Genomic DNA, 228,515 nt, shown 5'->3' with positions numbered 1-228,515 from the left:
GCGCTTGCGCGTTTCGGGATTGTCGAGCGCCGCCTGCCACTCGCAAGCATAGGTGTCGACCACCCGCTGCAGGTCCGCCTCCAGTTCGGCGGCCAGGCCCAGGCTGTCCATGATCACCACCTGCTTGAGGTAGTCGAGACCTCCTTCGAGGTTGTCGCGCCAGACGCTGGTGCGCTGCAGGCGCTCGGCGGTGCGCACGTAAAACATCAGCAGGCGGTCGACGTAGCGCACCACGGTCGCTTCATCGAGGTCGCTGGCAAACAGTTCGGCGTGGCGCGGCTTCATGCCGCCGTTGCCGCAGACGTACAGGTTCCAGCCCTTCTCGGTGGCGATCAGGCCGATGTCCTTGCCCTGCGCTTCGGCGCATTCGCGGGTGCAGCCGGAGACGCCGAACTTGATTTTATGGGGTGCGCGCAAGCCCTTGTAGCGGTTTTCCAGGCGGATGCCAAAGCCCATGCTGTCGCCGACGCCAAAGCGGCACCAGGTCGAGCCGACGCACGATTTGACGGTGCGCAGCGACTTGCCGTAAGCGTGGCCCGATTCGAAACCGGCAGCGATCAGCTCTTCCCAGATCAGCGGCAGCTGGTCGACGCGGGCGCCGAACAGGTCGACCCGGGCGCCGCCGGTGATCTTGGTGTACAGGCCATATTTTTTGGCCACCGTGCCCACCGCGATCAAGCCATCGGCAGTCACTTCACCGCCGGCCATGCGCGGTACCACCGAGTAGCTGCCATCCTTCTGAATATTGCCGAGGTAGTAGTCATTGGTGTCCTGCAGCGCCGCGTGCACGGGGGTGAGCACAAATTCGTTGTACAGCGAAGCGAAGATGCTGGCGGCGGCCGGTTTGCAGATGTCGCAACCGCGCCCGCTGCCGTGGCGCGCCAGCAGTTCCGGGAAGGTTTTTAAGCCCTCGACGCGCACCAGGTGCAGCAGCTGCTGGCGCGAATAAGGAAAATGCTCGCACAGGTGGTTGTTGACCGCCAGTCCCTGCTTTTTCATCTCCGCCTTCATCACCTGGGTCACCAGCGCCACGCAGCCGCCGCAGCTGGTGCCGGCGCAGGTGGCGCTTTTAATGGCGCCGATGCTGATGGCGCCATCGCGCACGGCGGCGCAGACGGCGCCCTTGGACACATCGTTACAGGAACACAGCTGGGCGCTGTCGGGCAGGGCGTCGACACCGAGGCCCGTCACCGCCACGCCATCGCTCGATGGCAGGATCAAAAATTCGGGCGCGGCCGGCAGGGCGATTTTGTTGAGCATCAGCTGCAGCAGGGTGCCGTATTCGGCGGCGTCGCCCACCAGCACGGCGCCCAGCAGATAGGTGCCGCAGCCGGAGACGACGATTTTTTTGTAGACCTGGCGGCGCTCGTCGAGATACTGGTAGCTGCGCGCACCCTCGGTGACGGTGTGGGCGTCGCCCAGGCTGGCGACGTCGACGCCCATCAGTTTGAGCTTGGTGCTCATGTCGGCGCCTGTAAAACTGGCCGGTTCGCCGGCCAGGTGGCGGGCGGCGGTGCGCGCCATGTCGTAGCCGGGTGCCACCAGGCCAAACAGCTGGCCGCGCCAGGCGGCGCATTCGCCGATGGCATAGATGTCGGGGTCGGAAGTGAGGCAGCTGTCGTCGATGGCGATGCCGCCACGCGCGCCCAGGGCGAGGCCGGCGGCGCGGGCGAGGTCGTCGCGCGGGCGGATGCCGGCCGAGAACACGATCATGTCGGCATCGAGCGCGCTGCCGTCGGCAAAGCGCAGGCGCTGGCGGCCCTGTTCACCGTCGATGATCTCGAGGGTGTTTTTTTGCGTGTGTACCGTCACCCCCAGCGCTTCGATGCGCTGGCGCAGCACGCGCGCGCCACCCTCGTCGACCTGCACCGCCATCAGGCGCGGCGCAAATTCGACCACGTGGGTGTGCAGGCCCAGGTCGACCAGCGCCTTGGCGCATTCGAGGCCGAGCAGGCCGCCGCCGATCACCACGCCGGTGGACGAGCGCGCGCCGCATTCGCGCATCGCTTCGAGGTCTTCGATGGTGCGGTAGACAAAACAGTCGCTGCGTTCGCGCCCCGGTACCGGCGGCACGAACGGCGTCGAGCCGGTGGCAAATACCAGCTTGTCGTAGCCCAGCACTTCGCCGCTGGCGACGGTCACCGTGTGGGCGCTGCGGTCGACCGCGATCACCCGTGCATTCAAGTGCAGCAGCACATTGCCGTGATCGAAAAAGCCGGGCGCCACCAGCGACAGGTCGTCGGCGGTTTTGCCGCTAAAAAATTCGGACAGGTGCACGCGGTCGTAGGCGGCGCGCGTCTCCTCGCCCAGCACCGTCACTTCCAGGTGCGTATTGGCGCCGAGTGCGAGCGACTCGAGCAATTTATGGCCGACCATGCCGTGGCCGATGACGATGATTTTCATGGTGCGTTTTCCCGTATTGGTTTTTATGCGGCGACGCCGGCGGCAGCGATGCCCGTGTTGTGGCGCGCGCCAAAGCGGGCGGCCAGCGCGCACAGCGCCGAGATCACCACCAGCACCGACAGGATCGATAGCGTTTGTTGAATGCTGCCGGTGCCTTTCATCAGAAAGCCGGCCAGTACGGCGCCGACGTTGCCGCCGGCGCCGATGATGCCGGCCACGCCGCCCAGGGCGCGGCTATCGATAAAAGGCACCAGCGCGTAAGTGGCACCGCAGGCCATGTGGGTGAACAGGCCAAACACCAGCATGGCGATGATGGCAAAGCTGGCGCTGCCGGCGTTGGCGAACCACAGCAGGCCGATGCCTTCGCCGATCATCATCACGAACAGCACCGTCACGCGCGCATTGAGCGAACCGCGGGCGGCGCTTTTATCGGACAGCCAGCCACCAAGCGCACGGGCGAACAGTGCCAGCAGGCCGAAGCTGCCGGCGGCGGCACCGGCCGCGCCCAGCGACAGGCCGAAGTGGTCGACGTAATAGACGGCGGCGATGTTATGGATAAAAATTTCGATGCCGAAGCAGGCGCCGTAAGTGACGAACAGCAGCCACACGCGGTGGTTGGCGGCGGCTGTCTTAAAACTGTCCCAGCCGCCTTTCTTGTTGCCCTCGATGGCGACGCCGGCGCGGCGCAGGTCGGCGTAGTTCCCTTGCGGGCAATCCTGGGTGTACCTGTAGTAGAGCACCGCCATGATCAGCATCATCACGCCGGGCACCACCAGCGCCAGCCGCCAGCCCAGCGACTGCGACACGCCGGTCATGACGATGGCGGTGAGCAGCAGCGGCATCAGGGCCTGGGCAGCGCCACCGCCCGCATTGCCCCAGCCGGCAGCGGCGGCATTGGCGGTGCCGACCACCTTCGGCGCGAACATCACCGAGGTGTGGTACTGGGTGATGACGAAGCTGGCACCGACCGCGCCAATGCCGAGTCGGAAAATCAGAAAGCTCTCGTAACTCTGCGCCAGCGCCACTCCCAGCACGGGAATGGCGCCCAGCGCCAGCAGGCCGGTATAGGTCAGGCGCGGGCCGAAGCGGTCGCACATGGGACCGACCACAAGGCGCACCAGGATGGTGATGGCGACGGCGGCGATGTTGATGTTGGCGATTTGCGCCAGTGACAGGTGAAACTCGCCCTTGATGACCGGCATCAGGGGAGCGCAGGCGAACCAGGCGAAAAAGCAGATAAAGAAGGCCATCCAGGTCAGGTGAAAGGCGCGCATGGGCGGCGTGGCAAAAGACAGCAGCTTGATGCTGGTCGCTTTGCTCGCATGCGTATCGGTGGTGGTCATGGTGGCTCCCGTATGTCGAAAACAAAAAAAGCGTCCGCGCAGCCGGGTGAATCAATCACCGGGATGGGCGGACGCCGTTGTCCGTGCTTGTCCTTCGTTGGACGGGGTGCTGCGAATTCTTGTAAGCCAGGTGGGTCGCCGTTGATCCACCCTGACAGTGATGCACGATCCGTGCCAGTGGCGCTTGCCCGGGGATACCTTGGTGCCCGCCTTAAAACGGTGCGTCAGCGCCCGCAAAAGATGCATGCTCGCCATTGCCCACACTTGGCGCGCCTGCAGGCCGCTCGGATGGTGGCGCCGCCACTGCGCGTTTTATCCCGTCTACGTTGGCAAGAAAGTAAATTTGTTTCTGATCACCATTTCCAGGCAACAGCAATTTGCACTATGATGTGTCGGTAAATTAATGGAACATTCACGTTGTGGTTTTCATTCGCCACCGTTGAAGCTTGTCAACGATAAATTTGTTAAGGTTGCTGATGGATACTCTTGAACAATTTGTAGAGAAATTTAGCAATGCGGTCGACTTTCAGGATGCCGTCGATCTGCGCGGCGAGACCGATCTGAAAACCTTGCCGGAGTGGGATTCGCTGGCGGCGCTGGGCGTGATCATTATGTTTGACATGGAATACAACAAAGCGATCACGGGCGCCGACCTGTTGACCTGCCGCACTCTCAGTGATGTTTATAAACTGATCGGCTGATCATGGCGCAGGTCAAACTCCAGAATGTGCGCTACGCCGGCATGACGACCTGCGTGCCGCACCGGGTGTTATCGAACATCCGTGACTGCCCGCCACAGATGCGCAACGCGCGCGAGCGGCTGGTGCGCAACATCGGCATTGAAGAGCGCCGCATCTGCGCTTCGTGGCAAACCTTTTCCGATCTCGCCTTTGACGCCGCCGAACAGCTCATTACCACCCTGAACTGGCAGCGCGACGAGATCGATGCGCTGATCATCGTCTCGCAGTCGCCCGACTACCTGTTGCCGTCGACCGCCATCATCATGCAGGACCGGCTCAAACTGAGCCAGTCGACCATCGCCTTCGATATCAATCTCGGTTGTTCCGGTTATGCCTTCGGCCTGCATGTGCTGGGCGCGATGATTGCCAGCGGTGGCATCAAAAAAGGCTTGATCCTGATCGGCGACCGTTCCGCCGGCGTCATCGACCCGCTGTTTTCCGATGCCGCCAGCGTCACCGCGCTCGAATACGATCCGGCGGCGCCGCCGATGTATTTTGATCTCAACAGCGATGGCAGCGGTCACCGCACCATCATGCTGCCCGCTGGCGGCCACCGCGAACCGTTTGGCATCCAGCACGCGCTGCCGTGGAAGGACAGCGACGGCATGTGGCGCAGCCCGACCGAACTGTGCCTCGACGGCCCGGCCGTACTGAGCTTTTCTACCCAGGTGGTGCCGCCGGCGGTGCGCAAGCTGCTCGAATTTGCCGATTGCCCCATCGCTGATGTCGACTACTTCCTGTTCCACCAGGCCAACCGCATGATCAACGAGACCATCCGCAAGAAGCTGGGGCTGGAGGCGGACAAAGTGCCATCGTCGCTGCGCGACTTCGGCAATACCAGCGGCGCCTCGATTCCCTTGACGATGACGACGCGGATCGGCGAGCAGCTCGATGGCCAGTCGGCGCGGCTGCTGATGTGCGGCTTTGGCGTCGGTCTGTCGTGGGGCACCTGCCTGGTCGATGTCGCCGGCGCCGTGTTCCCGGCGCTGATCGAGTCTTGAGCACGCCCTTCACCCTCGAAGGCAAGCGCCTGCTGGTGACGGGGGCGTCGTCCGGCATCGGCCGCGCCACCGCCACGCTGTGCGCCAGCATGGGCGCGCAGGTGGTGGCGTGCGGCCGCGATGCCGCCAAGCTGGCCGAGGTACTGGCCACGCTCGCTGGCAGTGGCCACAGCATGGTGGTGGGCGACCTCACCGAGGCGCCCGCGCGCCAGGCGCTGGTGGAAGCGACCGCGGTCCTCGACGGCGCCGTCTTTTGCGCCGGCAGCGTCACCCTGGCGCCGTTTCGGATGATCTCGCAGCGCCACATGGATGCCACCTTTGCCGTCAATTTCGAGGCGCCGGTGCTGCTGACCCAGGCGCTGTTCGCCAAAAAGAAGATCGCGGCGGGCGCCTCGCTGGTCTATATCACCGCAGTGGCCGAACACATCACCCCCACCGCCACCGGCATGTATTCCGCGGCCAAGGCGGCCCTGAAGGCCGCTGTCGGTACCATCGCCCAGGAATACGCGCGCCAGGGCATCCGCGCCAATTGCGTCTCGCCCGGTTATGTCGACACCCCGATGCTGGCCGGATTAAACAAGGTCATGGGCATGCAGGACAAGCTCGATCTGACCCCGCTGGGGCACATCGATGCCGACGACGTCGCCGGCGGCATCGCGTTTTTGCTGACGCCGGCCAGCAAATGGATTTCGCGCGTGAGCCTGGTGATCGACGGCGGTCTGATCCTGCACGTGCGTTAATTTCAGACGATGACAACCACCATGCTCAATCATCCCTTTCATTTGCGCGGCAAGCGCGTGCTGGTCACCGGCGCCAGTAGTGGTATCGGCCGCGCGGTTGCCATTGAGTGCGCCCGTGCCGGTGCAGCGGTGATTGCCAGTGGCCGCGATCAGACGCGGCTCGATGCGACCATGGCGCGGCTGGAGGAGGGCGCGCACGACAGTTTCGCTGCCGATCTCACCGACGACGCCCAGCTGGCCGCGCTGGCGGCGCACTGCGGCCACATCGATGGCGTCGTCCATTGCGCCGGTGTCGATGGGGTGACGCCGGTGCGCATGCTGCGCGCAGCCTTCCTCGACCGCGTGTTCGATGCGAATTTCATGGCGCCCATCCTGCTGACCCAAAAACTGCTGTACCAGAAGGCGCTGCGCAATGGCGCCTCGATCCTGTACGTGTCGTCGATCGCCGCCCACACCGGCACCGTCGGCGTCGGGCCGTATTCGGCCTCAAAGGCGGCGCTTGAGGGCTTGATGCGCTGCCTGGCACTGGAAGTGGCGCCACGATCGATGCGCGTCAATGCGCTCGCGCCAGGACTGGTCGACACGCCGCTGGTCAACGAGGACCGCGCCTGGCTGGAAGAAAAAGCGGCCAGCTACCCGATGGGCATCGGCCGGCCGGAAGATGTGGCGTATGCCGCCATCTACCTGCTGTGCGACGCCAGCCGCAAGGTGACCGGTACCACCCTGCACCTCGATGGAGGCAATGCATGGACGTAAACCCACCCGCCGCCGCCGCCGCCGCCGCCAGTGTGCATGATCTGGTGGTGATCAGCGCCGGTGGCTTTGGCCGCTCGCTGGTCAATACCTGCCACGGTGATCCGGACAATGGCGTGGTGTGGCGCGTCACCGGCTACCTCGACAACCGGCCGGCGCTGGCGGCCAAAGCCGGCCTGCCGATCCTTGGCGACCCGATGACCTACCAGGCCAGGGACGGCCAGAGCTTCATGTGCGCGCTCGGTGATCCGGGCCAGCGGCGCCGCTTTGCCGCGCCGCTGCTGGCGCAGGGCGCCACCTTCATGAATCTGTGCACCGGCCTGTTTCCGGCCGATGGCCTGCGCATGGGCGTCGGCTGCTTTTTCGAGCCGCCCGTGCGCATCGGCGTCGATGTCACCCTGGGCGACTTCGTCGTCATCCAGTCGACCAGCGTGATCGGCTACGAAGTGGTGATTGGTTCGTACGTGACGGTCGGCGCGTTCGTCTTCATTGGCGGCGGCGCGCAGATCGGCGAGGATGTCGTCATCCATCCCCACGCCACGATCCTGCCCAAGGTGAGCATCGGTGCTGGCGCCGTGGTCGGCGCTGGCAGCGTGGTGATGGCCGATGTGCCGCCGGGCGTGACGGTGCTGGGCAATCCCGCCAAAATCTTCAGGTTCAAATAATGCACTCACGGATGCCTGCCTCCGCGTATATCGACCAGGCCTGGTTCGAGCGCGAGCGCGATTTGCTGTTCAAGCCCCTGTGGCAGTTCATCGGCTTGAAGATGATGCTGGAAGCGCACAATGGGTTCATCACGCGCACGCTGTGCGGCGTGCCGATCGTGGTGCAGAATTTTGACGGCGAACTGCGGGCCTTTGAAAACGTCTGCCTGCACCGCCAGAATCCCATCCAGGTGGAGCCGCAGGGGGTGCGCCCGCTGGTGTGCTACTACCATGGCTGGGCCTATGGCAGCGACGGCGCACCGGCCAAGATCCCCTTCGAAGACACGCTGTACCGCTACCCCGCAGCCGAACGCGCCTGCATGCACCTGCGCCGCTTTGCTCTCGAATGTGTCGGCAACCTGGTGTTCGTCAACCTGTCGGCCGAACCGATGCCGATCAGGCAGCAGTTCGGCGCCGCCCTGCTGGCGAGCATGGCGCAATCGTCGCTGGCCTACGATGGCGAAGTGATGATGACGACCTACGAGGGCAAGTTCAACTGGAAGCTGGCCTACGAAAATCTGCGCGACAGCGTGCACCCCAAATTTCTGCATACGCGCTCGCTGTACAAGGAAGTCAAGTTCGAGCCGGTCATCAATGAAGGGGCGCTGGCGGCGCTGAGCGCGCAGCGCGGCGCCCCCACGCCCGAGCGCGCGCGCGCGCTGGCGCTGCTGCGCAGTTTTAGTGGCGGCGGGCGCGATACCCCGATCGAGAACTTCGCCCACCAGCCATGGTTCGACCACGTCGAGCGCTATCGCGACCAGGACTGGTACTACAACTGGCTGGCCTTTCCGAACCTGCACATCGCTTCGCCAACGGCCGGCTATTCCTTCATCATCGAGCAGCACGTGCCGGTGGGACCGGGGCGCACCGACCTGATCGTGCACGCCGTGCTGGCCAAGAAGAAGAAACGCTTTTCCGGCGCCCTGGCGGTGCTGCACGGGACCATGATGGGGCTTGAGCGCGTTTTGCGCGAAGACGTCGGCGTACTCGAAGACATCCAGCGCACCCTGCACCCGGGCGCCAAAGCGGCCCACCTGGGTGACTATGAATTCATCAATGCCGGCATCGAGCACTGGTACCTCGCTGTCATGGAGGGAAAAATTGTCCTGTAAATTCGTGATCGGCACGGCGCCCGAGCTGGGCTGGATCGCCAGCGCCTGGCGCGAAGCGGCGCCGGCACTGCAGATCGTGGAGGTGCTGCTGGAGGCCGATGACGGCGCCGTCGCCGCGCTCGCCCGAGCCCTTGCTGGCGCCCGCGCCAGTGCCGGCGACAGCGCCTTCCTGGTGTGGGGCACGCAGCATCTGAACATGCGTCGCCTCGAGCTGATGGGCGTCGTCAAATCGCTCGGTCTGGCCATGCCGCCGCTGCTCTGCGGCGGCGCCGTGGTCGCCGCCAGTGCCACCCTCAGTGACAACTGTTACGTGGGGCCGGGCGCGGTGATCGGCGCCGACTGCCGCATCGGCCACAACGTCCATATCGGCGCCGCCGCCGTCGTCGGCAGCGGCTGCAGCGTTGGCCACTCAGCCCATATCGAGGACGGCGCCCAGCTCGGACGCGGCGTCACGCTGGCCGCCCACGTCAGCATCGGCCTGGGGGTGATCATCGCGCACGCGGTCAGCGTGGGAAAATTTTCGATTGTCGACAAGCCGGGCTGCTACCGCGCCGACATCGCCGCCAAATCGTTCCGGCACGCCAGCCACGCCCACCCCATCATCGTGGTCGGATCCTGAGCGCGCCTTCGCCGCCAGCGGCGAAGGCGGCGATGAATGCCTGCAGGCGGCGCCGTCGGTCATGCCGTCGATGAAGACGATGGCGCAAGCGGGCGCGATTGCACGCAGCAGGGCCGACAGGCCGTACTCGGTCTCGTGGGCGCGCTGGCAGATGAAAATGAAGCGGTGCGCCAGTTTCGGCCGCAAGTTGGCCACGACCAGTTCGACCATCGGACGGCCGAGCACTTCAATTAATGGCTTGGGCAGGGCATGCCCGGCCTGCGTAAAGCGCGAGCCGAGTCCTGCCATGGGAATGACGATGTTGATCATGCCTCGCCCGCGTACTTGTCGTCGCGCGCGCCGGGCACCTTGACCACCACCGTGACGCTGTCCTGCAGCGCGTGAAAATCGGTCGATTCGCCCGCTTCGATGACGATGATTGCGCCGCTGTCGAAACGCTGGCCGTTCATCTCCACGGCGCCGCTCTGGATGACGGTAATTTCGGTGGCAATGCGATGGTGGTGGCGCGCTTCGCGCTCGCCTGCACGATAGCTTTTTATGGCAACCTCGGCCCCTTGCGTGACAAACGCCGCTGGCGAAAAATCGCCGACAAACCAGCCGCGCTGCATGTCGTCGAGCTTAAACTGTTTCATGAGCCGCCCTTGCCGTCGACCAGGGCGGCGACGCGCTGGCCGTGCCGCTGTTCGAATTCTTCGATCCGTTGCGGCGTATAGAAGCTGAAATAAGCATCGTTTGAAATCTCCCTTGCATACACCCGGCGGTTGTCGATAATGAGTTGATTGAGTACGGGGGCGATGAAATAGCGGCCGTCTTCGGTGGTGCGCTGGAGGATCGAGCGACTTGCTGCATCGAGAAATAGCGCGCCACTGCGAAAATAATAAAATCCGGCCACCGCATGGCGGCTGATGGGCTTTTTTTCGGCCGCTTCGACCACCTGCTGCCCTTCCACCTTGACGTAAGACCAGCGCGGCGTCACCGCGCGGAAGTACAGGCAGGCGGCATCGGCGGCGTCAGCGACAAATTCGGGCAACAGGGTGGCCACATCGATGTCGAGGTATTGATCGCCGTTGGCGATGATCAGCGGCTGCGCGTGATCGATGTGCTCGATGGCCATCAGGCAGCTGCACAGGGCGCCCTGCGTCATGTTTTCCAGGATCACCACCTGGGCGCCATCGGCGAGCAGCTTGAGAGAGCGGTCCAGGTGAAAGCGGCTGCAGTCGTCCTTGAGCACGATGAACACGAATTGCACCGTGGCCTCCAGGCGGCGCAGATTTTCGATCACATACTGGATCATCGGCAGGCGCATGACCTCGGTCAGCGGCAGCGGGTGCGGATACTGGGCGAGCGGAAAATAGTCCGAGCGCGCGGCCAGCGGGATCACGACTGTCGTCATACGGGCACTTCCTGCTCGTGGCGGGCGATGGCAGCGAGAATATTGTCAAGCCGGACTTCGTCGACGGTGGCCACCTGCAGCACATGCGCGCCGGCGGCGCGGGCCGCGGTCACGCCGTTGTGATTGTCTTCCACCACCAGGCACTGCGCGGGCGCCAGACCGAGTCGCTCGATGGCGGCGCGGTAGATGTCCGGCGCCGGCCTGGGCAAGGCAATGTCTTCGCTGGAGAGGAAAAAATCGAGGTAGCGCAGCAGGTCGGCGCGCCCCAGCATCATCGCCACCGAGCTGCGGATCGAGTTGGAACAGACGGCGATGCGATAGCCGGCATCCTGCAGCCGCGCCAGCGCAAACTGCTGGGCAAATTGTGGCCGGCAGTGGGTGTAGATCAGCGCCTCCGTGTGCTGCTGCTTGATCTGGCCGATCAGTTGGTGCAGCTGGCGCGGCAGCCCGCGTTCGGTACTCATCATGTGCAGTTTTTTGCTGGTGGGCAGGCCATCGAAGCTCGCCAGGTGGTCGGCGCGCGAAATGGTCAGGCCAAATACCGCCAGCGCCAGGTTGAACGCTTCGTAGTGCCACTCGCGTGCATCGATGAGGACGCCATCCATGTCGAACAGTACCGCCTTGATCTTAAGCGTCATTGAAAAACTCCGCCGCTTCGAGAGGAAAGTCGGTGCACAGGCGCAGGTGCGGATGGGCGGCCAGCCCGGTCGCCTTCAATTGCTGCCAGTGAGGCAGATGGGGTCGTCGGTGCAGCTCGGCCGACACCACGCACACTTGGCCCCGTGCCAGCATCGCCGCCAGTTGCGCGGCGTCGTACCAGCAGCCATGGAAGCTGTCCAGCCAGACACCAGCGCTGCCGGCGACGCCGCCGCCGTGCTGCTCATATTCGCTGGCACGCAGATAAAACGGCAGCTGCGCGCGGACCTAAGCCAGCGTTTCTGGAACCGACATATCGAACACGAAGTAATCGATCTCGGGATAGGCCGCCATGGTCGTCGACAGCGCCGCCTGCAGGCCGTCGGCCTTGATATTGAGCGCCAGCGGGCCGCTGCAGGCGCTGGCGCGCATCAGTTCGAGTACGCTCCCCAGCGCAGGCTCGCCACCGCCCGGTATGTCGTGGGCGATGACGAGCGCGCCGGCGCTGTCACGGATATCTGTTTCAGTACCAAAGCCGAGGGCGAACGAGCGCGCAAAGGCGGCCATGGTGTTTTTTTCGGCGGCCTGCTGCCACAGCCCGCGGTGCGAAAGAATCTGCATGGTCAGCCTGGCGCGTGCGGCGCGTCAGGCGCCGCCGGCAGGTTGAACGGGCTGGCGCTGGCATAATCGCTCACCAGTAGTCCGAGCCGGTCCACCGCCGCGGCGATCTGCATGAACGCGGGGCGATCGGCAGCCAGTGCAAACTGGTCGGCGGCGCGCCATGGCCACATCAGGTTGACCGGGCTGGCCATGCCGGCGGCGCGCACATCTGCTTGAACCGGCACGTCGAACAGGGCGATGGCTTTCCAGTTAAGGACGATGGCTTCGTCATCGGGCGCCAGCGCGAAACGATCGGCCAGCACCTGCCAGTACGAAGCCGTGGTCAGATCGTAGGGCACACCCGTGCGGCGCAGGTAGCAGCGCATGATGCGCGCTTCCGGCGTGCACAGGGTCAGATGACTGGCGGGGGCCGACAGCGGCACCGATATGCCGCCGAGGATACTGTCATCGCGGGTCTGCCAGAATTCGAGCAGATCGGCAACGCGGCCAAACTGCAGCTGGTCGGTCAGGTGAAACAGGACAAAGCGCCATGACATCTGCGAGCAGAACACAATGCGCTGACGGCTGCCGCTATCGGCGCCATGGACCGGCTGGCGCACCAGCGCAAGCCAGTGCGCCAGATCGATGGCACCGATGATCGACTGGTCGGTGCGGCACTTGAAGGCATAGTCGATGCCGCGCGCCTGCAGGGCGGCAAAGCCGGCGCGCGCGCTGTCGCGTTGCATGACGGCGTTGTAGTCGCCCGGCTGCGCTGGCACCGGCGAGGTGACGATCTGGTCTACATGGGGGGCGCAGGCGGCCAGCAGGGCAGGCGGGGTATCGTCCCACGTGCTCAGGATCTGCGTCGCGAAGGGGAATTTCTTTCTGCTGGCCGCCAGCACCATCGGCGTGATGTGGGCCAGCACGGGGCCCTGCACCATCAGGCCGATGGTGGCGGCGTCGGTGGCCGGCGGCGGCGTCGCCGGCTGGCCAACGAAATGGCGTTGCAAGACTTGCGCGAGCGATTTGCCTTCGACTTGTTCGTCCATTGCGCGGATGCTGCGAAAACGCCCATAGCCGCCGATTTGCCGCATGCAGTCGAACCATTTGCCCGAGAAAACCACGACCAGTACCTCATCGGGATTTTCTTCCAGAAGGCGGCGCGCATGGTGGACCGGGATGCCGCATTTGAGTTCGCCTTCTGCAAGGCGGCCCGAGTCGATTTCCCACTCGCACACGGTGTAAGCCAGTTGCAGGCCAAGTTGCCGATAGAATTTCTCGAACTGGTAACCGGCGCCCCAGCCAATGAGCTTGCAGCGCGCGAGGTCGATATCAGGAAAACGCAGCCGCGCGCGCGCCAGGCCTGAGCGGAAATCGGCGTTCGCCATACTGCTTGTATCGGTCATGTGGGTGGATTTTTCATGTGGGTGCGGGGCACGGCAAATGCCGCCCGGCGCTGGCAGCGGGAGCTTGGCCAGGTCGCTGGCCAGGCCGATCAGGCATGGCGCCGGCCTGCCCGCAGCGCTGCGCCAGCGCTGATCTGGCCGACGGCCGCGCCGACCTTATTTGACGGCCCGCACAAACAGCCAGTGATGGTGAACGTCGCCGGGGCCGACCGGCCGCAGGTCCGTTTCGATGGCGCCGAAGCCGATCGTTTCCAGATCCTTGCGGATTTGCGCGATATCGGTGATGCAGACGTCGTGGATGCCGTTGGTGCCGGTGGCATCGAAGGTGTTGGCGTAATATTCCGAAAAGCCCTTGCGCACCCAGTTGTCAAAGCCCATCTGGAAGCACAGGGCGCCGCCACTTTTTAAGGTGCGATGAAACTCTTGCAGCAGGCCGAAGCGCACATCATAGACAGGGATGTGTTGCAGGCAAATCGTGCTGAACACCACATCGTAGGCAGCGTCGGCGACTGCGGCGATGTCCACCCCGTTGTTTTTGAAAAGCACGGGCATGTTGCTGATGCCATTCTGGCGGCACCAGATGTCGGCATTTTTCAGGTTGGTGTCGGCAATGTCGACGCCATCGATTTGCTTGAACTGCCGATTGAAGCGGACGATGTTGCGGCCAGGGCCACAGCCGAATTCGAGGGCGGTCTTGCCCGCGGTGTCAGCCACGCCCTTGAACAGGAAGTCATCGTAATCCTGCCAGGCATTGTGCTTGTCAAACGAGCCAACCACCGGATCGCGGTTTTCCACCGACCAGTGCGAAGCATCGCGATCGTATTGTTCCTGCTGCATTTTTGTGTATTCGTTGTTTTCGTCAATCACTCGATTCTCCAAAATGTGTCAGGCCGTCGTCGGCGTCACCTCAATGCGGATCGCATGCATGTCATCCTACCTCGCCGCCAAGGTCGAAGCAATAGTTACAAGGTGGAACAATTTATCATGCGCTGACCAGCGCTGCGGCGGCCACGATGGCGATGATCACGCTGGCGCGACGGATCGGCCTATCGCGCCCTGCGCTTGCGCTGCGCCGCAGTGCTGCCGGGGTGCCACTGATGGCTTTGACGGGCAATGCCCAGGGTGGCTGCGCAGGCAGCCAGCAAACCGCTTGACGTGGCGTTTTCAGCCCGGTCGCACATGGCATGCCCTCAATCGAAGCACTGGGTGTCGGAAAAAATCAGCTGGGTGTCATACAGGTCGGCGCTGTAGTGACGCAGGGCGATATGGCGGTAGGGGTGAATCGCCTGCACGATTTCGATGATCTGCGCGATATCGATCGGGTAGTGGTATGCCGAGATCGTCATATTCGGACGACTGCCGGCGATCACCCGCGCCGCGCCCTTGATGACGGCCGCTTCGTAGCCCTCGACGTCAATCTTGATCAGGGTCGCGGCGTCGACCACATCGTCGATCGCCATCATCTGCGTTGGCGTGCCGTCGCTGCCGGTGGGCCGGGCGCGGAAATTGCTGCCGAACGGATTGGCCGTATTTTCGAAGAATTCTTGCGTGCCGGCGCGTTCGCCGAGGCCGGCAAAATAGGCCGAGGTGTTGGGCAGGAAGGCGCACAGCGCCGACAAGGCGCCGAAGTTGGCAGCGTCCGGTTCAAACGCGTGCATGGCGCGGAAGCTGCCTCTGCTGGCGTGGTAGAAGTGACTGACGGTGTCGCCGTGGGCGGCGCCGGCGTCGATGAAGATTTCATCGGCACGCACGACCAGGCCGGCAGTCGGTGCAAAGCCGTTAATGAAGTCGCACAAGGGGAATGACACTTCGATGAGCGCGCTGCGCTCCAGTGTGATCAGCGCTTGCAGGCGGGCCAGCAGGGTGCGGCGCGAGCAGTCGTCGGTGAACAGTGGCGCCATGTTTTCATATTGATCAAGGTGTGCGATGGCATGGGTGCGTTCCTCGCATACGCTGACATAGGTGTGTGCCAGTCCCAGCTCGTGCATGGCGTACAGGCAGTCGCGCACAGTCACGCCGGCCGCCGCCAGCTCGCTGGCGATCCGTTTGCCGGCTAACGTGTCATTAAAATCGATCACCAGCAGCTTGGCCTTGTCAGCCGCGCTGAGCGCCAGTAACGCGGCCGTGGTCAGCAAGCGCCACGGCCGCTCCAGCGCCAGCATCTGTCCCACGCTGCGGCGTTTTGCCTCGGTCTCCTCGAACACCATGACCCCGGCGAAGCGCGGCAGACCGAGGGCGACGGCGGTGCAGCGCTGGCGAAATAACTGGGTGTGATTGCCAAGGAAGTACACCGCTTCATAGCTGGCGAGGTTGTCGAGCGGGACGGCGGCAGCCTGTCGCAGTTGGGCGAAATCGAATAATGGGTTCATGGTTTTACTAAACGAGAAATGGCATGGTGGCGCGCGGGCGCCCGCTGCGGTCGGGCTGCACCAGTTGGCGGCTTCTGCGAAGCAGCTTCAGGCGCGGGCGTCATGCCCTGCATGCCTGCCGGATCAGGCCGACGATGCGCTTGATCTGGTCGGCAGATAAATCGGGAAAAATCGGCAGGCACAGGACCTGGCGGGCGATTTGCGAGGCCGCCGGCAAGTTCGCCGGATCGGCCGAGGGCATCGTCCGGTACATGGGAAAGTCGCTGATCAGCGGATAAAAATAGCGGCGCGCGACCACGCCGGCGTCGCGCAGCTTTTGGTAGAGCTCGTCGCGGCTCGCATGGTAAGCGCGGCCGACCAGGATAGGAAAGTAAGCGCCATTGGCGACCACGCCAGCAGCGTGGGGCAGGCAGGTGATGCCGGGCACATCGGCGAGCGCCTCGCGGTAGTGGCGATCGATGGCGCGGCGTTTATCGAGTGCCAGCTCGATGTGTTTGAGCTGTAGCAGACCGAAGGCGGCATTAAATTCGCTCATCTTGCCGTTGATGCCAGGTGCGCTGACCGTCACTTCATCGACGATGCCGAAGTTTTTCAGATTGTCGATGTGGCGTTTGGTGGCGCTGTCGGGGCTGACGATGGCGCCGCCCTCGAAGGTATGAAACACCTTGGTGCCGTGAAAACTGAGCACCGACAGGTCGCCGTGGGTCAGCACGCTGGTGCCATCCTGGCGCACGGCGAAGGCATGGGCGGCGTCGTAGATCACCTTGAGACTGTGGCGACGGGCAATGGTATCGATCGCCTGCACATCGCACGGGCGACCGTAGCAATGGACCGGCATGATGGCGGTCGTTGCCGGCGTGATGGCCGCTTCGATGCGCGCCGGATCGAGGTTGAAGGTGGCGGGATCGATGTCGGCAAAGACCGGCTTGATGCCATTCCACATCATGGCGTGCGCGGTGGCGACGAACGAATAGGGCGTGGTAATCACTTCGCCCTTCACTCCCAGCGATTGCAGTGCCGTCATCAAGGCGATGGTGCCGTTGGCAAACAGCGAAATGTGCTTCACGCCCAGGTGCTCGCACAGCGCCGCTTCGAGCTGCTGGTGGAACGGGCCGCCATTGGTGACGTATTTGTTGGCCCAGATCTGTTCCAGGTAAGGCATCAGCTGGTCCAGCGGCGGCAGCAGTGGCTGGGTGACAAAGATGGGGGCGTCTTCGTTCATGATGGCTGCGGCAAGGTGATTTGCAAGGGAGCAGGTGCTTGCTGCGCGCACCAGCGCTGCCAGATCGCCCGCAGCGCCAGTTCAAGGCCCAGCGCAATGCCGTCCATGGTACTCGAGGAGGGGGTGGTAAAACACCCGCGCAGTTGTGCGCGGATGGTCGCCAGGGCGGCCAGGTCGTTGGCCTGGGCAACGGCAATCGCGACGAAATCGTCGGCGTCGTCGGCGATCAATTGCGGCAGGCCGCTGTGGCGCATGATGCTGGCGCCCTGGCAGCCGGCGGCGGTGCTGCCCAGCAGCGTTACCGTCGGCACGCCCATGTACAGCGCGTGCAGCGTGGTGGTGCCACCCGAATAGGGGAAGGTGTCGAGACAGATGTCGACCCGTTGATGGAGTGCCAGGTAGCTCGCCATATCGGCGCGCGGATAAAAATCGAGGCGCTGCCTGGCGATGCCGTTCAGGGCAAACTGGGCCGCGAGCGCATCGTTGCTGCCATCGGCCGGCATCGATGCCAGCAGCATGCGGGCGGCAGGTAGCGCGCGCAGCACGCGCGACCACAGCGCCACTACCGCAGCGCTCAGCTTGCTGGGGCGGTTGAAACTGCCGAACGTGAGGTAGCCATTATCGCTGGCGGGCAGCCGGTTGACGGCAGGCGACAGCGGCGACGGCAGAAAGGGCGCCGATACCGGCAGGTGCAGCAGTTTTTCGCTGAACTGGTGGTCGAACTGGCCGGGCGGCAGCATGAAAGGATCGGTCAGATAGTAATCCATCGCCGCCAGGCCGGTGCTGCCGGGATAGCCAATCCAGCTCGCCTGCAGCGGCGCCGGCTTGCGGGCAAACACGGGCAGGCGGTTGTGGGCGGTGTGGCCGGCCAGGTCGATCAGGATGTCGATGCCGTCCTGTTCGATGCGGGCGGCAACGACGGCGTCGGCGCTGCCGGCAATCGTGGTCCAGTGGGCGAAGTGGTGTTTCAGACGCGCCGTCACGGCGTCTTCGACCGGGTGATTGCTGTAGGCGTGCAATTGCAGGCCGGGACGCTGCGCCAGCACGGCCAGCACCGGCTCGCAAAAAGCGGCCACCGGATGGTCGCGCAGGTCACCTGAGACGATGCCGATGCGCAGCACCCGTTCACTGTCGCGCCGGTTGGTATGCTGCGGCCAGTGCGGGCGCAGCGGTGCCTCGAAGCGCTCGGCGTAAGCGCCATGCTCGGCCTGCAGGCTGGCCGTATCGATCTCTTCCATCTGGCTGAGGCAAAACAGCATATTGCTGTGGGCGTCGGCGTACAGCGGATGCAGGGCCAGGGTGCGACGGTAGGCGCTGACCGCTTCGCCCAATCGTCCTTGCGCCTGCAGCACCATGGCCAGATTGTTGTGCGCCTTGATGTAGTCGGGCTTGCGTTGCAGCGCGCGTTGCAGGCTCAGCTCGGCCGCCGCCAGCTTGCCCTGATCGAGCAAGGCAATGGCCAGGTTGTTGTGCGCCTCCGCATAGTCGGGCGCCAGCGCCAGCGCCCGCCGCAACACCTGTTCGGCTTCGGCCGCGCGGCGCAGGCCGGTCAGGGTCAATCCATAATTGTTGTGCACTTCGGCGTCATCGGGCAGCAAGCGCACCGAATGGGCCATCGCCTCCACGGCAGCGCCGACCTGGGACTGTGACTGCAGGGCGATACCGAGCGCCTTGTAACCAAATCCCCAGTCGGGGTACTGCTCGGTGAGCTGCTGCGCCAGCAGGCCCGCCTCCGCCATATTGCCCTGGGCAAATTTGGCCAGCAAGCCATCGATGACGGCGGTGTCCGGCGCGCTGTTCAACTGGCGCCTCGGCAGGGTGGGTGGCGTAGATCGAATAAAAATATTGTGCGCAAGATGGCTGTCGGTTGAAGCGCCTGCGCACGGGCCGAACTGGACCGACTGCAACGCGTTTCGTTACAGTAACGTCCGGGTCAATGCAAGTCAAGGAAAGGCAAACCACATGGCGGACGTGCTTGCTTAGCCGAGCAGGTCTTCGACATCGAGGATGCGCTGTGCCAGCTCGGCCAGTTTCATTTTCTTGTTCATCGCCATGCTGCGCAGCCGCTGGTAGGCCGCATCTTCCGCGATGCCGTGGTGGCGCATCAGCATGCCCTTGGCCCGTTCGATGACCTTGCGGTCGGCCAGTCCCTGCCTGGCGTCGGCCAGTTCGCCGCGGATTTTTTCTTCCTGGCGAAAGCGCGCCAGCGCCACATTGAGCACCGGTTCGAGCCGCTCGGCCTGCAGGCCGGCGACGATGTACGCCGACACGCCCGCCGCCATCGCCGCGTCCATCGAGGCCGGCGCCGCATCGTCGGTAAACAGCACGATGGGGCGGCGGCCGTGCTGGCTGCTCACCACCACGTGTTCGAGCACGTCGCGGGCGTCGGAATCGGCATCGATGATGATCAGGTCGGGCTGCAGCTGGGCTATGCGCTCGGGCAAGTACATGTCGGCCGGCAGCGAGGCGACCAGGTCGTAACCGGCTTCGAGCAGGCCAATGCGCAAGGTATTGGCGCGCCGCGACTGCTCGGCCAGGGCCGCCGCATCATATTGGTGCGGGTCGGCCACCGTGGTGGCGACGACGATGCGCAGGGGTGGGGCAGCAGGCGGTGTGTTGCGATTCATGCGATAGTTGCAAGCAAGAATCGTGCCGCGGCGGAGCCGGTCAGCCGAGACCGGCGATGCGGGCGTTGCGTTCCCGTTCGAGCCGCGTGATGTAGCGCTGCACGGCGGCGGCACTGGCGCGCGACATGTCGAGGAACTGGCAGCCGAGACGGCGGTTGGCCTTGTTGTTGAGCAGCGTCATGTCGATCGAGTTGCGCACCTGCAAGGTGGTACTGACCATGCCGATCTCGGGTAAATCAATACGACAATTTTCATAATTCTTGCCGATGGTGTTGCCGAGCACGAATTTGTTATCGAATACGCACACGCCGCCACAGCTGATGTCGGACAGCGGCAGCACCACGCTGCCGCCGCCGTGCTCGTCAAGGATGGGGATGGTCACCCGCAGCGGATTGCTAACGGGCGTATTCATGCGGTAAAACTCGCGCCGCTGCAGGCGCACCATGGCGGGCGGCAAGTCCAGTTCGAGGGCCGGGCCGTTGCCGAAGATGGTGTCGCGCACCTGGTCGGTGGCGAACAGGATGCGGATCTTGTCGAGCGACGTCTCAAACGAGACGCGGCGGGCCTGGACGATCCGTCCGTTCTGTTCGGCGTTGATGGAACGGTCGAGAATGAGTTTGCCGCCGTCGGCGTCGACTTGCAGGATGGTGGTGACGCAGACGTCATTTTCACCTTGCACCAGGACGCGGATCAGCTGATTTTTTTCGGCGATGGCGCGCAGCAGGGCAATGACTTCGCGGCGCGAACCGACTTCAAAATCATGCCAGTTTTCAAGACCAAATTCGTTCGAGGCGTCCATTGCGTCCATGCGGGAAAATAATGCGGTCAATCGGTAGCGCCCGCCAAAGCTGGCGGCGCCGGCAGCGGGTCGCCACGGCCTTGCGCTGAATCAACATGATATAACCAGGCCAGCAGTTCTGCAATCGCCCGGTACAGCGCCGGCGGGATTTGCCGGTCGAGGTCGACATCCATTAACAGCGCCACCAGTTCTTTCGATTCGTGGACGAACACGCCGGCGGCCTGGGCGCGCTCGATGATCTGCGCCGCCACCACGCCCTTGCCCTTGGCGACCACCTTGGGCGCCCCTTCGCCTTCCAGGTAGGCGAGAGCGACCGCGCTCTGGCGGGCCTTGGCGTCGTCAGTCATTGGCAGTGGCATCGGCAGCGGCGTTGTCGTCGGCGCCGATGCTCAGTGACGACAAGGGTGCGCCGGCGGCATCGAGCGCGTTCGACAGGCCGGGCGCGTGCGCCTGCAGGGCGGCGCCGGCAGTGGCGCTGGTGGCCCGCACTTGCAGGTGCAGCTGCTCGCCCACCAGCACCAGCTGGGCGCTCACTTCACCGAGGTGGGCAAAGCGAAAGCGCAGCGCGCTGCGCCAGGCGGTCGGCGCCGCCTCGCTGGTCTGACTGCCCTGGTGCTGCGGGGCGTCGCGGCTGATGTCCCAGTGCATCGGCTGGCCTGGCAGCAACTCGCCGTGCCAGGCCAGGCGTGACTGCTCGTGGCTGCTCAATTGCAGGTTGATGAACTGGGCGGTGGCGCCATCGATGGTGGCGCCGGGGCGCGCCGGCGCGCCATCGAGCACGCGCTGCATCTGCGGCTCGCGCGCCAGCTCGGCCAGCGTGCGCTTGCCTTCGCTCCAGTCGCGCAGGTGCGACTCGTAAAACAGGCCGCTGCTGTCGATCGCATGTTTGAGTTGCCTGGCCAGCGCGGCGCCATCGGTGTCGGTGGGCGGGCGCAGCAGGATCGGTACGCTGCCAGTGACGGCGCTGGGCGCATTCGGCGTGGCCATGGCGGTGGCCAGCACGCCGCTGATCACGCGGGCGCTGGCGCTGAGGGTGGTGTCGCGACTGTCCGCTTCGAGCAGGGGCAGCTGGTGATGATCGAGCAGGGCGGCGCTGGCGCGCAGGCTGGTGGCGCTATTGGCAGCCCCGGCGGTGGTGCCGGGCGGCGCGGCGCCGCCCTCGGCCGCACCGTGCAGCAGCGCACCGGCGTCGGCTTCTGAGAGCATGGCGGCGGCGCCGAAAGCGGCGATCTGGAAGGTCGGCCGTGGTGTCAGCGAGACCAGCGTGAGCGGCACCTCGGCGCCGGGCTGGGCGCCGGCCGGCAGTTGCATGCGTGCCGGCGTGCCATTGACTTTGACGACAAAGCTGCCGTCGGCCAGCCGCGAGAGGATCTGGCCGGACAGCGACTTGCCAATCAGGGTTTGCAGCGAGCGCTCAAAGAGTTGCTGGCGCGGATCGCCAATTGCTTCGGCCGCCTGCAGCGGGCGGGCCGGGGTGACAGGCACAATGCTGGCATCGATACGCGGCAGCATGGTGGCCGGTCTCCTTACACGGCGCCGTAGGTATTGACCAGGCGGCTTTGCGAACGGGTGCTGCCGATCATGGCCGACAGGTGGGCCATCCACGGCATGGTCAGATCGCGGATCTTGCGGTCGTCGTCGAGCAGCTGGCGGATGATCTGGATCTTGGCGACCCGCTGTTCACCGCTCAGCGGCAGGTCGGCTGCCTGCTCCTTGAGTGTTTGCACGTGGGCGGCGCAGCGCCGTTCGAGGGCGGCCAGCTGGTCCCAGTCGCTGGCGCTGGCGGCGGCCAGCATTTGCGCGGTCAGCTCTTGCATCGATTCGTAGGTGGACAGTACCTGTTGCGTCGTCATCGTCATAAAAAGCCTTGCGCCTTACGCCTTGATCGTGCTGGTTGAACGGGGTGCCGCGTTGCCGTAGCCGCTGACGGCGGCGGCGCTGGCTGTGGCGGGCGCGGCCATCTGGCCGAGCGCACTGGCGGCCTTCTGGGCGGCGGCCGGATCGATGCCGTCCCATGCCTGCTTCAGTTCGACCAGCAGGCGCTGCACTTCTTCCAGCATGGCCGGGTCATTTTTCAGGTTGCCCATCAACAGGCGGCTGCTCATGTACTCGTACAGCGAATCGAGGCTGACGGCGATGCTGCCGCCGGCATTCTGGTCGAGGCTGGCGCGCAAGCCCTCGTCGATGATGCTGATCGCTTGCGAGATCGATTTCCCCTTGGCTGCGACATTGCCCGCTTTCATGTGCACGAGGGCGGTCGACAGCGCCACCAGGGCGCCGTCGAACAGCATGGCGATCAATTTGTGGGGGCTGGCGGCCATCACGCCCGTTTCGACGCCTACCTTGGCGTAAGCATGGGCCCCGCTGCGCTGTGATCCAAACATGTGGTGATCCTTTTCTCTTTAAGCTTTGGCGATGGCAGCGAGCTGCTGGGTCAGATAAGTACTGGTGGTGGTCATGCTGGCCATCGCCGAGTCGAGCGCGCTGAACTGGGCGCGGTAGCGCTTTTCCACATCGGCCAGGCGGCTGGTGATGGTGGCGCGCTGCTTTTCCAGATCCTTGATGGTGCTGTTAAAACTGTTGGTGTGCGATGGCAGGGTGCCGACCGGGCTGAGGATGCGGCCCAGGGTGACGTCCATCTGTGCACCAAAACCACGGTTGCCGTTGCTGGTGGCAAACAGGGCGGAAAAATTCTTGGTGGGATCGGCCAGCGCCTTGTCGAGCTTGGTCGAATCGATGGCGATGCTGCCGTCGCGCTGGGTGGTGATGCCGATATCGGGCAGGGTGGCGGCACCGGCGGCGGCACCGGCGACGGCGCTGCCCATCAGTGCGCGCAACTGGGTCTGTACGGTGCGCACGGTGCCGTCGCCGGTCAGTACCGCGCCCTTGCCGGTGGTGACGTCGTAGGCGGTCAGGGCGGCCATCGAGGTGGTGGCGTCGTTGTAGGCCTTGACGAACGCCTCGATGTTGGTCTTGACGGTGGCAGTGTCCTTGGCCAGCGTCAGATTGGTGGTAACGCCGGTCGGCGTGGTCTTGGTCAGGGTCAGGGTGACGCCTTCGATGGCGTCGCTGATGGTGTTCGACGGCTTGGTGATGAGTACATTGTCGACCTTGATGACGGCGTCCTGGGCTTTGACCGATTGCGTCATTTCGCTGCTGGCGCTGCCATCGTAGGCAAACGCGCCCAGTGCCGGGTCGGCAGTGATGCGCATGGCGTTCTTGGCGCCCGTGCTGGTCGAGGCCAGCGACAGGAAATTGCCGCTGCCATCGTTGATGATACTGGCGGTCACGCCCGAGTTGGCGCCGTTGATGGCGTCCCTGATGCCGGCCAGCGTGTTATGGGCCGCATCAATGGTAATGGTTTTGCTGCCGTTGGCAGGATCGGCCGTGAAGTTGTTGCTGGCGTCGTAGCTGCCGAAGTCAAACGTGATGTTGCCGGTGCCGACGACGTCGCTGGTATTGGTGTAAGAAACCGAGGTCTTGAGTTTCTGCTGTTGTGCCAGGCTCTGCACTTCGATCGCATAGTTGCCGGTGGCAGTGCCGCCGGCGGCGCTGGCCGACAGCACGGTGGCATCGGCGACGCTGGTCTTGACGGGCGACACCAGTGCCGGCGTGGCCAGCGCACGCGCTGCCGTCTGCAGGGTTGCCAGCGTGCTCTTCATGGTGCCGAAGGCGGTCAGTTTGGCCGTCAGCGCCGCTTCCTTGGTGTCGATGGCGTTAATCGGCGCGCGCTCGACCGCCATCAACTGGCTGACCAGACTTTCGACGGGCAGACCGGAACCGATTCCAGATGAACTGATTGTTGCCATATTATTTTCTCCAGCAAGCACTATAGCGCGCCATGGGCGCCGTCAAATGGCCCGAAAGAGGGGCAATTAGGGGCCTATTCCCCTTCACGTCGCGGCGTGCGCGCGCGTCGGGCATCGGGGCAGCACGACCGCCTAGGCTTCGTGCTTGATCAGCATGCCTTTGGCGCGGTCCAGGCCCTTGGCGATCTGCAGTGCTTCGACCGACGGCATCTGCCGCAGCACTTCGCGGGTTTCCTGGTCGACCACTTTGACCACCAGGCGCTTGCTGTCTTCGTCGATGGAAAACTCGACCCCCTGGCCATTTGCCTGCAGCGACTTGTTGATATGTTTGACGGCTTCGTCGAGCGCATCGACGGCGCCGGCCGGGCGCGCGGCGGCAACGGTGGCGCTGGCGTCGGCGCTGCTGACGCTGGCCGGTGCGGGCGCGGCCGGCGTGCCGGCAGGCGACTGTCTGGCGGCGGCTGCGGTGCGGGCGGCGCCAGCGTCGCGCTCGGGCGGCGCGGCAGCAGGTGAACTGGAAACTGAACGTATGTCCATGAGAAACTCCCAAAAATACCTGGGTTTGAAAGGCAAAAAGACCCCACCGGTTGACACCGGCGGGGTCGCCTGCTACATCATGCCTGGCGGGAAATTAACCGCGCAGCAGCGACAACACGCCGTTTGGCAGCGAGTTGGCCTGGGCCAACATCGCGGTACCTGCCTGCTGCAGGATCTGGCCGCGGGTCAGGCTGGCCGTTTCCGAAGCGAAGTCAGCATCCTGAATCCGGCTGCGCGAAGCCGACAGGTTTTCCGTGGTCGACTGCAAGTTCGAGACCACCGCGGTGAAACGGTTCTGGTAAGCACCCAGAGCAGCTTTCGACGAGTTGACCGAGCTGAGGGCAGCGTCGATGGTGGCCAGTGCCGCGGTGGCGCCGGAGGCGGTGCTGACGTCGACCGAGCTGACCGAGTTGCTCGAAGTCGTGCTAGCTGCCTTCAAGCCGGTGTAAGCATGCAGGCCGGCGTTGGCGTCGGCTTTACCGCCGACCACGATACCGTTGACATTCGAGCTCTGCAACGTCACCGTGCTGGTGACCACGGCGGCGGTGATGCCGATGGCGGCTGCCGAAGTACCGCCGCCACTGCCGTTTTCCAGGTTAATGTCACGGCCGTCAGCGGCGTTCAGCGAGACTGCACCGGTGATCGAGTTGGCAGTGGCGGTCACGCCGGTTTTGCCGCTCAGCAGATTGATGGCAGCTGCTGCATTGGCGCCCTGGCCGGATGCGGTGCCGCTGGTGGCAATGGCGCCGATGTCGACACCGTTGATCTTGAAGGCGCCGGCGGCGTAGGCACCGACCGTCGGTGCGGTTGCCGAGCTGACGGTGCCAGCGACCGTGGCGACCACGCCGGCGGCGGCCACTGAAGCGATGTTACCGGCAGTGGCGGCTGGGTCGATCATCTTGACCGTGATGGCGTTACCATCGAGCGATTGCAGCTGCACTGCGCCGGTGCTGTCGACGGTGGCGCGCACATTGGTCTGGGCCGATACCTTGTTGATCGCTTCGGCGGTGTTGGCGCCCTGGGCAATCACTGCGGTCGGGCCGCCGGCCACGGGTGGAACGGCGGTCAAGTTGGCCTGCACGCCGGCGTCGATGGCGCCAATGGCGACACCGTTGACGCTGAAGGTATTGGCGGCGACGGCAGCGGCGGCGGTCGGCACCGTCGAGGCGCTCTTGATCGAGTTGGCAATGGTGGTGTTGGCGGTGGCGGTGACGCCGGACTTGCCAGCAACCGCATTGATCGCCTGGGCAACAGCGTAGGCCGAATCGGTGGTTTGACCAGCCTGGCCGCCGGCGGTGGTGGAACCGACCTGGGTGCCATTGAGGGTCAGGTCGCCGGCGGTCAAGCCACCCGAGACATTGCCCGAGGTCAGGCTCGAAGCGCCCGACAGGCCGGTGCCCAGGGTGGTCGTTTGCAGGTTGGCGATCTTGTCGATCTGGATGCGGTCATTCGAGGTGGCGTTGGCGCCGACCTGGAAGCTCTGGGCGGTGAACGAACCGTCCAGCAAATTGAGACCGTTGAAGCTGGTCGACTTGGCGACGCGGTCGATTTCGTCTTTCAGCTGACCGACTTCCGACTGGATCGAAGCACGATCGGCGTCCGAGTTCGAACCGTTGGCCGATTGCACGGCCAGGTCACGCATACGTTGCAACAGATCGGTAGCCGAATTGAGGCCACCCTCAGCGGTCTGCGCCAGCGAGATGCCGTCATTGGCGTTACGGGCTGCAACGGTGTTGCCGCTGATCTGCGACGTCATGCGGCTAGCGATCGACATCCCTGCTGCGTCGTCCTTGGCGCTGTTGATGCGCAGGCCGGTCGACAGACGCTGCAACGACGTTGCCAGACCCGACTGCGAAGCCGACAGGTTGCGTTGTGCGTTGAGCGAGGAAATGTTGGTATTGATATACGATGCCATGGTAATTCTCCAAAACTGGTAATACGGGGTGGGCTACGTGCCGCTGCTTACCTTGGTGTGTCGCGCTGTTCCGTGACATTCACACCGTGGTTGAATCTGGTAACGGAGGGTGCGACTGATTCTTTAGAGCAAATATCGACAATAAAATCAGCGACTTGCCCTACAGTTCTCGCTTGAAGCGCGCTTAAACGACCGCGCTCGACCGATCTTTAGGGTGAAAATAAATTTATTTTGAATTATTAGCATGCTCAATAAGGCCACTTTGCTGATCAAAGTGGCATCAGAATCGGTGGCACAATGAAAAAAAGGGCGCCTGCCGGCGCCCCCCCTGTTGGCTCAAATGGCTGGAAACGCGCCTTACTCGGCGATCATGACGCGGTTCTTGCCCGCCTTCTTGGCTGCGTACATGGCCTTGTCGGCGCGACCGATCAGCGCTTCCTGGCTTTCATCGGGCTGGCGCAGCGCCACCCCGGCCGAAAAGGTGATCAGCAGCTTGTCGTTCTGGTGCAGGAAGAAATGCTTGGTCAGCTCGCGCTGCAGCCGCGTCATGGTTTGCGAGGCCGCTTCCAGGCTCGTCTCCGGCAACAGGATGACGAATTCTTCGCCGCCGAAGCGGGCGATGACGTCCATCGAGCGCAACTCTTCCTTGACGATTTTGACCAGGTGGCGCAGGGCGCCGTCGCCGGCCTGGTGGCCGTGGGTGTCGTTGAGGCGCTTGAAATCGTCGAGGTCGAGCAGGGCCACGCACAGCGGCGTGCCGCGGCGGTCGGCGCGCGCGGTTTCGCGCTCAAACACATCGTCGAGGCCGCGACGATTCAGGCTGCCGGTGAGCTGGTCTTCACGCACCAGTTCGCTTAGCTGGCGCAATTCGGCTTCCAGTTGCGAAATCTTGGTTTCGGCGTCCTGCACTTCCTGGCGCGCTTCGAGCATGCGGTCGCGCGATTTGAGGGCCTCGGTCTGCACCACGCGGGTTTCACGCAGCACCTCGGCGACGACGTCGTTGAGGTCGGCGATATTGTCGGCATTGCTGATGCGCTCAGTAAAGCCGCCGATTTTTTCGTGGAAATCGCCGGTCGACGCCGCCACCGATCCGAGCCGGTCGATAAAGGTCATCATCATGTTCTTGACGGTAACCTTGACGTCCGCCAGGCTGTGCTTGAGTTTGCTCTGCTTGTAGATGACGTCTTTCAGACTGCGGGTGGCGTCTTCCAGCGCGCGCTGGTCCATCGGCCCGCCGATCAAGTCTTGCACGGCATCGATCTGGCCGCGCAGCCAGCTGTCGTCGTCGAGCAGGCCGCTGACGTTTTCCAGCAGCAGTTTAAATAAGCGTAGCAACAGTTCTTGCTGCTCGGCGACGTCGCCGCTGCGAATTTCAATCTGGTAGCACAACTGCTTGAGGCGGCCGGCGATTTCATTGAGGGCTTCGTTCGAATAGCCCGTCTTGACGGCGCTGCCGAGTGCTTCGGCTTCGCTGACCAGGGTCGGATTGCCGGTCAGCAGCGAGGCGACGGCGAAGGTCAGGGTGCGGCTGAGCAAATCGCGCAACTGTTTCGACTCGCCGCCCTCGAGCGGCCCGGTGAGATCGAAGGCGCCCGGCTTCTTGGTGCTTTTTTCCACCAGCTGCGACAGGCTGCGGGCGTAGCCTTTCCAGTCGCGGGCGGCGACAGCGCGGTTGAAGCGGCGGCCGAAATCGGCCAGTTCGCCGGGACTGTCGCTCAATTTACTGGCGAACTCGGCCAGCATGCGCTCGGCAGCCGGGCTGTCGGTCGGCGCCGCGGCGACCGCCGGCGCTGGCGCCACCGCCGGCACATTTGGCACATTCGGCACCCCCGCTACCTCGTTATAAATCTCCCGATAATTGTCTGGCGTCGGTGCGATGCGGCGGGTGGCCAGGCGGCGGAATGCTTCGCGGGCGAAGTCAGCCGGATTCTGGCCGGGAGCAGGGGGTTTGGCGGGGGGCTGGGACATGAAATTGGCTGGGGACAGTCACTGTCAAAGTACGGGAGCCGTTGTAGCAGGCAATTTAGCTATGGTAATGCAGATCGAATAATTTATATCACGCAAACAGAAAGGGAAAACAGTGTGTCTTCGCGCACATGCTTATTGGCGATTTACTCAACCAGCTGGTTCTTGATGGCGTAATGGGTCAGTTCAGCGCTGTTTTTCAGTTTCATTTTGAGTAACAGGCGGGCGCGGTATTCGCTGATGGTTTTGACCGAGAGGCGCAGTTCTTCGGCGATCGCCGTCACCGTTTTGCCCGAGGCAATCATGGTGAGCGTCTGGTATTCGCGGTCCGACAGCATTTCGTGGGGGGCGCCGGCATGGTCGTCACCGAGCTGGGCCGCCAGTTCCTGCGCCAGCGCGGCGCTGACGTATTTCTGGCCGGCGGCCACCAGGCGAATCGCATCGACCAGCTCGCGCGGCGCGCTCTGCTTGGTCAGGTAGCCGGCCGCACCGGCCTTGAGCGAACGGATGGCGTACTGGTCTTCGCGGTGCATCGACAGCATCAGCACGGCCAGCTCGGGCTGCTCCTTGCGCACCTGCTTGAGCACATCGATGCCGTTGCGGTCGGGCAGGGAAATGTCGAGCAGCATGACGTGGCACTTCGATTTGCGAAACAGTTTGATGGCATCGAGGCCGTTTTCCGCTTCGCCGGCGACGATGATGTCGCGCGACTCGGCCAGGATCTGTTTGAGGCCCTCGCGGACGATCGCATGGTCGTCGGCGATGAAGACGCGGATGGTGGCTTTGTCAGTCATGGTGCAGGGGAGCTCAGCTCGATCTTGATGGCCACCATGGTGCCACCTCCGGGCGCGCGCGACAAGGTCATTGTGCCGCCCAGCGCGCGCGCGCGCTCGCTCATGCTGCGCAGGCCGAACGAGCCCGCTTTTTCGCGGTCGGCCGCAGCGACGCCGTCGCCCCTGCCGTTATCGATGATGTCGAGCGAGAGCGTGGTGCCGGCCAGCGCCAGCGTGATGTCGACGCGGCTGGCATGGGCATGCTTGGCGATATTCGTCAGCGCTTCCTGGAAAATACGAAATAACGCGATGGCGTGGTCGGGCGAGAGGGCGATGTCGACTTCGCCCGTGTCCACGTGGCAGACGATGCCGACCTGTTTTTCGAACTCCTTGACCTGCCATTCGAGCGCGGCGACGATGCCGAAATCGAGCATGGGCGGGCGCAGGTCGAGTGAAATGCGGTGCACCGCCTCGATGGTGCGGTCGACCAGGCTGTCAACGTAACTGGTTTTTTCCAGCAACAGCGGCTGATCCGGTGGCAGGCGCCGCGCCAGCATGGCAATGGCCATTTTGATGGCGGTCAGGTTGCCGCCCAGGTCATCGTGGATTTCGCGGGCGATGCGGGTGCGCTCCTGTTCCTTGACGGCTTCGATATGGGCGGTCAGTTCAGCGAGCGCCGCGCGCGAATCGCTCGCTTCGTGCTGGGCGTGCTTGCCGGCGCTAATATTGGTCATGATGCCTTCCCACTGCACCGCGCCGCCACCATAGCCGGTGTCGAGCGCGCACGGGGTCGAGCGCAGGTTGATCCATTTGATGTCGTTGAAGGCAGCGACCCAGATGCGCCCTTCCCAGTTCCACGGAGAAAGGGCGGCGGCCGATGCCCGCATCGAGGCCTGATAGGCGGCGCGGTCGTCGGCCAGGATCAGCGCCAGAAAACGCTCGGGCTCGCGCTCGAGCACGGCCGCTGTGACGCCCAGCAAGGCTTCGCAGCCTTCACTCAGATAGGGGAAATGGACGGCGCCGTCGGCCTCGAGGACGAACTGGTAGACCAGGCCGGGCAGGTGGCTGACGACGGCATTGAAGCGCGCTTCATAATCGATGGGCAAGATGTCAGTCATGTTGATTGATAATTGTTCAAGACAATACCAGCTAAGTCGATCTGTTCAGCGACTGCGCGCGCGAAAAATTGCCTGGAAGCGTCGCAGCAGGCGCGCCGGGCGGCTGGCGCCGTGGCCGCCGCGCCAGCGCAGGCGTCGACCAACGCGCCGCAGCGCCGAGCGCAGCTGCTGCGACATCAGGCCGGCGCGCCGGTAAAAGCCGGTCTGGCGCAGGCGCCGCAGCCAGTTGTCCCGGATCACGATAAAGCGTGCGTGCCAGCGGGCAAACCACAGCAGGGTCAACAGGGTCGGCAGGGTCAGGCAATACACCCGCGCCACCAGCGCCGCGCCGCCGACCTTGGTGACGACGAACACGGCGACCCCGCAGACCGGGTAGCCGGCACCGATGGCAAACAGCGCCAGCAGCTTGACCGGTAGCAGCAGCACGCCCGGCAAAACGAACAGGCACAGCGCCGGATACGGCGCCAGCGCGGCGATCTGGCGGTCGATCTGTTTGAACGGCGGCCACGAGGCCACCGTGCGCACCAGCGCCAGGCCCAGGTCCCAGCACCATTCTTCCATCAGCAGCAGCAGCGCGCCGGCCACCACCAGCGGCGAGAGCAGGCGGTTGCGCAGCGGGCGCGCACGCTTGGCAGGGGGGATTGACGGCATCGCCCGATCATACGGCAAAAGCGCACCGGCTCGCTTCACTGCTGCGCTGCCGGGCGGGGCGCTGCCGTACAATACGGTGATGAACAAAGCATTCGTAAAAGAGTCCGACGATGACGATGAAGAAGCGCTGCTGCTGTCGCGCGCGATTCCCGCCGGCGCCAAAAATTACATCACGCCGGCCGGCTACCAGCGCATCAAGGATGAGCTGCTGCAACTGATCGATGTCGAGCGGCCCGAGGTCGTCAAGGTGGTGCACTGGGCCGCCTCGAACGGCGACCGCTCGGAAAACGGTGACTATATTTATGGCAAGCGGCGGCTGCGCCAGATCGACGGCCGCATCCGTTTTTTGACCAAGCGCATGGACGCCGCCGAAGTGGTCGATCCGAGTGCCCACCATGGCAATGAACAGATTTATTTTGGCGCCACCGTGCTGTACCAGAACGGCGCCGGCGAGCAGCACAGCGTCACCATTGTCGGCATCGACGAACTCGATCCCCTGAAGGGCAAGATCAGCTGGGTGTCGCCGGTGGCGCGGGCGCTGACCAAGGCGCGCGAGGGCGACCTGGTGACCCTGCAGACGCCGCTGGGTCCGGAAGAGCTCGAAGTGCTGGCCGTCAGTTACCCGGCGCCGGCGCCGGATTGATCGTCGGGCGGCTGCGACCGCGCCTTGCGTTGGCGCGCGGCGCGGCGCCGCAGCAGGGGCAGCAGGGGCAATACAAAGGCGATCAGCAGCGGCAAGCCGAGCACCACCAGCGCTGTCATATTCATGTGAAGCCGTCGCAAGTCCTGGAAACGTTGAGTATATTTCACATTTTCCATTAAGAAACTATTCAATTATCACAACTGTGGCGTACTTGCATCGTGCAGGCTGCTAAGATGATCGTATTGTCGTTTTTGCCCGCCCCATGACTGTACTTGATCCCATCGCCGTTTTGCGCCAGGCCACCAGCGCCCAGCACGCTATTCTTGATAGCGGCTTGCCACTGGCCCAGCCCGAGGCCGGGCTGCCGGCGTATATTGCGCACCTGCGCATGCTGGCGCGCTGGTTGCGGCCGATCGACGCCTGGCTGGCCGGTTTCAGCGATGGTCCGCAAGCCTGCGCCGGCTTGCCGGCAATTGACCGGTTGGCGCGCATCGATGCCGATCTGGCGGCGGCCGATGCCGGCGAGGCGGACGAACTGGCCGACCCGCCGTGGCCGCTCGCAGCCAGCGCCGCTTACCGCTGGGGCGTCGCTTATGTGGTGGAAGGTTCGCAGCTGGGCGGTGCGGTGCTGTATCAACGGCTGGCCGCGCGGCTGGCGCCCCATCCGCTCACGTATCTGAAGCCGACGGCCGACGGCCCCGGTCCGCGCTGGCGCGCCTTTGGCAGCGCCCTGCGGGCCCAGGTGCGCAGCGAGGCCGAGCTGGCCGATGCCTGTGCCGGCGCCTGCGCCGCCTTTGGTCGCATTCTGGCGCTGAGCGCGCGCTAGCAGCCTGTCGGGCTTAGAGAGTCAGAGCGAGAAAATAGCTGGGCGAGGACAGATTTTGACTATTTCGCAGTGTCAATAGCGAGCTATTGACCGAGAAAGCGACGAAATATGGCCCGTCCCAGGTATTTTTGCAGCTGACGATCCTAAGTCCGACAGGCTGCTAGGGTCGGCGCCCATGTGACGGCGGTTGACAGGCGCCTACGCTGCCTGGCTGGCAGCGGCCATCAGGCGCGCTCGCGCTCGACCCGATTGACCCCGGTCACCTGGCGCAGATTGCGGATCAGGTGCGCCAGGTGCACGCGGTCCTTGACCTGGATGGTAAAGCGCAGCTGGATCATCACGTGTTCGTCGTCTTCATCCATGCCGACATAGGTGATGTTGGCATCGGACTCGCCGATTTCGGCGGCCACCCGCGCGAGAATGCCTTTTTCGTTGTTGATCAACAGGCGGATGCGGCAATCGAAGCGGCGGTTCAGTTCGGCGCCCCACTGCACGGCGATCCAGCGGTCCGGCTCTTTCATGCGCAGCCGCTTGCCCGAGCTACAGTCGCTGGTGTGCACCACCAGGCCCTGGTCGCGGCGCAGCTGGCCGGTGATCTGGTCGCCCGGAATCGGCAGGCAACAGGGCGCCAGTTGCACCGACACCCCTTCGCTGCCGTAGATGGTGACGGGATCGAGTTCGGACGGCGTCAAGTGATGCTCGGACGGCAGCGTGCCCGATTCTTCGTCGACCAGGCCAAAAATGTGGCGTGCCACCAGCGCCGCCATGCGGTTGCCGATGCCGATTTCCGCGTACAGCTCGTCCATCGAGCGGGCCGATGATTCGTTGAGCAGCTTTTCAACGGTCGCTGGCGGCAGCTCCGGCTTGATGTTCAGGGCGCGCAGCGCCTGCGCCAGCAAGTCCTGGCCCAGCTCGACAGACTCGTTCAGGTTCACCGTGCGCAGGTGGTGGCGGATCGCCGAGCGCGCCTTGCCGGTGCGGACGAACGACAGCCAGGTGGGGCTGGGGCGCGAAGTCGAATCGGTGACGATTTCGACGATGTCGCCATTGCGCAATTCCGTGCGCAACGGCTGCACCTCGTTGTTGATCTTCACCGCCACCGTGTGGTCGCCAATCCCCGTGTGGATCGAATAGGCGAAGTCGATCGCCGTGGCACCGCGCGGCAGCGCAATGATTTTTGATTTTGGCGTGAACACATACACCGAGTCGGGGAACAGGTCGACCTTGACGTGCTCGAGAAACTCGGCCGAGTCGCCCGTCTGCTGCTGGATGTCGAGCAGCGACTGCAGCCAGCTGTGGGTGCGCTGCTGCAGTTCGGACAGGTTCGATTCGCCGTTCTTATACAGCCAGTGGGCCGCCACGCCAGACTCGGCGGTGCGGTGCATTTCCTGGGTGCGGATCTGGAACTCGACCGGCGTGCCGTAGGGGCCGATCAGGGTGGTGTGCAGCGACTGGTAGCCATTTAACTTACGGATGGCGATGTAGTCCTTGAACTTGCCCGGCATCGGCTTGTACAGCCCGTGCAGGGTACCCAGCGCCACGTAGCACTGGGCGAAATCGTCGACCACCACGCGAAAGCCATACACATCAAGTACCTGGGAAAACGACAGGTGCTTGTTGCGCATTTTTTTGTAAATGCCGTACAGGGTTTTTTCGCGGCCATACACTTCGGCCGGCAAATTCGCCGCTGCCAGGGTCGATTTGACCGATTCGAGAATTTTTTTGACCACTTCGCGGCGGTTGCCGCGCGCTGCCTTGACCGCCTTGCCCAGCACCTGGTAACGCATCGGGTGCAGGTGCGAAAACGACAGGTCCTGCAATTCGCGGTAAATATTGTTCAAGCCCAGGCGGTGGGCGATCGGCACATACACTTCCATCGTCTCGGCGGCGATGCGGCGCTTCTTGGCCGGCGCCATGTGGTCGAGCGTGCGCATGTTGTGCAGGCGGTCGGCCAGCTTGATGAGGATGACGCGCACGTCCGACGCCATCGCCAGCAGCATCTTGCGGAAATTTTCCGCCTGCGCCTCGATCAGCGTTTGAAATTCGATTTTTTCCAGCTTCGACAGGCCATCGACCAGGTTGGCGACAGGGGCGCCGAAGCGCTCGATCAATTCTTCCTTCTTGACGTCCTGGTCTTCCATGACGTCGTGCAGGAAGGCGGCCATGATGGCCTGGGCGTCGAGCTTCCATTCGGCGCAGATTTCGGCGACGGCGATCGGATGGATGATGTACGGTTCGCCCGATTTGCGTACCTGGCCCAGGTGCATTTCGTCGGAGAAGCGGTAAGCTTCTTTGACTTTCTTGAGCTCGGACGGCGTCAGGTATTCGGACAGACGGGCGACCAGGTGGGTCACCGACGCCACCACCGGTGGCGGTGTGGCAGGTGCTTCTTGCCTTGCGGCAGCGCGCGCCGCGCGCGAAGGCGACGTGGCAGGCGTGCCAGGAAGGCTCGCTTCCGGTGTGTTCAGAGTCATACGTCAGTCAATCAGCCGCTGTGAATGAACAGAATACCAGAACGGCGCTTGACACATCGCAGGACGACTCACCGGCAGCGGCTGATTACATTGGGACTTTTTTGAGCATCTCGATGCCGACCTTGCCGGCGGCGATTTCACGCAGCGCTACCACGGTTGGCTTGTCCTTGGCATCGACCTTTGGGGTATGGCCTTGCAACAGCTGGCGGGCGCGGTAGGTGGCGGCCAGGGTCAGCTGAAAACGGTTAGGGATACTCTTCAGACAATCTTCAATGGTAATACGTGCCATGATTACTCCAGGGTGTGTGGGTGAGGCCGGCCAGGGCAGATGCGACGTGAAGGCTGACGACGTTAGGCGGACGACCTTCAGGCCGGTTAAGGCTGCAACGGATGGATGCCCAGTTGGGCAAACAACGCGGCGTTGCGTGCGGCTTGTTGGGGAAACCGCGCTCGTGTCGCTTTGACAATCGCGCTCATCTCCGACAACGCGACATTGAACTCTTCGTTGATAATAACATAGTCGAAGTCCGGGGCGTGAGCGATCTCGCCGCCAGCGGCCAGCAGGCGCTTGGTAATCACGTGCGGTTCGTCCTGGCCGCGCTTGTAGAGGCGCTGTTCCAGCGCCGCAATCGAGGGTGGCACGATAAAAATCCCGACTGCGCTGGGAAACTGCTTGCGCACCTGGCGCGCGCCCTGCCAGTCAATTTCCAGCAACACGTCGGTGCCTGCTTTCATCACCTGTTCGACCAGCACGCGCGACGTCCCATAGTAATTGCCGTGCACTTCGGCCCACTCGAGAAATTCGCCCGCGTCGGCGCGCGCGATAAAATCGTCGGCGTTGGTGAAGTGGTATTCACGGCCATGTTCTTCGCCCGGGCGCGGCTGCCGCGTGGTGGTCGAGATCGACAAGCGGATCGCCGGCTCCTGCTTGAGCAGGGCATTGACCAGGGTCGACTTGCCGGCGCCGGACGGGGCGGCGACGATGAACAGGCTGCCGGCAAAGGAGGTGGATGAGTGCATGGGGAGTCCTTATAAGACGGTCGGGCGGGGAGGGGCAGCTGGTGCCGTAGTGCGATAGTCGATAGTGCGGCGGCCAACGGTGGCGGACGCATTGTCCGCCGGCCCGTCTGCCGTTTCGTTCATCCCTTACTCGAGGTTTTGTACCTGCTCGCGCATCTGCTCGATCAGCAGTTTGAGTTCCATCGAAGCGTCCGCCAGTTCTTTCACCGACGCCTTGGCGCCCAAGGTATTGGCTTCGCGATTGAGTTCCTGCATCATGAAGTCGAGCCGTTTGCCCACCTGGCCACCCTTTTTGAGGATGTGGCGCGTTTCATTGAGGTGGGCAGCCAGGCGCGAGAGTTCTTCCGAGACATCGATGCGGATGCCATACAACGTCACTTCCTGGCGGATCCGCTCGAACGCTTCCTGGCGCGTCAGCGTCGATGGCGTGCCGTGACCGGCCAGCCCCAGCGCATCCTGCATGCGCTCGACCGCTTTTTGCTGGAACTGGGCGATCACCTGGGGAATCAGCGGCGAAATGCGCTTGACGATGATGTCCATCGCATCGATGCGCGATTCGAGCACCGCTTGCAGGGCGGCGCCTTCGCGGCGGCGGCTGTCGACAAAGGCGGCGACGGTGCGCGCCGTCAGCGTGGCGACGTCGAGCTGCAGCGACTCCTGGCCCACTGTTGCTTCCTCGATCACACCGGGCCAGCGTAACAGTTCGGCCACCGTCATCAAGGGCGCCGACACAAAGTGCTTGCTCACTTCAGCCTGCAGGCGCGCCAGTTCGACCAGCAGCGTCTGGTTCAGCGCCTGCGAGGCGCCGGCCGTCTTGCGGCCGAACGACAGGCGCGCTTCGACCTTGCCGCGGGTGATGGCAGCCATGATGGCGGCGCGCAGGTCCGGTTCGAGCGCGCGCAACTCATCGTTGATGCGAAACTGCAGGTCGAGAAACCGCGAATTGACACTTTTGATTTCAATCGTCAACGTGCCCGCAGCGCCTTCACTGGTCGCGACGGCGTAACCTGTCATGCTAGAAATGCTCAATGGAGTCCCCGGAATTTAACTTTTCTTTACAAAGCAGTGATTTATCCACACAATCGATGTGTTTCGCAAGGGAGCTGAGATGGCTGCACAAAACAACGCCCCGCTGCCCGATGGGCTGGAAATTGCTGGATATCGCATTGTAAAGAAAATTGCGTCCGGTGGGTTCAGTATTGTTTACCTGGCTTATGACCCGGATGGCAACACCGTGGCCATCAAGGAATACCTGCCCAGCGCCCTGGCGCTGCGGCAGGCGGGCGAGCTCGTGCCCGTGATTGCCAAGGCGAATTTGCCCGTGTTTCGCATCGGCCTCAAGTGCTTTTTCGAAGAAGGCCGCGCGCTGGCCCTGATCGCCCACCCCAACGTGGTGCGGGTGCTCAATTTTTTCCGCGCCAACGAGACCGTCTACATGGTCATGGCTTACGAGTCCGGCAACTCGCTGCAGGAACACATTGCGCGCTACAACGCCAAGGGCAGCCGCATCAGCGAAACGTTTATCCGCCAGGTATTCGCCAGCGCCTGCAGCGGCTTGCGCGAAGTGCATGCCAACAAGCTGTTGCACCTCGACTTAAAGCCGGCAAACATTTATTTGCGCACCGATGGCAGCCCGCTGCTGCTCGACTTTGGCGCCGCCCGCCAGACCATCAACGCCGACGTTCCCAAGCTCACCCCCATGTACACCCCCGGCTTCGCCCCGCCCGACCTGTATTCCAGGCTGTCGGCGCTGGGGCCGTGGTCGGACATCTACAGCATCGGCGCGTCGCTGTTCGCCTGCATGGCCGGGTCGCCACCGCAGCCGGCCGACCAGCGCAAGCAGAACGACCAGATGGCGGTGCGCTTCGACAAGCTCAACGGCATCTATTCCGACGACCTGGTCAACATGGTGCGCTCGTGCCTGGAAATGGATCCGCTGGCGCGCCCGCAAAGCGTGTTCGCCGTGCAAAAGGTGCTGCAGATGCCGGTGGTGACGGCGCCGACCGCCGTGCCAGTGGCCGGCCTGGGCGACCAGTTGCGCGCCTTCGCTGGCAAAGTCGGCCTGTTCGGCCGCAAGGCCAGCGCCGCCGACACCCCGGCCGAGCGCGTCGACCCCAACTGATCACGGAGCCCACATGCAATTTTCAGTCTACCAAGAGAGCCACATCGGCGGGCGCAAGATCAACCAGGACCGCATGGGTTACAGCTTCACCCGCGATGCCCTGCTGCTGGTGCTGGCCGACGGCATGGGCGGCCACGTGCGCGGCGAAGTCGCCGCCGGCATCATGTTGCAGAGCATGTCCAACCTGTTCCAGCAACACGCCACGCCCTACGTCAAAAAGCCCGAGCGCTTCCTCGAAGACGCCTTCCTGGCCGCCCACCACGAAATCCACCAGTATGCCAAGGACAATGGCTTGCCAGAAACGCCGCGCACCACCGTGGTCGCCTGCCTGATCCAGCACAACACGGCGGTGTGGGCCCATTGTGGCGATTCGCGCCTGTACTGGATGCGCCATGGCGCCATCCTCGGTCGCACGCGCGACCATTCGCACATCGAGCACATGATCGACCGCGGCCTGGCGACGGCGGCCGAGCGCACCACCCACCCCGACCGCAACAAGCTGTACAACTGCGTCGGTGCGGCCAGCCTGCCGCGCATCGAAGTGAGCCGCCAGGTCAGCCTGCTGCCGGGCGATGTCGTGCTGCTCTGTTCGGACGGCCTGTGGGGCACCTTGCCGGATGAGGAAATCACCCACCGGCTGGCCACCCAGACCATCGTGCGGGCGATTCCCGAACTGATCGACATGGCCGTCACCGTCGCCGGTCCGAAGGGCGACAACACCACCGCGCTGGCCATCATGTGGCAGGGCAGCCTGGCCGATGCCGGCATCTCCGACGCCGGCGTCGTCATCTCCACCGAAATGCTGCCTGATAACCTGGTGAGCACCACCATCGCCGCCAGCGCCGAACTCGAAGGCAGCGATGAAATCGATGCGTTTAATGACGATGAAATCGAAAAGGCGATTGCCGAAATTCGTGGCGCCATCGAACGCTCCAACCAGGTATTAAAATAAACCGTTTAGTTTTTTTCGTGCCTTTTTTGTTCCACCCATCACCCAGGAATCCCCATGACCGAAGTAGCACGCACTAGCGGGCGCACCAATGACCAGTTGCGTCCGATCCTGCTCACCCGCCACTACACCAAGCACGCCGAAGGATCGGTGCTGATCGAGTGCGGCGACACCAAGGTGATTTGCACCGCCAGCATCGAAGAAAAGGTGCCGGGCTTTTTGAAGGGCAAGGGGCAGGGCTGGCTGACGGCCGAATACGGCATGCTGCCGCGGTCCACCCACACGCGCATGGACCGCGAAGCGGCGCGCGGCAAGCAGTCGGGCCGCACCCAGGAAATCCAGCGCCTGATCGGCCGCTCGCTGCGCGCCGCGTTTGACCTGAACGGTTTTGGCGAACGCACCCTGCACCTCGACTGCGACGTCATCCAGGCTGACGGCGGCACCCGCTGCGCTTCGATCACCGGCGCCATGGTCGCTGCCTACGACGCGTTTAGCCAATTGCAGGTGCGCGGCGCCATCGAAGCGATTCCCCTGAAAAGCTTTGTGGCCGCCATTTCGGTCGGCGTGGTGCGCGGCGTACCGCTGCTCGACCTCGACTACATCGAAGACTCCGGCTGCGACACCGACATGAACGTGGTAATGACCGCGGCCGGCCACTTCATCGAAGTGCAGGGCACCGCTGAAGGCGCGGCTTTCGACCGTACCGTCATGAACCGCCTGCTCGATCTGGCCGAGGGCGGGGTGGCGCAGCTGATCGCCTTGCAAAAGCGCGCGCTCGGTCTCTGATGGTGGCGGCGCCGAGGCGGTAAAATACCGTTTCTCTCCTTCTTCTGCGCCGCCATGACCCAAGCTCTCGTCCTCGCCTCCAACAACGCCGGCAAACTCAGGGAGTTCGGCCAGATCCTCGCGCCGCTCGGCTTTCAATTGCATCCGCAGGACCAGTTCGGCGTGCCCGAAGCGGAAGAACCGTTCTTCACCTTTGTCGAAAATGCCCTGGCCAAGGCACGCCATGCCGCGCGCCTGACCGGTTTGCCGGCGCTGGCGGACGACTCCGGTGTGTGCGTCAATGCGCTCGGCGGCGCCCCCGGCGTGTGGTCGGCCCGTTACGCGGGCGAGCCGAAGTCGGACGCCAGCAACAGCGCCAAGCTGGTCGCCGACCTCGCCGTCCACACCGACAAATCGGCGTACTACTATTGCGTGCTGGTGTACGTGCGCCATGCCGACGATCCGCAACCGGTGATTGCCGACGGCGTCTGGCGCGGCACCATCAGCGCCAGCGCGCGCGGCGAACATGGTTTTGGCTACGATCCCCATTTCTGGCTGGCGACGCTGGGCAAATCGGCCGCTGAACTGACGCCGCTCGAAAAAAACGCCGTCTCGCACCGCGGCCAGGCGCTGCGCGCGCTGGTGGCCAAGCTGGCGGCAGCATGATTCCCATCAAGCTGGTGGGCGCCAAACCGGTGGCGGCGGCCGCCGTGTTCGATGCCGCCCTGGCCGGCGATTCGGCCGCTGCCGGCGCCCTCCATTATTTGCAACCGGGGGCGCTGCAGCTGGCCGCGCTGCCACCGCTGGCGCTCTACATCCACTTTCCCTGGTGCGTGCGCAAGTGCCCGTATTGCGATTTTAATTCGCACGAAGCGAAGGGCGCGCTGCCCGAACAGGCCTACCTCGACGCCCTGCGGCTCGACCTCGAACAATCGCTGCCGCTGATCTGGGGCCGCAAGATTTACACGGTATTCATCGGCGGCGGCACCCCCAGCCTGATGTCGGCTGGCGGTCTCGATCAGTTATTGTCGATGGTGCGCACCCTGCTGCCGCTGGAGATCGATGCCGAAATCACCATGGAAGCCAATCCCGGCACCTTCGAGGCGGAGAAATTCCGCGCCTATCGCGCCAGTGGCGTCAACCGCCTGTCGATTGGCATCCAGAGCTTCAATGCCGACCATTTAAAGGCGCTCGGGCGCATCCACGACGATGGCGAAGCGAGAAGGGCGGTCGACATCGCCGCTGCCAATTTCGACAATTTCAATCTCGATGTGATGTACGCGCTGCCGACCCAGACCATGCAGCAGGCCGAGCTCGATCTGGCCACCGCGCTGTCGTATGCGCCGCCGCACCTGTCGCTGTACCACCTGACGATGGAGCCGAACACGGTGTTCGCCAAGTACCCGCCGGTGCTGCCCGACGACGACGCCAGCGCCGACATGCAGGACATGATCGCCGCCACCATGGGCGCTGCCGGCTACGAGCACTACGAAGTGTCGGCGTTTGCCCTGCCGGGCCGGCGCGCGCGCCACAACCTCAATTACTGGCAGTTTGGCGACTACCTCGGCATCGGCGCCGGCGCCCACTCGAAGCTGTCGTTCCCGCACCGGATCATCCGCCAGGCCAGGTTCAAGCAGCCCGAATCGTACATGGCAGCGGCGCGCGCCGGTCAGCCGGTACAGGAAGAATTCGAGATCACCCGCGCCGACATGGGGTTTGAATTTGCGCTCAACACCATGCGGCTGACCGAAGGTTTTTCACCGAACCTGTTCGGCGAGCGCACCGGCATGGGCCTGAACGCCATCGAGGCGCCGCTCAATGCTGCTGAAGCGAAGGGTCTGCTGTACCGCGACCATACCATCATCCGCCCTACCGAACTGGGGCTGCGCTTTTTGAACGATTTGCAGCAAATGTTTTTGCGGGCATGAAAGGGGACCGGCACCGCAAGGTGCCTGTCCGTCGTGTGCCTGACTGAATGGCTTCAGCGCGGCTTCAGCGCTGCGCCGTCGGCTGCGCGGTGGTACTCCAGCCACCGCCCAGCACGCGGTACAGCGTCACCTGGTTTTGCAGCCGCAGCAGATTGGCCTGGATCGCCGCGCGCTGCGCATCGAACAGTGCGCGCTGGGCGTCGAGCAGTTCGAGGTAAGAGCTGGCGCCCGACTTGTAACGCAAGTCCGACAGATTAAAACGGTCGGCCTCGGCCGTCGCCACGCCGCGCTGGGCGCGCAACTGCTCGGCGTAGGTGGCCTGGCCGGCCAGACCGTCCGCCACTTCGCGGAAGGCCACCTGGATGGCCTTGTCGTAATTGGCCACCGCGATGTCGTTGCCGACGCGCGCGCTGGCCAGCGTGGCCTTGTTGCGGCCGTAATCGAAAATCGGCAGGATCGCCTGCGGCGCAAAGGTCCAGCCGAACGAGCCACCCTTGAACAGGCCGGACAGCTCGCCACTGGCGCTGCCAGCGCTGGCGGTGAGCGCAATGCGCGGGAAGAAATTGGCACGGGCGGCGCCGATATTGGCGTTGGCGGCAATCAGTTGCTGCTCGGCGGCGCGGATGTCGGGCCGCGTGGCCAGCAGATCGGACGGCAGGCCGGCCGGCAGTTCTGCCAGTTCGGTCTGCGCCAGCGTGCGCGAGGCCGGCAGGGTGGCCGGTAACGGCTGCCCCACCAGTTGCACCAGCAGGTTGGCGTCCTGGGCCCGCTGACGCAACTGCTGCGCCAGCACCACGCGCGCCGTTTCCACCAGCGAGACGCCCTGCTGCAGATCGAGCTTGGAGAGCACGCCGTTGTCATACTTTAATTGGATCAGGCGCAGCGATTCTTCGCGCCCGGCCAGCGTCTGGCGCGTCAGTTCCAGCAGTTCGTCGTCGGCCAGCAGCGACAGATAGGTGTTGGCCACCGATGAAATCAGGCTGATCTGGGCGCTGCTTTTCGCTTCCTGGGTCGCCAAAAATTGCGCCAGGGCGACGTCGGACAGGCTGCGCACGCGGCCGAACAGGTCGAGCTCAAAGGCCGACACCCCCAGGCCCACCTGGTAGACGCTGACGATGCTGTCGTTGGCGCCCGGCGTGCGGCTGCCGCTGGCGGCCAGGTTCACGGTTGGCAAGGCATCGGCGCGGCGGATCTGGTACGCCGCGCGCGCCTGCTCGATGTTCAGAATAGCCACGCGCAAGTCGCGGTTATTTACCAGCGACAGATTGATTAACTGGTTCAGACGGGTGTCGGCGAAGAAATTTTGCCAGCCGATCTGGGCCGCGGCGCCGCTGGCGCTATTTGCGCTGCTGGCGCCAGCGTCGGGAAACGCGGCCGCCACCGGCGCTGCCGGCCGCTGGTACGTCGGTGCCATCGATGCGCAGCCCGACAGCGCCAGCGCCACGGCCAGCGCCAAGGGGAGGGTGCGCGGGGTGCGCGCAACCCCGACGGAGTGAATATTCATCATACTTTTTCCTCTACAACGGTCGCCGGGCCAGCCACCGGCGGGGTCGCCGGGTGGGGATGGTCCTTGCCACCAAATAATTTACGTACCAAAACAAAGAACACCGGGACGAAAAACACGCCCAGCGCGGTGGCGGTGATCATGCCGCCCATCACGCCGGTACCGATGGCACGCTGGCTGGCCGAGCCGGCACCGGAAGCGATCACCAGCGGCAGCACGCCGAGAATGAAGGCCAGCGAGGTCATCAGGATCGGGCGGAAGCGCAGGTGGCAGGCGGCGACGGCGGCGTCGACCGCCGACATGCCCTGTTCCTGCAACTCCTTGGCGAACTCGATGATCAGCACGGCGTTTTTCGCCCCCAGGCCAATGATGGTGATCAGGCCCACCTTGAAATACACATCGTTGGGCAAGCCACGGGCACTGGCGGCGAGCAGCGCGCCGAGCACGCCGAACGGCACCACCAGCAGCACGGCGACGGGAATCGACCAGCTCTCGTACAGGGCGGCGAGCGCCAGGAACACCGCCAGCAGGGCGAAGCCGAGCAGCACGAACACGGTCGAGCCCGACAGTTTTTCTTCGCGCGACTGGCCGGTCCATTCAAAGCCGAAGCCAGCGGGCAATTGCCCGGCCATCTTTTCCATTTCCAGCAGTGCCTGGCCCGTCGAATAACCGGCGGCGGCGTCGCCCGAGATGCGCATGGTCGAATAACCGTTGTAGCGCACCGTTTGCATCGGGCCGGTGATCCAGCGGGTGCTGGCAAAAGCCGACAGCGGCACCTGCTGGCCCTTGGCGTTCAGGGCATTCAGCCGCAACAGATCCTCCGGCTGCATGCGTGAAGTCGCTTCGGCCTGGACCACCACGCGCTGCAGGCGGCCGTTGTTGGGGAAGTCATTGATGTAGGACGAGCCAAGCGAAGTCGACAGGGCGGTGTTGATGGCATCGAAACTGACCCCCAGCGCATTTGCCTTGTCGCGGTCGATGTCGAGCTGCACCTGCGGCGCCGCTTCCAGACCTTCCGGCCGGACGCCGGCCAGCACGGGGTTTTTCGACGCCATGCCCAGCATCTGGTTACGCGCCGCCAGCAGCGCGGCGGGACCGTTGCCGCCACGGTCTTGCAGGCGGAACGAGAAGCCGGTACCGGTGCCCAGTTCGGGAATCGGCGGCGGCGACAGGGCGAACACGAAGGAATCGCGCTGGGTCGACAGGGCGCCGGTGATGCGGCCGGCGATGTCGGCGGCGCCGTGACCCTTGCCCCGCTCTTTCCAGTCCTTTAAGGGGATGAAGGCAAGGGCGACGTTCTGGCCCTGGCCAGAAAAGTTAAAGCCGAGCACGCTCACCATGCTGGCCACTTCCGGCTGCTTGAGAATAAACCCTTCGGCTTCGCGCATCACCTGCGAGGTGCGCTCGAGGGTGGCGCCGGCTGGCAGCTGGACGTTGGCGATGATGTAGCCCTGGTCTTCGTTGGGCAGGAAGGACGAGGGCAGGCGCACGAAAATCAGGCCGACGATGGCGATGACGACGGCAAACACCACCATTGCACGACCGGTGTGGCGCAGCGTCTTGGCCACAAAGCCTTCATAGTTCTTGGCCGTCCTGGTAAAGCCGCGGTTGAACCAGCCAAAAAAGCCTTTTTTGGCATGGGTATGGCCTTTTTCCACCGGCTGCAAAAAGTGTGCGCACAGGGCCGGGGTCAGCGACAGCGCCATGAAGGCGGAAAAGAAAATCGCCGATACCATCACGGCGGAAAACTGCCGATAAATATTACCGACGGCGCCGGCAAAGAAGGCCAGCGGCACGAATACCGACATCAGCACCACGGTCACGCCGATGATGGCGCCGGAAATCTGGCCCATCGCCTTGCGCGTCGCTTCGAGGGGCGGCAAGCCTTCTTCGCTCATGATGCGTTCGACGTTTTCCACCACCACGATGGCATCATCGACGACGATACCAATCACCAGCACCATGCCGAACATGGTCAGTACGTTGATGGAAAAGCCCAGTGCAAGCAGCGTCGCGAGCGAACCGAGCAGGGCGACCGGCACGACGATGGTGGGAATGAGCGTATAGCGGAAATTTTGCAGGAACAGGTACATCACCACAAACACCAGCAGCACCGCTTCGATCAGGGTTTCCACCACTTGCTTGATGGAGATGTCGACGAACGCCGAGCTGTCGAAGGGAATCGCGTATTTCATGCCAGGCGGGAAGTACTTGGACAGCTCGATCATGCGCGCACGCACCAGCTTGGCCGTCTCGAGCGCATTGCCGGACGGCGCCAGCTGCACCCCGATACCGGTCGATGGCTTGCCATTCAAGCGTGCCGAGGTGCCGTAGCTCTGGCCGCCGATTTCGATGCGGGCGACGTCCTTGAGGCGCACGGTGGAGCCGTCCTCATTGGCGCGCAGCACGATATTGCCGAACTGTTCGACCGTACTCAACTGGCCCGTCACCACCACGGTGGCGGAAATGGTCTGGCCCGCCTGCAGGGGCAAGTCGCCAATACTGCCCGACGACACCTGGGCGTTTTGCAGGCGGATGGCGTTGTTGACATCGGCCGTCGACAGATTAAAGCCGACCAGCTTGGCCGGATCGATCCAGATACGCATGGCTTTTTCGGTACCGAACAGCTGGGCTTGACCGACGCCCTTGATGCGCTGGATTTCCGGCAACACCGTGCGCGAGGCGTAGTCACCCAGCGCGATCGGGTCCCACTTCGGATCGTCCGACGACAAAATGGTAAACAGCAGGAAGTTCGAGCGCGATTTGTCGACCCGCACACCCTGCTGCACCACCGCCTGCGGCAGGCGCGGGGTGGCGCGGCCGAGGCGGTTTTGCACGTCGACCTGGGCCAGGTCGGGATTGGTACCGGTCTCGAACGACAGCGTGATGGTACCCGTGCCGTTGGCCTGGCTGATCGATTCCATGTAAATAAGCCCGGGAGAGCCGTTCATTTCGCGTTCGATCACGCTGATGACAGAGTCTTCCAGGGTTTGCGCCGAGGCGCCCGGATAGGCGGTGGTGACGACGATCGACGGCGGCGCCACGCTGGGATACTGCGCGATCGGCAGCTGGGTGATGGAAACGGCACCCATCACCATGATGAACAAAGCGATCACCCACGCAAAAACGGGGCGATCAATAAAAAAGCGAGCCATGAAGAATTCCTGTTCTGTTTATTTGGCAGCCGTGGCTGGAGCCGGGGTGGCGGCAGCGCCGGCGGCAGCTGTTGCCGGGGCCGCGGCGAGGGGCGACCACGCCACCGGCGTGACGGGCGCGCCGGGCACCATCATCTTTTGAAAGCCGTCGACGACCACTTTTTCGCCTTCCTTGAGGCCTTCGAGCACGATCCAGCGGGTGCCCTGCTGGGTGCCGATCTTGACCGGACGGGGGGCCGGCTTGTTGTCGGCGCCGACCACGATGACGCTGTCGCCATTGCTGCCGCGGGTGACCGCCTGCTGCGGCACCAGCATGGCCGCTGGCAGCGATGCCTGCGACAGGCGCGCACGCACATACTGGCCCGGCAGCAGGGCGTTGTCGGGGTTCGGCACTTCGGCGCGCAGGCCGACCTGGCCCGAGGTGGGGTCGACGGTGACGTCGGAAAACAGCAGCTTGCCCTTGCGGCCGAGCTCACTGCCATCGTCGAGGATGACGGTGACGGGGATGCCGCCGGCAGCGCGCGCACCGGCATCGCGGCGCAGCTTTTGCAGGTCGGAGGCCGACTGGGTGATGTTCAGGTAGACCGTGCTGGTTTGCTGGATCAGCGCCAGCTGGGTCGCCTCGGTGGCGCTCACCAGCGCGCCTTCGGTGACCAGGGCGCGGCCGATGCGGCCGGCAATGGGCGCCGTCACGCTGGCGTAGCCGGTGGTCAGCTGGGCTGTTTGTACCGCGGCTTTTTGGGCGGCGACATCGGCTTCGGCGGTTTTCTGGGCGGCGACGACATTCACATACTCTTGTTTACTGACGGCGTTCGCTTCGACCAGCGGCTTGTAGCGCTCGGCCTGGGCAGCGGCCTGGTTGAGCACCGCCTGCGACTTGATCAGGTTGGCGCGGGCGCTGGCCAGCGCTGCTTCGTAGGGCGCGGCGTCGATCTGAAACAGCACCTGGCCCGCCTTGACTTCGCTGCCTTCGGTAAACAGTCGCTTGAGCACCACGCCATTGACGCGGGCCCGCACCTGCGCCACCCGCACCGGCTCGACCCGGCCTGGCAATTCAGTTTGCAGGGCTACCGGCTCGAATTTGGTGGTGATGACGCCCACCTGTGGCGGCGGCCGGCTGGCGCCGGCAGCTGCTGCAGGATCGTCTTTTTTGCCGCAGGCAGCCAGGGCGAGCAATACGGCAAGGCTGACGGCGGTGAGCCGGGTCTTGGACAAACGGAGAGGGTTGGCAGTGCGCATTGCGGGCATTTCCTTTGTGAACGCGGCGCCACGACCGGGTTTCCCGGGTGGCGCCGCTGACGGTGATCGAATTTCGGGATATACTATCACGAGTGTATGTTTAATGTTTGGTGTGAGAAATTCTGGTAACGGGAGCAGCAGATGGTACGCAGGACCAAGGAAGACGCGCTGGCAACGCGTGACAGCATTCTGGACGCCGCCGAGCAGCTGTTTGTCAGGCAGGGCGTGTCCGGGACAACGCTGCAGCATATCGCAACGGCTGCGGGGGTGACGCGCGGTGCGATTTACTGGCATTTTCTCGACAAGGGGGCGATGTTCAATGCCCTGATGGAGCGCGTCAAGACGCCGCTCGAAGCGGCTCGCCAGCTGCTCGAAGAGCGCCATCCGCAGGCGCCGCTCGAAGCGCTGCGCGAACATATCCTGGCAGTGTTTCGCATCACCGTCGACGATCCGCAGGCGCGCCGGGTGTTTGAAATCGCCACCCTGAAGATGGAATTCATCGATGAAATGAATACCGTGCGCGAGCGTCGTAAATACAATCAGGAAATGTGGATGGCGCGCACGGAGGCGGCCATCCGCGACGGCATTGCCAGCGGCCAGGTCAAGCCCGGTGTCGATCCGGTCGCGGTGGCGCTGGGGCTGTGGGCCATTCTCGACGGCTTGCTGCGCGCCTGGCTGCTCGATCAGCAGGCGTTTGATCTGGTCAAGCTGGGCGGCGAGATTGTCGATACCCATCTGGCCTGCTTGCGCGCCTGACGGTCAGCAGCACCAGGGACCGGGCGTGCTGCCTGCCGGTGCCTCGCTCAGTGCCAGCGGCGCTCAGCGCATAGCGGCAATCATCTGCTTGAGTTTGCCGGAATCGGCGCAAAATGCGCGGATGCCTTCGGCCAGCTTTTCAGTCGCCATGGCGTCTTCATTCATCATGAAGCGGAAAGTTTTTTCGTCGAGGGCGACCTTGTCGATGATGCCGCCGGTTGCTTCACTGCCCAGTTTGCGCGTCAGCGGGGCATCGCTGTCGGCCAGCTTTTGCAGCAGGTCGGGGGCGATGGTGAGCAGGTCGCAGCCGGCCAGTTCGATGATTTGCGAGGTATTCCGAAAGCTCGCGCCCATCACCTCGGTCTTGTAACCGAATTTGCGGTAGTACTGGTAGATACGCTTGACCGATTGCACGCCCGGGTCTTCGGCGCCGATGTAGTCGATGGCGGTCGATTTCTTGTACCAGTCATAGATGCGGCCGACGAACGGCGAGATCAGCTGGACCTTCGCTTCGGCGCAGGCGATCGCCTGCGGCAGCGAGAACAGCAGGGTCAGATTGCAGTGGATGCCTTCGCGCTCGAGGATCTCGGCGGCGCGGATGCCTTCCCAGGTCGAGGCGATTTTAATCAGGACGCGGTCGCGGCCATAGCCGGCCGCTTCGTACAGGGCGATCAGCTCGCGGCCCTTGGCGACACTGGCGTCGCAGTCGAACGACAGGCGTGCATCGATTTCAGTAGAAACGCGGCCCGGCACCAGCTTGAGGATTTCGATGCCGAAGGCCACCAGCAGGCGGTCGATGACATCGCCCGTGGCCAGGGTCGGATTGTCGCGCACGGCCTGTTCGAGCAGGGGCCGGTATTCGGCTTTTTGCACGGCCTTCAAGATCAGCGAGGGATTGGTGGTGGCATCACTCGGCGAGTACGCTTTGATCGACTGAAAGTCGCCGGTGTCGGCAACCACGGTAGTAAATTGCTTGAGCTGTTCGAGTTGGTTCATGGGCGCGGATCGCAAAGGTGTGAATAAAGTATGAAACCTATTGTACCAAGGCGATGCAGTTGGTGAGGCGCGCGTTCGACCTAGCCCGTCGGCGCGGCGCGCAATCGCGCGCAGCTTTTGTGTTGTCATCGTTACACTGACCGCAGAGTTCACATCCGGCCATCCGGTCCCCACCCATTTCAGGAGAATCACATGCGTACATCCATCCTCGCCCAGGGCTTGATCGCCATTGCCGCCGCCGCCATGGTTGGCGCCCAGGCCCAGACCAAACCGACCCCGGTCGGTGAAGCGAACGACCACACCTCGGCCAACGCCGCCAGCACCGGCACGCCGAAAATCAAAAACGCCACCGGCAATATCAATCCCGGCGTGGTGCCGCCGATGGTCGGCGAAGCGAACGACGCTACCTCGCCGAACGCCGTCGCCCGCCCGGCCGGCAAGACGCGCCCTGCCAAAACCCGCACCAGCAAGGCCAAGCCACCGGTAACGGGCGAAGCGAACGACCACAGTTCGGCCGGCGGCAGCACTGAAGCGGGCAAGGCGGCCAAGGACGCCAAGACGGCCATGTAAGTTGCAGCTTGCACTACAGCTTGCACCACAGCTTCAAGCCGGCCGCTGCCCAGCGGCCGGTTGCAACGCCATCCTGATCTCCTCCCCATCGTCAGTTTCCAGGTGCGATCGCCACGATCGGCAGGCGCGGCTTTGCGCCTGGCCGCCGCAAGCATAAAATCGCTTGACCCTGACACAGCGTCAGGCTTCACAGTGGGTTCACGCCCGGGCAATCCCGCCCCGGCAAGTACACCAATCGGAGACGGCCATGTTGAAAGTGGGAGAACTGGCGCGGCGCGCCGGATTGACGGTGCGCGCGCTGCATCACTACGACAGCATCGGCCTGCTGACGCCATCGGCGCGCTCGGCAGCCGGGTACCGGCTGTACGACCGTGCCGATGTCGCCCGCCTGCAGCAAATCCAGGCCCTGCGCAGGCTAGGCATGGAGCTGGCATCGATTGGCGCTTACCTGGACCGCGCCGACGTTTCGCCGCTGGCAATCGTCAGCCGCCAGCTGGCGCTGCTCGATCGGCAGATTGCCGACGCCACGGCGATGCGCGCCCAGCTGACCGTGTTGCAGGGTCAGCTGGCGCGCGGCGAAACGCCGGCGCTCGACACCTGGTTGACCACACTGGAGCAAATGACCATGTACGAAAAATATTTTTCCAAGGAAGACTTGCAGCGCTTGCCGCTGCTCGGCAACAGCGATGCGACCGCCGACTGGCAGCAGCTGGTGGGCGACGTCGACGCCTTGATGAACGACGGCGCCGCGGTTGACGATGTCCGCGTGCGCGCACTGGCGCTGCGCTGGATGGCGCTGCTCGAGCGCGACACGGCCGGTGACGCTGGCCTGCTGCTGCAGCTCGACACCATGCATCGCAACGAGCCGACGCTGCAGCGCGACACTGGCATTGCACCGGCCATGCGTGGCTTCATGATGGCCGCCATCGGCGAAGTCAAGCTTGAAGCGTACGGGCGTCACCTGACGGCGGACGAGCTGGCGCGCATGCGCTTGCATCAGCGCAGCCGCGGGCTCGAGTGGCCGCCCCTGTTCGAAGAACTGCGCACGCAAATGGCGCGCGAGCCGTCACCGCACACGCCGGCAGCGGCCGCGCTGGCGGCGCGCTACCGGGTGCTGTTCGAAGACATGGTGGGGCTTGAAGCGGACACGGTGGTGCGCTTCAGGCAGGCGATCGAATCGGAGCCGCTGCTGCGGGTCGGCCGGGCGATGACCGACGCCATGCTGGCGTGGCTGCGCGCGGCGCAGGCATCAGGCGCCTGATGTTACAGGTTGGTCGCGGCCAGAAAAGCGCCGACCAGTGCCTCGAGGCCGGCCTGGTCGGCGCTGCTAAAACGGTTCAGGGTGGGGCTGTCGATGTCAAACACGCCCAGCACGACGCCGTTTTTGATCAGCGGGATGACGATTTCAGCATTTGATGCCGAGTCGCAGGCGATGTGGCCGGGGAAGGCGTGCACGTCGGGCACCAGCATGGTTTTGCGCTGTTCGGCGGCAGCGCCGCAGACGCCACGGCCAAACGGAATGCGGGCGCACGCCACCTTGCCCTGGAAAGGGCCGACCAGCAGTTCCTGGCCGGCGCCCGTGCGCGTCGGCCGGGTCAGGTAAAAGCCGGCCCAGTTGAGGTCGGCGATGGTGTCATAGATAAACGCCGAAAACTGCGACGCATTGGCGACCAGATCACGCTCGCCTTCGAGAATGCTGGCCACCTGGCGCGTCAGCAGGGCGTAGTCGGGGGCGGTGGAGGCGGTGGGAGTGATGTGCATGGGAGTCGGGAGCGGGCAAAAGAAAGCCAACATTTTACTCTTGTGGGGCCTTTATTGCTCGCGCAGCAGCCACAGCATCTCCCCCATAAACATTCTTTCCGCTGCCATTCAAACATGCAGACGGGCGCCGCGCCAACGCGGCGCAGCCAATCCCCGAGGCGAACGTCGCTCAGACGCGGTTGTTCGTCGCCCTCGCAAAATCATCTGGCTGCGCCAGTGATTTTGCGCTGACTGGATCTGCGCCCCTGAGCCGGTTTTACCCTTCGATTCTCACTTTAAACCAAACAAAAGTAGGGGTTCACTTTTGTTTGACCTATCCGATGAACGAATCGAACTGCATATCGAATTCCTGCAAGGCCTTCTGCGCATTTTGCATCTTCTTCCTGAACTCGGGCCCGCGCTGGATCGCCAGGCCGACTGCCAGCACATCGATGACCACCAGATATGCCAGCCGCGCCGAGATCGGCGTGTAAGGATCCGTATTAAACACCAGGTCGATCGGAATGAGCACGCTGGCCAGTTCCGCCAGCGGCGTGCCCGATGGCGCCAGCACGATGACGTCGGCGCCGCCGCGGCGCGCCAGTTTCACCGAGCGCACCAGCGCCGGGCTGTTGCCGCGCTGCGAAATGGCGACCAGCGCATCACCCTCGCGCAGCAGGGCGGCGGCGATACTGTGGATGTTCGGGTCCGAATACGCCACCGTCGGCACACCGGAGCGGAAAAATTTGTGCTGGGCGTCGGCGGCGACGATGCCCGACGTGCCCTGACCATAAAACTCGATCTTGCTGGCGCGCGCCAGAATGCCCAGCGCCTGCTCGATCGCCTCAGGATTGAGGTTGTTGCGCAGGTCGAGCAGGGTGTTGATGGAGCGGCTGCAGATTTTATTGACCAGGTCAGCGGCCAGGTCGTCCTGGGCCGGCTGTTCGCTGGCGCCGGGCAGCGCCAGCGCCAGGCCCTGCGCCAGCTTGAGCTTGAATTCGTGCCAGCCGTCATAACCGAGGGTGCGGCAAAATCGCACCACGGTCGGCTCGGACACCTGGGCGTGGCGGGCCAGCGCCGTGATGTTCTGGCTGACGGTGGCCGCCGGCTGATCGAGCACGGCCAGCGCCACCTTGCGCTCGGACTTCGACAGCGAGTCGAGCTGGGTGCGGATGGAATCGAGCAGCATCAGCGGCGCCCTGGCAGAGGAGAAAAGGGCGGCTTCAATCAGTCTTCCGGCAGCGCTTCTTCGCGCCACTGCAAGCCATCGCGGCCGATCAGCGCGCTCGCCGCCGCCGGTCCCCAGGTGCCCGACGTGTACGGAATCGGATTGCTGTCGTCCTGCTGCCAGTAGTCGAGGATCGGTTCGACCCATTCCCACGCCGCTTCCAGTTCGTCGCCGCGCATGAACAGGGTCAGCTGGCCGCGCAGGACGTCGAGCAGCAGCCGCTCGTAGGCGTCCATGCGCGGTGTCTTGAACTGCTCGTTGAAATCGAGTTCGAGTTCGGCCTGCTTCAAACGCATCGAGTCGCCCGGGGTCTTGGCCATCAGGTTCATCGACAGGCCTTCGTCCGGCTGCAGGCGGATCACCAGGCTGTTGGGCTGGAAGCTGCTGGTGGGCTGGTTGAAGATCGAATGGGGAATGGGCTTGAAGCGCACCACGATTTCGGCCAGGCGGTCGGGCATGCGTTTGCCGGTGCGCAGATAGAAGGGCACGCCGGCCCAGCGCCAGGTGTCGATTTCGGCTTTCAGGGCGACGAAGGTTTCAGTCGACGAGTGGGCCGGTGCGTCCGGTTCATCCTTGTAGCTGGGGACCGGCTGGCCTTCCACGTGGCCGGCGCGATACTGGCCGCGTACGATGTTTTGCGCCAGCGTGGTCGGGGTAAACCGTTTTAAGGAGCGCAGCACCTGCAGCTTGGCGTCGCGCACGGCGTCCGGGGCGATCGAGGTGGGCGGCTCCATCGCCACGATGCACAGCAGCTGCAGTAAGTGATTTTGCAGCATGTCGCGCAGGGCGCCGGACGTATCGTAATACCCCATGCGGTTGCCGACGCCGATTTTTTCGGCGATGGTGATCTGCACGTCCGAAATCCATTCGCGCCGCCACAGCGGTTCAAACAGGATGTTACCGAAACGTAGCGCCAGCAGGTTTTGCACCGTCTCTTTGCCGAGGTAGTGGTCGATGCGGTAAATCTGCGACTCGGCAAATACCTTGCCCACTTCAAAATTGATTTGCTTGGCCGAGGCGAGGTCGCGTCCCAGCGGCTTTTCCAGCACCACGCGCGAGTTGGCGGTGACCAGGCCCGCTTCCTTGAGGTTGTCGCAAATTTGCGCGAACAGGTGCGGCGGCGTCGCCAGGTAGTACACGCGCGTGAGGCTGTCGTCGGTGCGCAGCGCCTCCACCAGGCCGCCGTAGGTGCTCACATCGGTGGCGTTGACGGAGACGTAGACGATGCGCTTGACGAATTCGGCGTAGGCTTTTTCGTCGGGCGCCTTGATGTTCGGTTTGGACGTCTTCGCCGCTTCGGTGAGGAATGCTTCGGTGCTCCAGTCATGGCGGCCGACGCAGATGATGCGGGCGCCGGCCGGCAGGTCGCCAGCGACGTGGCGCGAATACATCGCCGGCAGCAGCTTGCGCATCGCCAGGTCGCCGGAGCCGCCGAAGAGGACCAGGTCAAAATCGTTGAGTGCCATAGGTTGGGTTCGCAATACGCAATAGTGGGTGCTCAGATGGTGCCGCGTTCAGGTCATCGACGACCGTGAGTGGGCTTGGTAATGTAAATTTACTACACGAATGGTGTCATCGCAAGTAAATTTACTACGCAAAGGGCGATCCGTGGCTAGCCTGGCACGGGCATTCTCGCCGCCAGCGGCAAATAAACGGTAAAACTGCTGCCGTGGCCGACGCCGTCGCTGTCCACCGTCAGCGTGCCGCCGTGCAGTTCGACGATGCTGCGGGCGATGTACAGTCCCAGCCCCAGGCCGCTGGCATTGGCCTGGGTTTGCAGGGTGAAGGCGCCAAACACGTGCGGCAGGTCGGCGGCGGCGATGCCCTGGCCGCTGTCACGCACGCGCACGCGCACGCCGTCGGCGGCGCGGCTGATCAGCACGCCGATGGCGCCGCCCTCGGGGGTGAACTTGATCGCATTGAGGATCAGGTTCCACAGCACCTGCTGCAGGCGGCGCGGATCGGCATCGATCGCGATATGGTCGCCAAAATCGGCCGGCACCACCGAAAAGGCGATCTGCTTGTCGTGCGCATGCACTTCGATGGTGGAGACGGCGTCGCGCACGATGCGTCCGAGCGAGACCGGCACGCGCTCGATCGACATGGTGCCGGTGAGGGTGCGGGCGGCATCGATCAAATCTTCGACCATCGCGGTTTCCTGGCGCACGTGCACGCGCATGGCCTTGAGTGCCGTCTGCAGCGCGGGCGGCAGCTCTGGCATGGTACGCAGCAGCAGTTCGACCCGCATCGACAGGGCCGACAGCGGCGTGCGCATTTCGTGCGAGACGGTGGCGAGGAACAGGTCGCGCGTGCGGCTGACCCGGTTCAATTCATCGATGGTGTCGCGCTGGCGGTCGAGCGAGCCGGCCAGGGTGCGCAGCAGCTCGCGGTAGGTGGCAAAGCGCGCATCGGTCAGCGGCGCTTCCAGGCGCACTTCGTTCCACAGCACCTGGCCGGACAGGCCGACCAGCGCGGCGATCTGTTCGCACGCCATCGGCGAGCTGAAGTCGCGCAGGCACCAGCCAAACACCAGCACGCCGTAGCGGTGGCCGGCGCGGGTGAGTGGCAGGCAGCACACGCGCATGCCGTGAAACAGTTCGTCGGGCTGGACGGCGCCGGCTGCCAGCGCCGTCGTTGCCATCCTTGCCACCAGGCGCTGTTCGAGCGCGCTGCCAGGGCCGTCAATGGCCCAGAAGCCGGCTGTATCGAGGTGGCGCGCCGCGCGCGAGGCCAGCAGCGGGCCGACCTTGCGCACGCCGTCGATGGCGTAGGCCGACACCGCCAGCCCGCTGGCCTGGCAAAACTGCTGGAGCGGCGCCTGCCACTCGTCCCAGTCGATCTGCAGTGGCGTGGACTGGGCGATCTGGATCACGACGTCGATTCGGTGGGCAGGTCGACCGAAGCGGGCAGGGCATCGCCCTGCGAGACGGCCACTTCGATGGCAGGGCTCTGGCGCGTCGGCGAGCGTGACAGCAGGCTCGAATAGGCCGAGAAGGGCAGTTGCGGCACGGCGTTCAGGCGCGCCAGCGATGAGCCATCTTCGTCGAGCAGGGCCAGGCCACCTTCGGCGATGACGTATTCGCGCGTCACCTGCAGGTTGCGGCTGCCGCGCACCTTGGGAATGGCGATGGCGCGCCGCAGCATGGTGGAGATCTCGACGTAGTTGAGCAGGATGATGTTGTCGACCAGGTGCGAGCCCTTGAGTTCTTCGCTGATCTGCGACAGTCCCAGCAGCTCGGGGCTTTCGTAATTGAAGAACACCGTGGCCAGCTGGTTTTTAAAATGGGTGGCCAGCGCATACAGGTAGTCGGCCACTTCGCTGCGGCTGGCCATTTCGTACACCGCCACCGAGTCGAACACGATGCAATCGATGCCTTCGCGCTCGGCCAGCTTGATGACGCGGTCGAAGTGGACGTCGAGTTCGAGTTCGAGGGGCGACTCGTACAGCACGAACAGTTCACCGCGCTGGCGCATGCCTTCCAGATCAAAACCGAGCGAGGCGGCGTTGCGGATGAGCTGGCGCGGGTGCTCGTCGAGGGTCACCAGCAGCGTCTTGTGGCCGGCCTTGACGGCAGCGGTCAGGAACTGCACTGACAGCACCGTCTTGCCGGTGCCGGAAATGCCGCTGACCATGGTCACCGAGCCCTGGTAGACGCCGCCATCCATCAGGGCATCGATGGCGGGGGCGCCGGTCGACAGCCGCGCGCCGGAGGTGGGCTGGTCGTTGAGCAGCAGTGGCCGCGACTGCGCGCGCCGGTAGACGTGGACGCCGACATGCGCTTCGATGCGCATGGTGTGGCTGCCGCCGATGAAATCCTGGCCGCGCGACTTCGACACCGTCAGGCGGCGCTCGACGCGCCGCTTGTTTTCGGCGCGGTTCAGTTCGATGATGGTGTCGAAGACGAAGCGCTCGTGCGGTGGCGCCACCATGGCGTCTTCGCGCTCGGCGGTGACCAGGGTGGTCACGCCGAGGCGGTTGAGGCCCTCGATGAGCACGTGCAGATCTTCGCGAAACGGCAGGTCGTGTACTTCGGCGTACAGGCGCATGGGCGTGAGGCCGTCGATCAGCAGGCGCTTGGCCTGCATGCCGCGCAGGGCGTCGGCGAAGGCGCCTTCGCTGTTGCGAAATTCTGCCAGCAGCACGGCGGGGCTGGTCTGGATAATCTTGATCATGCCGGCGTCGATTTGCGCCTGCAGGTCCCAGTCGAAGCCGGCGGCGTCGCGCAGCAGCTTGGCGGCGTCCAGCTCGAACGAGACGATCACCCCCGGCTCATTGTAATAAGCGGCGCCGCCATAGATGAAGCCGAGGCCCAGCGTGGTCTTGCCGGTGCCCGGTGCGCCTTCGACGAGCAGATTGTTATGGCGCGGCAGACCGCCCAGCAGAATGTCATCGAGTCCGGCGATACCTGTTTTAACCAGCGTGTTCACGGCGTGCCCTTGTGCGATTGAGATGCGATGTCGGAAAAGTCATCAACGGTCCAGATTGAAAACTGCAACCAACAGTCTAGCAGTGTCCGTGGCATCAGGGCGGCCTCCACCGGGTGTCACGGCAAATACGCAGTTTCCAGCCGGCCCGGCACCTCGACCCGCAGCGCCAGCAGGCAGCCCGACAGTGGATAACGCGTGCGCTCTTCTAACGGCCGCCGGGCGCCGGCGCTGGTGATATACAAGGTGCGCAGGTCGGCGCCGCCGAAGGCCATCATGGTCGGGCAGCGCAGCGGCAGTTTCACTTCGCGCAGCAGGGCGCCACTGGCATCAAAGCGCAGCAGGCGGCTGCCTTCGAACATGGCGACCCAGTAGGCCCCTTCGCTGTCGACGGCGGCGCCGTCGGGACGGCCGCCGTAGCCGGGCGCGCTCTTGTCGGCGTCGAAGCGCTGGAATGCTTCGGCCGCACCGAGTTCGCCGCTGGCGACATCGAAGCGGTAGCGGTCGATGCGGTGGCTGGGGGTGTCGGCGTGGTACATATAACGGCCGTCAGCGCTGAAGGCCAGGCCATTCGAGGTGGTCATGCCGCCTTCCCAGGCGCACCGCACGGCGCCCCGTTCGAGCACGTACATGGCCGCTTTCCGGGCGTCTTTGGGTTCGTACATGGTGCCCACCCAAAAGCGCCCGGCGGCGTCGACGCGGCCATCGTTAAAGCGCGCGGTGGCGGTGTCGTAGGGCGCCACCGCCAGCGGCGTAAAGAGCCCGCTGGCGCTGTTAAAACGGGCAAAACCGTCGCGCAGCGCCACCACCAGGGTGCCGTCTTCGCACAGGCCGAGCGCGGTCGGCTCGCTCGGCGCCGTCCACTTTTTGTGGGCGCCGCTTTCCGGATGCAGGCGGTGGATCGCAAAGCCGTCGATGTCGACCCAGTATAAACAGTGTTCGAGGCTGTGCCACAGGGGCGACTCGCCAACGATCATCGGTTCGTCGAAGGCCACCTGCAGGCCCGGCTCGACGCCATCCTGATGGAGCAGGGCGCTCATACCGCCTCCCGCGCGCGGGCGATCAGGCCATTGGTCGAACTGTCGTGCAGCTCGGGGCGGGCGGTGGTATTGAGTTCGGCCTCGATGTTTTTCGCCAGCGCCTTGCCCAGCTCCACGCCCCACTGGTCGAAGCTGTTGACGTCCCATAGCACGCCCTGCACGAAGGTTTTATGTTCGTACAGCGCCACCAGCGCACCGAGTGCATGGGGAGTCAGGTATTCCATCAGGATTGTGTTCGAGGGCCGGTTGCCGGGGAAGGTTTTATGCGGCGCCAGCTGAGCGATGTGCGCTTCGTCCAGGCCCTGTGCCTGCAGGTCGAGGCGCACTTCATCGCCGGTTTTGCCGCGCATGAATGCTTCGGACTGGGCGAAGCAGTTCGCCAGCAAGGCGGCGTGGTGCTGCTGCAGCTCGTGGCCGGGTCGCAGGGCGGCGATGAAATCGATGGGGGTGACGTCGGTCCCCTGGTGCAGCATCTGGAAGTACGCATGCTGGCCATTGGTGCCGCATTCGCCCCACACGGCCGGGCTGGTGGGGTAATCGACGGCGGCGCCGGCGCGGGTGACGCGTTTGCCGTTGCTCTCCATGTCGAGCTGCTGCAGGTAGGCGGGAAAGCGGCTCAGGTCCTGGTGGTAGGGCGCGATCGACACCGAGCCGCAGCCGAGGAACTGGCGGTTCCAGAAGCCCACCAGTGCCAGCAGCACCGGCATGTTGGCAGCGAGCGGCGCGCTCATAAAGTGCTGGTCCATGGCGTGGGCACCGGCGAGAAAATCGCTGAAGTAGCCAAAGCCCACCGCCAGCGCGATCGGCAAACCGATCGCCGACCACACCGAATAGCGCCCGCCGACCCAGTCCCAGAACGGGAACATATTGGCCGGGTCGATGCCGAAGGTTTTGATCGCCTCGACGTTGGTGGAGACGGCGACGAAATGGCGCGCCAGCGCATCCTCCGGCGCATGGGCCAGGAACCAGCGGCGCGCGGTTTGCGCGTTGAGCATGGTCTCGCTGGTGGTGAAGGTTTTCGAGGCGATGATAAACAGGGTGGTGGCCGGATCGACTGCCGCGAGCACGGCGTCGAGATCGTGGCCGTCGACGTTGGAGACGAAGTGCAGGCGCAGGCCCGGGTGCGAATACTGGCGCAGCGCCAGACACGCCATTTTCGGTCCCAGGTCGGAGCCGCCGATGCCGATGTTGACGATGTCGGTGATGGCTTTGCCGCTGTGACCGAGCCAGGCGCCACTGCGCACGGCGTCGCTGAACGTGCGCACGCGGGCGAGCACCGCGTGGACGTCCTTGACGACGTCCTGGCCGTCGACCATCAGAGTCGGGCTGTCGGCCGGCGCGCGCAGCGCCGTGTGCAGCACCGCGCGCTGTTCGGTCGTATTGATTTTTTCACCGGCGAACATGGCGGCGCGGTGCCCCTCGACGCCGCGCTCGCGCGCCAGCTCGAGCAGCAGCGCCAGGGTGCGACCGTCGAGGCGGTTCTTCGAATAGTCGAGAAACAGGCCGGCCGCTTCGACCGACATGGCGGCGAAACGGCCGGGGTCACCGGCGAACAGTTCGCGCATCTGCCAGCGGGCGGCATCGGCGGAGAGCTGGCTGAGGGCTTGGAAGCTGGCGCTGCTGCGCAGTGTTGGCTGGGACATGGCGGTTTTGGTGTGAAGTTGGGGAGGCAGATCGGTGGCGTTGTTGACGGACCTGGCACAGTGATGGGCCTGGCAGCGCTGCGGGCGACAGTGCGACGTTGAAGCTGCGGCGGCGTTACACTGCAAAGCTTACGAGAATTGTACCCGAATGACGGTAAATTCACTACGAGATCGTCTTGACCGTCGCCGTTGCACGGCCACAACCACACCCTCCCGTTCGCTTTCAGTTTCCGTGGACGCCTAGGGGGCTGGCAGTTTCCCTCAATTGTAGTAAAATTACATAAATCCCACACAAAAGGAACCACCATGGCGCTCCATCCCGTTCTCCAGAAGGTGACTGACCGCATCATCGAGCGCAGCCGGCCATCGCGCGGCGCCTATCTGGCGCACCTCGACGCCGCCCGCGTGCAGGGCGTGCAGCGCAGCGCCCTGGCCTGTACCAACCTGGCGCACGGCTTTGCTGCCTTCCCGGCCAACGACAAGTTGAAACTCAAGCAGGTGCAAAAGCCGTCGATTGCCATCATCTCGGCCTATAACGACATGCTGTCGGCGCACCAGCCATTCGAGCGCTTCCCGGCCATCATCAAGGATGCGGTGCGCGAAGTCGATGCGGTGGCCCAGTTTGCCGGCGCCACCCCGGCCATGTGCGACGGTGTCACCCAGGGCCAGCCGGGCATGGAGCTGTCGCTGTTTTCGCGCGACGCCATCGCCATGAGCACCGCGGTGGCGCTGGCGCACAATATGTTCGACGCCGGCCTGTACCTGGGCGTGTGCGACAAGATCGTGCCGGGCCTGTTGATCGGCGCCCTCCATTTCGGCCATCTGCCAGCGGTGTTCGTGCCGGCCGGACCGATGACCAGTGGCATGTCGAACAAGGACAAGGCGGCCATCCGCCAGCGTTACGCGCAGGGCCTGGCCAGCCGCGAAGAGCTGCTCGAAGGCGAATCGGCGTCGTACCACAGCGCCGGCACCTGTACCTTTTATGGCACCGCCAACAGCAACCAGATCCTGATGGAGTTCATGGGCCTGCATTTGCCCGGTTCGTCTTTCATCAACCCGAATACGCCGCTGCGCGACGCCCTCACGCGCGCCGCCGCGCAGCGCGCCGTCGCGCTCACTGCGCAGGGTGGCACCTACACGCCGGTCGGCCACGTGGTCGATGAAAAGGCCATCGTCAATGCCATCGTCGGCCTGCTCACCACGGGGGGCTCGACCAATCACACGCTGCACCTGGTGGCCATTGCCAAGGCGGCCGGCATCGTCATCGACTGGGACGATTTCAACGAGCTCTCCGCCATCGTGCCGCTGTTGGCGCGCATCTATCCAAATGGCGACGCCGACGTCAACCACTTCAATGCCGCCGGTGGTCCCGGTTTCCTGCTGCGCGAGCTGTTAGATGCCGGCCTGCTGCACGACGACGTCACCACCATTCTGGGCCAGGGCCTGCGCAATCACTGCAGTGAACCGTTCTTGGACGGCGAGCGCGCGGTGTGGAAGGCGGCTACCGCGATCAGCGGCGACGACGCCGTGCTGCGGCCGGCGGCGGCGCCATTCTCCAGCGATGGCGGGCTGATTCTGGTGAAGGGCAACCTGGGGCGCGCGGTGATGAAAATCTCCGCCGTCAAGCAAGCGCACCGCATCGTCGAAGCGCCGGCGCTGACCTTCAATTCGCAGGAAGATTTTATGCACGCCTACCAGGCCGGCCATCTCGATCGCGATTTCGTCGCCGTGCTGCGCTTCCAGGGCCCGCGTGCGAATGGCATGCCGGAGCTGCACGCCTTGACGCCAGCGCTGGCCAATTTGCAGGACGCCGGCCGCCAGGTGGCCTTGGTGACGGATGGACGCATGTCGGGCGCCTCCGGCAAGGTGCCGGCGGCGATCCACGTGTCGCCGGAAATCCTGGCCGGCGGCCCGCTCGGCCTGGTGCGCGATGGCGACATCATTCGCCTCGACGCCACCACCGGCACCCTGCAGGCGCTGGTGCCGGACGCTGTCTGGCAGGCGCGCGCGATGACCACCACCGACCTGTCGCCGTCGCACGTCGGCATGGGCCGCGAGCTGTTCGCCATGTTCAGAAATAACGTCAGCGCAGCGGAGCAGGGCGCCACCACCTTCGGCTTGCCGTCGCCGGTACCGACCACGGTGGCGCTGCACGAGGGCACCGATGTGGGCGACATCCTGCCAGGGTCCGACGAAGACACGCTGGTCAAGGGCACTGTGCCGGCGACGCCGATTTAAATCCATTCCAGTCAATACCAGTGAAAGAAATTGCCATGAATGCCAACACCGTCAATCCATCATCAAGCCTGCTCGACATCATGCGCAGTGCGCGCGTCATTCCCGTCATCGCCATCGATGATCCCGAGCACGCCGTGCCGCTGGCGCGGGCGCTGGTCGCCGGTGGCATCCGCGTGCTCGAAGTGACCCTGCGCACGGCCCATGGACTCGCTGCGATCCGCGCCATGAGCGCGGTCGAAGGCGCCATTGTCGGCGTCGGCACCCTGACCCACGCGGACGAATTTTTCGCCGCGCGCGATGCCGGCGCCGTGTTTGGCGTCTCGCCCGGTTTGACGGCGTCGCTGATCGAAGGCGCCAAAAAAAGTGGCTTGCCGCTGCTGCCTGGGGTGATGACGCCGTCCGAAGTGCTGGCCGCGCGCGAAGCCGGTTTTCGCCAGCTTAAACTGTTCCCGGCGGTGCCGGCTGGTGGCGTCGGCATGCTCAATGCGATTGCCGGTCCGATCCCCGACATCACCTTTTGTCCCACCGGCGGCATCTCGATCGAGACGGCGCCGGCTTTTCTGGCCTGCAAAAACGTCGCCTGCGTCGGTGGTTCGTGGTTGACGCCGAAGGATGCCCTGGCGGCCGGCGACTGGGCCCGCATTACTGAACTGGCGCGCGCCGCTTTTGCGCTGGGCGCGCGCTAGGAACAGATTCTTTTTAAGGCAAGCAGGCAGCGGCCGTAGCCGCGTGGCAGATGCGCCGCGCTGGCGGGATTGGCAAGAAAGCCGGCCAGCACCGCTTCGTATTGAGGCAGGCTGGCCCGATTGTGCTGGTTGTGCTGCTGGCGCATCGCTGCCGGCGCTTGCAGGTGCTTGAGTGCGAAGTAATCGGCCAGCAGCTCACCCTGCGCTTCCATATTAAAATCGGCCAGTGTCTTGCCTGCTGCCAGATCGTAGTCGTACGACAGGCCGATGCGCACGGCGCCGCGCAGGCGCAGCGCGTAGCCCAAATGACGTTGCCATACGTGGACCATCTCGTGCATGAACCAGTGGCGCTGATGGATAGGCGCCTGAGCATAGTCGTCCAGAAAGCAGGACGCGTGAAAGTACAGGTGGCCGTTCGGCGTCATCGCGCAGTTCTTCGGCTGGAACGGCAGGTAGCGGCGCGCATGCACGCGCACGCGCCGGTAATCGATGGCGTCGCCAAACAGCAGTGCGACCATGGCGATTTCGCCTGCCGTCAGGGGACGCGCGCGCCGCGCGCGCAGTTGCTCAAATGGGATGGCGGCCATCGCTGATCGTTGCGTGAGTGGTTGCGTGATTGATTGCGTGATTGATTGCGTGAGTCGGGAAGTCATCTTAATGCAGATTCGCAAGCAGGGACCGGGCGTCACACAGTGTGGCGCGAGGTATGGTCGTGTTCTGGTTCACCACGCTAGCCCTTCAAGAGGCGCCTGCCTGTGTTGTGTTGTTACTTTTAGCGCCGGTGCCAAGATCTGTCGCTAGTTGCGGCGCATCAACTGCGAATACCTTTGCTGCACGTAGGCTGAACCTTTTGCTGCCAGCCGGTCTTGATCATGATGCTGCCCGTTCGTCTCTGCTGCCTGTTTGGCCTTGGCGCCACGCTGGTGCTGGCGGTCGTCGCCAAAGCCAGCGCTGCCATTGGCGAAGCCGAGGTGCGCGAAGGGGCCGGTGGCGTGCCCTGTTTTACCATCGCCGAACGCGAAGAGCGCCGCAGCGGCGCCCCCAACTTTGAGGCGATCAGTGTCACCGAGGTGGCGGGCAAACGGCGCGCGGTGGTGTGGTCGATGGCGATGCCAGAAGGGCGCACCTTTCCGCTGATGTTCAGCATGTGCATTCCCTACGGCGGACGGGTGCCGGCGCTGCCCCAGCGCAGCGCCGAGCTGCTCGAAGCGGGCACATTGTACGAGGTGGCGATCGACGTGCGCGCGCCGCAGTCCGCCTCGCCGCAGTCACAGCCGAACGCGCTGGTGGCACGCTTTTGCCTGTTACGGCGGGCCGATGGCAGCAAGGCCGTCAGCACGGCCGCCGCCTGCAATGCACCACACTAGTTAGCCGCGGCGTCGGCCTGCACGGCGTACACCGCTTCCCACTTGGCGATGCTGTAGAGCTTCCAGAAGGTGGCGCGGTCAATGCGCGCCAGGTCGATGTCGCGCTTGCAGAGCTGCTTGATGATCTGAGACTGACCGATCGTCGTTTCCATCGCCGGGCGCATGCTGGCGATCCAGGTCGCCACCGGTGCCTCGAAACCGAGCTTGTTGGTGCGCCACAGGATGGTCGCTGGCGCCAGTCCCTGCATGGCCACCCGTAAAATATGCTTGGTCCAGCCCTGGCGGATTTTCAGGCGGCTGTCGATGCCGTAGCAGGTTTCCACCAGCCGGTAGTCCAGAAACGGCAGGCGCGCCTCGACCGAGTGGTGCATCGAATTGCGGTCTTCGTAGCGCAGCAGGTGGGGCAGCTGGAACGATTCGATTTCCAGCTTTTGCATGGCGCGCACGTCGGTGGTGGCGGCGGCCAGTGCGCGGATGTTGGGGAAGTCCGCCAGGTAGCGGTCCTTGACAAAGGCGTAGCGCCGACGCAGCGCGCCGATGCGCACCGGGGCGAACGAAAAATAGGCCAGGCGCGCCAGCAGGTCGCGCAGGCTCAGGCTGGCGTGGTTGCGGATCGACCATAATTCGCGCAGGGCCGCCAGCCGCGCCAGCGACTTCAGGTGGGCGGCGAAATAGCGCTCGTAGCCGAGCATGACTTCATCGCCGCCCTGGCCGTCGAGCATCACCTTGCAGCCGATTTCGCGCGCTTTCTTGAAAACAAAAAATTGCATGACGATCGATGGCGCGGCGAACGGCTCTTCCTGGCACCAGGCGACGTCGTCGACCGCGGCGGTAAAGTCGGCCGCGCTGGGCTCGATGACGGCCAGGTCGATGCCGCAGCTGTCGGCCAGTTCTCTGGCAAAGCCGCTTTCGTCAATCGCCCGTTCACTGGCGCGCGCATGCACGGCCTGAAAGCGCAGGCCGCTGCTGGCGTGGTACAGGGTCGAAGAGAGGCTGGCAATGCTGGAGCTGTCGAGCCCGCCCGACAGGCAGGTGCCCACCTTGACGTCCGAGCGCAGCCGGTAGCGCACTGACTGCTTGAGCTCTTGCAGGAAGCGGCTGGTGGCAGCGTGCGCGCCCATTTGCGGCAGCTCTTCGCGCATGAACAGGGAATACCAGCGCGTTTCGACGCTGACATGGTCGTCCAGCCGGTACACCAGGTTGTGGCCGGCCTTGAGCGCGTGCACGCCCTGAAAAAAGGTGGCGCTGGTATGGTCGTGCAGCCCCTCCACCAGAAAATCGCGCACCATCGCCATGTTGGCGACGGCAGTGCCGCCGCCGGCGCGCAGCACCTGCTTGATTTCGGAGCCGAACACGAACTGCGCCGGCCCGTCGCTGTAATAAAACGGTTTGACGCCGAAGCGGTCGCGCGAGCAAAAGATCAGATGGCGCTTGACGTCGTAGATGGCGAACGACCACATGCCGTTGAAGTGGTCGACGCAGTGTTCGCCCCATTTGTCGTAGGCGGCCAGGATCACTTCGGTGTCGCTGTCAGAATCGAAGTGGTAGCCGCAGCGCGCCAGTTGCGTCTTGAGTTCGACGAAGTTATACACCTCGCCGTTGTAGGTGATGACGTAGCGCTGCAGATACGCCATCGGCTGGCTGCCAGCGCTGGAGACGTCGAGGATGGCCAGGCGGCGGTGGCCGAAAGCGAAGCAGTCTCCAAAATAAAAGCCGTCGCCATCCGGTCCCCGGTGGGCCACCAGGTCGGTGATGGCGCGGATGGCGCCGGGGTCGACGGCCGTATCATTTTTGTTGATGATGCCGCTGATTCCACACATGACCGCCACCTAGGTTGACAGGCAAAATTGCCTGCTTCATGGTAAGCCGCCCCGTGTATGGGGCCGTTGGCGGCGATCAAGCTCAGTCGCCAGATGAGCGTGCGGCCGTTACTTTTGCCGCAGCGCCAGCAGTTGCGCTTCGGTGTCGGCACGCGCCGCCTTCGGCAGCGTGCCAGCGGCCAGCGCCCGTTCGTAGGCGCTGACTGCCTTGCTCTTTTCGCCCAGCGCCTGCTGCGACTGGCCCAGCCGGTACCAGGCGCCGCCACCCGGCGTGCGCGCCAGCACCTGCTCGAACAGGGCGATGGCGTCGCGGTGCTTGCCCTGCTCCTGCTGCACGCGGGCCAGGCTGTAGAGGGGGGCGTCGCTGTCGGGGAAACGGCGCGCCGCTTCGCGCAGCACGCGCTCGGCGTCGGCGGATCGTTTGGTTTTCATGTAGGCGCCGCCGACGGCCAGCAGCACATCGCGCTGGCCGTCGGCGAGCGCATCGACGCTGCTCACCGGCATGGCCAGCATAGCCCCTTCGGCGGCAGCAAAACGCTCGTCGTCGACGTCGAGCCGCGCCTGCATCACTTTGGCGGCCGCGGGATCGAGGGCGGCGGTCTGCGCCGTTAGCGCGCGCGCCTTGCCGCTGCCGCCGCCGACGATGGCTGGCGCCTGCAGATAGTAGGACATCAGTGCCATCCGCGCTTCCACGTTGTGCGGGTCCAGTTCAAGCGCTTTTTTGAAGGCATCACGGATGGTGCCGGCGTAAGCGAGCGCCGACATGATGCCGTTGGCAATCGCCTTGGCGCCCAGCGCATTGCCCAGGGCCAGGTGGCAGGTGGCCAGCTGGGGATGGGCTGCCACGCACTGCTCGGCGAGCCTGGCCGCTTCGTCGAAGCGCCCCCCTTTACCCCCTTCAATAATCGCATTGACCTTGGCCACCAGCGCCTCGGCATTGGCAGGATCCTGGGCCAGGCGGCTGCTGGCCAGCTGCTCGGCGTCGGTGAATTTGCGGGCCTTCATCAGGGCACTGTAGTCGCTCGCACGCGCGAACGCGGGAATTGACAGGGCGATCAGCAACAGCAGGGGAGCGACACGTTTCAAGACAGTCCTTTCGGGTGGGCAGCTGCGCGGCGGGCGCATGCGATATAGTGTGCTGCAGTTTCTAAAATGTTGCAACATGCATATGTTTTGCAATCGCTGGCCGCAGGATCGATGCCGGTGTCAGTCTGGTATCACTCCGGTGCCAACGCTGATGGCGGCGCTGATGCCGGCGTCGATCCGTTAAAATGGCGGCTTTCCCGACTTTAGATTGTGCACACCATGACCCAGGATGAACTCAAACAGGCGGTAGCCGCCGCCGCCATCGCCTACGTCGTCGACGGCGAAATCATCGGCGTAGGCACTGGCTCGACCGCCAATTTCTTCATCGATGCGCTGGCCACGATCAAGCACCGCATCAAGGGCGCGGTGGCGTCCTCGGAAGCGACGGCAGCGCGCCTGCGCGCCCATGGCATCGAGGTCTACGATCTCAATGATGTCGCCAGCATCGCCGTCTACATCGATGGTGCCGATGAAATCAACGCCACCGGCGCCATGATCAAGGGCGGTGGCGCCGCCCTGACGCGCGAAAAAATCGTCGCCTCGGTGGCGGCCCGTTTTGTTTGCATCGCCGATGCTTCCAAGCTGGTCGATACGCTCGGCCGCTTCGCCCTGCCGGTCGAAGTGCTGCCGATGGCGCGCGCAGCCGTCATGCGCAAGCTGACGGCGCTGGGCGGCCAGCCCAGGCTGCGCTTGAAAGCGCACAGCGACGCCGCGTTTGTGACCGATAACGGTGGCGAAATCATCGACGTCGCCGGCCTGGCGATCGTCGATCCGGTCGGCCTCGAGCGCACCATCAACCAGATCCCCGGCGTCATTGCCGTCGGCCTGTTTGCTGCGCGCGGCGCCGATGTCTGCCTGCTCGGCGGCGCCGACGGCGTGCGCACGCTGACGTTTTAAATTATTCCGGACTGGAATAAAAAACGGCGCCTTCGAGGCGCCGTTTTTACGCGGTGCGCAGCCTTACTCGGCTGGCGGCACATAGCCCATGGCGGCGTCGGCGCCTTCGCCAAAGAAATGCTTTTCCATTTGCGTGGCCAGGTATTTACGGGCGCGCAGGTCGGCCAGGTTCAGGCGGTTTTCGTTGACCAGCATGGTCTGGTGCTTGAGCCAGGCGGCCCATGCTTCTTTCGACACCGATTCGTAGATGCGCTTGCCCAGTTCACCGGGATACGGGGCAAAATCGAGGCCTTCAGCTTCTTTGTTCAGTTTGACGCAGTGGACGGTGCGGGCCATGGTAGATCCTTATTCTGTAATGAATGCCAGCAGTGGCAAGTAAAAGCGCGATCGGCAAGCCGTGATTATAAAGGCTTAATCAGCACTTGTGATTTGCGCTGCCAGTTGTACATCTTCTGGCGGTCTTTCGGCAAGTCTTCGACGCTGGCGGGCACGAAGCCGCGCTTTTGAAACCAGTGCGAGGTGCGGGTGGTGAGTACAAATAACTTGTTGTAGCCGGCCGCGCGTGCGCGGTTTTCCATGTGGCGCAGGATGCGCTCGCCGTCACCCTGGGTCTGCACTTCCGGGTTCACCGTCAGGCAAGCCATTTCCGCCATCTTCGTCGCCGGGAAGGGATACAGCGCGGCGCAGCCGAAAATGACGCCATCGTGCTCGATGACGGAGAAATTGTCGATCTCGCGCTCGATCAGTTCGCGTCCCCGCTTGACCAGGGTGCCATCGGCCTCGAGCGGCTCGATCAGCTTGATGATGCCGCCGACGTCGTCGATATTTGCCTTGCGCAGGCTTTCCAGGTTTTCGTAGGTGATCATGGTGCCCACGCCATCGTGGGTGAACAGTTCGAGCATGGCCGAGCCGTCCATGGCGAATGGCACGATGTGGGCGCGCTCGACGCCGTTGCTGCACGCCTTGACCGCTTCTTTCAGGTAGTAGGCAGCGTCGGGCGGCAAAAAGCCCGCCTGCAGCACCGCTTCGGCCTGGTGTGAAGACAGTTCGCGAATCTCGGCGCCGCCTTCGTCCGTCATCATCGGCGTCTCGCTAATAAAAATCAGCTTGTCGGCGTGCAGCGCAATCGCCGCCGACACGGCGACGTCTTCCATGGTCAAATTGAACACTTCGCCGGTCGGCGAAAAGCCCAGCGGCGAGAGCAGCACGATGCTGTCGGTGGCCAGAATGGGGTGGATGGTTTCGGCGGCGACCTTGCGGGTAATGCCGGTCAGCTCGAGGTCGACCCCATCGATCACGCCGAGTGGACGGGCGGTGACGAAATTGCCAGAAATGATGCGGATGGCCGCGTTCGACATGGGCGTATTCGGCAAGCCCTGGCTGAAGGCAGCCTCGATATCGAGGCGCAGTTCGCCCGCCGCTTCCTTGGCGCATTCGAGGGCGGCGATGTCGGTGATGCGGATGCCGTTGTGAAAACGCCCCTCGACATTGCGCAGCGCCAGCTGCTCGGCCACCTGCGGGCGCGAGCCGTGCACGATGACCACGCGGATGCCGAGCGCCACCAGCAGCGACAGATCCTGGGCCAGCACCGTGAGGGCGCCGGCGACGACGAGCTCACCGGGGAAGGCGACCACGAAGGTCTTGCCACGAAAGGCGTGGATGTACGGCGCGACGGAGCGCAGCCACTGGACGAATTGGTGAGAGGTTTCCATTTGCCGCATTATAATTCGCTGCGCGGCTTGCGCGCGATTTACCTAGAAAAACCTGTAAAACAATGTCTGATCAAAGCAAAAAGCGTTCGTCTTCGGGTTCGTCCTCCCGCGCGGCCGCGGCCACCCCGATGGGCCGTTCGCTGCGTGCCGGTGCCAGCGGCAGCGCGCGCCAGCAAAACAGCGGTGGCCGCGTGCAGCGCACGCCACGGCCGCAGCAGGTCAATCCGCACCTGCCGAATCATGCGCTGGCCGACGCCTTGCGCGCGCAGGCGGTGCTGCCATCGGCGGCTGCCACCGGTGCAGCCGCCGTCGCACCAGCGCGAGACGCACGCGCGCGCGCAGCCGGCTCAACACCCGGCTCAACACCCGCCTCAAGCGCAGCAGCAGCCGTCAATCTTGTCGATTCGGCCAGCCCGACGCCAGCGAGCATCGTTGCCCCGCGCGCGCCCCGTGAATCGCGCGAAGCGCGTGAGGCACGCCAGGCATTGCGTACGCCACTGCCGCCGATCACCTTTCCGGAAGAGTTGCCGGTGTCGGGCCGGCGCGCTGAAATCGCCAAAGCGATCACCCAAAACCAGGTCATCATCGTGTGCGGCGAGACCGGTTCCGGCAAGACCACGCAGCTGCCGAAAATCTGCCTGGAGCTGGGGCGCGGCCAGAAGGGCTTGATCGGCCACACCCAGCCGCGCCGGATTGCGGCGTCGTCGACCGCCAAGCGCATCGCCCAGGAACTGGGAACGGCAGCGGGCGTGCACGTCGGCTTCAAGGTGCGTTTTACCGACACCCTGCAGCCGGGCGCCTGGGTCAAGCTGATGACCGACGGTATTCTGCTGGCCGAAACCCAGACCGATCCGATGCTGCGTGCCTACGACACCATCATCATCGATGAAGCGCACGAGCGCAGCCTGAACATCGACTTCCTGCTCGGCTATCTGAAGCAGCTGCTGCCGCGCCGGCCCGATCTGAAAGTGATCGTCACCTCGGCCACCATCGATGCCGAGCGCTTCGCCCGCCATTTCGGCACGGCCGACAAACCGGCGCCGGTGATCGAAGTGTCGGGCCGCCTGTACCAGGTGGAGGTGCGCTATCGCCCGGTCGAGCGTGAGCAGATATTGACGGGCGCGCCCGACAGCGGCAAGCCGCTGCCGAAAGCGCAGGCGGCGCGCGAAAAGCGCGACCTGATGGACGCCGTCATCGATGCCGTCGATGAACTGGCGCGGCTCGGCTCTGGCGATGTGCTGGTGTTTTTGCCGGGCGAGCGCGAAATCCGCGACTGCGCCGAAGCGCTGCGCAAGCACCATCCACCGCATATCGAAATCCTGCCGCTGTTCGCCCGCCTGTCGGTGGAAGAGCAGGAGCGCGTTTTCAAGATCTCCAACGCCCGCCGCATCGTCCTCGCCACCAACGTCGCCGAGACCTCGCTGACGGTGCCCGGCATCCGCTACGTCGTCGACGCCGGTCTCGCGCGGGTGAAACGCTACAGTTTCAGGAACAAGGTCGAGCAGCTGCAGGTCGAGCCGATCGCGCAGTCAGCCGCCAACCAGCGCGCCGGCCGTTGCGGACGGGTCGCCGATGGCGTCTGCATCCGCCTGTACGACGAACAGGATTTTTTACAACGGCCCAAATTTACCGAGCCGGAGATTTTACGGTCGTCGCTGGCCGCCGTCATCCTGCGCATGAAGTCGCTGCACCTGACCGATGTCGAGACCTTTCCCTTCATCGAAGCGCCGCAGGGGCGGGCGATCGCCGATGGCTACCAGCTGCTGCAGGAAGTGGGCGCGGTCGACGACGCCAATGTCTTGACGCCGCTGGGCCACAAGCTGGCGCGCCTGCCGCTCGATCCGCGCGTCGGCCGCATGATTCTGGCGGCGCTGGAAAACGCCTGTCTGTCGGAGATGCTGATCATCGCCTCGGCGCTGTCGGTGCAGGATCCGCGCGACCGGCCGATGGAGCACCAGCAGGCAGCGGACGAAGCGCATAAAAAATTCGCCGATGAGAAGAGCGAATTTTTGACCTACCTAAAAATCTGGGGCTGGTTCGAGCAAGCCATCGAACACAAGAAAACCAACCGCCAGTTGATGGAAACCTGCCGCAGCAATTTCCTCTCGCAGGTGCGCCTGCGCGAGTGGCGAGACGTCCATTCGCAGCTGCTCACCATCGTCAAGGAGCAGGGCTGGCGCCTCAACGAACTGCCGGCGACCTACGAAAACCTGCACACGGCGCTGCTCACTGGCCTGCTCGGCAATATCGGTTTCAAGAGTGAGGACGAGCCGGGGTCCGGCTACCTGGGCGCGCGCGGCATCAAGTTTCACGTCTGGCCGGGATCGTCGTTGATCAAAAAGCCGGGCAAGTGGGTGATGGCCGCCGAGCTGGTCGAAACCACCCGCCTGTACGCGCGCACGGTGGCCAATATCGCACCGGAATGGATCGAGCGGGTGGGCGCCCATTTGCTGAAAAAATCGTGGGGCGAACCGCGCTGGGAAAAGCGCGCGGCGCAGGTCACCGCGTCCGAGCGCGCCACCCTGCATGGCCTGGTCATTTACAGCCAGCGGCGCATCAACTACGGCATGTTCAATCCCGTCGAGGCGCGCCAGATTTTTATCCAGGATGCCCTCGTCGGTGGCGACTACGACACCCGCGCGCCGTTTTTCGCCCACAACCACAAGCTGGTCAAGGACATTGAAAACCTCGAGCACAAGTCGCGCCGTCTCGACGTGCTGGTCGACGACCATTTGATCGCGGCCTTTTACGACAAGCTCATTCCGCACGACGTCGTCAACGGTGCCGGTTTCGAGGCCTGGCACAAGCTGGCCACGCGCGCAGAACCGAAGCTGCTGTTCCTCAACCGCGAAGAATTGATGCGCCACGAGGCGGCCGGTGTCACCACCGAGCTGTTCCCGAAAATGCTGACCGTGACCGGCATCGAGATGGCGCTCACTTACCATTTCGAGCCGGGCAGCCTGCGCGATGGCGTCACCCTGGCGGTGCCGCTGTTCGCCCTCAACCAGATTGCCCGCGAGCGGGCCGAGTGGCTGGTGCCCGGGATGCTCAAGGAAAAAGTCCACCTATTACTCAAATCGCTGCCGCAAAAGCTGCGCCGCCACTGCGTGCCGCTGCCCGATTATGCTGCGCGCTTTTGCGAGCGCACGCAGGAGATCGGCCAGTTTGGTCGCGGTGACCTGATCGACGCCGTGATTGCCGATGTGCGCAGCCAGACCAGCCTGTCGGTGCTGGCGACCGATTTCAAGGTCGAGACGCTGCCAGCGCACCACTTCATGAATTTCAAGGTGATCGACGAGCATGGCCGCCAGCTCGAGATGGGCCGCAACCTGGCCAGCCTGCAGGCCGAACTCGGTGGCCAGGCGCGCCAGAGTTTTCAAAAGCTGGCTGAGGCAGCACCGGCGGCGCTGGTGCCGGCGCCGGTGGCGATGTCGAATGTGCCGGTGACGCTGCCTGGCAAGAGCAAGGCCGTCGCCGCTGCTGCTGCGCCGCCGGTGGCCGGCGCGCACGCCGGCTTGACTGCATGGACTTTCGGCGAACTGCCCGAACTGCTCGAAATCCCGCAGGGGAAGCTGACCCTGATCGGCTTTCCGGCGTTGGTCGACAAGGGCGCCTGGTGCGACCTCGAAGTGTTCGACGACCCGGCAGTCGCAGCGCGTACCCACCGCATTGGCCTGCGCCGCCTGTTCGCCCTGCAGCTGAAGGAACAGCTCAAATTCATCGAAAAAAATGTGCCGAACATGCAGCAGATGGGCATGCAGTTCATGGCGCTCGGTTCGCAGGAAGAGCTGCGCCAGCAAATCATCGACAAGGCCATCGATATCGCCTGCCTGCAGGAGCCGCTGCCGGTTGATGCGGCGTCCTTCAACAAGCGCAAGGACGACGGCAAGTCGCGCCTTGGCCTGCTGGTCAACGAGCTGGCGCGGCTGGTGTCGCAGGTGCTCACCGAATACCACGGTTTGCCCAAGCGCCTGCAAGGTTTGCCGGCGCCGCTGGTGGCCGATATCACTTCGCAGCTGCAAGGCCTAGTGCACAAGCGCTTCGTCACCGACACCGAGTATGCGCAGCTGGCGCACTTTCCACGCTATCTGAAAGCGATCAACATACGGCTGGAAAAGCTGCGCGGCGATCCGCTGCGCGACACCACATCGATGGCCGAGTGGAGCAGTGCGGCCAGCCAGTTCCTGCGGGTGGCGAAAACCCAGACGGGCAAGCACAATGACCCGCGCATGACGCAGTTCCGCTGGATGCTGGAAGAATTGCGGGTGTCGCTGTATGCGCAGGAATTGCGTACGCCGATGCCGGTGTCGGCCAAGCGGCTGCAGAAGGTGTGGGAATCGATGCAGCGTTGATCGCCCTGCTGCGCGCAGCGCGTGACGTCACCTGTTGAAAGGCACCGCCATGGTAAACAAGCGCAGCACCGTCCTGACCACCCTGATGCGCGCCGGCCTGCGCCAGCAGCGCGCCGCCGTGCGCCTGCTGGGCGCCCTGGCGCCAGCCACGCCCCCGCGGCCCCTCCGGCCATCCCGCAAAACCAGCACCGGCCGCGCGCCGGCCGCCGGCAGCTGGCATGCCCTCAGTTTCACCATGGTCGGTGCCCACATGCGCTACTGGCTGTTCCTGCCGGCCAGTGCCAGTGCCAGCGCCAGTGCCAGTGCACCGATGCCGCTGGCCGTGATGCTGCACGGCTGCGACCAGACCGCCGTCAATTTTGCTGATGGCAGCGGCATCAACCGCCTCGCTGAAAAAGCCGGCTTCGCCGTGCTGTATCCGCAGCAGTCGGTCGCCGGCCACCCCCACCGCTGCTGGAAATGGTACGAGCGCGCCACCCAGCAGGGCGGCGGCGATGCCGCCCTGATCGTCGCCGTCGTCAAGGCAGTGCTGGCGGCGTATCGGCTCGACCGCAGCCGCGTCTACATCGGCGGTATTTCAGCTGGCGCTGCCATGGCCCATATCGTCGCGCTCAACTGGCCTGATGTCTTTGCCGCCGTCGGCCTGCACTCGGGCCCCGTGTTCGGCGCTGGCCACAGCGGCGTCGGCGCGCTCGGCGTCATGCAGCACGGCGCGCCCGCGCGCGCCGATGCCGCCATCGATGAAGTGCTGCAGCGGCAGGGCGCAGGTTTGCCGCTGCCGACCATCGTCATCCATGGCGAGGACGACGCCGTGGTACGGCCGGTCAATCAGCTGCAGCTGGCCGGTCAGGCATTGCGCTTTAATGGCATCGCTGGCGGCAGCGAAAAACTGGCCGACCGGGTGGCCACCCGGCGCACGCTGGCCTACCGCACGCGCGATGTGTATCAGGGCCGCAGCCTGATGCTGCGGCTGGTGCGCATCGCTGGTCTGGGCCACGCCTGGAGCGGCGGCGATGCGCGCCTGAAGTTCAATTCGGGGCAAGGGCCGAACGCCGGCAAACTGATGCTCGATTTTTTTGCGCGTCACCGCCGCTGAGCCATTGAGAACCTATCGCGGCAGGCTCCAAGTCACCCGGCAAGCGATGGCTCACATCAAAAACATCGCCGCTGCCACGCAGGTTGGCATGGCGGCGCCCAGCAGCAGGCCCAGTACACCCACCGATTCATCATTGAACCCCCGCCGCAGCAGCGACACGCCGGCCGGATTGGGGGCATTGGCAATCACGGTGAGGCCGCCGCCGGCCACCGCGCCGGCCATCAGCATGTATTTTTCACGGTCGCCCAGGCCATGGATCAGTGAGCCCAGGTAGGTGAGGGCAGCGTTGTCGGTGACGGCGGTCAGACCGAGCGCGCCGAAGAACAGCGCGGTCGGCCCCAGGCTGGCGACGATCGGTTGCAGCCACCACTGCTGCAAGCCACCCAGCACCACCAGGCCGGCCAGGAAGAACCCGACCAGCAGGCCTTCCTTGAGAATGAGCGGATCCTGATAGCGGTGGTAGGCCTGGGTAAAGCCGAGAAACATCAAAAACAGGCCGAGGAACAGCACCGGGTGGTGGGCCAGCACCACCACCGCCGCCAGAAAACCCACATGGATCAGCGCCACCAGCGGCGGCACCGGCAGCGTATCGCTAGCAGCGGCGGCCGGCGCGCGCAGATGGCGGCGCAGCAGGAAGCTGATGGCACTGGCGTTGATCAGCACCGCCAGCGCCGCCTTCCAGCCAAAGGTGGCGGCCATGAAGGCGCTGTCCCAGTGCCATGGGCCGGCCACCATCAGCACCGGCGGCGCCGCATACGCTGTCAGGGTGCCGCCGATCGAGACGTTGACGAACAGGACCCCGAGCGCCCCATATTTGAGCCACTCGGGTATGCCCTGGCGAAACACCAGGGGCGCGAGCATCAGCGCCGCCAGCGTCATCGCTGCCGGCTCGGTCACCAGCGAGCCGGCCAGTGGCACCGCCGACAGGCAGAGCCAGACCAAGGCCAGTTCGGTGCGCACCGGCGCCAGCCGCGCCAGCGTGGCGAGCAGGCGGCCGATGGCGTCGAGCACGGGGCGCGAGGCCGCCACCACCATCACCACGAATACAAACAGGGGCTCGGTGTACTGGCGCGATTCGGCGTAGGCGATGGCGTTCTGGCCGCCGCTCAGCAAAGCCATCACCGCCACCAGCACGAAGGCCCAGAAGCCGAACACCACCTCGACTTCGCCGAGCAGGTGAAACAGGCCGGCGTGGCGCGGATGACGGCGCGCCAGCACTTCGAAGGTCTTGGCGGCAAAGGTGTGGATCAGGGCGAGGGCGAAAATGATGGCGCCGGCAAGTTGCATCTGGTCCATCAGAGCGAGACCGTCGGCAGAGGGGTCACTGGTGTGAAAAATGTTGTGGTGAGCATGTATTGGCGTCCGGATAATAAGAGGGGGGACTGGCACCGCAGGGTGCCTGTCCCCATTGCTGCCGATAGCACCATTATTTCATTTTTTAGCCCCGTCCGGTTACTGGCCTCGCGCATACAGGCTTGTCGCCGAAGTGAACACTTGCATCGCGTGCGCCCTTAGCTGCCACCAACCACGCCCCAATTTTTGCAAGGCATATAGAGTAACGGTCTCGCCATTCCGAACAAAACCGCCTTGCTACTGCTGTTTGATGAATCCCCCTTGCCAAACCTGAACCGCAATAGTACTGTGTATACATACAGTAGTTTTAGGCGAGTTCACCATGTTATCCCAACAACAACATCCTCCTTCGGCACGGCCCCTGCCTGAATCGCTCCATCCTTCGCTGTGGTTCGCCTCGCAGCTGGCCCGTGCATCGAGCCGTTGTATCGACACTGGCCACCCGGCGCTGTCGGCGCAATTGCCGGGCGGCGGCTGGCCCAGCGGCACGCTGATCGACCTGATGCTGCAGCAACCGGGCATCGGCGAATTGCGCCTGTTGCGGCCGGCGCTGCTGCAGGCGGCGCGCCGGCGCATCGTGCTGCTGCAGCCGCCCCATCCACCGCAGGCGCTGGCGCTGGCCGCGCTGGGCTTGCCGCCGTCGCAGCTGATCTGGATCCGCAGCGCCCGCAGCAGCGACGCTTTATGGGCGGCCGAACAGGTGCTGCGCAGCGGCAGCTGCGGCGCCGTGCTGTTTTGGCAAAGCCATGCACGCGGCGACACCCTGCGCCGCTTGCACCTGGCTGCGCAAAGCGGAGAAACCCTGTTTTTCATGTTGCGACCACTGGCGGCGGCGCAAGACAGTTCGCCGGCGCCCCTGCGGCTGGCGCTGCGGCCCGCTGCCGGTGGCGTCAACATCGAATTCGTCAAACGCCGGGGACCGCTGCGCGAAGCGCCGCTATTCCTGCCCCTCACTCCTTCTTTACTGCAGCGCCATGCGACTTTGGATCGGCCTCTACCTGCCCCAGTTACCGCTCGAAGTGTTTTGTCCGAACTGGTCCAGTGAGCTCGGCGGCGCTGCTGGCGGTGCGCGTTGCAGCACTGCTTCTGACACCCCGGCGCGGCGCTGGATCGACGGCTTGGCCGGCACGGTGGCCAGCGTCGTGCTCGAACACGAACGGGTGCTGGCCATGTCGCCGCTGGCGCGCGCTGGCGGCGTGCAGCCCGGCTTGCGCCGTGGCGGCGTGCTCATGCTGGTGCCCGACGCCCGCCTGTACGAGCGCTCGCCGGCGCGCGAGGCCGAAGCCCTCAATGCGGTGGCGCTGGCGCTGCTGCAATACACGCCACTGGTAACGCAGGGCGAAGAGTCGACCCTGCTGATCGACATTGGCGCCAGCCTGCGCCTGTTTGGTGGCATCGGCGCGCTGTGCCGGCGTATCCGCGCCAGCCTGCGCGCGCTCGGTTTTAGTGGGGCGCTCAGCTGCGCGCCGACCGCGCGTGGCGCCTGGCTCTTGGCGCGCCACGGCGGCGCCCGCAGCATGCGCATGGCCTCGCTCACGCGTCGCCTCGATGGTTTGCCGGCTGCGCTGTTGCCGCCGGCGCGGCCGTTCGCCGCCTGGTTCGACGGCATCGGCTGCGTCAACCTGGCGGACCTGCGGCGCTTGCCGCGGCCCGGCTTGCAGCGGCGCTGCGGCCGTGCCCTGCTCGACGTGCTCGACGCCGCCTACGGCTTGCTGCCAGAGCTGTTCGACTGGATAGCAGCGCCCACCACGTTTACCGCCAAGCTTGAATTATTCGACCGCGTCGAACACGCCGAAGCGCTGCTGTTCGGCGCCCAGCGCCTCTTGGTGCAACTGACTGGCTGGCTGTGCGCACACCAGCTGGCGGTCGAACGCGTCACCCTGCTGCTCGAGCATGAGCGCGGGCGCGTCGCCTGTGCGCCCACGGCAATCGACATCGTGCTGGCCGAACCGACCTGGCGCGAGGAACACTTGCTGCGTTTGCTGCGCGAACGGCTGGGCACGCTGGTATTGACGGCGCCCGTGATCGGCCTGTGTCTGCAGGCACCGCAGGTGCAGGCGATGGCGCCGCCCAGCGAATCGCTGTTTCCCGAACCGGGCGGCAGTGAACAGGACCAGTTGCGCATGCTGGAGGTGCTGGTGGCGCGGCTGGGGCCGGAGAATGTCTTGCAGGCGACGCCGCAAGCCGATTACCGGCCCGAGCTGGCCAACCTGTGGGTGCCGATCGGCCAGCAGATACGGGCCGCGGCGCGGGCGGCGCAGATGCCGCCCGATGTGCTCAGTCTGCCGCGCCCCAGCTGGCTGCTGGCCAAGCCGATTGCCCTGTTGATGCGCAATCACCGGCCCTTTTATGGCTCGCCCCTGAAAATGGCCTCGACCGCGGAGCGCATCGAGGCCGGCTGGTGGGGGCAATCGCAAACCCGCGATTATTTTATTGCTGAGGGACTTGATCATGCCCATTACTGGGTGTACCGGGAGCGTATCGTGGGAGAAGCGGCCGATAGCGAACCGCGCTGGTATTTGCACGGTTTGTTTGGCTGAGGTAGGGCAGGCATGATGTTGTGCGTTGAAGCGAAAAATGGGACGGGCACCTTTTCGGCGCCTGTCCCATTTTTCTTCACCTGAACGGTATGACATCAGCAGCGATGCTTTGATTGCGTCGCTCACTTACGGTGACGAATCACTCGTCGTCAAACTCTTCCGCCAGATTTTTCCAGCCCTTTTTTTTCGCAAATTCGCTGAACTCTTCCGGCGCTTCCAGCACGATCAGCTTGCTTTCCTGCAGGCCGGGATCGCTGTGGGCGAAGTCCGGTCCCACGTAGCCCAGTGCGCGCAAACGGTCGATGACCTGCTTGACCAGCACGTGGTCCTTGTAGGCGCTGGCCTCGACCGGTTTGGCGAAGTCTACGAACACATCAATAATCCCGTAACCCTCGTCGTAAATGCGAATTGCCTTGACGTCGTGGCTACGGCCGCTGCTATCGACGGCCTTGAAGGGGCCGCTCAGTTGGATATCGGTATCGGTCGTCATGGCGTCAGCATACACCAAGCGTTGCGCGCGCGGAGCGCGGGTGTGCCCGCAGCGATCAAGGCAGTGCCTTCAGGATCGCGGCGAAACGGTCCTTGCTGCCGGCGATGCGCTCGAGGTGGGGATAACGCAGGCCGTCGTGGTAATCGAGCGAAATCGTGCGGAAATTGTTGCCCTGCTTGACCAGCAAGGTAATCGGCGCCGTACTGCCCTTGGCATCCTTGATGGCCGCTTTGAGCACCTCGGCCTTGTAGGCGCGGTTGTTGACGGCGACGATGCTGCTGTTGCCGGCCAGCCCGGCGCGAAATGCCACACCGTCCCAGATCACACCGCTGATGGCGCCATCGGCCTTGACCGTCATGCCCAGCGAATAGCTAAAGCTGGCCACCTTGGCCTGCTCGTCACCGGCCTTGGAAAAGTCGCTCGGCGTGTCCTTATAGACCAGCTTGTAACCGGCGCGCGCCAGCCCGTCGAGGGGCGCGCCCTTGCCGTGACCGTCCAGGCGGCTGCGCAGGAATGGCCCCCAGTCGAAGGGCTGTACCTTGTTGAGGGCGGCGACGACGTCGTCGAACGTATAAAACGCTGGTAGCATGCTGCCATTGTCGATGCCGTAAAAGGCGCGGGCAAAGTCGTCGAGCGAACGCTTGTCGCCCGACATGTCGCGGATCTTGGTGTCGACGTCGATCCAGATCAGCATGCCTTCGACATAGTAATCCTCGCCCCGTTGCCAGTTGCCCCAGCCCAGCGCGCGGCGGCCGCTGATGATGGGCTCGTTGACGGTGTCCTGCATGGCGCGCCAGGCGCGGCCCGGCTGGTTGTCGTAGGCGGCGGCGTAAGCGGCGATGCCCTCGAGCGTGGTTTTTTCCGTGATCAGGCCAGAGCGGGCAGCGAGCACCTTGCCCCAGTACTGGGTCTGGCCTTCGTACACCCACAGCAATTCATTTTCGAGCGGGGTATTAAAGTTCGGAACGTTCTGGCCGGCCGGGCGACGGAATTTACCGTCCCACGAGTGGGTGTATTCGTGCGGCAGCAGGTCGCGCCCCGCTTCGCTCTTGGCCCACTCGGTGAAATAGCCGGGCTTGACGCCGTTTTCGCTGGACTGGTGGTGCTCGCGGCCGACGCCGCCGAAGTCGTCCGACATGGCGAACAGGAAATCGTAATGCTTGTAGTGATAAGAACCGAACAGCTTGCGGGCTTGCTTGATCAGCTCGCGGTGGGGAGCGATCTGTTCCGGCTTGGCTTCCAGGCTCTCCGCGCTGTCCGCCACCATGTTCAAAAATACCGGCACCTTGGCGCCGGGATCGAGGTCGATGCGCTTGAAGTAGCGGCCGGCGAACAGCGGTGAATCGATCAGCGTTTCCAGGTCGAGCGGCTTGAAGTCGACGACGTCGCCCTGGCGTTGCGCGGTCTCGAGCGCGCTGCCGAACTGCCAGTTGGGCGGCAGCGTCAGGCTCGGTTGATAGGTGATGCGGCGCGCCACATAGCCGGCCGGGTACATCGTCACCGCCGGCCATTGAATGCCGAGGATTTCGCTGGTCATGGTGATGCGGCCCTGGCCGCCGTCGAGCGGCGAGAGGAACTGGTAGTGCGCTTCGAGCGTCGTCACGCTTTCCGGTATCGTCAGATGAAAGGCAAACACATTGACGGGGTCGCGCACCCACTCGATGGTCTTGCCATTGCCCGTGAAGATGAGGCCGGCCATCTGGTTGAGCACGTTATTCGGACCGTGGTTGGCGGGCAACCACTGCGGGTAGAGCATGGTCAGCGGGCCCGGCTTGACCGGCATCGACAGCTTCATGCGGAACATTTGCTGGCTCAGATTGGTCGCATCGACTTGCAGCACGATGGTGCCGGGATAGGCGACATCTTGCGGCGCCGGCACCTCGGCACCGGCAGGGGTGGAAAACAGGGCGGCAATGACGAGTGGCAGCACACTTTTTAACAGGCGGATCTTCAACGAGGCGGTCATGGGCGGTGGCGAAAAGAGGGTGGAGTGTTAATCGCAAAAGTGTAGCACGGCAACAACTTTTGGCGACCTCGAATCAGCGGATTTTCTCTTGGCTGAGCAAGCAGATGCTACTGAGGGGGATTGCTGTTCGATGATATTGCCTGTTTCGACGACGGTGATGCGTCGATTGAGCGAAGTGGTCAGCGTTAGTGGGCATTTTGCGCTCCAGTGTTGACCGAGTTGGGCGTTGTAGAACGCTTCGATGCCGCGTTCTTCAGAAGTTTTCCTGATGCAGTGCGCTGCTTGCCGACAGCAGCCGTCCGACCAGGTCGTAGCGGTACTCGAGGTGCCCGCGGCGGCTGTCTTCGATGCTGGCCAGCTGGCCGGATGGGTCCTAGCCGCAGTGTCGATGAATGGCGGTGCGCATGCCGGCCTGGACTTCATGACGGTACGGGCCGTGGTACACATACCGGTTATTTCTGCCGAGCTGGTTGATGGCGCCGAGCTGCTGTTCGAGCAGGCGGCCGGCCGGGTCGTATTGCATCATCTGCAGCAGGCCGTTGGCCTGGGTGCGGGCGGTTTCCTGGTACAGCGCGTCACGCTCAAAGGAGACCAGGTCCTGGCCATCGAGCAGCAGGCCGTGCACGCGGCCGGCGCCGTAGGTCAGCCAGTCGATGCGGTGGCCGTCGGGGCGGGTGGTGCCGGTGCGCTCGTTGAGTTCGTCGTGCTGGTGGTGCCAGACCGCGCTGCGCCGGTCGGGATAAAACGGGCCCTGGTAGTGCTGGTGCTCGCGTACCAGGTTGCCGGCGGCATCGTAAAACCACTGCAGCCGGGCGTGTTCGTTGTTCGCTTCTGCCAGCTGGCCGTTGGCGTTGTAGGCATACGATTCGATCTGCTCGGGCTGGCCGGTAACCGTGACGCGGCGTTGCAGCAGCCGGCCCATGGCGTCGAAGGCGAGCCGGATGGCCACGCCCGCTTCGATGGTTTCGGCCAGCACGCCGGTGGCGTCGTCGTAGCGATATTCGGTCGCCTTGCCATCAAAACCCTGTTCGCGCAGCAGGCGGCCAAGCGCGTCCCAGCGGTAGTGCAGGCTGCGGCCCAGCGCGTCGGTACGTTTGGCGATCAAGCCGCTCGCGCTGTAGCGGTATTGGTGTGTCATTGCACCTCCATCGCCAGATGCGGCGAACTGGCCGAGGGCAATTGTTGCGCTACTTGATTTTTGGAAATTCGCGCCGGATCAATGGCGCCATGCATCTATGCGGCCAGGGCAACAGCCCGGCGCTGCAGCGAGCGATGGATCATCCGCACCGACACCCGCAGCCATTCGAACGGCGACAGCGCAGCAGCGGGATCGGTTCGCGGTGCAGGTCGAATCAAATTTTTTTCAGCGCGTGGGGTAAAGATCCGAATTTTCAAGGTCTTGAAAGGGGTGAAAACGATCCTAGATGGGTCCCAGCAGATGCTCCACGGAGGTCTGCCTTCGATCGCTTCATCTATCGCTTAAATTACACGAGGATATTTATCATGCGTACTTTTGACCTGACCCCCCTGTATCGTTCCGCTATCGGTTTCGACCGCCTGGCCAATTTGCTCGAGCAGCGCGCCGACGCGCAGCCCAGCTATCCGCCTTACAACATCGAATTGGTGAGCGAGAACAATTACCGCATCGTCATGGCGCTGGCCGGTTTTAGCCGCTCGGAAATCGAGATCGTTAGCGAGCGCGACGCCCTGCACGTGACGGGCCGCAAGCAGAAGGATGAGCAGCAAAAAACCTTCCTGCACCGTGGCATCGCCGCGCGTGATTTCGAGCAGCGCTTCCAGCTGGCCAATCACGTCAAGGTGACCACCGCGGCGTTCGACAACGGCATGCTGACCATCGACCTGGTGCGCGAAGTACCCGAAGCGCTCAAGCCGCGCAAGATCGTCATCGATGGCGGTGAGAACGTGCAGGTGCTCGAGCAGCACGCCGCCTGAGGCACGCAAGGCGCAGCAAGCTGTTGTGCCTGGCCCGCTTGTTCGTTGTTCGCTTAGTTGAACCGCAGGGCGCCCGCAGCATGGGGCGCCCTGTCTGAGTCTGCAATGCGCTGGCAGTGCAGCGGCAGCACAGTACAGACGAACTTAAGTAAGGGCTAAGTCTGACCATGCACACTTGCTTCCATCGGCAGCGGCGCGCAGCTTCGGCTCCTCGCTACCCGCTACCCGCTACCCGGCTATCTTGTTGATCTTCATTCAGGAGTGCGAACCATGCAAAACCCCCAAGCTGTTACTGCCATCACTGCCAGGCGCCTGACCATGGCGCTGGCCGCCGCCGGCGCCATTGGCGGCGCAGTGGGCGCCATCGCGGTCAATCACAATAATGCGGTGTCAGCGCCGGTGGCGCTGGCCGCCCCGGCGGCTGTGCCCGCAGCAGCCGCCGCAGCCGCGGCTGCGGATGTCAAGGCACCGCTGGCGCCGGCCGGCACCAATGTCGCCATGGCCTTGCCCGATTTCACCCAGATCGTCGCCCGCATGGGCCCGGCTGTGGTCAACATCCAGGTGATGGGCAGCACCAAGACGGCGCTCACGCGCGGCCCCGGTGGCGCCCAGCTCGATGAAGATGATCCCTTCTTTGAATTTTTCCGCCGCTTCCAGGGACCGCAGGCACCGCGCGGCCAGCAACGCGAGCGGCCCGTGTTTGGCGCCGGTTCCGGCTTCATCGTCAGTGCAGACGGCATTATCATGACCAATGCGCACGTGGTGCGCGACGCCAAGGAAGTCACCGTCAAGCTGCAGGACCGCCGCGAGTACCGCGCGCGCGTGCTGGGCTCGGACCCCAAGACCGATGTGGCCGTGCTCAAAATCGATGCGAAGAATTTGCCGGTGGTGCCCACGGGCGACTCGAAGCAGTTAAAAGTGGGTGAATGGGTGCTGGCGATCGGTTCGCCGTTTGGTCTGGACAGCACCGTCACCGCCGGCGTGGTCAGCGCCAAGGGCCGCTCGCTGCAGGACGACAGCAACGTGCCTTTCATTCAGACCGACGTCGCCGTCAATCCCGGCAACTCGGGCGGTCCGCTGTTTAACACGCGCGGCGAAGTGGTCGGCATCAATTCGCAGATCTATAGCCAGACCGGCGGCTACCAGGGGCTGTCGTTTGCCATCCCCATCGATGTCGCCAACCGCATCAAGGACCAGCTGGTGGCCACCGGCACCGTCAAGCACGCCAAGCTGGGCGTGTCGGTGCAGGAAGTGAACCAGGCCTTTGCCGATTCGTTCAAGCTCGAATCGCCCGAGGGCGCGCTGGTCTCGAGCGTCGAACGGGGCGGGCCGGCCGACAAGGCGGGCTTAAAATCCGGCGACGTCATCCGCAAGCTCGATGGCGAGCGGATTGTCGCCTCGGGCGACTTGCCGGCCATGCTCAGCCTGGCCCGGCCGGGCCAGCAGATCGCCATGGACGTCTGGCGCGATGGTAAGATCGTGCGCATCGGCGCGCGCCTTGGCGACGCCAGCGAAAAGGCGGCGCCGGAAGAACGTGCCGAGGCCGTCGCCGGCATTGCGCCGTCGCGACTGGGCCTGTCGTTGCGGCCACTGGCACCTGCCGAAAAACGCCAGTCGGGCCTGCTTGGGGGCCTGCTGGTGGAAGACGCCGACGGACCCTCGGCCAACGCCGGTGTGCAGCCGGGTGACGTGCTGTTGTCGATCAATGGCCGCAGCGTCGCCAGCGTCGACCAGGTCAGAGAAGCGATCGGCAAGTCGTCGAAGTCGGTGGCGCTGCTGATCCAGCGCGGCAGCGACAAGATATTTATCCCCGTGCGGATCGGATAAGGACCGTGCTTCCACCGCAACAAATGGAGTGGGAATGAGATTATTGCTGGTGGAAGACGATGTGATGATCGGCGAAGTGGTGCTCGACCTGCTCAGGGCCGAGCACTACGCGGTCGACTGGGTGAAAGACGGCGAGATGGCCGATACCGCCCTGATGCAGTCGCAAAATTACGACCTGGTGCTGCTCGACCTGGGGCTGCCGCGCAAGGACGGCCTCGAGGTATTACGCGCGATGCGCGCGCGCAAGGACCGCACGCCGGTACTGGTGGCCACCGCGCGCGACGCCGTCAGCGCCCGCATCGCCGGCCTCGATGCTGGCGCTGACGATTACGTCCTCAAACCCTACGATCTCGACGAGCTGCTGGCGCGCATCCGCGCGCTGTTGCGGCGCGCCGCCGGCCGCGCCGAGCCGATCTTCGAATACAACAGCATCACCATCAATCCTGCCACCCGCGAGGTGGCGGTGGCGGGCGTGCCCGTCACCCTGTCGGCACGCGAGTGGGCGGTGCTCGAAGCGCTGATCGCCCGCCCCGGCGCGGTACTCTCGCGCGCCCAGCTGGAAGAAAAACTGTACAGCTGGCGCGATGAAGTATCGAGCAATGCCGTCGAAGTGTACATCCACGGCCTGCGCAAAAAACTGGGCAGCGAGCTGATTCAGAATGTGCGCGGGGTCGGTTACATGGTGCCCAAACTGTGAGGGCAGGCCAGTGATCAAACTACCGGGGTTCAAGCGGCTGCCGCAGATGACCCACTCGCTGCGCGGCCGCCTGCTGTGGTTCCTGCTGGCGGCGATCACCATCGCCGCCATCGCCCAGGCCAGCATCGCGTACCGCACCGCGCTGTCGGACGCTGACCAGATTTTCGACTATCACATGCAGCAGATGGCGCTGTCGCTGCGCTCGTCGGCGCCGCTGGCCAACAACGAAGCGACCGCCCGCGCCGATGCTGACGACGCGGCCGAAAACAATGACCTGGTGGTGCAGGTGTGGACGCCGGACGGCGTGCAGCAGTTCCGCAGTGTCTCGAGCGCGCGCCTGCCGCAGCGGGCGGTGCTGGGCTTTTCCAACGTCGTCGCCAACGGCACCACCTACCGGGTGTTCTCGGTGCAAACGAATACCCAGACCCTGCAGGTGGCGCAGGACATGGCGGTGCGGCGCAACATGGCCGGCAACCTGGCGCTGCGCACGGTCGGGCCGATCGCGGTGATGATGCCGATCCTGATGCTGGTGGTGTGGTGGGTGGTCAGCGGCTCGCTCGAACCGGTGGCGCGGGTGCGCTCGCAGGTGGCTTCGCGCCAGGCCGACGATCTCTCGCCCGTCTCTGACGCCGGCCTGCCCGATGAAGTGCGCCCGCTGGTGCAGGAGCTCAACCTGCTGTTCGGGCGCGTGCGCACGGCGTTCGCCGCCCAGCAGAATTTTGTCGCCGACGCCGCCCACGAATTGCGCACGCCGCTGGCGGCCCTGAAGCTGCAGGCGCTCAGCCTCGAGCGCGCCGATAATCCAGAGGCGCGCCAGCTGGCAGTGGCGCGCCTGACCGCCGGCATCGAGCGTGCCACCCGGCTGGTCGAGCAACTGCTGGTGCTGGCGCGCCAGGAAGCGACCTCGCAGGATGTCGTTAGCAGCGCGCAGGTGGCACTGGCTGACGTGGCGCGGCGTGCCGCTGGCGACCTGGCCGGCGTCGCCCAGCAAAAGGGCGTCGATCTCGGTGTGCACCATGCCGACGAAGTGCAGGTGCCCGGTCACGCCGACGCCCTGATGATCTTGCTGCGTAACCTGGTCGACAACGCCATCAAGTACACCCCGCCCGGCGGCACCGTCGATATCGACCTGCGCGCCGTCGGCGCCGGCGCGGTGCTGCTGGTCGAAGACAGTGGCCCCGGCATCCCGCCTGAAGAACGCGAACGCGTGTTTGACCGCTTTTACCGGATTGCCGGCAGCGAGGCTGCCGGTAGTGGCCTCGGGCTGGCCATCATCAAGGCCATCGCCGAGCGCCATGGCGCCATCCTGCGGCTGGAGCAATCGGCGCGGCTGGGCGGACTGGCTGCCAGCGTCACTTTTCCGCTGGCGATGACGACGTCGGTAGCAGCGCGTCTCGTGTTGCCGGCCGTCTGACACCTCTCTTTGGATCCTGCCATGCCTGTACTGCGCTACCGCCTCGTCAACGTGTTCGCTGAAACGGCGTTTGGCGGCAATCCGCTGGCCGTCGTCGAAGACGCCAGCGGCCTGTCCGACGTCACCATGCAAGCCATCGCGCGCCAGTTCAACCTGTCCGAGACGACCTTCGTGTTGCCGGCCACGGTCGCCACGGCCGCGGCGCGCGTGCGCATTTTCACGCCCACCTACGAGATGCCATTTGCCGGCCACCCGACGCTGGGCACCGCCAGCGTGGTGGGCGAGCGCGCCGGCGACGCCTTTGCGCTGGAGATGGCGGCCGGGATCATTCCCGTGCGGCGCGTCGACGGCCACTGGCGCCTGGCGGCCAGTCGCGCCAGCCACCGGCCGATGACCGCCACGCCATCGCAGCTGGCCGCCATGCTCGGTCTGCCCGAGGCCGGCCTGTGCGGACCGGCCCTGTGGCTCGATTGCGGCACCGAGCAGCCGATGATCGAATTACATCGTCCGGCCGATGTCGCCGCCTGCCGCATCGATGCAGCCATGATGACGCGCTACAGCAGCAACCGCAGCGGCCAGGCGAAATGCTATGTATTCGCCCGCGACGGCGCCGATTTCGTGGCACGCTATTTCTGGATGAGTGGCGCGGCCGGCGTCAGCGAAGACCCGGGCACCGGCTCGGCGTGCGCCAATCTGGGCCGCTGGTGGCAGCTCACCGAGGGCGAGCGGCCCCTGCACGCGCGGGTGCGGCAGGCATGGCAGAGCGATCGACCGAGCCTGTTGACGCTCGATGTGGAGAACTGTCAGGTCGAAGTGGGCGGCAAGGTGATCGTGATCGGTGGCGGTACGCTGCACTGGTAAGCACAAATGGAACAGGCACCCTTCGGTGCCTGTCCAGTTTCGAAACCAGCAGACGCTGGCCCCTTCATTTAGAACGCGTGACGCAAGCCCAGGTTATAGGCCGAATCGCCCGAGCCCACATCGGTACCATTGCCGACCGTGTAGCCAGCGCCGCGACGGTTTTTGATTTTGCCGTACGAGGTGTACACGGTGCTGCGCTTGGACAGGGCGTAGGTGTAGCCAACTGCGACCTGGGTGGCATCCTGGTTGAACGTGGTCTTGTCGTTCTTGTTGATCACGGAAGCAATCACGGTGCCTTCGCCCACTGGCAGCGTGGCGCCGATCAGCAGGTCGGTGCTGTTGGTCGATGCCGTTGGACGCACGGTGGCGCCGTACGGGTTGGTGGTGTTAGGCAGCACGCCGCTGTTATACCCCTTGTCGACGCCAAATGCAGCGTAGGCCTTGACGATGCCGAAGTCGTAGTTGGCAGCGAGCAGGGTGTTGGTGCCGATATCGCGGCTGGTGGCGGCCACCACAGGAACGCTGGCGGCGCCAGCGGCGGCGCTGATGTCGCTGTTGCGGTTGTTGTAGGCCAGGCGCACGTTGAGGCGCTCGACGGCGTAGGTCACCGCAGCACCAACTTGGCGGCCGGCGCTGTTGCTGCCGGCCTGTTCACCGACGCTGTAGGCCAGTTCACCGGTGACGCCGGCGATTTTTGGCGACGCCACCATCACCGTGTTGCTGGTGCGGGTGTTCGAGCCCGAGGTGGGCAGCAGGTTTTTGGCGCTGCCGGCCAGGCCAGCGGCGAACGGATCGGCGTAACCAGTGATGGTGGAGTAGTACGGCGTGTACTGGCGACCCAGGGTGACGGTGCCGACTTCGGACTTGATGCCAACGAGCGCCTGGCGGTTGAAGATGGTGCCGGCGGTGTCGACTTCACCGGTATCGGCCTTGAAACCCGTTTCCAGCACGAACAAGGCCGACATGCCGCCGCCCAGGTCCTCGGTACCACGGAAGCCGATGCGCGATACCGAAGCGACACCGCTGCTGACCTTGGTTGCATTGCTGGTACCGCCCATCTCGCGCACCAGGCCGGCATCGACGATGCCGTAGATGTTGACCGAGGTTTGGGCAAAGGCAGGAGTGAGGCCCGCAGCCAGAAGGGCAGCGGCAAATAATGGTTTGTTCATAGTGGTCCCTGAAAAGATGCATACGGAATAATTTTCGAGCGAAATATATCTTAGAATATAACGCTCGGTGCCTGCGTGATCCAATGCGGCAACGAATTATGACCCAGCTTGCATTGCTCCTGGGAATCTGGCCGCCCGTTTGCCCGGTCGCTGTTGCGGCATTTCCACTAAATTGTTTAACTGAAAGTATTTGTTATGTGTCTTGTTGCTGCATTGAAAACATGGGTGGGCGCGGCCTGCACTCGCTGCCAGAAAATGGCGCAAATCCAGCCAATTACAGCTGCGTGGCCGCGCATCGACCCGTTCGCTTACCCGCTGTAAAATCGCCCCATGCAAGATTCCGGCGATTGGGGCGCGATCTGGTTGACCATCAAGCTGGCGACCATCGTGACCGTATTACTGCTGTTGCTTGGCACCCCGCTGGCCTGGTGGCTGGCGCGTACGCGCTCGCGCCTGAAAAGTGTGGCGGTCGCCATCGTTGCCCTGCCGCTGGTATTGCCGCCGTCGGTGCTGGGGTTTTATTTACTCATCAGCATGGGGCCGCACGGGCCGATTGGTCAGCTGACCGAGGGCCTCGGCCTGGGTTTGCTGCCATTTACTTTTGCCGGGCTGGTGGTGGGTTCGGTGCTGTACTCGCTGCCGTTCGTGGTGCAGCCGCTGCACAATGCTTTCGAGGCGATCGGCAGCCGGCCGCTGGAAGTGGCGGCGACCTTGCGCGCCGGTCCAGTCGACACGTTTTTCAGCGTGGTGGTGCCACTTGCCAAGCCGGGCTTTTTGACGGCGGCAACGCTCGGCTTTGCCCACACGGTCGGTGAATTTGGCGTCGTGCTGATGATGGGCGGGAATATCCCGGATAAGACGCGCGTGGTGTCGGTGCAGATTTATGATCACGTCGAAGCACTCGAATATGTGCAGGCGCACTGGCTTGCCGGCGGCATGCTGGCTTTTAGTTTCGCCGCGCTGCTGCTGTTATATACGTTCAATCCAACCGGCAAGCGCGCATGAAGCTCGATCGCCTGCTGCCGGCACCGTCCGTGCAAGTCGCGTTCGCCCTCACGCGCGGTGATTTTTCCATGCAGCTCGAGCTGGCCTTGCCGGGGCAGGGCGTCAGTGCCCTGTTCGGCCATTCCGGTTCCGGCAAGACCACCATCCTGCGCGCAATTGCCGGACTCGAGCGCCATGCCAACGGCCGCATCGAGGTTGATGGTGAACTGTGGCAGGATGAAGCGCGCCAACTGTTCGTGCCGCCCCACCGGCGCAGCATCGGCTATGTGTTTCAGGAAGCGAGCCTGTTTCCCCATCTGTCAGTGGCCGGCAACCTCGAATTTGCCCGCCAGCGCTCGGGTGTGAGCGCGGCCGACAGCGCCGCCGTGCTGCAGCGCGCCACCGAACTGCTCGGCATCGGCCACCTGCTGGCGCGCCGCGCCCCAGGCCTGTCGGGCGGTGAGCGCCAGCGCGTGGCGATTGCGCGCGCGCTGCTGACGCGGCCACGCCTGCTGCTGCTCGATGAACCGCTCGCTTCGCTCGACGGCAAGCGCAAGGAAGAAGTGCTGCCCTACCTGGAGAGCCTGCAGCGCGAGCTGGCCATTCCCATGATTTATGTCAGTCACGCGATCGAGGAAGTGGCGCGGCTGGCCGATCACGTGGTGCTGCTCGACGCCGGCAAGGTGCTGGCCAGCGGCCCGGCAGCGCAGACGCTGGCGCGCCTTGACAGTTCGATGGCGCTGTCGGAAGACGCCGGCATGGTAGTCGAGGGCATCGCCGATGGCTACGATGCGCCGTACGGCCTGCTGCGCCTGCGCATCGGTACAGGGCAGGGGGTGATGCATGTGGCGCATGCGCCGGTGGGCGACGGTGCCAGCATACGTTTGCGGGTGCTGGCGCGCGACGTCAGCGTCACCCTCAGTGCGCACGCCGACAGTTCCATCATGAACCAGCTGCGCGCCCAGGTGGTGGCGAGCTGGCCGGCCAGCGACGCCGCCCACGTGGTGCTGCGGCTCGATGCCGGCGGCGCGCCGCTGCTGGCACGTATCACCCGGCGCTCGCATGACCAGCTCGGCCTGACTGCGGGCATGACGGTGTGGGCGCAGGTCAAGGCGACCGCGCTGCTGTCGCTGCGCTAGAGAGAAGCGATGAAGACACCATGAACACACACCGATACAGCAGCAGGCTGTCGCTACGCCTGCTGTGCGAGGATGAAGTGGCGATGGGGCCGGGCAAGGCTGACCTGCTCGATGCGATCCGCACCAGTGGCTCGATCAGCGGCGCCGCGCGCGCAATGAATATGTCGTACCGGCGCGCGTGGCTGCTGGTCGACGTCATGAACCGCTGCTTCAGGGAGCCGCTGGTGCATAGCGCCGCTGGCGGACAACGCGGGGGTGGGGCGCAGGTGACGCTGGCCGGAGAACGGGTGCTGGCGCTGTACCGCGACATGGAAGCGGCGGCGCGGATGGCGGCCAGGCCGAAGCTGGAGGCCTTGATGGCGCAGCTGAAGGATTAATCGCCTTCGAGTTGGTAGAGTAAACGATATAAACGGTTTGCCAGAAAGGCCTCTGGCAAACCGTTTTGGTTTACTGCTGCTTCAGTTTAAAACTTGTGCCACAGGCGGGCAAAATACGACGTGCCGTTCAGACCGAACTGCACGCTCTCGTATTTGAAACCGTTGTCGGTCTCGTTGGGGTCTTGCACGCTGGGCTTGACGTTAAAAATATTCGCCGCGCCCATGGTGAACTTGGTTTTCTCGGTGAACGCGTAGGTGAAGGCCAGGTCAGCCGATGTTTTCGATGCGTACTGCATCGGTGGCGTCGGTGGGCCGGAGAAGGTGCCCAGCGTCTGCGGGCCGAAATGGATGATTTTAAAATCCGTCTCGACCTTGCCATAGGTGTAGTCGAAGTCCAGCGTGGCCTTGCGGCGTGGGCCGCCCTGCTCGATGAACAGGCGCTCGCGCTCGGACAGCAGAACATCTTCAAAGCCGGTCAGCGAGGCTGGCGCATGCACATTGACCACTTCGGTCTTGCTGAAGTTGGCCGCCAGGAAGGTGTTCAGTTTGCCGCCGAACAGATCGCGCTTGTTCGACACCGTCAGGTCCAGCCCCTGGGTGCGGGTATCGATCGAGTTGACGAAGAACTGCGCCGACGCCACCCCCAGGTTGAGCAGCAGCTTGCCCAGCGCCGGGTAATTGCCCGAATCAAAACGGCCCGACAGCACGATGCGGTCGTCGATATTGATGCGGTACAGGTCCGCCGTGACGGCGGTGGCGGTGGTCGGCGACCAGGTCGCGCCCAGCGTGAAGCTCTTCGATTTCTCTTCCTTCAGCTTGGGGATGCCGGCGGCGTCGGTGACCGCGCCACCATTCGGTGCGAATACCACGTCCTTGGCCACGCCGCCGACGAAATCGGTGAAGGTCGACGAAAAATACACTTGTTGCAGCGATGGCGCGCGAAAGCCCGTGCTGGCCGAGCCGCGCAGCAGCACCGTGTCGGCCGCCTTGAAGCTCGCTGCCAGCTTGCCGGTGGTGGTCGAACCGAAATCGCTGTATTTTTCGTGGCGCAGCGCCGTTTGCACTTTGATGCGCGCTGTGAGGTCCGCTTCGAGGTCGATGTAGGCAGCGCTGCTGTGGCGGCTCTTGTCGGTAGCGTCGCCGGGCTGGAAGCCGGGGAAACCCTGGCTGCCGGCATTGCCGCCGAAACCGAGGCCGTCGGCATCGATATACGAACCGGGTTCACCGGCGAAGATCTGGTAATTTTCGCGGCGGTATTCGGCGCCGAAGGCGACGTTCAGGCCGCCGAGGATGTCGCCATAAAAGCGGTTCAGGTCAGCATTCGTGGTCAGCTGCTCGAAAGAAAAGCCGCCCGCATTGAAGCTGCTGGCGCTCACGCCGCGCCCGCCTGTGAGCAGGTCATGGTTGGCGATCGAGGCGTTCAGCGTATGGCTGATGTTGTACATCATCTTGTTGTAGCCATAGGTCTGCGACAGATCGCCATTCCACTCGCCCAGCTTGGTGCGGTAACCGATGGTGCCGTAGCGGTCGTCGACATTGGCGTTAATAAACGGGGCGAAGCCGGCCGGGTACATGGCGGCCGAATTTTTCGACGGGATGTCGTCCGAGCCGATGCCGCCGCGGCCGAAGGCGGCGCTCGAACCGTAACGGTCTTGCACGCCAGCGGTGAAGTACAGCTTGCCGTCCGGGCCGGCGGGAATGTCGCCGTTGACATAGAGGGTGCGGTTGCGCACCAGCGAATCGCCGATGATGCGCGGGCTGTCGGCGTCGGCGCGGTTGGAGCGGCCACGGTTGAGCGCTTCGCCGGTGATGCCGATGACGCCGCCATCGCCCACCTGGAAGCCGCAATACGCCGAGCCCATGTAATTCTTGCCGTCGCGCGCTGAATATTCGCCGGCGCCGGTGACCGCTTCGCAACCGAGGCTGCGCTTGAGTTCGATGTTGATGACGCCGGCAATCGCATCCGAGCCGTACTGGGCGGCGGCGCCATCGCGCAGCACCTGGACGTTGCGGATCGCCAGCAGGGGAATCGCATTCATGTCGGTGCCGGTATTGCCGCGGTTGCGCGCGCCAAAAATATTCACCAGCGCGGTGGTGTGGCGACGCTTGCCGTTGACCAGCACCAGGGTCTGGTCGGAACCGAGCCCGCGCAGGGCGGCCGAGTCGATCAGGTCGGCGCCATCGGCGCCGGTCTGGCGGGTCGAATTGAACGACGGCGAAATATACGTCAGGGTCTGGGCCAGATCAAATTGGGCACCCGTCTCGCTGGCCTTGCTGAGCGAAATGACGTCGACCGGGGCGATGGTGTCGGTGGCCGAGACGCTGCCGGCGCGGCGTGAACCGACCACATTGACAGTTTGCATGTCGCCGGCGACCGGCGCGGGCGCCGTTTGCGCCAGGGCGGCGGCGGGGAAAGCGGCAAGGGCCGCGCTGCCGTACAGGCTGAGCAAAACGGCACGGCGCAAGGGGGCGATATTCAACACGCTGCATTCTCCAGATAGCAAAATTTAATTCTAAGCACTGTTTTGGGGAGTAAGCGCCGCGTGTGGGCATAAAGCAACATTATAGAAACATAATTAATTGCACTAGGATGATAGGTCTGCACTGTGTTAGTGCATGGCGATGCCCAACCGCCTTGCATGCAAACGGTATAAACGGATCGCCTGCAGGTGCGGCAGGTGCTGCCGGTGGCGCTGGTGACCGCTGGTGACGCTGGTGGCGGCGAAGGCGGCGACGTCGCTGGGCGAATTCTTCTACACTGTTGCCATTCACCTGCCATCAGACAAGGAAGCCATGTCCCATCATTACGCCAGCATCAACCCGTTCACCGAAGAACTGGTCAAGAGTTTCCCCCTGCACACGGACGACCAGATGGAAGCGGCCCTGAGCCAGGCCCACGCGGCGTATCAGTCGGCCTGGTCGCGCGGCCCCATCGACACCCGCCTGGCGGTGCTTACCCGCATGGCCGACCTGCTCGAGCAGCGCGTCGACGTCTTCGCCACCGCCATGGCCACCGAAATGGGCAAACCGCTGGCGCAAGGGCAGGGCGAAGTCAAACTGTGTATCGGCATTGCCCGCTACTACGCCGAGCATGCCAAGACCATGCTGGCGCCGGTGCCATATCCCATCGCGCGCGGCGAAGCGGTGGTCGAGCACTACCCGGTGGGCGTGCTGGTGGCCATTGAGCCGTGGAATTTTCCGCTGTACCAATTGATCCGCGTGGTGGCACCGGCGATTGCCGTCGGCAACCCGGTGTTGCTCAAGCACGCTGAAAATGTCCCCCAGTGCGCCGAGCTGTTCGAGGCGCTGGTGCGCGACGCTGGCGCCCCTGACGGCGTGCTGCGCAATCTGTTCATCACCAAGGAGCAGGTGGCGGTGCTCATTGGCGACGACCGCGTGCAGGGCGTGGCCCTGACCGGTTCCGAGCGGGCTGGCAGCGCGGTCGCAGCGCGCGCCGCTGCAATGCTGAAAAAATCGACCCTCGAGCTCGGTGGCAGCGATGTCTTCGTCGTGCTCGACGATGCCGACGTCGCCAAGGCGGCCAAGGTGGGGGCGGGCGCGCGCCTGTCGAACGCCGGCCAGGTGTGCACGGCGGCCAAGCGCTTTATTTTGCATGCCGACGTGGCTGACGCCTTCCTCGCCGCCTTTACCAACCACATGGGCGCCGCTACCATGGGCGACCCGCTCGACGCCGCGACCACGCTCGGTCCCCTGTCCTCGAAAGGCGCGCGCGAGAATCTGTCGCGCCAGGTCGAGGCTGCGGTGGCCCACGGCGCCACCGTCGTCATTGGCGGCAAGCAGCCCGAACGCCGTGGCTACTTTTATGAGCCCACCATTTTGACCGGCGTGACGCCTGCCAACCCCATGTTTTACGAAGAGTTTTTCGGTCCGGTGGCGCAAGTGTTCGTGGCCGCGGACGACGACGCCATCATCGCGCTGGCCAACGATTCGCGCTTTGGCCTCGGCGGCTCCATCTTTACCGGCGACATCGCGCGCGGCAAGGCGATGGCGGCACGCATCGAGACGGGCATGGTGTTTATTAACTCGTCGAGCACCTCGCAGCCGCAGTTGCCGTTTGGCGGGGTCAAGCGCTCGGGTTATGGCCGTGAGCTTGGCGATCTTGGCATCATGGAATTCGTCAACAAAAAATTATTAGTAGTGGCTTGAGCGGACAAAAGTAAAAACCTACTTTTGTCCGGACTGAAGTGAGAGGCGAAGGGAAAACCGGCTTAGAGGCGAAAGGATAGTCAGCTCAAAATGACTGGCGGAGCCAGATGATTTTGAGACGGGAGGCAAACCCGCGTCTGTTCTACGGTCGCCTCGTTGGCAGGGGGACTGGCACCCAGGTGCCAGTCCCATGCTTGCTTGTGGCCTTACGGCGCCATTTTTTTGCATTGGCTTGATTGAAAACAGATCAGCTATACTGTGTTTTTATACAGTATTTTGCTGCCTGGTCGATATCATGTCCTTCCTTTCCGTGCCGGCGTCCGGCTTGCCCGATTACGCCGAGCTGTTTTGTTTGTCGAATTTCACCTTTTTGCAAGGCGCTTCCCACGCCGAAGAGCTCGTTGCGCGTGCCGTCAAGCTGGGCTATGCGGCGCTGGCGCTGACCGATGAGTGTTCGCTGGCCGGCGTGGTGCGCGCCCATGCGGAAGCGAAAAAGGCGGCGCTGCCGCTGCTGATCGGCGCCCATTTTCATTTGCAGGGCGAGGATGGCAGCACGGCGCTGTCGCTGATCCTGCTGGCACAAAACCGCAATGGTTACGGCAATTTGAGCGAACTGATCACCATCGGCCGCACCCGCGGCGACAAGGGCAGCTATCTGCTCAAGCCGTCCGACCTGGCGGCGCCGCCTGCCCAGTTCGCCCACCTGGCTGGCATGCCCGATTGCCTGGCGATTTTATTGCCCGCCTACCCCGGCCACGATGCCGCCGACGTCGACCGCCTGCACATCCAGGCCAGCTGGATGGCGCGGGTGTTCGAGCAGCGCGCCTGGCTGGGCCTGAACCTGCTGCATCGCGCCTACGACGAATCGCACCGCCTGACCATCGAGGAAGTGGCAGCCCAGCATCGTTTGGCCGTCACCGCCATCGGCCACGTGTGCATGCATGTGCGCTCACGCAAACCCTTGCAAGACACCCTGTCGGCCATCCGGCTGGGCAAACCCGTGGCCGAGTGCGGTTACGGGCTGGCGCAAAACGCCGAGCAGCATTTGCGCGCGCGCCTGCGGCTGGCGAACATCTATACGCCGGCCGCACTGGCCGAAACGCTGCACATCGCCAGCCTGTGCACCTTTTCGCTCGACGAATTGCGCTACGAGTATCCGAACGAGGTGGTGCCGGCCGGCCATACGGCAGCGTCGTACCTGCGCAGCGAAACCTATATCGGCGCGCACCGGCGCTTTCGCGACGGCATCCCTGCCAGCGTGCAGGCGCAGATCGAGCACGAGCTGGGCCTGATTGCGGAAATGACGTATGAACAGTATTTTTTGACAGTCTACGACATCGTCCGCTTCGCCCGCGCCAACAATATCCTGTGCCAGGGACGCGGCTCGGCCGCCAATTCGGCCGTCTGCTATTGCCTCGGCATCACCGAGGTCGATCCGGCCCGCGCCAACCTGCTGTTCGAACGCTTCATTTCCAAAGAACGCAACGAACCACCCGATATCGACGTCGACTTCGAACACCAGCGTCGCGAAGAAGTCATCCAGTACATCTATAACAAATACGGCCGCACCCGCGCCGCCCTCGCCGGCGTGGTGATCAGCTACCGCCCCAAGAGCGCGCTGCGCGACAGCGGCCGCGCGCTTGGCATCGATCTTGCCATCGTCGAAAAAGTGGCCAAGACCCATTACTGGTTCGACAGCAAGAGCGACCTGATCAGCCGACTCGCCGAATGCGGTCTCGACCCGGAGTCTGAGCTGGCGCAGCAATGGGCCACCCTGGCCAGCCTGCTGCTGGGCTTTCCGCGCCACCTGTCGCAGCACCCGGGCGGCTTCGTCATCGCGCGCGGAAAACTGTCGCGCCTGGTGCCGATCGAAAACGCCGCCATGGCCGACCGCAGCGTGATTCAATGGGACAAGAACGACCTGGAAGAACTGGGCTTGATGAAAGTCGATGTGCTGGCGCTGGGCATGCTGTCGATGCTGCGCCGCGGTCTCGAGCTGATCAGCACGCGCCACGGCACCGTGTTCGAAATGCAGGACATCCCCCACGACGATGTCGCCACCTACGACATGATTTGTGCCGCCGATACGGTGGGCGTGTTCCAGATCGAATCGCGCGCCCAGATGAGCATGCTGCCGCGCATGCAGCCGCGGGTGTTTTACGATCTCGTCATCGAAGTGGCGGTGGTGCGCCCGGGGCCGATCCAGGGCGGCATGGTCCATCCCTACCTGCGCCGCCGCCAGGGCCTGGAACAGCCCGAGTATCCAAAAGAAGAAATCAAGGGCGCCCTCGAACGCACGCTCGGCGTGCCCATCTTCCAGGAACAGGTGATGCAGGTGGCCATCCTGGCGGCCGGTTTTACGCCGGGCGAGGCCGACCAGCTGCGCCGCGCGATGGCGGCGTGGAAACGCAAGGGCGGCCTCGAGCAGTATTACCAGCGCATCGTCGGCGGCATGCTCGAACGCGGGTATCCGCTCGCCTTTGCCGAATCGATCTTCGCGCAAATCCAGGGTTTTGGCGAATACGGTTTCCCCGAATCGCATGCGGCCAGCTTCGCCCTGCTGGCCTATGCCAGTTCGTGGATGAAGCGCCACGAACCGGCGGCGTTTTTGTGCGCCCTGCTCAATAGCCAGCCGATGGGCTTTTACAGTCCGTCACAGCTGGTACAGGATGCGCGCCGCCATGGCATCGAGGTGCGGCCCATCGATATCACGGTGAGCAAGTGGGAGTCGACCCTGGAAGAATACGATGACGGCGGCACACGCCAGCCGGCCGTGCGGCTGGGCCTGGCTTTACAGCGTGGCATGGCGCGCGAGGCGGCCGCGCGCATCGAGGATGCCCGCGCCATCCGGCCATTTGCCAGCGTGGCCGACCTGGCGCGCCGCTCGGCACTCGATCGTGCCGACCTGGCGGTGCTGGCGGCATCGAATGCGCTGGCGGCACTGGCCGGTCACCGCCGCGACGCCCTGTGGCAAGCGGTGGGCGCCGTCGCCGACAAGGATTTATTGCGTCCCACCACGCTCGAAGAAGACGTCCCGGTGCTGGCCGCCCCCAGCGAGGGCGATGACATCGTTGGTGACTACCGCTCGCATGGATTGACGCTGGGCCGCCATCCGCTGGCGCTGCTGCGCGCCACCCTGTTCAAGCAGCGCTTCATGACCGCCGAGGTGCTTGAGCACTACCAGAACGGTCAGCTGGCGCGCGGCTGCGGCATCGTCACCGTGCGCCAGCGGCCCGGCACGGCCAAGGGCGTGCTGTTTTTGACGCTGGAAGATGAAACGGGCAACGTCAATGTGATCGTCTGGCCCAAGCTGGTCGAGCAGCAGCGCGCCGAAGTGCTGCGCGCCCATCTGCTGGGGGTGTACGGGGTGTGGCAGTGCGAGGGCAAGGTGCGGCACCTGGTGGCCCGGCGCCTGGTGGACCTGACCCATTTATTGGGCCGGCTGGGCACCCAGAGCCGCGATTTCTGCTGACGCCGCCAGCCTGCCACTGCGGTGCATCAGCGCTCGGACGTGCCGTAGTAACCGTGAATCTGGCTGGCCCAGTTGCCATCGGCCATGTCGGGCCAGTGGTCGCTGTCAAAGCCGGGCGCCGCTTCGATTTTTGCCTTGTCCATGTTCAAGGTCATGCGGTGGTTGACAGTGTCGAGCGTCAAGGCCTGCCATGGCACCGCGAACAGCTTGGCGCCGATGCCCAGCACGCCACCGCTGGCCATGACCGCGTACGCAATTTTTCCGGTACGCATATCGAGCATGATTTCCTTGATCTCGCCCAGGTGCTCGTCCTTCAGATTGTGGACGTGATCGCCGAGCAGGGTGTCGGCGCCCATCAGTTCGGGGCCGGGGCCCTTGCTGTGCTTGTTCGAGTACATTCCAAATGTATCGCGCTTTAAAAATGACATGGTGGCCTCCGTATGATGAGGGGATCAGCATGCGGCGACGCCGGGTGCTGGTCTGTACGGTCACGCACTTAGAACCTATCCCGGTAGGTCGGAGTCGCTGCTTGCGCGCCTGGCAACCGATGGCTGCGTTACTCGTCTTAGCATGGCTCGCCATGCGTCATCCTCGCGCCTTGCCCTCGGCTGCCATGCATCGCAATCCGCTTCCTCCTACCTACCGGGATAGGTTCTTACCTTAGCGTGCGGGCGCCTGACGCAGGCGCGCGCCGCGCTCAGTGGTGCCGGGGTGGCTCGATGCATACGGCAGCACCTGCTTCATCCAGTCTGGCATGTTCTTGTCGTTCATCTGGTCGAGTCCGTCGAGCAGATTGGCCAGCGGGATGGTCGCCATCCTGCGGCTGCGCAGCGCCTCGAGGGCGTACTGGTCGGCTTCTGTTTCCATGGCGCGCGAATAATGCAGATTGGCCAGCAGGGCCGGGACGCCGGCGGCGACGGCGCTGAAGTCGCCCAGCAGCGCCGCCGAGGCGGCCGCCGTCAGCGACGAGCGCGCCAGCACGCGCACGCTGTGGCGCCGTTGCACGTGGCCGATTTCATGGGCCAGCACGCCGGTCAGGGCGGCGCGGTCGTCGTCGTCGAAGGTGCCGTCGCGCTTGCCCAACACCATCGCCACCATCTGGTCGGTGAGAATCACGGTGCCGTCCGGCAGCGCGAGGGCGTTCGGCCCCAAGCTCGGCGCGCTGCGCGTGAGCAGGCGCAGCTGTTGCAGCGGCTGCGCCGGCGCCACGCTGGCAAACATCGCCTGCAGCGCCGCCACTTGCGGCGCCGTCAGCGTCGACGGCTGGAACACGCGCGCGTCGAGCTGTTTCAGGGCGCTCTGGCCGAGGCTCTGGTCCATCGACGCTGGAATCCGCGCAGCAATCGCTTCGGCTGCGGCCGGCACACCGTAAGACCAGATGGCGGCGCCCACCGCCAGCAGCAGCAGCAAGGCGGCCAGCGCCGCATACCAGTGGCGTTGCCAGCGCATTACCAGGCTGGGGCGCTGCCCGATGGCGTCCGTCAGCGCCGCGCGGGTGGCGCCGTCGCCCACTTCGCAGCGGCCGCCATTGGGCAAATACACGATGGCCGGCGCTTGCAGAAACGGTTCAGCCAGGCGCACCTGGTCGAGCCGGCCATGCCAGCTGATGCCGCTGCCCTCGATGTGCAACTGGCCATCGGCGCAGGACAGTGCGACCGGAAACAGGCGGGCGCTGCGGCCGTCAAAATACTGTGCGTTGTGCATGGCCGCCTTACCAGGAAAGATCGAAACCGAAGAAATCCGCGGCGCCCTCGCCACTGGCGCTGCCCGCATGGGCGGCCTGGGCCAGCACGTGTTCGAAGCCGCCGCTGGCGACGACCGTCATGGCGGCCAGCCGGAAGCGGTGCACGCGTACCACGGCGAACGGGCGGAACAGGCCGAGCGTGACAATAGTCAGCAACACATTGACCACTTGCAGGCGGGCCAGTGCGCGCGCCGACATGTCGCACTCGATGCGGATGCCGGGAAAGCTGGTGTTCGACCAGACTGCATTGGCCAGCCGCGCCGTCATGTAGGGAATACACAGCAGCATGGCGAGGTAGTACAGGACGACACCGACCAGCATGGCGACCGACGTCGTCCACGAAGACGGAGCGCCCGCCGTCTTGCCGACGAAGGCGGCCGCGGCAGCTGCCAGGCCGAACACCACCGTCGCTGCCAGCCCGAGGCCAAAGACGATCAGATAGAGCCTGTAAAACGTCCAGGCGGGCAGCGCGTAACGGGACGGCGCCGTGCCAAAACTGACGTTGGCGCGCTGATAGCGGGTCAGCTGCGCATGCAACAGGGGCCACAGCAGGTACAGCAGAAAGCTCCACAGCACCAGCGGGTTGGCCGGTGCCATCGTCACCAGGAGGCCGGGCAGCACGAACACCAGCAGGATGGGGCCGAAGGTGGTGTAGGCCCCCAGCGCCGAGCCAGTAAAGCCGAACGACAGGCCGCGGTACTCGGTGTTGCGCAAACGAAAGCGCAGGGCGCCCCGCATCAGGAAGGGCAGCAGTGCCGCCAGCGCGCCGAGGATGACCAGCGAGACGGTCGAGCTAAAGCCAAACGCGTAGTGATACGCCACCAGCATCACCAGCGCCAGCATGCGGCCACGCAAAATAGCGATGGGATCGCCGCGGAAATCGAAGACAGCGCCACCCAGTTCGGTGTTGCGGTCAAAGTATTGCAGGCGCCTCACCTTGGCCCAGGCCGAATAGATCCCCAGCGTGGCCACGCTGAAGAACAGGTTGACGATCCAGATGCGAAAATATTCCTGGCCGCTGCCGGTGAACGCCGGCGTGAGCACTTCTTCGGTGGCGACCGGCGCAGTGGCGCTGCCCCAGTCGGCCATCGGCGGCTGCACTGCCAGGCCTTCGACATGCTCGTTCATCGCATCCCTTTTATTGTCTGCAGTAAATGTTCGATTGTAGCCAGCCTCTCTAAATTTTGGTAAAAAATCAATGTTTTGTATGCTTATTTGCAACAGTTGATGCTGCATCGGGCGCGCCTGCATGCGTTATAGCTGGCTTTTTTTTGCCTTGTTTTGGCGCGGTAATTGTCACGATCGGGTATAATTTCAATTTCCCGCACGTGCCGTTCGGCACTATCTGCAATGACCAAATTTGTCTTCGTCACCGGCGGTGTCGTCTCTTCCCTGGGTAAGGGAATTGCCGCCGCCTCTCTCGCTGCGATCCTTGAATCGCGCGGCCTTAAAGTCACCATGCTCAAGCTCGATCCGTACATCAACGTCGATCCGGGCACCATGAGTCCCATGCAGCACGGCGAAGTGTTCGTCACCGATGACGGCGCCGAGACCGATCTCGACCTTGGCCACTACGAGCGCTTCATCAGCACCCGCATGAAAAAGGTGAACAATTTCACCACTGGCCAGATCTATGAATCGGTGATCCGCAAAGAACGCCGCGGCGAGTACCTGGGCAAGACGGTGCAGGTCATTCCGCACATCACCAACGAAATCCAGGATTATATTTACCGCGGCGCCGAAGGCGTCGACATTGCGCTGGTCGAAATCGGCGGCACGGTGGGCGATATCGAATCGCTGCCCTTCCTCGAAGCGGCGCGCCAGTTGTCGCTGCGCGCCGGCCGCAAATCGGCGGCCTTCGTGCACCTGACGCTGGTGCCTTACCTGGCCTCGGCGGGCGAACTGAAAACCAAGCCGACCCAGCACAGCGTGCAAAAGCTGCGCGAAATCGGCATTTCGCCCAATGCCCTGCTGTGCCGCGCCGACCGCCAGATTCCCGAAGACGAGCGCGCCAAGATTTCGCTGTTTTCCAACGTCGAAGAGCAGGCCGTCATTTCCGTCTGGGACGTCGACACCATTTATAAAGTCCCGCAAATGCTGCACGACCAGGGCCTCGACGCCATCATCCTCGAAGCACTGGGCGTGGAAGCGCCACCGGCGGACCTGTCCGTTTGGACCAAGCTGATCTATTCGCTCGAGCATCCGAAACACGCCGTCACCATCGGCATGGTTGGCAAATACGTCGATCTGACGGAATCGTATAAATCGTTGACCGAAGCGCTGCGCCACGCCGGCATCCACACGGAAAGCCAGGTCAATATCGAATATATCGATTCGGAAGAGCTGGAAACCACCGGCTGCGCCGGGCTGGCCAAGTACGATGCCATCCTGGTGCCGGGCGGCTTCGGCAAGCGCGGCGTCGAGGGCAAGATCATGGCTGCCCGCTATGCGCGCGAAAACAAGATTCCTTACCTCGGCATTTGCCTGGGCATGCAGGTGGCGCTGATCGAATATGCGCGCCATGAAGCGGGCATGACGAATGCCAATTCGACCGAGTTCGACCCGGACACCGACCAGCCCGTGGTTGCCCTCATCAATGAGTGGCAAAACCACGACGGCAAGGTGGAAAAGCGCGACGAGCGCTCCGATCTGGGCGGTACCATGCGCCTGGGCGCGCAAACCTGCGCCGTCAACCCGGGCACGCTGGCTGCGGAAATTTACGGCAGCGTGGTCACCGAGCGCCACCGTCACCGCTACGAAGCGAATAACCATTACCTGGCACGCGTCGAAGCGGCCGGGCTGGTGGTGTCGGCGCGTACGCCCACCGAAGATCTGTGCGAAATCATGGAGCTGCCCCGCACGGGACCGCATGCGCACCCGTGGTATATGGGCGTGCAGTACCATCCTGAATTCAAATCGACGCCACGCGCCGGCCACCCGCTGTTCACGTCCTTCATCGTGGCAGCGCTGGCCCACCAGGCCGCCGGCGTCGTTACAGCAGCGCCCCTTGACCCCGTTCTTCTTGGAGATGCAGCATGAAACTGTGCGGTTTCGACGTCGGCCTTGACCAGCCCATCTTTCTGATCGCCGGCACCTGCGTGATCGAATCGCGCCAGATGGCCATGGACACCGCCGGCACCCTCAAGGAAATGACGGCGGCGCTGGGCATCCCGTTTATTTATAAATCGTCGTTCGACAAGGCCAACCGCTCGTCGGGCTCGACTTTCCGTGGTCCCGGCATGGAAAAGGGGCTGGAAATTCTCGCCGACGTCAAGCGCGCGATCGGCGTGCCAGTGCTCACCGATGTCCACACGATCGAAGAATTGCCGGCCGTGTGCGCCGTCGTCGACGTCATCCAGACGCCCGCCTTCCTGTGCCGCCAGACCGATTTTATCGTCGCCTGCGCCCAGACCGGTCTGCCGGTGAATATCAAGAAGGGCCAGTTCCTCGCGCCCCATGACATGAAAAACGTCATCGACAAGGCCCGCGCCGCCGCCAAAGCAGCCGGCCTGAACGAAGACAATTTCATGGCCTGCGAGCGTGGCGTTTCCTTCGGTTACAACAACCTGGTGTCGGACATGCGTGCGCTGGCCATCATGCGCGAGTCGAACTGCCCGGTGGTGTTCGATGGCACCCACTCGGTGCAATTGCCGGGCGGGCAGGGCACGTCGTCGGGCGGCACGCGCGAGCACATTCCCGTGCTGGCGCGCGCCGCCGTGGCGTCCGGTATCGCCGGCCTGTTCATGGAAACCCACCCGAATCCGGCGGTGGCCATGTCGGACGGCCCCAACGCCATGCCGCTCGGCCGCATGAAGGAGCTGCTGACGACGCTGGTTGAGATCGACCGCATCGTCAAGCGCGCCGGCTTCATGGAAGCGAGTTTCTGACCGCGTTCCTGTAAAGTAGCGGGACCCTACTCGTACTGCCTTGCAGGCCGGCTCGCAGAAGCCGGCCTGCGCTTTTCTTACCCTTGGAGACCTACATGAGTGCTATCGTTGACATTATCGGTCGCGAAATTATCGATTCGCGCGGCAATCCCACCGTCGAATGCGACGTCCTGCTGGAGTCCGGTGTCATGGGCCGCGCTGCCGTGCCTTCGGGCGCTTCGACCGGTTCGCGTGAAGCCATGGAATTGCGTGACGGCGACCCCAAGCGGTATTTCGGCAAGGGCGTACTGCAGGCGTGCGAGAACATCAATACTGAAATTTCCGAAGCTATCATGGGCCTCGACGCCAACGAACAGGCCTTCCTCGACCGTACCCTGATCGACCTCGACGGCACCGACAACAAGAGCCGGCTGGGCGCCAACGCCATGCTGGCCGTGTCAATGGCGGTGGCCAAGGCCGCTGCCGAAGAAGCGGGCTTGCCGCTCTACCGTTATTTTGGCGGTTCGGGCGCCATGCAAATGCCGGTGCCGATGATGAACGTCATCAATGGCGGTGCCCACGCCGACAACAACCTGGACATCCAGGAATTCATGATCATTCCGCTGGGCGCGCCGTCGTTCAAGGAAGCGGTCCGCTATGGCGCCGAAGTATTTCATACGCTCAAGAAGATCTTGCACGCCAAGGGTTTGACCACCTCGGTGGGCGACGAAGGCGGTTTTGCGCCGTCGGTGGCCAACCATGAAGAAGCCATCAAGCTGATCATGCAAGCGATCGAAGAAGCAGGCTACGAGCCGGGCACCCAGATTGCGCTGGGCCTCGATTGCGCCGCCAGCGAGTTTTACAAGGACGGCAAATATGTGCTGGCCGGTGAGGGCGGGCTGTCGCTGACGGCCACCGAGTTTACCAATCTGCTGGCGACCTGGTGCGACAAATACCCCATCATCTCGATCGAAGACGCCATGGCGGAAGGCGACTGGGATGGCTGGAAGATTCTCACCGACACCCTCGGCAAGCGCGTGCAGCTGGTTGGCGACGATCTGTACGTCACCAATACCAAGATTTTCAAAGAGGGCATTGCGAAAGGCATCGCCAATTCGATCCTGATTAAAATCAACCAGATCGGCACCCTCACCGAAACCTTCGCCGCCATCGAAATGGCCAAGCGCGCCGGCTACACCGCCGTCATCTCTCACCGCTCCGGCGAGACCGAAGATTCGACGATTGCCGACATCGCGGTGGGCATGAATGCGCTGCAAATCAAGACTGGTTCGATGTCGCGCTCGGACCGCATGGCCAAGTACAACCAGTTGCTGCGCATCGAAGAAGACCTGGGCGACATCGCCAGCTACCCGGGCCGCGATGCGTTCTACAACCTGAAGTAATTGCCAGGACCGGCCAGCAGCGCGCTGGCCGGTATCACCATGCGCCTTATCACGCTCGCCCTCGTCACGCTCCTCGTGCTGATTCAATACCCGCTATGGCTGGGCAAGAAAGCCGGCTGGCTGCGGGTATCCGAGCTGGAAACCCAGGTGGCCGCCAGCCACAAAAAAGCCGACGAACTCAAAGCGCGCAATGCCAAGCTGGAATCGGAAGTGCGTGATTTGAAGGATGGCACCGGCGCGGTCGAAGAGCGCGCCCGCTATGAGCTGAGCATGATCAAGGCCAACGAGATTTTTATTCAGGTGCTCGACGAGAACGGTCACCCGACTGTGTCCAAAACGGCGTTGCCACCGCCACCGCCCGAGAAGAAGGGCGCCAAGCCGGCCGCGCATTAAGCGCCTGCCTTTGCAGGTGGCGCGGCTCGCGCTGGCGCCGCAAGTGCTCGATGAGATCGATCGCATCGTCGCGCATGTTGAGAAATACCGGGATACCCCGGCCGCCGCGCGCATCGATGAAATCGTGCAAGCCATCGACCCGCTGGCAAGCAATCCGCTGATCGGCCGGCCTGCCGCCAACGGCAAGCGCGAACTGGTCATGGGCCGCCAGTCGCGCGGCTTTATTGCCGGCTTTATTGCCTTCTACCAGTTCATCGAAGTGACCGACACCGTGTTCGTGCTGGCTGTGCGCAGCCAGCGCGAAGCGGGGTACGAGCATTAGGACGCCACCACCAGGCTTCCCAGCACGCTGCGCACGGCAGCCGGCAGCGGCACCGGCCTGCCGCTGGCGCGATCGACATACACGTGCACGAAATGGCCGGCCGCTGCCGGCTTGACGTCGTCGTTGCGAAACAGCGCCAGTTCATAACGCACGCTCGAGTTGCCCAGCTTGGCCACGCGCACGCCCACGTGGGCGATGTCGGGAAAGCTGATCGAACTGAAATACGTGCAGCCCGTCTCCACCACCAGGCCGACCACGGGGTCGGCGCGCAGGTCAAGCACGCCCCGTTCGATCAGCAACTGGTTGACCGCCGTGTCGAACAGGGCGTAATACACCACGTTGTTGACGTGCTGATAGGCGTCGTTGTCGGCCCAGCGCGTGGCAATGGCGAGGAAGTGGGGAAAGGCGCTGCGGGCGGCGTCGCGCATGCGATGTACCTCAGTGCTTGGCGTCGCTGGCCGGTATCAGCAATTGCACCGGGGCGTCGCTGGCGAACAGCTGGGCGCAATCGACTTTGTCGAACGCATAGTGCTTGCCGCAGAAATCGCAATCGATGGCCAGCTGGCCCAGCTCGGCCAGCGCATCATCGACCTCAGCCTGGCCCAGCATCTTGAGCATATTGCCCACCTTGTCGCGCGTGCAGCTGCAGTGGAACTGCGGATGGGCCGGGTCGAATAGGCGGATGGTTTCTTCCCAGAACAGGCGGTTCATCAGGGTCTGGATGTCGGTCGACAGCAGTTCTTCCTGCTTGAGGGTGGAAGCGAGCGTGATGGCGCGGTTCCAGGTTTCCAGGTCGTCTTCCTCGCTGGCCTGCTTGACCTGGTCATCCTTGCCGCTATGGCGCGGCAGCTTTTGCAACAGCAAGCCGCGCGAGACGCTGTCGTTGGCACCGAGCCACAGGCGGGTGTCGAGCTGTTCCGAGCGCAGCATGTAATTTTCGATGACGGTGGCCATGTCGTCGCCGTCGAGCGGGACGATGCCCTGGTAGGCTTGCTGGCCCGGCATCTTGTCGGCCGGATCGAGGGTGATCACGAAACGCCCCTTGCCCGTCGCATTGAGCAGGTCGGACAGGCTGGCGTCGTCAGCGACGATGGCGTCTTCGGCCAGTTTTGCCGTCGCGCGCAGGCGCAGGCCGGAGTCGCATTCGACCACCAGCAGGCGCACCGGACCGTCGCCATGAATTTGCATGACGATGGCGCCATTGAATTTCAGGTTGGCCGACAGCAGGGCGGCAGCCGCGACCATTTCGCCCAGCACCGTCTTGACGGCGGCCGGGTACGCCTGGCGCGACTGGATTTCGCGCCAGGTGTCGGAAATTTCGACGAATTCGCCACGGACTGCAGCGTTATCGAAAATAAATTTTTGCAGGGTGTCCTTGCTGCCCGCGATCTCAATCGTCATGCTTCATCCAATCTTTTTTAAGTCTGTTCGGTAAGTTTTGCCGCGCTGAACGTAGCCTTCGGCAATCGCGGTCAGCCGCGCGATGTCGGCCTCGGCCAGCGTGCGCACCGCCTTGGCGGGGCTGCCGATGATCAGGCTGTAATCGGGAAATTCCTTGCCCTCGGTGACCAGGGCGCCAGCGCCCACCAGGCAGCCCTTGCCGATCTTCGCGCCGTTCATGATCACGGCCTGGATGCCGACCAGCGAGCCGTCGCCGATGCTGCAACCGTGCAGCATGGCCATGTGGCCAATCGACACGCCGGCGCCGATGTCGAGCGGGTAACCCATATCGGTGTGCATGACGGTGTTTTCCTGCACATTGCTGCCGGCGCCGATGCTGATCCGTTCGTTGTCGCCACGGATGGTCACGCCATCCCAGATGGTGACGTCGGCGGCCAGTGTGACCTTGCCAATCAGGTTGGCCGAAGCTGCCACCCAGGCGCTGGCGTCGATGTGGGGCGCGTCAGCACCGAGTTGGAAGATAGCCATGTTGTCCCTAATATTGTTTGGATGGATGGGAATGCCTTAGCAGGGGGACTGCCACCGCAGCGTGCCTGTCCCCATTCAACTAAGTGCCTAGCAGCCTGTCGGACTTAGGATCGTCAGCTGCAAAAATACCTGGGACGGGCCATATTTCGCCGCTTTCTCGGTCAATAGCCCGCTATTGACACTGCAAAATCGTCAAAATCTGTCCTCGCCCAGCTATTTTCTCGCTCTGACTCCCTAAGCCCGACAGGCTGCTAGCCGCCATTTTACGCCCCCCGCCGCCCGTTTCAGCAAGCCCTTCATGTGGGGCCGTCGGGCCCAACTTCAACAGGCGCGTATAATCCGAACGACCGTACTTTTATCCTTGCTGCCACCACCATGACCCCATCCCGTTCCGAATTCATCACCGTGCGCGGCTTGCGCACCCATGTGCGCCACTGGGGCCGCGAAGGCGCACCCCTCATTTTCATGGTGCATGGCTGGATGGATGTGGGGGCTTCCTTCCAGTTCATCGTCGACGATCTGGCTGGCGACTGGCACGTGATCGCCCCCGACTGGCGCGGTTTTGGCCTGACCGAACGCGCGCCCGGCGACACCTATTACTTTCCCGATTACCTCGGCGATCTGGACGCCATGCTCGACCATTATTCGCCGGATGGTCCCGTCAACCTGCTTGGCCACAGCATGGGCGGCAACATCGTCGGTTTGTACGCCGGCGTGCGGCCCGAGCGCGTGCGCCGCCTGATCAACCTGGAAGGCTTCGGCATGAAGGCGACCCGGCCCGAACAGGCGCCCGCCCATTACGCGCGCTGGCTCGATGGCTTGCGCCAGAGCGTACCGCTGCGCACCTACCCCAGCCTGGCGGCGGTGGCGGCGCGCCTGCAAAAAACCAATCCGCGCCTGTCCGACCGGCGCGCCGCTTTTCTCGCGCCGCACTGGTCGGCGCCGAATGACGCCGGCCAGTTCGAGATTCTGGGCGACCCCGCCCACAAGAAGGCCGGTCCCGTGCTGTACCGGGTGGAAGAAGTGATGGCCTGCTGGTCGGCGATCACGGCGCCGGTGTTGTGGGTAGAGGCCGAACACACCAATATGTGGGAGTGGCTGGGGCCGAAAGAGCAGGCGCGCGCCGAAGTCGACCGCCGGCTCGGACACTTACAACAGGTGCAGACGGCGATGATGGCCGACGCCGGTCACATGCTGCACCACGACCAGCCAGCAGCGCTGGCACGCCTGATCGAGGGTTTTCTGTAGCACTGGCGCGCTGTCCCACTGCCGTCGGCGATCCAACGTACAATATCAGCATGCTCAATGTTGATCTGCACAGTCACTCGAATGTCTCCGACGGCGTCCTCTCGCCAGCCGCGGTGGCGAAGTATGCCCGCAAGGCCGGCGTCGACGTCTGGGGCTTGACCGACCACGACGAGGTGGGTGGCATTGCCCTGGGGCGCGCCGCGGCGCAGGAAGCAGGGCTGGGCTTCGTCGCCGGGGTGGAAATTTCCATCACCTGGGCCAACCAGACCGTGCACATCGTTGGCCTGCGCATCGATGAAAGCAATCCCGTCCTGCTGGCCGGCCTGCACGCCACCCGCAGCGGGCGCGACGCGCGCGGCCGCGAAATTTCCGCCCAGCTGGCCACGGCCGGCTATCCCGGCGCCTACGAGGGCGCCCTCAAATACGTTGGCAATCCCGACCTGATGTCGCGCACCCACTTTGCCCGTTACCTGATCGAATGCGGCGCCGCCAGCAACATCAGCGAAGTGTTCCGCAAGTTTCTCAGCGAAGGCAAGCCGGGCTATGTGCCGCACCGCTGGGCCTCGCTCACGGAAGCGGTCGGCTGGATCCGCGCCGCCGGCGGCGTCGCCGTGGTGGCGCACCCGGGCCGCTACCAGTTTTCGCCGGTGGCCGAAGGGGCGCTGTTCGATGAATTCAAGCAGCTTGGCGGCAGCGCCATCGAGGTCGTCACCGGCAGCCATACCCCCGACCAGTACCCCGTCTACGCCGAACTGGCGCGCCGCTACGGGTTTCTGGCGTCGCGCGGCACCGATTTTCACGCGCCTGGTGAATCGCGCGCGGAATTTGCCCTGCTGCCACCACTGCCGTCGAACCTGACGCCGGTCTGGCACGACTGGTTTTAGCGCAGCCGGATTGCCGGCAAAGTACAATCGGGCTTGAATTTGGCCAGCCCGGCCGCATCTTTGGCGGTATCAATTGAGTTCATCGCGCCTGTCCGGCCACCCTGTCGGTGGCGCCGTTGCGCGATCTTACTTTGGAGAAGTCGATGAAACGTATTGTCCTGTTCCTTGCAACCAACCTTGCAGTCATGCTGGTGCTCACCGTCGTGCTCAATGTGCTGGGCGTCGGACGGGCAGTGACGGCGCAGGGCATCAATGTCGGCGCGCTGCTGGTGTTTTCTCTGGTGGTCGGTTTTACCGGCTCGATCTTTTCCCTGTTGATCAGCAAACCGATGGCCAAATGGTCGACCGGCGCGCGGGTGATCGACAACCCGTCCAATTCTACTGAACTGTGGCTGGTCAACACCGTGCGTCAGCTGGCCGAACGTGCCGGCATCGGCATGCCGCAAGTGGCCGTGTACGACGGCGAATCGAATGCCTTCGCCACCGGCGCATTTAAGAATTCGGCACTGGTGGCAGTGTCCACAGGCTTGCTGCAAAGCATGACCCGGGAAGAAGTGGAAGCCGTGCTGGGCCACGAGATTGCGCACGTGGCCAATGGCGACATGGTCACGCTGACCCTGATCCAGGGCGTGCTCAACACCTTTGTGATCTTCATGGCGCGCGTGGTGGGCTTTTTTGTCGATAAGGTGCTGTTGCGCGGTAATAGCGATCGCGGACCGGGCATTGGCTATATGGTCACCGTGTTTGTCTGCGAGATCGTGTTTGGCCTGGTGGCATCGATCATCGTTGCCTGGTTTTCGCGCCAGCGCGAATTTCGCGCCGATGCCGGTTCAGCCAGGCTGCTCGGCTCGCCCGCGCCCATGCGCAATGCGCTGGCGCGGCTGGCTGGCCAGCATCCCGGCGAACTGCCCCAAAGCATGAATGCGCTGGGCATTGCCGGCGGCAACGCGGGCTGGGGCGCCCTGTTCGCCACCCACCCGCCGATGGAAGCGCGCATCGCGGCGCTGTCCTGAGCAGAAAAACACCATTCAATGAGCCAATTTTTTACGATCCACCCGGACAATCCACAAGCCCGCCTGATCAAGCAGGCCGCCCAGATCATCCATGGCGGCGGCATCGTTGCCCTGCCCACCGATTCCTGCTACGCCCTGGTCTGCCACCTTGACGACAAGGCGGCGGTGGAAAAACTGCGCCGTATTCGCGGTATCGACGACAAGCAGCACCTGACGCTGCTGTGCCGCGACCTGTCGGAAATCGCCCTGTATGCGCGCGTCGACAACCGCCAGTTTCGTTTGCTCAAATCAGCCACGCCAGGGCCATTCACCGTGATCCTCGAAGCGACCCGCGAAGTACCGCGGCGGCTGTCGCACCCGTCGCGCAAAACCATCGGCCTGCGCGTGCCCGAGCACGCCGTCATCAACGCGCTGCTGGAAGAACTGGGCCAGCCGCTGATCGGCACGACCCTGATCATGCCGGACGGTGAATTGCTCAACGACGTCGACGAGATCCGCGCGCGCCTGGCCAAGCTGGTCGACCTGATCATCGATGGCGGCCCCTGTGCGATGGAGCCGACCACGGTGATCGACCTGACCGGGCCGGACGCTGTGCTGCTGCGCCAGGGCAGGGGTGACGCCGCCGTGTTCGGTTTGCATTAAGCCATCCTTCACCACTTCAGCCACCCGTTTCCGCCAAATCGCTGGCGGCGCTCTGTTAGAATCGACCCATGAACGAAATCATCCAGGCGATCGCCGTCTACGCTTTACCGGTCATCTTCGCGATCACCTTGCACGAGGCGGCGCACGCCTATGCCGCCAAGTATTTTGGCGACAACACCGCGTTTTCCCAGGGCCGCATGAGCCTCAATCCCATGCGCCACATCGACCCGTTCGGCACCCTGATCTTGCCGGCGCTGCTGTACGTGACCAGCAAATCGCTCGGTTACCCCATGCTGCTCGGCTATGCCAAGCCGGTGCCGGTCGACTACAGCCGCCTGCGCAATCCAAAAAAACAGATGGCCTTCGTGGCGCTGGCCGGACCGGCGGCCAATTTCATCATGGCGGTCGGCTGGATCGTCTTTGCCATGCTCCTTGCCAAGCTGCAGGTGAGCGAACAGTACCCCTACAAGGTGGCGCAGGCGGGCATGCTCACCAATAGCGTGATGTTCGTGTTCAATCTGCTGCCGATCCCGCCCCTCGACGGCAGCCGCGTGGCGTTCGCCCTGTTGCCGCACCGGCTGGCGGCGCAATACGCCAGGATCGAACCGTACGGCATGTTCATCGTGCTGGGTTTATTGGTCTTTCAGCTGCTCAATTACTGGTTCGTTCCGATGATGGCCCTGACCCAATTACTGCTGGGCTGGACCGTCTTTCCCCTGCGCCTGCTGCTCGGCTAAGCCATGTACCCTGACCGTGTCGTTTCCGGCATGCGCCCCACCGGGCCCATGCACCTGGGCCATTACCACGGCGCCCTGAAAAACTGGGTCAGGATGCAGGCCGAACATCCCTGCCTGTTTTTCGTCGCCGACTGGCACGCCCTGACCACCCATTACGACGACCCTTCGATCATCGAGCGCGCCACCTGGGACATGCTGGTCGACTGGCTGGCGGCCGGCGTCGATCCATCGCAGGCGACCCTGTTCATCCAGTCGCAGGTACCGGAACATGCCGAGCTGCACCTGCTGCTATTGATGGCCACGCCGCTGGGCTGGCTCGAACGGGTGCCCACCTACAAAGACCAGATCGACAACCTGGCGCAGCGTGACCTGGCCACCTACGGCTTTCTCGGCTACCCGCTGCTGCAGGCGGCCGACGTGCTGATCTATCGCGCCAGCGCGGTGCCGGTCGGCGACGACCAGGTGCCGCACATCGAAATGATGCGCGAGCTGGCGCGCCGCTTCAACCACCTGTACGGCAAGGAAAGCGGCTTCGAAGAAAAGGCCAATGCCGCCGTCAAAAAGCTGGGCAGCAAGCGCGCCAAGCGCTACATGGAATTGCGCCAGGATTTTCAGCAGGAGGGCAAGGACGGCGCCCTCGAACAGGCCCGCGCCATGCTCGACGATGCCCAGAGCCTGTCGAACATCGACCGCGAGCGCCTGTTTGGCTACCTCGAAGGCAGCCGCAAGCTGATTCTGGTCGAGCCGCAGGCGAAATTGACGACCTCCCCGCGCCTGCCTGGCCTGGATGGCCGCAAGATGTCCAAGAGCTATGGCAACGCCATCGGCCTGCGCGAAGACAAGGACAGCGTCACCAAAAAAATCCGCACCATGCCGACCGATCCGGCGCGGGTGCGCCGCAGCGATCCCGGCGATGCTGGCCGCTGCCCCGTGTTCCAGCTGCACCAGGCGTATTCGGACAACGCCACCCGCGCCTGGGTGGTGCAGGGCTGCGCTTCGGCTGCCATCGGCTGTATCGAATGCAAGCAGCCGGTGATCGACGCCATCGTCGCCGAGCAGCAACCGATGCACGAGCGCGCCCAGCAATATCTCGACGATCCCACCCTGGTGCGGGCCATCGTGGCCGATGGCTGCGACCAGGCCCGCAAGCTGGCCCAGGAAACCATGCGCGATGTGCGCGAGGCGATGGGGCTGGGTTATCTATAATTTGATGCTGGAGCTGCACTGCTTATGAGTTCGATCGTTTCTCCCTGGGTGGCGCGCTGGGCGCCCTCGGCACCCAGCGGCAAGGTGCTCGACCTGGCCTGCGGCATGGGCCGCCACGCCCACCTGATGGCAGCGCTCGGGCACCCGGTGCTGGCGGTCGACCGCGATGCCAGCGCGCTGATCCACGCCGCCGGCGACGCCATTGTCACTTTGCAGGTCGACCTCGAAGCGGACGACGATGGCGCCCCCGCCCAGCGCGCGCTGCTGTTGAAGCCGCAGCAGTTTGCCGCCATCGTCGTCACCAATTATCTGCATCGCCCGCTGATGGGGGCGCTGCTGGCCAGTCTGGCCGCGGATGGCATGCTGATCTACGAAACCTTCGCCGCCGGTAATGAGGCGTACGGCAAGCCCTCGAATCCCGCCTTTCTGCTGCAGCCGGACGAGCTGCTCGGCATGGTGCAGGCGGGCGGCCTGCGCGTGCTGGCGTTCGAGCAGGGCGCTGTCAATACGCCCAAGCCGGCGGTGATCCAGCGCATCTGCGCGATCGGTCCCGCTTTCGTCCTGGCAAACGTAAAGCTCGACGTTTAGCGGCCGCTTTCTGGTCGAGAATGAACCACTGGGGCGGGCGATCCGCTACAATCAGCTTTTCCTGACCACCAACGTTACGAACATGATCAAAGGCAGCATAGTCGCAATTGTTACCCCAATGCATGAAGATGGCAGCCTCGACCTGCCAGGCCTGCGTAAACTCATCGATTGGCATTGCGCCGAGGGCACCGATGCCATCGTCATCGTCGGCACCACGGGCGAATCGGCTACCGTCAGCGTCGACGAGCATTGCGCACTGATCAAGCTGGCAGTGGAACATGCCGCTGGCCGCATGCCGATCATCGCCGGCACCGGCGGCAATTCGACGCAAGAGTCGATCGCGCTGACCCGCTTCGCCAAAGAAGCCGGTGCTGACGCCGCGCTGGTGGTGGTGCCTTACTACAACCGTCCTACGCAGGAAGGCATGTACCGCCACTTCAAGGCGATTGCCGAAGCGGTCGAGCTGCCCATCATCCTGTACAACGTGCCCGGCCGTACTGTCGCCGACATGAACAACGACACCGTGCTGCGCCTGTCGGCGATTCCGAACATCGTTGGCCTGAAAGACGCCACTGGCAATATCGGCCGTGGCGCTGAACTGCTGAAGATGGTGCCGAGCTCGTTTGCGGTCTACTCGGGCGACGATCCGACCGCCATCGCGCTGATGTTGCTGGGCGGCGCCGGCAATATTTCGGTCACCGCCAACGTCGCCCCGCGTGGCATGCACGAGTTGTGCGAGGCCGCCATGGCGGGCGACATTGCCCGCGCAGTGGCGATCAACAATACCCTGATGCCCCTGCATGCCAAGCTGTTCGTCGAACCCAATCCGGTGCCGGTTAAATGGGCGCTGGCGCACATGGGTATGATGCCGGCTGGATTGCGCCTGCCGCTGGTGCCCCTGGCGGACGAGTTCCATGCCACTGTCAGCGGCGCCTTGCGCGATGCTGGCGTACTGAAGTCGGCCTGATCCGCGCGCCTGTTGCCGTACCTGTTACCCATGCCGTTGAGGTCATCCGGTCCCGTCCCGACTTCGCAGCCTTTATTTCGCAGCATTTACTTCGTTACCACATGACAAAACGCATCCACATCAGCCCCGCCGCCAGGCAAGGCCTCGTCCTCTCCGCTCTGCTCGTCAGCCTGACGGGCTGCACCTTCGTGGGGTCGGTATTCGAGTCCGACAAGCTCGACTATCGCGCGTCGAAGAAAGCGCCACCGCTCGATATTCCGCCCGATCTGACCCAGCTGCAGAAGGACAACCGCTACGCCATTCCGGACGGCCGCGGTGTCGCCACCGCCTCGGGCTACCAGAAGAGCGCCACGCCGGCCGGCGTGCCAGCCGTGGTTGCCGCTGGCGATGCGGTCGGCGTGACCGGCACGGCTGCCGTCAAGGTAGAACGCAATGGCAATCAGCGCTGGCTGGTGGTCAAGCAAACTCCTGAGCAATTGTGGCCGCAGCTCAAGCAATTCTGGGCTGACGCCGGTTTCACCATCGAAGAAGAATCGGCCACGACGGGCATCATGGAAACCAACTGGGCGGAAAACCGCTCGAAGATTCCCCAGGACGTGATCCGCCGCACCCTTGGTCGCGTGTTCGATTCGGCCTACTCGACGGGCGAGCGGGACAAGTACCGCACCCGCCTCGAGCGTGCTGCCGACGGCAGCACCGAGATCTACATCAGCCACCGTGGCGCCGAAGAAGTGTTGACCGGTTCAGCCAAGGAAATCACCCAGTGGACCGTGCGTCCCAACGATCCGGGCCTGGAAGCGCAATTCCTGGCCAAGCTGACGGCGCGCCTGACGGGTGTCACCGACATCAAGCAAGTGACCGCCGAAGTGCAAAACGCGCCGGCGCAACCGCTGCATGCCAAGCTGGTCGGCACCACCGTCGAAGTCGACGAAGGTTTCGATCGCGCCTGGCGCCGTGTCGGCCTGGCGCTTGACCGTGTCGGCTTCACCGTCGAAGACCGCGACCGCGTCAATGGCGTGTACTTCGTGCGCTACGTCGATCCGGACAATGTCGGCACCACCAGTTTCCTGAAGAAACTGTTTAGCTTCGGCGCCGCCAGCGACAAGGAAAAAGAAGCGCAGCGCTATCGCGTCAACGTCAAGGCCGGTCAAACCGCCAGCACCACCAACGTGACGGTGCTGACCAATGACGGCAAGGCCGAAACCGGTGCCACTGGCGCCAAGATCCTGCGTTTGCTGGGTGACGAGCTGAAATAAGCGCGGCACAGCCTTACTGTAAAAAAGCAGGCCTGCGGGCCTGCTTTTTTTTCGTGCGGCTTTTTGTCAGCCGCCGACAGGCGTAAAAAAGGCGCTTTACCCGTAAAGTCCGGACATCTGTTGAACTTCATTCTCGCGCGCGACTCCAAGTTACTCGACCATTGATCAGGGGAGTGACATGGACCGCGCCGCCTTTGACCAGCTGTTACGACGCTTGCGGGCATTGGGCCTGCACGAGCGCGGGGAAGTGTGCCTGGAGATGGCCCAGTCGATTTACGGCAAGCGCATTTGCGCCCTGATCGAGCAGGCCGGCCAGGACCGCTTGCAGTGTCCACGTTGCCAGAACACCAGGCTGTATCGGGACGGCAGCGCCAATGGTTTGCAACGCTATCGCTGCCAGCACTGCGGTGGCACATTTAATGCGCTGACGGGTACACCGCTGGCGCGCCTGCGCCATAAAGATCGCTGGCTGAGCTATCTGGATTGTTTGCGCGATCCGGCGTGTACCGTACACCGGGCAGCAAAAAAAGTGGGCGTGCATGCAAACACCAGTTTTCGGTGGCGCCACCGTTTTCTCGACTGGGTGAAATTTGACCGGCCGCGCAGCCTGCAGGGCATCGTCGAAGTTGACGAGACGTTTTTATTCGAGTCGCAAAAGGGGGCGAAGCAGTTAACACGACCTGCGCGCCGGCGCGGCGGCGTCGCCAGCCGGCGCGGCATTTCGGCCGACCAGGTCACGATCGTGGTGGCGCGCGACCGCGCCGCGAATACCATTGATTTTATCGGCGGCCGTGGCGCCTTAAAGGCAGCCAGTCTGCAGCGTCATTTGCTGCCAACACTGCAGAGCGATGCCTTACTGGTCAGCGACGGCAATCCGGTCTACCGCCGGTTCACCCGTGACGCCGGCATTGCCCACCGCGCCGTCAATCTCAAACGGAAAATCCGCGTCGATGGCGCCATTCATGTGCAAAACGTGAATGGCTATCACAGCCGCTTTAAGGGCTGGCTAAGCCATTTTAATGGCGTCGCCACCCGCTATCTGGCGAACTACCTGGGGTGGCGCTGGGCCATTGATGGCAATCGCATCGACAGCGCCGATGGCTTCCTCAGAGCGGCGCTGGCGGTTTTCCGGAGTTAACGGGTAAAGCGCATAAAAAAACCGGCACACGGCCGGTCAAATATCGCTCTACTTACATGTGCAGGTTACTGCAGCGCCCAGCGCGTTGGGCAGGCGTAAAAAAACCGGCCCGAAGGCCGGCTCTCTTTTGCCAAAGGCAAATTACTTAGCAGCTGGAGCAGCGGCCGAAGCAGCAGCGCTCGAAGCAGCAGCAGCGTCAGCAGCGGTCGACGCAGCTTGCGAAGCGGCAGCAGCAGCGTCAGCAGCGACAGCAGCTGGAGCTGGAGCAGCAGCAGCAGCAGGAGCGGTCTCAACGACTGGAGCCGGGGCAACAACAACTGGCTCTTCTTTTTTGCTGCAAGCAGCCAGAGCAACAGCCATCAGGGAGATGATCAGCAGGGATTTTTTCATGGTTTTCCTTTAATAATTCAAAAAGTAGAGACGACTGTCATTGCGATGAATAATTACCGGTAATTATCGCTCGTTAGGGAATTCGCGTTAGCTTTCGTACCTGTGATGGTGCCTGACAGACAACGGAAACCTCCTAACCCGATATTATAGCTAAATTTGGTGCTTCGCAATAGCGAAAAGATGCTTTTATGTAATTTTACAGGCAGTTAACAGACTTCATTTTGTAACAATATGTTTACCCCCGTGGAAGCACCATGCGAAATGGGCAGGCATATCGTTAAAATTCGGTTTGCACCATGCTGCGCTCTTATAAACCAGTAGTCGATACGGCCAGGGTGGGGCGCGCTTCGAGCCACAGGGCGGCGAAGCGCTCGGCGCTGATCTCCGCTGCTGGCGGATGGTCGAAGCGCACTTCGCCGCGCAGGTGGTCACAGTGGAAGCGCCGCACGATGTGCACGCCGTCGCCGATGCAGAACGAGTCGGTCAGCTGGCGCAGGGGCGGTGGGGTGGCGCGGCAGCTGATGCGGTGGCTGAAGTCGCGCAGCAGGTGCAGAAAGCGCGGACACTCGCGCTCGATGTGGCTGGAGCGGTGCAGTGCCAGTTCGATGCTAGCACCGTTGGCGAGCAATTCGCGCAATCTGCCGTTGACGTCCGGCTGATCGAGCGGCCACACGGAAAAATCGGGATCGAACAGTTGCAGCCGCTTGTGGGTGCGCGCCAGCAGGCCGCGAAAGTGGGCGTGCAGCTCAGAGCGCGAATCAAAGCGCGAACCATCATCGGTAATCGAATCTGCCATGTTGCCCACCTCCCCATGTTTGGCTTGCCCCGCAGCCGTCGTTATCCCAGCATCAGCCAGCCGTCCTGGTACCAGGTGTAGAGCGCTTCGACGACATCGTCGGAGGCGCCGGCAAGGGCGGCGCCATCGAGCACGCGCGCGTTGGCCAGCGGCTCGAGCACGCTCTTGTCGGCGCGGCCGACGGCAAATGATTCACCGTTGATGAACACGTGCTTGCCGCGGTATAGCATCTGGGTTTTCAGCGACAGCGCCACCCCGCGCTTGCCGATGGTGTCGATGAAGCGCCCCATCGTCAGCGGCTTGACCGGACCGGTGAAAAACACGTTGTGCTTTGGTTCAGACAGGTGTTCGCCGAGGAAAATGGTGACGTCCTGTTCGTCGAAACGCACCTTGTTCATTTCCTCGATGACGGTGTCGAGCATGTGGCGGGGAATTTCCGCCGGCTTGCTCGATACGGCCAGATCAGGGTCGCTGTAGCGGCCCGGCAGGTCGATCGAATCGGCCATGAACTGCAGGAATGCTTCACCGAGTTCCTGGTAAGACGGCGAACGAAAGCCGATCGAACAGGTCATGCAATCGCCTTCGGCGACGCCGTCGTGGGCGTAATGGGGCGGCAAATACAGCATGTCGCCCGGCTCGAGCAGATACTCTTCCTCGGCAACGAAGTTTTTCAGGATTTTTAGCGGCATGCCTTCGACCAGGGTCAGGTCTTTTTGCGCCGAAATGCGCCAGCGCCGCTTGCCGTGCGCCTGTAGCAGGAATACGTCGTAGCTGTCAAAATGGGGACCGACGCCGCCGCCATCGGTGGCGAAGCTGATCATCAAGTCGTCGAGCCGGGCATCGGGAATGAAGCGGAACTGGCGCAACAGGGCGTCGGCGCGGGCATCGACCAGGTTGACGCCCTGTACCAGCATGGACCAGCCCGCTTGCGTGCGCGCCGGCAGTGCGGTCAGGGGACCGTGCTGCATTTGCCAGTCGCCGTCCACATTGGTGATCAGGCGCGACTCGACGAAGTTTTCGGTGGCCATCTTGGCCAGCGCATCGACGCTGACGGGCGCCTTCATGCCGGGGATGGCCTGGCGGATCAGCAGCGGTTTTTTATGCCAGTAATCGCGTAAAAACTGGGCCGGCGTCAGGTCGCCGAGAAGCGGAAGTTTTTTCATGCGCCATTATAACCGGCGCGGTATGGCCGAACCGGCAGGCGAGGGTATAATCTGCCTGCTCAAAACATAGAAAGGGTAGCACGATGAAGATTGGCAAAAACACCGTCGTCACGGTCAAATACAAACTGTCCGATGCACAGAACAACCTGATCGAAGACGGCAATCAGCCCATGGTCTACCTGCACGGCGGCTACGAAAACACGCTGCCGAAAATCGAAGAAGAACTCGACGGCAAGGAAGTCGGCTACGCCGCCACCATCCAGGTTGAACCGGATGATGCCTTCGGCGACTACGATCCAGCGCTGGTCAAGGTCGAGCCGCGCAACCGCCTGCCGGAGCCGCTCGAAGTGGGCATGCAGTTCGAAGGCATGCCCGATGGCCCGGAAGGCGACGATGAGGCGATGATTTTCACCGTCACCGACATCGCTGACGACAAGGTTGTCCTCGACGGCAATCACCCGCTGGCCGGCATGGCGCTGCGCTTTGAACTGTCGGTTGTCGAGGTGCGCGCAGCGAGCGAAGAAGAAATCCAGCACGAACACGTGCACGGCGCCCATGGCCACCATCATGGTCATGACGAAGGCGACGACGGCGACGATAGCGCCGGCGACGAGTTCCGTTCGCACCCGGTCCACTGATCGGCGCTTCGTTAAAATAAACAAGGGGGCTGGCTGCCGGTGCCGGCCCCTTTTTTTACGCGCTTTTTTTAAGCCCGACCTTCAGCGGCTACTTTTCGTCCGCTGCGCTTTGCAGCGTGAACAGCTGCGCCGTGCCCGGCGTCACCACCACTTCAACCGCCTGCGATCCCAGGCTCAGGTGGCCCAGCTTGCCGCGCCACTCGATGGCAGGCACCGCCTTTGGCGCTGTCAAATCACTATCGACCAGCAGCACCCGGCCGCCGAACTTGGCGGCCAGCGTGGCGATCTGGCGGCGCGGCTCGTCGAAGCCGTCGGCGTTGGCGGTGGCACGGTCCAACAGCCCGCGCAGGCCGCTGCGTGGCGCCAGCGCTTTTACATCGCCTTCGGAAAACAGCACCACCGCCGCCAGTTGCTGGCGCCTGGCCATTGCAAACAGCCGGTTCAGCCAGAAGCGGTTGGCCACCATGCGGTCTTCGAATTCGCTGTTGCGTCCCGCTTCCGGGCGATAGTGGTTGTTGTTGGCTGGCAGATTGACGGTGGCATACAGCACATCGCCAACCTGCCAGTGGGCGTTCTCGGCATAGCTGCGGAACTTGGTATTGGTCGACAGGCGCGTCAGCGCCAGCTTGCGCACGCCCAGTGAAGTCGATTCGCCATACAACAGTTCGCGCAGGCGGTTCAAGCGTTCGATGGCGGCCGAGCGGCCGGCCGAGTTTTTGCACTCGCTCCAGTCGCTGCTGGCGGGCAGCACGATCAAGGGACGCTTGGCATCGTCGAGCAGTTCGCGGCGGCGCGCATACAGGCGGTCGCTGCACGCTTCTTCGACGCCCTTGATGCCGGTGACAACGACAAAGGCGAGTGCCGCTTCGCTCTCGTCGCTGATGGCCTGCTTGAGGCGTGCCTCGCCACCGCTGGCATGGAAGCTGTGACCGATGATGCCGAACTGGTGACGGTCAGGGTCAGCTTGTTGCACGCTGCCGGCGCCCTTGCTGAGTTTTTGTGCTGCTGCTGGCCACGCCAGCGTCAGCAGCACCAGCGAGCTGAGGACGGCAGCGAGCAGGCGCCGCTTCATGCTGCCAGGCGTTTTAACTGGTACAGCTGCTCAAGCGCCTCGCGCGGGGTCAACGCATCGGGATCGATGGCGTCGAGGGCGGCGCGCAGCAGGGCGTGGGCCGGATCGTCGTTAAGCACGGCACGCTCGGCTGGCGTCGTCGCCTCGTCCTCGTTGTCGTTGTCGTCCTCATCGTCGTTCTCGTCAATCCGGGGCAGGGCGAACAGATCCAGTTGCGGCGTGCTGTCGAGCGCCTGCGATTCAAGCCGCGCCAGGTGCTTGCGGGCCGCCCTGATCACCGCCGGCGGCACCCCGGCCAGCTGCGCCACCTGCAGGCCGTAGCTTTGCGAGGCCGGTCCGGCCTGGACCGCGTGCAAAAACACGATGCTGTCCTTGTGCTCGACCGCCGACAGGTGGACGTTGGCGGCGCTCGGGTGGCTCTCGGGCAGCTGGGTCAATTCAAAATAATGGGTGGCGAACAGGGTAAAACTGCGGCTGACATCGATCAGGTGGCGGGCGATTGCCCACGCCAGTGCCAGGCCGTCGAAGGTCGAGGTACCGCGCCCCACTTCATCCATCAGCACCAGCGAGTGTTCGGAGGCGCCGTGCAGGATGGCCGCCGATTCGGTCATTTCGACCATGAAGGTGGAACGCCCGCCCGCCAGGTCGTCGGTGGCGCCGATGCGGGTAAAGATGCGGTCGATCGGGCCGATGGTGGCGCTGGCGGCCGGCACATAGCTGCCGACATACGCCAGCAAGGTAATCAAGGCGACCTGGCGCATGAAGGTCGATTTACCGCCCATGTTCGGGCCGGTAATGAGCAGCAGGCGCCGTTCGTTGGAGAAGTCGCAGTCGTTGGCGATAAAGCGCTCGATCTGCGCTTCGACCACCGGATGGCGTCCTTCGCGGATGTCCAGGCATGGCTCGGCCACCAGCTGCGGCGCGCACCAGTTGCGTTCCAGCGCGTGCGCGGTCAGGGCGGTGAGCGTATCGAGTTGGGCCAGCCCCTGCGCGATGCTTTGCAATAGCGTGATGTGCGGCGCCAGCTCGGCCAGCAGCAGCTCGTAGAGCAGCTTTTCGCGCACCAGCGCCTTGTCCTGCGCCGACAGTGCCTTGTCCTCGAACAGCTTGAGTTCAGGCGTGATGTAGCGTTCGGCGTTTTTCAGGGTCTGGCGGCGGCGGTAGTCGTCCGGCACCTTGTCGGTCTGGCCGTGGGTCACTTCGATATAAAAGCCGTGCACGCGGTTGTATTCGACGCGCAGGTTGGCAATGCCGGTGCGGGCGCGCTCGCGCGTTTCCAGGTCGACCAGGTAGGCGCCGGCGTTTTCCGACAGACCGCGCAATTCATCGAGTTCGGCGTCGTAACCGGGCGCGAACACGCCGCCGTCGCGCACCATCGCGGCCGGCTCTTCGGCCACCGCGCGCGTGAGCAGGTCGAGGCAGGCGGTCGGCGTGGCCAGCGCCGCGTGGATGGTCGAGAGCAGGTCGGCGGCGCCGGCGACGACACTGTGCGCCACCAGCTGGCGCAAGGCGGGCAACTGGCGCAGGCCGTCGCGCAGGCTGGCCAGATCGCGCGGACGCGCCGTCAGCAGGGCCACGCGGGTGGTGATGCGTTCGATGTCGGGCACCTTGGCCAGGGTGGCCGCTAGCGGCGCGCTGGTGTCGCTGGCGGCCAGTGCGGCAATCGCCTGGTGGCGCTGGCGGGCGACACCCTGGTCGCGCCGTGCGTGGTGCAGCCAGTGACGCAGCAGGCGCGAGCCCATCGCCGTGCGGCAGTGGTCGAGCAGCGAAAACAGGGTGGGCGCTTCCTGGCCACGGATGGTCTCGGTCAGCTCGAGGTTGCGGCGGGTGGCGGCATCGAGGCCGATGAATTCGTGCTCGCTTTCCAGCGCCAGGCTTTTGACGTGCTGCAGGCCGCGCCCCTGGGTGGCCTGGGCATAGCGCAGCAGCGCGCCGGCCGCACCAAAGGCGGCGCCCAGGCCGTCGGCGCCAAAGCCGGTGAGGGTGGCCACGCCGAGCTGCTCGAGCAGCGCGCGGTGGCCGCCGACGACGTCGAAGTGCCAGTCGGGCACGTGCTGCGTGTGGCCAGCAAACACGCCATCGTCGAACAGGTCGGCGGCGCCGCCGTCGGCATGCAAAATTTCGGCTGGCACGATGCGCTCGAGTTCCTGCTGCAGGCGGGCACCGACGGTGCGGGCGTCGCCGGTAAACTCCATCAGTTTGAGGGCGCCCGAGGCCAGCGACAGCCAGGCCAGCCCGGTGGTGGCCACCTTGCGCTGGTGGATCACGCACACCGCCAGCAGTGGCCGTTCGGCTTTTTCTGGCAGCAGGTCGGTATCGGTCAGCGTGCCCGGGGTGACCACCCGCACCACCTTGCGCTCGACCGGCCCCTTGCTGGTGGCGGGGTCGCCGATCTGCTCGCAGATCGCGCACGATTCGCCCAGCTTGACCAGCTTGGCCAGGTAGGGATCGAGCGAGTGAAACGGCACCCCGCACATGCGGATCGGACTGCCGTTGGCATTGCCGCGCGCAGTGAGGGTGATGCCAAGGATGCGCGCCGCTTTTTCGGCATCGTCATGAAACAGCTCGTAGAAATCGCCCATGCGGTAAAACAGCAGCATGGTGGGATAGTCGGCTTTCAGGCGGCCGTATTGCGCCATCATGGGCGTGACTTTTTCGGCGGCGCTGTGCTTGACGGCGGCCGGGTTGATTTCAGCTGGAACGGTGGTCATCGATGAAGGTGTAATTATTGCGGTGGGAAGTGCGCAGCCACGTGGCCGCTGCGGCCATTTTACCGTGGATGGGCAAGGCACTCGCGCCTTTCCGCTGGCGCCGGCGCGCTGGCGCGGTGCGGCGCTCCATCGACCAGCATGGCCAGTTCCTCCGCCGTACCGGCAGGGAAGCTTGCTGCAGATACGCCAGAAAGGCCGACACGCGCGCACTGCGCAGCCGGCGCGACGGATACAGCGCCCACAGCGCAATCTCGGGCGCATCGACGGCACCCCAGCTGACCAGGGTACCCGCCGCCAGATCGTCGCTGACCAGCGACAGCGGCAGGCAGGCGGCACCGACCCCCAGCCGCACGGCGTCGCGCACCATGAACAGCGAGGCCAGCCGCAGCACTGGTTCGACCGCCAGCGTAACAGGGACAGCCGGGCCACCTGCAGCAGCGTCGCTGGCCAGCTGCCACCCTGCGCTGACATCGGCGCTGCCGCGCACCACCGCGGCGACGCTGGCGTCGCCAGCCGGCCGGCGCTGCTGCGGGTGCGCCACCACCAGCAGGCGGTCGCGCAAAAAAATGCGGCCGATCAGACGCTCGTCAACAGCCGGGTTGACGCGGATGACCAGGTCATACGCTTCCTCGACCATGTCGACCGCGCGGTCCTCGCTGCTCACCTCGAGGCGTACCTCGGGGTACTTGAGGGCGAAGCCGGCCGCCAGCTTGCCCATCGCGGCCTGCGAAAACAGCAGCGGCGCGCTGATGCGCAGGCGGCCGCGCGGCTGGCCGGCGCCCTCGGTGAGCGCCGCCGCCGTCTCGTCGATTTCGCGCAGCAGCAACGAGGTGCGCTGGTACAGCGCCTGGCCTTCCTCGGTCAGCTTGAGGGTGCGCGCGCCGCGCTCGAACAGCCGCAGTCCGAGGCTGCTCTCGAGTTCGACCACGCGCCGCGACAGGGTGGCCTTCGGCCGTCCGCTGGCGCGCGCGGCGCGGCCGACGCCGCCGTGGCGGGCCACCAGGTTGAAATCGACCAGCGCTTGCATATCCATATGTTCCACCACTGAGACAGTCTGTTTAATTTTACCGTCTTTCGGCTTCGAATTGGAATGACTACCATGGTTTCACTGCTTCACCTTTGACCGTTTTACCCACCCTACCAAGGAGTTCATCATGAGTACACTCGTTATTGGCGCCACCGGCGCAGTCGGCCGCCAGGTCGTTGATCAACTGCTCGGGCGCGGCGTCGCCGTGCGCGCGCTGGTGCGCGATCCTGCCAAGGCCCATCTGCCGGCCAGTGTCGAACTGGTGCAGGGCGAGCTGCTGGCACCCGATGCCTTGCGGCGCGCGCTCGCTGGCGTCTCCAGCCTGTTTTTGCTCAATGCAGTGGCCGCCGATGAATTTACCCAGGCACTGACGGTGCTGAACCTGGCGCGCGAGGCGGGTGTGCAGCGGCTGGTCTACCTGTCCGTCATGCACAGCGACCGTTACGTCAACGTGCCGCACTTTGCCGTCAAGTTCGGGGTCGAGCGCATGATCGAGCAGATGGGGTTTAGCGCGACCATTTTGCGCCCGGCGTATTTCATGCAAAACGATCTGACTGTGCGCGATACGGTGCTGGGGCACGGGGTCTATCCGATGCCGATTGGCGCGAAGGGCCTGGCGATGATCGACACGCGTGACCTCGCGGAACTGGCCGCCATCGAGCTGATCCACCGCGACCGCGCCACCCGCCCGCTGCCGACCGAGCATATCAACGTAGTCGGAGCCGACACCTTGACGGGCGCGGATGCGGCCGCTGTCTGGGCTGAGCTGCTGGGCCGGCCGGTTGTGTATGGCGGCGATGACACCGCTCCGTTCGAACAAACGCTGCGCCAGTTCCTGCCGCACTGGATGGCCTATGAAATGCGGCTGATGACGGCGCGCTTTGTCAGCGACGGCATGCTGCCGGGGTCTGGCGACCGCGCCCGGCTGACGGCGATCCTGGGACGGCCGCTGCGCACGTATCGTGATTTTGTGGCGGGCATCGTCAACGGCGCCGGTGCGCCAGGCGCTGCGCGATGAGGACGTTCGATTGAGGCAAATTGGGACAGGCACCGGCGCTGCCAGTCCCTCTTCTGCTGGCGCCTGCAGCAAGGGGACTGGTGCCGTCAGGTCGTTGTCCCGAAGGTGAACTCAGTGGTGCCCACCCGCTTATTTGGAACGGCCGCCGCCCGACCCGCTGCCGGCTTTAGAACTGCCGGTATCACTGGTGCCGCTGGAACCGCTGGAACCGCCGGACGATTTGCTGGCACTGCCGCTACTGCCGCTACTGCCGCTTTGCTCACTGCCATCGTTCTTGTGGCTCATCGAGCCAGCCTTGCGCGCCTCTTCGGAGGTGAACTCGTGCGCATGGCCGGAGGCGTGCGCTGCGCGGCCACCTTCGGCGGCGATTTCACGCTGCCGGTCCGGGTCCATCGATGCAAAGCCGCGGTTGCTGGTGTCGCCGCTACTTTGGCTGCTGCCGCTGCCTTGTTTGCCCTGGCTGCCCTGCTTATCCTGAGTGCCCTGAGTGCTCTGGCTGCCCTGATTATTCGTCGATTTCTGATCGTTGCCGGATTTATTCCCGCCTTGATTATTCGTTGCCATGCTGATCTCCTGTGGTCAATAGATGGTATCGAAGCAGCGCCATTGATGCAGTCGCGTTGCTAAGGAAGTTCATGGTAGGGCAGGCTGCAGGCCGACCGTGTAGGAAGATTTTTGCGCGTGTTGTAGGAATTCTTCTCACCCCATCGCAACTTTTTCAGGCCAACATTGTTTTGTGAAAAGGTGAGACGTGCTCATCGTCGCGCACATGCCTGGCGAAAAATAATTCAGCGCAGCGCTTGTGGCTTTGTTTCAAATGCGCTTAGAATCGAGCCTGCCGCATCGTGCGGCAAACGCTAGGGGTCCTGCAACACGCACATGCGTGGCGCGGGTGAGAAACACCCTTCGAACCTGATCTGGGTAATGCCAGCGAAGGGAAGCAACGTGATCGCGGCTGCATGCCGTGCTTGCGCACTCCTTTGCTGGCTCCTTGTTTCGAGTCATCCAAAGGAGCCAACCGTGACTGCATCTGTATCATCTTCCGTAACGCAAGCCGCAACTCAATCTTTAACTGAACCGTTACCGCAATCTGTACCCCGGCCCGGTAGCAGCAGCGCGCCGTTCCTGTCCTCCACCGCCGTCGTCGACGCTGCCGCCATCGCCCCCTTGCCGAACTCGCGCAAGATCTATGTGCAGGGCAGCCGCAGCGATGTGCGCGTGCCGATGCGCGCCATCAGCCAGTCGGCCACCGCCGAGGGCTTTGGCGCCGAAGCCAATCCGCCCGTCTGCGTCTACGATACCTCGGGACCGTACAGCGATCCCGACATCACCATCGATATCCAGGCCGGCCTGCCGTGTCCGCGCACCCCGTGGATCGTCGAGCGCGGCGATACCGAGCAGCTGAGCGGCCCCAGCTCCGCCTACGGCGCCGCGCGCGCCGCCGACCCGGCCACCGCCGCCATGCGCTTTGCGTTGCAGCGCCTGCCGCGGCGTGCGCGTGCGGGCGCCAACGTCACCCAGCTGCACTACGCGCGGCGCGGCATCATCACGCCGGAAATGGAATTTGTCGCCATCCGCGAAAACGGCCGGCGCCGCGAATACCTGGCCGAGCTGCGCGCCGCCGGCCCGAACGGCGCACGCATGGCCGAGCTGATGGGCCGCCAGCATCCGGGCCAGTCGTTTGGCGCCGCCACGCCCGCCGATATCACAGCCGAATTCGTGCGGGCCGAAATCGCCCGCGGCCGCGCCATCATCCCCGCCAACATCAATCACCCGGAAGTCGAACCGATGATCATCGGCCGCAATTTCCTGGTCAAGATCAACGCCAATATCGGCAATTCGGCGGTGACGTCCTCGATCGGCGAAGAGGTCGAAAAGATGACCTGGGCGATCCGCTGGGGCGCCGACAATGTCATGGACCTGTCGACCGGCAAACACATTCACGAAACGCGTGAGTGGGTGATCCGTAACAGCCCGGTACCGATCGGCACCGTGCCGCTCTATCAGGCGCTCGAAAAGGTCAACGGCAAGGCCGAAGACTTGAGCTGGGAGATTTTTCGCGACACCCTGATCGAACAGGCCGAGCAGGGCGTCGATTACTTCACCATCCACGCCGGCGTGCTGCTGCGCTACGTGCCGATGACGGCCAGACGCCTGACCGGCATCGTCTCGCGCGGCGGTTCCATCATGGCCAAGTGGTGCCTGGCGCACCACCAGGAATCGTTCCTCTACACGCATTTCGAAGAGATCTGCCAGATCATGAAGGCATATGACGTTTCGTTCAGCCTTGGTGACGGCCTGCGCCCGGGCTCGATTTTCGACGCCAACGACGAAGCCCAGTTAGCCGAGCTCAAAACGCTGGGCGAACTGACCCAGGTGGCCTGGCGCCATGATGTGCAGGTGATGATCGAAGGGCCCGGCCATGTGCCGCTGCACCTGATCCGCGAGAACATGGACCTGCAGCTCGAGCAGTGCATGGAGGCGCCGTTCTATACGCTGGGCCCGTTGACGACCGACATCGCGCCCGGCTACGATCACATCACTTCTGGCATCGGCGCCGCCACCATCGGCTGGTACGGTACCGCCATGCTGTGTTACGTGACGCCGAAGGAACATCTGGGCCTGCCCAACAAGGATGATGTCAAGGACGGCATCATCACCTATAAAATCGCCGCCCACGTGGCCGACCTGGCCAAGGGCCATCCGGGCGCGCAGATCCGCGACAACGCCCTGTCCAAGGCACGCTTCGAATTTCGCTGGGACGACCAGTTCAACCTCGGGCTCGATCCCGACAAGGCGCGCCTGTTTCACGATGAAACCCTGCCCAAGGAATCGGCCAAGGTGGCGCACTTCTGTTCGATGTGCGGACCGCATTTCTGTTCGATGAAGATCACCCAGGAAGTACGCCAGTACGCCGCCGGTCTGGGCATATCCGGTGCCGCCGCGCTCGAGCAGGGCATGCAGACCAAGGCGGTTGAATTCGTCAAGCGCGGCGCGGCGCTGTACCAGAAGCTATGAGGCTGGCCATGGCAGGATCGCCCCCCGCGACTGATTTCATCCTCAACGGCGCTGCCTGCCAGCTGGCAGCCGGCAGCACCCTCGCCGACCTGATCGAGCATCTGGCCATGCAGCACCAGGCGCTGGCGCTGGCCGTCAACCGCCAGGTGGTGCCGCGCGCACGCTGGCCGCTGCAGCGCATTGCTGCCGGCGACTGCGTCGACCTCGTGCGCGCCATCGGCGGCGGCTGACCCGCTTCAAAAAAAGCTGATGAACCCCATCCAAGGACACCCCATGCATTACTCAAACGCGACTGAACCGGCCGACTGCCTCACCATCGCCGGCGTCTCCTACAATTCACGCCTGCTGGTCGGCAGCGGCAAATACCGCGACCTGGCGCAAACGCGCGAGGCCACCATCGCCGCCGGCGCCGACATCATCACGGTGGCCATCCGCCGCGTCAATATCGGCCAGGACCCGCACGCACCGAGCCTGCTCGACGTGCTGCCACCAGACCAATTTACCATCCTGCCCAACAGCGCCGGCTGCTACACGGCCGCCGACGCTGTCTACACCCTGCAGCTGGCGCGCGAGCTGCTGGGTGGGCGCCAGCTGGTCAAGCTCGAAGTGCTGGGCGACCAGCACACCCTGTTCCCGCACATGCCGGAAACGCTCAAGGCTGCCGAAGCGCTGGTGCGCGACGGCTTTGATGTGATGGTCTATTGCAGCGACGATCCGATCCAGGCCAGGCTGCTCGAAGACATCGGCTGCGTGGCGATCATGCCGCTGGCCTCGTTGATCGGCTCCGGCATGGGCATTCTGAATCCGTGGAACCTGTCGCTGATCATCGAGCAGGCCAAGGTGCCGGTGCTGGTCGACGCTGGCGTTGGCACGGCGTCGGATGCCGCCATTGCCATGGAACTCGGCTGCGACGGTGTGCTGATGAACACGGCGATCGCCGGCGCCGCCGATCCGCTGCGCATGGCCCACGCCATGAAGCTGGCGGTGCAGGCGGGACGGCAGGCGCGCCTGGCCGGGCGCATGGCGCGCCGCTTTGCCGCTGCGCCGTCGTCGCCGCTGACGGGCATGCTGGCATGAGCGCACCGCCGAATAACAGCCGGCCCACGGTGCTGGTGTTTGCCGGCCTCGATCCCAGCGGCGGCGCCGGCCTGGCCGCTGACCTGCTGGCCATTGCCGCGCTGGGGGCGCACGCGCTGCCGGTGGCCACCGCCATCACGGTGCAGGACAACGACCACGTGTTCGCCGTCGTTCCCACCGAGGCAGACCTTGTTGAACGCCAGGCGATGGCGCTGCTGGCCAAGATGCAGGTGCACGCGGTCAAGGTGGGCATGGTCGGCAGCCTCGCCAATGGCGTTGCCATCGCCCGCGTCATCAAGGTGCTGCGCGCGCGCTACCCGGCGCTGCCGGTGGTGCTCGATCCGGTGCTCGGCAGCGGCCATGGCGACCCGCTCTCGCCGCTGGCGGCGTTGCAGCCGCTGCTGCCGCTGGCCAGTTTGATGACGCCAAATGTGCCGGAGGCGGCGCTGTTGGCCGGCTGCAGCGGGGTGGCGGCGCAGGCAGCCGCGCTGCGCCAGCGCTGGCGTGGCGACGTCCTGATCACCGGTGGCCACGCCATTGGTCCGGGCGAGAATCAGGTGCTCAACCATTGGTTCGGCCCGGGCGGCGCGCGCGCCTGGCGCTGGCCGCGGCTGGCCGGCGCCTTTCACGGCAGCGGCTGCACGCTGGCAGCGGCAATTAGCGCCCGCCTGGCCTGCGGCGACGCCATGGCCAGCGCCCTCGACAGCGCCCAGCGCTACACCCAGGCGGCGCTGGCGGACTCGTTTTCGATCGCCAGCGGCCAGCGTATCCCGGCGCGCTGGCTGCCCGTTCCCGATGTCTCAAGCGAGGCGCTCGCATTAATATGAATACTATAAACGGTGTATATCTGGTTACCCCGGACTGGGACGACACTGCCGCCCTGCTGGCGCGCACCGAACAGGCGCTGCAGGCCGGCGTCGCCATGCTGCAGTACCGCCACAAGGGCGCCGACCCGGCCCTGCGCCTGCAGCAGGCCGCGCAGCTGCTGGCGCTGTGCCGGCGCTACGCTGTGCCCTTGATTATCAATGACCACATCGATGTGTGCATGGAACTGGGCGCTGATGGCGTTCATGTGGGAGGGTGTGATGCCAGCGTGGCGGCAGCCCGCGCGCAGCTGGGCGATCAAGCCATCATCGGCGCCTCGTGTTATGGCGAGCGCGCGCTGGCGCTGCGCGCCGCCGGGGAGGGCGCAAGTTACGTCGCCTACGGCGGCTTTTATCCGTCGCGCGTCAAGCAGTACGCGGTGACGACGGCGGCCGATATTGTCGACTGGTCGTGCGCCACCGTGACGCTGCCGGCCGTCGTCATCGGCGGCATGACGCCGGCCAACGCGGCGCCGCTGGTGGCGCGCGGCGCGGCCATGGTGGCGGCCATTTCAAGCGTCTACGGGGCGCCGTCGGCGGCGGCGGCGGTGCGCCAGTTCCGCGCCCTGTTTGACGGCGCCGGTGGACACGATGCTTAGTGGTCCTTGGTGGTCCTTGGTGGTCCTTGGTGGTCCTTAGCGGTCGACGGTGGCCATGCGCTCGGCGTTGTAGCGCGGACCGGCGACCCTGGCGAGCGCGCTGTCGAGCTGGGCCAGGTCGGTGTCAGTGAGGGTGATGGCGAGGGCGCCGATGTTTTGCTCGAGATAGCTGCGCCGCTTGGTGCCGGGAATCGGCACGATGTCGGCGCCCTGGCGCAGCACCCAGGCCAGCGCGATCTGGCCGGGGGCGGCGCCATGGGCGTCGGCGATCGCCCGCACGCTGGCGGCCGCCTGCATGTTGGCGTCGTAGTTGGCGCCCTGCAGGCGCGGGTCGAGGTGGCGGAAGTCGCTGGGCGGATAGTCTTCGGCGCGCCTGGCGGTACCGGCCAAAAAGCCCCGTCCCAGCGGGCTAAATGGCACCAGGCCGATGCCCAGTTCGCGCAGGACGGGCAAGACGTCGTCTTCCAGATTGCGCTCCCACAGCGAGTACTCGCTTTGCAGCGCGCTGATCGGGTGCACCGCGTGGGCGCGGCGGATATTGGCCACCCCCGCTTCCGACAAACCGAGGTAGCGCACCTTGCCTTCACGGACCAGCTCGGCCATCGCCCCGACCACCTCTTCGATCGGTACCTGCGGATCGATGCGGTGCTGGTAGAGCAGGTCGATGTGGTCGGTGCCGAGGCGTTTGAGCGAACCTTCGACGGCGCGGCGGAGGTGCGCCGGATCGCTGTTCAAGCCGGTATTGACGCCTTCCTCGATGCGAAAGCCGAACTTGGTGGCGATGACGACCTGGTCGCGGCGCCCCTTGAATACGTCGCCGAGCAGGGTCTCGTTGGTGTACGGCCCATACACTTCGGCCGTGTCGAAAAAATTCACGCCCAGGTCAATCGCGCGCTGCAGGGTGGCGATCGATTCACTGCGGTCAGCCTCGCCATAGGCGGTACTCATGCCCATGCAGCCCAGGCCCACGGCCGATACCGTCAGACCCTGGCTGCCCAGTCGGCGTTGTGCGATGGTGGTTGGTGTAGTCATGCTGCGCTCCTTAAAATGGTAAGGGCAACTCTACACCAATGCCTTCAATACCACTGTCGGCATGCGCCTGCAGTGTGCCTCAGGCCGGCGGTGCCGCCGCATCGAGCTGCTGCTGCAAGCTCGGCGTGTCGTCGGCGACGCTGCACGTGCCGTCGGTGGCCGGCGCGGTGTCCAGTTGCAGCCGGCGCGCCTCGCTGGCGATCATTTTGCGCAGATTTTCCTTGTGCAATTCGGCCAGGCGGCGGGCGCGGTGCAGCATCTCGCCGCTCAGGTCGACCTGCATCGGGGTGGCGGCGGGGAACACCAGGGTCGGCACCAGCAGCTGCAGCAGCTGGTGCACGCAGCCGGGCGTGGCCAGGGTCGCGGCCAGGGTGGCGGCGTTATAGCTCAGCGCATGCAGACGCTGGTAGCGCGCCCGCTCGGCCACCAGTTGCTGCATATAGGTCGAGTGGCCGACCTGCATGGCGACGCGCTCGACGGCGTCCATCGCTTCGGCCAGCGCCGCCAGCGGTTGCTGCAGGCGCGCGGCTGCCTGCAGATGGGCGGAGCTGATGACCGCTGGTTCTACGGTGTCGGTGTCGATCATGATGGCTGCTCCAGGTAACGTCAGGAGCATCGATGGTGCGCTGGTGCGCATTATTTTGCCGCACACACAAAGGTCCGCAGAATGGCGGTTTTGTCGAGTAATTGTTCGAGGGAAAATTCCGATGTTCAGAAACTGTCTTGCCTGCCCTCAGGCCCAGCTCAGCGGTAGCAGGGCGACGGCGCCAGCCACCTTGGTCAATGCCTTGTGATTGCGTTGCGACATGATGGTCGCCTGACAGGGCAGGGGAGCAGCATCAGTCGCTTGGGCTGGCAGCGCACTGCGCCAGCCCAAGCGTGGCTTGCAAGCTAGCCGGCGGCCACCTTCGCCGCGATGTGTGCCAGCGCCTCGTCGACCTGGTCGATCAGGATCAGGCACAGGTCGCCGGCCGCCAGACGCGCCAGCGCGGTATCGATGGCGACGAATTCGCCATTGATTTCATCGATATGGCTGGTGCGCGCGGCGCCCTGCAAGCCCTGGCGCAGCAATGCCACCACTTCGCCGTCGGCGCGGCCGCGCTGGCACTGGTCCTGGTAGAGCAGCACGTCATCGAAGGCGGCGCCGAGGATTTCGGTTTGCTGGCGGATGTCTTCGTCGCGCCGATCGCCGGCGCCGGAAATGACCACCGAGCGCCGTTTGGCCGGCATGCCGTCGACGGCGCCGACCAGCGCCTGGATGGCATCCGGATTGTGGCCGTAATCGGCGATCACGGTGGCGCCCCGATAGTTAAATACATTGAAGCGGCCGGGCGCGTTGTCCGATTCGCCAGCGAAGCTGGCCAGGCCGGCGCGGATGGCGTCCCATGGCAGATTGACGGCCCAGGCAGCAGCGACCGAAGCCATCACGTTTTCGACCTGGAAGCCAATGACGCCAGCGCGCGTGAGCGGCACATCGGCGAGCGCCACCTTGTGCACCGTCTGACCCTGTTCGGCCACCAGCTGGCCGTGCTCGATGTAGACCACGCGCCGTCCCTTGGCACGGTGCATCGACATGACCGGATGCTGGCCGTCGGCGGCAAAGAAGGTGACCTCGCCGCGGCAGTTGTCAGCCATGCTCACCACCACCGGATCGGCGGCATTGAGCACCGCCATGCCGCGATCGGCGACGTTTTGCACGATCACCCGTTTGAGTACGGCCAGGTCTTCCAGCGTGGTGATGTAGTTCAGGCCCAGGTGGTCGCCCGAGCCGATATTGGTGACCACTGCCACCTGGCAGCGGTCGAAGGCCAGGCCTTCGCGCAGCAGGCCGCCGCGCGCTGTCTCAAATACGGCAGCGTCGACATCCGGGTGCATCAGCACATTGCGCGCGCTTCGCGGGCCGCTGCAGTCGCCGCGGTCGATGGCGCGCCCTTCGACGTAGACGCCGTCGGTGTTGGTCATGCCGGTGCGCAGGCCGGCGCTGGTGAGCAGGTGGGCGATCAGGCGCACCGTGGTGGTCTTGCCATTGGTGCCGGTGACGGCGATGACGGGAATGCGGCCATCGTCGCCGTCGGCGAACATCGAGGCGACGATCGCTTCGCCCACCGCGCGGCCTTTGCCGAACGATGGCGACAGGTGCATGCGCAGGCCCGGTGCGGCATTGACTTCAACCACGCCGCCGCCTTGCTCTTCTATGGGTTTCAACACGCTGTCGCACACCAGGTCGACGCCGCAGATGTCCAGTCCCACCATGTGGGCCGCGGCGACGGCGCGCGCTGCCACTTCCGGGTGGACATCGTCGGTGACGTCGGTGGCAGCGCCACCGGTCGACAGGTTGGCGTTGTTGCGCAGGATGACGCGCTGACCGCGTGGCGGCACCGAGTCGGCCTGATAGCCTTGCGCGGCCAGGCTGGCCAGCGCGATGTCATCGAAACGGATCTTGGTCAGCGAGGTCGAATGGCCGTTGCCGCGGCGCGGGTCCAGATTGACCTTGTCGACCAGCTGGCGCACGCTGGCGATGCCGTCGCCAATGACTTGCGGTGGATCGCGGCGCGCCGCAGCGACCAGTTTGCCACCCACCACCAGCAGGCGGAAGTCGTTGCCGGGCAGGTAGCGCTCGACCAGTATATCGTCGCGAAATTCGGCAGCGGCGGCAAAGCCGGCCGTCATCTGCGCCTTGGTGGTGATGTTGACGGTGACGCCTTTGCCCTGGTTGCCGTCTTTCGGCTTGATCACCACCGGCAGGCCGATTTCCAGCGCCGCCACCCAGGCGTCGTCGGCGTCGAGCGCCACGCGGCCGTGCGGCACCGGCACGCCGGCGGCGTCCAGCAGTTTCTTGGTCAGTTCCTTGTCTTGCGCGATCGATTCGGCAATCGCCCCGGTGCGGTCGATTTCTGCGGCCTGGATCTTGCGCTGTTTGCTGCCCCAGCCGAACGCCACCAGGCTGCCGTCAGTGAGGCGGCGAAACGGGATATTGCGGGCGATCGCGGCGTCGACGATGGCGCCGGTCGACGGCCCAAGACGGACGTCCTCATCGAGTTCACGCAGCTGCGCCAGCGCCGCATCGAGGTCGAAGGCGGTGTCGTCCAGCGAGGCATTGACCAGCTGCTCGGCCAGTTCCAGCGCCAGCCGGCCGACGGCTTCTTCGGAATACTCGACGACCACCTGGAACACGCCGCTGTCGACGGTGGCGGTGGTGCGGCTGAAGGTGACCGGGCAGCCAGCCTGCGCCTGCAGGTCGAGCGCGGCCAGTTCGAACACGTGGGCCATCGGAATGCGGTCGTCATGGCCGGTCGGCTGCAGCGGCGAGATGGCCGGAAAGCGCGCCCGCAGGCGCGACTCGAAACCGGTCAGGTTGCCGACGCATTCTTCGTCGGGCGAACAGACCACGACCGCCTCAACCGAGGTATGGTGACTCCAGAGGTTGGGGCCTCGCAGCGCCCGTACGCGTGATACTTGCATAAACCGTGATCCTGTTATGTGTGAAGCTGAAGGCTTGGAGCTTGGTGCCTGCTACCCGGCGCCGCGCGCCGGGCGTCGTGATAGTGGTGCGGTCCGCGCTCAGTGTTGTGTTCAGTGGCGTGCTCAGTGGCGTGCTCAGTGTGGCAGCTTTTTGGCAGCCGCGTCGAACGTCCGCAAGCCCGCCGCCACGATGGCCGGCGCGATCCCCAGCGCCCACGCCGCCGCCACTGCCGCCAGCACGCTGGTCGGATGGCGCCCGGTGGCCGGCTGCAGTGCGGCCAGCGGCAGCAGACGCTGTTCGCTGGCGCCGTCGGCCAGCACGATGGCGCCGTCGCGCACGAACACGCTGCGTTCGCCCGCCGCCCGCTGCGCTACCACCCGCGGGTGGTTGGCGTCGGCGCTGTAGAACATCACGCGACCGTCGCACAGTTCGGCCATCTGCGCCACCGCGTCGATATCGGCGTTGAGCACTGCGGTGCCATTCGGCAGAATCACATCGATCTGCGTGCGCACGACGTTGGCCATATCGGCTTCGTCACGAATATAGTGGTCGGCCAGCGCCTCGACCCCTTGCAGGTCGGTGACCACACCCACCTGGCACTTGTCGTAAGCGAGACCTTCGCTGAGAATGCGGCGGGCGTTCGATTCGAATACCGCCGTTTGCAAAGTGCGGTTGATCAGCAGGCGCTGGCCGGCGTCCCAGCCGGTGCAGTCGCCGGCGGCGACCTGGCGGTGATTGAGGTACAGGCCCTGGCCATTGGCCACGCCGACCTGCTTGCCGGCCAAACTGACCAGGCAGCCGAGCAGCCGCGCGATCAGGCTCACGCCCAGCGTGCCGGTGACGCCGACCAGCGGAATGCGGCCGCTATCGCTCTGGCCGAACAGGTGCTCGACGATGGCCGCGCCGACCGGGCGCGCTGCGCCTTCGGCCGGTTTCAAGTGGGCCAGCAGGCCGGGGCTGGCATTGACTTCGATGACGGCGCCGCGCTGCTCGGCGAGCGGGCGCGAAATGTCTTCGCAGACCAGATCGACGCCAGCGATGTCAAGGCCGACCACGCGGGCGGCCAGGGTGGCGGCATGCGCCACCGACGGGTGAATCAGGTCGGTGACGTCGTGCGCCACATTGCCATTCGGCTGGATCAGCACCTTTTGGCCCGCCTGCGGCACCGAGTAGGCTGTCATGCCCTGGCGCTGCAGCTCGAGAATGATCTCGGCGCCTTTTTCCGGCGCCAGCGCGTTCAACGGCGAATCTTCGCCCGAGCCGCGGCGCGGATCGGTGTTGATCTGCTGGTCGACCAGGTAAATGATGTTGTTGACGCCATCGCCAGTGACCCACAGCGATTCGCCGCGCGCCACCGCCACCACCTGCTTGCCCACCACCAGGATGCGGTGCTCGTCGCCGGTGATGAAGCGCTCGACGATGACGCTGCTGCTGTCGCCCTTGCGGCTGGCCAGTTCATAGGCGGCGCGCACATCGACTTCGGTGACCAGGTTGAGCGACACGCCGCGGCCATGGTTGCCGTCGTACGGCTTGAGCACCACCGGCAAGCCGATGTCCTGGGCTTCTTCCCACGCTTCATCGGCGCTGCGCACCAGCGCGCCCTCGGGCACCGGGATGCCGCAGGCGGCCAGCATGGTCTTGGTGAGGTCCTTGTCGCTGGCGATCGATTCGGCGATCGCGCTGGTGTGTTCGGTTTCAGCGGTCCAGATGCGGCGCTGGGCTGCGCCGTGGCCCAGCTGCACCAGATTGCCATCGGTCAGACGAATGAAGGGGATGCGGCGCGCGGTGGCAGCGTCGACGATATGGGCGGTGGACGGTCCCAGGCAGTGCTGGTCGACCAGCTCGCGCAGCGCCGCCACTTGCGCCACCAGGTCGAACGGCGCATCGCCAATGGCGGCGCGCAGCAGTTCGCGGCCGGCTGCCAGGGCGGCGCGGCCGACCTGCTCGTCGCGGGTGCGGAAGGCCATTTTGTAGATGCCGTGTTCACCGGTCGAGCGCGTTTTGCCAAAGCCGGTCTTCATGCCGGCCAGGTTTTGCAGTTCGAGCACCACGTGTTCGAGGATGTGACCAGCCCAGGTGCCTTCACGCAGGCGTTCGAGAAAGCCGCCGTGCTCGCCCACGCCGCAGCGGTGCACCACCAGTCCCGGCAACCACGCCAGCAAGCGCTCGTAGAGGCCGGGAATTTTGTTGGAGGGGAATTCTTCGAGAGGACCGAGGTCGATGATGACTTCGATAACGGGGCGGTAAGTCCAGATATTCGGTCCGCGCAGGTGCGTTACACGCAGTAAATCGAGGTCGTTCTTGTTTATCATTTAGCTAATTTCTTGGTCAAACTGCCGTTGCCATCATGGCACCGGTAGCGTGATGCCTTGCCTGTGTTGAACTACACCGCGCCGCGTCAGGAGAAGCCATTCCCCCCGTGGCGCTTGGTACGCGCATCATGTTGTATACTTGCTGTAACGAAGCTTACCGCGCCGAACCGATTTCTGCCAGTGCGACCCTGCCTCACCATCCGGCCTTATTGGCGCCATTTGGCGCCATCTCGCTCAACCTGGCGCAACGTCGTCCAGCGTGGCCCGGTTTGGCTGCATGCTGACAGGATACCGCAGTTTGTCGCGTGCCTAGCCGGCAAGCGGTGCCCCGCTGCCTTTCCTGCCCGCAAACGCTGGGGCGGGCTTTCCCTTCTTTTCAAGACCCTGGCCTAGATCGCGCGGCATGACGATGACATCGCACTTACGAGACACCCCCACCACTGCACTGCCGCCGGCTTTGCCTGCGCCGCTACCGACCGCGCTGGAAAATAAACTGCCGGCACGCTGGCTGGCCGAGGTCGAAAATAAATTATTACCCGGTGAGAACGTTTTAAGTAGCGTTGAGGTTGACCTCGATACGAAATTACATTTCGTTAAGGGCGTGGTCATCGTCACCGACCGCCGCCTGCTGGCGCGCGCGCCCGGCGAAACGCTGTTGCGCGAGTGGCCGTACCAGCCCGGATTGATATTAAAACATCATGATCACGCGGGCGTTGGCCGTCTCGAACTGGTCGATGGCAACGGCCGGCTGGCTTCGTGGCGTTTCACGCTGGGGCAAAATCTGCACGCCATGCGCGTGGTCGACCACTTTGCCGAACAGCTCGCCGCCTTTGTCGAAGGGCGCGCCGTGCACCAGCTCGAGCAGAATGTCTGCCCCAGCTGCAAGGCGCCGCTGGCAGCGGACCAGGAAGAATGCCCGATCTGCACCAAGGTGGTGTACACGCCGCCGTCGACCTGGACCCTGCTGCGCCTGTGGCAGTTTGCCCAGCCGTACCGTTTCCAGCTGGCGCTGGGCTTTTTCCTGATGGTGGCCAGCACGGCGGCGCACATGATCCCGCCATATCTGACCATGCCGTTGATGGACAATGTGCTGATCCCGTTCCAGAACGGCCAGGCAGTCGACCAGAAGCTGGTGTGGCTGTATATGGCGGGATTGCTGGGGGCCTCGGTGCTGGCCTGGCTGCTGGGCTGGTGGAAGACGTATGTGCTGGCGCTGGTGTCCGAACGCATGGGCGCCGACCTGCGCTCAGCCACCTACGAACACTTGATGCGCCTGTCGCTCGAATTTTTCGGCGGCAAACGCACGGGCGATCTGATGTCGCGCATCGGCAGCGGTTCTGACCGCATCTGCGTGTTTCTCTCCCTGCACCTGCTCGACTTTGCCTCCGACGTCCTGATGATCATCATGACCGGGGTGATTCTGTGTTCGATCAATCCGTGGCTGGCCGTGATCACCCTGGTGCCGCTGCCGTTCATTGCCTGGATGATCCACATCGTGCGCGACCGCCTGCGCACCGGCTTTGAAAAAATCGACCGCGTGTGGGGCGAAGTGACCAATGTGCTGGCCGATACCATTCCCGGCATCCGGGTGGTCAAGGCGTTTGCCCAGGAACAGCGCGAAGCGAGCCGCTTTCGCGAAGCCAACAAGCACAATCTGGCGGTCAACGACAAACTCAACAAGGTATGGTCGCTGTTTTCTCCCACCGTCTCGTTTCTTACCGAACTGGGCTTACTGGTGGTGTGGGTGTTCGGTATTTACCTGGTGTCGCACCGCAACATCACGGTCGGTGTGCTGACCCTGTTCATTACCTACAGCAGCCGTTTTTATGGCCGCCTCGATTCGATGAGCCGGATCGTCTCGGTGACGCAAAAATCGGCCTCGGCCGCCAAGCGCATCTTCGATATTCTCGATCACGTCTCGTCGGTGCCGGAGCCTGCCAATCCGCTCAAGATCGCGCGCGTGGAAGGGCGCATCGACCTGCGCGAGGTGGGTTTTAGATATGGCAACCGCGCCGTCAACCGCGGCATTTCGCTCAATATCAAGGCGGGCGAATTCGTCGGCCTGGTGGGCCACTCCGGTTCCGGTAAAAGCACGCTGGTCAACCTGATCTGCCGCTTTTACGACGTCTCCGAAGGCGCCATCCTGTTAGATGGCGTCGACATCCGCTCGTTTGCCGTGGCCGATTACCGCCGCAACATCGGCCTGGTGCTGCAGGAACCGTTCCTGTTTTTCGGCACCATCGCCGAAAATATCGCCTATGGCAAACCGGGCGCCTCGCGCGAAGACATCATCGCCTCGGCGCGCGCGGCGCATGCGCACGAATTCATTTTGCGCCTGCCGCAGGGCTACGATTCGATGGTCGGTGAACGCGGCCAGGGCCTGTCCGGCGGCGAGCGCCAGCGCATTTCGATCGCCCGTGCGCTGCTCATCGATCCGCGCATCCTGATCATGGACGAGGCGACTTCGTCGGTCGACTCGGAAACCGAAAAGGAAATTCAAAAGGCGCTCGACAACCTGGTCAAGGGCCGCACCACGATCGCCATTGCGCACCGCCTGTCGACCCTGCACCGCGCCGACCGCCTGGTGGTGCTCGACCGCGGCGAAGTGGTGGAACAGGGCAGTCACGACGAACTGATGGCGCGCCAAGGCGCCTACCACCGCCTGTACGAAGCGCAAGCGCGCAATGTCGACACCGACATGGACGAACAATAAAGAATCCCATGGCCACTACATCATTTGACCTGACCCGCGACAGCTTCGGCGTGCTGCACCTGACCACTGCCAGCGGCGACACCTACGCCGGCGTCGCCCCGGTGCGCGCTTTTCCCATCGGCGAGCCGTCCGGTGCCATCGCCATGGTGCAGGGCGACGGCAAGGAAGTGGCATGGATCGATCGCCTCGACGACCTGTTGCCCGCGGTCAGAGACTTGCTGCAGGAAGAACTGGGCAGCCGCGACTTCATGCCCGAAATCGCCCGCATCGTCGACGTCAGCAGTTTTGCCACGCCGTGCACCTGGCAGGTGGCCACCGACCGCGGCGACACCGCCTTCGTGCTCAAGGACGAGGGCGACATCCGCCGCATCGGCGACGCCGCGCTGCTGGTGGCGGACAATCACGGCATCCATTATTTGATCCGCAATATGTTCACCATCGATAAGCACAGCCGCAGGATTCTCGACCGCTTTTTGTAACTCGCGCTAGCCATTCTGGCCCGGCGCAGCTGACGTTTCTGGCATAAACTTGTGCCTGCGACGAAGCGCCGGGGGCCAGGTCGGTGACGCGATGAGGAGAGCGATGGATGAGCCAGCAGCTTAGCGAGGGACTCGACAGCGGGCGGCGCGCGCTTGCCACAGCGGCGCCACCAGCCGCACCGGCCGCGCCGGCGGTCGCCGCGGCCGCATCTGTTCCGGGCGACCACGATCCGGCCAGCGCCACCGTCACCGGCCAGGCCAGCCTGTCGCGCGCCGTCAAGTTGCTCAGTTCCTGCAGCACCGCACTGATGCAGGCGCATACCGAGCAGGAGTTGCTGGCATCGATTTGCGCGCTGGCGGTCGATGTCGCCGGCTATGCGATGGCCTGGGTCGGCTTACCCGATGGCAGTGCCGATTACCTGATCGTGCCGTCCGTGGCGGTCGGCGGCGGCGCCGATCTGGGCCGGCTCGATGCCGCCCTGCGCGCCGCACCGACTGCGGTGCGCACAGCCCACCCGGCGCGGCGGGCGTTTACCAGCGCGCGCGGTCATCATCGATGATGTCCAGGCCGAGCCGTCGATGGCCTTCTGGCACGACCTCGCCGCCGAGCGCGGCTACCACTCGAGTATCGCCTGTCCGCTGTTCGGCGATGACGTGGTGTGCGGCGTACTGTCGATTTACGCGCCCGAGCCGCACGCCTTTAGCACCGCCGAAGTGGCGTTGCTGGAGGAACTGGCCGGCAACCTCGGCTATGGTATCGCCAGCCTGCGCTCGCGCGCCGAGCGGGCCCAGGCCAGGCAGGCCGCGCGGCGTGCCAGCGAGCGGGCCCAGGCCCTGTTGCATTACGCCGGCGACGGCATTTATATTATCGACAGCCACTGCCGCCTGATTGAGGCGAACGACGCCTTTGCCGCCATGCTGGGCTGGCGCCGCGAAGAACTGCTCGGACAACATCTGTGGGACTGGGATGTCGGCAGCGAGCGCAGTCATTTAATGCACACGGTGGCCGAGCTGATGGCCCATCCGCGCAAGGTGCAGCGCGAAACGCTGCACCGGCGCCGCGATGGCGCGCTGGTCGACGTCGAGATCAGCTGCAACGCCATCGCCATCGATGGCGCCACGGTGGTATTTGCCTCGACCCGTGAAATCGGCGCCCGTAAACAGGCCGAGGCGGCGCTGCTGCTCAAGCAGGCCGAGCTCATTGAAAGCGAAACGCGCCACCGCGAGCTGCTGGAAAATCTGCAGACGGCCATCATCGTGCTCGACATCGACTTGCGCGTGGTGTTTAGTAATCCGCGTGCGCGTGCGCTGCTGGGCCTGACCGCGGCGCAGATGCTTGCCATCGATCTGCACAATCCGAGTTACCGCTACATCGACGAACATGGCCGCATCATCGATCCGCTCGACTACCCGGCCAGCCGCGTGCGCGCCAGCGGCGAGCCGGTGCACGGCATGCTGATGGGGGTGGTGCCGGCGCCGCTCAAGCACTTGCCGTCCGCGCCCACCTGGATCCTGGTGTCGGCGTTTCCCGACTTTGCCGCCGATGGCGCGCTGACCCAGATCATTGTCAACTTCGACGACATCAGCGCCCGCCGCCAGGCCGAACAAAAGCTGCAGCACATGGCCTTCTACGATTTGCTGACCGGCTTGCCGAACCGCCGCCTGCTGCTCGAACGGCTCGACAGCGCACTCGCTGCCAGCGCCCGCAGCCGCGCGCATGGCGCGCTGCTGTTCGTCGACCTTGATCGTTTCAAGAGCGTCAATGACTTGCACGGCCATGCGCGTGGCGACCGTCTGCTGATCGAGGTGGCGGCGCGCCTGCGCGCCTGCGTGCGCGGCGGCGACACCGTGGCGCGCCTCGGCGGCGACGAATTCGTGGTGGTGCTGCCGGATCTGGACCAGGGCCTGGAAACGTCGTCGAACCGGGTCGCGCTGATGGCTGAAAAACTGCGCCAGGCGCTCAATGCGCCGTTCGACCTGGGTGGTCTGGTGCACCGCACCTCGCCCAGCATCGGCGCGACCATGTTTTGCGGCGCCGCCGATGGCGCCGACGTGCTACTTCGCCAGGCCGACATCGCCATGTACAAGGCCAAGGATGGCGGCCGCAATACCCTGCGCTTTTTCAGCGCCGCCATGCAGCTGGCGGTCGAAACCCACGCCGCCCTGGAAGCCGATTTGCGCCACGCGGTGCCGACCGGCCAGCTGCACCTGCTCTACCAGATGCAGGTCGACGCCGGCCAGCGCCCGATCGGCGCCGAAGCGCTGGTGCGCTGGGCCCATCCGCTGCGCGGGCTGGTCTCGCCGCTGGAATTTATCGGCATCGCCGAAGAGAGTTCGCTGATCCTCGATATCGGCCAGTGGGTGCTGCAAAGCGCCTGCGCCCAGCTGGCGCGCTGGGCGCAGGTGCCGCAGCTGGCCGGGTTGACGCTGGCCGTCAACGTCAGCGCCCGCCAGTTCCGCGAGCCGTCATTCATCGGCAGCGTCACCGCCGCCCTCGAACGCCACCGCATCGGCGCTGGCCGCCTGAAAATCGAACTGACCGAAACCGTCATCGTCAACGACGTCGATGACGTCGTGCGCAAGATGCACCGGCTGCGGCAGATGGGGGTGGCCCTGTCGATGGACGATTTCGGTACCGGCTACTCGTCGCTGTCGTATCTCAAGCAGCTGCCACTCGACCAGATCAAGATCGACCAGAGTTTTACGCGCGATATGATCAGCGATCCGAATGACGCCGTGATGGTCAAGACCATCATCGACCTGGCGCGCAATTTCCGCCTGCATGTGATTGCCGAAGGGGTCGAGACGATCGAGCAGCTGGCCTTCCTGCGCGCCAATGGCTGCGCCGCTTACCAGGGCTACCTGTTTGGCCGGCCGCTCGCCATCGATGCCTTCGAGGCGCTGGTGCGGCGCCACCAGCAGCATGAAGGCTTAAGTTAAAGAGCGTGGTCCAGCACCGATGCGGACCTGGTAACGATTGCTTGCAATTGGGCGGCACGAATCGGCCGCCGTTGCGGGCCCGCTTGTGTAGACTGGCGTCGTATTGACTTGTCAACAGTCACCACGGCCGTCTTCTTTTAGGATCTGCAATCAGCGCCCACATTCACTTCGTCGTCATGGCCATCGGTTCGGCTGGCGACCTGTTCCCCATGCTGAAAATCGCCCTGGCCCTGCGCACGCGCGGTCACCGCATCAGTTTCCTCGCTCCCGAACAGCATCGCCCGTATGTCGAGCAGGCCGGCCTGGCCTTTCACGGCGTCGCCGTCGATGAGGCGGTGCTCGACGATCCGCGCCTGTGGCATGCGCGCCATGGCTTCGGCGTGGTCTGGCGCGCCACCCGCGGCGTCGCCGCCGCGCTGCTGCCGTTTGTCGAGGCGCTGCCGGTCAGTGAGCCGTGCGTACTGCTGGTCCATCCGCTGGCGCTGGCCGAAGCGGACCTGTGCCGGGCGGCGCGACCGGACATCCGCATCGCCGCCGCTTTTTTGGCGCCATCGAACCTGCCAACGGTCTACGATCCGCTGGTGATGGGGCCGCTGACGGTGCCGCGCTGGGTGCCGCGCGCGGCGCGCCGCTGGTTGTGGCGCCAGCTCGGCCAGCGCCTGCTCGATCCGGTGGTGTTGCCGGGCCTGAACCGCGCGCGCCGCCTGCGCGGCATGCCGCCGCTGCGCAATGCGCTCGGCTACCTGTTTCAGGTTGCCGACCTGTCGCTGGCGCTGTTTCCGGCATGGTTCGGCGCCACCCAGCCGGACTGGCCGCAGCCGCTGCTGCACGCTGAATTTCCCCTCTACGATCCGGACCCCGCAGCGCCATTTTCTGCCGAACTGGTGGCCTTTCTGGCGGCCGGCGAAGCGCCCGTGGTGGTCACCCCCGGCACCGGCAACCGTCAGGCCGCAGCAGTGTTTCGCGCCGCCCTGGAGGCGCTGGTGCAGCAGGGGCGGCGGGCGATTTTTTTGACGCCGTTCGCCAGTCAGCTGCCGGCCGATTTGCCGGCCAGCGTGCTGTGGCAGCCCTATGTGCCGCTACGCAAATTGTTGCCGCACTGCGCCGCTGCCATCCATCATGGCGGCATCGGCACCACCGCAGAGCTACTGCGCGCCGGTCTTCCGCAGATCGTGATACCGTTTGCTCATGATCAGTTCGACAACGGGGCGCGGGTCAGTGCGCTGGGTGTCGGCGCCGTATTGCCGGCGTCGCGTCTGTCGACAGCACGGCTGCAGCACCTGCTCGAGCGTGTCCTGTCTTCGCGCTCAAGTGGCGTGCATGCGCGCGCCATCGCCCACCGCTTCGAGCTTCAAGCTGATCTGGACAGCGTCTGTACTGCGCTGACGCGTCTGCCTTTATAAGCCGGCTTTTGTCGCACACATCACCTTGTTGTTTTTCATGCGAAAGCCATTATTTTTTGTCCGCAATGAGCGCTACCGTACAGAAGCGAAAACGCCAACAAACAATAATGAACTCATCAACCGCGGACGAGATCCGGCTTGACCAACAATGCATAACATTTAATAACATTCAATAACTTTGGAAACTACCACCATGAAACTTGCTAAGAAGCTGTTTTCCCTGACCGCAATCGCCGCGGCTGTCCTGTCGAGCCAGTCGAGCTTCGCTGCCGATGATTTCATCAATCCGGACTGGGCCAACACCGCCTCCTACATCGGCGCTGGCGTCGGTTCGACCCGCGGTTTCATCAACAACGATGACTACTTCCGCGTATTGGGCAGCACCGGCCCGATCAACAGCTTCTCGGAAGACAAAAAAGACATCGGCGCCAAGCTGTTTGTCGGTAAAAACTTCAATCGCTACTTCGCGATGGAACTGAGCTACGTCGACCTCGGCAAATTTGAATACAAGGCCGGCACCTCGAACGGTCGCACCCTGAACCGCAACGTGCAGTTCCGCGGCGGCGCCCTCGACCTGATCGGCACCATCCCAATGAGCGAGCGTTTCTCGGTCTACGGCCGCGTTGGCGGTTCCTACGGCCAGGTGCGTGACGAATACTCGGGCAACGTCGGTCCAGGCGTGACCAGCCAGAACGGCCGCTACAAGTCGGGTAACGTCAAGGCCGGCGTCGGCCTGGAATACAAATTCAGCGAAGCGCTGGCCGTGCGCGGTGAAATCGAGCGTTATCGCATCAAGGATGCACTCGAGCATCGCGGCGACGTGAACTTCGCTTCCGTCTCGCTGGTCTACAAACTCGGTCGCCCAGTTGCCGCACCAGTGGTCTACACCGCACCAGCACCAATGCCAGCACCGGCACCAGTGGCTGAAGTGGTCCAGACCCCGCCACCACCGCCACCAGCACCAGTGGCCGTGTCGGAAAAAGTCTCGTTCGCTGCCGAAGCCCTGTTCGACTTCGACAAGTCGGTCGTCAAGCCTGCTGGCAAAGCAGCACTCGACGATCTGTTGATGAAGCTGCAAGGCATGAACACCGAAGCCATGGTCACCGTCGGCCATACCGATTCGGTCGGTTCGAACGAGTACAACCAGCGCCTGTCGCTGCGGCGTGCTGAAGCCGTCAAGGCCTATCTGGTCTCGAAAGGCGTCGACCAGTCGCGCGTGTTCGTCGAAGGCAAGGGCGAAACCCAGCCAGTTGCGGACAACAAGACCGCCGAAGGCCGCGCCAAGAACCGTCGCGTGACCGTCGAAGTCGTCGGCAGCCGCACCGGCCGTTAATTCGACCAGGCCAGGCGCTGCCGCAAGGTAGCCCTACCAGCCACAAGCCGCCCCGCGCAAGCCGGGCGGCTTTTTGACGTGTCCACGCCAGCGCTGTGACGCGGTGCGCTCTGTGCATCAGCGCACCGAGCAGTCGCGTCATTCGCTGTTTAATACGGGTACCCAGTTCAACAGCGAAGCCCTTCATGTCCGACCCCATCATCAAGCCACGCGACGGTTACGTCACGGTGCGTGGCGCCCGCGAGCACAATCTGAAAAATGTCTCGCTCGATATTCCGCGCGACGCCCTGGTGGTATTTACGGGCGTGTCCGGCTCGGGCAAATCCTCGCTCGCCTTCGGCACCCTGTACGCCGAAGCGCAGCGCCGTTACCTCGAATCGGTGTCGCCCTATGCGCGCCGGCTGTTTCACCAGATGGCGGTGCCGGAAGTGGACGACATCGCCGGCCTGCCACCCGCCGTCGCCCTGCAACAGCAGCGTGGCGGTGCCACCACGCGCTCCTCGGTCGGCAGCGTCAGCACCCTGTCGAACTCGCTGCGCATGCTGTATTCGCGCGCCGGTGATTATCCGGCCGGCCAGGGCCTGCTGTACGCCGAGGCGTTTTCGCCAAACAGCGCCGAAGGCGCCTGTCCCCGCTGCCAGGGCCTGGGCCGCATCTACGAAGTGACGGCGGCATCGATGGTGCCGGACGACCGCTTGACCATCCGCGAGCGCGCGGTGGCGGCCTGGCCGCCGGCGTGGCACGGCCAGAATCTGCGCGACATCCTCACCACGCTGGGCATCGATATCGATACGCCGTGGCGTCGTTTGACGAAAAAGCAGCGTGACTGGATCTTGTTCACCGATGAGCAGCCCACCGTGCCCGTCTACGCCGGCTTTGACCGCGCCGAAGTGCAGGCGGCCATTTCTCGCGGCGACACTCCCAGCTACCAGGGCACATTTACGGGCGCGCGCAACTACGTGCTGCACACTTTTGCCAGCACCACCAGCGCGGCGATGAAAAAACGGGTGGCGCGCTACATGGTGGGCGCCACCTGTCCCGAGTGCGATGGCCGGCGCCTGCAGCGATCGTCGCTGTCGGTGACGTTTGCTGGTCTCGATATCGCCGCCATGTCGGCGCTGCCCCTGGCCAGCCTGGCGGCCCTGTTGCGCCCGCACGCCGATGTCACCCGCGCCGTCACTGCCGCCGATGGACGCCATCCGGAAAAGCGCCTGGTCACCGAGCGCATCGCCGCCGATCTGTGTGCGCGCCTTGACGTGCTGCTGGCGCTGGGCCTCGGTTACCTGGCGCTCGAACGCAGCACGCCAACGCTCTCGCCCGGCGAATTGCAGCGCTTGCGGCTGGCCACCCAGGTGCGCTCGAACCTGTTCGGCGTGGTCTATGTGCTCGACGAACCGTCAGCGGGCCTGCATCCGGCCGATACCGAAGCGCTGCTCGGTGCGCTGGCCCAACTGAAAGCGGCCGGCAATTCGCTGTTCGTCGTCGAGCACGCGCTCGACGTGATCCGCCACGCCGACTGGATCGTCGATGTCGGGCCGGCCGCCGGCGAGCAGGGCGGCCATGTGCTCTACAGCGGTCCGCTGGCGGGACTGCGCCAGGTGGCCGCCTCGCAAACGCGGCGCTTCTTGTTTGATGCCGCGCCACCGCCGCTGCGCACGCCGCGCCAGGCCAGCGACTGGCTGCGCCTGCAAGGGGTCAGCCGCAACAACCTGCAACAGCTGGACGTCGCCTTTCCGCTGGGCCTGCTCACTGCCGTCACCGGTGTGTCCGGCTCCGGCAAGTCGACGCTGGTCAGCCAGGTGCTGGTCGAACTGGTCACGCGCGCACTCGGTCAAGTCGGTAACACCGAACAGACCGACGACGACGACGGCCTGGCAGTGCCGACTGCGCCCCTCGAAGGACGCCTCGCTGACGGGCTCGAACCGCTCACGCGCCTGATCCGGGTCGACCAGAAGCCCATCGGCCGCACCCCGCGCTCCAACCTCGCTACCTACACCGGACTGTTCGACCATGTGCGCAAACTGTTTGCCGCCACCGGCATGGCCAAAGCGAGGAAGTACGATGCCGGCCGTTTTTCCTTCAATGTCGCCAAGGGCCGCTGCGCCCATTGCGATGGCGAAGGCTTGGTGATGGTCGAACTGCTGTTTTTGCCCAGCGTGTATGCGCCATGCCCCACCTGCGGCGGCGCCCGTTACAACGCCAAAACGCTCGAAGTGCAGTACCAGGAGCGCAATATCGCCGAGGTACTGGCAATGACGGTCGATGCGGCGGCGGTGTTTTTTGGTGGCGATGGCGGGGCCGACGCCACCAGCGCCGCCATCGCCCGCGCCCTGGCCATGCTGCGCGAAGTGGGGCTCGGTTATCTGCGCCTGGGGCAGCCGGCCACCGAATTGTCGGGTGGCGAAGCGCAGCGCATCAAGCTGGCCACCGAACTGCAGCGCGCCGCGCGCGGCAATACGCTGTATATCCTCGATGAGCCGACCACCGGCCTGCATCCAGCCGATGTGGAACGCCTGATCGTGCAGCTCGACCGGCTGGTCGAGGCGGGCAACACGGTGGTGCTGGTCGAGCACACGATGGCGGTGGTGGCCGCCTGCGACTGGGTCATCGATATGGGCCCGGGCGCGGGCGATGGCGGCGGCCAGCTGGTGGCACAGGGGCCACCGCGCGCGCTGGCGCAGGCCGCGCACAGCCGCACGGCGCCTTATCTGGCGCGCTATTTGGCCGCCCATCTGGCCCCTCAGTTAAATTCTTCCAAGCAAGCGGCGTAGCCCGTTTGGGGCCTGCGTTTGCGTTAAACTGTGACCACTTTTTCAATTCAATCAACGGTTCCTAGCATGATCGATAACCAGCAGTTTCGCCGCATCCTGGCGCGCAATGTGGCCGTGCCACTGGCCGTCGGCGTGCTCAGCTCGCTGGTATTTGTTGCCATCATTGTCTACCTGATCGATGTGCTGACCTGGGTCGAGCACTCCGAGCGCGTGATCGGCGACGCCAACGAGGTCAGCAAGCTGTCGGCCGAGATGGAAACGGGCATGCGCGGCTTTCTGATTACCAAGGACGAAGTGTTTTTATCGCCCTACAAATCGGCGGCACCGCGCATCGAAGCGCAACTCGACACCCTCATCGATGAGGTCAGCGACAACGCGCCGCAGGTGGCGCGCCTGCGCAAGGTCTATGCGGCGCAAAAATTGTGGGAGCAGTTCGCTTTGCAGGTCATCGATGCGCGCCGCAACGATCAGGACTACCTGACCCTGATCAAGAGCGGGCGCGGACGCGCGCTGACCGATGAAGTGCGCCGCCAGTTCGCCACCTTCCTCGAGATCGAAGAAAAGCTGCTGGTCGAGCGCAACCTGTCGGCCAAGACCACCACCCGCTGGTCGGTCGGCCTGTTCCTGGTCTTTAGCCTGACGCTGGCTGTACTGCTGGCGTATTTTGGGCGGCGCGAGCTGCTGGCATTGTCGACCTCGTACAGCAAGGCAATGGCGCAGCAGGCCGCCCACACGGCGCTGCTGGAAAACCAGGCCTGGTTGCGCGATGGCCAGAGTGCGCTGGCCGACGCCATGGCCGGCCACAATGCCATGGGTGCGCTGGGCCAGGCCACGCTCGACCAGGTCACCCGCCACCTGGGCGGCCTGGTCGCTGCCTTGTATGTGCGCGACGACGATGGGGCGCTGCGCCGCATCGCCACCTACGGCTTTGCCGAAGCGTGGACCGGCCAGAGCCAGGTATTCCAGGCGGGCGAATCGCTGGTCGGGCAGGCCGTGCGCGAAGGGCGCCTGCTGGCGCTCGACGCCTTGCCGGCCGATTACATCAAGGTCACGTCGGGCCTCGGTCGCACGGCGCCGGTGCAATTACTCATTGCGCCGTTTCACAATGAGGGCGTGGTCGCCGGCGTGCTCGAAATCGGCTTTTTGCAGCCGACCGACGCCCGCGACCTGGCCTTTCTCGAACTGATCGGCGCCGGCATCGGCGCGGCGGTGGCGGCGGCGCGCTATCGCCAGCGGCTGCAGGAATCGCTGGCTGAAACCCAGCAGCTCAATGAAGAACTGCAAGTGCAGCAGGAAGAGCTGCGCACCGCCAACGAAGAGCTGGAAGAACAATCGCGCGCGCTGGAAGAATCGCAAAGCCACCTGGAAAATCAGCAGGCCGAATTGGAGCAAACCAACGACCAGCTGGCCGAGCAAGCCATCCACCTCGATGCCCGCAACGTCGCTCTCAACGAAGCGCAGACCGAATTGCGCCAGCGGGCCACCGACCTGGAACGGGCCAGCCGCTACAAGTCGGAATTTTTGGCGAATATGTCGCATGAATTGCGCACGCCGCTGAACAGCTCGCTGATCCTCGCCAAGTTACTGTCCGACAACAGCAAGGGCAATCTGACGGCCGAGCAAGTCAAGTTTGCGCAGACGATTTATTCGGCTGGCAACGATCTGCTCCACCTGATCAATGACATTCTCGATATTTCCAAAGTTGAGGCCGGCAAACTCGAGCTGGTGCTCGAGTCGCTGCCGGTGCGCCGCATGGCCGAGTCGCTGGCGATGACCTTTGAGCCGCTGGCCATGCAAAAGAAATTGCAGTTTCATGTGCAGGTCGAGCCCTCGGTACCAGCGACGGTCTGGAGCGACCGCCAGCGCCTCGAACAGGTGCTGAAAAATCTGCTGTCGAACGCCATCAAGTTCACCGAGGCGGGCCGGGTCACCCTCACCGTGAGCAGCACGCCGGGCGGGCCGCTGCACTTTGTGGTCGAAGATTCCGGCATCGGCATCGCCAGCGAGCAGCAGGCGCAGATTTTCGATGCCTTTCACCAGGCCGATGGCACCACCAGCCGGCGCTTCGGCGGCACCGGCCTGGGCCTGTCGATTTCGCGCGACCTGGCCGCCTTGCTGGGCGGCGAAATTGCCGTCGTCAGCACGCCAGGTCAGGGCAGCGTGTTTACCCTGGTGTTGCCGCGCACCTGCCCGGCCAGCGCTGACGGTGCTGCTGGCGCTGCGGCGGTTCACGAGCCGGCGCCGCGTGCGCCGGTGCCGGCCATCGTGGCCAGCGCTGCCATTGCCGCGGCTGCCGTGCCGCTGCCAGCTGCCAGCGGCGACTACCTCAGCTTCGCCGATGACCGCCACCGTGCTGCCGCCGCCGACGAACGCTCGGTGCTGGTGATCGAAGACGATCCGGCGTTTGCCGATATTCTCTACAAGCTGGCGCGCGAGATGCGCTACCGCTGCCTGGTGGCCTTGACCGGTGCTGAAGGGCTGCAACTGGCTGCCGAACAGGTGCCCGATGCGATACTGCTCGACATGCGCCTGCCCGACCGCTCCGGCCTGTCGGTGCTGCAACTGCTCAAGGACAATCCGGCGACCCGCCACATTCCCGTCCACGTCGTCTCGAGCAACGACAATGGCGGCGAAGCGCTCACCATGGGCGCCATCGGCTACGCCAAGAAGCCCACCACGCGCGACGAGCTCGAGCAAGTCTTCCTCAAGCTGGAAGGCAAATTTACGCAGAAAATCAAGCGCATCCTGCTGGTCGAAGACGATGAACGCCAGCGCGAGAGCGTGGTGGCGCTGATTGCCGACAGCGATGTCGAGATCGCCGCCGTCGGCTCCGGCGAAGAAGCGCTGGCACTGCTGCGCAGCGAAGCGTTCGATTGCATGATCATCGACCTCAAGCTGCCCGACATGCAGGGCAATGAGTTGCTCGAAAAAATGTCGGGCGAGACATTGCAGTCCTTCCCGCCCGTGATTGTCTACACGGGCCGCAACCTGACGCGGGCGGAAGAAGCCGAGCTGCTCAAATATTCGCGTTCGATCATCATCAAGGGTGCCCGTTCTCCCGAGCGCCTGCTCGACGAAGTGACGCTGTTTTTGCACAAGGTCGAGGCCACCCTGTCGACCGAGCGCCAGAGCATGCTGCAAACGGTGCGCGGGCGCGACCGCGTGTTTGAAGGGCGCACCATCTTGCTGGTCGACGATGACATGCGCAATCTGTTTGCGCTCACCGCTGCCCTCGAGCAGCGCGGCGCCAAGGTGGAAATCGGCCGCAATGGCTTTGAAGCGATCGCCAAGCTCGATGAAGTGGCGAATGTCGATGTGGTGTTGATGGACATTATGATGCCGGGCATGGACGGCCTCGAAGCGATGCGCCGCATCCGCGCCGACGGCCGCTTCGACCGCCTGCCGATGATCGCCATTACGGCCAAGGCCATGAAGGACGACCAGGAACAGTGCCTCGCTGCGGGCGCCAATGATTACCTGGCCAAACCGATCGACTTGAACCGCCTGTACTCGCTGTTGCGCGTATGGATGCCTAACCTGGACCGCATTTGAAACCACAGCTGAACGCGCCCGATATCGAATTGCGGATGTTGATCGAAGCGGTCTACCTGCAATACAACTACGATTTCCGCGATTACACGGGCGCTTCGCAAAAGCGCCGCGTGCTGCACGCGCTGCGCGAAATGCATTGTGCGACGATTTCTGAACTGCAAGCGAAGGTGATGCACGATGCGGTGGCGTTTTCCCAGCTGCTGCAGTTTCTGACCATTCCCGTCACCGAAATGTTCCGCGATCCCAGCTTTTATCTGTCGCTGCGCGAACAGGTGCTGCCGTTCCTGAAAACCTACCCGTCGCTGAAGATCTGGGTGGCCGGTTGCAGTACCGGGCAGGAAGTCTATTCGATGGCGATCATGCTGCGCGAAGAAGGCCTGCTCGAACGGGCCATCGTCTACGCCACCGACATCAATCCGCAATCGCTGGAAACGGCGCGACGCGGCGTGTTTCCGCTTGAGCAGATGGCGCTCTACGGCGAGAATTACAAAGCGGGGGGCGGCAAGGGCGAGTTGTCCGACTATTACACCGCTGCGTATGGCGGCGCCCGCTTTGACCAGAGCCTGGTCGATAACGTCACCTTTGCCGACCACAGCCTGTCGACCGATAGCGTGTTTTCCGAGACCCACCTGATCAGCTGCCGCAACGTCATGATCTATTTCAACCGCAAATTGCAGAACCGCGTATTTGGCCTGTTTCACGAGTCGCTCTGTCACCGCGGTTTTCTGGCGCTGGGCAGCAAGGAAAGCGTCGACTTTTCCGACTACGGCGGCCGCTTCGACGCGCTCGACAAGCGCGAACGCATTTACCGGAAGGGCTCATGAAAACCGCCGCGCGGCGCAGTGCCGCCAGCCTGCAGCCCGCTGCCGTGGTGATCGGCGGTTCGGCCGGTGGCGTCGATGCCCTGCTCCATATTCTGAGCACGTTGCCGGCCGCCATGCGGGTGCCGGTCATTTGCATGCTGCACATCCCTGCCAGCCGCGACAGCCGGCTCGCTGCCGTGTTTGCGCCGCGCCTGCCGGTGCCGGTGCGCGAAGCGGCCGACAAGCAGTCGGTCGACGACGCCACCGTGTATTTTGCCGGCCCCGGTTACCACTTGTCGGTCGAGGACGATCATACCTTTTCGCTCAGTTGCGAAGCGCCCGTGCATTTCGCCCGGCCCGCCATCGATGTTTTGATGAGCTCGGCCGCCGATGTGTACGGCGAAGACCTGGTCGGCATCCTGCTCACCGGTGCCAATCACGATGGCGCCGCCGGCATGGCAGCGATCGCCGCGCGCGGTGGCTTTACGGTGGTACAGGATCCGGCCGAAGCGCAAGTTGCCACCATGCCGCGCGCAGCGCTGGCCGCCGTCACCCCCGACCTGGTTCTCAATCTGGCCGGCATCGGCCAGTTATTACGGACCATCACCGTGCGGGCGCCGGCGCCCGGTCAGACCGAACAGCAGACACAGCAGATACCGCAGAACAACCAGGTGGAGAAACCATGAAGGCCGAAGCATTGAGCAAAGTGTTGATCGTTGATGACCTGGCCGACAATTTGCAGGCGCTCGACGCCCTGATCCGCGACGAGCAGCGCACCATCTTTCACGCCGCTTCCGGCGAGCAGGCGCTGCAGTTGCTGCTCGAACACGAGTTCGCGCTCGCCATTCTCGATGTGCAAATGCCCGGCATGGATGGCTTTGAACTGGCCGAGCTGATGCGTGGGACCGAGCGCACCCGCCACATTCCCATCGTGTTTACCAGCGCTGCCGGGCGCGAACTCAATTACGCCTTCAAGGGCTATGAATCGGGCGCCGTCGATTTTCTGTACAAGCCGCTCGACAGCGATGCCGTGCGCAGCAAGGTCAATGTGTTTGTCGCACTCGACCAGCAGCGCCACGAACGCCTGCGACAGATCGCTGCGATCGAGCAAAGCCGCCGTGAACAGCAAGCCTTGCTGGAAGAGCTGAGCGCGACCCAGGCTGAACTGCAGCGCTCGCTGCGCATGCGCGACGATTTCATGTCGCTGGTGGCGCACGAATTGCGCACGCCCTTGAACACCCTGTTCCTGGAAAGCCAGATGCGCATGCTGCAACTGCAGCGTGGCAACATTGCAGCGCTGGGCCCGGATCGCTTGCCCGCCATGATCGCCCGCGACCAGCGCCAAATCCAGTCGATGATCCGGCTGATTGACGACATGCTCGACGTCTCGCGCATCCGCAGCGGTCGCCTGTCGATCCGGCCCACCCATTTTGAGCTGATGGCCCTGCTCAAACGGGTGGTCAGCGATCTGTCGCTGCAGGCCGGTGGCTATGGCACCACCATCACGCTGGCCCCGCACGCCGCCATCGAAGGGCGCTGGGATGAGTTTCGCATCGAACAGGTGATCATCAATCTGCTGACCAATGCCCTGCGTTATGGCAATGGCCAGCCGGTCGAGGTGCTGGTGGAGGGCGAAGGTGATCAGGTGCGCATCGATGTCATCGATGGCGGGCAAGGCATTGTTGAAGCCGATCAAAGGCGCATCTTCGAGCCGTTCGAACGGGGCGACAGCGGCAAAGAGGTCAAGGGACTCGGTCTCGGACTGGCTATTTCGCGCCAGCTGGCCGAAGCGCATGGCGGCGCACTGACGGTGGCCAGCGACGGCATCAAAGGTTCGGTGTTCAGTGTGGTGCTGCCGCTATTTTCCAGCGACGATACCAGTGCCAATCTGGCGGTGGCGCAAGTGACAGCGCAGGAAGCTGCCCTGCAGCGCCCTGGAGAAAGGCGTGCTTAATGAACGAACAGGGAAGCGCCGCGCAACAGATCGGTGCTGCATACCACGTACGCCGAGGCGCCGGCGAGCACAAGCTGCAAACTGGTCCAGGTGACAGAGATCTTGTTCATGGTGTTGCTCCTAATTACTGTGTGGGCTTCTTCGATGACTTCATGATAGACAAAGTGTATCCATAAGGCATCAGATTGCGGAGCGTCGTGGTGTAGGACAAGCACTTGCTCAGGTCGTCGACCGCGGGCTGGAAGGCCCTGCCAATGTTCCTACCGCAGCACTGCTTGCCGTCCTATAGCGGTCGGGCGAGAGCCCCCCTACAGTTGCGGCTATGACCAAACACCACCCCCCATTGATGCGCGCGGGCATGCGCGCCACGCGTGGCCGCTCGATCGGCAAACTGTTGCGCAGCGTATTTCATATGCAGCGCTTGCGCGGCGGCCAGCAGGATGTGATCGACTGTGTCCTCGACGGCAAGGACACGCTCGCCATCATGCCGACCGGCAGCGGCAAATCGCTGTGTTACCAGGTTCCCGCCAAGCTGCTCGACGGCATCACCATCGTTGTTTCTCCGCTGTTCTCGCTGATGAAGGACCAGACTGAAAAGCTGTTGCAACTGGGCGTACCGGCGGTGCAGGTAAACAGTGCGCTAACGGCCGACGAGCAGCGCGCCGCCGTCGGTGGCATCAGGCAAGGGCGCCACGACATCGTCTTTTGCACGCCTGAGCGCTTTGCCCAGGCCGCCTTCGTCGAGGTCTTCAAGCAAGTCCAGATTGCCCTGGTGGTGATCGATGAAGCCCATTGCATTTTCCAGTGGGGCCATGATTTCCGCCCAGCCTACCTGGAACTGGCGGCATCGATGGCGGCGCTGGGCCGGCCGCCCCTGCTGGCGCTGACCGCCACCGCCACCGACGCGGTGGTGGCCGACATCGAACGGCAACTGAACCGCAAGCGCCTGCATGTGATCAATACCGGCATCTACCGCGCCAACCTCCATTACGCCGTGCGCCAGGTCAGCAATGACGGCGAACGCTTCGACCAGGCGCTGGCGCTGGTGCGCGCCACGGCCGGGGTCGGTATCGTTTATGCTGCCACCGTCAAGGCGGCCGAAGCCATGCACCGCCACTTGCAGGACAGTGGCGAGAGCGTCTCGATTTATCACGGCAAGCTGCCGGCGAGGCAGCGCAAGGCCAACCAGGATGCCTTCATGGGCGGCAGCTGCCGCGTGATGGTGGCCACCAACGCCTTCGGCATGGGCATCGACAAGCCCGACACCCGCTTCGTCGTGCACCTGCAGCTGCCGGCCAACCTGGCAGCGTATTACCAGGAGTCGGGCCGCGCCGGCCGCGATGGCGAAGCGGCCAGCTGCACCTTGCTGTACCTGGCCGATGACCGGCGCCTCCAGCAGTTTTTCCTGGTCAAATCCTACCCGACGGCGGCCGAGCTGCTGGCCACCTACCGCAGTGCGGCCGCGCTGCTGGAGGACGGCGCCGTCACTGCTGCGCGACTGCAGGCGGCGCGCGGCGAACTGGCGGCGGGCAAGCTGAGAATCTGCCTCAAGCTGCTCAAGGATGGCGGCCTGCTGCGGCAAAACCGCGCCTTGCACTATTTGCCGGGCAGGGCGCAGCCGGCCGACGCCCGGTTCGACGAGCTGGCCGGGGTCTACGCCGACAAGCACGCGCGCGATCGCCAGACGCTGCAAGAGATGGTCGATTACGCCGTCTCCGGTTACTGCCGCTGGAAGCTGCTGCTCGATTATTTTGCCGATGACGTCGACGGCTTCGAGCGCTGCTGCCAGTGCGGCAATTGCCGCAATCCGCCCGCTGCCAGCGTTGCCGTTGACGCCATCTGCGACGATGGGTTCGGCCGCACAAGCGGCCCGACTTTGACCCTGCCTTTTGCCGTCGGCGCCGCCGTATGTGTGCCCAAATATGCGCAAGGGATGGTACAGTCGATCGCCGGCGAAGAGGTCACCATCGTCTTTCCCGACCGGGTGGCGCGCACTTTTATGGCCGGCTATGTAACGCCAGTCACACCGGTCACACCGGTCACACCGGTCAGCCTCGTTTCACCGGCTTCTCCCGTATAAAAGTAAAAGGCAAGTAAAAGGCGCGGCATGGCAGGCAGTCATTCGAACGACATGGTGGTAGTGAGGAAGGAAGGCCTGTACTGCGTGCCGGGCGATTTTTATATCGACCCGTGGCGCCCGGTGCCGCGCGCGGTGATCACCCATGCCCACGGCGACCACGCGCGGGTCGGTCACGGCCACTACCTGGCGGCCGACGCCGGCGTCAACATCTTAAAATCGCGCCTGGGACAGGATATTCACATCGATGGCCTGGCCTATGGCCGTAGCGTGCAGCACAATGGGGTCGCCATTTCGCTGCACCCGGCCGGCCACGTGCTCGGTTCGGCCCAGGTCCGGATCGAACACCGCGGCGAAGTGTGGGTCGCTTCGGGCGACTACAAGGTCGAGCCGGACCGCACCTGCGCGCCGTTCGAAGCGGTACGCTGCGATACCTTTATTACCGAATCGACCTTCGGTTTGCCGATCTACCGCTGGCAAGCGCAGCAATCCATTTTTGACGACATCAATGCCTGGTGGCGCAGCAACGCCGCCGCCGGCCGCTGCAGCGTGGTGTTCGCCTACAGCTTTGGCAAGGCCCAGCGCATCCTCTCGGGCCTCGATCCCAGCATCGGCGCCATCGTCTGCCACGGCTCGGCCGAGCCGCTCAACCGCGTCTACCGCGCCAGCGGGGTGGCGCTGCCGCCCACCTGCCTGGTGACCGACATCGACAAGGCCGCTTTGCGCAGCGCTATCGTGATTGCGCCACCATCGGCGGGCGGCTCGACCTGGATGCGCCGCTTCGGCGATTACAGCGACGCGTTTGCCAGCGGCTGGATGCTGCTGCGCGGCGCGCGCCGCCGGCGCGGAGTCGACCGCGGCTTCGTGCTGTCCGACCACGCCGACTGGCCCGGCTTGATGACGGCAATTGCCGCCACCGGCGCGCCGCGCGTGATCGTCACCCACGGCTCGATTCCCACCATGGTGCGCTATCTGCGCGGGATCGGGCTGGACGCTTCCGGCTTCGACACCGAATATGGCGACGACGAAGCCGATGAGCGCGCCGCCGAAGCGGCGGCGGCGGCGCCGGTGGCTGACACTGTCGCCGCTGTCGACCCTGCTGCGCCGGCGGCCGCTGGAGCCGGCGATGCGTGAATTTGCCCGCCTCTACGGCGCGCTCGACGACACCACCGCCACCAACCGCAAGCTCGACGCCCTGCAGCAGTATTTCAGCAGCGCAGCGCCGGAAAACGCTGCCTGGGCCGTGTATTTTCTCGCCGGTGGCAAGCCGCGCCAAGCGGTGCCGACCAAGCTGCTGCGCCAGTTCGCGGTTCAATACGCGGCGATCGATGACTGGCTGTTCGACGAGTGTTACCACGCGGTGGGCGACCTGGCCGAGACCATCGCCCACATCCTGCCGCCCCCCAAGGCCACCAGCGACATCGGCCTGGCCGAGTGGATGGAGCAGCGCATCGGTCCCCTGCGCGGCGCCGATCCGGCCACCATTGGCGCGGCGATGACGCGCTTCTGGGACGAGCTAGAAACGGCCGAGCGCTTTTTGCTGGTCAAACTCATTGGCGGCGGCTTTCGGGTCGGCGTCTCCAAGCTGCTGGTCACGCGCGCGCTGGCCACCATCGCTGCGGTCGACGCCAAGCTGATTGCCCAGCGTCTGATGGGCTGGACCGATGGCAGCGTGCGTCCCACTGCTGCGGGCTTTTTGCGCCTGATTGCGGCGCAGTCCGACAGCGAACAGCAGCAGCGCGGCGGCCACCCGTATCCGTTTTTTCTGGCGCACCCGCTGCAAGCCGATCCCGCCAGCCTCGGCGCCATCGGCGACTGGCAGATCGAATGGAAGTACGACGGCATCCGCGCCCAGCTGGTGCGGCGCGATGGCCAGAATTTTTTATGGTCGCGCGGCGAGGAATTGATTACCGAGCGCTTTCCCGAACTGGCGGCCCTGCGCCTGTCCGAGGGCACCGTCATCGATGGCGAAATCCTTATCTGGCAGCCAGGTGCCGACGGCCCGGCGCCGTTCGCCGATCTGCAAAAGCGTATCGGCCGCAAGAGCGTATCGGTCAAGCTGATGGGCGAGCTGCCGGCGGTGCTGGTCGCCTACGATTTATTGGAGGAGGCCGCGGTCGATCTGCGCGAGCTGCCGCAGCGCGAACGCAGGACGCTGCTCGAAGCGTGCGTGAGGTCGGTTTCGGCGGCGGCGGCGCAGGCGCCCTTAAAACTGTCGCCGCTAATCGTTGCGGCCGACTGGGGGCAGCTGGCCATGCTGCGCGGCGAGTCGCGCGCGCGCGGCGTCGAGGGCATGATGGTCAAGGCTGGCGGCGCCCAGTATGGCGTCGGCCGCACCAAGAACGTTGGCACCTGGTGGAAGTGGAAGATCGACCCTTACAGTATCGATGCCGTGCTCATTTATGCGCAGGCCGGGCACGGGCGCCGCGCGTCGCTCTACACCGATTACACCTTCGCCGTGTGGGATGTCGATGACGCCGGCGAGCGCCGCCTGGTGCCATTCGCCAAAGCGTATTCGGGGCTGACCGATGCCGAAATCGCCGTGGTCGATCAAGTCATCCGCAAGACCACGGTGGAAAAATTCGGCCCGGTGCGCAGTGTCAAGCCGACCATGGTGTTCGAGATTGGCTTCGAGGGCATCGGCGCGTCGCCCCGTCACAAGGCGGGCATCGCGGTGCGCTTTCCGCGCATTTTGCGCAAGCGCGATGACAAGCCGGTCGAGCAGGCCGATACCCTCGACACCTTGAAGGGCCTGCTGGCGGCGGCGGTCACCCCGTCCGACCCTGCCGTCCTGGACGAATTCTAGATGGCGAAAAGTGCCATGGCCACTCGCGTCGATGCCTGGTTTTCCAGCCGCGGCTGGAAGGTGTTTGCGTTCCAGCGCGCGGTCTGGAAGGCCGCCGTGGCAGGCCAGTCAGGGCTGCTGCACGCCAACACCGGTTCCGGTAAAACCTACGCGGTGTGGTTCGCGGCGCTGCTGCGCGGGGCGCTGGCAAACCGCCGCAAACAAAGCGGCTTGCAAGTGTTGTGGATCACGCCGATGCGGGCGCTGGCGGCCGACACCCTGCGCGCACTGGAACAGTCGGCGGCTGAACTTTCGCCCGGCTGGACGGTAGGTGCACGCACCGGCGACACCGGCGCCGCCGAGCGCGCGCGCCAGAGCCGCAAGCTGCCCTCAGCTCTGGTGACGACGCCGGAGAGCCTGTCGCTGTTACTCAGTCACGCGCAGGCGCAGGCGCAGTTCGCCAGCCTGGACATGATCATCATCGATGAGTGGCACGAGCTGATGGCCTCCAAGCGCGGCGTGCAGGTGCAGCTGGCGCTGGCCCGCCTGCGCCGCTGGAATCCGCAACTGGTGGTGTGGGCGCTGTCGGCCACCATGGGCAATCTGGATGAAGCGCGCGCCGTGCTGCTGGGCGAAGGGCAGGGCGTGCTGGTGGAAGGCGACCTGAAAAAACAGATCGTGGTCGACTCGCTGGTGCCGGCCAATGTGTCGCGCTTCCCGTGGGGCGGCCACCTGGGCTTACAGATGCTGCAGCCGGTGATCGACGAGATCGAGCAGTTCAATGCCACCCTGGTGTTTACCAATACCCGTTCGCAGTCGGAGATCTGGTACCAGAACATTATCGATGCGCGGCCCGACTGGGCTGGCCTGATCGCCCTCCATCACGGCTCGCTCGACCGCTCGGTGCGCGACTGGGTGGAAATGGGCCTCAAACAGGGCCAGCTCAAGGCGGTCATCTGCACCGCCAGCCTCGATCTGGGCGTCGATTTTTTGCCGGTCGAGCGGGTGCTGCAAATCGGTAGCGCCAAGGGCATCGCCCGCCTGCTGCAGCGCGCGGGCCGCAGCGGCCACGCGCCGGGACGCGTCTCGCGCGTCACCCTGGTGCCGACCAACAGCCTGGAAATCCTCGAGGCGGCCGGCGCCAAGGCGGCGGTGGCAGCGCGCCGCATCGAAGGGCGGCCGGTGCCCGACAAGCCGTTCGACGTGCTGGTGCAGCACCTGGTGACGGTGGCGCTGGGCGGCGGCTTCGAGCCGGTGGCCATGCTGGCCGAGGTGCGCAGCAGCTGGTCGTACCGCCATTTGACTGATGCCCAATGGCAGTGGGCGCTCGACTTTGTCGCCCGCGGTGGCCAGAGCCTGACCGTCTATCCGGAATACCGGCGCGTGCTGGCCGACGAACAGGGGATCTACCGTGTGCCTGACGCCACCATCGGCCGCCGCCACCGCATGGGCATCGGCACCATCGTCTCCGATTCGAACATGCAGGTGAAGTATATGAGCGGCGGCCGCATCGGCAGCGTCGAAGAGTCGTTCATTTCGCGCCTGAAGGCGGGCGACTATTTTCTGTTCGGCGGACGCATGCTCGAATTCGTCCGCGTCAATGAGATGACGGCGTTCGTCAAGCGGGCCACCGGTAACAAGAAGGGCGCCGTCACCCGCTGGGCTGGCGCCAAGATGCCACTGTCGTCGGAACTGGCGCACGCCGCGCTCGAGCAGCTGCGGCTGGCCTCACTGGGCCAGTTCATCGGTCCCGAGATGCAAGCCTTAAAGCCGCTGATCGACATCCAGCAGGCGTGGTCGGCGCTGCCCACCAGTGCCACCCTGGTGCTCGAAGCGCTGCGCAGCCGTGAGGGATATCACCTGTTCGTCTACCCGTTCGCCGGCCGCTCGGTGCACACGGGGCTGGCCGCGCTGCTCGCGTACCGGGTCGGTAAAATTGCGCCGATGACCTTTTCGATCGCCGTCAACGATTACGGCTTCGAGCTGCTGGCGGCCGAGCCGGTCGACTGGCGCAGCCTGTTCGCCGGTGCCAGCGGTGCCGATGTGGCGCTGCTGTCGACCAGCGGCCTGTTAGAGGATGTGCTGGCCAGTTTGAATGCCAGCCAGCTGTCGCAGCAGCGCTTTCGCGAAGTGGCGCGCATCGCCGGGCTGATCTTCCAGGGCTATCCGGGCCAGCCGAAAAGCACGCGGCAAATCCAGGCATCGTCGTCGCTGTTTTTCGAGGTGTTTCGCAAGCACGATGCAGGTAACCTGCTGCTTGGCCAGGCCCAGCGCGAAGTGATGGAACAGGAGCTCGAACTGAGCCGCCTGCGCGAGACGCTCGATGAACTGCACGGCCGCCAGCTCGCCTACTGCGACATCAAGCGCGCCACGCCGTTCGGCTTTGCGCTGATGGTCGAACGCTTTCGCGAAAAGGTCAGTACCGAAAAGCTGTCGGAACGGGTGGCGCGCATGCTGCGCGAACTGGAAAAGGCGGCCCAGCCTTGAGCGAGAAAATCATTGTTGTCGCTGGCGAGACGGTGCACCTGCTGGCGCAAAAGGCACTGTACTGGCCGGCTGCGCACATGCTGGTCATCGCGGATATCCATTTTGGCAAGGCGGCGTCGTTCCGCGCGGCCGGTGTGCCGGTGCCGCGTGGCACCACCAGCCAAAACCTGGCGGCGCTCGACGCCCTGATGGCGCTCCACGACATTCGTCACATCATGTTTCTCGGCGACTTTTTGCATGCGCGCGCGGCCCATGCAAGCGCCACCGTGGCCGCCATGCTGGCCTGGCGCCAGCGCCACCCGCACTTGCAGTTGACCCTGGTGCGCGGCAATCACGACCGCCATGCGGGCGATCCCGCTGCCAGCCTGCAGATCGAGATGGTCGACGAACCGTTTGCGATGGCACCGTTTGCCTTCTGTCATCATCCGGATATCGCCACCGCAGGCTATGCGCTGGCCGGCCACATTCACCCCAGCTACCGGCTGGCAACGCGCTTCGACTCGCTACGCCTGCCATGCTTCGTGGTGGGGCCGCAACGGCTGATCCTGCCCTCATTCGGCGCGTTTACGGGCGGCTTTTTGATTGCCCCGGCAGCGGGCGACGCCATTTATGTCAGTTCGGGCGAGGCAGTCCACTTGGTGCGCTAGCGTACGGACTTTTCTTTCAGGCAAGAGTAACTTGCCCTAATCGTTGTGCATGCTGCAGCGCCGCTGAACCGTTCAAGGAGAACATCATCAAAACCAATAACAATCTGCTCGCCGCTCTGCTGGCCGCCCTGCCTTTGCTGTCGATGACGGTCGCCACCGTCCCCGCCCATGCCCAACGCTATGAAGAGTCGTCGGAACGCGGCTTTCAGCCGGTGATCCGTGGCTTTAATGTCGATGAAGTGCGCCGCATCGTGCCCGGCGTCGAACTGAACTTCGATGTGTATGGCACTCCCGGCGGCCGCGTCTACCTGCAAATCGATGGCGCTGCCCGCAACCTGCAACTGAACGAGACCGAACCGGGTACCTACGAGGGCGTCTACACCGTCGGCACCCGTGATCGCATCAGCGCCAGCAGCGCCGTCACCGCCAATTTGCGCGTGGGTAACCAGGTCACCACCGGCGTGCTGCGCGAATCGCTGCTGGCCGGCGTCGGTCGCCACCAGGCGCCACAGCGCGGCGACCTTGCCGTACTGCCGCGCATCGAGCGGTTTGATGTGCGTGGGGTCGACGATCTGCGTCCAGGCAACGAACTCAATTTCATGCTGCGCGGCACCCCTGGGGCCAAGGTCGACATGACCATCGCCGGCACCCGCGGCGTGTTTTTCCTGCCTGAAGTGCGTCCCGGCGAGTACGAGGGATCGTACGTGATTCGCCGTGGTGACCGCATCGAGCGCGCCACCGCCGTCACCGCCAATCTGCGCATTGGTGGCCGCGTCACCAGCGCCACCCTGGGCAAACCGCTGCAACTGCTTGGCAGCGCGCCGCCACCACCGCGCGAAGTGCGCTACTGCTCGAACTGCGCGACCGTAGAGGCGATCAACGTCATCGAAGTCAAGGGTGATGGCAACTACATCGGCACCATCGGCGGCGGCGTGCTGGGCGCCCTGGCCGGCAGCCAGGTCGGCGGCGGCAATGGCCGCACGGTCGCTGAAGTGGCCGGCGCACTGGGCGGCGCCTATGTCGGTCGCAACATCGACCGCCAGAACGACAAGCCGGCGGGCCGCCACTTTGAAGTGATCATCCGCTTTGCCAACGGCGGCACCCAGACGGTGCAATACGCCAATGACCCGGGCCTGCGCGTGGGCGAGAAGGTCAAGCTCAATGATGGCACGTTGACGCGTGACAACTGATCTGGCGCCATGAATTAACCAGAGCCGGCCATAAAAAAACCGCCGCGGTGCACTGCCCGAGGCGGTTTTTTTTTGCCTCCTGGCGATCAGATGGTGGTGGCCAGGGCGTCGCCCGAGGGTTCCAGATCGCCCTTGACCTTGGCTGGCGCCTTGCTGCGCGAGCGCGATGGCGGCAGCCGCCGCAGGGTCTTGAGGGCATCGGCGTCCTTGATGCCGATGGTGCGCTGGTCGACCGTGATCAGGCCGATTTCGTTGAACGCCGACAGCGTGCGGCTGACTGTTTCCAGGGTCAGGCCCAGGTAGCTGCCGATTTCGTGGCGCGTCATGCGCAGATTGAACAGCTTGCTCGAATAACCCATGGCGGCGAAGCGATCGGCCAGCGACACCAGAAAGCGCGCCACCCGTGCCTCGGCCGACAGCGCGCCCAGCATGCCGATCATTGATTGTTCGCGGACCAGTTCGCGGCTCATGACGCCGTACATCAGGTTTTCCAGTTCGGCGTGAACCCGGCCCAGCGCCGTCAGCTTTTTGAAGGGCAACAGGATGAGGTCGCAATCGGACAGCGCCACCGCCTCCGAGGCGTAATGGCGGGTGTGGATGCCGTCGACGCCGAGCATGTCGCCTTTCATGGGGAAACTGAGGACCTGTTCGTTGCCGAACTCGTCAATCAGCACGGTTTTTAAGAAGCCCGAATTGACGATGTACAGGGTGTCGAACGCCTGGCCGATGGTGTGGACGCGCTGGCCGGTTTTGAACTGCACGTGCTGGAACAGCAGTTCTTCACTGTTGACCGACATGGCCGTGGGGATGTGTAGCAGGTCGCACACTTCCTTGAGATTGGACCACAGGCGGCCCTGGCGCTGGCGGCCGGCTTCCATGGGTGAGGTGTGCATGGTCGACGAAGCGTTACGGGATTCGGGCACGGGCGTGGACATGATTGTCATCTCCAATTCAATGATGCACAAAGCTGCTGGTAATCAAGTCTGCGAGTCGCGGGCAATTGCCGCGGTGGTGACTCTGCAGTGGTCGGGGGGCGCTGGGCCAAACTCTGGACTGGGAAAAAATTATCGGGAGCAAGTCGAATCGCTGGATTTAGTATGCCAACACGAGTCCGGCATTCATATCAGCGAACCCTGAATCTGGCAGTAGGAGCAAAGAAGGCTTTGTAGGACAAGTCTTACCAGACAGCCGTGGCGGCAGAGAGGGCGGCAGGGCCGCCCTGGTGCGGGCCTGCCATCAACGGTGGCGGCAGGGCAATGGCCAACAACAACGCCATGCCTGCGCGCTGGCCCATGGCTCACGTCCTGAACGGCGACAGCAAGCGGTGCGCGACCGCGTACTGCACCATTTCCGACAGCGATGTCATGCCCATTTTCTGCATGATGCGGGTCTTGTGGGTGCTCACCGTCTTGACCGACAGGTGCAGGCTGTTGGCAATCTCGGTGATCGATTTGCCGCTCACCAGCATGGAAAACACTTCGAATTCGCGATCCGACAGTTGCTTGTGCAACAGTTGCTCGTTGGGTGTCATGATATTGAGCGCCAGCTGCTCGGCCACTTCGGTGCTGATGTAGGGACGCCCGGATGCCACCTTGCGGATCGCCCCCACCAGCTGGGTGCCGGCGCTTTCCTTGGTCAAATAGCCCTGGGCGCCGGCGCGGATCGCACGTACGGCGTATTGCTCTTCTTCGTGCATGGTAAGAATCAGGATGGCCAGCTTGGGCGCCACCGCGCGGATCTGGCGGATCAGGTCGACGCCGCTGCGGCCGGGCATCGACAGATCGGTCAGCAACAGGTCGAAGCCGCCCTGGCGCACATGGTTGAGCACCTCGAAACCATTGGTTGCTTCGCCGACGATATCGATGTCGGCAGCGCCATCGAGGATGCGCTTGAGACCCTCACGCATGATGGTGTGATCGTCGGCAATTACTATGCGTATCATAAATTCAAGGGGTCCAGGCGCATCGGCATCCGTGCCACCAGGCGCATGTGGCACACATAGGAATGGTCGTTTTCGCCTGAGCGTACGCCGCGCCCGCCGGCGGGGCAAATGACAGCCTGATAGCTTGACGGCTAGATAAGCGTGGTCTAGCAGCGTATTGACACGCTGGGCGCAGCCGTGTTGGCGCCTGCGCCCCTTACTTTAGCTGGCGGGCTCCTTGAGCAGACGGTGCACCAGCACCGGCGTTTGCGTGTGCGAGAGCACCTTGTTGGTCACGCTGCCCAGCAGCAGCTGGCCCCAGCCGCTGCGTCCGTGCGAGCCCATGAAGATCAGGTCGCAGTGCTCGCGCCCGGCGACCTCGACAATCATGCTGGCCGGCGAGTTGGCAAATTCTGTCAGCGCGGCGTGGGTCAGGCCCCCTTTTGCGGCCGCCTCGATGATCGGCCGGGTGTGCTCGGCGCCGGTGCGGCGCATGGTGGCGATATATTCTTCCTCGATGGGGTAACTGGGCGGAATGATTTCCACGTACACGGGATACTGGTACTCGGGCGCAACAAACAGCACCAGCACTTCGGCCCCCAGCTGCTGGGCAAATTTGACGCCAGCGCAGGCGGTTGACTTCGACACGGCCGAGCCGTCAGTGGTAATCAGAATTTTCCGGTACATGGTGATTTCTCCCACAGGAATGATGATTGTCCATTGTAGGTGGCGTCACGACAAATGCACGCGCGCTTGCATTTGATCTTGCTCAACAGCCGGACGCTGGCCAGCGTCGTTGTTAATTAATTTCACTATCAAGCACGAAATACAACACTTGCTCGCCAAAAAGTATCCTCTGGGGTACATTTCGTTAACTCCGCAATAAGTTTCCCGAGCGAAATCAATTGCCGGAGAGGTCAGTGATTTACCAACGCCATTGACGCTGCTAAACTCAGGACAATCTTGCTGGCCCCAAAACCGCACAGCCCCCGACACGCAAAGCTTATTGCAAAATTGTATTTATGGAGAAGCACGGACTATGACCGACGCCGCTGATGATTTCGACGCCCTGTTCGACGAGGTGAGCGCCCAGCGCGACGCCGCGCCGGCCGCTGCCGACCCGACCCCGACCGCACCGGCGGCCGCTATTGCCGACGACGACTTCGAAGCCCTGTTCGAGCAGGCCGCCGCACAATCGACTGCCGCGCCGGCGCCGGCACCGGTGGTGGCCGCTGCCGCCGATGCCGCTGCCCCCGCCGAAAGCAGCGCCGCCGACAAGCCGATGTTCGAACGGCTCGGCGGCATCGTCCGCCTGCTGCACGATTCGCTGCGTGAACTGGGCTACGACAAGGCATTGACGGAAGCGTCGAGCCAGATCAACGACGCCCAGGACCGCCTCGAATATGTCGCCACCCTGACCGAACAGGCGGCCAACAAGGTGCTCAACACGCTCGACGAAGGCATGCCGGCGCAAGATGTGCTGGCCAAGAGCGCCAAGCAGATGGAAACACGCTGGGCCGACCTGTTCGCCGGCAAGGTGTCGATCGATGAATTCAAGACGCTGGCCGGTGACTCGCAACAGTTCGCCCAGGCTGTCACCAAGGCCACCGATGCTGAAAAAGCGCGCCTGCTCGACATCATGATGGCGCAGGACTTCCAGGACATCACCGGTCAGCTGATCAAGAAAGTGGTGGCGATTACCAAGACGGTCGAGCATGAACTGGCTGAACTGCTGCGCGATAACGCCCCGCCTGCAGTGCGCGAAAAGCTCGCCGCCAAGCCAGCCCTGATGACCGGACCGTCGGTGCCGTCGGTGGCGCTGGACCAGGACAACGTTGACGATTTACTTGCCGATCTGGGGTTCTGATGGACGATATGCTCAAGGATTTCGTCGTCGAGGCGATGGATCTGGCAGTCAACGTGGAAGAGCACCTGCTGCGGCTCGAGCGCGACCCCGACAACAAGGAAACGCTCAATGCCGTGTTCCGCTCGTTTCACACGATCAAGGGCGGCGCCGGCTTCATGAACCTGACGGCGATGGTGACGGCCTGTCACCTGACCGAAAACCTGTTCGATGCCTTGCGCAATGGCGCCGCGCCGGTCACGCCGCTGGCCATCGAGGCCGCCCTGCAAGCATCGGGCTTCGTCGCCGACCAGCTCACCGACCTCAATAACGGCGCCGCGCCCGAGCAGCTGGCATCGATGCCGGCCGCGCTTGAAAGCATCCTGGTCGACGCCATCGCCGGCAAGACCCAGCGCGCGCCAGCGGCGGTTGCAACGCCCGCTGTGGCTACTGCAGCTGCACCGGTGGCGGCCGTCGCCGCGCCGGCCGCCGCCGCCTTCGTCGCCAAAGGCCCCGGCGCCGACGGCCTCGATTGGGAAGCCATGTACGTGGTCGTGGTGCCGCCGGGGACCTATCAAGCGGCCGCCAACAGCGCGGCGCCGCCCGCCGTTGCTGCCAGCGGGGCCGTTGCGGCAACTGCGGCGGCACCAGTCGCCGCCGAACACGCTGGCAGCGCTGCCGCACTGGCAGCGGCTGCCGCCGCCAAGCACGCCTGGGATGGCAGCGAACGGCGCGAAGAAAAAGTGCAGGAATTTCGCGCTGCGTCGGCGCCTGCCAAGGAAGAGAGTATCCGCGTCGACGCCGTCAAGCTCGACGCCCTGCTCGAAGTGGCGGGCGAATCGGTGCAGGCTGCCAACCAGGCGGCCGTGCTGCTCGAACGCCTGGCGCAATTCAAATTCGAAGGGCCTGCCGCCACCCTGATGGCCACGCTGACGGAAACGCTGGAACGGGCGTCGCGCTATTCGGCCGAACTGCAGCGCGCTACCCTGGCCACCCGCATGCAGCCAGTCGGTCGCCTGTTCCAGAAATTCCCGCGCCTGGTGCGCGAACTGGCACGCGACCTGGGCAAGGACGTCGAACTCAATATCGAAGGGGCGGAGACGGAAGTCGACCGCGTCGTCGTCGATAGTCTCTACGATCCACTGGTGCACATGCTCAGGAATGCGCTCGATCACGGCGTCGAGTCACCTGAACAGCGTGTCGCCAGCGGCAAGCCGGCCAAGGCCTTCATTTCCCTCAAGGCCTGGCAGGAAGCGAACAGCGTGATGATCGTGCTGCAGGACGACGGCAAGGGCATGGACCCGGTCGCGCTGCGCAAGAAGGCCTTCGAAAAGGGCCTGATCAGCGAAAACGGCGCGCCGAGCGACGAAGAAGCCTACCAGCTGGTGTTCCTGCCCGGTTTTTCGACCAAGGAACTGGCCACCTCGGTCTCTGGCCGCGGGGTCGGCATGGACGTTGTCAAGACCGCCGTCGAGAAAAACCGCGGCGCCATCCATATCGATTCTTCGCTCGGCCACGGCACCAAGTTTGCCATCCGCCTGCCGATCGAACTGTCGATCGTGCCGACCATGCTAGTATCGACCTCGGGCGCCGCACTGGCGCTGCCGATGGCGATGGTCGAACGGGTGGTCGAACTGCCGGACACTTTCCTGCAGGTCGGCGGCGCGCCGGTGCTGAAAGACCAGGGCCGGCCGCTGCCGGTACGCTCGCTGGCCAGCGCCCTCGGCTACGAGAGCTGCAGCGAAAAAGTCGGCATCGTGGTCTCGGCGCCGCAGCCGTATATCCTGGCGGTGGCGGCGGTTGACGGCACCGCCGACCTGGTGATCAAGCCGATGACCGCCATTTCGGTCGAGGGCATCACCGGTACGGCGCGCTCGGCCGAGGGTGAGCTGGTGCTGGTGGTGGGGCTGTCGTTCCTGATGGATGGCTGCCGCTCGACGGTCAAGCTGGCTGCGTAACATGGCTTGAGGCGCGCACGGCGGCGTCGTTACCGATATTATTTTTGCACTGCGCCGACCGGGGTTAAAAATGCCTGCTATCACTAGCGGGCATTTTTTATTTGAAAATCGGTTTATTTTTTCAAATATTATTTCAGTAAATCCAAATTGGTGCGAATAAGGTTCCAAAAAGGGGCGCTTCTGTGGCAGTGCACAATATGGCATAATCAACCGCGTCACTCCCCATCCCTGACTGCGCACCGCCGACCATGATCAAAACGCTTTACGACAAACTGTGGGACTCGCACGTGGTGCGCGCCGACGCCGACGGCACCACCGTGCTGTACATCGACCGCCACCTGGTGCATGAAGTGACCAGCCCGCAAGCCTTCGATGGCCTGCGCGCGGCCAACCGTCCCTTGTGGCGCAATGCCGCCAACCTGGCGGTGGCTGACCATAACGTCCCCACCACCGACCGCCAGGGCGGCATCAGCGATCCGGTCTCGCGCCTGCAGGTGGAAACGCTCGACGCCAACGCCAGGAGCTATGGCCTGACCTATTTCAACATGAACGACAAGCGCCAGGGCATCGTCCACGTGATCGGCCCCGAGCAGGGCGCCACCCTGCCTGGCATGACGGTGGTGTGCGGCGACTCGCACACCTCCACCCATGGCGCCTTTGGCTGCCTGGCGCATGGCATCGGCACCTCGGAAGTCGAGCATGTGCTGGCGACCCAGACGCTGCTGGCCAAAAAATCGAAAGCGATGCTGGTGCAGATCGATGGCGCGCTGCCTGCTGGCGTCACCGCCAAGGATGTGGTGCTGGCGGTGATCGGCAAGATCGGCACTGCCGGCGGCACCGGCTACGCCATCGAATTTGGCGGTTCGACCATCCGTGCGCTGTCGATGGAAGGGCGGATGACGGTCTGTAACATGGCGATCGAAGCGGGCGCGCGCGCCGGCATGATCGGCGTCGACGACACCACCATCGCTTACGTCAAGGGCCGCCCGCTCTCGCCCAGCGGGCCGCACTGGGAGCAGGCCGTCGCTTACTGGCGCACGCTCCATTCGGACGCCGGCGCGCCATTCGACCTGGTCGTCACCCTCGACGCCAGCCAGATCCGGCCGCAGGTGACCTGGGGCACCTCGCCCGAAATGGTCGCCGCCATCGATGGCCGCGTGCCCGATCCCGACCTCGAAAAAGACCCGGTGCGCCGCGACGCCATGGAAAAGGCGCTGGTCTACATGAACCTCAAGCCGAACACGCCGATCGCCGACATCCGCATCGACAAGGTGTTCATCGGCTCCTGCACCAACTCGCGCATCGAGGACTTGCGCGCCGCCGCCGCTGTCGTGCGCGGCAAGCAGCGCGCCTCGAACGTGCGCCTGGCGATGGTGGTACCCGGCTCCGGCCTGGTCAAGGAACAGGCCGAGCGCGAAGGGCTCGACCGCATCTTCAGGGATGCCGGCTTCGAATGGCGCGAGCCGGGCTGCTCGATGTGCCTGGCGATGAATGCCGACCGCCTCGAACCGGGCGAGCGCTGCGCCTCGACTTCGAACCGCAATTTCGAAGGACGCCAGGGCCAGGGTGGCCGTACCCACCTGGTGTCGCCGGCGATGGCTGCTGCCGCCGGCATCGCTGGCCATTTCGTCGACGTGCGGGCACTGCGCTGACGGCGGCTGCTCGAGCTGATTATTTATACGATATATTCCCTTTACCCTGACCGATTCTCCGCCATGAAAAACCTAGTTCTTACCGTCCTCGCCTTGACCGTGCTGCTGTCGCTGGGCGCTTGTAACACCATCGCTGGCGTCGGCAAGGATGTGCAAAAGGTCGGCCAGGTGGTCGAAGGCGTCGGCCACAAATAACGTGCGCCGCCGCTGCGCGCTGCGGCCCCTGTTCCCCATTACCCTGAAGACCATGGACAAATTCATCCGTTACGAAGGCCTGGTGGCCCCGCTCGACCGTGCCAACGTCGATACCGACGCCATCATCCCCAAGCAGTTCCTCAAGTCGATCCGCCGTACCGGTTTCGGGCCCAACCTGTTCGACGAATGGCGCTACCTCGATCACGGCGAGCCGGGTCAGGACAACAGCGGCCGTCCGCTCAATGCCGACTTCGTGCTCAACCAGCCGCGCTACCAGGGCGCCTCGATCCTGCTGACGCGTAAAAACTTTGGTTGCGGCTCCTCGCGCGAGCACGCGCCGTGGGCGCTCGACCAATACGGTTTCCGCGCCATCATCGCCCCCAGCTTCGCCGACATCTTCTTCAATAATTGCTACAAGAGCGGCCTGCTGCCGATCGTGCTGGCCGACGCCGACATCGACCGCCTGTTCGACATGGTCAAGGGTTTCAGCGGTTTTCGCCTGGTGGTCGACCTCGAGTCGCAGCGCGTTGCCAGCGCCGACGGCAGCTTTGGCGCCGGCTTTGCCATCGACCCGTTTCGCAAGTACTGCCTGATGAACGGCCTCGATGACATCGGCCTGACCCTGCGCCACGCCGACGACATCCGCGCCTTCGAAGAGCGTCACCTGGCAGCGCAGCCGTGGCTGGCCAACGTCATCTAACGCTGCCGCTCGCGGCTATCCTCGGCTGCTACCACCACCACCACCAACGATAAAAATTAGACGAGACCACCAATGAAAATCGCAATCCTGCCCGGCGACGGCATCGGCCCGGAAATCATGGAGCAAGCCGTCAAGGTATTGAACGCGCTCGGTGAACCGTTCGAGATGGAGACCGCCGCAGTCGGCGGCGCCGGCTACGCCGCCAGCGGTCACCCGCTGCCGCCGGCCACGCTGGCGCTGGCGAAAGCTGCCGACGCCGTGCTGTTTGGCGCCGTCGGTGATTTTAAATATGACACCCTCGAGCGCTCGCTGCGTCCCGAGCAGGCCATACTTGGCCTGCGCCGCGAACTGGCGCTGTTTGCCAATCTGCGCCCGGCCATCCTGTATCCGGAGCTGGCCGGCGCCTCCACCCTCAAGCCCGAGGTGGTCTCGGGTCTGGACATCCTGATCATCCGCGAACTGACCGGCGATATTTATTTTGGCAAGCCACGCGGCGTGCGCGAATGCCCGGACGGCCCGTTCAAGGGCGAACGCGAGGGTTTTGACACCATGCGCTACGCCGAATCGGAAATCCGCCGCATCGCCCACGTGGCTTTTCAGGCCGCGCAAAAACGCGACAGGCGCGTCACCAGCGTCGACAAGGCGAATGTGCTGGAAACCTTCCAGTTCTGGCGCGACATCGTCACCGACGTGCACAAGGAGTACCCGGACGTCGCCCTCGAGCACATGTATGTCGATAACGCCGCCATGCAGCTGGTACGGGCGCCGAAAAAATTCGACGTGCTCGTCACCGGCAATATGTTCGGCGACATCCTGTCCGACTGCGCCGCCATGCTGACCGGCTCGATCGGCATGCTGCCCTCGGCCTCGCTCGACGCCAGCAACAAGGGCCTGTATGAGCCTTCGCACGGTTCGGCGCCTGACATTGCCGGTCGCGGCATCGCCAATCCGCTGGCGACGATTCTGTCCGCGGCGATGATGCTGCGCTATTCGCTGGCGCGCCCCGCGCAGGCTGAGCGTATCGAAACCGCTGTCAAGGCCGTGCTGGGGCAGGGCCTGCGCACCGCCGACATTTATGAGGCCGGCACCACCCGCGTCGGCACCGCCGCGATGGGCGACGCTGTCGTCAAGGCGCTCGGCTAAATACCACCTTTAACACTGCAGAGAGAAGACACATGAAATTAGTAGGCTTGGTTGGCTGGCGTGGGATGGTCGGTTCAGTGCTGATGCAGCGCATGCGCGATGAAAACGATTTTGCCGACATTGAACCGCTGTTTTTTACCACCTCGAACGCCGGCGGCGCCGCCCCGGCCATGGCCAAGAACGAAACCACCCTCAAGGATGCGTTTGATATCGGCGCGCTGGCCAAGTGCGACATCATCATTTCCTGCCAGGGCGGCGACTACACCAGCGACGTCTTCCCCAAGCTGCGCGCGGCCGGCTGGGACGGTTACTGGATCGATGCCGCCTCCACCCTGCGCATGGAAGACGATGCCGTCATCGTGCTCGACCCGGTCAACCTGGGTGTGATCAAGGCGGCGCTGGGCAAGGGCGTCAAGAACTACATCGGCGGCAACTGCACGGTGTCGTGCATGCTGATCGGCCTCGGTGGCCTGTTCCAGCATGGCCTGGTCGACTGGATGACGTCGATGACCTACCAGGCAGCCTCGGGCGGTGGCGCCCAGCACATGCGTGAACTGTTAACCCAGTTTGGCACCATCAACGCCGCCGTCCGCCCGCTGCTGGACGATCCCGCCTCGGCCATCCTGGAAATCGACCGTACCGTGCTGGCGACCCAGCATGGCCTGTCCCTGGACGAGATCAGGCAGTTTGGCGCACCGCTGGCAGGCAACCTGATTGCATGGATCGACAAGGACCTGGGCAACGGCCAGTCGAAGGAAGAATGGAAGGCGGGCGCCGAGACCAACAAGATCCTTGGCCTGGGCGCCGCCTTTGGCAGCACCGCGATCCCGGTCGACGGCCTGTGCGTGCGCATCGGCGCCATGCGCTGCCACTCGCAGGCGCTGACCATCAAGCTCAAAGGCGACGTGCCGCTCGATGAAATTAATGACATCATTGCCTCCAGCAATGAATGGGTCAAGGTGGTGCCGAACACCCGCGAAGCGTCGGTGCGCGACTTGTCACCGGCGGCGGTGACGGGCAGCTTGAGCATCCCGGTGGGACGCTTGCGCAAGATGTCGATGGGGGGCGAGTACCTGTCGGCATTTACGGTGGGTGACCAGTTGTTGTGGGGCGCGGCCGAACCGCTGCGCCGCATGTTGCGTATCGTTCTCGACCAATAAGCTTCTAATAACGACCGTTAGTTACGTGGTATCAAAGCGGGCCGCCAGCGGCGGCCCGCGGGCGTTTTGGGGTGCCGTTTTCATTCTGCGCAGGGGCGCGAAAAACCACATTTCCGGGCCAAAAAACGGCGCTTTTTCGGCATCTTGTTCACACCTGCGACGTTGGGGCCGGAGAAACTCCCCGAAAGCTTGCATGCTCTAGAGCATGATGATATGTTGAGACTTCCGAGAAAGCACCATTCTCCTCGACAACTCTTACCCACGCTGCCACCATGCCTTTACAAACTCGTCCCCGCATCCTGTCGCTCGCGCTGAAGTCTCTGTTTGGCGCTGTCGCCACGGCAGTGGTGTTGTCCTCCGCGCACGCGGCCGGCCTTGGCAAGCTCACGGTTCTGTCGTCCCTCGGCCAGCCCTTGCGCGCCGAGATCGAACTGACCGCGGTGTCGGCCGATGAAGCGGCCGGCCTGGTGGCCAAGCTGGCCTCGGCCGATGCGTTCAAGGCGGCCAACGTCGAATTCAATCCCGCCCTGATGGGTTTGCGCTTCGCCGTCGAGCAGCGCGGCGGCCGCCAGGTCATCAGCGTCACCTCGAGCGCTGCCGTCAACGAGCCGTTTGTCGACATGCTGCTCGAGCTGTCGTGGAATAGCGGCCGCCTGGTGCGCGAATACACCTTCCTGCTCGATCCGGCCGAATTGCGCGCCACCCAGTCGGCGCAGGTGGCCGCAGCCCCCGTCGATGTACTCAACCAGGGCGCGCGGCCGCTGCCGGCGGCGCGCAATGGCGCGGCGGCGACGACGACCAAAAACGCCAGCGCGGCGTCGACGCCGGCCCCGGCCCAGCCCCAAGCCCGCAGCCGCCCCGAGCGCGCCGCCGCCGACCCGGCCCAGGAACGCGCCGCGCGCCCGGCCGGCAACGCCACCGAAGTGACGGTGCGTGCCGGTGACAGCCTGGGGAAAATCGCCGCCCGCGTCAAGCCGACCGAGATCTCGCTCGACATGATGCTCGTCGCGCTGTACCGCGCCAACCCCGATGCCTTCGTCGGCAACAACATGAACCGCCTCAAATCGGGCCAGATCCTGTCGGTGCCCGATGCGGACAGCATTCGCGGTGGCGCCAGCGACCAGGATGCGCACGGCGTGGTGGTGGCCCACGCGGCCGACTTTAACGCCTACCGCAACAAGCTCGCTGGCCAGGTCGCCAGCGCGGCACCGTCGAAGTCGCCCGAAGCGGCGCAAAGCGCAGCCGGCAAGGTCAGCGCCAAGGTCGAGGAACGGCCGACCGCCGCCAACGAATCGAAAGACCGCCTGAAGCTGTCGAAAGCGGACGCCAGTGGCGCCGCTGCTGCCGGCAAGGCGGCGTCGGCCGCGGCCGAAGACAAGATCGCCAAGGAGCGCGCACTGGCCGATGCCTCGGCCCGCGTGAAGGAACTGGAAAAGAACGTCAACGACCTCGAAAAACTGATGGTCGTCAAAAACAAGGCCGGCACGGCAGCCAGCGCGACGGCGGAAGCGGCCACCGCAGCGCCAGCAGCGCTCGCCGTACCTGCGGCGGCAGCGCCAGTGGCAGCCGCACCGGTCGCACCGGTGGTGCCAAAGCCGGCCCGCAAAATGGCGCCGCCACCGCCACCGCCGGCCGAGCCAACCCTGGTCGAAACACTGATGGACAACATCACCAGCATCGGCGCCGGCGTTGCCGTCCTGCTGCTGGGCGGCTACGCGCTGGCGCGCCGCCGCAAGCAGGCCGGCGGGCGGGCGCCGTCCGAACCGTCGATCCTCGGGGCGCCCACCGATCACGCCCAATCGATGTTTGCCCACACCGGCGGCGCCAGCGTCGACACCAGCAACAGCGTGTTCAATTCGAGCTTCGCGCCATCGGCCAGCCAGCTCGACACCAATGAAGTCGACCCGATCGCCGAAGCCGATGTCTACATCGCCTACGGCCGCGACGCCCAGGCTGAGGAAATTCTCAAGGAAGCGCTGCGCAACCATCCCGAGCGCCATCCGGTGCGCCTGAAACTGCTGGAAATCTACGCCGCCCGCAAGGACCCGCGCGCCTTCGAAACCCAGGCCGGCGAACTGTATGCGTTGACGCGCGGGCAGGGCGACGAATGGCCGCAGGCGGCCGCACTGGGCCTGTCGATCGACCCGACTAACCCGATGTATGCCAGCGCTGGTGCCGCCAGCCGCGCCGCCGATGCGCAGGCCGAGCAGGATGTGCTGCGGCAGATGGCCGTCGCCAGCGGTGAAACGGCCAGTTTCGACGCCGTCGACCTCGGTGCCACTGCCTTGCCGGTTGCTGCTGCCGCTGCCCCAGCGCAGAGCAATTCGCTCGACTTCGATCTGGGCAGCCTCAGTTTCGACGAGCCGGCGCCCACCGTGATGGCGACGCCGCCGGCTGGTGGCAAGGCTGCCAAGGCCCAGCTGGCCGAGGAAGAAACCTTCGACCTGTCGTTCGACATGGACTTTGACAAGCCGACCGCAGTGACTGCTGCGGCGCCGGCCCTGAAATCGCTCGACAACATCCACCTCGACCTGGCCCACCCCGATTTGCCAGCGGACGTCAACAGCATCGACCTGTCGGGCGCCTTTGACCTGCCGGCCTTGCCCGGTTCGCCGGAAAGCCGCGCCACGCCGGTGCCGGCCACCGCCGCCAACGGCGCCTATTCGGCCAGCGCGCCGCTGGTCAATCCGCTCGAACGGGCCGCCGCCAACAGCATGCATTTGCCCGCCACCGCCTCCGCCCAGGCCGGCAGCGATACCATCCTGGCGCCAGTGCTGGAAGACGATCCGTTTGCGCTGCCTGACTTCACCCGCAGCGCTTCGCCTGCCGTCAGCGCCGGCAATGACTTGCCCGAACTGGCGTTCGCCTCGCCGCCGGCGGCGTCGAACAGCCTCGATTTTGCAGCCCCCAGCCCGGCTTACACCAGCGCGCCGCAATTCGACATGTCCGGCATCGACCTCGATCTGCCGGCCGGCGCCACCGGCGCTGCAGCCACACCAGTGGACCTGTCGGCCGCCCACATGGAGATGGAAACCAAGCTCGATCTGGCCATCGCTTACCAGGAAATCGGCGACAAGGAGGGCGCCCGCGAGCTGCTCGACGAAGTCGTCAAGGGCGGCAGCGACGAACAAATCGGCCGCGCCAACGAGATGCGGGTCAAGCTGGCATAATCTGGGGTCGTCAACGACGGGCCGGTCCGGGGTTGCCCTGGCCGGCCCGTTGCATTTTGCCCGCGCCGTGGCGCCGGCCCACTTACTGCATTGGACCAGAATTGAAACGGATCGCACTCGGCGTCCAGTACGACGGCTCGCCGTGGAACGGCTACCAGAAGCAGCTCGACCGCCACACCGTGCAGGACCAGCTGGAAATCGCCCTGGCCACCTTTGCCCGCGCTCCCATCGCCACCACCTGCGCCGGCCGCACCGACACCGGTGTGCACGCGCTCGAACAGGTGGTCCACTTCGACACCGGTCTGACGCGCGACATGCAGTCATGGGTGCGCGGGGTGAACACCTTTTTGCCCGATTCGATCGCCGTGCGCTGGGCCAGCGAAGTGCCGGCGGCGCCGGCCGATGCACCGCAGCTGGAATTTCACGCGCGCTTTTCGGCGCGTGCGCGCACCTATCACTATGTGCTCTACAACCACCCGGTGCGCTCACCGCTGTTGGCCGGCAAGGCCGGCTGGACCTTTCGCCCGCTTGACGTCGAGCGCATGCGCGAGGGCGCCGCGCAGCTGATCGGCCAGCACGATTTCACCGCCTTCCGCTCGGCCCAGTGCCAGGCCAAGTCGCCCGTCAAGCACATGCAGGAAATCCGCATCGAGCGCATTGGCCACGCCGTCGTCTTCACCGTGCGCGCCAACGCGTTTTTGCATCACATGGTGCGCAACCTGGTCGGCTCGCTGGTCTACGTCGGCAACGGCCGCCAGCAGCCCGACTGGATCGGCCAGCTGCTGCGTGAACGCGACCGCCACCTCGCGGCCCCCACCTTCATGCCCGACGGCCTGTATCTGGCGCATATCGATTACGACCCCAAGTGGCAGCTGCCGCAGGAAGCAGGCAGCCTGCTGCCGTGGTTCGCACTTTAAAACGAGGCCCCGCATGCACCGTACCCGTATCAAGATCTGCGGTCTGACCCGCGCCGAAGACGTCGCCGTTGCCATCGCTGCCGGCGCCGATGCCCTCGGCTTCGTCTTCTACGCCCCCAGCCCGCGCGCGGTGACTGCGGCCCAGGCCGGCGCGCTGATCGCCGCCATGCCGCCGTTCGTGACGGCGGTGGCGCTGTTCGTCAATGCCACCCCGGCCGAGGTGGCGGCGGTGGCCAGTCAGGCGCCGTTCTCGCTGCTGCAGCTGCACGGCGACGAGACCCCGGCGCAGTGCGCGGCGATCGCCGCTGCCGTCGGCAAACCGTTCCTGCGGGTGTTTCGGGTGCGTCCCGACAGCACTGCCGATGAACTGCTAGAATATGACGCTAGCTTCCGCGCTGCCAGTTCCTGGTACGCGGGCTTGTTGCTCGATACGTTCGTAGATGCCTACGGCGGAGCTGGAAAGGTTTTCGATTGGTCTCTCATTCCAAAAGATCTCGCGCCTCGGGTCGTTTTAAGTGGTGGCTTGAGCGTACACAACGCGACTGACGCGGTGGCCCGTGTTCGTCCCTTCGCCGTCGACATCAGCAGTGGTGTCGAGCAGGCCAAGGGCATCAAAGACGCCCGCAAGATCGCCGATTTTATTCGCGCGGTACGGCAGGCAGACAGCCATCCCGATCCAGAAAGCACTTACCATGACCGTCCAGTCCCCTGAGCGCGCCACCGGCGCCAAATTGTTCCACGCCAATGAATACCAGCTGCCCGATGCACGCGGCCACTTCGGCCCCTACGGCGGCGCCTTCGTCGCCGAAACGCTCAGCCACGCGCTGGCCGAACTGAGCGCAGCGTACGAGCGCTACGCCAACGACCAGGAATTCCTCGACGAATACCGCTACGAACTGAAGCACTTCGTCGGCCGTCCATCGCCGATCTACCACGCCAAGCGCTGGTCCGAGCAGGTCGGCGGCGCGCAGATTTTTTTCAAGCGCGAAGACTTGAATCACACCGGCGCCCACAAGATCAACAACGTCATCGGCCAGGCCCTGCTGGCCAGGCGCATGGGTAAACCGCGCATCATCGCCGAAACCGGCGCCGGCCAGCACGGCGTCGCCACCGCCACCATCTGCGCCCGTTTTGGCCTGGAGTGCGTGGTCTACATGGGCAGCGAAGACATCAAGCGGCAGGCGCAAAACGTCTACCGCATGAAGCTGCTCGGCGCCACCGTGGTGCCGGTCGAATCGGGCTCGAAGACGCTCAAGGACGCGCTCAATGAAGCCATGCGCGACTGGGTGACGAATATCGAAAATACCTTTTATATCATTGGCACGGTGGCCGGTCCGCACCCGTATCCCATGATGGTGCGCGACTTCCAGGCGGTGATCGGCGAGGAGTGCCTGTGGCAGATGCCGCAGATGATCGGTCACCAGCCCGATTATGTGCTCGCCTGTATCGGCGGCGGCTCCAACGCCATGGGGATTTTCTATCCGTACATCGACCAGAAGCAGGTGCGCCTGATCGGCGTCGAAGCGGCCGGCGAGGGGATTGAAACGGGCAAGCACGCAGCCGCCCTGGGCGCCGGCATTCCCGGGGTGTTGCACGGTAACCGCACCTATCTGCTGCAGGACGCCAATGGCCAGATCAGCGAGACCCACTCGGTGTCGGCCGGCCTCGATTATCCCGGCGTCGGTCCCGAGCATGCCTGGCTGAAAGACCTCGGTCGCGCCGAATATGTCTCGGTGACGGACGATGAAGCGCTTGCTGCTTTCCACGATTGCTGCCGCATCGAAGGCATCATCCCGGCGCTCGAATCGGCGCACGCGATTGCGTACGCGACCAAGATGGCGGCCGGCCTGCCGAAGGATGAATCGATCCTGGTGAATCTGTCGGGACGCGGCGACAAGGACATGCACACGGTGGCCGAACGGATGGGACTCGATTTTAGTTAAGGGGGCAGGGGGCTTGCCCCCTTTGTTGTCCTTTTGCCTGTTTTGACACCATCGACTCTTTTTGAAAGCCCCACCATGTCCCGCATTCCTGCCACCTTCGCCAGCCTGAAAGCCGCCCACAAAACCGGCCTCGTCACCTTTATTACCGCCGGCGACCCGGCCCCCGCGCTGACCGTGCCGCTGATGCACGCGATGGTGGCCGGCGGCGCCGACATCCTCGAGCTCGGCGTGCCATTTTCCGACCCGATGGCCGAAGGCCCGGTGATCCAGCGCGCCTGCGAGCGCGCCCTGAAATTCCATATCGGCCTGCACGACGTCTTTGAATTCGTCCGCCAGTTTCGTCTTACCAACAGCAGCACCCCGGTGGTGTTGATGGGTTACGCCAATCCGATCGAACGGATCGGTATCGACGGCTTTATCAATGCCGCCAAAGCGGCCGGTGCCGATGGTGCCATCGTCGTCGACTACCCGCCGGAAGAGTGCGAAGAATTCGCCGCCGCCATGCGCGCCGCCGACCTCGACCTGATTTTCCTGCTGGCGCCCACTTCCACGCCCGAGCGCATCGCCCAGGTGGCGCGGGTCGGCGGCGGCTTTAGTTATTATGTGTCGCTCAAGGGTGTCACCGGCGCCGGCACCATCGACACCGACGACGTCGCCCGCCGCGTTGCCGCCATCCGCGAGCATGTCAAGCTGCCCATCGGTGTCGGCTTCGGCATCCGCGATGGCGCCACCGCGCGTGCGGTGGCCAAGGTGGCCGACGCCGTGGTGATCGGCAGCCGCATCATCCAGGAGCTGGAAACTACGCCGCCGGAACTGGCCTGCGGCGCGGTGCAGGCATTTGTCGCCGGCATCCGCACGGCGCTCGATGCGCCGGCCGACTGATTTGCTACTTGCCACCTGCCAGTATTGATATCCAGCTGCATCGGACAGCCACCCTGCGGTGCCAATCCCCCTCAGGTTGGCGCGTGCTAAGCTCGCTAAGTGGCTTGGAGTGGCGAGCCGGACCATTCCGCCAAAGTTCGACAAGCCGGACGCTTGCGGCTAAACTACCGCAACTTAAGAATTGCCCGAAGGAGAACGTATGAGTTGGTTGGAAAAACTGCTGCCACCCCGGATCCAGCGCTCCGATGCCGCATCCCGCAAGACCATGCCGGAAGGCCTGTGGGTCAAGTGCCCGTCGTGCGAAGCGGTGCTGTACCGCACTGACCTGGAGTCGAATTTGCATGTTTGCCCGAAGTGCAACCATCACATGCGCATCCGCGCGCGCGCGCGCCTCGACAGCCTGCTCGACGAAGGTGGCCGCTATGAAATCGGCCAGGAAACCCTGCCGGTCGACACGCTCAAGTTCAAGGACAGCAAAAAATACCCGGACCGCCTGAAAGCGGCCATGGAAGCGACCGGCGAGACCGACGCCCTGGTGGTATTGGGTGGCTCCATCATGAGCCTGCCAGTGGTGGTAGCGGCCTTTGAATTCGAATTCATGGGCGGCTCGATGGGCTCGGTGGTGGGCGAACGCTTCGTGCGCGGCGCCCAGGTGGCACTCGAGCAAAAAGTACCGTTTATCTGCATCACCGCCACCGGTGGCGCGCGCATGCAGGAAGGCTTGCTGTCGCTGATGCAAATGGCAAAAACCACGGCCATGCTGACCAAGTTGTCGGAAAAGAAATTGCCGTTCATTAGCGTGCTGACCGATCCCACCATGGGTGGCGTGTCGGCCTCGTTTGCCTTCATGGGCGATGTCGTCATCGCCGAGCCGAAAGCGCTGATCGGTTTTGCCGGCCCCCGCGTGATCGAAAACACGGTCCGTGAAAAATTGCCAGAAGGCTTCCAGCGCGCCGAATTCCTGGTGCAAAAAGGCGCCGTCGACATGATCGTCGACCGCCGCAAGATGCGCGAAGAAATTGCCCGCCTGCTGGCCCTGCTGCAAAACCAGGCGGTCGAAGTGCTGGCCTGAGTCGTTTCCTTCGCTACCCCGGCGCGCCTTCGTGGCGCGCATTTTTTCTTCCTGAAGTCGCCCATGTCCCCCCTGCCCACCACCTTGCCCGCCTGGCTGGCCCTGCTCGAGTCGCGCCACGCCGAAGTCCATATCGATATGGGGCTCGCCCGCGTCGAGGCCGTCAAGCAGGCGATGGGTTTGCAGTTCACCTGCCCGGTCATCATGGTCGCTGGCACCAATGGCAAGGGTTCCACCTGCGCCATGCTGGAAGCCATCCTGTTACGTGCAGGCTACAAGGTGGGCCTCTACATCAAGCCACACTTTCTCGATTTTAACGAACGGGTCCGGGTCAATGGCGATCTGGCCAGCGACGGCGCGCTGGTGGCCGCTTTCGATGCTGTCGAAGCGTGTCGCGGCGAGGTGTCGCTGACGTATTTCGAATTTACGACATTGGCCATCCTGCATTTGCTGGCCGGTAGCAAGCTCGATGTCGCCATCCTCGAAGTGGGCCTCGGTGGCCGCCTCGACGCCGTCAATGTCATCGATGCCGACGTTGCCATCGTCACCAGCGTCGATATCGATCACACCGATTATCTGGGCGATACGCGCGAAAAAATCGGCTTTGAAAAAGCCGGCATCTTCCGCGCTGGCAAGCCGGCGATCTGTTCCGACCCGGTGCCGCCGGCGTCGCTGGTGGCGCACGCCGAGGCGATCGGTGCCGACCTGTGGCTGCTGGGTCGCGACTTCAATTATTCGGGCGACAAGCAGCAGTGGAATTACGGCGGCCGCGAGCAGCGCCGCAATGCGCTCGCTTACCCCAGCCTGCGCGGCGCCAACCAGTTGCTCAATGCCTCGGCTGCGCTGGCCGCGCTCGAAGTGTTGCGCCTGGTGGTGCCGGTCGGCGCCCAGGAAGTGCGCACCGGCCTGGTGGTGGTCGAATTGCCCGGCCGCTTCCAGGTGCTGCCGGGCCGCCCGACGGTGATCCTCGACGTCGCCCACAATCCCCACGCGGCCTCGGCGCTGGCGCAAAACCTGGGCAATATGGGCTTTCACCCATTTACCTATGCGGTGTTTGGCGTCATGCAGGACAAGGACATTGCCGGCGTGGTGGCGCCGATGGCGGCCCACATCGACCACTGGTGCCTGGCTCAGTTGCCGTCGCCCCGCTCGGCCAGTACCGAGCAGGTGGCCGGCATCGTCGACCAGCTCGCCCCTGACGATGGCAAACCGGGCGAACGCTCGGTGCGCCGCTTCGCCGACCCGGCGCTGGCCTATGCCGACGCTCTCAGCCGGGCTGGAGAGAATGATAGAATTGTGGTCTTCGGTTCGTTTTATACCGTTGCTGGCGTCATGGCAGCGCGCAAACCGTCCCACCACTGATCGTAAAATCGCATGGGCTTGCTCAATCTCTTTAGTAAAAACAAGCAAGAACCGGCGGACCAGGATAGCGGCTATTTTTCCCGCGACGATGATCCTGCCGCCGTGCGTGCCCGTTCCAAGCGGGCCTCGAGCGCCGGCGAGCCGGCGGCGCCGCGCAGCAGCCGCAAGTCGCGGGTGGAAGACGACCCGGTGCTGCCGGAAAAAAAGCGCGCGCGCCGGCGCCTGGTCGGTGCCATCGCGCTGGCGCTGGCGGTTGCCGTCGGCTTGCCGATGCTGCTCGATTCCGAACCGAAGCCCTTGGCCACTGACATCGCCATCCAGATTCCTTCGCGCGACAAGGTGGCGCCGTTGCCCGTGCCGGCCGCGCCCGCCGCAGCTGCCGCGGTGACGCCGGCGGCGGCCGATACGCTCGATCAAAAAGAGCAACTGGTCGACCCCACTGAAATCAAGGCAGTCGCCGGGGGCGCTGCCAAAGCGAAGCCGGCAGCGCCGCTGCCGGTCAAAAAGGCGGCCGATGACGGCGATGCCGACCTCATCGCGAAAGCCGAGATGAAGGCCGCCGCCAAGGCCGAGGCGAAAGCCAAGGCGCAGGCGAAAGCCGAAGCCGAGGCCAGAAAAGCCAGGCTCGATAAAGCAGACAAGGCAGACAAGGCAGCCGAGAAGGTGGCGATCAAGCCGGTCGACGACAGCGCCAAGGCCCTCGCCATCCTCGAAGGCAAGGCGAGCGACAAGAAGGCCGCCGAGGCCGGTCAAAAATTCGTCGTCCAGGTGGCGGCGTTGGCCTCGCAAGAAAAAGTCGATGAATTGCAGGAAAAGCTGGGCGCCGCCGGTATCCGCGCGCACACCCACAAAGTGTCGACGCCGTCGGGCGAGCGCATCCAGGTGCGCATCGGCCCCTTCTCGCGCGAAGAGGCCGACCGCATGCGCGCCCGCCTCGACAAGGTTGGCCTCGGCGGCAGCATGGTGCGTCCCGATGGCAAGTAGGGCGTTTCCCAATGCAGGGGTGCTGGCGTGACCGAATTTGATTATGTGGTGCTGCTGATTTTGCTCGCTTCGGTGGTGATCAGCACGATGCGCGGCCTGGTGCGCGAAATCCTCTCGCTGGTGAGCTGGGTGGTCGCCTTCGTCGTTGCCAATATGTATGGCGCCAAGCTGGCGCCGCTGCTGCCGGCCGTGGTGCCGGGCGAGTCGGTGCGGCTGATGGTGGCCTTCGCTGCCCTGTTCCTCGGCGTGCGCATTGTGATGGGCCTGGTGTCGATGGCGCTTGGCGCAGTGATCACCGCCAGCGGCTTGAGTCTGGCCGACCGCGGCCTGGGCGGCCTGTTCGGCCTGGCGCGCGGCATTGTAATCGTCCTGTTCGGCGTCATATTGTGTGGCATGACCACCATTCCCCAACAAGCGATGTGGAAGCACGCCCTGTTCGCGCCGATGGCCGAAACAGGGGTGCGGACCGTCAAACCTTTTTTGCCGGCTGACTTTGCGCAGCACGTGCATTTTTAAGAAATTTCAACGTTCAGTTTTAATACGGCTGTTCAGTCTTTAGCTCTAGGAGTGCACCATGTGTGGCATTGTCGGCGTCGTCTCGCAACAACCGGTTAACCAGATCCTGTATGACGCTTTGCTGCTGCTGCAGCACCGCGGCCAGGATGCCGCTGGCATCGCAACCAATCACAGCAGCATGTTTTCCATGCACAAGGCCAATGGCCTGGTGCGTGACGTGTTCCGCACGCGTAATATGCGTTCGCTGCAAGGCAATTCGGGGATCGGCCACTGCCGCTATCCCACCGCCGGCTCGTCGAGCGAAGAAGAGGCGCAGCCGTTTTATGTCAATGCGCCGTTCGGTATCACCCTCGCCCACAATGGCAATCTGACCAACCAGGAACAGCTCAAATCGGAGATGTTCAAGAACGACCGCCGCCACATCAACACCGATTCCGATTCGGAAGTGTTGCTCAACGTACTGGCCCACGAAATCCAGGAAGCCTCGACCGGTTACACCCTCGATCCGGACACCGTGTTCAAGGCGGTCGCCATGGTGCACCGCCGCGTGCGCGGCGCCTACGCTGTCGTTGCCCAGATCGCCGGTCACGGCTTGCTGGCGTTCCGTGACCCGTTCGGTATTCGCCCCCTGTGCATCGGCGTCAATGAAACCGATGAAGGCAAGGAATACATGGTGGCCAGCGAATCGGTCGCCCTGGAGGGCATCGGTTTTCGCTTCCTGCGCGACATTGCCCCCGGCGAAGCGGTGTTCATCGACAACGACGCCGTCCTGCACCAGCGTCAGTGTGCCGACAATCCGTCGCTCAATCCGTGCGCCTTCGAGTACGTCTACCTGGCCCGTCCTGACTCCATCCTCGACGGCGCCTCGGTGTACGCCACGCGCCTGAAAATGGGAGAGTACCTGGCCGATAAAATCCGCAAGGAATTTTCGTCGGGCGACATCGATGTCGTCATGCCGATCCCCGACAGTTCGCGGCCGGCAGCCATCCAGCTGGCCCTGAAACTGGGCATCGAATACCGCGAAGGTTTCATCAAGAACCGTTACATTGGCCGCACCTTCCTGATGCCGGGCCAGGCCATTCGCAGCAAGTCGGTGCGCCAGAAGCTCAATGCAATCGCCTCCGAATTCAAGGGTAAGAACGTGCTGCTGGTCGATGACTCCATCGTGCGCGGCACCACCAGCCGCGAAATCGTCCAGATGGCGCGCGAAGCCGGTGCCAGGAACGTGATTTTTGCGTCGGCGGCGCCGCCGGTGCTGTTTCCGAACGTGTATGGCATCGACATGCCCACCCGTGGCGAGCTGATCGCGTACGGCCGCAGTACCGAGGAAGTCTGCCGCGAAATCACGGCCGACAAGCTGGTCTACCAGGATGTTGAGGCCTTGAAGCGCGCCATTTCGGATTGCAATCCCGCGCTGCAAAATTTTGAAGCGTCGTGCTTTGACGGCATCTATGTAACGGGCGACATCACCCAGGCTTACCTCGACCGCCTCGAGTACGCCCGTCACAATCCGAAGACCGCCCCGCTGGAAGACGCCGTGGCGACCCATTTGCACCTGGCGCCGGCGACGGCCGAGTAGGAGGGTTGATGAGCGACAGCACTGGTAACAGCGCAGACGGCAAGCGACAATTCGGTTTTACTACCACCATCTTGCACAACGACCGCAGCAAGCCCATCGAACACGGCTCGCTGCACAAGCCGATCCACACCTCGGTCGCCTTCGGCTATAGCGACGCCCGCCAGCTCGCCTCGGTGTTCCAGGGCAAGGAGCCGGGCTTTCGCTATGGTCGCCAGGGCAATCCGACGGTGGCGGCGCTGGAAGACAAGCTCACCCGCATGGAAGATGGCGTGTCGTCGATCTGTTTCGGCACCGGCATGGGGGCGATTGGTGCCGTGTTCCAGGCCTTGTTGCGGGCCGGCGACCATGTGGTGACGTCGCGCTTTTTGTTTGGCAATACCAACAGCCTGTGGCACACGGTGGCAGGGCAGGGCGTGGCAGTCGATTTTGTCGACGCCACCGCCGTCGCCAATGTCGCCGCCGCCCTGACGCCAGCGACGCGGCTGGTATTTGTCGAGACCATCGCCAATCCGCGCACGCAGGTCGCCGATCTGGCCGGCATCGGCCAGCTGTGCCGTGAACGGGGCATCCTGTTCGTGGTCGACAACACCATGACCTCGCCCTACCTGTTCCGGCCGAAAGCGGTCGGTGCCGGCCTGGTGGTCAATGCGCTCACGAAGTCGATCGCCGGTCACGGCATTGCCCTCGGTGGCGCGCTGACCGACACCGGCGAATACGACTGGGCGCGCTATCCCCATATTGCCGACAATTACAAACGCAATCCGCCCGCACAGTGGGGCATGGCGCAGATCCGTGCCAAAGGCTTGCGCGACTTCGGCGCCTCGCTGGGACCGGAAGCGGCCCACCATATTGCCGTGGGCGCCGAAACGCTGGCGCTGCGCATGCAGCGGGCATGCTCGAATGCGCTGGCGCTGGCGCGCATGCTCGCAGCGGACCGGCGCGTGGCGGCGGTGCACTACCCGGGCTTGCCCTCCCATCCGCAGCATGGCTTTGCCAGCGCGCTGTTTCGCGCGCACGGCTTTTTGCTCAGTTTTGAGCTGGCCGATGGCATTGATTGTTTTGATTATCTGAACCGCTTGCAGGTGGCGATTGCCGCCAGTAATTTGGGCGACACCCGCACCCTCGTCATTCCCGTCGCCCACACCATTTTCTTCGAGATGGGCGCTGAGCGCCGCGCCAGCATGGGCATTGCCGATTCGCTGATCCGGGTGTCGGTGGGCATCGAAGACGAAGCCGACCTGCTGGACGATTTCAGGCTGGCGCTGCAACAGTAAAAACAGGCGACTTCCCCCGTCCATATAATTGTGGCTTTGTTGAAAAGTTGCCGTTAATATTAGACGTGATGGCGGGAGAACTTGGACGGGCGGTTTTCCCAGTGAGAGACGCGCATGCCCGGCTTACCTTGTTGCGGAGTAACCATGCTACGACCAGTTTGCGCAGGACTGCTGATGTTTGTTTGCACCGCTCACGCCCAGCAATATCCGCTGGCAGTGAGCGAGGGCGAGGCCATCACGTATTGGACGACGACCTATGCCGGCGACGATTTGACCAGTGGCCCTTTTGCCTGCGCCAAGCCGGCCATCCCGGCTGTCTCGACCACCAATGACGAGATTCGCAAGACCGAGGCGGCGATTGCCGTCTGGGAGACGTGCTACAACGGCTTCGTCAACAATTTTAATGATGCGCTGCCGCCCGGCAAGCGGATTCCTGCGCCCGTGGCGAAGCAGATGAGCCCGGCGCAAATGAACGCCGCGCAAAACCGCATGGCCGCCGTCTACGAGCAGGTGATCACCGCCGCCCAGACCGATGCCCAGGACATCACGGCGCGCCGCGAAGCGTGGCGCCAGGCCACCGCGGCGCACGTGGCCGCCGCCAACGACGCTGCTGCGCGCAAGGGCCAGCAGCGGCGCGACGACTTGCTCAACGATCTGCGCCGCAGCGCCGATGACGTGCGTATGCAGTCGGGGCCCGGTCGCAGCGGTGGCGCGACCAAGTAATTCCACGCCAAAGTAAATTTATGTAAGCAGGGCGGACGCCACTGGAAACGGCGCGCAATCCGGTTAAGATAGTGGCATTTTTACGACCGGTTCCCTACATGAAGACTCTTGTATTGTGCGTTGCGCTGCTGTGTGCCGGCGCCGCCACTGCCGATGAACTTGCCGACGCAGACGCCCTGTTTGCCAAAAAATCCTATCCGCAAGCGCTGCAGCTGTACACGCGGCTGGCCACTGCTGGCAACGTGGTGGCCCAGCGCCACCTGGGCGAAATGTACTGGTATGGCGAAGCGGGCGCCGTCAGCGACGACAAGGCGCAGGGCTGGTTCCGCCGCGCTGCGGCAAGTGGTGACAAGGAAGCGGCCGCGGCGCTCGAAGTGATGCGCCAGCGCGTGCTTCGCCAAACGGACATTGCATTCTGGACCGACAGGTATGACGGCGAAGAACTGCGTTCCGGCAAATTCAAGTGCAGCGCGCCCCGCATTCCCGCCATATCGAAAGACAATCCTGACATTGACGCCGTGCTCGCGCGCGTGAAGCTGTGGCAGGATTGCTATAACGGTTTGGTCGGCAAGCTCAATGGCGCCACCTTCGCCAGCGAGGTGCCCGCCGATCTGGGCAAACTGATGAAGCAGGAAGAAATCGACAAGGTCAACGCGCGGCTGGAAAAGATCCATACGCGGCTGGCGGAAGACGCCCGCATCAGCAGTCAAATTATTCTCGCCGATATCGCAGCATGGCGCAGCGCTACCGACAGCTGGGTCAAGGAACACAATGACATCATCAAGTCGGCACCGACGGCAGACCGCCAGGCCGATATTGAAGCGCGCAAACGCAACTACGCGCCCAAGTAATTCCCTTGTAACGCAGAATGCAGGTGGTCAGCGCCGTGGCGGCGACCGCCGGCGCCGGCGCTTAATGCCAGCTGCGCAGCAAGCCCACGGCCAAGCCTTCGAGGGCGAAGTCATCGCGGTCGGGGTCGACTTCGATGATTTTAAAATCGGCGTTTTCCGGCAACAGCTCGACCAGCCGGCCCGTCTTGCGGTAGCGCTTGACCGTCACTTCGCTGCCGATGCGGGCAACGACAATCTGGCCATTTTTGGCGCTATCGACCTTTTTGACGGCCAGCAGGTCACCATCCATGATGCCGATATCGCGCATCGATTCGCCGCGCACCTTGAGCAGGAAGTCGGGCCTGGCCGAAAACATGGCGGGGTCGACGTTGTAGGTGGCTTCGACATGCTCTTGCGCCAGCATGGGCGAACCGGCCGCGACGCGGCCGACCAGCGGCAGCGCCATGGTCAGCAGCGCGGCCGGCACTGCCGGAGCTGCTTCCACCGAGGCGCCGATCAGGCGGATGCCACGCGAAGTACCGGGGGAAATTTCGATCGCGCCTTTGCGGGCCAGCGCCTGCAAATGTTCTTCGGCGGCGTTGGCTGATTTAAATCCCAGTTCGTTGGCGATTTCCGCGCGGGTCGGAGGAAAACCCGTGTTGTCGATGGCCTCGCGGATCAAATCGAGAATCTGTTGTTGCCGTGCAGTGAGCTTGATCATGGGCCTGTAAGTGCTGGGGTTATAGACAGACTGTATTTTTGTACAGTATATCGACGCGTGCAAGGGAAATTCACTGTTATTGGCGTTATTTATGCAAATAACCGCATAGTTGGTGGCGCGCGGGCGAGAAAAGGGGGAATTGACGCTACCGTGACGCGCAATCGGGACGGGCGAGTAGGCGCCAGCCTGGCCCGGCCAGTCCCCCTTCGGCAACGGAAGGAGGTGTTCATTTTCGCCAGGATGCGTTATAATTGCCGGCTTTCCCTTCCCACACTCGTCTTGACGCCGAGGTGGGCTTATGTTTTAAACGTCCTCAAGGAGCAATTGAATGCGTCATTATGAAATCGTTTTTATCGTCCACCCGGACCAAAGCGAGCAAGTCCCGGCGATGATCGAGCGTTACAAGGCCAGCGTCAGCGCACGCGGCGGTAACATCCATCGCGTCGAAGACTGGGGCCGTCGTCAGATGGCTTACTCGATCCAGAAGCTGCCGAAGGCACACTACATCTGCATGAACATCGAATGCGACAACGAGACGCTGGTCGAACTCGAAACCGCCTTCAAATTCAATGATGCTGTCCTGCGTCACCTGACCGTGCGCATGAAGAAAGCTGAAACCACGCCATCGCCGATGATGAAATCGGTCCAGCGTGAAGATGCAGCCAAGAGCCACCGCTCGGAAGCACCAGCACCAGCAGCCGTCGCAGCACCCGCCGCTGCCTGATTGACTGGCAGGAACAAGTTAGCTGGGAAGTGAATTCATTTCAGGTCGTAGCAACAATTACCGAGCGCGACGTATTGCGCTACACCCCGGCCGGCGTGCCGATCGTGTCCGCCACCCTGACGCACAGTTCGCATCAGGTTGAAGCAGGGGTGGCGAGGTTGACCGAATTCGAGATGCTGGCCGTTGCGGCTGGCGAAATCTCAGGACGGTTTGCCCAGTCGGAGTTGGGCGCGGTGTACCAGTTCACGGGTTTTCTTGCCAAGAAAAATCGGAATAGCAGAGCGTTGGTGTTTCACATCATTGATTTCAATGCGGCCGCATCTGCGGCGCATATTTTAGATACAGGAGCCTCAAATGGCATTCGGTAAAAAGTTCGACAAAAACAAGCTCAAGCTCAAAGAAAAGCGCAAACAACAGAACCCTCTGTTCAAGCGCAAGAAGTTCTGCCGCTTCACCGCTGCAAACGTCGAGCAGGTCGACTACAAAGACGTCGATACCCTGAAAGACTTCGTCCAGGAAAACGGCAAGATCATGCCAGCACGCCTGACCGGCACCAAGGCGCACTACCAGCGCCAGGTTGACACCGCCATCAAGCGCGCACGCTACCTCGCGCTGCTGCCTTACACCGACCTGCACCACGCTTAAGCGCTGCAGAGAACCTGGAGAATCACTATGCAAATCATTCTGTTAGAAAAAGTCGTAAACGTCGGCAACCTGGGCGATGTTGTTAAAGTCAAAGATGGTTACGCACGTAACTTCCTGATCCCGCAACGCATGGCCCGCCGCGCTACCGCGTCGGCTGTCGCCGAATTCGAAGTCAAGCGCGCTGAGCTGGAAAAAGCCGCTGCCGCCAAACTGGCCGCATCGCAAGCCCAGGGCGACAAGCTGTCCGGCATGACCATCACCATCGCCCAGAAAGCCGGCGTTGACGGTCGTCTGTTCGGTTCGGTCACCAACTTCGACATCGCTGAAGCGTTGACGAAGGCCAGTTTCGCCGTCGAAAAAGCCCAGGTTCGCATGCCGAACGGCCCGCTGAAAACGACCGGCGAGCACGCTGTTGCCGTTGCTCTGCACACCGACGTGGTGGTCGATATCACCGTCACCGTGGTTGGCGAAGCTGCCTAAGCACTGCAAGCCTATCGGTTGACGCCGGCGCGCCCCAAGCGCGCACGATGACGACACGTAGCCGGGTAATCCGGTTGAAAAGCCGGATGATTCCGGCTTTTTTACGTCTGTGCGGGGCGAAATTTCTCACCAATTCTTGCGGGGGATGCACGCGTTGCGGGTATAATTCGCGCCATGAACGCCCCCCATGACCCGCAAGTCGACGCCCTGCGCGTGCCGCCCCATTCGATCGAGGCAGAGCAATCCGTGATTGGTGGTTTGCTGCGCGATAATGCCGCGTGGGACCGCATCGCCGATTTCATGCATGCCGATGATTTCTATCGTTACGACCACCGCATCATCTTTGAGCAATTGGTCAAGCTGATCAATGCGGCCAAGCCGGCCGACGTCATTACCGTGTTCGAGGCCTTGACCAACCTCGGCAAAGCCGATGAAGTGGGCGGCCTGCAGTACTTGAACGCGATGGCGCAAAACACCCCGTCAGCAGCGAATATCCGCCGCTATGCCGAGATCGTGCGCGACCGCGGCATCCTGCGCAAATTGATCACCGTCGCCGATGAAATTTCCGGCAACGCATTTAATCCGCAGGGCAAGGAAGTCAAGCAGATGCTTGATGAAGCCGAGTCAAAAATTTTTGCCATCGCCGAAGCGGGCTCGCGCGGCGCCCAGGGCTGGGTGGCGGTGCAGCCCCTGTTGACCCAGGTGGTCGAACGCATCGATGAATTGTATTCGCGCGATAACCAGAGCGAAATTACCGGCGTGCCGACCGGTTTCATCGACCTCGACCGCATGACCTCGGGGCTGCAGCCGGGCGACCTGGTGATCGTTGCCGGTCGTCCATCGATGGGCAAGACGGCGTTTTCCATCAACATCGGCGAGAACGTCGCCATCGATGCCGGCTTGCCGGTGGCGGTGTTTTCGATGGAGATGGGCGGCACCCAGCTGGCCATGCGGATGCTCGGTTCGGTCGGCCAGCTCGACCAGCACCGCCTGCGTACCGGCCGCCTGCTCGATGAAGATTGGCCGCGCCTGACCCACGCCATTCAAAAAATGAACGACGCCCAGCTCTACATCGACGAGACGCCGGCCTTAAATTCGATCGAGCTGCGCGCCCGCTCGCGCCGGCTGTCGCGCCAGTGCGGCAAGCTGGGCTTGATCATCGTCGACTACCTGCAACTGATGACGGGTAATCAGCCGGGTGATAACCGCGCCTCGGAAATTTCCGAGATTTCGCGCGGCTTGAAGGGCCTGGCGAAGGAACTCCACTGTCCCGTGATCGCACTGTCGCAGCTGAACCGCTCGCTCGAGCAGCGGCCGAACAAACGGCCCATCATGTCGGACCTGCGCGAATCGGGCGCCATCGAGCAGGATGCCGACGTCATCATCTTCCTGTACCGCGACGAGGTCTACAACCCCGACTCGCCCGACAAGGGCACCGCGGAAATCATTATCGGCAAGCAGCGTAACGGCCCGATCGGCGCCGTGCGGCTGACCTGGATCGGCCAGTACACCAAGTTTGGTAACTACAGCGGTGGCCTGGCGCTCTATCAGGGCGACTGATCCGTTTCCATCGAAGTTTCAAGTAGCACCGATACCAGCCCGCCATGCCGCGCGCAGCGGCGGGCCGCATCGCAATGTATGCAGTAAACGTAGTCGCTGTGCAGTAAATAACGGAGAAAAACCATGTTTGGACGCTTGATGCCCACCGAGGGCAAATTTTTTGACCTGTTCAACCAGCACGCCGCCCTGTGCGTGAAGGGCGCGCACGAAATGGTCGGCCTGATGACCAGTTTCGATGATCTGGAAAACCGCGTACACGCCATCGAGACCATCGAAAAGCAGGCTGACAAGATCACCTACGCCACGGTCGACATGCTGCACAAAACCTTCATCACGCCAATCGACCGCGACGACATCCATCAGCTGATCACCCGCATGGACGACATCCTCGACTTGATGGAAGACGCCGCCCAGACCGTCTCGCTGTACGACTTGAAGGCGGTTACGCCGGAAGCGAAACGGCTGGCCGAGCTGTGCCTGGCGTGCTGCGAAAAAGTGCAGGCGGCCGTGGGCTTGCTGCATAACATGGACAACTCGCAAAAGATCGTCGCCATCTGCGAAGAGATCGACCGCCTCGAGTCCGACGCTGACCACGTCATGCGCGCCGCCATGTCGAAACTGTTCCGCGATGAACCGGACGTGCGCAACCTCATCAAGCTCAAGGCCATCTACGAGATCCTCGAGACCGTCACCGACCGTTGCGAGGATGTGGCCAACATCATCGAAGGCATCATCGTCGAGAACGCGTAAGCGGGCCGAAAGCTGATACCTATGCAAACTATTCACATGAGTATTTATGTGCTGGGGCTGCTCGTGGCCTTGGCGCTGGTGTTCGATTTCATGAACGGCTTTCACGATGCCGCCAATGCCATCGCCACGGTGGTGTCGACGGGCGTGCTGAAACCGCAGACGGCGGTGGCGATGGCTGCCGTGTTCAACTTCATCGCCATTTTCATTTTCGGGCTGGGCGTTGCCGCCACCGTCGGCAAGGGCACCATCCTGCCCGAAGTGGTCGACCAGTACGTGATCTTTGGCGCGCTGGTCGGTGCCATTTTCTGGAACGTCATCACCTGGTATTACGGCATTCCCTCGTCGTCCTCGCACGCGCTGGTGGGCGGCCTGGTGGGCGCAGCGCTGGCCAAGTCGGGCACCAGTGCGCTCATTGCCGGCGGATTGATCAAGACCGTGGCCTTCATCGTCATCTCGCCGCTGCTGGGCTTTATTTTTGGTTCCATCATGATGCTGCTGGTGTCATGGATTTTTGTGCGCTCGACGCCGCGCAAGGTCGACAGCTGGTTCCGCCGCCTGCAATTGTTTTCTGCCGCCGCCTACAGCCTGGGCCACGGTGGCAACGATGCGCAAAAAACCATCGGTATCATCTGGATGCTGCTGATCTATGCCGGCTACTCGCTGCCGACCGATCATCAACCGCCCTGGTGGGTGGTGATTTGCTGCTACACGGCGATCAGTTTTGGCACCCTGTTCGGTGGCTGGCGCATCGTCAAGACCATGGGCCAGAAAATCACCAAGTTAAAGCCGGTGGGCGGCTTTTGCGCTGAAACGGGCGGCGCCATTACCCTGTTCATTGCCAGCGCCCTGGGCGTGCCAGTGTCGACCACCCATACGATTACCGGCGCCATCGTCGGTGTCGGTTCGGCGCAAAAGATGTCGGCGGTACGCTGGGGCGTGGCCGGTAACATCGTGTGGGCGTGGGTACTGACGATTCCGGCGTCGGCCGTCATGGCGGCGCTTGCCTGGTGGATCGGTCACCACATCATGTAAGCGAGGGCAGGCTTCACAAGCAACAAGGCGAACGTGCTGCACGTTCGCCTTTTTTATGGCACCGCTCGATCAGCGCAGCCGCTCGACCAGTTCGATTTCAAACAGCTTTGGCCAGTGCTTGCCGGTCACGTACAGGCGCTTGTGGACGGCGTCGTAAGCGATGCCGTTGAGGACGTCGTCGGCGCCCAGCGCCGGCCATGACTTGTCGGCCAGCCCCGTCAGGTCGATCCAGCCGACCACCTTGCCGCTGGCCGGATCGATGCGGGCAATCACGTCTGACCCCCAGACGTTGGCAAAAATCTGCCCCTCGACCCACTCGAGCTCATTGAGCATGGTGACCGGCTTGCCGTCGGCGGACACCTCGATGCGGCGCTTTTCCGTCAGGGTGGCGGCGTCGAGCACGCGGATGGTAGCGCTGCCATCGCTCATGTAGACGTCCTTGCCATTGCTGGTCAAACCCCAGCCTTCGCCGCCGTAGTTGAACTTGCGCTTGAGCGTAAACGTCTTGGCGTCGAACACAAAACCGACTTGCGAGGTCCAGGTCAGGGCGATCAGCTCGCTGCCGACGACGGCGATGCCTTCGCCGAAGTAATCGGCGTCGATGTCCTTCTTTTGCAGCACGCGGCCGGTCTCGAGCTGTACCCGGCGGATCGACGATGCGCCTTTCATGCCGGTGCTTTCGAACAGCGCGCCATCCTTGATCAGCAGGCCCTGGGTAAATGCCTTGCTGTCGTGCGGATAGCTGTGCTTGACCATGAAGGCGTAGACGGGAATGGCGGCGTGGGCGCTGGCCGCAAACGTCATGCTGACGGCGCTCATTGTCAGCGCGGCCAGGCTAACCGAGGCCCGCGCCAGTGTCGCAAAGTGTGAGTTCAAGAATATCCTTTGTGGGCGAAATAACGGGCACATTGCAGCGCTAGACTCTACCTCAAAATCGAGCGGTCGTGGCACGCGCCCAACGGTCGCTGTTGTTGATTTATTGTCTAGATCGCTGCATACTCTGAAGCAACGTGTCTCTTTCATTCACCAACAGCGAAATTCGTATGCGTCTATCGATTGTTTTGCCGGCCGGCGTACTCGCTGCCATTGCGACCTCCAGCTTGGCTGCGACCATTGCCGTCACCCGGGTGGTGCCGACCTATGTCACGCCATCGGCGTCGGTGTGGAATATGGACAGCCTGGCTGCCTGCAGCAAGCCTGTATGGCCGCGCGCTGCGCTGCGCGCCGAGCAGAGTGGTCCGGTGACCCTGTCCTACCAGATCGGTGTCGATGGTCACGTGGTCGACAGCGCGGTGCTTCAATCGAGCGGCTTCCCGCTGCTCGATGAGGCGGCGCGCCAGGGCTTGCTGCGCTGCACGTTTGAACGCAAACCGGGCGGCGCTGCGGCCGTCAGCGAGTGGCAGCGGATGCAGTATGTGTGGTCGCTCGAGGGCACCAGCGGCGGCATCACGCCAGCGCTGCTGTCGGCCGCCGACGCTGGCGCCATCGAGGCACAAAAACGGCTGGGCGAACTCGCGGTTACCGCTGCCGAGCGCTTGCACTGGACCGAGATGGCCGCCCTGCAGGGCGACGCTGCCTCGCAATACCGCTTTGGCGGCATGCTGCAAAGCGGCAGCGGCATTGCAGCCGATCCGGCTGAAGCGCTGGTATGGCTGAGAAAATCGGCCGAACAGGGTTATGCGCCGGCCGAAAACATGCTGGGCGTGGCGTACTTTCGCGGCGTCGTCGTGCCGCTCGATTACGCCCAGGCAGCGCTGTGGTACCGCCGCGCCGCCCAGCATGGCGATGCCTCGGCCCAGCTCAACCTCGGTGATCTGCTCGCTTCCGGCCGTGGCGTCGACCGTGACGACGCTGCCGCCAACGACTGGTTCCGCAAGGCGGCGGCGCAAAATCTGCCGCGCGCCCAGGTGCGGCTGGGCTTTCGCCTCGCCCATGGCATCGGCATGGTGCGCGACGACGCCGCCGCAGTGGCCCTGTACCGGCTGGCGGCGGCGCGTGGTGACGCCACGGCGCAAAACAATCTGGGATTTGCCTATGAAACAGGGGTTGGCGTGACCCGCGATTACACCGAGGCGCTGCGCCTGTATCTGCTGGCCGCTTCGCAGGGCGAGAGTTACGCCGAAAGCGGACTCGGTGGCCTGTACGAACATGGCTGGGGTGTCACCGCCAACATGGCGATGGCGCTCAAATACTACCACCTGTCGGCCTCGCACAACAATCCGGCCGGTCTGCGCCAGATGGGGGTGGTTAATGAATTTGGCCGCGGACTGGTGCAAGACCCTGTCAAGGCGCTCGACTACTATGAAAAGGCTGCCAGGGCAGGTGACCAGCGTTCCATGCAGCGTCTGGCGCTGGCCTATGGCCGTGGCGAGCTGGGGGTGGCGCCTGACCCCGTGCAGGCCGGTCAGTGGCAGCAAAAAGCGCAGACCCGTTACACCGTGCCGCCGTCGACCTATCCAGGGCCATGATCGGTGGCACTGCGGATTCAGTAAGCGCGCCTACATTATTCTTAGCTGCGGCGCTGCGAGGCCAGGTGTCTGACTACGCTGACGAGCTGGTCGATCTCATCGAAGGTGTTGTAGAACGCCAGTGAGGGCCGCACGGTTTTTTCCACGCCAAAGCAGCGCAAAATCGGTTGCGCGCAGTGGTGGCCGGTGCGCACGGCAATGCCTTCTTCACTGAGGGCGTGGCCGACTTCTTCGGTGCTGTAGCCATCGAGCACGAAGGACATCACGCTGGCCTTGTTGGCGGCGGTGCCGATCAGGCGCAGTCCCGCTATCGTGCGCAGTTGTTCCGTGCCGTGGACCAGCAGCGCATGTTCGTAGCGGGCGATATTGTCGATGCCGATGCGCTCGAGGTAATCGATGGCGGCGCCGAGCCCGACGGCGTCGGCGATATTGCCGGTGCCCGCTTCGAACTTGTTGGGAATCGGCTGGAACACGGTTTTTTCGAAGGTCACGTCGGCGATCATATTGCCGCCACCCTGCCACGGCGGCATGTCATCGAGCAGTTCGCGCTTACCCCACAGCACGCCGATGCCGGTGGGGCCGAACAGCTTGTGGCCGGAAAAGACAAAAAAGTCTGCCCCCAGGGCCTGCACATCGACGCGCATGTGCGAGACCGACTGGGCGCCATCGACCAGCACGATGGCGCCGGCGCGGTGGGCCAGTGCGACGATCTCCTTGATCGGCGTGACCGTGCCGAGCGCATTCGAGACCTGGGTGACGGCGACGATTTTGCTGCGCTCGCTGAGCAGCTTGCTGAACTCGTTGAGCAGGATCTGGCCGGCATCATCGACGGGGATCACGCGCAGGCGGGCACCTTTGGCGGCAGCGAGCTGCTGCCACGGCACGATGTTGGCATGGTGCTCGAGGTGGGAGACGATGATGTCGTCGCCTTCGCCGACGTGCTGCGCGCCCCAGCTGTTGGCCACCAGGTTGATCGCTTTGGTGGCGCCGCGCACAAAGATGACTTCCTCGACGGCTGGCGCATTGAGCAGGCGCCGCACGCGCTCGCGCGCCCCTTCATAGGCGTCGGTGGCGCGCGCCGCCAGTGCATGGGCGGCGCGGTGAATGTTGGAATTTTCGTGCGCGTAAAAATACGCAAGGCGGTCGATCACCGCCTGCGGCTTGTGGGTGGTGGCCGCATTGTCGAACCAGACCAGCTGGCGGCCGTTGACGCGTTCCTGCAGGATGGGAAAATCGCGCCGCACGGCGTTGATGTCGAATACCCGATGACGGTTGGCGTCGGCCAGTGGCACGTGGCCCGCTCTGTCAGCTCCGCCAGCGCCCCCATCACCCCCATCACCCCCATCCTGCGCCGTCCTGGCCGCTGTAACGCCGCCACCCGGCAGCATCCCTGCATCGACAAAATAGAACTGCGGCGCCGGTGACGGCGCCGATCCTGTCGATGGCAGGGGGGCCGGCGCAGCGGCAGCAGCGCCCGGTGCAGCCGGCTGGCCATGGGCGTCGTCAAGAAAATAATAGGACGCTGTGCTGGGCGCTGGTGGCGTCGGCGTCGGCGTCGGCGTCGCCACTGGCGGCACGCCGAGCACGGCGCCGCCGCTGCGTGGCTCCAAGGCGGGCAGGGCGCCCAGTAGTTTGAGCTGGGGAACCGCCTTGGTGGCGTTGGCCAGTTGCCGTGCTGCGTTATCGCTCAGTCGGCGGTACCGCCCGCTGTTGCCGACATGGTGACTCCAATGAAAGTGAGTTCAAAGTTCAGGGTTAAGCAAAAGAACAGATATACAAATGCAAAAATTACGCTTGGAAGTGCGGGCGAATGAGCAGTTCTTTCAACATGCTATCGCCATCAACTGGCCGGACCCACCTGTCTGTTCTGATTGGGCGATTCGCCCTGGGTGAGCAGCGCGGACGGCGACAGCGCCAGTGCCTGCGCCAGCTTTTCCACCGTCAGCAGCGAGGCGATCACGCTGCCGCGCTCGATTTCGCCGATGTAGGAGCGGTTCCGGTTGGCCTGTTCGGCCAGGTACTCCTGCGACCAGCCGCGTGCCTCGCGCAACTGGCGCACGCCGATGCCAAAACGGACCACCAGCGATGTGCGCCGAACGTCGCTGTGCGTGACGGCAGCGCAGCGCGCGCTCACGCGGGACCGCTGCCGATGCCGATGCTGCTGGCCCCATCGCGCGACGGCGCCTGGGCAACGCGGCCGCCCGCCGGCACGTCGTCGGTCAGCCAGACATTGCCGCCGATAACTGCACCGCGGCCGATGGTGATGTGGCCGAGGATGGTGGCGCCGGCGTAGATGACGACGTCGTCTTCGAGCACCGGATGGCGCGCCAGCCCCTTGAGCAAGGTGCCGTCAGCGGCGGCGGGAAAGCGCTTGGCGCCCAGGGTGACGGCCTGGTACCGGCGCACGCGCGCGCCGATCACGGCGGTCTCGCCGATCACCACGCCGGTGCCGTGGTCGATAAAAAAGCCGGCGCCGATGCGGGCACCCGGATGGATGTCGATGCCGGTGGCGCCGTGCGCCAGTTCGGCGACGATGCGCGCCACCAGCGGCAGGCCCAGCCCATACAGGCTGTGCGCCAGCCGGTGGTGAATCATGGCCAGCACGCCGGGATAGCACAGCAGCACCTCGTCGACGCTGCCGGCGGCCGGATCGCCCTGGTAGGCGGCCAGCACATCGCTGTCGAGCAAGCTGCGGATCGCCGGCAAGCCGGCAGCGAAGCTGCGTACCACGCCCACGGCGTCGGCCTCGACATCGGGGTGCTCGTCGCCGCGCACGGTGGCGCTGTAAGTCCGTTCGCGGCGCACCTGTTTGAGTAAGCCGTGCAGGGCGGCGTCGAGTGCGTGGGCGACGTGAACATCTTCGCTTTCCTGGCGCAGGTCGAGCGGTCCCAGGCGCATGGGAAACAGTACCCCCTTGAGACTGTCGACAATGCTGGCAAGCGCATCGCGCGATGGAAATTCGCGGCCGCTAGGCGCGCCGCTTTGCTGCTCGCGCCAGCGATGGCGCGCTGCATGAAGTGCTCGCACCACGCCGCTGATATCGAAGGTCGCTGTGATTTAATTCTGCACCCAGGGCAGGCCGCGAAAGCGCCAGCCGTCGGCTTTGCCGCGCTGTTGCTGGGCGTTGATGTTGCCCTCAAAACCTTCCAGCACATTAAAGACGTGCAGCAGGCCGGCGCGGGTGGCCGCTTCGGCGGCCAGCGCCGAGCGCGTGCCGCTGCGGCACAGCAGCAGCACGGGCGTGTCTTTGCCGCCGATCTTGTGTTCGAGTTCGCGCACGAAGCGCGGGTTGCGCGTGAGGGCGGTGCCGGTGGCCCACGGCACATGCAGGTCGCCCGGCGCGTGACCGACAAAGTGGCGCTCTTCGGTTGAGCGGACGTCGACCAGCAGGATGCCGCGCTCGGTGACGAGCTGCCAGGCCAGGCCGGGGGGCACGCTGCCGGCAAACGGCGTGCCGGCTGCTGCAGCGGCGGCGATCGCGGCCAGTTCGGGCGGCAGGGTGGGGGTGTGGGTGTGGGTAAGGGTGACAGTAAGAGCGTCAGCGGACATGGCACAACCTCGTAGAATTTGGCGTCGGAAAGCGTGGGCCTTGATGGCGATAGACAGCGATGAGCCAAAATAAGACCTGCGGAAACGAAATAGAACCAATAAAAACGCGCTGTTCGGATCGGAAAACGAATAAGGTCAGTGTTGTTCGGGGAGCATCGAGGGGGAGAAGTGCGAACATTGGCGCAGGCCCCCTGCGGTGCCAAGCGTGACCCGGTCAGTCGTGGCCCGGCCAGTCGTGGCCCGGTTTTCCCCAGCTGTAAGCGCCTGTCGATTTTTTCATAAAAAAAGCCAGGTCGATGACCTGGCTTTTTTGTGCTGACGCGCTGCCTGCGCTTGCCTTACAACACCTCGCTGGCGTGATCGGCCAGGCGCGAGCGCTCGCCCCGTGCCAGCGTCACGTGGCCGCTGTGCTGCCAGCCTTTAAAACGGTCGACCACGTAGGTCAGGCCGCTCGAACCCTCGGTCAGGTAGGGCGTGTCGATCTGCGCGATGTTACCGAGGCACAGGATCTTGGTGCCGGGGCCGGCGCGCGTGACCAGCGTCTTGATCTGTTTGGGCGTCAAGTTCTGCGCTTCGTCGATGATCAGGAACTTGTTCACGAAAGTGCGTCCACGCATGAAGTTGAGCGACTTGATCTTGATGCGCGAGCGGATCAAGTCTTGCGTGGCGGCGCGGCCCCATTCGCCGCCATCCGAATCGGACTTGTTGAGCACTTCCAGATTGTCATCGAACGCGCCCATCCATGGCGACATTTTTTCTTCCTCGGTGCCGGGCAGGAAACCGATGTCTTCACCCACCGGCACGGTGACGCGGGTGACGATGATCTCGTTGTACAACTTCGTCTCCAGCACCTGCGCCAGGCCGGCCGCCAGCGCCAGCAGGGTTTTACCGGTACCGGCCTGCCCCAGCAGGGTGATGAAGTCGCACTCGGGATCCATCAGCAGGTTGAGGGCGAAATTCTGTTCGCGGTTGCGCGCCGTCACACCCCACACATTGTTCTTGTTGTGGCTAAAGTCGCGCAGGGTGCGGATGACGGCTGTTTTGCCCGTCAATTCCTTGACCTGGCCATAAAACGGCGACTCGCCGCTCTTCGGTTCCATGTAGACGAACTGGTTGACCAGCAAGGTGGGAATGGTCGGACCGGTGACGCGGTAAAAGGTCGACGAATTGCCGTTGCGGCTTTCCTGCCACGACTCCATGTCCTTGCCGTTCTTGTTCCAGAAATCGTCCGGCAGTTGCACGATGCCGGAATAGAGCAGGTCGGTGTCTTCCAGCACGTGATCATTAAAATAATCTTCGGCCGGCAAACCGAGCGCGCGCGCCTTGATGCGCATGTTGATGTCTTTCGACACCAGCACGATGGGGCGTCCCGGCAATTCCGTCTCCAGGTTACGCACGACGCCGAGAATCTGGTTGTCGGCCTTGCCCACCGGCAGACCTTCAGGCAGGGTCGGTCCGTTTTGCAGGCGGGTCTGGAAGAACAGGCGGCCCTTGGCATCCTTGTTGCCCAGCTTGGCCAGGGGGATGCCCTTTTCGATGGCGTCGTCGTCGATGTTGGCGATCAGGGCGTCGAGCGTGCGCGAGACCTGGCGGGCATTGCGCGCCACTTCCGACATGCCTTTCTTGTGATCGTCGAGTTCTTCCAGCGTCATCATCGGCAGGTAGACATCGTGCTCTTCGAAGCGGAACAGCGATGTCGGGTCATGCATGAGCACATTGGTGTCGAGCACGAACATCTTGGTGACGCCGCGCTTGTCGGCCTGCCGGCTGGTCGACGATTTAATGACGGCCTCGACCGGCTTGTGCTTGGCCGGATGCGCGCTGGCGCGCTCGTTGTCGAGGGCATCGTTGCGGCGCGCGACGGCTGGCGCCGCTGCAGCAGGCGCGCTAGCGGGCGGCAGGGGCGCCAGCGCCACCACCTCGGCCTTGCGGCGCGCCGGCTTCGGCTTGGCCACGGCTTTCGCGCTGACCACATCGTCAACGGCGTCAACCGCGTGGACGGGTGCGCTCGCCGCCGCTGCGATGGCGCGCGGACCGGCGCTGCGCGGCGCCGCCTTGGGATAATCTTTGGCCAGCAGCAGCGCTGCACGCTGGGTCGGTAATTTTGGCAATGGCATCAGGGTCTCAGTCTAAAAACGTCCGAACAGGGCACGGCCACCACAATGGCTGGGCGCAGGGAGGAGGGCTAACGAAGGGAACAGCGGTGGCGCAGTCAGAGATACAGCCGAGCGGTCGGCCTGACTGTCGCCCCACAGGCATGATGCAGGGCTGATGTGGCAATACACAATGCGGCAAATGCGAAGACTCAAAATAGGCTGGCGCAATCGAGGTGAATTAGCGGGTTGATCAAGAAACCACCATCAGCTCGGGGGCTGGCTCTTGACGAATTCCAGCACCTCATCGACGTGATTGGCTACCTTCACGCCCCGCCATTCTTTCACCAATTTGCCGTCAGCGTCAACGATAAACGTACTGCGCTCGACCCCCCGCACCTGTTTGCCGTACATCATCTTGTTTTTCATGACGCCAAACTGCAGGCAGAGCGCCTCGTCCGGATCGGAAATCAGTTCGAATGGCAGCGACAGCTTGGCCTTGAAGCCATCGTGCGAGCGCATCGAGTCGCGGCTGATGCCGACAATCTCGGTGCCAGCTGCCTGAAATTCGGCATACAGCTCGCGGAAGGCGATGCTCTCGGTGGTGCAGCCGGGCGTGTTGTCCTTCGGGTAAAAGTACAGCACGGTCAGGCGGGGCGCGCGGCCGAGCAGCTGAAACGGCGTACCACCTGTCTGGGCGGCGGAAAAATCGGCGATGGGTGCGGTCGATGGGCTGTCAGCCACGTTGCTCTCCTGGGCGCGCTGCGGTGGAAATGGAATCGGTGTCAACATTGCTAGCGGTTGCGGTATTCGGCACGATCAGTTCACCCGACCGTCCCGGTACCTCGCCCCAGCTGACGGCAAAGTCGGGCAGGGGCAAGTCTTTTACTTTTTGGTGGTAATCGGCCATCGACGCCAGCTGGTAGCCTTGCGCCTTCCAGCCGTCGAGCAGCTGGTCGAAGATGGGGGCGAGTTTTTGTCCTTCAAGCTCAGCGTGCAGGGTATACACATGATCGCGCGTGGCGCCGGCCGTCAGCTTGAGCAGATGGGCGGCGATATTGGCGGTGGTGATCAGCACGCCATCGATGGTGCGGCCGAGCAGTTCGTCGAGCGTGGGCAGGGTGGTGGGCAGCTGGATGCAGGCGACCCCTGCCACCCGGTAGGGCGTCCCGGCGCGATCGGTCAGCGAACCATCGTCGTTCAAGCGCGCGCGGCCGTCCGACGCATAGGCATAGCCGGCGGCGTCGTGTTCGGCGAACGCATGTGCATTCATTTGCCAGCCGGCGGCGCCATGGGTGGCGGCGGCGTGGCCGAACACTTGCGCAAAGCGCTGTTCGGCGCGGCGCATCATGCGCGTGGTCCAGCCGGGATCGGCGGCGCGCACCTGGTCTTGCCAGCGCACGTGGTCCCAGGTGTGGATGCCGCACTCAAAGCCGGCCGCCTGCACCGCGCGCAGTTCGTCAGCGCATTCGCGGCCAATGTCCGGTCCCGGCAGCAGCACGCCATACATCAGCGTTTTCAGGCCGTAGTGCTCGAGCACCGACGTGCGCGAGACTTTCTTGAAAAAGCCGGGACGGAAGGCGCGCCGCAGCGCCCACCCGGTGTGATCCGGACCCAGTGAAAACAAAAAGGTCGCGTGGGCGCCGTGGCGCGAGAGCATGCGCACCAGGTTCGGCACGCCCTCGCGGGTGCCGCGGTAGGTGTCGACGTCGATCTTGAGCGTGAGCAGCGGCGCCGACGGCGTGCTGGGCAGGGATGCAGTCAAACCCATCAGTCCATCAACGCTTTGGCGGCGCCGACCTGGCCGCGGTAGGCGTCAAAAATATGGCGCAGGGCGTCGGCCATGGTCACGCGCGGCGTCCAGTCCAGTTCAGCGACCGTGTTGTCGATCTTCGGCACGCGGTTTTGCACGTCCTGATACCCCTTGCCGTAATAGGCGCCGGCGGTGGTCTCGACGATCTTGACCTGTTTCGCGGTGGCGGCGTATTCGGGGTATTCGGCGGCCAGCGCCAGCATCATGTCGGCCAGTTCGCGGATCGAATAATTGTTGGTCGGGTTGCCGATGTTGTAGATCTTGCCGCTGGCGATACCGTCCTTGTTGGCGATGATGCGCACCAGTGCATCGATGCCGTCGTCGGCATAGGTGAACGAGCGCTTCTGGGCGCCGCCGTCGACCAGCTGGATATTCTCGCCGCGCACGATGTGACCGAGGAACTGGGTCAGCACGCGCGACGAGCCTTCTTTCGGCGTGTGGATCGAGTCGAGGCCGGCGCCAATCCAGTTGAATGGACGGAACAGGGTGAAATTGAGACCTTCCATGCCATAGCCCCAGATCACGCGGTCCATCAGCTGCTTGGAGCAGGCATAAATCCAGCGCGGCTTGTTGATCGGGCCATACACCAGGTCGGACGCTTCCGGGTCGAAGGCGGCGTCCGCGCTCATGCCATACACCTCGGACGTCGACGGGAACACCAGGTGCTTGCCGTACTTGGCAGCCGAACGGACGATCGGCAGATTGGCTTCGAAATCGAGCTCGAACACTTTGAGGGGGGCGCTGACATAGGTCGACGGCGTCGCAATCGCCACCAGCGGCAGGATGACGTCGCACTTCTTGACGTGGTATTCGACCCACTCCTTGTTGATGGTGATGTCACCTTCGAAGAAATGCAGGCGGGTTTTGTACGCCTCGTTGGCCAGCAGGTCGCCGATGCGGTCCGACTGCATGTCCATGCCGTACACGTGCCAGTCGGTCGTTTCCAGGATGCGCTTGGAAAGGTGGTGGCCAATGAAGCCATTGACGCCGAGGATGAGGACTTTTTTCATGAGAGGGACTCGCGGTTGGGTCAGGATTGGATCAGGATTGGGGCAGGGGTGTGCATTGGGTCTGGAACCGTTCAGGTGCGCGCCTGCAGGCGGGCCTGCAGTTGCGCCGGGCTGATCGCCGCGCCATCGTGCCGCAGTTGGCCGATCAACAGCGCGCCGCCGTCGCCGCAGATGCCGATGATGCGATTATCCACCACCGCCAGACCGGCTGGCAAATGGTCAGGGGCGATGACCGGGTCAAAAGCGCCGTCAAAAGCGGGCATCCGGCCCGGCTTTATCAGGCGCGCCGTGACGAGCACGTAGCGCGCACCATCGATGTCAGTAAAAGCGCCCGGGTAGGGCGGCGCCACCGCGCGATGCAGGTTATAGATTTCACTGGCGGGGCGACGCCAGTCGATGCGGCCGTCTTCCGGCTTTCTGCCGCCGAAGTAGCCGCCCTGGGTGAGGTCGTTGGCGATGCGTGGCGCGCGTCCGGCCAGCAGCGCGGGCAGCACGCCCCACAGGCACTGCTCGGCGGCCACCGTCACCTTGCCGAACACTTCGTAGGCGGTGTCGTCCGGCAGAATCGGCACGGCGGTCTGGGCGACGATGGCGCCGGCGTCCGGCTTGACCGTCATTTCGTGCAGGGTGGCGCCGGTTTGGCGGGCGCCATGCAGCACCGCCCAGTTCACCGGCGCGCGGCCGCGAAACTGGGGCAGCAGCGAGCCATGCATATTGTAGGCGGGCGCGATCGCCAGCAGGCTTGCCGGCAGCATGTGGCGGTAGTAAAAGCTGAACATCAGGTCGGGACGGGCGTCTCGCACCTGTTCGAGCAGCGCGTCACCGGCAGCGCTGGCGGGGGTAATGAAGGCGATGCCCTCGGCGCGACACAGTTCGGCCACCGATTCGAACCAGATGTTTTCGCTGGCGCTGTCTTCGTGCGTGACCACCAGCGCCACATCGACGCCGCCGGCGAGCAGCACTTTCAGGCAGCGCACGCCGACGCTGTGGTAAGCGAAGACGACGGCGCGTGGCGGCGTGCTGGTAGAAGGACTCACGGCCGGCTCACCTGGCGTTTCTCCACCGCCTGGTCGAGCGCCAGATCGGTGCCCGGGGTGTGCTGCAAGATGGTCTGCACCACGTAGCGCGGGCGCGCGCGCACCTGCTGGAAGATGCGGCCGACGTATTCACCCACCAGGCCAATGCCAAACAGGATCACGCCCATGAAGAAGAAGGCGATGGCAAACAGGGTGAACACCCCTTCCGCCTCGGCGCCCAGCACAAAGCGGCGCACCAGCAGCATCAGCACCAGCAAGGCAGAGGCGAGTGAGAGCATCATGCCCAGCATCGAGAAAATCTGCAGGGGCACCAGCGAAAAGCCGGTGACCAGGTCGAAATTGAGGCGGATCAGGCTGTAGAGCGAATACTTCGATTCACCGGCCGCGCGCTCTTCGTGCTCGACATAGATTTCGGTGGGCTTGCGCGAAAACTTGTAGGCCAGCGCCGGCACGAAGGTGTTCACTTCACCGCACTGGTTGACCAGGTCGATAACGTTGCGGCCATAGGCGCGCAGCATATTGCCCTGGTCGGTGATGTTGATGTTGGTGATCTTGTGGCGCAGGCGGTTCATGGCCTTCGAGGCGATGGTGCGCCACGCCGAGTCTTGCCGCACGCGGCGGATCGAGCCGACATAATCGAACCCTTCGCGCATTTTCTCGACCAGCTTGTGGATTTCTTCGGGCGGGTTTTGCAGGTCGGCGTCGAGGGTGACGACGATTTCGCCGCGGGTCGCTTCAAAGCCGGCCAGGATCGCCATGTGCTGGCCGTAGTTACCGTTAAATAGCACCACGCGGGTGACGTCGGGACGGGTGCGGAACTGCTCGGCCAGGATCGCCACCGAGTTATCGCGGCTGCCATCGTTGACGAAGATGATTTCGTAGGGGATGCCGATCTGGTCGAGCGCCGGGTAGAGGCGGGCGAACAGCGCCGCCAGCCCCGCCTCTTCGTTGTAGATGGGGATAACCACCGACAGCTCGGATTTCAAGGGATCGAGCATCATGCGGCCACCGCCGGCTGGGCCAGCACCGCCTTGACGGCGGCGACGGCGCGCTCGACGTCGGCCAGCGTCATCTCGTAAAACAGCGGCAGCGTGACGGTCAAGCGACCGACCCGTTCGGCCTCGGGGAACATCCCTTCGTGAAAGCCGCGCTGGCGATAGAGAGTGAACAGGTGGATGGCGGCATAGTGAAAGCCGGTGCCGACGTTGAACTGTTCTTTCAGGCGGCGCATGAAACTGGCGCGGGTGCCGGGACCCTGATCGGGCAACAGGATCTGAAACAGGTGCCAGTTGGACGTCTCGAAGGCGGCCTGCGGCAGCTGGGCGCCGCTGTTGGCTTCGAAGTCGGCGCCGAAGCAGTCGAAATAGTGGCGTGCCAGCAGCGCGCGGTGGGCGGTGACGGCGGCGATGGTGTTCATCTGGCCCAGGCCAATGGCGGCGGCGATGTCGGTCATATTGTATTTGCCACCGAGGACATCGACATCGATGTCGTCGACGCCGCTGCGGGTGACACCCTGCAGCCGGTATTTTTCGGCCAGCGCCGCTTCTTCCAGATTGTTCAGCACCAGGCAGCCGCCTTCGCCGGTGGTGAGGTTTTTATTCACCTGAAAACTGAACGACACCATGTCGCCGATGGCGCCAATACGCTGGCCACGCCAGCTCGAGCCAAACGCCTGGGCGGCGTCTTCCACCACCCGCAGCTGGTGGCGGGCGGCAATCTCGTACAGGCGGTCCATGTCGACCGGCAGACCGGCGAGGAACACCGGGATGATGGCGCGGGTGCGCGGCGTGATGGCCGCTTCGAGCTTGTCGAGGTCGATGTTGCGGGTGACGGGATCGATGTCGGCAAACACCGGCGTGGCGCCCACCTCGAGGATGACGTTGGCGGTGGCGACCCAGGAAATCGGCGTGGTGATCACTTCATCGCCGGCGCCAATGCCCGCCACGCGCAGGGCGATCTCCATGGTGCAGGTGCCGCTGTTAAAGCAGCGCACCGGGCGGCCGCCGAAGTAGCTGGACAATTGCGCCTCGAAGGCGGCCACTTTTGGCCCGCCATTGGTCAGCCAGCCCGAACGCAGCACCTCGCCCACCATGGCGATGGTGTCTTCGTCGATGGTGGGACGGGAGAACGGCAGAAAGGGCAGCGCGGGGGGCAGGGTGGCGGTCATGTAAGTCTCGTGTCAAGCAGATCGAAAGTTAGTTGCCAGTACGGTAAGGTCGTGCCAAACCGACATGGCCAAAGCGGCATTTTAGCAGTCATGCACTGCTGGTTCACAACGCCAGAGAACTAGGTGTATGTCTATGTGCCTGGATCAGGTGCGCGCCATCAGGGCGACGCCGACGATAATCACCGCCATCGCCACCATGCGCTGCACGGAGACGACTTCGCCGAGGAACAGGTAGGCGCCGATGGCGGTGGCGATATAGCCCAGCGAGAGCATCGGGTACGCCAGGGTGACATCAGCGCGCGACAGGCCGATGATCCACACCACCACCGAGATGGCGTAGCAGGCCAGGCCGGCCAGGATGGGCAGCTGCGAAATTACCTTGATGCCGGTGGCGAACCAGTTTTGCGCCGTCAGGTGGATGGCGCCGCCGAGGGCATTGGTGCCGGCTTTGAGCAGCAGCTGGGCGGCGGCGTTGAGCAGGACGCCGGTGAGGATGAAGGCGAAGGTGGTCAGGTTCATGGTGAAGTCTTTAAAAAGTGGCTTGATTGTTGTGTTGGCCGCAGCGTCACAGCGGCACAGGCGCCGGCGCCAGCCCCAGCCCCCCCCTGCACACGGTACCGGTCCGAATTGGCGCCGACGCGATTACCGGTTGCTGACAACGATCCTGCGCGCATCCCTGGCCACCAGCCGCATCGGCACCCCTTGCGCCAGTAGCGCCGCATAGATGTCTTCGCGAATAAACGCCAGGTTGCGGCGGCCGGCGGCGGCGTCGCTTCGCCAGCGGGCGACGAACTCCTCCACCTTCGGTATCGCCAGCTGCGGCTGCTGCTGCAGGCCGAACGAAAATTCGTCGGTGTAGTCGACCAGGGTGACGGTGCGGCGCAGATAAAACGTCATCGACTGTTCGTAGGTGCCGACTGAATAGAGGGTGGTGTCGGCGGTCAGCTCGGCCTGTATGGCGGGCAGCAGGTCGGCGCCGGCGCGCGCGCGGCCGATCGGCTCGAAGCCGGCCATCATCAGGTTGGTGGTGGCAAAGCCGGCCACGGCCAGCAGCACCACGAACAGATCGCGCCCGGTTTGTGCGAGGGTGCGCACGCTGACGATGGCCAGCACGCCAGCGACCACCGCCACCACGCCGGCCGCCAGCACCCACGGCTGGTACGCCTGGTACAGCGCCAGTTCGCCAGCACGGCCGGCCATGCCCGGCATGAACGGCACGGTCGCCAGCAGCGCCACCCCCACCAGCGCCATCAGCGCAGCACCGGCCACGCGCACGGCGCGGCTGCCGGCGTCGAGCTGCAGCGCCACCAGCATCGCCAGCGCCGGGAACACCGGCAGGATATAGCCGGGCAGCTTGGAATTGGACTTGGTGAAAAACAGGATGATGAAGACGGCCCACACCAGCAGCATCAGGCGCGGCCGGAAGGCGTGCGCAGCGACGCCGGGCGCGCGGCGGGCACCGAGGAGCAGGCTGTGCGCCAGCATGCCCAGCCACGGCACCATGCCTACTGCGGTGAGCACAAAAAACACGTACCACACCTGTTCGCGGTGGTGCTCCGTTTTAAAGAAGCGGTCCCAGTGTTCGTGGATGAAGAAGAACGCCGGCTGCTCGGGATTGTTGACGGCGACGGCGATGAACCAGGGCGCCGCCACCACCAGAAACAGCAGCAGGCCCTTGACCAGGTGCAGCCGCGTCCACAGGCGCCACTGCAGGGTGACGATGGTGTAGGCGACCAGGATCCCGCCCGGCAGCATCAGGCCAATCAAGCCTTTCGACAGCACGGACAGTGCCATGGCGGCCCAGCACAGCAGCATCGAGCGGCGGTTTTCCAGTGCGCTGGCGCCGTCGCGCTGGGCCAGCAGCAGGGCGCACAGAACGATGGTCATCATGCCGGACAAACCCATGTCGAGCGAATCGATCTGGCTGCAGGCAATCCAGTAAAACGAGGAACCGAGCACCAGGCCGGCATACAAGCCGATGCGCTGGTTGAACACGCGGCCGGCGGTGTAAGCGGTGAACAGCACGCCGCCGATGCCGCACAGGCCGGTCCACAGGCGCGCCTGCCAGTCGCCCAGGCCGAACACGGCGAACGACAGGGCGTTCATCCAGGTTTGCAGAGGCGGCTTTTCGAAATACTTAATCCCGTTCAGGCGGGTGGTGATCCAGTCGCCGCTGGTGAACATTTCGCGCGCCATTTCAGCGTAGCGGCCTTCATCGGGCGGCACCAGGGTGCGCACACCGAGCATGTAGAGCGAAATGAGGGCAAAGGCGGCGAACAGGCTCCAGACAAAGGGGCGCTGCTTGTACAGATCGGTCATCAGGCGGGCGCGCCGAGGATCAGCGCCAGGGTGACCTTGCGGCCCTCGCCCATCAGGATGTTGTAGGTGCGGCAGGCGGCCTGGTTGTCCATGCATTCGACGCCAATGCGCTGGCCCGACAGGCTGGCGACCAGGCGCGGATGGATGAACCGCTGGCGCACACCGGTGCCGAGGATGACGACGTCGGGGGTGCCGGCGGCGATCGCTTCGAAATGGGCGGCAGTCAGATCGTCGAAACTGGCCACAGCCCACGGCTGCGGCGCCTGCTCAGGCATCACGGTGAGGCTACAGTTAAATGGCTGGGCATTAATTTCGACGCCACCGTCGAAATAGCCGGTAACAGTCTGGTATTGTTGGGTAGAGCTGGAATGGAGCTTCATAGTGGCAAAAACCGATGGCAGAAAAGTGGATGCGGCAGGCGCCGCTTGCGGGCGTAAGCATGCCACAAACGCTGCGAAAGCGCGAATTTGAGCGCGTTTTGGCGACCGCCTGGCGGGCCAGCGCCGGCGGCCGCGCAAGGCCCTGAAAGTCTTGGCGGTTGATTAATTGCGGGTGATTGGGCAGAATGGGCTTTTTCGCAGTGCAACAATTTGGCAGTTTGTAACTATTGGGACTAAACGTGCGACCGATTCTCAAATCCAGCAAGCTCGACGATGTCTGTTACGAAATCCGTGGTCCCGCCATGGAAAAAGCCAAGCAGATGGAGGAAGACGGTCACAAGATCATCAAGCTCAATATCGGCAACCTGGCGGTATTCGGCTTCGATCCGCCGGACGAGATCGTGCACGACATGATCCGCAATATGCACAGCGCCGCCGGCTACACCGATTCGAAAGGCATGTTCGCGCCGCGCAAGGCGATCATGCACTACACCCAGGGCAAGCAGATCGCCGGCGTCACCATCGACGACATCTACCTGGGTAACGGGGCGTCGGAACTGATCGTGATGGCCATGAATGGCTTGCTCAACAACGGCGACGAAGTGCTGGTGCCGGCCCCCGATTATCCGCTGTGGACGGCGGCGGTGAGCCTGTCGGGCGGCAGACCGGTCCACTACATCTGCGACGAACAGGCCGACTGGTACCCGGACATCGACGACATGCGCCGCAAGATCACCGCCAACACCAAGGCGATCGTCGTCATCAATCCCAACAATCCCACCGGCGCCCTGTATCCGCGCGAAGTGCTGCTGCAGATTATCGAACTGGCGCGCCAGCACCAGCTGATCATCTACGCCGATGAAATCTACGACAAGACCCTGTACGACGGCGCCGTCCACGAATCGATCGCCGCGCTGGCCGACGACGTGCTGTTCGTCACCCTCAACGGCCTGTCGAAGAACTACCGCGCCTGCGGCTACCGCGCCGGCTGGATGGTGGTGTCGGGCGAAAAGCGCCACGCCAAAGATTATATCGAGGGGCTCAATATGCTCGCCTCGATGCGCCTGTGCGCCAACGCGCCGGGCCAGTTCGCCATCCAGACTGCACTGGGCGGCTACCAGAGCATTGCTGACCTGGTCGGCCCCGGTGGCCGCCTACTCAAGCAGCGCGACCTGGCGCACCAACTGCTTACCGATATACCCGGGGTCAGCTGCGTCAAGCCAAAAGCGGCGCTGTACATGTTCCCCCGTCTCGACCCGGCGATGTACCCGATCGCCGATGATCAGCAGTTCACCTGCGATCTGCTGGCCGAGGAAAAAGTGCTGATCGTCCAGGGGACCGGTTTTAACTGGCCCTCGCCCGATCATTTCCGCCTGGTTTTCCTGCCCAACGCCGACGACCTGGTCGACGCCTGCGGGCGCATTGCCCGTTACCTCGATGGTTATCGCCGCCGCCATGCCCGCTGACCGCTGCTGATATGCACAACCGCGGGGTGGACGGCGCGCCCATCTTTTACCTATAAAGCTTATGAATCCCATCAAAGTAGGTCTGCTCGGCATCGGCACCGTCGGCGCCGGCACATACAACGTCCTGCTGCGCAATCAGGAAGAAATCCGCCGGCGCGCCGGCCGCGGCATTGAAATCACCATGGTCGCCGCGCGCGATGTCGCCCGCGCCAGTGCGCTCGTCGGCGCCGGTGTGACGGTGGTGGGCGATCCGTTCGCCGTGGTCGACCATCCCGATATCGACATCGTCATTGAACTCATTGGCGGTTACGAGCTGCCGCGCGAACTGGTGCTGCGGGCGATTGCCAACGGCAAGCACGTGGTCACCGCCAACAAGGCGCTGCTGGCCATGCATGGCAACGAGATCTTCGCCGCCGCCCAGGAGCGCGGGGTGATGGTGGCGTTCGAGGCGGCCGTCGCTGGCGGCATCCCCATCATCAAGGCGCTGCGCGAGGGGCTGACCGCCAACCGCATTGAATCGGTGGCGGGCATCATCAACGGCACCACCAATTTCATTTTGTCGGAGATGCGCGATAAAGGGCTCGATTTTGCCACCGCGCTGGCGCAGGCGCAGGCGCTCGGCTATGCCGAAGCCGATCCCACCTTCGACATCGAAGGGGTCGACGCCGCCCACAAACTGACCATCATGTCGGCGATCGCCTTTGGCATCCCGGTGCAGTTCGAGCGCGCCCACATCGAAGGCATCAGCAAGTTGCAGGCGGTCGACATCAAGTATGCCGAGCAGCTGGGCTACCGCATCAAGCTGCTGGGTATCACGCGGCGCACCGTCATCGACGGCGTCGAAGGGATCGAGCTGCGCGTGCACCCGACCCTGATCCCGGCCAAGCGCCTGATCGCCAATGTCGAAGGGGCGATGAATGCGGTGTTGGTGCAGGCCGACGCCGTCGGCGCCACGCTCTATTACGGCAAGGGCGCCGGCGCCGAGCCGACCGCCTCCTCGGTGATTGCCGACCTGGTCGACATCACCCGCCTGGCCACCGCCGATCCCGAGTACCGGGTGCCGCACCTGGCCTTCCAGCCGAACCAGATGACCGATGTGGCGATCTGGCCGATGTCGGAAATTAACACCAGCTACTACCTGCGCGTGTACGTGAAAAACCGCCTGGGGGTGATGGCCGATCTGACCCGCATCCTGGCCGACGCCCGCATCTCGATCGACGCCGTGCTGCAAAAAGAGCCGGCCGAAGGCGCCACCCGCCTCGACATCATCATGCTGACCCACCAGACGCGCGAGCGCAATATCGATGCGGCCATTGCCAGGATCGAGGCGCTGGAAACGGTGGTGGGGACGGTGACGCGGATCCGGCTGGAGAGTTTGAGCTAGGCTCCTGGCGCTGGCCAGGCGGCGGGTTTTTCAGTAAACAATAAATGGGACTGGCCGGTGCCTGTCCCATTTCTTAAAAGCACGGAATTAAGCACTTCCCGTGCTTTTATTGACATGACGGCAGCGTTTCGCCTTATGCGCCGTCGCCAGTCCTGGCCGGACCGACGCCGTGACCACAGTGGCGCGCCAGCGCGGGCAACACGGGCCTGTGTTCGTGCTCGACAGGCTGGTCGAACTGGTCGCGCTCGTCGAGGTCGACGCTGACGCAGGCGCGCAGCTCGGCGTCATCGTCTTCCGGCCCCAGCGCATCGAGGGCGATCCAGCAAACGGTATATGGCGTTTTCATGCGGGCGATTTTACGCGCGCTGCGTCGCCGCGTGGGCCCTTGCGAACGGCGTTTGCGACGCCTCAACGCCGTTCGACGTCGCCGCCGCTGGCCACCTTGGGTAGCGGAAAACAGATGCTCACAAGCAGGCCGCTACCGCCTGCGCCATCGGCCAGCACGATGTCCGCGCCATGCAGTACGGCGATGTCGCGCACGATCGCCAGCCCCAGTCCGCTGCCATCCTGGTGCGCGGCCAGGCTTGCCTGCGCGCGGTAAAACGGCCGGAATACCTTGTCGCGCTCGCTGCTGGCGATGCCGTCGCCGCTGTCTTCCACCTGCAGCAGCACGCCGGCCGCCGTCGCGCTCACCCGCAGTGCCACGCTGCCGCCCGGCGGCGTGTAGCGGATCGCATTGTCGAGCAGGTTGCTGATCATTTCGTGCAGCAGCAGGGGGTGGCCATCGATGTGCGCCGTGCCAGTGACGTCGAGCGACAGGTCGAGCTGTTTTTGCACCGCCGGCAGGGCCAGCTCGAGCGCCACCTGGCGCACCACGGTATCGAGCGTGAGCGGCTGCAGGGCGGCTGCTTCGCCACCATGTTCGATGCGCGCCAGCGTCAGCAGGCGATTGGCCAGGTGGACGGTGGCGTCGGTGGTGACGGCGATCGAGCCGACGATGGCGCGCATGGCGGCCACATCGTTTTCGCGCAGCGCCAGCTGGGCCTGGGTTTTCAGCACCGTCAGTGGCGTGCGCAGCTGGTGCGAGGCGTCGGCGATGAAGCGGCGCTGGCTGGCGATCAAGCCCTGCATGCGCGACATGGTGCCGTTCATGGCGCCGACCAGCGGGCGCACTTCGCGGTGCACCAGGGCGGCGTCGACGTCGGACAGGTCATGGATATCGCGCCGCTCGACTTCGCCCTTGAGCTGCATGAGCGGCGCCAGCACCAGGCGCACGGCGAACCATACCAGGGTGGCCACCGCCAGCAGCAGCAAGCCCTGGCGCAGCAGGGTGTCCATCAAAATTTTGCGCGACAGGCCGCGGCGGGCGTCGAGCGTTTCGCCTACCTGGATCAGGGCGATGCCGCGCATCGAGTCGTCATACACCGGCTGCAGCAGGGCGGCGATGCGCAGCGGCTCGCCCCGATAGTCAGCCTGATAGAAGCGCACCAGCGCCGGATAGGCGTCCGAACGGGGCACGTTGGCCGGCACCGGCGGCAGGTCGCCAAAGCCCGATACCGTCTCGCCCCTGATGCCGGTGACCTTGTAGAAAATGCGGCCGAGCGTATCGGTTTCGTAGCTGTCGAGTGCCACGTAGGGAACGTCGGCGACAACCTTGCCATCCTTGACCGAAACCCGTTCGGCCAGCGCGCGGGTGGAGGCGAGCAGGGCGCGGTCGTAGGCGACGTCGGCGGCGTCGAGGCCATTGTTGTAGGCCGATAGCGAATTGACGGCAACTAACAGCACCAGCGGCACCAAGAGCCAGCGCAGCAGCTCGTTGCGCAGGCTGCCCAGCGGCTTGCCGGCGCCGAGGCGACGTGTCAGCGAGGTCAGCAACGGCGTCATCAACGGCGGCGTATCAGATGGCGTCTGCCGCTGCCGCCTGCTTCGGCTGCAGCATGTAGCCGATACCGCGCAAGGTGGTAATCGCGGCGCCGTTGCTGCCGACCCGGTCGAGTTTTTTACGCACCCGGTGGATCACCAGCTCGATGGCGTCGACATTGGCGTCGTCCGACAGCGCGAACACTTCGTCGAACAGTTTTTCTTTCGGTACCGCGCGCCCCGGCCGGGTGATCAGCGCTTCGAGCACGGCGTGTTCGCGCGGGGTCAGGCCGAGCGGCGCGCCGTCGTAGCTGAACATGCGGGTGACGGTGTCGAAGGCGAGGGCGCCGCACTGGTGCACCAGCGCCTCGTTGCCCTGGCTGCGCCGCAGCAGCGCCTTGACGCGCGCTTCCAGCTCGGCCAGTTCGAACGGCTTGGCCAGGTAATCGTCGGCGCCCAGATTGAGGCCCTGCACGCGCTCTTCCAGACCGCCGCGGGCGGTGAGGATCATCACCGGCGTGTTGGCGCGCGCGCCGCCGCGTGCGCGCAGGCGCCGCAGCACTTCGAGGCCGTCCATTTTCGGCAGGCTCAAGTCGAGAATGACCAGTGCATAATCCTGCGTGTGCAGCAGGGTGTCAGCATCGGCGCCGGTGTGGGCCGTTTCCACGGTCAGGTGGGCGTCACGCAGGGCCTTGGCCAGCCAGTGCGATAGTTCGGGGTGGTCTTCAACCAAAAGTATTTTCATCGCGCGCAAGTGTAACCCGAGTTGCGCGCCGGTCAAGTGAAAAATAGGTCGGTCTACCATCGCCACCAACTGATCCGCTGGTGTCGTGCGGCTGCCCGTTGTGGCGCGCTGAAAGGCAAATGAAAGGGAGCGACTTGTATAGTAAGGATAGAAAAAAGTTTTACCCATAACTATAACCACCGCTGGAGACACGTATGAACAAGTCATTGCTTTCGCTCGCCCTTTTTTCCGCTTTTTCTGTCCTTTCAATCGCTGCCACTGTCGCCCACGCCCAGTCGAACGTCCAGGTATATGGCCTGATCGACGCCGGCGTCGAGCAGCTCAATAACGCCACCGCCAGCGGCGGCAGCATGACCAAGGTGATCTCGGGCGGTAAAAATACGTCACGCTGGGGCTTTCGCGGCGTCGAAGACCTGGGCGGTAACCTGAAGGCCGTGTTCAACCTCGAAGGCGGCATCCTGCTCGATACGGGCAACCTGGACGGCGTGCTGTTCAAGCGCCAGGCTTACGTGGGGCTGGAAGGTAATTATGGCCGCGTGGTGATCGGCCGCTCGTTCACCACCACCTACGACTTCGTCATCCTGTTCGATCCGCTCGGCTATGCGCCGAACTATTCTTGGGCGACGTCAACCAATGGCTCCGGCCCGTCCAAGTACGGCATGACCACCGCGTTCGACAACCTGGTCAAATATTCGGGCAGCACCGGTGACTTTAAATACGGTGCCACCGTCGCCCTCGGCGAGCAGCCCGGTTCCGCCAACGATGGCCGCAAGTACGCGGTGGCGGGCTCCTGGACGCGCGGCCCGTTCGCCGCCATGGCCGCCTATGAGCGCATCAACGGCAACGCCGTCGTCACTGCCACCGGTAACCGCGACGAAACCAGTGCCTATCACCTGGCCGCCGATTACAAGCTGACCGACTGGCGCTTCACCGCTGGCGTGCGTGCTTACAAACTGGTGGCCGGCCGCGCCGCCACTGCCGACGTCAAGGCCGATACCTACTGGGGCGGCGTGTCCTACTACGTGCAGCCGGCGTGGACCTTCACCGGCGCGGTCTATTACGTCGACGTCAAAAATGTCGCTGCTGGCCAGGATGCCGATCCCACCATGTATGTGCTGCGCAGTATGTATGCGCTGTCCAAGCGCACCGACCTGTACGCCGCTGCCGCTTACGCCAAGGCGAAAAACAACAAGCTGGTCAGCCTGTCGCGTGACGATCCCGGTTTCGCCAGTACCCAGCGCGGCGTCACCGTCGGTATCCAGCACCGCTTCTGAGCGCCATGCGCCTGCCGTCGATCCTGATACTGTGCGCCAGCCTGGCATGGGCCACGGCGGCCGCTGCACGCACTGCCGCCGAGTGCGTGGTGCCATCCAAACCCGGTGGCGCCATGGACCTGACCTGCAAGCTGGCGCAGAAAGCGCTGCGCCGGCAGGCGGGCGGCGAGAACATGCGCCTGAGCTATCTGCCAGGCGGGATCGGCGCGGTCGCCTGGCACACCATGGTGTCGCAGCGCGCCGCCGAGGGCGATACCCTGGTGGCGTTTTCCGGCGGCTCGCTACTTAATCTGGCGCAGGGCAAATTCGGCAACGCCAGTGCCGGCGACGTCCGCTGGGTGGCCGCGCTGGGCGCCGATTACGGCATGATCGCCGTGCGTGCCGACTCGCAGTACCGCACCCTGGCCGACCTGCTGGCAGCATTAAAACGCGATCCTAAAAAGGTACTGATCGGCGTCTCCGGCACCATCGGCAGCCAGGACTGGATGAAGATGGCGATGCTGGCGCGGACCGTCGGCGTCGACCCGAAAACCATGCGCTTCGTCGCCCTCGAGGGTGGTGGTGAAGCGTTCACCGCGCTCGACGCCAATTACGTGCAGGTGGTGCCGGGCGATGCGTCGGAAGCCACCCTGTACGCCGGCGCCGGTAAAGTGCGCGTGCTGGCCGTGCTCTCCGAGCAGCGCCTGCCCGGTGTGCTGGCCAGTGTGCCGACCGCACGCGAACAGGGCATCGATGTGGTGTGGCCGGTCATTCGCGGCGTGTGGATGGCGCCGCAGGCGAGCGACGCCCAGTACCAGCACTGGGTCGGCGTGTTCGAGCGCATGCAGGCGTCGCCCGATTATGCGCAGATGCGCGCCGCCTATGGCTTTTATCCGTTCACCCTGACCGGCGCGCCGCTGACCCGCTACGTCGCCAAGGCAGTCGACGAGTACCAAAGGCTGGCCAGGCAGTTCAAGCTGGTGCGCTAAGCGCAGTACACGCAATTTTTCAGGCAGCACCCATACAACAATAACCTTTCGGAGATTCCATGAAACGCCACCTTTCCCTCATCGCCGCCGCCGTGCTCTCGACCCTGGACAGCGCCGCCTTTGCCCAGGTACCGGCGGGCTATCCGGCCGACTACCAGAAAATCATCGACGGCGCCCGCAAGGAAGCCAAGCTGGTGGTCTACGGCGCCACCGACAGCAAGGCCGCACAACCGCTGATCAAGGATTTCAGCGCCCTCTATCCCGGCATCAGCGTCGAATACAACGACATGAATTCGACCGAGGTTTACAACCGCTTCATCTCCGAGGCCGCTGCCGGTGGCAATACCGCCGACGCCCTGTGGTCGTCGGCCATGGACCTGCAAATCAAGCTGGCCTCGGAAGGCTACGCGCTGGCCTACAAATCGGTGGAAGCATCGAAAATCCCCGGCTGGGCGATGTGGAATGACATGGCTTACGGCACCACCTTCGAACCAGCCGCCATTGTCTACAACAAGCGCCTGGTGACGGGCGCCGAGATCCCGCAGACGCACGCCGATTTTGCCCGCATCATCGCCACCGAAAAGTTCCGCGACAAGGTCACCACCTACGACATCGAAAAATCCGGCGTCGGCTTCATGTTCATGACCCAGGACGCGCAGGATTACCCGCAGTTCCCCGTGCTGGCGCAGGCCTTCGGCAGCGCGCGCGTGCGCGTGCAGTCGTCCACCGGCACCATGCTCGAGCGCATTTCGTCGGGCGAGAACCTGATCGGCTACAACGTGCTTGGCTCCTACGCGCTGGTGCGCGCCAAGACCGATCCGTCGATCGGCATCGTGCTGCCGAAGGATTACACGCTGATCCTCTCGCGCGTCCTGTTCATCAACAAGGCGGCGAAGAACCCCAACGCCGCCAAGCTGTGGCTCGACTACATGCTGTCGGCGCGCGGTCAGACCATCATCGCCAATGAATCGAAGCTGTACGCGATTCGCGCCGACGTCAAGGGCGAGACCACGTCGGCCGAATTGATCAAGCTGGTGGGCGAAAAAAACATCAAGCCGGTGCCGGTCGGACCGGCCCTGCTGGGCTACCTGGCGCCAGCCAAGCGCATGGCCTTTCTCAAGCAGTGGAAAGAAACCGGCGGTAAAAAATAAGCGGTTTTTTGCCCGTCAGTGAAGATGGCGCGGCAGCTGCCGCTGCGCCGTCCCCGTAACGCCTTTTTTCGGAACTTCCGATGTCGACCTCGACCTTTTCCTTGCCCACCGGCTTGCCCACAGTGCGCCGCCTTCACTGGTCGCGCGGCCTGGTGGTGATGCTGACCTGTGTCGCCGTATTCGTGCCGCTGCTGCTGATTTTTTATCAGAGCTTTCTGTCGGCGCCGTTTTTCATGCCGGTCAAGGTGCTGGGGCTGGACGCTTACCGCTTCATCTTCGACGATCCCGATTTCTGGCAGGCCTTTAAGAACGGCATGATCCTCGCCGGTGGCCTGGCTGCCATCGCCGTGCCGCTGGGCGGCGCGCTGGCCTTCCTGATGATCCGCACCGATTTGCCAGGGCGCGGGCCGATTGCGCCGCTGCTGCTGGTACCGATTTTCGTCTCACCCATGGTGATGGGTTTTGGCTACGTGGTATCGATGGGACCGGTGGGCTTTTATTCGATCTGGGCCAAGCAGCTGCTCGGCTTCGTCCCCTGGAATATTTATTCGTTCACCAGCATCGTCATCATCGCTGGCTTGACCCACGTGCCGCACGTGTATCTGTACGCCTCGTCGGCGCTGAAAAGCCTCGGTTCCGACGTCGAGGAAGCAGCGCGCGTGGCTGGTGCCTCGCCGCTGCAGGTGATGCTCAACGTCTCGCTGCCGATGATCATGCCGGCGCTGGCGTATGCCGGTGTGCTGGTGTTCTTCCTCGGCTTTGAAGTATTCGGCCTGGTGCTGGTGCTGGGCGACCCGGAAGGCCACCTGGTGCTGGCCACCTACCTGTACAAACTGACCAACAAGCTCGGTACCCCCTCGTACCACCTGATGGCCGCCGTCGCCGTCTGCCTGGTGGCGGTGACGATGCCGCTGGTGATGCTGCAGCGCCACCTGCTCAAGTCTTCTTCCAAGTATGTGTCGATCAAGGGTAAGGGCGCGCGCCAGAAAGTCATGCCGCTGGGGCGCTGGAAGTGGATCGCCTTTGCGCTGCTGGCCGGCTGGCTGGTGTTTACCATCGTGCTGCCGATCTCCGGCATTGTGCTGCGCTCTTTCGTACTGTACTGGGGAGAGGGCGTCAAGCTGGTCGATGTGCTGACCCTGCAGCACTTCCGCGACATTTTCGAGCAGCCGTCGCTGATGCGCGGGATTTTAAATACCATCCTGATCGGCGTGATCGGCGGCGCGCTGGCGGTGGCGTGCTACAGCGCCATCGCGCTGGCCATGCACCGCAAACCCGACGGCATCACCCGCCTGCTCGATTACTCGGTGCTGGTGCCGCGCGCGGTGCCGGGCCTGCTGGCCGGCCTGGCCTTCCTGTGGGTGTTCCTGTTCGTGCCGGCGTGGCTGGAAAGTCTGCTCAAACTGTCCGACAGCGCGGTCGCGCAATACCTGATCGCGCATGCCATTCCCGCCCTGCGTGCGGTGCGCTCGACCATTTTCGCCCTGTGGCTGGCGTATTCGGTGGTGTGGCTGGCGTATGGCATGCGCCTCATTTCCACCGCGCTGCTGCAGGTGGGGCCGGAACTGGAAGAAGCGGCGCGCGCTGTTGGCGCCAGCCGTGGGCAGGTGACGCGCGACGTCACCCTGCCACTGATCAAATTTGGTCTGCTGGGCGCCTGGCTGATGGTGTTCCTGATTTTCGAGCGCGAATATTCGACCGGGGTCTATCTGCTCTCGCCCGGCACCGAAGTCATTGGCGCCATGCTGGTGTCGCTGTGGGCGGGCGGCTCGACCGACCTGGTGGCGGCGCTGTCGTTCATCAATATCACGCTGGTGGCGATTGGCCTGGGCATCGCGCTGCGCTTCGGCGTCAAACTGCATAATTAATATACATCGATCCGAGAACGACCATGAAACGAGACCAGACCATGAACGAATTGTCCGTCAACGAACTGCACCTGGACTATGGCAGCGGCGCCGCCGCCAACCAGATTCTCAAGGGCGTATCGATGCACCTGCAGCGGGGCGAAGTGGTGGCCCTGCTGGGGCCTTCCGGCAGCGGCAAGACCACCCTGCTGCGCGCAGTGGCCGGACTGGAAAGCCCGAAAGCGGGCACCATCGACATCGGCGAGCGGCGCGTGTTCGACGGCGCCAGCAAGCTGGAAATGCCGGCCGAGGCGCGCAACCTGGGACTGGTGTTCCAGTCATACGCCCTGTGGCCCCACAAAACCGTGTTCGATAATGTGGCCTACGGCCTCAAGCTGCGCAAGATGGGCAAGAGCGAAATCGCCGCCAAGGTCAACGACGTGCTGGTGCAGCTCGGTCTGGGGCCGCTTGGCGAGCGCTTTCCGCACCAGCTCTCCGGCGGCCAGCAGCAGCGCGTGGCGATTGCCCGCGCGCTGGTCTATAACCCGCCTGTGATCCTGCTCGACGAACCACTGTCGAACCTCGACGCCAAGCTGCGCGAAGAAGCGCGCGCCTTCCTGCGCGAACTGATCGTGCGGCTCGGCCTGTCGGCGCTGATGGTCACCCACGACCAGGCCGAAGCGATGGCCATTTCTGACCGCATCCTGCTGCTCAATAACGGCAAGATCGAGCAGCAGGGTAGCCCGCAGTCGATGTACGAAACGCCCGACACCCTGTTCACCGCCGAGTTCATGGGCTCGAACAACCGCCTCACCGGCACCGTCGTTGGCCGCGATGGCGCGCAGGTACAGCTGCTGGTCGATGGTACGCCCTTGCGCGGTACCGCCCGTGGTGCCAACCGCAGCGCCCAGGTACAACCCCTGATCCGCGTCGAAGAGGTGCGGGTCAGTGCCACCCCACTGGAGAACGCGCTCGAGCTGCCGCTGTTGACCTGCATGTATTTGGGCGATCGCTGGGAGTGCCTGTTCAGTCGCGGCGGCATGAGCTTGCGCGCCTACGCCAAGCAGCGCCTGGACCCTGGCTCGTATTATCTGCACATGCCGGCCGATAAACTGTGGGTGTTTTGATCGGATTGACTTGACCGCTTTGCTTGAGCGTTCGACTTGATGTGGCCATGCTGAGAGCAGCTTCGATGCTGGCGGCCGCATTGCTGCTGGCCGGCGCTGCCGCCGCGCTGTGCGTGCAGTTCAATACGCCGCTGCCGTGGATGATCGGCCCGCTGTTTGCCAGCGCTGCCGCCTGCATGCTGGGCGCACCCCTGCGTGCGCCCGTGCAGGTGCGCTGCGCTGGTCAGTGGGCCATCGGCACGACGCTCGGCCTGTATTTCACGGCGCCGGTGGTGGCCACGCTAGGGTCGTATGCAGGCTCGATTGCGCTGGCGGTGCTGTTCGCGCTGGCGCTGGGCGTGGCCGGCGGCGCGCTGCTGCAAAAATTGTCGGGCGCCGATGGCGTCACCTGTTTTTTTGCCATGGCCGTCGGTGGCGCTTCCGAAATGGCGGCCCAGGGTGAACGCCACGGCGCCGTCGTCGAACGGGTGGCGGCCGCCCACAGCCTGCGCATCATGCTGGTGGTGGCCACCATTCCGTTGGCGATTCGCTGGTGGGGCCAGCACGGCCTG

202 protein-coding genes, 1 pseudogene and 1 riboswitch (2 of these 204 only partly in view) are annotated in these 228,515 nt (G+C 64.0%); of the genes and pseudogenes, 111 read left to right on the top strand and 92 right to left on the bottom strand.

The annotated features are described in order from the left end of the window. Both nirB and ACP7BZ_RS02820 read right to left on the bottom strand, forming a co-directional pair. Nucleotides 1–2,403: the 5' portion of a nitrite reductase large subunit NirB gene (gene nirB / locus ACP7BZ_RS02825; RefSeq protein ID WP_426110126.1), read on the bottom strand. It extends 129 nt beyond the left edge of the window; 2,403 of the gene's 2,532 nt are visible here — the first part of the coding sequence; the start codon lies at nt 2,401–2,403; its stop codon lies beyond the left edge, outside the window. A 23-nt stretch (nt 2,404–2,426) separates the two neighbouring features. Further along, entirely contained in the window at nt 2,427–3,746 is a 1,320-nt protein-coding gene (locus ACP7BZ_RS02820) for an MFS transporter (protein WP_426110125.1), read from the bottom strand. 476 nt (nt 3,747–4,222) lie between these two features. Here ACP7BZ_RS02820 and ACP7BZ_RS02815 point away from each other — a divergent pair, with 476 nt between their 5' ends. From ACP7BZ_RS02815 to ACP7BZ_RS02780, 8 genes are read left to right on the top strand one after another with little or no spacing between them, the layout of a single operon-like run. Then, nucleotides 4,223–4,447 (top strand): acyl carrier protein, encoded by a 225-nt coding sequence (locus ACP7BZ_RS02815; RefSeq protein WP_426110124.1) that lies wholly within the window; start codon nt 4,223–4,225, stop codon nt 4,445–4,447. A 2-nt stretch (nt 4,448–4,449) separates the two neighbouring features. Further along, nucleotides 4,450–5,487, top strand: a complete 1,038-nt coding sequence (locus tag ACP7BZ_RS02810) for a ketoacyl-ACP synthase III (protein ID WP_426110123.1) — start codon at nt 4,450–4,452, stop codon at nt 5,485–5,487. Continuing rightward, a complete protein-coding gene (locus tag ACP7BZ_RS02805) occupies nt 5,484–6,227 on the top strand; it encodes an SDR family NAD(P)-dependent oxidoreductase (protein ID WP_426110122.1) in 744 nt (247 codons plus the stop codon). The genes ACP7BZ_RS02810 and ACP7BZ_RS02805 overlap by 4 nt, the downstream gene beginning before the upstream one ends. Nucleotides 6,228–6,248: 21 nt before the next feature. Beyond that, nucleotides 6,249–6,983, top strand: a complete 735-nt coding sequence (locus tag ACP7BZ_RS02800) for an SDR family NAD(P)-dependent oxidoreductase (protein WP_426110121.1) — start codon at nt 6,249–6,251, stop codon at nt 6,981–6,983. Then, nucleotides 6,974–7,645, top strand: coding sequence for an acetyltransferase (locus ACP7BZ_RS02795; RefSeq protein ID WP_426110120.1), 672 nt, complete (start codon nt 6,974–6,976; stop codon nt 7,643–7,645). The genes ACP7BZ_RS02800 and ACP7BZ_RS02795 overlap by 10 nt, the downstream gene beginning before the upstream one ends. Nucleotides 7,646–7,656: 11 nt before the next feature. Next, complete coding sequence (locus ACP7BZ_RS02790; RefSeq protein WP_426110119.1) at nt 7,657–8,796, top strand: aromatic ring-hydroxylating oxygenase subunit alpha; 1,140 nt, start codon at nt 7,657–7,659, stop codon at nt 8,794–8,796. After that, complete coding sequence (locus ACP7BZ_RS02785) at nt 8,786–9,415, top strand: hypothetical protein (RefSeq protein WP_426110118.1); 630 nt, start codon at nt 8,786–8,788, stop codon at nt 9,413–9,415. The genes ACP7BZ_RS02790 and ACP7BZ_RS02785 overlap by 11 nt, the downstream gene beginning before the upstream one ends. Nucleotides 9,416–9,451: 36 nt before the next feature. Beyond that, on the top strand, nt 9,452–9,649 hold the full coding sequence (locus ACP7BZ_RS02780) for a hypothetical protein (RefSeq protein ID WP_426110117.1): 198 nt from the start codon (nt 9,452–9,454) through the stop codon (nt 9,647–9,649). A 71-nt stretch (nt 9,650–9,720) separates the two neighbouring features. On the opposite strand, the gene ACP7BZ_RS02775 is transcribed toward ACP7BZ_RS02780, so the two are convergent. From ACP7BZ_RS02775 to ACP7BZ_RS02665, 23 genes are all read right to left on the bottom strand, one after another. Then, a complete protein-coding gene (locus ACP7BZ_RS02775; protein ID WP_426110116.1) occupies nt 9,721–10,047 on the bottom strand; it encodes a hypothetical protein in 327 nt (108 codons plus the stop codon). Further along, the gene (locus ACP7BZ_RS02770; protein WP_426110115.1) at nt 10,044–10,808 is read right to left on the bottom strand and encodes a glycosyltransferase family 2 protein; all 765 of its coding nucleotides are present in this window, start codon (nt 10,806–10,808) and stop codon (nt 10,044–10,046) included. The genes ACP7BZ_RS02775 and ACP7BZ_RS02770 overlap by 4 nt, the downstream gene beginning before the upstream one ends. Further along, a complete protein-coding gene (locus tag ACP7BZ_RS02765) occupies nt 10,805–11,446 on the bottom strand; it encodes an HAD family hydrolase (RefSeq protein ID WP_426110114.1) in 642 nt (213 codons plus the stop codon). Before ACP7BZ_RS02765 ends, ACP7BZ_RS02770 begins: the two co-directional genes overlap by 4 nt. Further along, nucleotides 11,436–11,600, bottom strand: a complete 165-nt coding sequence (locus ACP7BZ_RS02760; protein ID WP_426110113.1) for a hypothetical protein — start codon at nt 11,598–11,600, stop codon at nt 11,436–11,438. The genes ACP7BZ_RS02765 and ACP7BZ_RS02760 overlap by 11 nt, the downstream gene beginning before the upstream one ends. Nucleotides 11,601–11,732: 132 nt before the next feature. After that, complete coding sequence (locus tag ACP7BZ_RS02755) at nt 11,733–12,065, bottom strand: hypothetical protein (RefSeq protein WP_426110112.1); 333 nt, start codon at nt 12,063–12,065, stop codon at nt 11,733–11,735. A 2-nt stretch (nt 12,066–12,067) separates the two neighbouring features. Then, complete coding sequence (locus ACP7BZ_RS02750; protein WP_426110111.1) at nt 12,068–13,450, bottom strand: WavE lipopolysaccharide synthesis family protein; 1,383 nt, start codon at nt 13,448–13,450, stop codon at nt 12,068–12,070. 156 nt (nt 13,451–13,606) lie between these two features. Continuing rightward, nucleotides 13,607–14,317, bottom strand: a complete 711-nt coding sequence (locus ACP7BZ_RS02745) for a class I SAM-dependent methyltransferase (protein ID WP_426110110.1) — start codon at nt 14,315–14,317, stop codon at nt 13,607–13,609. Between the two features lie 323 nt (nt 14,318–14,640). Next, a complete protein-coding gene (locus ACP7BZ_RS02740) occupies nt 14,641–15,819 on the bottom strand; it encodes an FkbM family methyltransferase (protein WP_426110109.1) in 1,179 nt (392 codons plus the stop codon). Between the two features lie 100 nt (nt 15,820–15,919). Next, on the bottom strand, nt 15,920–17,041 hold the full coding sequence (locus ACP7BZ_RS02735; RefSeq protein ID WP_426110108.1) for a DegT/DnrJ/EryC1/StrS family aminotransferase: 1,122 nt from the start codon (nt 17,039–17,041) through the stop codon (nt 15,920–15,922). After that, the gene (locus tag ACP7BZ_RS02730) at nt 17,038–18,843 is read right to left on the bottom strand and encodes a tetratricopeptide repeat protein (RefSeq protein WP_426110107.1); all 1,806 of its coding nucleotides are present in this window, start codon (nt 18,841–18,843) and stop codon (nt 17,038–17,040) included. Before ACP7BZ_RS02730 ends, ACP7BZ_RS02735 begins: the two co-directional genes overlap by 4 nt. Nucleotides 18,844–19,020: 177 nt before the next feature. After that, nucleotides 19,021–19,668, bottom strand: coding sequence for an ANTAR domain-containing response regulator (locus ACP7BZ_RS02725; protein ID WP_426110106.1), 648 nt, complete (start codon nt 19,666–19,668; stop codon nt 19,021–19,023). A 40-nt stretch (nt 19,669–19,708) separates the two neighbouring features. Continuing rightward, nucleotides 19,709–20,476, bottom strand: a complete 768-nt coding sequence (locus tag ACP7BZ_RS02720; protein ID WP_426110105.1) for a flagellar brake protein — start codon at nt 20,474–20,476, stop codon at nt 19,709–19,711. Between the two features lie 17 nt (nt 20,477–20,493). Further along, a complete protein-coding gene (locus ACP7BZ_RS02715; protein WP_426110104.1) occupies nt 20,494–20,814 on the bottom strand; it encodes an EscU/YscU/HrcU family type III secretion system export apparatus switch protein in 321 nt (106 codons plus the stop codon). Next, nucleotides 20,807–21,979, bottom strand: a complete 1,173-nt coding sequence (locus ACP7BZ_RS02710) for a flagellar hook-length control protein FliK (RefSeq protein ID WP_426110103.1) — start codon at nt 21,977–21,979, stop codon at nt 20,807–20,809. Before ACP7BZ_RS02710 ends, ACP7BZ_RS02715 begins: the two co-directional genes overlap by 8 nt. A 14-nt stretch (nt 21,980–21,993) precedes the next feature. Continuing rightward, nucleotides 21,994–22,326, bottom strand: coding sequence for a flagellar protein FliT (locus tag ACP7BZ_RS02705; RefSeq protein WP_426110102.1), 333 nt, complete (start codon nt 22,324–22,326; stop codon nt 21,994–21,996). Between the two features lie 15 nt (nt 22,327–22,341). Continuing rightward, nucleotides 22,342–22,851 carry a flagellar export chaperone FliS gene (gene fliS, locus ACP7BZ_RS02700; protein ID WP_426110101.1) on the bottom strand — a complete coding sequence of 170 codons (510 nt, stop codon included), beginning with the start codon at nt 22,849–22,851 and terminating at the stop codon, nt 22,342–22,344. Nucleotides 22,852–22,869: 18 nt separating this feature from the next. Beyond that, nucleotides 22,870–24,276, bottom strand: a complete 1,407-nt coding sequence (fliD, locus tag ACP7BZ_RS02695) for a flagellar filament capping protein FliD (RefSeq protein ID WP_426110100.1) — start codon at nt 24,274–24,276, stop codon at nt 22,870–22,872. A 132-nt stretch (nt 24,277–24,408) separates the two neighbouring features. Further along, a complete protein-coding gene (locus tag ACP7BZ_RS02690; RefSeq protein WP_426110099.1) occupies nt 24,409–24,813 on the bottom strand; it encodes a flagellar protein FlaG in 405 nt (134 codons plus the stop codon). 94 nt (nt 24,814–24,907) lie between these two features. Next, complete coding sequence (locus ACP7BZ_RS02685; protein WP_426110098.1) at nt 24,908–26,728, bottom strand: flagellin; 1,821 nt, start codon at nt 26,726–26,728, stop codon at nt 24,908–24,910. A 357-nt stretch (nt 26,729–27,085) separates the two neighbouring features. Beyond that, nucleotides 27,086–28,696 (bottom strand): GGDEF domain-containing protein, encoded by a 1,611-nt coding sequence (locus tag ACP7BZ_RS02680; protein ID WP_426110097.1) that lies wholly within the window; start codon nt 28,694–28,696, stop codon nt 27,086–27,088. Between the two features lie 143 nt (nt 28,697–28,839). Further along, nucleotides 28,840–29,487, bottom strand: a complete 648-nt coding sequence (locus ACP7BZ_RS02675) for a response regulator (protein ID WP_426110096.1) — start codon at nt 29,485–29,487, stop codon at nt 28,840–28,842. Then, the gene (locus ACP7BZ_RS02670) at nt 29,484–30,584 is read right to left on the bottom strand and encodes a histidine kinase (protein WP_426110095.1); all 1,101 of its coding nucleotides are present in this window, start codon (nt 30,582–30,584) and stop codon (nt 29,484–29,486) included. The genes ACP7BZ_RS02675 and ACP7BZ_RS02670 overlap by 4 nt, the downstream gene beginning before the upstream one ends. Before the next feature lie 45 nt (nt 30,585–30,629). Then, the gene (locus ACP7BZ_RS02665; protein ID WP_426110094.1) at nt 30,630–31,235 is read right to left on the bottom strand and encodes a hypothetical protein; all 606 of its coding nucleotides are present in this window, start codon (nt 31,233–31,235) and stop codon (nt 30,630–30,632) included. A 79-nt stretch (nt 31,236–31,314) separates the two neighbouring features. Here ACP7BZ_RS02665 and greB point away from each other — a divergent pair, with 79 nt between their 5' ends. After that, nucleotides 31,315–31,878 carry a transcription elongation factor GreB gene (greB, locus tag ACP7BZ_RS02660; RefSeq protein WP_426110093.1) on the top strand — a complete coding sequence of 188 codons (564 nt, stop codon included), beginning with the start codon at nt 31,315–31,317 and terminating at the stop codon, nt 31,876–31,878. On the opposite strand, the gene ACP7BZ_RS02655 is transcribed toward greB, so the two are convergent. After that, the gene (locus ACP7BZ_RS02655; protein WP_426110092.1) at nt 31,854–32,003 is read right to left on the bottom strand and encodes a hypothetical protein; all 150 of its coding nucleotides are present in this window, start codon (nt 32,001–32,003) and stop codon (nt 31,854–31,856) included. The two genes, greB and ACP7BZ_RS02655, sit on opposite strands and share 25 nt — an antisense overlap. Nucleotides 32,004–32,140: 137 nt before the next feature. Between ACP7BZ_RS02655 and ACP7BZ_RS02650 the strand changes: the two genes are divergently transcribed. Next, on the top strand, nt 32,141–32,704 hold the full coding sequence (locus tag ACP7BZ_RS02650; RefSeq protein ID WP_426110091.1) for a biliverdin-producing heme oxygenase: 564 nt from the start codon (nt 32,141–32,143) through the stop codon (nt 32,702–32,704). 224 nt (nt 32,705–32,928) lie between these two features. Here the strand turns inward: ACP7BZ_RS02650 and ACP7BZ_RS02645 are convergent, their stop codons facing one another. The 4 genes from ACP7BZ_RS02645 to ACP7BZ_RS02630 all read right to left on the bottom strand — a co-directional run bounded on the left by ACP7BZ_RS02645 (nt 32,929) and on the right by ACP7BZ_RS02630 (nt 37,212). After that, nucleotides 32,929–35,178, bottom strand: a complete 2,250-nt coding sequence (locus ACP7BZ_RS02645) for a RelA/SpoT family protein (protein WP_426110090.1) — start codon at nt 35,176–35,178, stop codon at nt 32,929–32,931. 85 nt (nt 35,179–35,263) lie between these two features. Next, on the bottom strand, nt 35,264–35,467 hold the full coding sequence (gene rpoZ, locus ACP7BZ_RS02640) for a DNA-directed RNA polymerase subunit omega (RefSeq protein ID WP_295997292.1): 204 nt from the start codon (nt 35,465–35,467) through the stop codon (nt 35,264–35,266). Nucleotides 35,468–35,553: 86 nt separating this feature from the next. Next, nucleotides 35,554–36,198 (bottom strand): guanylate kinase, encoded by a 645-nt coding sequence (gmk, locus tag ACP7BZ_RS02635; RefSeq protein WP_426110089.1) that lies wholly within the window; start codon nt 36,196–36,198, stop codon nt 35,554–35,556. 126 nt (nt 36,199–36,324) lie between these two features. Continuing rightward, nucleotides 36,325–37,212, bottom strand: coding sequence for a YicC/YloC family endoribonuclease (locus tag ACP7BZ_RS02630; RefSeq protein WP_426110518.1), 888 nt, complete (start codon nt 37,210–37,212; stop codon nt 36,325–36,327). 94 nt (nt 37,213–37,306) lie between these two features. On the opposite strand from ACP7BZ_RS02630, the gene ACP7BZ_RS02625 reads away from it, so the two are divergent. Genes ACP7BZ_RS02625 through hemW form a run of 5 tightly spaced genes read left to right on the top strand, consistent with a single transcriptional unit; the run spans nt 37,307 to nt 41,962 of the window. Further along, nucleotides 37,307–38,320 carry a serine/threonine protein kinase gene (locus ACP7BZ_RS02625; protein WP_426110088.1) on the top strand — a complete coding sequence of 338 codons (1,014 nt, stop codon included), beginning with the start codon at nt 37,307–37,309 and terminating at the stop codon, nt 38,318–38,320. 13 nt (nt 38,321–38,333) lie between these two features. Beyond that, nucleotides 38,334–39,272 carry a PP2C family protein-serine/threonine phosphatase gene (locus ACP7BZ_RS02620; RefSeq protein WP_426110087.1) on the top strand — a complete coding sequence of 313 codons (939 nt, stop codon included), beginning with the start codon at nt 38,334–38,336 and terminating at the stop codon, nt 39,270–39,272. A 54-nt stretch (nt 39,273–39,326) separates the two neighbouring features. Beyond that, nucleotides 39,327–40,055 carry a ribonuclease PH gene (gene rph / locus ACP7BZ_RS02615; RefSeq protein ID WP_426110086.1) on the top strand — a complete coding sequence of 243 codons (729 nt, stop codon included), beginning with the start codon at nt 39,327–39,329 and terminating at the stop codon, nt 40,053–40,055. A 54-nt stretch (nt 40,056–40,109) separates the two neighbouring features. Next, nucleotides 40,110–40,700, top strand: a complete 591-nt coding sequence (gene rdgB / locus ACP7BZ_RS02610) for an RdgB/HAM1 family non-canonical purine NTP pyrophosphatase (protein WP_426110085.1) — start codon at nt 40,110–40,112, stop codon at nt 40,698–40,700. Next, on the top strand, nt 40,697–41,962 hold the full coding sequence (gene hemW, locus ACP7BZ_RS02605; protein WP_426110084.1) for a radical SAM family heme chaperone HemW: 1,266 nt from the start codon (nt 40,697–40,699) through the stop codon (nt 41,960–41,962). Before rdgB ends, hemW begins: the two co-directional genes overlap by 4 nt. Nucleotides 41,963–42,026: 64 nt before the next feature. On the opposite strand, the gene ACP7BZ_RS02600 is transcribed toward hemW, so the two are convergent. Genes ACP7BZ_RS02600 through ACP7BZ_RS02590 form a run of 3 tightly spaced genes read right to left on the bottom strand, consistent with a single transcriptional unit; the run spans nt 42,027 to nt 47,869 of the window. After that, nucleotides 42,027–43,466: an efflux transporter outer membrane subunit gene (locus ACP7BZ_RS02600; RefSeq protein WP_426110083.1), complete on the bottom strand. Its 1,440-nt coding sequence runs from the start codon at nt 43,464–43,466 to the stop codon at nt 42,027–42,029. Further along, nucleotides 43,466–46,621 (bottom strand): efflux RND transporter permease subunit, encoded by a 3,156-nt coding sequence (locus ACP7BZ_RS02595; protein WP_426110082.1) that lies wholly within the window; start codon nt 46,619–46,621, stop codon nt 43,466–43,468. The genes ACP7BZ_RS02600 and ACP7BZ_RS02595 overlap by 1 nt, the downstream gene beginning before the upstream one ends. Before the next feature lie 18 nt (nt 46,622–46,639). Continuing rightward, entirely contained in the window at nt 46,640–47,869 is a 1,230-nt protein-coding gene (locus ACP7BZ_RS02590) for an efflux RND transporter periplasmic adaptor subunit (protein ID WP_426110081.1), read from the bottom strand. Nucleotides 47,870–48,001: 132 nt separating this feature from the next. On the opposite strand from ACP7BZ_RS02590, the gene ACP7BZ_RS02585 reads away from it, so the two are divergent. Further along, nucleotides 48,002–48,616: a TetR family transcriptional regulator gene (locus ACP7BZ_RS02585; RefSeq protein WP_426110080.1), complete on the top strand. Its 615-nt coding sequence runs from the start codon at nt 48,002–48,004 to the stop codon at nt 48,614–48,616. Nucleotides 48,617–48,679: 63 nt separating this feature from the next. Here ACP7BZ_RS02585 and tal read toward each other — a convergent pair whose 3' ends face one another. Further along, nucleotides 48,680–49,612, bottom strand: coding sequence for a transaldolase (gene tal, locus ACP7BZ_RS02580; protein ID WP_426110079.1), 933 nt, complete (start codon nt 49,610–49,612; stop codon nt 48,680–48,682). 192 nt (nt 49,613–49,804) lie between these two features. Between tal and ACP7BZ_RS02575 the strand changes: the two genes are divergently transcribed. Beyond that, nucleotides 49,805–50,182, top strand: a complete 378-nt coding sequence (locus ACP7BZ_RS02575) for a hypothetical protein (protein ID WP_426110078.1) — start codon at nt 49,805–49,807, stop codon at nt 50,180–50,182. A 247-nt stretch (nt 50,183–50,429) separates the two neighbouring features. Further along, nucleotides 50,430–51,443, top strand: a complete 1,014-nt coding sequence (locus ACP7BZ_RS02570; RefSeq protein ID WP_426110077.1) for a MerR family transcriptional regulator — start codon at nt 50,430–50,432, stop codon at nt 51,441–51,443. 2 nt (nt 51,444–51,445) lie between these two features. Here ACP7BZ_RS02570 and ACP7BZ_RS02565 read toward each other — a convergent pair whose 3' ends face one another. From ACP7BZ_RS02565 to pgi, 7 genes are all read right to left on the bottom strand, one after another. Beyond that, nucleotides 51,446–51,943: a GAF domain-containing protein gene (locus ACP7BZ_RS02565; protein WP_426110076.1), complete on the bottom strand. Its 498-nt coding sequence runs from the start codon at nt 51,941–51,943 to the stop codon at nt 51,446–51,448. 313 nt (nt 51,944–52,256) lie between these two features. Continuing rightward, nucleotides 52,257–53,111, bottom strand: a complete 855-nt coding sequence (locus ACP7BZ_RS02560) for an SIS domain-containing protein (RefSeq protein WP_426110075.1) — start codon at nt 53,109–53,111, stop codon at nt 52,257–52,259. A gap of 38 nt (nt 53,112–53,149) precedes the next feature. Continuing rightward, on the bottom strand, nt 53,150–54,616 hold the full coding sequence (gene zwf / locus ACP7BZ_RS02555) for a glucose-6-phosphate dehydrogenase (RefSeq protein WP_426110074.1): 1,467 nt from the start codon (nt 54,614–54,616) through the stop codon (nt 53,150–53,152). 146 nt (nt 54,617–54,762) lie between these two features. Continuing rightward, the gene (locus ACP7BZ_RS02550; RefSeq protein ID WP_426110073.1) at nt 54,763–56,022 is read right to left on the bottom strand and encodes a sensor histidine kinase; all 1,260 of its coding nucleotides are present in this window, start codon (nt 56,020–56,022) and stop codon (nt 54,763–54,765) included. Continuing rightward, nucleotides 56,019–57,578 carry an ATPase domain-containing protein gene (locus tag ACP7BZ_RS02545; RefSeq protein WP_426110072.1) on the bottom strand — a complete coding sequence of 520 codons (1,560 nt, stop codon included), beginning with the start codon at nt 57,576–57,578 and terminating at the stop codon, nt 56,019–56,021. The genes ACP7BZ_RS02550 and ACP7BZ_RS02545 overlap by 4 nt, the downstream gene beginning before the upstream one ends. Before the next feature lie 116 nt (nt 57,579–57,694). Beyond that, a complete protein-coding gene (locus tag ACP7BZ_RS02540) occupies nt 57,695–58,615 on the bottom strand; it encodes an SMP-30/gluconolactonase/LRE family protein (protein ID WP_426110071.1) in 921 nt (306 codons plus the stop codon). Beyond that, on the bottom strand, nt 58,612–60,258 hold the full coding sequence (gene pgi, locus ACP7BZ_RS02535; protein ID WP_426110070.1) for a glucose-6-phosphate isomerase: 1,647 nt from the start codon (nt 60,256–60,258) through the stop codon (nt 58,612–58,614). Before pgi ends, ACP7BZ_RS02540 begins: the two co-directional genes overlap by 4 nt. Nucleotides 60,259–60,564: 306 nt before the next feature. Here pgi and edd point away from each other — a divergent pair, with 306 nt between their 5' ends. Both edd and eda read left to right on the top strand, forming a co-directional pair. Next, complete coding sequence (gene edd, locus ACP7BZ_RS02530) at nt 60,565–62,496, top strand: phosphogluconate dehydratase (protein WP_426110069.1); 1,932 nt, start codon at nt 60,565–60,567, stop codon at nt 62,494–62,496. A 35-nt stretch (nt 62,497–62,531) separates the two neighbouring features. Next, entirely contained in the window at nt 62,532–63,182 is a 651-nt protein-coding gene (gene eda, locus ACP7BZ_RS02525) for a bifunctional 4-hydroxy-2-oxoglutarate aldolase/2-dehydro-3-deoxy-phosphogluconate aldolase (protein WP_426110068.1), read from the top strand. On the opposite strand, the gene ACP7BZ_RS02520 is transcribed toward eda, so the two are convergent. Beyond that, nucleotides 63,179–63,769, bottom strand: coding sequence for a Rhs element Vgr protein (locus tag ACP7BZ_RS02520; RefSeq protein ID WP_426110067.1), 591 nt, complete (start codon nt 63,767–63,769; stop codon nt 63,179–63,181). The two genes, eda and ACP7BZ_RS02520, sit on opposite strands and share 4 nt — an antisense overlap. Before the next feature lie 285 nt (nt 63,770–64,054). On the opposite strand from ACP7BZ_RS02520, the gene ACP7BZ_RS02515 reads away from it, so the two are divergent. Further along, nucleotides 64,055–64,549 (top strand): hypothetical protein, encoded by a 495-nt coding sequence (locus ACP7BZ_RS02515; RefSeq protein ID WP_426110066.1) that lies wholly within the window; start codon nt 64,055–64,057, stop codon nt 64,547–64,549. On the opposite strand, the gene asnB is transcribed toward ACP7BZ_RS02515, so the two are convergent. Both asnB and ACP7BZ_RS02505 read right to left on the bottom strand, forming a co-directional pair. After that, entirely contained in the window at nt 64,546–66,369 is a 1,824-nt protein-coding gene (gene asnB / locus ACP7BZ_RS02510) for an asparagine synthase (glutamine-hydrolyzing) (protein ID WP_426110065.1), read from the bottom strand. The genes ACP7BZ_RS02515 and asnB overlap by 4 nt on opposite strands. Nucleotides 66,370–66,477: 108 nt before the next feature. Continuing rightward, nucleotides 66,478–67,455, bottom strand: coding sequence for a tetratricopeptide repeat protein (locus ACP7BZ_RS02505; RefSeq protein WP_426110064.1), 978 nt, complete (start codon nt 67,453–67,455; stop codon nt 66,478–66,480). Between the two features lie 219 nt (nt 67,456–67,674). Between ACP7BZ_RS02505 and rpiA the strand changes: the two genes are divergently transcribed. Continuing rightward, nucleotides 67,675–68,352, top strand: coding sequence for a ribose-5-phosphate isomerase RpiA (gene rpiA / locus ACP7BZ_RS02500; protein WP_426110063.1), 678 nt, complete (start codon nt 67,675–67,677; stop codon nt 68,350–68,352). Nucleotides 68,353–68,415: 63 nt separating this feature from the next. Here rpiA and ACP7BZ_RS02495 read toward each other — a convergent pair whose 3' ends face one another. Both ACP7BZ_RS02495 and argA read right to left on the bottom strand, forming a co-directional pair. Next, the gene (locus ACP7BZ_RS02495; protein WP_426110062.1) at nt 68,416–68,688 is read right to left on the bottom strand and encodes an oxidative damage protection protein; all 273 of its coding nucleotides are present in this window, start codon (nt 68,686–68,688) and stop codon (nt 68,416–68,418) included. A gap of 65 nt (nt 68,689–68,753) precedes the next feature. Next, the gene (argA, locus tag ACP7BZ_RS02490; RefSeq protein WP_426110061.1) at nt 68,754–70,064 is read right to left on the bottom strand and encodes an amino-acid N-acetyltransferase; all 1,311 of its coding nucleotides are present in this window, start codon (nt 70,062–70,064) and stop codon (nt 68,754–68,756) included. A gap of 128 nt (nt 70,065–70,192) precedes the next feature. Here argA and hrpA point away from each other — a divergent pair, with 128 nt between their 5' ends. Together hrpA and ACP7BZ_RS02480 are read left to right on the top strand one after the other, a co-directional pair. Continuing rightward, nucleotides 70,193–74,416 (top strand): ATP-dependent RNA helicase HrpA, encoded by a 4,224-nt coding sequence (hrpA, locus tag ACP7BZ_RS02485; RefSeq protein WP_426110060.1) that lies wholly within the window; start codon nt 70,193–70,195, stop codon nt 74,414–74,416. Nucleotides 74,417–74,465: 49 nt separating this feature from the next. Then, nucleotides 74,466–75,512 (top strand): extracellular catalytic domain type 1 short-chain-length polyhydroxyalkanoate depolymerase, encoded by a 1,047-nt coding sequence (locus tag ACP7BZ_RS02480; RefSeq protein WP_426110059.1) that lies wholly within the window; start codon nt 74,466–74,468, stop codon nt 75,510–75,512. A gap of 51 nt (nt 75,513–75,563) precedes the next feature. On the opposite strand, the gene ACP7BZ_RS02475 is transcribed toward ACP7BZ_RS02480, so the two are convergent. Then, on the bottom strand, nt 75,564–76,808 hold the full coding sequence (locus ACP7BZ_RS02475; RefSeq protein ID WP_426110058.1) for a putative Na+/H+ antiporter: 1,245 nt from the start codon (nt 76,806–76,808) through the stop codon (nt 75,564–75,566). Between the two features lie 379 nt (nt 76,809–77,187). Here ACP7BZ_RS02475 and imuA point away from each other — a divergent pair, with 379 nt between their 5' ends. After that, entirely contained in the window at nt 77,188–77,910 is a 723-nt protein-coding gene (gene imuA, locus ACP7BZ_RS02470) for a translesion DNA synthesis-associated protein ImuA (RefSeq protein WP_426110057.1), read from the top strand. Next, complete coding sequence (locus ACP7BZ_RS02465; protein WP_426110056.1) at nt 77,840–79,405, top strand: Y-family DNA polymerase; 1,566 nt, start codon at nt 77,840–77,842, stop codon at nt 79,403–79,405. The genes imuA and ACP7BZ_RS02465 overlap by 71 nt, the downstream gene beginning before the upstream one ends. 139 nt (nt 79,406–79,544) lie before the next feature. Here ACP7BZ_RS02465 and ACP7BZ_RS02460 read toward each other — a convergent pair whose 3' ends face one another. The 4 genes from ACP7BZ_RS02460 to ACP7BZ_RS02445 form a co-directional block, all read right to left on the bottom strand. Then, nucleotides 79,545–79,895, bottom strand: a complete 351-nt coding sequence (locus tag ACP7BZ_RS02460; RefSeq protein ID WP_426110055.1) for a hypothetical protein — start codon at nt 79,893–79,895, stop codon at nt 79,545–79,547. A 55-nt stretch (nt 79,896–79,950) separates the two neighbouring features. After that, nucleotides 79,951–81,861, bottom strand: a complete 1,911-nt coding sequence (locus ACP7BZ_RS02455; protein WP_426110054.1) for a M61 family metallopeptidase — start codon at nt 81,859–81,861, stop codon at nt 79,951–79,953. Between the two features lie 373 nt (nt 81,862–82,234). Then, complete coding sequence (locus tag ACP7BZ_RS02450) at nt 82,235–82,999, bottom strand: hypothetical protein (protein ID WP_426110053.1); 765 nt, start codon at nt 82,997–82,999, stop codon at nt 82,235–82,237. 95 nt (nt 83,000–83,094) lie between these two features. Next, nucleotides 83,095–83,256 carry a hypothetical protein gene (locus tag ACP7BZ_RS02445; RefSeq protein WP_426110052.1) on the bottom strand — a complete coding sequence of 54 codons (162 nt, stop codon included), beginning with the start codon at nt 83,254–83,256 and terminating at the stop codon, nt 83,095–83,097. Nucleotides 83,257–83,364: 108 nt separating this feature from the next. On the opposite strand from ACP7BZ_RS02445, the gene ACP7BZ_RS02440 reads away from it, so the two are divergent. The 5 genes from ACP7BZ_RS02440 to ACP7BZ_RS02420 all read left to right on the top strand — a co-directional run bounded on the left by ACP7BZ_RS02440 (nt 83,365) and on the right by ACP7BZ_RS02420 (nt 88,613). Further along, nucleotides 83,365–83,814 (top strand): Hsp20 family protein, encoded by a 450-nt coding sequence (locus ACP7BZ_RS02440; RefSeq protein ID WP_426110051.1) that lies wholly within the window; start codon nt 83,365–83,367, stop codon nt 83,812–83,814. 270 nt (nt 83,815–84,084) lie between these two features. After that, on the top strand, nt 84,085–85,641 hold the full coding sequence (locus tag ACP7BZ_RS02435) for a DegQ family serine endoprotease (RefSeq protein ID WP_426110050.1): 1,557 nt from the start codon (nt 84,085–84,087) through the stop codon (nt 85,639–85,641). A 34-nt stretch (nt 85,642–85,675) separates the two neighbouring features. Then, nucleotides 85,676–86,338, top strand: a complete 663-nt coding sequence (locus tag ACP7BZ_RS02430; RefSeq protein WP_426110049.1) for a response regulator — start codon at nt 85,676–85,678, stop codon at nt 86,336–86,338. A 46-nt stretch (nt 86,339–86,384) separates the two neighbouring features. Then, the gene (locus ACP7BZ_RS02425) at nt 86,385–87,752 is read left to right on the top strand and encodes an ATP-binding protein (RefSeq protein WP_426110516.1); all 1,368 of its coding nucleotides are present in this window, start codon (nt 86,385–86,387) and stop codon (nt 87,750–87,752) included. 21 nt (nt 87,753–87,773) lie between these two features. Further along, the gene (locus tag ACP7BZ_RS02420) at nt 87,774–88,613 is read left to right on the top strand and encodes a PhzF family phenazine biosynthesis protein (protein WP_426110048.1); all 840 of its coding nucleotides are present in this window, start codon (nt 87,774–87,776) and stop codon (nt 88,611–88,613) included. Nucleotides 88,614–88,681: 68 nt separating this feature from the next. Here ACP7BZ_RS02420 and ACP7BZ_RS02415 read toward each other — a convergent pair whose 3' ends face one another. After that, on the bottom strand, nt 88,682–89,782 hold the full coding sequence (locus ACP7BZ_RS02415; RefSeq protein WP_426110047.1) for a porin: 1,101 nt from the start codon (nt 89,780–89,782) through the stop codon (nt 88,682–88,684). Nucleotides 89,783–90,112: 330 nt separating this feature from the next. Here ACP7BZ_RS02415 and modB point away from each other — a divergent pair, with 330 nt between their 5' ends. The 3 genes from modB to ACP7BZ_RS02400 are packed head-to-tail and all read left to right on the top strand — an operon-like array spanning nt 90,113 to nt 92,282. Continuing rightward, nucleotides 90,113–90,787, top strand: a complete 675-nt coding sequence (gene modB, locus ACP7BZ_RS02410) for a molybdate ABC transporter permease subunit (RefSeq protein WP_426110046.1) — start codon at nt 90,113–90,115, stop codon at nt 90,785–90,787. Further along, nucleotides 90,784–91,905: a molybdenum ABC transporter ATP-binding protein gene (gene modC, locus ACP7BZ_RS02405; protein WP_426110045.1), complete on the top strand. Its 1,122-nt coding sequence runs from the start codon at nt 90,784–90,786 to the stop codon at nt 91,903–91,905. Before modB ends, modC begins: the two co-directional genes overlap by 4 nt. A 20-nt stretch (nt 91,906–91,925) precedes the next feature. After that, on the top strand, nt 91,926–92,282 hold the full coding sequence (locus ACP7BZ_RS02400) for a winged helix-turn-helix domain-containing protein (RefSeq protein ID WP_426110044.1): 357 nt from the start codon (nt 91,926–91,928) through the stop codon (nt 92,280–92,282). An 86-nt stretch (nt 92,283–92,368) separates the two neighbouring features. Here ACP7BZ_RS02400 and ACP7BZ_RS02395 read toward each other — a convergent pair whose 3' ends face one another. Then, nucleotides 92,369–94,765: a TonB-dependent receptor plug domain-containing protein gene (locus ACP7BZ_RS02395; protein ID WP_426110043.1), complete on the bottom strand. Its 2,397-nt coding sequence runs from the start codon at nt 94,763–94,765 to the stop codon at nt 92,369–92,371. A gap of 310 nt (nt 94,766–95,075) precedes the next feature. Here ACP7BZ_RS02395 and ACP7BZ_RS02390 point away from each other — a divergent pair, with 310 nt between their 5' ends. Then, on the top strand, nt 95,076–96,449 hold the full coding sequence (locus tag ACP7BZ_RS02390) for an NAD-dependent succinate-semialdehyde dehydrogenase (RefSeq protein WP_426110042.1): 1,374 nt from the start codon (nt 95,076–95,078) through the stop codon (nt 96,447–96,449). Nucleotides 96,450–96,744: 295 nt separating this feature from the next. After that, nucleotides 96,745–99,921: an error-prone DNA polymerase gene (locus ACP7BZ_RS02385; protein ID WP_426110041.1), complete on the top strand. Its 3,177-nt coding sequence runs from the start codon at nt 96,745–96,747 to the stop codon at nt 99,919–99,921. A 26-nt stretch (nt 99,922–99,947) separates the two neighbouring features. On the opposite strand, the gene ACP7BZ_RS02380 is transcribed toward ACP7BZ_RS02385, so the two are convergent. The 3 genes from ACP7BZ_RS02380 to ACP7BZ_RS02370 form a co-directional block, all read right to left on the bottom strand. Next, nucleotides 99,948–100,349 carry a PRC-barrel domain-containing protein gene (locus ACP7BZ_RS02380; protein WP_426110040.1) on the bottom strand — a complete coding sequence of 134 codons (402 nt, stop codon included), beginning with the start codon at nt 100,347–100,349 and terminating at the stop codon, nt 99,948–99,950. Nucleotides 100,350–100,581: 232 nt separating this feature from the next. After that, entirely contained in the window at nt 100,582–101,625 is a 1,044-nt protein-coding gene (locus tag ACP7BZ_RS02375) for a M48 family metallopeptidase (RefSeq protein WP_426110039.1), read from the bottom strand. 7 nt (nt 101,626–101,632) lie between these two features. Beyond that, a complete protein-coding gene (locus ACP7BZ_RS02370; protein WP_426110038.1) occupies nt 101,633–102,793 on the bottom strand; it encodes a YjgN family protein in 1,161 nt (386 codons plus the stop codon). 222 nt (nt 102,794–103,015) lie between these two features. Between ACP7BZ_RS02370 and ACP7BZ_RS02365 the strand changes: the two genes are divergently transcribed. The 5 genes from ACP7BZ_RS02365 to ACP7BZ_RS02345 all read left to right on the top strand — a co-directional run bounded on the left by ACP7BZ_RS02365 (nt 103,016) and on the right by ACP7BZ_RS02345 (nt 107,649). Then, the gene (locus ACP7BZ_RS02365; RefSeq protein ID WP_426110037.1) at nt 103,016–104,704 is read left to right on the top strand and encodes a CTP synthase; all 1,689 of its coding nucleotides are present in this window, start codon (nt 103,016–103,018) and stop codon (nt 104,702–104,704) included. After that, entirely contained in the window at nt 104,701–105,552 is an 852-nt protein-coding gene (kdsA, locus tag ACP7BZ_RS02360; RefSeq protein WP_426110036.1) for a 3-deoxy-8-phosphooctulonate synthase, read from the top strand. Before ACP7BZ_RS02365 ends, kdsA begins: the two co-directional genes overlap by 4 nt. Before the next feature lie 95 nt (nt 105,553–105,647). Next, entirely contained in the window at nt 105,648–106,934 is a 1,287-nt protein-coding gene (gene eno / locus ACP7BZ_RS02355) for a phosphopyruvate hydratase (RefSeq protein ID WP_426110035.1), read from the top strand. Between the two features lie 39 nt (nt 106,935–106,973). Then, the gene (ftsB, locus tag ACP7BZ_RS02350) at nt 106,974–107,327 is read left to right on the top strand and encodes a cell division protein FtsB (protein WP_426110034.1); all 354 of its coding nucleotides are present in this window, start codon (nt 106,974–106,976) and stop codon (nt 107,325–107,327) included. Between the two features lie 43 nt (nt 107,328–107,370). After that, a complete protein-coding gene (locus tag ACP7BZ_RS02345; protein WP_426110033.1) occupies nt 107,371–107,649 on the top strand; it encodes a type II toxin-antitoxin system RelE/ParE family toxin in 279 nt (92 codons plus the stop codon). On the opposite strand, the gene ACP7BZ_RS02340 is transcribed toward ACP7BZ_RS02345, so the two are convergent. The 3 genes from ACP7BZ_RS02340 to ACP7BZ_RS02330 are packed head-to-tail and all read right to left on the bottom strand — an operon-like array spanning nt 107,646 to nt 109,578. Beyond that, a complete protein-coding gene (locus ACP7BZ_RS02340) occupies nt 107,646–108,077 on the bottom strand; it encodes an acyl-CoA thioesterase (RefSeq protein ID WP_426110032.1) in 432 nt (143 codons plus the stop codon). The two genes, ACP7BZ_RS02345 and ACP7BZ_RS02340, sit on opposite strands and share 4 nt — an antisense overlap. A gap of 10 nt (nt 108,078–108,087) precedes the next feature. After that, nucleotides 108,088–109,050: an Hsp33 family molecular chaperone HslO gene (hslO, locus tag ACP7BZ_RS02335; protein WP_426110031.1), complete on the bottom strand. Its 963-nt coding sequence runs from the start codon at nt 109,048–109,050 to the stop codon at nt 108,088–108,090. Nucleotides 109,051–109,053: 3 nt separating this feature from the next. Next, entirely contained in the window at nt 109,054–109,578 is a 525-nt protein-coding gene (locus tag ACP7BZ_RS02330; RefSeq protein WP_426110030.1) for a gamma carbonic anhydrase family protein, read from the bottom strand. Nucleotides 109,579–109,953: 375 nt separating this feature from the next. On the opposite strand from ACP7BZ_RS02330, the gene ACP7BZ_RS02325 reads away from it, so the two are divergent. From ACP7BZ_RS02325 to ACP7BZ_RS02280, 10 genes are all read left to right on the top strand, one after another. Further along, nucleotides 109,954–110,826, top strand: coding sequence for an alpha/beta fold hydrolase (locus ACP7BZ_RS02325; protein WP_426110029.1), 873 nt, complete (start codon nt 109,954–109,956; stop codon nt 110,824–110,826). A 50-nt stretch (nt 110,827–110,876) separates the two neighbouring features. Beyond that, nucleotides 110,877–111,710 carry a 3',5'-nucleoside bisphosphate phosphatase gene (locus ACP7BZ_RS02320; RefSeq protein WP_426110028.1) on the top strand — a complete coding sequence of 278 codons (834 nt, stop codon included), beginning with the start codon at nt 110,877–110,879 and terminating at the stop codon, nt 111,708–111,710. A gap of 143 nt (nt 111,711–111,853) precedes the next feature. Beyond that, nucleotides 111,854–112,723 (top strand): protease HtpX, encoded by an 870-nt coding sequence (gene htpX / locus ACP7BZ_RS02315; protein ID WP_426110027.1) that lies wholly within the window; start codon nt 111,854–111,856, stop codon nt 112,721–112,723. A gap of 18 nt (nt 112,724–112,741) precedes the next feature. After that, nucleotides 112,742–113,365, top strand: coding sequence for an L-threonylcarbamoyladenylate synthase (locus ACP7BZ_RS02310; protein ID WP_426110026.1), 624 nt, complete (start codon nt 112,742–112,744; stop codon nt 113,363–113,365). A 68-nt stretch (nt 113,366–113,433) separates the two neighbouring features. Continuing rightward, nucleotides 113,434–114,102, top strand: a complete 669-nt coding sequence (locus tag ACP7BZ_RS02305; protein ID WP_426110025.1) for a site-2 protease family protein — start codon at nt 113,434–113,436, stop codon at nt 114,100–114,102. A 3-nt stretch (nt 114,103–114,105) separates the two neighbouring features. Next, nucleotides 114,106–115,308 (top strand): tryptophan--tRNA ligase, encoded by a 1,203-nt coding sequence (locus ACP7BZ_RS02300; RefSeq protein WP_426110024.1) that lies wholly within the window; start codon nt 114,106–114,108, stop codon nt 115,306–115,308. A 24-nt stretch (nt 115,309–115,332) separates the two neighbouring features. Beyond that, nucleotides 115,333–115,896: a class I SAM-dependent methyltransferase gene (locus ACP7BZ_RS02295; protein ID WP_426110023.1), complete on the top strand. Its 564-nt coding sequence runs from the start codon at nt 115,333–115,335 to the stop codon at nt 115,894–115,896. Between the two features lie 82 nt (nt 115,897–115,978). Next, the gene (gene dapA / locus ACP7BZ_RS02290; protein ID WP_426110022.1) at nt 115,979–116,863 is read left to right on the top strand and encodes a 4-hydroxy-tetrahydrodipicolinate synthase; all 885 of its coding nucleotides are present in this window, start codon (nt 115,979–115,981) and stop codon (nt 116,861–116,863) included. Between the two features lie 101 nt (nt 116,864–116,964). Then, nucleotides 116,965–118,119 (top strand): outer membrane protein assembly factor BamC, encoded by a 1,155-nt coding sequence (gene bamC / locus ACP7BZ_RS02285; RefSeq protein WP_426110021.1) that lies wholly within the window; start codon nt 116,965–116,967, stop codon nt 118,117–118,119. Nucleotides 118,120–118,297: 178 nt separating this feature from the next. Beyond that, nucleotides 118,298–119,257, top strand: a complete 960-nt coding sequence (locus ACP7BZ_RS02280; protein ID WP_426110020.1) for an IS1595 family transposase — start codon at nt 118,298–118,300, stop codon at nt 119,255–119,257. Between the two features lie 141 nt (nt 119,258–119,398). Here the strand turns inward: ACP7BZ_RS02280 and ACP7BZ_RS02275 are convergent, their stop codons facing one another. The 3 genes from ACP7BZ_RS02275 to ACP7BZ_RS02265 all read right to left on the bottom strand — a co-directional run bounded on the left by ACP7BZ_RS02275 (nt 119,399) and on the right by ACP7BZ_RS02265 (nt 121,606). Continuing rightward, nucleotides 119,399–119,647, bottom strand: coding sequence for a hypothetical protein (locus tag ACP7BZ_RS02275; protein ID WP_426110019.1), 249 nt, complete (start codon nt 119,645–119,647; stop codon nt 119,399–119,401). A 307-nt stretch (nt 119,648–119,954) separates the two neighbouring features. Beyond that, nucleotides 119,955–120,443 carry a hypothetical protein gene (locus ACP7BZ_RS02270; protein ID WP_426110018.1) on the bottom strand — a complete coding sequence of 163 codons (489 nt, stop codon included), beginning with the start codon at nt 120,441–120,443 and terminating at the stop codon, nt 119,955–119,957. A 41-nt stretch (nt 120,444–120,484) separates the two neighbouring features. Next, nucleotides 120,485–121,606, bottom strand: a complete 1,122-nt coding sequence (locus ACP7BZ_RS02265; RefSeq protein WP_426110017.1) for a JmjC domain-containing protein — start codon at nt 121,604–121,606, stop codon at nt 120,485–120,487. An 83-nt stretch (nt 121,607–121,689) separates the two neighbouring features. Here ACP7BZ_RS02265 and ACP7BZ_RS02260 point away from each other — a divergent pair, with 83 nt between their 5' ends. Next, nucleotides 121,690–122,244: an FKBP-type peptidyl-prolyl cis-trans isomerase gene (locus tag ACP7BZ_RS02260; protein WP_426110016.1), complete on the top strand. Its 555-nt coding sequence runs from the start codon at nt 121,690–121,692 to the stop codon at nt 122,242–122,244. A gap of 88 nt (nt 122,245–122,332) precedes the next feature. Here the strand turns inward: ACP7BZ_RS02260 and ACP7BZ_RS02255 are convergent, their stop codons facing one another. The 3 genes from ACP7BZ_RS02255 to ACP7BZ_RS02245 are packed head-to-tail and all read right to left on the bottom strand — an operon-like array spanning nt 122,333 to nt 127,060. Further along, entirely contained in the window at nt 122,333–123,316 is a 984-nt protein-coding gene (locus ACP7BZ_RS02255; protein ID WP_426110015.1) for a hypothetical protein, read from the bottom strand. Next, complete coding sequence (mutS, locus tag ACP7BZ_RS02250) at nt 123,313–126,027, bottom strand: DNA mismatch repair protein MutS (protein ID WP_426110014.1); 2,715 nt, start codon at nt 126,025–126,027, stop codon at nt 123,313–123,315. The genes ACP7BZ_RS02255 and mutS overlap by 4 nt, the downstream gene beginning before the upstream one ends. Beyond that, complete coding sequence (locus tag ACP7BZ_RS02245; protein WP_426110013.1) at nt 126,008–127,060, bottom strand: LysR family transcriptional regulator; 1,053 nt, start codon at nt 127,058–127,060, stop codon at nt 126,008–126,010. Before ACP7BZ_RS02245 ends, mutS begins: the two co-directional genes overlap by 20 nt. A gap of 121 nt (nt 127,061–127,181) precedes the next feature. Here ACP7BZ_RS02245 and ACP7BZ_RS02240 point away from each other — a divergent pair, with 121 nt between their 5' ends. Then, nucleotides 127,182–128,072 carry an NmrA family NAD(P)-binding protein gene (locus ACP7BZ_RS02240; RefSeq protein ID WP_426110012.1) on the top strand — a complete coding sequence of 297 codons (891 nt, stop codon included), beginning with the start codon at nt 127,182–127,184 and terminating at the stop codon, nt 128,070–128,072. A 129-nt stretch (nt 128,073–128,201) separates the two neighbouring features. Here ACP7BZ_RS02240 and ACP7BZ_RS02235 read toward each other — a convergent pair whose 3' ends face one another. Further along, a complete protein-coding gene (locus tag ACP7BZ_RS02235; protein ID WP_426110011.1) occupies nt 128,202–128,636 on the bottom strand; it encodes a KGG domain-containing protein in 435 nt (144 codons plus the stop codon). Nucleotides 128,637–128,921: 285 nt separating this feature from the next. Further along, nucleotides 128,922–129,028, top strand: a riboswitch (TPP riboswitch). A 169-nt stretch (nt 129,029–129,197) separates the two neighbouring features. Between ACP7BZ_RS02235 and thiC the strand changes: the two genes are divergently transcribed. From thiC to thiE, 5 genes are read left to right on the top strand one after another with little or no spacing between them, the layout of a single operon-like run. Beyond that, the gene (gene thiC, locus ACP7BZ_RS02230; protein WP_426110514.1) at nt 129,198–131,090 is read left to right on the top strand and encodes a phosphomethylpyrimidine synthase ThiC; all 1,893 of its coding nucleotides are present in this window, start codon (nt 129,198–129,200) and stop codon (nt 131,088–131,090) included. A gap of 8 nt (nt 131,091–131,098) precedes the next feature. Beyond that, complete coding sequence (thiS, locus tag ACP7BZ_RS02225; RefSeq protein WP_426110010.1) at nt 131,099–131,320, top strand: sulfur carrier protein ThiS; 222 nt, start codon at nt 131,099–131,101, stop codon at nt 131,318–131,320. 43 nt (nt 131,321–131,363) lie between these two features. Beyond that, nucleotides 131,364–132,167, top strand: a complete 804-nt coding sequence (locus ACP7BZ_RS02220) for a thiazole synthase (RefSeq protein ID WP_426110009.1) — start codon at nt 131,364–131,366, stop codon at nt 132,165–132,167. Further along, nucleotides 132,164–132,994 (top strand): bifunctional hydroxymethylpyrimidine kinase/phosphomethylpyrimidine kinase, encoded by an 831-nt coding sequence (gene thiD / locus ACP7BZ_RS02215; RefSeq protein ID WP_426110008.1) that lies wholly within the window; start codon nt 132,164–132,166, stop codon nt 132,992–132,994. The genes ACP7BZ_RS02220 and thiD overlap by 4 nt, the downstream gene beginning before the upstream one ends. 5 nt (nt 132,995–132,999) lie before the next feature. Beyond that, complete coding sequence (thiE, locus tag ACP7BZ_RS02210) at nt 133,000–133,629, top strand: thiamine phosphate synthase (protein WP_426110512.1); 630 nt, start codon at nt 133,000–133,002, stop codon at nt 133,627–133,629. Between the two features lie 36 nt (nt 133,630–133,665). Here thiE and ACP7BZ_RS02205 read toward each other — a convergent pair whose 3' ends face one another. From ACP7BZ_RS02205 to cphA (ACP7BZ_RS02190), 4 genes are all read right to left on the bottom strand, one after another. Continuing rightward, the gene (locus tag ACP7BZ_RS02205; RefSeq protein WP_426110007.1) at nt 133,666–134,661 is read right to left on the bottom strand and encodes an aldo/keto reductase; all 996 of its coding nucleotides are present in this window, start codon (nt 134,659–134,661) and stop codon (nt 133,666–133,668) included. 79 nt (nt 134,662–134,740) lie between these two features. Further along, nucleotides 134,741–135,247 (bottom strand): hypothetical protein, encoded by a 507-nt coding sequence (locus ACP7BZ_RS02200; RefSeq protein WP_426110006.1) that lies wholly within the window; start codon nt 135,245–135,247, stop codon nt 134,741–134,743. A gap of 305 nt (nt 135,248–135,552) precedes the next feature. Then, the gene (cphA, locus tag ACP7BZ_RS02195) at nt 135,553–138,123 is read right to left on the bottom strand and encodes a cyanophycin synthetase (RefSeq protein WP_426110005.1); all 2,571 of its coding nucleotides are present in this window, start codon (nt 138,121–138,123) and stop codon (nt 135,553–135,555) included. Between the two features lie 135 nt (nt 138,124–138,258). Then, nucleotides 138,259–140,436, bottom strand: coding sequence for a cyanophycin synthetase (gene cphA, locus ACP7BZ_RS02190; protein WP_426110003.1), 2,178 nt, complete (start codon nt 140,434–140,436; stop codon nt 138,259–138,261). A 409-nt stretch (nt 140,437–140,845) separates the two neighbouring features. On the opposite strand from cphA (ACP7BZ_RS02190), the gene ACP7BZ_RS02185 reads away from it, so the two are divergent. From ACP7BZ_RS02185 to ACP7BZ_RS02105, 17 genes are all read left to right on the top strand, one after another. After that, entirely contained in the window at nt 140,846–143,149 is a 2,304-nt protein-coding gene (locus tag ACP7BZ_RS02185; RefSeq protein ID WP_426110002.1) for an ABC transporter ATP-binding protein, read from the top strand. An 8-nt stretch (nt 143,150–143,157) separates the two neighbouring features. Beyond that, on the top strand, nt 143,158–143,628 hold the full coding sequence (locus ACP7BZ_RS02180; protein ID WP_426110001.1) for a DUF1854 domain-containing protein: 471 nt from the start codon (nt 143,158–143,160) through the stop codon (nt 143,626–143,628). 107 nt (nt 143,629–143,735) lie between these two features. Continuing rightward, a complete protein-coding gene (locus ACP7BZ_RS02175) occupies nt 143,736–144,188 on the top strand; it encodes a hypothetical protein (protein WP_426110000.1) in 453 nt (150 codons plus the stop codon). Nucleotides 144,189–144,207: 19 nt separating this feature from the next. Continuing rightward, nucleotides 144,208–146,568, top strand: coding sequence for a bifunctional diguanylate cyclase/phosphodiesterase (locus tag ACP7BZ_RS02170; protein WP_426109999.1), 2,361 nt, complete (start codon nt 144,208–144,210; stop codon nt 146,566–146,568). Nucleotides 146,569–146,744: 176 nt separating this feature from the next. After that, on the top strand, nt 146,745–147,971 hold the full coding sequence (locus tag ACP7BZ_RS02165; RefSeq protein ID WP_426109998.1) for a glycosyltransferase: 1,227 nt from the start codon (nt 146,745–146,747) through the stop codon (nt 147,969–147,971). Nucleotides 147,972–148,164: 193 nt separating this feature from the next. Then, nucleotides 148,165–149,304 (top strand): OmpA family protein, encoded by a 1,140-nt coding sequence (locus ACP7BZ_RS02160; protein WP_426109997.1) that lies wholly within the window; start codon nt 148,165–148,167, stop codon nt 149,302–149,304. Between the two features lie 185 nt (nt 149,305–149,489). After that, on the top strand, nt 149,490–152,075 hold the full coding sequence (locus tag ACP7BZ_RS02155; protein ID WP_426109996.1) for an excinuclease ABC subunit A: 2,586 nt from the start codon (nt 149,490–149,492) through the stop codon (nt 152,073–152,075). A 66-nt stretch (nt 152,076–152,141) separates the two neighbouring features. Next, complete coding sequence (locus tag ACP7BZ_RS02150) at nt 152,142–155,627, top strand: response regulator (RefSeq protein WP_426109995.1); 3,486 nt, start codon at nt 152,142–152,144, stop codon at nt 155,625–155,627. Nucleotides 155,628–155,662: 35 nt separating this feature from the next. Next, nucleotides 155,663–156,451 carry a CheR family methyltransferase gene (locus ACP7BZ_RS02145; RefSeq protein ID WP_426110510.1) on the top strand — a complete coding sequence of 263 codons (789 nt, stop codon included), beginning with the start codon at nt 155,663–155,665 and terminating at the stop codon, nt 156,449–156,451. Continuing rightward, nucleotides 156,448–157,116, top strand: a complete 669-nt coding sequence (locus tag ACP7BZ_RS02140; RefSeq protein ID WP_426109994.1) for a chemotaxis protein CheB — start codon at nt 156,448–156,450, stop codon at nt 157,114–157,116. Before ACP7BZ_RS02145 ends, ACP7BZ_RS02140 begins: the two co-directional genes overlap by 4 nt. Further along, nucleotides 157,113–158,384, top strand: coding sequence for a hybrid sensor histidine kinase/response regulator (locus tag ACP7BZ_RS02135; RefSeq protein ID WP_426109993.1), 1,272 nt, complete (start codon nt 157,113–157,115; stop codon nt 158,382–158,384). Before ACP7BZ_RS02140 ends, ACP7BZ_RS02135 begins: the two co-directional genes overlap by 4 nt. 322 nt (nt 158,385–158,706) lie before the next feature. Next, complete coding sequence (locus ACP7BZ_RS02130) at nt 158,707–160,464, top strand: RecQ family ATP-dependent DNA helicase (protein WP_426109992.1); 1,758 nt, start codon at nt 158,707–158,709, stop codon at nt 160,462–160,464. A 27-nt stretch (nt 160,465–160,491) separates the two neighbouring features. After that, entirely contained in the window at nt 160,492–161,595 is a 1,104-nt protein-coding gene (locus ACP7BZ_RS02125) for a ligase-associated DNA damage response exonuclease (protein WP_426109991.1), read from the top strand. Further along, a complete protein-coding gene (locus tag ACP7BZ_RS02120; protein WP_426109990.1) occupies nt 161,588–163,267 on the top strand; it encodes an ATP-dependent DNA ligase in 1,680 nt (559 codons plus the stop codon). Before ACP7BZ_RS02125 ends, ACP7BZ_RS02120 begins: the two co-directional genes overlap by 8 nt. A gap of 15 nt (nt 163,268–163,282) precedes the next feature. Continuing rightward, the gene (locus ACP7BZ_RS02115; protein ID WP_426109989.1) at nt 163,283–165,733 is read left to right on the top strand and encodes a ligase-associated DNA damage response DEXH box helicase; all 2,451 of its coding nucleotides are present in this window, start codon (nt 163,283–163,285) and stop codon (nt 165,731–165,733) included. Then, on the top strand, nt 165,730–166,380 hold the full coding sequence (gene pdeM, locus ACP7BZ_RS02110) for a ligase-associated DNA damage response endonuclease PdeM (protein ID WP_426109988.1): 651 nt from the start codon (nt 165,730–165,732) through the stop codon (nt 166,378–166,380). Before ACP7BZ_RS02115 ends, pdeM begins: the two co-directional genes overlap by 4 nt. A 143-nt stretch (nt 166,381–166,523) precedes the next feature. Next, a complete protein-coding gene (locus tag ACP7BZ_RS02105) occupies nt 166,524–167,570 on the top strand; it encodes a glycine zipper 2TM domain-containing protein (protein ID WP_426109987.1) in 1,047 nt (348 codons plus the stop codon). A gap of 86 nt (nt 167,571–167,656) precedes the next feature. Here the strand turns inward: ACP7BZ_RS02105 and ACP7BZ_RS02100 are convergent, their stop codons facing one another. The 3 genes from ACP7BZ_RS02100 to ACP7BZ_RS02090 form a co-directional block, all read right to left on the bottom strand. Then, nucleotides 167,657–168,448: a Crp/Fnr family transcriptional regulator gene (locus ACP7BZ_RS02100; protein WP_426110508.1), complete on the bottom strand. Its 792-nt coding sequence runs from the start codon at nt 168,446–168,448 to the stop codon at nt 167,657–167,659. Between the two features lie 419 nt (nt 168,449–168,867). Further along, complete coding sequence (locus tag ACP7BZ_RS02095; RefSeq protein WP_426109986.1) at nt 168,868–169,512, bottom strand: response regulator; 645 nt, start codon at nt 169,510–169,512, stop codon at nt 168,868–168,870. A 201-nt stretch (nt 169,513–169,713) separates the two neighbouring features. Then, nucleotides 169,714–170,178 (bottom strand): universal stress protein, encoded by a 465-nt coding sequence (locus tag ACP7BZ_RS02090; protein ID WP_426109985.1) that lies wholly within the window; start codon nt 170,176–170,178, stop codon nt 169,714–169,716. 352 nt (nt 170,179–170,530) lie between these two features. Here ACP7BZ_RS02090 and ACP7BZ_RS02085 point away from each other — a divergent pair, with 352 nt between their 5' ends. The 20 genes from ACP7BZ_RS02085 (at nt 170,531) to ACP7BZ_RS01990 (ending at nt 193,415) form a co-directional block, all read left to right on the top strand. Continuing rightward, nucleotides 170,531–171,358 (top strand): protein phosphatase CheZ, encoded by an 828-nt coding sequence (locus ACP7BZ_RS02085; RefSeq protein ID WP_426109984.1) that lies wholly within the window; start codon nt 170,531–170,533, stop codon nt 171,356–171,358. Beyond that, nucleotides 171,358–173,292, top strand: a complete 1,935-nt coding sequence (locus ACP7BZ_RS02080; RefSeq protein ID WP_426109983.1) for a chemotaxis protein CheA — start codon at nt 171,358–171,360, stop codon at nt 173,290–173,292. The genes ACP7BZ_RS02085 and ACP7BZ_RS02080 overlap by 1 nt, the downstream gene beginning before the upstream one ends. 248 nt (nt 173,293–173,540) lie before the next feature. Beyond that, nucleotides 173,541–174,944 carry a 3-isopropylmalate dehydratase large subunit gene (gene leuC / locus ACP7BZ_RS02075; RefSeq protein WP_426109982.1) on the top strand — a complete coding sequence of 468 codons (1,404 nt, stop codon included), beginning with the start codon at nt 173,541–173,543 and terminating at the stop codon, nt 174,942–174,944. A 63-nt stretch (nt 174,945–175,007) separates the two neighbouring features. Then, the gene (locus ACP7BZ_RS02070; RefSeq protein ID WP_426109981.1) at nt 175,008–175,139 is read left to right on the top strand and encodes an entericidin A/B family lipoprotein; all 132 of its coding nucleotides are present in this window, start codon (nt 175,008–175,010) and stop codon (nt 175,137–175,139) included. A gap of 52 nt (nt 175,140–175,191) precedes the next feature. Continuing rightward, on the top strand, nt 175,192–175,839 hold the full coding sequence (leuD, locus tag ACP7BZ_RS02065) for a 3-isopropylmalate dehydratase small subunit (RefSeq protein ID WP_426109980.1): 648 nt from the start codon (nt 175,192–175,194) through the stop codon (nt 175,837–175,839). Between the two features lie 72 nt (nt 175,840–175,911). Beyond that, a complete protein-coding gene (gene leuB / locus ACP7BZ_RS02060) occupies nt 175,912–176,982 on the top strand; it encodes a 3-isopropylmalate dehydrogenase (RefSeq protein ID WP_426109979.1) in 1,071 nt (356 codons plus the stop codon). Nucleotides 176,983–177,014: 32 nt separating this feature from the next. After that, on the top strand, nt 177,015–178,142 hold the full coding sequence (asd, locus tag ACP7BZ_RS02055; protein WP_426109978.1) for an aspartate-semialdehyde dehydrogenase: 1,128 nt from the start codon (nt 177,015–177,017) through the stop codon (nt 178,140–178,142). A gap of 272 nt (nt 178,143–178,414) precedes the next feature. Beyond that, nucleotides 178,415–181,312, top strand: coding sequence for a FimV/HubP family polar landmark protein (locus ACP7BZ_RS02050; protein ID WP_426109977.1), 2,898 nt, complete (start codon nt 178,415–178,417; stop codon nt 181,310–181,312). A 101-nt stretch (nt 181,313–181,413) separates the two neighbouring features. Continuing rightward, nucleotides 181,414–182,229: a tRNA pseudouridine(38-40) synthase TruA gene (truA, locus tag ACP7BZ_RS02045; protein WP_426109976.1), complete on the top strand. Its 816-nt coding sequence runs from the start codon at nt 181,414–181,416 to the stop codon at nt 182,227–182,229. Between the two features lie 13 nt (nt 182,230–182,242). Next, nucleotides 182,243–182,941 (top strand): phosphoribosylanthranilate isomerase, encoded by a 699-nt coding sequence (locus tag ACP7BZ_RS02040; RefSeq protein WP_426109975.1) that lies wholly within the window; start codon nt 182,243–182,245, stop codon nt 182,939–182,941. Then, entirely contained in the window at nt 182,922–184,172 is a 1,251-nt protein-coding gene (trpB, locus tag ACP7BZ_RS02035) for a tryptophan synthase subunit beta (RefSeq protein WP_426109974.1), read from the top strand. Before ACP7BZ_RS02040 ends, trpB begins: the two co-directional genes overlap by 20 nt. Nucleotides 184,173–184,247: 75 nt before the next feature. Further along, nucleotides 184,248–185,054: a tryptophan synthase subunit alpha gene (gene trpA, locus ACP7BZ_RS02030; RefSeq protein WP_426109973.1), complete on the top strand. Its 807-nt coding sequence runs from the start codon at nt 184,248–184,250 to the stop codon at nt 185,052–185,054. Between the two features lie 199 nt (nt 185,055–185,253). Next, a complete protein-coding gene (gene accD / locus ACP7BZ_RS02025) occupies nt 185,254–186,126 on the top strand; it encodes an acetyl-CoA carboxylase, carboxyltransferase subunit beta (RefSeq protein ID WP_426109972.1) in 873 nt (290 codons plus the stop codon). A gap of 63 nt (nt 186,127–186,189) precedes the next feature. Beyond that, complete coding sequence (folC, locus tag ACP7BZ_RS02020) at nt 186,190–187,488, top strand: bifunctional tetrahydrofolate synthase/dihydrofolate synthase (RefSeq protein WP_426109971.1); 1,299 nt, start codon at nt 186,190–186,192, stop codon at nt 187,486–187,488. 12 nt (nt 187,489–187,500) lie between these two features. After that, nucleotides 187,501–188,472, top strand: a complete 972-nt coding sequence (locus ACP7BZ_RS02015; RefSeq protein WP_426109970.1) for an SPOR domain-containing protein — start codon at nt 187,501–187,503, stop codon at nt 188,470–188,472. 27 nt (nt 188,473–188,499) lie between these two features. Then, nucleotides 188,500–188,988 carry a CvpA family protein gene (locus tag ACP7BZ_RS02010; protein ID WP_426109969.1) on the top strand — a complete coding sequence of 163 codons (489 nt, stop codon included), beginning with the start codon at nt 188,500–188,502 and terminating at the stop codon, nt 188,986–188,988. Nucleotides 188,989–189,046: 58 nt separating this feature from the next. Further along, nucleotides 189,047–190,567 carry an amidophosphoribosyltransferase gene (purF, locus tag ACP7BZ_RS02005; protein WP_426109968.1) on the top strand — a complete coding sequence of 507 codons (1,521 nt, stop codon included), beginning with the start codon at nt 189,047–189,049 and terminating at the stop codon, nt 190,565–190,567. Nucleotides 190,568–190,575: 8 nt separating this feature from the next. After that, nucleotides 190,576–191,841, top strand: coding sequence for a cystathionine gamma-synthase family protein (locus tag ACP7BZ_RS02000; RefSeq protein ID WP_426109967.1), 1,266 nt, complete (start codon nt 190,576–190,578; stop codon nt 191,839–191,841). 174 nt (nt 191,842–192,015) lie between these two features. Beyond that, nucleotides 192,016–192,564: a hypothetical protein gene (locus ACP7BZ_RS01995; protein WP_426109966.1), complete on the top strand. Its 549-nt coding sequence runs from the start codon at nt 192,016–192,018 to the stop codon at nt 192,562–192,564. A gap of 98 nt (nt 192,565–192,662) precedes the next feature. Next, nucleotides 192,663–193,415: a tetratricopeptide repeat protein gene (locus tag ACP7BZ_RS01990; RefSeq protein WP_426109965.1), complete on the top strand. Its 753-nt coding sequence runs from the start codon at nt 192,663–192,665 to the stop codon at nt 193,413–193,415. Between the two features lie 61 nt (nt 193,416–193,476). Here ACP7BZ_RS01990 and lexA read toward each other — a convergent pair whose 3' ends face one another. Continuing rightward, nucleotides 193,477–194,115, bottom strand: coding sequence for a transcriptional repressor LexA (gene lexA, locus ACP7BZ_RS01985; protein WP_426109964.1), 639 nt, complete (start codon nt 194,113–194,115; stop codon nt 193,477–193,479). Nucleotides 194,116–194,443: 328 nt separating this feature from the next. Between lexA and rpsF the strand changes: the two genes are divergently transcribed. From rpsF to ACP7BZ_RS01950, 7 genes are all read left to right on the top strand, one after another. Further along, the gene (rpsF, locus tag ACP7BZ_RS01980) at nt 194,444–194,839 is read left to right on the top strand and encodes a 30S ribosomal protein S6 (RefSeq protein ID WP_426109963.1); all 396 of its coding nucleotides are present in this window, start codon (nt 194,444–194,446) and stop codon (nt 194,837–194,839) included. A gap of 29 nt (nt 194,840–194,868) precedes the next feature. Continuing rightward, nucleotides 194,869–195,207, top strand: coding sequence for a primosomal replication protein N (priB, locus tag ACP7BZ_RS01975; protein WP_426109962.1), 339 nt, complete (start codon nt 194,869–194,871; stop codon nt 195,205–195,207). Continuing rightward, nucleotides 195,194–195,484 carry a 30S ribosomal protein S18 gene (gene rpsR / locus ACP7BZ_RS01970; protein ID WP_008450941.1) on the top strand — a complete coding sequence of 97 codons (291 nt, stop codon included), beginning with the start codon at nt 195,194–195,196 and terminating at the stop codon, nt 195,482–195,484. The genes priB and rpsR overlap by 14 nt, the downstream gene beginning before the upstream one ends. A 27-nt stretch (nt 195,485–195,511) precedes the next feature. Continuing rightward, a complete protein-coding gene (gene rplI, locus ACP7BZ_RS01965) occupies nt 195,512–195,964 on the top strand; it encodes a 50S ribosomal protein L9 (RefSeq protein WP_426109961.1) in 453 nt (150 codons plus the stop codon). A 174-nt stretch (nt 195,965–196,138) separates the two neighbouring features. Further along, complete coding sequence (locus ACP7BZ_RS01960; RefSeq protein WP_426109960.1) at nt 196,139–197,524, top strand: replicative DNA helicase; 1,386 nt, start codon at nt 196,139–196,141, stop codon at nt 197,522–197,524. Between the two features lie 123 nt (nt 197,525–197,647). Beyond that, nucleotides 197,648–198,274, top strand: a complete 627-nt coding sequence (locus tag ACP7BZ_RS01955; protein WP_426109959.1) for a DUF47 domain-containing protein — start codon at nt 197,648–197,650, stop codon at nt 198,272–198,274. A 21-nt stretch (nt 198,275–198,295) separates the two neighbouring features. After that, nucleotides 198,296–199,306, top strand: a complete 1,011-nt coding sequence (locus tag ACP7BZ_RS01950) for an anion permease (RefSeq protein WP_426109958.1) — start codon at nt 198,296–198,298, stop codon at nt 199,304–199,306. A 69-nt stretch (nt 199,307–199,375) separates the two neighbouring features. Here ACP7BZ_RS01950 and ACP7BZ_RS01945 read toward each other — a convergent pair whose 3' ends face one another. Then, complete coding sequence (locus ACP7BZ_RS01945; protein WP_426109957.1) at nt 199,376–200,182, bottom strand: glutaminyl-peptide cyclotransferase; 807 nt, start codon at nt 200,180–200,182, stop codon at nt 199,376–199,378. Between the two features lie 167 nt (nt 200,183–200,349). On the opposite strand from ACP7BZ_RS01945, the gene ACP7BZ_RS01940 reads away from it, so the two are divergent. Beyond that, nucleotides 200,350–201,774, top strand: coding sequence for a TonB family protein (locus ACP7BZ_RS01940; RefSeq protein WP_426109955.1), 1,425 nt, complete (start codon nt 200,350–200,352; stop codon nt 201,772–201,774). Nucleotides 201,775–201,815: 41 nt separating this feature from the next. On the opposite strand, the gene ACP7BZ_RS01935 is transcribed toward ACP7BZ_RS01940, so the two are convergent. The 14 genes and pseudogenes from ACP7BZ_RS01935 to ACP7BZ_RS01870 all read right to left on the bottom strand — a co-directional run bounded on the left by ACP7BZ_RS01935 (nt 201,816) and on the right by ACP7BZ_RS01870 (nt 216,142). Beyond that, nucleotides 201,816–203,465 (bottom strand): family 2A encapsulin nanocompartment cargo protein cysteine desulfurase, encoded by a 1,650-nt coding sequence (locus tag ACP7BZ_RS01935; RefSeq protein ID WP_426110506.1) that lies wholly within the window; start codon nt 203,463–203,465, stop codon nt 201,816–201,818. Nucleotides 203,466–203,597: 132 nt separating this feature from the next. Next, nucleotides 203,598–203,908: pseudogene (locus ACP7BZ_RS01930) on the bottom strand (helix-turn-helix domain-containing protein). Continuing rightward, nucleotides 203,905–204,801 (bottom strand): serine O-acetyltransferase EpsC, encoded by an 897-nt coding sequence (gene epsC / locus ACP7BZ_RS01925; protein WP_426109954.1) that lies wholly within the window; start codon nt 204,799–204,801, stop codon nt 203,905–203,907. The pseudogene ACP7BZ_RS01930 and the gene epsC overlap by 4 nt, the downstream one beginning before the upstream one ends. Nucleotides 204,802–204,831: 30 nt before the next feature. Next, on the bottom strand, nt 204,832–205,323 hold the full coding sequence (locus ACP7BZ_RS01920; RefSeq protein ID WP_426109953.1) for a rhodanese-like domain-containing protein: 492 nt from the start codon (nt 205,321–205,323) through the stop codon (nt 204,832–204,834). A gap of 338 nt (nt 205,324–205,661) precedes the next feature. Continuing rightward, a complete protein-coding gene (locus ACP7BZ_RS01915) occupies nt 205,662–207,440 on the bottom strand; it encodes a PhoH family protein (RefSeq protein WP_426109952.1) in 1,779 nt (592 codons plus the stop codon). Between the two features lie 243 nt (nt 207,441–207,683). Further along, on the bottom strand, nt 207,684–208,160 hold the full coding sequence (locus ACP7BZ_RS01910) for a peroxiredoxin (protein ID WP_426109951.1): 477 nt from the start codon (nt 208,158–208,160) through the stop codon (nt 207,684–207,686). After that, entirely contained in the window at nt 208,153–209,181 is a 1,029-nt protein-coding gene (locus ACP7BZ_RS01905) for a polysaccharide deacetylase family protein (RefSeq protein WP_426109950.1), read from the bottom strand. Before ACP7BZ_RS01905 ends, ACP7BZ_RS01910 begins: the two co-directional genes overlap by 8 nt. Before the next feature lie 5 nt (nt 209,182–209,186). Continuing rightward, nucleotides 209,187–210,239 carry a bifunctional UDP-4-keto-pentose/UDP-xylose synthase gene (locus ACP7BZ_RS01900; protein ID WP_426109949.1) on the bottom strand — a complete coding sequence of 351 codons (1,053 nt, stop codon included), beginning with the start codon at nt 210,237–210,239 and terminating at the stop codon, nt 209,187–209,189. 71 nt (nt 210,240–210,310) lie between these two features. Beyond that, a complete protein-coding gene (locus ACP7BZ_RS01895; RefSeq protein WP_426109948.1) occupies nt 210,311–211,276 on the bottom strand; it encodes a formyltransferase in 966 nt (321 codons plus the stop codon). Beyond that, nucleotides 211,273–212,262: a glycosyltransferase gene (locus ACP7BZ_RS01890; RefSeq protein ID WP_426110504.1), complete on the bottom strand. Its 990-nt coding sequence runs from the start codon at nt 212,260–212,262 to the stop codon at nt 211,273–211,275. The genes ACP7BZ_RS01895 and ACP7BZ_RS01890 overlap by 4 nt, the downstream gene beginning before the upstream one ends. An 11-nt stretch (nt 212,263–212,273) precedes the next feature. Further along, nucleotides 212,274–213,443, bottom strand: a complete 1,170-nt coding sequence (locus tag ACP7BZ_RS01885) for a DegT/DnrJ/EryC1/StrS family aminotransferase (RefSeq protein ID WP_426109947.1) — start codon at nt 213,441–213,443, stop codon at nt 212,274–212,276. A gap of 144 nt (nt 213,444–213,587) precedes the next feature. Then, nucleotides 213,588–213,962, bottom strand: a complete 375-nt coding sequence (locus tag ACP7BZ_RS01880; protein WP_426109946.1) for a 4-amino-4-deoxy-L-arabinose transferase — start codon at nt 213,960–213,962, stop codon at nt 213,588–213,590. A 123-nt stretch (nt 213,963–214,085) separates the two neighbouring features. Beyond that, entirely contained in the window at nt 214,086–215,762 is a 1,677-nt protein-coding gene (locus tag ACP7BZ_RS01875) for a glycosyltransferase family 39 protein (protein WP_426109945.1), read from the bottom strand. Further along, on the bottom strand, nt 215,762–216,142 hold the full coding sequence (locus tag ACP7BZ_RS01870) for an Mth938-like domain-containing protein (RefSeq protein ID WP_426109944.1): 381 nt from the start codon (nt 216,140–216,142) through the stop codon (nt 215,762–215,764). The genes ACP7BZ_RS01875 and ACP7BZ_RS01870 overlap by 1 nt, the downstream gene beginning before the upstream one ends. Before the next feature lie 239 nt (nt 216,143–216,381). Here ACP7BZ_RS01870 and ACP7BZ_RS01865 point away from each other — a divergent pair, with 239 nt between their 5' ends. Beyond that, nucleotides 216,382–217,608 carry a pyridoxal phosphate-dependent aminotransferase gene (locus ACP7BZ_RS01865; protein ID WP_426109943.1) on the top strand — a complete coding sequence of 409 codons (1,227 nt, stop codon included), beginning with the start codon at nt 216,382–216,384 and terminating at the stop codon, nt 217,606–217,608. Nucleotides 217,609–217,669: 61 nt separating this feature from the next. Further along, nucleotides 217,670–218,992, top strand: a complete 1,323-nt coding sequence (locus ACP7BZ_RS01860) for a homoserine dehydrogenase (protein ID WP_426109942.1) — start codon at nt 217,670–217,672, stop codon at nt 218,990–218,992. 133 nt (nt 218,993–219,125) lie between these two features. Here ACP7BZ_RS01860 and ACP7BZ_RS01855 read toward each other — a convergent pair whose 3' ends face one another. From ACP7BZ_RS01855 to ACP7BZ_RS01845, 3 genes are all read right to left on the bottom strand, one after another. Further along, nucleotides 219,126–219,338 carry a hypothetical protein gene (locus ACP7BZ_RS01855; protein WP_426109941.1) on the bottom strand — a complete coding sequence of 71 codons (213 nt, stop codon included), beginning with the start codon at nt 219,336–219,338 and terminating at the stop codon, nt 219,126–219,128. 62 nt (nt 219,339–219,400) lie between these two features. Beyond that, nucleotides 219,401–220,876 carry a sensor histidine kinase gene (locus tag ACP7BZ_RS01850; RefSeq protein ID WP_426109940.1) on the bottom strand — a complete coding sequence of 492 codons (1,476 nt, stop codon included), beginning with the start codon at nt 220,874–220,876 and terminating at the stop codon, nt 219,401–219,403. A gap of 13 nt (nt 220,877–220,889) precedes the next feature. Continuing rightward, on the bottom strand, nt 220,890–221,597 hold the full coding sequence (locus tag ACP7BZ_RS01845) for a response regulator (RefSeq protein WP_426109939.1): 708 nt from the start codon (nt 221,595–221,597) through the stop codon (nt 220,890–220,892). 194 nt (nt 221,598–221,791) lie between these two features. Here ACP7BZ_RS01845 and ACP7BZ_RS01840 point away from each other — a divergent pair, with 194 nt between their 5' ends. From ACP7BZ_RS01840 to ACP7BZ_RS01815, 6 genes are all read left to right on the top strand, one after another. Continuing rightward, nucleotides 221,792–222,871 (top strand): porin, encoded by a 1,080-nt coding sequence (locus ACP7BZ_RS01840; protein WP_426109938.1) that lies wholly within the window; start codon nt 221,792–221,794, stop codon nt 222,869–222,871. A 5-nt stretch (nt 222,872–222,876) separates the two neighbouring features. Beyond that, nucleotides 222,877–223,839 (top strand): tripartite tricarboxylate transporter substrate binding protein, encoded by a 963-nt coding sequence (locus ACP7BZ_RS01835; protein ID WP_426109937.1) that lies wholly within the window; start codon nt 222,877–222,879, stop codon nt 223,837–223,839. A gap of 59 nt (nt 223,840–223,898) precedes the next feature. Then, nucleotides 223,899–224,990, top strand: coding sequence for an ABC transporter substrate-binding protein (locus tag ACP7BZ_RS01830; RefSeq protein ID WP_426109936.1), 1,092 nt, complete (start codon nt 223,899–223,901; stop codon nt 224,988–224,990). An 80-nt stretch (nt 224,991–225,070) separates the two neighbouring features. Further along, complete coding sequence (locus tag ACP7BZ_RS01825) at nt 225,071–226,858, top strand: ABC transporter permease (protein ID WP_426109935.1); 1,788 nt, start codon at nt 225,071–225,073, stop codon at nt 226,856–226,858. Between the two features lie 41 nt (nt 226,859–226,899). Then, the gene (locus ACP7BZ_RS01820) at nt 226,900–227,964 is read left to right on the top strand and encodes an ABC transporter ATP-binding protein (protein ID WP_426110502.1); all 1,065 of its coding nucleotides are present in this window, start codon (nt 226,900–226,902) and stop codon (nt 227,962–227,964) included. A gap of 47 nt (nt 227,965–228,011) precedes the next feature. After that, a protein-coding gene (locus tag ACP7BZ_RS01815; RefSeq protein ID WP_426109934.1) for an AbrB family transcriptional regulator crosses the window boundary here: on the top strand, nt 228,012–228,515 show its 5' portion. Its footprint extends 552 nt past the window's final position; the window shows 504 of its 1,056 coding nt (coding positions 1–504); it begins with the start codon at nt 228,012–228,014; its stop codon lies beyond the right edge, outside the window.

The organism is Massilia sp. PWRC2 (genome assembly GCF_049896725.1).
Lineage (GTDB): Bacteria > Pseudomonadota > Gammaproteobacteria > Burkholderiales > Burkholderiaceae_D > JAFCUW01.
The sequence above is the reverse complement of the archived record's forward strand: the minus strand, read 5'-3'. Positions and strand labels throughout refer to the sequence as shown.

Excerpts from the sequence above, each read along its gene's own strand:
- ACP7BZ_RS02575 (WP_426110078.1), top strand. The coding sequence starts at position 49,805 with ATGCGTACATCCATCCTCGCCCAGGGCTTGATCGCCATTGCCGCCGCC.
- ACP7BZ_RS01820 (WP_426110502.1), top strand. The coding sequence starts at position 226,900 with ATGAACGAATTGTCCGTCAACGAACTGCACCTGGACTATGGCAGCGGC.
- ACP7BZ_RS02460 (WP_426110055.1), bottom strand. The coding sequence starts at position 79,895 with ATGACGACCGATACCGATATCCAACTGAGCGGCCCCTTCAAGGCCGTC.
- leuB (WP_426109979.1), top strand. The coding sequence starts at position 175,912 with ATGAAAATCGCAATCCTGCCCGGCGACGGCATCGGCCCGGAAATCATG.
- ACP7BZ_RS02710 (WP_426110103.1), bottom strand. The coding sequence starts at position 21,979 with ATGCTGCCGCGTATCGATGCCAGCATTGTGCCTGTCACCCCGGCCCGC.
- ftsB (WP_426110034.1), top strand. The coding sequence starts at position 106,974 with ATGCGCCTTATCACGCTCGCCCTCGTCACGCTCCTCGTGCTGATTCAA.
- ACP7BZ_RS02810 (WP_426110123.1), top strand. The coding sequence starts at position 4,450 with ATGGCGCAGGTCAAACTCCAGAATGTGCGCTACGCCGGCATGACGACC.
- ACP7BZ_RS02320 (WP_426110028.1), top strand. The coding sequence starts at position 110,877 with ATGCTCAATGTTGATCTGCACAGTCACTCGAATGTCTCCGACGGCGTC.
- ACP7BZ_RS02130 (WP_426109992.1), top strand. The coding sequence starts at position 158,707 with ATGACCAAACACCACCCCCCATTGATGCGCGCGGGCATGCGCGCCACG.
- ACP7BZ_RS02465 (WP_426110056.1), top strand. The coding sequence starts at position 77,840 with ATGCGACTTTGGATCGGCCTCTACCTGCCCCAGTTACCGCTCGAAGTG.
- ACP7BZ_RS02585 (WP_426110080.1), top strand. The coding sequence starts at position 48,002 with ATGGTACGCAGGACCAAGGAAGACGCGCTGGCAACGCGTGACAGCATT.
- cphA (WP_426110003.1), bottom strand. The coding sequence starts at position 140,436 with ATGATAAACAAGAACGACCTCGATTTACTGCGTGTAACGCACCTGCGC.
- ACP7BZ_RS02140 (WP_426109994.1), top strand. The coding sequence starts at position 156,448 with ATGAAAACCGCCGCGCGGCGCAGTGCCGCCAGCCTGCAGCCCGCTGCC.
- ACP7BZ_RS01990 (WP_426109965.1), top strand. The coding sequence starts at position 192,663 with ATGAAGACTCTTGTATTGTGCGTTGCGCTGCTGTGTGCCGGCGCCGCC.
- ACP7BZ_RS02705 (WP_426110102.1), bottom strand. The coding sequence starts at position 22,326 with ATGACGATGACGACGCAACAGGTACTGTCCACCTACGAATCGATGCAA.
- ACP7BZ_RS02220 (WP_426110009.1), top strand. The coding sequence starts at position 131,364 with ATGCATTACTCAAACGCGACTGAACCGGCCGACTGCCTCACCATCGCC.
- asnB (WP_426110065.1), bottom strand. The coding sequence starts at position 66,369 with ATGTGTGGAATCAGCGGCATCATCAACAAAAATGATACGGCCGTCGAC.
- ACP7BZ_RS02565 (WP_426110076.1), bottom strand. The coding sequence starts at position 51,943 with ATGCACATCACTCCCACCGCCTCCACCGCCCCCGACTACGCCCTGCTG.
- ACP7BZ_RS01885 (WP_426109947.1), bottom strand. The coding sequence starts at position 213,443 with ATGACCGCCACCCTGCCCCCCGCGCTGCCCTTTCTGCCGTTCTCCCGT.
- kdsA (WP_426110036.1), top strand. The coding sequence starts at position 104,701 with ATGAAACTGTGCGGTTTCGACGTCGGCCTTGACCAGCCCATCTTTCTG.
- trpA (WP_426109973.1), top strand. The coding sequence starts at position 184,248 with ATGTCCCGCATTCCTGCCACCTTCGCCAGCCTGAAAGCCGCCCACAAA.
- ACP7BZ_RS02160 (WP_426109997.1), top strand. The coding sequence starts at position 148,165 with ATGAAACTTGCTAAGAAGCTGTTTTCCCTGACCGCAATCGCCGCGGCT.
- ACP7BZ_RS02050 (WP_426109977.1), top strand. The coding sequence starts at position 178,415 with ATGCCTTTACAAACTCGTCCCCGCATCCTGTCGCTCGCGCTGAAGTCT.
- tal (WP_426110079.1), bottom strand. The coding sequence starts at position 49,612 with ATGAACCAACTCGAACAGCTCAAGCAATTTACTACCGTGGTTGCCGAC.
- ACP7BZ_RS02415 (WP_426110047.1), bottom strand. The coding sequence starts at position 89,782 with ATGAACAAACCATTATTTGCCGCTGCCCTTCTGGCTGCGGGCCTCACT.
- ACP7BZ_RS01840 (WP_426109938.1), top strand. The coding sequence starts at position 221,792 with ATGAACAAGTCATTGCTTTCGCTCGCCCTTTTTTCCGCTTTTTCTGTC.
- eno (WP_426110035.1), top strand. The coding sequence starts at position 105,648 with ATGAGTGCTATCGTTGACATTATCGGTCGCGAAATTATCGATTCGCGC.
- ACP7BZ_RS01995 (WP_426109966.1), top strand. The coding sequence starts at position 192,016 with ATGTTTGTTTGCACCGCTCACGCCCAGCAATATCCGCTGGCAGTGAGC.
- ACP7BZ_RS02100 (WP_426110508.1), bottom strand. The coding sequence starts at position 168,448 with ATGGAAGCCGGCCGCCAGCGCCAGGGCCGCCTGTGGTCCAATCTCAAG.
- ACP7BZ_RS02775 (WP_426110116.1), bottom strand. The coding sequence starts at position 10,047 with ATGAAACAGTTTAAGCTCGACGACATGCAGCGCGGCTGGTTTGTCGGC.
- rpiA (WP_426110063.1), top strand. The coding sequence starts at position 67,675 with ATGACCCAGGATGAACTCAAACAGGCGGTAGCCGCCGCCGCCATCGCC.
- ACP7BZ_RS02240 (WP_426110012.1), top strand. The coding sequence starts at position 127,182 with ATGAGTACACTCGTTATTGGCGCCACCGGCGCAGTCGGCCGCCAGGTC.
- rph (WP_426110086.1), top strand. The coding sequence starts at position 39,327 with ATGACCGAAGTAGCACGCACTAGCGGGCGCACCAATGACCAGTTGCGT.
- ACP7BZ_RS02435 (WP_426110050.1), top strand. The coding sequence starts at position 84,085 with ATGCAAAACCCCCAAGCTGTTACTGCCATCACTGCCAGGCGCCTGACC.
- ACP7BZ_RS01860 (WP_426109942.1), top strand. The coding sequence starts at position 217,670 with ATGAATCCCATCAAAGTAGGTCTGCTCGGCATCGGCACCGTCGGCGCC.
- ACP7BZ_RS02735 (WP_426110108.1), bottom strand. The coding sequence starts at position 17,041 with ATGAACGAAGACGCCCCCATCTTTGTCACCCAGCCACTGCTGCCGCCG.
- ACP7BZ_RS02015 (WP_426109970.1), top strand. The coding sequence starts at position 187,501 with ATGGGCTTGCTCAATCTCTTTAGTAAAAACAAGCAAGAACCGGCGGAC.
- ACP7BZ_RS02475 (WP_426110058.1), bottom strand. The coding sequence starts at position 76,808 with ATGGACCAGATGCAACTTGCCGGCGCCATCATTTTCGCCCTCGCCCTG.
- ACP7BZ_RS02070 (WP_426109981.1), top strand. The coding sequence starts at position 175,008 with ATGAAAAACCTAGTTCTTACCGTCCTCGCCTTGACCGTGCTGCTGTCG.
- ACP7BZ_RS02740 (WP_426110109.1), bottom strand. The coding sequence starts at position 15,819 with ATGAACCCATTATTCGATTTCGCCCAACTGCGACAGGCTGCCGCCGTC.
- ACP7BZ_RS02330 (WP_426110030.1), bottom strand. The coding sequence starts at position 109,578 with ATGGCTATCTTCCAACTCGGTGCTGACGCGCCCCACATCGACGCCAGC.
- ACP7BZ_RS02595 (WP_426110082.1), bottom strand. The coding sequence starts at position 46,621 with ATGGCTCGCTTTTTTATTGATCGCCCCGTTTTTGCGTGGGTGATCGCT.
- ACP7BZ_RS02720 (WP_426110105.1), bottom strand. The coding sequence starts at position 20,476 with ATGGACGCAATGGACGCCTCGAACGAATTTGGTCTTGAAAACTGGCAT.
- ACP7BZ_RS01830 (WP_426109936.1), top strand. The coding sequence starts at position 223,899 with ATGAAACGCCACCTTTCCCTCATCGCCGCCGCCGTGCTCTCGACCCTG.
- ACP7BZ_RS02185 (WP_426110002.1), top strand. The coding sequence starts at position 140,846 with ATGACATCGCACTTACGAGACACCCCCACCACTGCACTGCCGCCGGCT.
- leuC (WP_426109982.1), top strand. The coding sequence starts at position 173,541 with ATGATCAAAACGCTTTACGACAAACTGTGGGACTCGCACGTGGTGCGC.
- ACP7BZ_RS01845 (WP_426109939.1), bottom strand. The coding sequence starts at position 221,597 with ATGAAAATACTTTTGGTTGAAGACCACCCCGAACTATCGCACTGGCTG.
- ACP7BZ_RS02280 (WP_426110020.1), top strand. The coding sequence starts at position 118,298 with ATGGACCGCGCCGCCTTTGACCAGCTGTTACGACGCTTGCGGGCATTG.
- ACP7BZ_RS01960 (WP_426109960.1), top strand. The coding sequence starts at position 196,139 with ATGAACGCCCCCCATGACCCGCAAGTCGACGCCCTGCGCGTGCCGCCC.
- dapA (WP_426110022.1), top strand. The coding sequence starts at position 115,979 with ATGATCAAAGGCAGCATAGTCGCAATTGTTACCCCAATGCATGAAGAT.
- ACP7BZ_RS02665 (WP_426110094.1), bottom strand. The coding sequence starts at position 31,235 with ATGCCGTCAATCCCCCCTGCCAAGCGTGCGCGCCCGCTGCGCAACCGC.
- thiD (WP_426110008.1), top strand. The coding sequence starts at position 132,164 with ATGAGCGCACCGCCGAATAACAGCCGGCCCACGGTGCTGGTGTTTGCC.
- ACP7BZ_RS02625 (WP_426110088.1), top strand. The coding sequence starts at position 37,307 with ATGGCTGCACAAAACAACGCCCCGCTGCCCGATGGGCTGGAAATTGCT.
- fliD (WP_426110100.1), bottom strand. The coding sequence starts at position 24,276 with ATGGCAACAATCAGTTCATCTGGAATCGGTTCCGGTCTGCCCGTCGAA.
- ACP7BZ_RS01900 (WP_426109949.1), bottom strand. The coding sequence starts at position 210,239 with ATGAAAAAAGTCCTCATCCTCGGCGTCAATGGCTTCATTGGCCACCAC.
- pgi (WP_426110070.1), bottom strand. The coding sequence starts at position 60,258 with ATGTCCCAGCCAACACTGCGCAGCAGCGCCAGCTTCCAAGCCCTCAGC.
- ACP7BZ_RS02385 (WP_426110041.1), top strand. The coding sequence starts at position 96,745 with ATGTCCTTCCTTTCCGTGCCGGCGTCCGGCTTGCCCGATTACGCCGAG.
- ACP7BZ_RS02275 (WP_426110019.1), bottom strand. The coding sequence starts at position 119,647 with ATGAAAAAATCCCTGCTGATCATCTCCCTGATGGCTGTTGCTCTGGCT.
- ACP7BZ_RS02495 (WP_426110062.1), bottom strand. The coding sequence starts at position 68,688 with ATGGCCCGCACCGTCCACTGCGTCAAACTGAACAAAGAAGCTGAAGGC.
- imuA (WP_426110057.1), top strand. The coding sequence starts at position 77,188 with ATGTTATCCCAACAACAACATCCTCCTTCGGCACGGCCCCTGCCTGAA.
- ACP7BZ_RS02255 (WP_426110015.1), bottom strand. The coding sequence starts at position 123,316 with ATGAAGCGGCGCCTGCTCGCTGCCGTCCTCAGCTCGCTGGTGCTGCTG.
- ACP7BZ_RS02600 (WP_426110083.1), bottom strand. The coding sequence starts at position 43,466 with ATGAATATTCACTCCGTCGGGGTTGCGCGCACCCCGCGCACCCTCCCC.
- ACP7BZ_RS02180 (WP_426110001.1), top strand. The coding sequence starts at position 143,158 with ATGGCCACTACATCATTTGACCTGACCCGCGACAGCTTCGGCGTGCTG.
- ACP7BZ_RS02455 (WP_426110054.1), bottom strand. The coding sequence starts at position 81,861 with ATGACCGCCTCGTTGAAGATCCGCCTGTTAAAAAGTGTGCTGCCACTC.
- ACP7BZ_RS02815 (WP_426110124.1), top strand. The coding sequence starts at position 4,223 with ATGGATACTCTTGAACAATTTGTAGAGAAATTTAGCAATGCGGTCGAC.
- rpsR (WP_008450941.1), top strand. The coding sequence starts at position 195,194 with ATGGCATTCGGTAAAAAGTTCGACAAAAACAAGCTCAAGCTCAAAGAA.
- ACP7BZ_RS02040 (WP_426109975.1), top strand. The coding sequence starts at position 182,243 with ATGCACCGTACCCGTATCAAGATCTGCGGTCTGACCCGCGCCGAAGAC.
- ACP7BZ_RS02175 (WP_426110000.1), top strand. The coding sequence starts at position 143,736 with ATGAGCCAGCAGCTTAGCGAGGGACTCGACAGCGGGCGGCGCGCGCTT.
- ACP7BZ_RS02790 (WP_426110119.1), top strand. The coding sequence starts at position 7,657 with ATGCCTGCCTCCGCGTATATCGACCAGGCCTGGTTCGAGCGCGAGCGC.
- ACP7BZ_RS02305 (WP_426110025.1), top strand. The coding sequence starts at position 113,434 with ATGAACGAAATCATCCAGGCGATCGCCGTCTACGCTTTACCGGTCATC.
- ACP7BZ_RS02650 (WP_426110091.1), top strand. The coding sequence starts at position 32,141 with ATGACTGTACTTGATCCCATCGCCGTTTTGCGCCAGGCCACCAGCGCC.
- bamC (WP_426110021.1), top strand. The coding sequence starts at position 116,965 with ATGACAAAACGCATCCACATCAGCCCCGCCGCCAGGCAAGGCCTCGTC.
- ACP7BZ_RS02325 (WP_426110029.1), top strand. The coding sequence starts at position 109,954 with ATGACCCCATCCCGTTCCGAATTCATCACCGTGCGCGGCTTGCGCACC.
- ACP7BZ_RS02150 (WP_426109995.1), top strand. The coding sequence starts at position 152,142 with ATGATCGATAACCAGCAGTTTCGCCGCATCCTGGCGCGCAATGTGGCC.
- ACP7BZ_RS02715 (WP_426110104.1), bottom strand. The coding sequence starts at position 20,814 with ATGACTGACGACGCCAAGGCCCGCCAGAGCGCGGTCGCTCTCGCCTAC.
- ACP7BZ_RS02135 (WP_426109993.1), top strand. The coding sequence starts at position 157,113 with ATGAAGGCCGAAGCATTGAGCAAAGTGTTGATCGTTGATGACCTGGCC.
- ACP7BZ_RS02085 (WP_426109984.1), top strand. The coding sequence starts at position 170,531 with ATGACCGACGCCGCTGATGATTTCGACGCCCTGTTCGACGAGGTGAGC.
- ACP7BZ_RS02365 (WP_426110037.1), top strand. The coding sequence starts at position 103,016 with ATGACCAAATTTGTCTTCGTCACCGGCGGTGTCGTCTCTTCCCTGGGT.
- ACP7BZ_RS02430 (WP_426110049.1), top strand. The coding sequence starts at position 85,676 with ATGAGATTATTGCTGGTGGAAGACGATGTGATGATCGGCGAAGTGGTG.
- ACP7BZ_RS02765 (WP_426110114.1), bottom strand. The coding sequence starts at position 11,446 with ATGACGCTTAAGATCAAGGCGGTACTGTTCGACATGGATGGCGTCCTC.
- rplI (WP_426109961.1), top strand. The coding sequence starts at position 195,512 with ATGCAAATCATTCTGTTAGAAAAAGTCGTAAACGTCGGCAACCTGGGC.
- ACP7BZ_RS02560 (WP_426110075.1), bottom strand. The coding sequence starts at position 53,111 with ATGCTGCTCGATTCCATCCGCACCCAGCTCGACTCGCTGTCGAAGTCC.
- cphA (WP_426110005.1), bottom strand. The coding sequence starts at position 138,123 with ATGCAAGTATCACGCGTACGGGCGCTGCGAGGCCCCAACCTCTGGAGT.
- edd (WP_426110069.1), top strand. The coding sequence starts at position 60,565 with ATGGCGCTCCATCCCGTTCTCCAGAAGGTGACTGACCGCATCATCGAG.
- ACP7BZ_RS02620 (WP_426110087.1), top strand. The coding sequence starts at position 38,334 with ATGCAATTTTCAGTCTACCAAGAGAGCCACATCGGCGGGCGCAAGATC.
- ACP7BZ_RS02520 (WP_426110067.1), bottom strand. The coding sequence starts at position 63,769 with ATGGCCGCCATCCCATTTGAGCAACTGCGCGCGCGGCGCGCGCGTCCC.
- ACP7BZ_RS02750 (WP_426110111.1), bottom strand. The coding sequence starts at position 13,450 with ATGACCGATACAAGCAGTATGGCGAACGCCGATTTCCGCTCAGGCCTG.
- ACP7BZ_RS02170 (WP_426109999.1), top strand. The coding sequence starts at position 144,208 with ATGGCCTTCTGGCACGACCTCGCCGCCGAGCGCGGCTACCACTCGAGT.
- ACP7BZ_RS02145 (WP_426110510.1), top strand. The coding sequence starts at position 155,663 with ATGTTGATCGAAGCGGTCTACCTGCAATACAACTACGATTTCCGCGAT.
- rdgB (WP_426110085.1), top strand. The coding sequence starts at position 40,110 with ATGACCCAAGCTCTCGTCCTCGCCTCCAACAACGCCGGCAAACTCAGG.
- ACP7BZ_RS01920 (WP_426109953.1), bottom strand. The coding sequence starts at position 205,323 with ATGTCCGCTGACGCTCTTACTGTCACCCTTACCCACACCCACACCCCC.
- ACP7BZ_RS02755 (WP_426110112.1), bottom strand. The coding sequence starts at position 12,065 with ATGCAGATTCTTTCGCACCGCGGGCTGTGGCAGCAGGCCGCCGAAAAA.
- asd (WP_426109978.1), top strand. The coding sequence starts at position 177,015 with ATGAAATTAGTAGGCTTGGTTGGCTGGCGTGGGATGGTCGGTTCAGTG.
- ACP7BZ_RS02540 (WP_426110071.1), bottom strand. The coding sequence starts at position 58,615 with ATGAGCGCCCTGCTCCATCAGGATGGCGTCGAGCCGGGCCTGCAGGTG.
- hrpA (WP_426110060.1), top strand. The coding sequence starts at position 70,193 with ATGGGCCGTTCGCTGCGTGCCGGTGCCAGCGGCAGCGCGCGCCAGCAA.
- ACP7BZ_RS01835 (WP_426109937.1), top strand. The coding sequence starts at position 222,877 with ATGCGCCTGCCGTCGATCCTGATACTGTGCGCCAGCCTGGCATGGGCC.
- hslO (WP_426110031.1), bottom strand. The coding sequence starts at position 109,050 with ATGACGATTGAGATCGCGGGCAGCAAGGACACCCTGCAAAAATTTATT.
- eda (WP_426110068.1), top strand. The coding sequence starts at position 62,532 with ATGAATGCCAACACCGTCAATCCATCATCAAGCCTGCTCGACATCATG.
- ACP7BZ_RS02655 (WP_426110092.1), bottom strand. The coding sequence starts at position 32,003 with ATGAATATGACAGCGCTGGTGGTGCTCGGCTTGCCGCTGCTGATCGCC.
- ACP7BZ_RS02155 (WP_426109996.1), top strand. The coding sequence starts at position 149,490 with ATGTCCGACCCCATCATCAAGCCACGCGACGGTTACGTCACGGTGCGT.
- ACP7BZ_RS02090 (WP_426109985.1), bottom strand. The coding sequence starts at position 170,178 with ATGTACCGGAAAATTCTGATTACCACTGACGGCTCGGCCGTGTCGAAG.
- ACP7BZ_RS02205 (WP_426110007.1), bottom strand. The coding sequence starts at position 134,661 with ATGACTACACCAACCACCATCGCACAACGCCGACTGGGCAGCCAGGGT.
- modB (WP_426110046.1), top strand. The coding sequence starts at position 90,113 with ATGCAAGATTCCGGCGATTGGGGCGCGATCTGGTTGACCATCAAGCTG.
- ACP7BZ_RS02820 (WP_426110125.1), bottom strand. The coding sequence starts at position 3,746 with ATGACCACCACCGATACGCATGCGAGCAAAGCGACCAGCATCAAGCTG.
- ACP7BZ_RS02480 (WP_426110059.1), top strand. The coding sequence starts at position 74,466 with ATGGTAAACAAGCGCAGCACCGTCCTGACCACCCTGATGCGCGCCGGC.
- ACP7BZ_RS02760 (WP_426110113.1), bottom strand. The coding sequence starts at position 11,600 with ATGCTGGCACGGGGCCAAGTGTGCGTGGTGTCGGCCGAGCTGCACCGA.
- hemW (WP_426110084.1), top strand. The coding sequence starts at position 40,697 with ATGATTCCCATCAAGCTGGTGGGCGCCAAACCGGTGGCGGCGGCCGCC.
- ACP7BZ_RS02450 (WP_426110053.1), bottom strand. The coding sequence starts at position 82,999 with ATGACACACCAATACCGCTACAGCGCGAGCGGCTTGATCGCCAAACGT.
- ACP7BZ_RS02390 (WP_426110042.1), top strand. The coding sequence starts at position 95,076 with ATGTCCCATCATTACGCCAGCATCAACCCGTTCACCGAAGAACTGGTC.
- rpoZ (WP_295997292.1), bottom strand. The coding sequence starts at position 35,467 with ATGGCACGTATTACCATTGAAGATTGTCTGAAGAGTATCCCTAACCGT.
- folC (WP_426109971.1), top strand. The coding sequence starts at position 186,190 with ATGTCCCCCCTGCCCACCACCTTGCCCGCCTGGCTGGCCCTGCTCGAG.
- ACP7BZ_RS01955 (WP_426109959.1), top strand. The coding sequence starts at position 197,648 with ATGTTTGGACGCTTGATGCCCACCGAGGGCAAATTTTTTGACCTGTTC.
- ACP7BZ_RS02245 (WP_426110013.1), bottom strand. The coding sequence starts at position 127,060 with ATGGATATGCAAGCGCTGGTCGATTTCAACCTGGTGGCCCGCCACGGC.
- ACP7BZ_RS02780 (WP_426110117.1), top strand. The coding sequence starts at position 9,452 with ATGCCTGCAGGCGGCGCCGTCGGTCATGCCGTCGATGAAGACGATGGC.
- ACP7BZ_RS02440 (WP_426110051.1), top strand. The coding sequence starts at position 83,365 with ATGCGTACTTTTGACCTGACCCCCCTGTATCGTTCCGCTATCGGTTTC.
- fliS (WP_426110101.1), bottom strand. The coding sequence starts at position 22,851 with ATGTTTGGATCACAGCGCAGCGGGGCCCATGCTTACGCCAAGGTAGGC.
- mutS (WP_426110014.1), bottom strand. The coding sequence starts at position 126,027 with ATGACCACCGTTCCAGCTGAAATCAACCCGGCCGCCGTCAAGCACAGC.
- ACP7BZ_RS02590 (WP_426110081.1), bottom strand. The coding sequence starts at position 47,869 with ATGCCCGCAATGCGCACTGCCAACCCTCTCCGTTTGTCCAAGACCCGG.
- ACP7BZ_RS02165 (WP_426109998.1), top strand. The coding sequence starts at position 146,745 with ATGGCCATCGGTTCGGCTGGCGACCTGTTCCCCATGCTGAAAATCGCC.
- accD (WP_426109972.1), top strand. The coding sequence starts at position 185,254 with ATGAGTTGGTTGGAAAAACTGCTGCCACCCCGGATCCAGCGCTCCGAT.
- ACP7BZ_RS02370 (WP_426110038.1), bottom strand. The coding sequence starts at position 102,793 with ATGAACGAGCATGTCGAAGGCCTGGCAGTGCAGCCGCCGATGGCCGAC.
- ACP7BZ_RS02340 (WP_426110032.1), bottom strand. The coding sequence starts at position 108,077 with ATGCGCGACGCCGCCCGCAGCGCCTTTCCCCACTTCCTCGCCATTGCC.
- ACP7BZ_RS02680 (WP_426110097.1), bottom strand. The coding sequence starts at position 28,696 with ATGTCCCAGCCCCCCGCCAAACCCCCTGCTCCCGGCCAGAATCCGGCT.
- ACP7BZ_RS02425 (WP_426110516.1), top strand. The coding sequence starts at position 86,385 with ATGACCCACTCGCTGCGCGGCCGCCTGCTGTGGTTCCTGCTGGCGGCG.
- ACP7BZ_RS01825 (WP_426109935.1), top strand. The coding sequence starts at position 225,071 with ATGTCGACCTCGACCTTTTCCTTGCCCACCGGCTTGCCCACAGTGCGC.
- htpX (WP_426110027.1), top strand. The coding sequence starts at position 111,854 with ATGAAACGTATTGTCCTGTTCCTTGCAACCAACCTTGCAGTCATGCTG.
- ACP7BZ_RS02515 (WP_426110066.1), top strand. The coding sequence starts at position 64,055 with ATGATGCTGCCCGTTCGTCTCTGCTGCCTGTTTGGCCTTGGCGCCACG.
- ACP7BZ_RS02120 (WP_426109990.1), top strand. The coding sequence starts at position 161,588 with ATGCGTGAATTTGCCCGCCTCTACGGCGCGCTCGACGACACCACCGCC.
- ACP7BZ_RS01915 (WP_426109952.1), bottom strand. The coding sequence starts at position 207,440 with ATGCCATTGCCAAAATTACCGACCCAGCGTGCAGCGCTGCTGCTGGCC.
- ACP7BZ_RS02115 (WP_426109989.1), top strand. The coding sequence starts at position 163,283 with ATGGCCACTCGCGTCGATGCCTGGTTTTCCAGCCGCGGCTGGAAGGTG.
- ACP7BZ_RS02420 (WP_426110048.1), top strand. The coding sequence starts at position 87,774 with ATGCCTGTACTGCGCTACCGCCTCGTCAACGTGTTCGCTGAAACGGCG.
- ACP7BZ_RS02300 (WP_426110024.1), top strand. The coding sequence starts at position 114,106 with ATGTACCCTGACCGTGTCGTTTCCGGCATGCGCCCCACCGGGCCCATG.
- ACP7BZ_RS02725 (WP_426110106.1), bottom strand. The coding sequence starts at position 19,668 with ATGAATCGCAACACACCGCCTGCTGCCCCACCCCTGCGCATCGTCGTC.
- ACP7BZ_RS02670 (WP_426110095.1), bottom strand. The coding sequence starts at position 30,584 with ATGACTGACATCTTGCCCATCGATTATGAAGCGCGCTTCAATGCCGTC.
- ACP7BZ_RS01880 (WP_426109946.1), bottom strand. The coding sequence starts at position 213,962 with ATGAACCTGACCACCTTCGCCTTCATCCTCACCGGCGTCCTGCTCAAC.
- ACP7BZ_RS02375 (WP_426110039.1), bottom strand. The coding sequence starts at position 101,625 with ATGCACAACGCACAGTATTTTGACGGCCGCAGCGCCCGCCTGTTTCCG.
- ACP7BZ_RS02690 (WP_426110099.1), bottom strand. The coding sequence starts at position 24,813 with ATGGACATACGTTCAGTTTCCAGTTCACCTGCTGCCGCGCCGCCCGAG.
- ACP7BZ_RS02770 (WP_426110115.1), bottom strand. The coding sequence starts at position 10,808 with ATGACGACAGTCGTGATCCCGCTGGCCGCGCGCTCGGACTATTTTCCG.
- ACP7BZ_RS02080 (WP_426109983.1), top strand. The coding sequence starts at position 171,358 with ATGGACGATATGCTCAAGGATTTCGTCGTCGAGGCGATGGATCTGGCA.
- ACP7BZ_RS02270 (WP_426110018.1), bottom strand. The coding sequence starts at position 120,443 with ATGGCAGATTCGATTACCGATGATGGTTCGCGCTTTGATTCGCGCTCT.
- zwf (WP_426110074.1), bottom strand. The coding sequence starts at position 54,616 with ATGGCACTCAACGATTTTGACCTGGTCCTCTTCGGCGGCTCCGGCGAC.
- ACP7BZ_RS02380 (WP_426110040.1), bottom strand. The coding sequence starts at position 100,349 with ATGTCATTTTTAAAGCGCGATACATTTGGAATGTACTCGAACAAGCAC.
- ACP7BZ_RS02200 (WP_426110006.1), bottom strand. The coding sequence starts at position 135,247 with ATGATCGACACCGACACCGTAGAACCAGCGGTCATCAGCTCCGCCCAT.
- ACP7BZ_RS02570 (WP_426110077.1), top strand. The coding sequence starts at position 50,430 with ATGTTGAAAGTGGGAGAACTGGCGCGGCGCGCCGGATTGACGGTGCGC.
- leuD (WP_426109980.1), top strand. The coding sequence starts at position 175,192 with ATGGACAAATTCATCCGTTACGAAGGCCTGGTGGCCCCGCTCGACCGT.
- ACP7BZ_RS02630 (WP_426110518.1), bottom strand. The coding sequence starts at position 37,212 with ATGACAGGTTACGCCGTCGCGACCAGTGAAGGCGCTGCGGGCACGTTG.
- ACP7BZ_RS01850 (WP_426109940.1), bottom strand. The coding sequence starts at position 220,876 with ATGACGCCGTTGCTGACCTCGCTGACACGTCGCCTCGGCGCCGGCAAG.
- trpB (WP_426109974.1), top strand. The coding sequence starts at position 182,922 with ATGACCGTCCAGTCCCCTGAGCGCGCCACCGGCGCCAAATTGTTCCAC.
- ACP7BZ_RS01870 (WP_426109944.1), bottom strand. The coding sequence starts at position 216,142 with ATGAAGCTCCATTCCAGCTCTACCCAACAATACCAGACTGTTACCGGC.
- ACP7BZ_RS02310 (WP_426110026.1), top strand. The coding sequence starts at position 112,742 with ATGAGCCAATTTTTTACGATCCACCCGGACAATCCACAAGCCCGCCTG.
- ACP7BZ_RS02095 (WP_426109986.1), bottom strand. The coding sequence starts at position 169,512 with ATGATACGCATAGTAATTGCCGACGATCACACCATCATGCGTGAGGGT.
- ACP7BZ_RS02235 (WP_426110011.1), bottom strand. The coding sequence starts at position 128,636 with ATGGCAACGAATAATCAAGGCGGGAATAAATCCGGCAACGATCAGAAA.
- ACP7BZ_RS02000 (WP_426109967.1), top strand. The coding sequence starts at position 190,576 with ATGAGCGACAGCACTGGTAACAGCGCAGACGGCAAGCGACAATTCGGT.
- greB (WP_426110093.1), top strand. The coding sequence starts at position 31,315 with ATGAACAAAGCATTCGTAAAAGAGTCCGACGATGACGATGAAGAAGCG.
- gmk (WP_426110089.1), bottom strand. The coding sequence starts at position 36,198 with ATGCACTCATCCACCTCCTTTGCCGGCAGCCTGTTCATCGTCGCCGCC.
- ACP7BZ_RS02260 (WP_426110016.1), top strand. The coding sequence starts at position 121,690 with ATGAAGATTGGCAAAAACACCGTCGTCACGGTCAAATACAAACTGTCC.
- ACP7BZ_RS02645 (WP_426110090.1), bottom strand. The coding sequence starts at position 35,178 with ATGACTCTGAACACACCGGAAGCGAGCCTTCCTGGCACGCCTGCCACG.
- modC (WP_426110045.1), top strand. The coding sequence starts at position 90,784 with ATGAAGCTCGATCGCCTGCTGCCGGCACCGTCCGTGCAAGTCGCGTTC.
- ACP7BZ_RS02795 (WP_426110120.1), top strand. The coding sequence starts at position 6,974 with ATGGACGTAAACCCACCCGCCGCCGCCGCCGCCGCCGCCAGTGTGCAT.
- ACP7BZ_RS01950 (WP_426109958.1), top strand. The coding sequence starts at position 198,296 with ATGCAAACTATTCACATGAGTATTTATGTGCTGGGGCTGCTCGTGGCC.
- ACP7BZ_RS02400 (WP_426110044.1), top strand. The coding sequence starts at position 91,926 with ATGAACACACACCGATACAGCAGCAGGCTGTCGCTACGCCTGCTGTGC.
- ACP7BZ_RS02125 (WP_426109991.1), top strand. The coding sequence starts at position 160,492 with ATGGCAGGCAGTCATTCGAACGACATGGTGGTAGTGAGGAAGGAAGGC.
- ACP7BZ_RS01875 (WP_426109945.1), bottom strand. The coding sequence starts at position 215,762 with ATGACCGATCTGTACAAGCAGCGCCCCTTTGTCTGGAGCCTGTTCGCC.
- ACP7BZ_RS02105 (WP_426109987.1), top strand. The coding sequence starts at position 166,524 with ATGACGGTCGCCACCGTCCCCGCCCATGCCCAACGCTATGAAGAGTCG.
- thiS (WP_426110010.1), top strand. The coding sequence starts at position 131,099 with ATGGCAGGATCGCCCCCCGCGACTGATTTCATCCTCAACGGCGCTGCC.
- ACP7BZ_RS01855 (WP_426109941.1), bottom strand. The coding sequence starts at position 219,338 with ATGAAAACGCCATATACCGTTTGCTGGATCGCCCTCGATGCGCTGGGG.
- rpsF (WP_426109963.1), top strand. The coding sequence starts at position 194,444 with ATGCGTCATTATGAAATCGTTTTTATCGTCCACCCGGACCAAAGCGAG.
- ACP7BZ_RS02265 (WP_426110017.1), bottom strand. The coding sequence starts at position 121,606 with ATGAAAAAACTTCCGCTTCTCGGCGACCTGACGCCGGCCCAGTTTTTA.
- purF (WP_426109968.1), top strand. The coding sequence starts at position 189,047 with ATGTGTGGCATTGTCGGCGTCGTCTCGCAACAACCGGTTAACCAGATC.
- ACP7BZ_RS02675 (WP_426110096.1), bottom strand. The coding sequence starts at position 29,487 with ATGACTGACAAAGCCACCATCCGCGTCTTCATCGCCGACGACCATGCG.
- ACP7BZ_RS02800 (WP_426110121.1), top strand. The coding sequence starts at position 6,249 with ATGCTCAATCATCCCTTTCATTTGCGCGGCAAGCGCGTGCTGGTCACC.
- ACP7BZ_RS02295 (WP_426110023.1), top strand. The coding sequence starts at position 115,333 with ATGAGTTCGATCGTTTCTCCCTGGGTGGCGCGCTGGGCGCCCTCGGCA.
- argA (WP_426110061.1), bottom strand. The coding sequence starts at position 70,064 with ATGGAAACCTCTCACCAATTCGTCCAGTGGCTGCGCTCCGTCGCGCCG.
- lexA (WP_426109964.1), bottom strand. The coding sequence starts at position 194,115 with ATGATCAAGCTCACTGCACGGCAACAACAGATTCTCGATTTGATCCGC.
- ACP7BZ_RS01940 (WP_426109955.1), top strand. The coding sequence starts at position 200,350 with ATGCGTCTATCGATTGTTTTGCCGGCCGGCGTACTCGCTGCCATTGCG.
- ACP7BZ_RS02685 (WP_426110098.1), bottom strand. The coding sequence starts at position 26,728 with ATGGCATCGTATATCAATACCAACATTTCCTCGCTCAACGCACAACGC.